The following is a 230,686-nucleotide window of genomic DNA, read 5'->3' on the forward strand; positions in this document are numbered from 1 at the left end:
TTACAACATATAGACTATAAGGCTCAATTGGATTTTAAAACTAATAGAATAGTACAGGTTATAAATAGGATAGGGAAATTAGAAGAGGTTATAGTGCATCCTACAATAGGAATGGAGCGTCCTTATAACTATAGAAATAAGGTTCAATTACCTATGAGCAATATAGATTCAGTAGTGAATATTGGTTTTTATGCGCAAAGAAGTCATGACATAATAAACATGGAAAATTGTCATATTCAAGACACAGTTGCGGATCTTGTGGTAAAGCTAACAAGGCAATGGATAAAAGAGTTTAATATTGAAAGTTATAATGAGGAAAATCACCAAGGTATTTTAAGGCACATTATGATTAGAAAAGGGATTAAAACAGGGGAAGTAATGGTGGTATTAGTTACTAATGGCAAAGAACTTCCTTATAAAGAAGAATTTATAGCATTAATAGGTAAAAAAATTCAAGGGCTTGTTAGTGTAATACAAAATATTAATAGTGAAAAAACAAATGTAATATTAGGACCACTTTGCGTAACACTATGGGGAAAAGATACTATAACAGATTACATAGGAGAATTTAAATTTGAAGTTTCTCCACTATCCTTTTTTCAAGTTAATTCAATCCAAACAGAAGTACTGTATAGTAAGGCACTAGAGTATGCAAATTTAAGTGGTGGAGAAGTGGTACTTGATGCGTATTGTGGTACAGGCACTATATCCTTATTTTTATCTCAGAAGGCTAAAAAAGTATACGGAGTAGAGATAGTACCTGAAGCCATTGAAAATGCTAAAATCAATGCAATAGAAAACAAGGTATGTAATACAGAATTTATAGTAGGGGAGGCAGAAAAAATTATTCCAAAGCTTCTTCATCAGGGAGTAAAAGCTGATGTTGTGGTAGTTGACCCGCCAAGAAAGGGTTGTGACAAAACTCTTTTAGAAGCTATTAGTAGCATGAAGCCTAAAACTATAGTTTATGTCTCTTGTGACCCAGGCACCTTAGCTCGAGATCTTGGGATTTTAGATGAACTTGGATATATTACTTTAGAAATCCAGCCAGTGGATATGTTCCCACAGACGGCGCATGTTGAGTGCGTTGCGAGGATAGAGAAGAAATAGGCTGGTAGCAAAGGGACTGTAGATAGATTTTACAAATCTATCTACAGTCCCTAAATTATTATATCTAATTTAAATATGCAATCAATTAAATAATATTGGTTTAAATCCTAAATAAGCTGCATCAAAACCAATAAAAGTAAACTTTTTTATATTAATTTAGTATTCGTTATTTACCAATAAATGTAGCCATTCCATTAGCTCCACTGTAAGGAGGTGCTCCTTTAACTGTTACATAACAAATTATTAGCATATACTCTGCTCCTTTAGGAATAAGTCGATTGAAAGTTAATGTAAATGTTCTTGCTGAGCCACTCTTTGGCTCTATTTTAACAATATTACCATTAAGTGAATTTCCAGCATTCACATTATCATTTCTCCCAAGAGTAGCTATACCTTTGGGTCTAGCATTCATTGTATCTTTGATCCAGTAATTGGTGGGCTTCATTCCTAGCATTACATCAACATCTCTATCGTAGCTAATTTGAATCTGATTAGGTGAGAGCTGTTCCAATTTTGCTAGCATTGGAATAGGAAATTGCATTTTATTATCAGCTTGCATATTCATCATAGGGGACATGCTTTGCATAACCATCATTTGATACATACTATGCATATACGTCATCATACAACTCATCATTGGATACATGTTTTGCATGCCTTTCATCATTGGATGCATGTTCTGCATGCCCGTCATCATTGGCATTCCGTACATATCACCCATTTGTGGCATACCTTGCACAGGATCTTTTAAATATGTTTTCAATAATTACACCTCATTAATAATTTTTATCTACATAAATATTATATGAAGGAAGCTAATACTTGTGATAACTTTAGATAATAAGCAAACTTTATTAACTTCTAAGGTTTCCATAAAAATCAATGGCGAATGTTATTTGTGATTTTATGGGTTGGATATGGTATAATATACAATAGAGACATACTTTACCATTATTTTTTTTATAAAAGGGAGTGATTAAATGCCGAACGTTAAAGAGATTAAAGTCGGAATAGGTTTTGCGACGGGAAGAAAGAGTTTTCAAAAGGTGCTGAGAACTAACATAAGCAATTGGAATGAATCTGGTTTGGTAGCAGATAAAAGGTTAAGTTTAAACCTTTTTGTTGCCTATGATCTTCATTATAATAAAACTGAAATAACTGATTACACAAATGTACATCCAGATTTGGTAAAGCAGATTGATAGTAGTAAATTTATTGGAAGCGTTGCTATAAAAGAAGAAATTGATTATTTAATTAGAGAAAACGTCATTAGTTTTGAGGAGACTCAAATGATTTTTGGCAAAGGATATGCAGCCAAGCGTAATGCTGTGTTATATAATGCTATAAAAAATAAAATGGATTATCTTGTTTTTTTGGATGATGACGAATACCCGATGGCAGTGACGAATACGCTTGATACTGCAATTTGGGGAGGTCAGTTTGTTTTGGCAGAACATCTTAATAATATCACTGAAGCAGACATCACCCACGGACATCACTGTGGCTATATATCGCCAATTCCATATATGGAATTTAATGACACTATGACCGAAGGTGATTTTAGGTCTTTTATTGAGGCTATTAGTAATGATATTATTAAGTGGGATAAATTAAAATCTGTTATGAAAAACGGTGGAATAACATATGCAGATACAAAGACATTGACTAGCCATGAGGCCAGAGAGGTAGAAGAAATAAACCATTCTAAATTCATCTCAGGTGCTAATCTGTGTATTAACCTAACTGAGCCTAAGCGTATTTTCCCTTTTTACAATCCACCAGGGGCTAGAGGAGAGGATACTTTTTTAAGTACATGCCTAAGTGAGAGAAAAGTTTTGCGTGTGCCATGTTACACATTCCATGACGGATTTTCTACATATAATCACCTTTTAGAAGGCGTTCTCCCAATTCGATTGAAGTTTATAAAAGCTGATACGGACAAGGTTAAAACTCGCTTTTATAATGCATGTATAGGTTGGATTCGTTATAAACCATTACTGCTCTATATAACGCAGCCAGATCATTACGAGGAAAAGATTAGAGAGATGAGGGAGAAGCTGAGAGTAACATTGCCTAAAATCAGTGCTTATTTTGGAAAGCCTGAGTTTATTAATGTCTTGGCAGAACTCGAGAAATACAATAAAAATGTAGAAAAACATTATGCTGAATTCATTGAAACACAACGTATTTGGGCAAAAATCATGGGACATTTTGCGCATCGCATGGAATAGTAAATGAAGTAGTTAAAATTACAGCTTCGCAGAAGATTATTTAACATATATTGACGTCAAATTTGGAGGAGTGACTTTTAATAAGTCAGCTTCTCTTTTCCCCTTTATATATCAAATCAATATGGTATAAATTGTATATTTAAAACACTGAAAATTTACCGGTTGCAGCTCCGCAGGAGAGGAGTTAACAAGGAAATAAATTTTAACTACTGATATATTGCAAATATTGTGATAAGATATGAATGTGTTAGATTTCGGAGGGGATAATTATGGACTTTATAAAAAAAATATTTCAAGATTGGATAGTACCTATAGTAGTGGCTGTTATAATAGCATTTGTAATACACAAGGTTATTTTCTTTAATGTAACTGTTCCGACTGGATCTATGCTACCAACAATACATCTGGATGATAAGATTTTAGTAACAATAGTTCATAACAAAAATAATCTTAAACATGGAGATATCGTAGTATTTCATTCTGATGAACTGGGTGAAGATTTAATAAAGAGGCTTATTGGACTTCCAAATGATATAGTAGAAGTTAAAGAAGATGGATCTGTATATATAAATAATAAAAAAACAAATGAAAGTTATGTTGCATATCCAGGCGGTAAAACAGGGAAATATAAAGTGCCAGCAGATAGTTATTTCTTTATGGGTGACAATAGGATAGATTCTCTAGATGCAAGATATTGGGATAACCCTTTTATACCTAAAAAAGATATAATGGGTAAGGCAAGAATTATAATTAGTCCGTTTAGCAGATTTGGTAAATTAAAATAATAAAATAGCAGTATATAAATGCAAGTTTGTATATCTGCTATTTTCATTTTTTGGAAATTAATTAGATAGGAATTTATATTATAATCTAATAATTGAATTTAGTATACCTTTATCTAAAGGGGTTTGCAATAAAAAAATCATGGTAAAGCTTTACATTGCCTAGCAATATATTTGGTAAAAAAATATCAATATTCTTTTGTACTTTAAGAAGTAATATATATTTACATTAACGAAATGTTTGAAAATGAATAAAAAAGTTTGTACAGTTTCAAAAGCCATATTAAAGTATCAAATTGTAGTGATATGTTAAGCTAAAGCGAGTATTTTGTAGGGATTTAAGTGAAAAATTATTAAAATGTGAAAATTTCATTAAATACGATGAATTTTCATATTTAGTTATTATTAGAACATATGGTATTATGAATTATATTAATAGATTATTAACATATATAATCAAAAGGAGGATATATCATGGCCGAATCAAAAAAACTGTCTCATACAGCTTACGGTGGTATTAAAGGTAAGGATTATTTACCATTTGTACCAGCGAGCCAAGCAATGCCAGAACTTACGGCAATATCCATAATAATGGGTATGTTATTTGCAATGATATTTGCGGCTGCAAACACTTATTTAGGACTTAAAGTAGGTATGACAATTTCAGCAGGTATTCCAGGAGCGATTTTGGCTACGGGAATACTTAAAGGTGCATTTAAAAGAAATAACATATTAGAAGCTAATATGGTATCTTCAATTGCTGCTATGGGAGAATCGCTAGCAGGCGGAATTATATTTATACTTCCAGCAATTATACTTTGGGGTATGGAATTAAAACTCTCTACTATAATTGTTGTAACATTACTTGGAGGACTTTTAGGAGTGCTATTTGTTACACCTCTACGACGCTTCTTAATAGTCGAGGAACATGGTACCCTTATATATCCAGAAAGCATGGCAGCTGCCGAAGTTCTCGTAACTGGTAGTGAAGGTGGTTCAGGATTTAAGGCAGTAATGACAGGACTTGCAGGAGGAGCAATTTTCAAATTATTCTCTGGTGGATTTAAATTTTGGGTTGAAGAAGCTGAATGGACTATAAAGCCAATGCAATCAACATTATTTGGTGTTGATACATTAGCATCTCTTATAGGTGTTGGTTATATAGTTGGAGTTCAAGCATCACTTTATATGTTTGGTGGTTCTTTAATAGCCTGGTTTGGACTTATGCCACTAATAATGTATGTTGGACATGGTTTACAATCACCATTATTCCCATCAGTAAAACTTATTAGTGAAATGGGAGCATGGGATATTTGGAGTAATTATATAAGATATATAGGTGCTGGTGCCGTTGCAGCAGGTGGATTTATAAGTCTTGGAAAATCAGCTCCAACAATCATTAAATCTTTTAAATCAGCTATGTCTGGTATTGGAGCAGGTGGGATGAATACCCAAAAAAGATCAGATATTGAGGCACCAATAACTTGGGTTGTAGGTGCAGCGGTATTAGTATTCTTACTTTCATGGTTATTACCAATAATTAATGTTGGTATAGTTGGTGGAATACTTGCAGTTGTATTCTCATTCTTCTTTGCAGTTGTATCAGCTAGAATGGTTGGTTTAATTGGATGTTCAAATAACCCAGCTTCAGGAATGACTATAGCTACATTGTTATTTGTAACATCAATATTAAAGCTTACAGGTAACGTTGGTGATAAAGGAATGGTTGCGGCTGTTATTATAGGTGGTATAGTTTGTGTTGCTATCTGTGTTTCTGGTGGTACTGCACAAAGTTTAAAAACAACTTATGTTATCGGTGGTACACCAAAGAGTGTTCAAATTGGTATGTATTTAGGAATAGTTGCAGCAGCAGCAGTTGCTGGTGGAGTATTATTAATGCTTAATAGCACATACGGTATAGGTAGTAAAGACGTTGCTGCACCTCAAGCAACATTAATGTCAATGGTTATCAAAGGTGTAATGACTGGTGAACTTCCATGGGCTCTAGTATTTGTTGGAGTTACAATTGCAATATTCTGTGAAATGGCAGGTATTCCAATACTTCCAGTTGCACTTGGAATATATTTACCAATACATTTAAACTCAGCTATTCTTTGTGGTGGTATTATTAGAATATTAGTTGAAAAGAAATTCAAGAAAGACGAAGAAAAACAAAAGGTACAAGTGGAAAAAGGTATACTTCTTGCATCAGGACTCGTTGCAGGAGATGCCTTAATGGGTATAGTTGTTGCAGGAGCAGCAACAGCGAAGCTTGATATAGGATTTGGAGCGAAGTTATTCCCAGGACTAGCCGCAAGTAACGCATTCGCTGCAATAATGTTCTTGGGATTAGGATTATGGATTTACATGTTTGCTACAAAAGTGGACAAAAACACTCTTTAATGTTAAAATTAGACATGGTAAACAATATTTAACTTAACGAAAAAAAATAAAGAAAAAATATAGTTAAGAGCCACTGTGGCTCTTAACTTCTTTGTAGGAGAAATGTATGTTTAATAAAAAAAACAAAGAAAAATCACAAGAAAACTTTTTGATGTATAGACCGTTAAGAAAGATTGAAAAATGGTCTGTAAGTGATAAAAAAGTAAAACTGTTTTTTTACCATAATAAACCAGTAGAAAAATTTGTGAGATGGCTCATAAAAAAACCAAAAGTTAATGATATAGAGCTTGATGAAATGGGTTCTATGGTTTGGCAACTTTGTGATGGTACTAAAACTGTTTATGATATAGCTTTAGCTCTGGTCCAAAAATTTGAGGATACTGAGGAGAATGCTATTAATAGGTTAATTATGTTTCTAAGGTATTTATCTCAAAAAGGATGGATTACCTTCGAAAAATAAAAATAAATAAATGGAGGGAAACGGATATGGAATTAAATAAATTAATTGACGTTATGAAAGAGGATATTGTTAAGTCCACTCAAGAAATAATAAGAATTAAGAGTGTAGAAGGTGAAGCTAAACCAGGAATGCCTTTTGGAGATGGAGTAGCTAAATCACTAGAATGTGCTTTAAACACTGCAAAGAATTTAGGCTTTCATACAGTTAACTTAGATGGTTATGTTGGATATGCAGAATATGGACAAGGTGAAGATTATGTTGTAGCATTAGGTCACTTAGATGTAGTTCCTGAAGGCGAAGGATGGATTCACCCACCTTATGCTGCAGAAATTCATGATGGAAAAATGTATGGACGTGGAACTACAGATGATAAAGGACCAATAATGGCAACGCTTTATGGATTAAAAGCGATTAAAGATGCGAAATTGCCTATATCTAAAAGAATTAGAGTTTTATTTGGAACTAATGAAGAAACAGGAAGCAAGGAACTTGAATATTACTTAGAAAAAGAAAAAGCACCAGTTGCTGGATTTACTCCAGATGCAGAGTATCCAATAATCAATGGAGAAAAAGGTATAACTATTTTTAACATTGTAAAAGATTTTAAAATCAAGAATAAGGGTGAAAACTTTATAAAGTATATTAAGGGTGGTCAAGTATCTAATATAGTACCTGATTATTGTGAGGCAGGAATTGTAGCTACTGACGCACAAAGTATAGTTAAAGCATTAGGTGCTTTTATAAAAGATAATGGGTACAAGCTTTCAGCAGTAGTTAATAAAGACATGGTAATAATTAAATCTATAGGTGAAGCAGCTCATGGGAGTTTACCAGAACTTGGTAAAAATGCCATAATGCAATTATTCGCTTTCGTTGGAACATTAGAACTTGGTGCAAACGATGCGTCAGAATTTGTAGAATTTTTAAATAAAAATATAGGTATGGAAACACACGGAGAGTCTTTTGGAGTTTGTCTTGAAGATGAGAATTCAGGCAAGTTATCATTTAATGTGGGAGTTGTAGATATGGATGAAAATTCAGCTACGATGACTTTAAATTTAAGATATCCTGTAACAAACAAATTAGAAGATATGATGAATCCATTTAATAGTAAAATTGACGGAACTGGAATAAGAGTAGAAAAATTTGAACATCAAGAACCATTATATTTTTCACCAGATAGTCAAATTATTAAAGCACTTCAAAAGGTTTATACTGAGCAGACTGGAAAAGAAGCTAAATTAGTATCCATAGGTGGAGGCACTTATGCTAAAGAAATGCCTAATACTGTAGCCTTTGGACCAATGTTCCCAGGAGAACCAGATACTATTCATAAAAAAAATGAATTTATCACAATAGATAATTTAATTACAAATGCTAAGATATATGCTCATGCATTATATGAACTTGCAAAGTAAATAACTTTAGACATGCATCTTAAAAACAAGATGCATGTCTAAATAGAAGTAAATAAAAATAGAATAACTCTAAGGTCTATATCTTATAAAATAAGATATAGACCTTAGTTTTTTTACAAAGACAAATAGTAAAGAATTTATAAAAAAGTAATGGAATTAAAGTAGATATAGAGGTATAATGAAATATTGTACTGTTAAGAATTTACTTCTTATTGTATAAATAGGTTAAGTAGGTTAAATACTATAAAAATATTAAACTTTTAGTGAGGGATAATTATGAAAATACAAGATATAAGGATAGGTAAGATTAATACTCCTTTGAGACAACCATATAAAGTAGGGAAGAGACTCCTTAATTTTTCTGATGAAATAGTTATAAAAATGGTTACAGATACAGGGGAAGTAGGATATGGTAGTGCATCCCCAACACCTTTAATAACTGGGGAAACAGAGAGTTCAATTATTGGAGCAATAAAGTATATTAAACCTGAAATTATAGGTTTAGATATTGATAATATTGAAGGAATTATGAAAGTAATTCATAGTTCTATTCACGGAAATAATAGTGCTAAGGCAGCTATTGATGTTGCTATATATGATTTACTTTGCAAAAAATATGGAGTGCCACTTTATAAATTTTTGGGTGGATATAAAACTTCATTAACTACAGATATTACAATAACAAATGATACAGTGGAACAAATGGTAACAAAATCATTAGAAGCTGTAATGGCTGGTTATACTTATTTAAAAGTGAAAATTGGAAATGATATGGCCCGTGATATAGAGAGGGTAAAAGCAGTAAGAAAAGCAGTAAGGCGGGGAATAAAAATAAGAGTAGATGCTAACCAAGGTTGGAGACCAAAGGAAGCTGTAAGTACTATTAGAAAATTTGAAGATATGGGTTTAGACATTGAGTTTGTTGAGCAACCAGTTAATGCTTGGGATATAGATGGACTAAAATATGTAACAGACAATGTGGAAACGAAAATTCTTGCAGATGAAGCAGTTTTTGGTCCATCAGATGCCTTTAAGATAATTGAAAAAAGAGCAGCAGACCTCATAAGCATAAAGCTTATGAAGTGCGGTGGTATAAATAATGCAATAAAGATATATAATATGGCAGAAAATATGGGTATAAGATGTATGATGGGATGTATGCTAGAAAGTAGAATAGGCATAACAGCAGCAACGAGCTTTGCAGCATCAAAATCCAATATGATTAAAGCAGATCTAGATACTATGTTGCTATTTGAACATGATTCAATAATTGGTGGCGCATGTATCACAGGGAATACGATAACTATTAATGATTCTCCAGGTCTTGGTATTATAGATATTATTGGATGGAATGAAATTTTTTAAATGTATAGATGTGTAATGCACGAAAAAATATAATCGTTAAAATGGGGTGGTAGTTTTGAATAATAATGAATATGATATGGATGCTAGTTTAATAGAAGTTGAATTAAAGAAACAATTAGAATTTAATATAGAAAAAGAAAAATTAGATGGCATTATTAAAATCATTAGTGAAGAAATTCTAAAGTATATCCAAAAGAGAAAGGAAATTACAAAATATATTTTAGAATATAGGAAAAAAGTGATTGAAGACTATAGAGATGATGAAGATATGGTAATAGAATATTTTGATCATGAGGTATATGTAAAGGAAGAAGCATATAAAACTATTGATAGAAGAGTTAGGGAGTTAACTGAGCTTAAAAACTCTCCTTATTTTGGAAGAATTGATTTTTCAGAAGAAGACTATGGTATTAATAAAATGTATGTAGGAAGGTTTGGAATTACTCCAGAGAATATATATGAACCTTTAGTAGTAGACTGGAGAGCCCCCGTTGCATCTTTATTTTATACCGGGGCTTTAGGGGAAGCTTCTTATGATGCTCCTAAGGAAAAGATACTAGTAAATATTTTAGCTAAGAGGCAATTTATTATAAAAAAAGAAAAGCTTATGGGCATGTTTGACTCAGCACTAGATGTAAAAGATGAGATACTTCAAATGGTGCTTAGTACCAATGCATCAGAAAAACTGAAAGATATAATAATGACAATACAAAAGGAACAGGATGATTTAATAAGGCAACCAAGAACCAAAACTATTGTAGTTGATGGCGTTGCTGGTAGTGGAAAAACTACTATTGCTCTTCATAGGGTAGCATATTTGCTTTATAATTATAGAAAAATACTCCAAGACAAGGTTCTAATATTAGGGCCAAATAAGGTATTTATGGAATATATATCTTTAGTGCTGCCAAGCCTTGGAGAATCGGGAGTTAAGCAAACAACATTTAGAGATTTTGCCTTTGACATTTTAGGGTTTATGGAAGTAATGAGTCTAAAAGAGTACATGGAAAGAGTGCTTAGTGGAGAAAAAGAATTTGCTCAAGATATTATGTATAAAAATTCTATGGAGTATAAAAACTTTCTTGACGCCTCAGTAGAAAAATTAGATAAAGAATACTTTAAAATAGAAGATTTATTTTTTATGAATGAGATGGTATTATCTAAACAAGAAATAATGGAAATGTTTTATAATCACTATAAAACTATGCCTTTATTTAGAAGAAGCAAGAAAATCAAAAGAATTATTTATTCTAAAATTAGAGATGCTAGAGATGAGAAAGTTAGATTTATACAAAAAGAATATGAAAAAAATGTGGTAGAGTTACCTGAGGAAGAAAAGGATTTTAAAATAAATGATTTAGAATTTAATAGAAGACTCAAAATTAGAGAAGTAATTAAAGAGACATTATCAGTAAAAAGAAATCTTACCTGGATTGAAAATGGAGACTGTGTTGATTTATACAACGAAATAAATGGACATAAAACATTAACAGAAAATGATTTAGGTGGTATCTTATATTTTAAAATTAAGCTAGAAGGGATAAAGATTTCTGAGGAAATAAAACATGTAGTAATAGATGAAGCTCAGGATTATAATGAACTTCAATTCCTGGTAATAAAGGAATTAACAAAGTGTTCTTCCTTAACGATAGTTGGAGATAGCAATCAGAGACTGATTCCATATGATGGGTTGCTACCTATGCATGATATAAATAACATACTTCCAGAGTGTAATGCTCAGGAGTTTAGACTAAATACCAGCTATAGATCTACAGTAGAAATTATGGAGTACGCTAATAAATATTTGCATGCAGATCCTATTGTTCCCATAGTACGTAATGGTGAAGTGGTAAAAGAAAAATTAATTTCTGATAAGGATGAACTTAAAAGTTTTATGCTCCAAAAAATTACTGAGTTTAAAAGTAAGACTTATGAAAATATTGCAATTATCTGTAAAAATATAAGTGAAACAGAAAAAATCTTTGATTTAATTAACAAGGATGCTAATGTCAAGATTATAAATAAAGAAAACGCAGTGTATCATAGTGGAATCGTTGTTCTTCCATCATATTTTGCTAAGGGACTTGAGTTTGATGCAGTTATCATGATACTAGATGAGTCTAGTGGTGTGAGTGAACTTAAAACAGAAGGTTTGCAGGGAAAATATAAGCAAGAGGATAAACTTAGGTATGTGATGGCAACTAGAGCATTACACGAACTTCATGTGGTTTTAAAAAGTTCATTTTAAAAGTTCATTCGAAATTTTAACAAGAGAAAAAAGAATGAATATAAATGGGGACGGTTAATAATTATTTATATTTTACTTTTGGTACAAGTTTTCTATGAAAACTTGTATCTTTTCATTATTATTGCATTTAAGAAATAAATACTTTTCCTTATCTGCAGCATCTCTGAATAAAGTTACCTCACTGATGCTTTTGCATATAATATGAAATATCGATTCATTTGTTTTTACTCTTGCCTTTCTTGGCATAAAAAATCACTCCTCTTAATAAACTTTTATTTAAATTATTGCCTACGAGAACGGGATGATATTCAAATTCTTAAGCCAATAGTTCAAATAGTTGTTAACCGTCCCCAATTAAAAAAACAAATAGTTGTTAACCGTCCCTGTTAAAATAAAAAAAGATAATACCTAAGGGTTTAGGTATTATTTTGTTAGTTCATCCCAATTTTCAATAATTTCATTTAATTCGATCAAGGTACCAGCTTTATCCTCACTGGCTATGGAGCCTCTAAGGCTGGCGATGTTTAAACTTATATTATATAGTTCATCTCGTTCAACGCTAAATTGAATTCGAGGTATGATTTTTTTCCAGGCAGTATCAATACTAACGATATCTTGCTGTAGCATATCCCATTTTTCAGATTTTGCATGTTCTATAGATAGATTTACAAAAGAAACTACATCTTCTGAAGAATTGCGAGGCTTTTTCAAAAAATTACCGCCTAGCATTATTAATACAAAGACTGTTAAACTAACTATTGGTATAGCGTATGATATAAATTTTTTCATGAGTTTAAGCCCCTTTATCTGCTATTTATTATTTTCTTCTATATCATCTTTATAAAGATCTATATGTAAGCCGCTTGTTGCATTATAGATAGCTAAAAATACTTCGGAAACATCATTAATACCTTTCTTTTTTAGTTTAGTCATTAGCCACTTTTCATTCCTATTAATTTTATCTAAGTTATCTTGCAAAATAGATCCATCGTAAATTACTTCAAAATCTATACTAGCAGGGGTAGTTTTAATTTTCAAATCCTTTGGCGACACGGAATCACATTCAGTTTTTTTTAAGATGGAAAGTTGCCCACCTTTTTCGAGTATTGCATAAGCTACTTCGCTTAAGTCAAAAACATCTTTATCTCTTAACTGCGATAAAAGGTCACCTATAGTGTAACGAAATTTTTTCATGGATTTCTCAAGTACTTTTCCGTTTATAATAACAATGGTAGGTTCACCATCTAGGTATTTTTCAGCAACCTTTGAATTAACGGTTATTAATTGCAGAATAAAGCATAATACAGCCCAAGTAAGCAGACCTACCCAATGAGGCCATGCTCTACTAGTTAAATCTGTAGTTAGAGTGGAAGCTGTGGAGCCTATAGTTATACCAACAACATAATCAAAAAAAGTCAGTTGACTAATCTGCTGCTTTCCAAGAATACGAGTAAATATTAATAGGGTAAAAAATCCGATGATTCCTCTAACTAGTACTATTAGACCTTCATTCACGAATACCATCTCCTCTCAATGATAGTATATCCATATCTTATATTTATATTTATTTTATTGGAATTTATATTTATTCTAGAGTAGATTTAACGACATTTCAGCTTCGCAGAAGATAATTTAAACTTAATATGGGATATTCTACGCTTTTATGTAGAATATTGACATAATTTAGATCATGAAAATTGATGCTAAAATTGGTGGGAAAAGTTATAATAATAGTAGAAATAAAGTAAGTCTAGGATAAATATGTATTAAAATGTAAAACCCGAGGAGCTTAGAATTTAGAACTTAGAATTATACAAAAGCAAAAGGGGGATAATATCTTGTTAAGAATATCTTTAATAGAATTCATTTTAAGAACTATTCCTGAGTCATTTTTAATTGTATTGGCAATCTACATATTGAATTATAAAAGAATTGATCCAAGAAGGTATATAACGTCTAGTGTGCTTATATCTATAAGTACATATCTAGTAAGAATGTTACCTATTAATTATGGGGTTCATATTAATATAAATATAATAATTTGCATTTTAATAGTTGTATCGATAAATAAGATAAGTATTAGTAAAGCTATCTCTTCAGTGTTAAAAGTTGTTATTACAATATCTATATGTGAATGCTTAAACACTGCTTTATTGGATAAAATAATGAAGCTTGACATTCAAGTAATATTGAATGTACCAGTTAAGAAAATGTTATATTTGGCACCTTCTATGATGATGTTTGGCATTATTATTTTATTATTTTATAAATTTCAGTTTAAAACTAGAATAGAGGTATCCAACATTTATGATTGAAAATATTTCCAAAATGATTAGTTTTAAAATTGCTTCAAGTTTAAAAATGGACAAGGATCAGGAAGAAATTATTACTTATGGAGCCTTTAATTTGATTCAAATACTTTGGTGCATAATTTTAGTAATAGTGTTTAGTATTGTTTTTGAAGTTTTAGAAGAGGCATTAATAATAACATTTACTATTAGTTTACTAAGAAAGTATTCAGGCGGGACTCATGCTAGTTCTCCCAATCGCTGTGCTATAATTGGAACAATAGTATCTGTAGGGTTTGCATTGATTGTACAACGAGCATTTAGTAGATTTAATATCCTAGCGGTAATTATTTTAGGAATAATAAGTTTAATGTTTTCTTATTATACTGTTTATAGGTTTGCACCTGTGGATAGTCCAGCAAAACCTATTAAAAAACTTGAAACAAAACAACGTTTAAAGAAATGTTCTATTATTGTATTAAACATATTGTTAGGACTTATTATGATTTTAGTATTCTTCTATATTAAATATAGAAGAAGTAGTTTACTAAATATCATTGAGTGTATATATTTAGCTGTTTTATGGCAGTCATTTACATTGACAACTTTAGGCCATACTTTATTCAATAAAGTAAAGCTTGTTTTTGAATAGATTATAAGGAGGATATATAATGAAAAATAAATTTGAAAAAAGTATAGTAACATTAAGTGCTACGGTACTTACGACATTTGCAAAGAGAACATCAGCATCAGCATGTACTTTTAGTTTCTATCAACCAAAGGAGCCAAAATGTCTTAGAGAAAAATAAAAATTTAGCAAGGATATAAGGATCAGTGATGGTCCTTATATCCTTGTTAAATATAAATGATTTAATATGGATGTGAAAAAAATGTGTACTATTGATAAAGACAGAAAAAAAGAAATAAATGATATTATATCTATTGTTAAATTGATTTCATTATTATTTTGTGGAATTGTAATTTACAATAAATTTTTTATAAGAAACATAGAGAATTTTCAAAGTCCAAGTGGGTATATTAATATAATTCCAATGGCAGTGCTATCAGTAAGTAGTATATGTATTTATTGTTTATGGTCATTTTTGTCTATAAGAAAATTTAAATCTAAATATTTAAAGTCAATACAAATTATTGAGAACTTAGTTTTTATTATGATTTTTTCAATTTCCATTATTTTATCAAATGATTATACTAGTCAATATAAATTATTGTTTCTATTTATAATTATTACTTCCACATTAGAATTAGGTATGAAAAATGGTGTTACTATGGCAGTTATTTCATCAGGGATAATACTAGTTATAGATTTGATTTATGCACCACATGCTAGTGTTAATTTTTTTTTTGAAAATGATTTAATTATGGCAGGAGTATTTATTTTAACCGCCTGGCCATTAGGTCATTACGTAGAAATTGAAAAAGAAAATTCACATAAAAAAAATTTACAACTTCAAGCACTGAATGATGAATTAAAAGACACTGATAAGCAACGTGCATATATAGAAAAAATATTATTGAAAAACGAAGATTGCTATAGCTTACTTATTGAAAATTCAAGGGAAGCTATATTTGTTCATAGGAATGATAAAGTGATTTTTGTGAATGAAAGTGCTATAAGATTAGTAGGGTTAAATACCCAAGATGAATTAATTGGGAGACTTATCTTAGACTTTATGGACATAGAAGAGAGTGAAAATATTAAAGATAAATTTGATGAAATATACAATAAGCAAAGCACACTAGTAAATTTTGAAGGAAAAATATTTAAGCAGGATGGTAAAGTTGCTAATGTGCAAAATACCTCTACTTATTTTACATATGCAGGACAACCCGCGATATTAAGTATAATACGTGATATTACTCCTGAAAAGCAGGTTGAAAAATTGCAATTGGACGTAGAAAAAAACCTTCAATTATTAAATGAAACTATTAAATTGAATAAATTAATTACAGAGTTGTTTACAAATATATCGCATGAATTAAAGACTCCCTTAAATGTTATATATTCTGCTGTTCAGGTATTAAGTATATATAATAATACAGAGGAATTTTGGGATAAAAAAGATGAATATCTAATTGTTATGAAACAAAATTGTTACAGGCTTATGAGGTTAGTTAATAATTTTTTAGATATTACGAAAGTAGATTCAGGGTTACTTAAACCAAACATGGTAGAAATTAATATCGTAAGCGTGATTGAAAATATAGTTTTATCTGTTGCTTCCTACGTGGAAAGTAAGCAAATTCAACTCATTTTTGATACAAATGTAGAAGAAAAGATAATGCCTTTTGATCCAGATAAAATAGAGCGGATTATGCTTAATTTATTATCTAACTCCATTAAATATACTAATTGTGGTGGTGAAATTTTAGTTACCTTGGCTGATAAGGAAGATAGTATTCTTATTTCTGTAAAAGATACAGGTATAGGTATACCCGAGGATAAGTTAAAATTCATGTTTGAGAGATTTGCACAAATAGATAAAACATTAAAACGTCCTTGTGAAGGGACGGGTATAGGATTGTCTCTTGTTAGATCCTTTGTAGAAATGCATGAAGGAAGCATTGATATAAAAAGTAAGATTAACATAGGAAGTGAGGTTATAATTAAACTTCCAACAAAAACATTAACAAAGCATTATGTGGATGATGAATTTCAGTATAAAACTAATATAGAAAGAATTAACATAGAGTTTTCTGATATATATTCAGATATTTAACGACATTTCAGAAGGAAAGTTTCCTACTTCTATAAGTGGGAGTTACATACCTTAACAAATAGAAAACTTCAATGGGTGTATAAATATCCTTCTGAAGTTGTTAATGCATCTTCGTAGAAGATGAGCAGCACCGCAGGTGATGTTTAAATATGGTATAATAAATACACATTTATGTAAAAAATCAAAAGGATGATAAGTATGGATTTGATAAAAATAGTTTCAAATGTTCAGAAGATTTCTGAGGCGATATCAAGCGTTATAGGAGTAGCTGTGACGGTTGTAGATAATAATTATAATAGAATAGCAGGGACAGGAAGGTATAGAAATTGTATCGGAGAAAAAGTAAATGAAAAATCTGTTTTTGGATTTGCGCTGACGCAAGGAGAAAGCTTCGTTATTGAAAATCCTAGAAAACATTTTGCATGCTTAAGGTGTGAGAATGCTTATAGTTGCAAGGAGTTTGCAGAGGTTTGTTGCCCAATTCATGTTGGTAATGATACTATTGGAGTTATTGGGCTTATTGCTTTTGAGGAAGAACAAAGGGATGCTATTATAAATAATCAAGTAAACCTAATGAATTTTTTAAATAGAATGGCGGATTTAATATCCTCAAAGCTATTAGAACAGGAAAATACAGAGAAAATAGAGCTTTTGGCAGGGGAACTTGAGATAGTTCTTGACGCTGTAGATAAAGGAATTATAGCAGCGGACCACGCAGGAAATATTCTTCATTATAACACTAAAGCATTAGAGCTATTTAGACTTCATGGAAACCAAATTTTAAATACAAATATAAAAAATCTTATTGGTGACTTAGATTTCAATAAACTTATCGAAAAACATAAGAATTTAAAGAATAAAGACTTTAGTTATAATGGTAGTAGTCATCATTTCAGAGGAGTACTTGATGCGAAGCCTATTAGTATTGGTGATAAAAACTTTGGTATAGTATGCTCCTTTAGTAATATTTCCGATTTATTAAAAACAGTAAATAATATTACCACAGGGACTATGGTTACGTCCTTTGACAGCATTATAGGTAGTAGTTACTGCTTAGAACAAGTTAAATTAGAAGCAGAAAAAGCAGCAAAATCTACTTCTACAGTACTTATTCAGGGAGAAAGTGGAACTGGAAAAGAGCTATTTGCACGGGCTGTTCATTTTTATAGTAATAGAGCGAAAGGGCCTTTTATTACAATAAATTGCGCGGCTATTCCAGAACAACTGCTAGAAAGTGAGTTTTTTGGGTATGAAGATGGGGCTTTTACAGGAGCGCGAAGGGGCGGCAAGGCAGGGAAATTTGAATTAGCAAATAAGGGAACAATATTTTTGGACGAAATTGGAGACATGGCTATTCATCTTCAAACTAAACTTTTAAGGGTAGTACAGGAATACGTTATCGAAAAAATTGGTGGAAAAGAATCCATTCCTATAGATGTAAGAATAATTGCGGCTACCAATAAAGATTTAGAAAAAAAAGTATTAGAAGGAGAGTTCAGGCAAGATTTATTTTATAGATTAAATGTAATTCCACTTAATATACCTCCTCTAAGAGATAGAAAAGATGATATAATAATCCTTGTGGATTATCTTTTAGACAAATGTAATTCTAAGCTAGAAAAGCATATAAATAAAATAGATGATGATTCTTTAGAAATTTTTATGAATTATAAGTGGCCTGGCAATGTACGTGAACTTGAAAATACCATAGAATATGCTGTAAATATGTGCAGTGGTAGTGTTATAAAATGTACGGATTTGCCGAAGAGGTTGAAAGACCCAGAAAACACTTTAAAGTTGAATAAGGATGTAGAGATTATACCTATTAAGGAATTAGAAAAAAAAGAAATTGAAAAGGCTCTAGAGTATTTTGGACACAGTAAACAGTCAATTACAAAGGCGGCTGAGGCTTTAGAATTAAGTAGAGCAACTTTATATAGAAAAATAAAAGAATATGGGATCAAATCATCTTTTTCAAAGGTGTAAATCATCTTTTTCAAAGCTGTAAACCATTAAACAGTATCAAAATGAGAATTAATTCTCACTTTGATACTGTTTTTTTATCATTTTGAGATAAAACATCACTGAAAGGGTTATTCACAGTATAATTTTGTTGGCATGAGTATTGCTATAATATGTATGAGGTATATTAAAAAAATATTCATAAAAGCTACATAAGTTTTTGATATATTTAATTTTATAGCCATGCTTATTACTGAAATACATAATTCGTTGAGGGAGTGATTTTATGAAATTAAAAAATCTTATAGTTCAAACACTTAAGGAAGAAGTTGTTCCTGCCATGGGATGTACTGAGCCAGTAGCTGTTGCTCTTGCATGTGCAAAGGTTAAAGAACTAATAACTTTTAATAATATAGTGAGTGCAGAAGTTTTTGTTAGTCCTAACATATATAAAAATGGATTGTCAGTTGGGATACCAAATACGCAGGAGGTTGGGCTTTCTATTGCAGCTGCGTTGGGATTTATTGGTGGAGAAAGCAAAAAGGATTTAAGGGTACTCGAAGGAATTAACAAAATGCAAGTGCAACTTGCAAAAGAGTTTTTATATAGTGGAAAATTAAAACTAGATATTAAAGATACTGGGGATAAAGTATATGTAGAAGTGAATCTTGTAACAGATAAAGGTAATTGTAGTGTAATTATTAGCGGAAAACATAATAGATTTGTTTATATTAAAAGATTAGGCGAAGTTCTAATAGACCTAACAAATGAGGATAAGATCAACAATAAGGGAAAAAATGTTTTACATAATTTGAGAATAAGAGACATTATAAAAGAAATTGAGGAAATTCCTCATGAGGATATCGCTTTTATGTTAGAGGGAATAGTGATGAATGAAAATATAGCTAAGGTAGGACTTAAAAAGAAAATGGGCATGGGAGTTGGATTCAGTCTTAAGAAAGGGATAGAGAAAGGGATTCTGTCAGAAGACTTAATGACCTCTTCAATGATGCTCACAGCAGCAGCTAGTGATGCGAGAATGTCAGGGATGAATTTATCTGTTATGAGTAGTAGTGGAAGCGGAAACAATGGGCTTACAGCAATTTTACCATTGGTGGCATATAAAAATAAATTTAATGTAAGTGATGATAAATTGGCTAAGGCAGTGGCAATAAGTCATATTACGAATAGCTATATAAAACATTATATAGGAAGATTATCAGCACTGTGTGCTTGTGGTGTTGCAGCTGGAACTGGGGCTGGCATTGCTATAGCATGGTTAATGGGTGCTAGTTATGATCAAATAGATGGGGTTATAAAGAATACCATTGCAAACACCAGTGGGATGATATGTGATGGGGCAAAGGAAGGTTGTGCATTAAAGCTTTCAACTTCTGCATCAGTGGCTGTGCAATCAGCAATTTTGGCTATAAATAATTCTATTATACCTGCAAGAAATGGAATTGTTGCAGAAACTGCAGAAGATACAATTAAAAATTTAGGGATTTTATCTTCCGACGGTATGGGTACAGCAGATGCTGTTATATTAAAGACTATGAAAAAAATGCAAAGAGAATATGATGCTGTAGTAGTAGATAAAAATTCAGAATTGAGTTTAAATAAACATGGTATTATTGCATAAAAAAAATTTAAAGAAACCATAAATTACTATTGAATTTTATTTATAATCTGATATAATAAACTTAATAAGAAATACTTAAACGTATTCATTAATTTTATAAGTTTGTATTTCTGAGGTATTCGTGAAGCTCTTATTTTCAACCTACAGTATTAATACGGGAGTTCAAGATCTAGGTGTGGATTTGGCCTATAAGACCAATATTTAAAGTGGCAAGGACTATTAAACATCTCTGAGGACACCCACCTATCGAAAAGATAGGTGTAAAAATTGGGGCAACGGTATTTTGGATTATAAAATATAAAATTTTAGATTATTTATAAAAGAGATAGAAATATCTCTTTTTTTTATTTCCAAGAAATTATAAATTCTTTTTTCATGTTATAATTAGTTCAAATTAATAAGTATCGAGGTGCGATTTTATGATAGAAGATAAAGTCATTGCGATGATAGAAAGTAATCCAATTGTTATAAAAAATATTGAAAATCCTAGTGATCAAATGAAGATTATGGCTATAAAGAAAGATGGCGCAATGCTACGGTATATAAGAAACCCTACAGAAGAAATGAAGGGCCTAGCAATAAAAAGTAATCCGCGGTCAATTGAGTTTGTTGAAGATCCAACTTATGATATGAAAAAATATGTTGTATCAAAGCTATGGAACACTTTGGAATTTATTGAAAATCCCTGCGAAGAATTGATAAAAGTAGGTATTGATCAAAAAGGCTATGCAATAAAATATGCAAAAGAACCAAGCAATCTATTGCAAAAACTAGCTATAGAAAAAGATTATGACTCTATAAAATATATAGACAACCCAAATGAAGAAATACAAATTTTGGCTATAAAAATAAATTATAATGCGTTAAGATATATAAAAAATGCAACTTTAAATGCAGAAATTTTGGCTGTTTGCGAAAATGAAGCTGCAATAAAGTTCATTTCAAACATAGATGAAAATAAAAAAATATCATTTTTAAAGCACAATGCCTTGGTAATGAAATATTTCATTAATGACCTACCAATGGATGCTACGGAGCTAGCTTTCAAAGATGTATTATCTAAAGAAACTATTTCAGAAAAATACGTAAGAGATTTTATAAACTGCGATAGTATAAATGAAAAATATGGAAATATATCTATGGATAAAATAATTTTTATTTATAAATATGGTAGTAAAGTCTGCAAAAAAATAGCAGTTGATGAAAAACTGAATATGATGTAAGAAGGGTGAATTATGAATTTTAAAGATACAATGCAAAGCGTAGATCTTGTTATACAAACGGATGAAGTCCCTTTAGTTGTAGGTGAGAGTGGTATAGGAAAAACTGCCTTAGCGAAGACACTTTCAAAAAATAAAGGCTGGAGCCTAGTTATTATAGATGGAAACCTTTTGAAAGAAGGAGAAATAGGTGGTCTTCCAACAGTTGAGGATTATAGATTTAAAGATGATAGGGGCAAGACTGTTAGTAAGAAAAATACTGTTTACGCGGTTCACACAAAGCTACAAGAAATAGATAGTTTGATATCTAGTGGTAAAGAGGTATTTTTATTTATTGATGAAATAAATCGTTGTGAACATACGGTGCAACAGGAGCTTATGAATCTTATACTAAATAGAGAGATAAATGGGTATAAGCTAAATAAAAAAGTTAAAATCTTAGCTGCAATGAATCCTTCTAGTAAATACGGGGAAGATTTTGATTATCAAGTAGTTGATATGGATGCAGCGCAAGAAAATAGATTTGTTTTGCTGAAAATGGAATGTGATTCATTAGCTTGGATTTCATGGGCGATTGAGAATAAATTAGAGCAAAAGGTTATAGAATTTATATCTACTTTTCCAGAATATTTACTTAATAACCAAAATGATGAGCAAATAAGAGCAACCCCTAGAAGTTTCGAGCGGGTTTCTAAAAGTTATAGGATTTACAAGAAAAATAAAGATACAATCCATAAAAGAATATTTTTAAATATACTAAAAGGGAATTTAGGAAATAGGATAGCTCATGAGTTTATGGCATTTTCACAGGAAGATAATAAACCTCTAATTTCTTATGAAGAGGTATTTAATGGTGCGCAATTATCACAAGATGTAATAGCAAAGGTTAAAGAGGAAAGTCATACTAGGTTATATTTGATTGCAAATAATATTTTATATATCTTAGATAAGAAAGAAATTTTAAATAGTGATATACAAAGACTTGTAGAATTACTGGAGGTTTACCCTGTGGACTTAGGGGTAGGAATTATGCAGGATATTAAAGAAAGTCATAATAGTGTTTATAAATTATGCTTGGAAAATGAGGATTTCGTTGAAATGTATTTTAAGGCCTACAATGAAATAAAAGGCTAGGTGAAATTATGGTGAAAAATTTTGAAAGTCTTAAAAGCACGCTTTATGATGAAATTTCTAATGTGAGAAGCATTGAACACATGCCCAATAATTTTGAAAAAGATTTTTTGAAGATTGTTACAATGGTTAATTTTATGCTCATAGAAGATAATGAAAACTTTTATGGATATTTTCTGCTTCAAATGTCTAGGGAGATAAAATATGACATAAGTTCGCCCACGGCTGTGAACTTTAAATTATCTAGGTACGTTATTTATTTTAATCCCTATATCTTTTTAAATCTTACACCAAGGCAGATGATGGGCTCTATTAAACACGAGATTTATCACATATTATCCTCCCATTTGAATCGTGCAAGGAGTCTTAAAACAAAATATAGTACCCTTTCTATTAATATGGCAATGGATATAGTAGTGAACCAGTATATAGATTGTTTGCCGCCCTATGCCACGACAATAGACAGTATAAATTTTAAGTATAGTTTAAAGATGCAACATTATATGACTATGGAGTATTATGCGCATACAATTCAAGAAGCCTTAAACCTATTAGAGCAAGAAGATGAGAGCATCGAGGATGACTCTAAGGAGAAGCACATAGAAAAAGAATTTAATGCATCTAAAACTCATGATTTATGGGAAGAATCTATAGAGGTAGATGAGGAGACCCTTAAAGATTTTACGCGAAAATTTGTAGCACTTGCAGAGAAGGGCAAAGTTCCTCTTTATTTAGAGGGAATTCTCAAAGGATTAAAAGCTAATAAAGGTGAAATTCCTTGGAATTTATATCTGAAAAAAATAATGGGGACTTTAGAAAGTGATAAAAAAAAGACTGTGTCAAGAAGGAGCAGACGTCAACCTAATAGATTAGATTTAAGGGGAGAACTAAGAGGACATACAGCTAAAATTACCTTGGCTATAGATATAAGCGGTAGCATAAGTGATGAGGAGTTTCATGGAGCAATAAAGGAAGTTTTTAACATTGTAAAAACTTATAAGCATGAAATAACCTTGATTGAATGTGATTCGCAAATAAGGCAAGTATACAAGGCTAAGTCTATTAATAGTATAAGAAAGCGTTGTAGTTCGCGCGGTGGTACAAAATTTACACCGGTAGTTAAGTATGTAAATAATACGGATACCAACATACTAATATATTTTACAGATGGAAAGGGTGAAGAAAAACTTGATGTAATGCCAAAAGGCTATAAAATTTTGTGGGTTATATCAGGACGCACCGATAAACTTTCATTAAAGGAGCCTCTTGGAATTGTGAAAAAACTAAAACCTGTAGAGATAAAAGAGGATACTTCAGAGAGGTTAGATATAATGGTTGATGGTTTTTCTATGAATCATCATGAACCAATATATTAGGAGCTTTTTTCTTATATTATGCTATAACGAAAAGTATATATTAAAAAAGGGACACGCCTTTTATCAATGACTGCCCCTCTTTCTTATTTTCTATAATTTTAATATTTTGAATTCCATAGGGTTTAATATTAATCCATTGTTTAATTTTGTTTCCTGTGAAGTGAAAATATCTATAGCGGTGTTATCTAAAGATAGCTTAACATTATATTCTTCATCACTATTGTTAATAGCAATTAATAGAGATTCACCTTCATAACTTCTTTCAAAAACTAAAACATTGTCCTTGCAATAGAGTTTTTTGTAGCCACCATAAATTAAAGCACTATTATTTTTCCTAAGAGATATCATAGTCTTGTAGTGGTTAAATAATTCTGTATTTTGTTTTTCTACATCCCAAATCATACATTTTCTGCACTGAGGATCCTCACCACCATTAAGACCTATTTCATCTCCATAATAAATATATGGAACTCCTTGGTAGCAAAATTGGAAGGCGATTGCAAGCTTCATTCTGTCTACATTATCCTCACATTCAGTTAAAAATCTCTTAGTATCATGACTACCCATTAGATTCCAGAGTTGCCTTGTGATGCTACTCATATAAAGAGTTCTATTAGAAGATAATATATTGTCAAATTCTTCTACAGGTATGCTTCTATTAGCGAAAAAATCAACTAAAGCAGATTTAAAAGGATAGTTCATTATACTGTCCAGTTGATCTCCTTTTAAGAAGGAGTTTGCTTCATGCATTATTTCACCAACAATAACCGCATCTTTATTAGCTGCTTTAACTACTTTACTAAAAGCTCTCCAAAAATCATGGTCAACTTCATCGCAAACATCCAGTCTCCAACCATCAATTCCTATTTCTTTTACCCAATATTCTCCCACCTTTAATAAATACCCTCTTACTTCACTATTATGAGTATTTAATTTCGGCATTGTGCTTACGTTATCAGCAAAAGTATAGTAGTTTACAGTATCAGTACTAACTGGGTAACTGTCGATAAAATACCAATCCTTATACTTTGAAGCTTCTTGTTTGTCTAGTAAATCCTCAAAGGCAAAGAAGTCACTTCCTGAATGATTGAATACAGCATCAAAAATAATTTTCATTCCTTTTTCATGACATTTTTTTATTAACTCTTTTGCTGTGGCTAAGGTCCCAAACTGAGGGTCTATGCCATAATAATCTGCTGTATTATATTTGTGGTTTGAAGTGGATTTAAATATTGGAGTTAAGTAAACTAAATTAACGCCTAATTCCTCTAGATAGTCTAACTTATCAATAACTCCTTGAATATTTCCACCAAACATAGATTCAGTTTTTACTACGCTGCCCCATTTGGAAGTATTTTCTGGAGCGTTGCTTTTATCTCCATTATAAAAACGATCCGGAAAAATTTGATATACAACTGATTCTTGTAACCAAGGAGCTTCTTCATATAAATCGCCCTCTGCTAAATAGGCAAATTGAAAAGCTGTGAGTTCTTTTAGATCTGGTGTCTTATCTCTAAAGCCTCTTTCATCAAAATATATTATATTATTATTCCAATCAATTAGCTCAAAGTAATATCTATATCTGTTTCTCTCAACGGATACTTCTGTTTCAAAATAATCAAACAAGTCAGCTTGAGCTGTAATTTTCATTTCTTTAACATCATATGGGTCATCCCAGTTATATCTATCTTTATAATATAAATTACATTTTTTAACATCATCTTTTGCTGTTCTTAAACGCAGCACTAGAGTGTTTAAATCTCTGCCATAGGCATAGGGTGTTTCAGTAATATGATATATTGCATGCTTATTCATTTTAATCTACCTCACTTTTATGTTTATCCTAGACATATGAAGAAAGTAAATAGTGGAAGTTGTCATAGATATTTCTTGTATGCCCTAGTATATTTATGGTGAAATTATATCATAAGCATTTAGTGATGATTGTATATACTTAATAAAATATGTATATATACTATGTTAATTTATCTGTATTTATTGAATTGTAATATAAAATTGTACATTTGCGTATACGTTTGCACAAAATTTCCTTAGAATATTGTTGTAATAGAAGTAAAGCAGTATTGTTATTGAGAGAATCTAAACTAGAGATTATAAGGGCTCAAAGTAATTTTGAAATGGATTTCACAATAAGATTACATAGTATTTGACTATAGTTAATTAAACAAAATTCAGTAAAAAAATTATTTGACAGTTATGAATATCCGGTTTACAATAAAAATATGCAAACGCTTGCAGAGATGTTATAAAAATACTATTTTAGGGGGATTAAATATGAAAAGAAAAGTATTAAGTCTATTATTAGCTTTATCATGCACTGTATCGTTAGTAGCATGTGGTACTAAAAAAGTAGCAGTAGAAGCAACAGCAGCTAAAGAAGGAGTTGCAACTGAAGTGAAACCTGAATCAGGAGCTAAACTAGTAGTTTGGACGAGTAAAGGCGTTGAAACAGATTATATGAAACTTATTGGTACTGAGTTTGAAAAGAAATACGGAGTAAAAGTTACATACGAAGAAGTTGGATCTGTTGATGCTAAAGCCAAAATGGCTACAGATGGACCAGCTGGAGTAGGTGCGGATGTATTTGATGCACCACATGATCACACTGGAGAACTTGTATCATCAGGTTTAATTTTAGAAAATAACCTATTTGCAGAAAGAGTTAAGAAGGACTATTTAAAATCAGCCTTAGATGCAGTATCATATGAGGGTAAAGTTTACGGATATCCAACAGCAATAGATACTTACGGATTATTTTACAATAAAGATGTATTCAAAACAGCACCAAAAACTTATGAAGAGATAATCGCAAAAGCCAAAACATTTAATGATGCAAAAACAAACAAATATGCATTTATGTGGGATATTGGAAATGCTTACTTCTCTCATAGTTTTATAGCAGGAGGCGGCGGTTATATTTTTAAAAATGGAACTGATAAAACAGACGTAGGTATTGATTCAGCTGGAGCAATTGACGGAGCAAAATCTTTAATGGATTTGAAAAAAGTTTTACCAATTAATGCAGCAGATTCAACTAATATAATTGTGGACGGTTTATTTGATGAAGGAAAAATAGGAGCGATGATAGATGGACCATGGGCAATATCAGGTAGAGAAAAAGCTGGCGTTAATTTTGGTGTAGCACCATTACCTAAATTAACTAATGGAAAGCAACAATCAAGTTTATCAGGAATAAGAACATTATTTGTTAGTTCTTATTCAAAATATCCAATAGCAGCTCAAATGTTCGCTAGTTTAGCAACATCGGATGAAATGTTATTAAAAAGATATGAATTAACTAAACAAATACCACCAGTAACAAAACTAATGGGAAACGCTAAAATTAAAGATGATCCAATGGTTGCACCATTTTTAGAGCAAATAAAGTATTCTGTACCAATGCCATTAATTCCTCAAATGGGACTTGTTTGGACTCCATACGGAGCAGCATTTTCATCAATGTGGAACGATGGAGTTGCTCCTGAAAAAGCACTTAAAACTGCAGCTAAAACTATAAGAGACGCAATAGCAGCTCAAAAATAATTAGTTGTAAATAGAAGTTAGTCATTTGCTATATAGTAAATGACTAATTTTAAATAAAATTCTATCTGATTTAGGAGGTATGAAATGAAAAAATCAAAACAAGCAACTATTTTCTCTGTGCTCTTTATGGGTCTAGGACAAATATATAACAAAGAAATATTTAAAGGAATTATGTTTGCAATTATAGAAATAGTAGCTATATTTAATATAAGATATTTTTCAACATCAATAAAGGGTCTAATTTCACTAGGAGATTCTGGTCTGAAATTTGTGAATGGGAAAGCAACAGGAGATCATTCTATTTTCTTAATGATTGAAGGTCTTATAGCAGCTATAATTTTATTTCTTGTAATTTCAGTATACATATTTAATATCTATGATGCAAAACGAGGAGGAGAAAACATAGAAAGAGGTAATAAACCACTAAATACAAAAGAATTCTTAAGTTATGTGTGGGAAAAATATTTTCCTCATATCATGCTAACACCTGGATTCTTGTTTACTGTATTTTTTATTATGCTTCCTATTATGTTCACCGTAGTAGTTGCCTTTACTAACTATTCAAGTCCTAATCATTTGCCACCAAGGAACTTAGTTGACTGGGTTGGACTTGATAATTTTAAACAATTAGTAAATTTAAAAATGTGGAATAATACTCTTCTAAAAGTAGGGATTTGGACACTTATATTTGCTGTAGTAAGCACTACTTGTAACTTTTTTGTTGGATTATTCTTAGCACTAATAACTAATGCTAAGGGAATAAGATTCAAAAAGTTTTTTAGAACAATTTTTCTTTTGCCTTATGCTATACCAGCATTTATATCCTTACTTATAATGAGATTAGCATTTAGTGGACCAGGTCCAGTAAATAATATGCTAGCTTCCTTTGGAATGGGAAAAATACCTTTTTTTACAGATCCCACTATTGCGAAAATAATGATTTTAATAATAACGGTTTGGTTAGGAGCACCTTATTTTATGGCACTTATGTCAGGAATACTTACTAATATAGACAAGTCTTTATATGAAGCTTCAGAAATTGATGGCGCAACCAAGTGGCAACAGTTTTATAAAATAACATTGCCACTAGTGCTTTTTCAAACAATGCCACTATTAACAATGAGTTTTGCTTATAATTTTAATAACTTTGGAATGATTTATTTGTTAACAGACGGCAATCCAGTTAATGGGAGTTTACAATATGCAGGAGATACTGATATCTTAATTTCATGGATTTATAAGATGACAAAGGATCAGAATCAATACCATATGGCATCTGTAATTACCATTATATTATTTATTTTTGTTGCAAGTATTTCTGCATATAGCTTTAGTAAAACCAAAGCCTTCAAAGAGGAGGACATGATGTAATGAATAAAAAAATAGTAAAAAATAAAAAGGTAGATTTATCTAATGTAATTCAAAAAATAATAATATATGCTATATTGGTGCTACTATGTATAGTAATATTGACACCGGTAATTTGGATTGTTTTATCCTCATTTAATAGTGGTACAAGTTTATTTAGTTCATCTATAATTCCTAAAAATCCAACATTAATCCACTATAAAGAGTTGTTTACACAAACTGATTTTCCGAAATGGTATATGAATACATTTAAAATTGCTATAATTAATATGTTTTTGTCAGTTATACTAACAACACTTTCTGCCTATGCATTTTCTAGATTTAAATTTAAGGGTAGAAAACAAGGGCTTATGGTAATGATGATTTTACAAATGTTCCCCGGTTTCTTAGCTATGACTGCTATATTTATTCTAATAAGTAAGTTAGGATTATTAAATAGTCATTGGGGTTTAATTCTTGTGTATGCAGGTGGACAAATACCATATAATACATGGTTATGTAAGGGCTTTTTCGATGGTATTCCAAGAAGCTTAGATGAAGCTGCAAAAATAGATGGGGCTTCAAATATGACTATTTTCGTAAAGGTAATATTACCTTTAGCAAGGCCAATAATTACATTGGTTGCACTTACAAACTTTATGGGACCTTGGTTTGATTTTATATTTCCTCAAATAATATTAAAAAGCAGTGAGAAGAAAACACTTGCTATGGGATTATTTGAATGGGTTCAAAAACAACAAAACACCCAATTTACCATGTTCGCTGCAGGTGCAATTTTAGTTGCTATTCCAATTACATTGCTGTTTGTATATTTACAAAAGCATATTGTAGAAGGACTATCATCTGGTGCTACTAAAGGTTAGTTTTTATAAATAGACATCATCTAGAATAACATACTAATTAGTTATTTTAGATGATGTCTAAAACTTTAACAAGCTGGCCTTGCAGAAATCAAGTTTTATAATATAACTCGTATAAATATTTTTAGAAGGTAGGAAGTGAAGTTTTCATGTCGATAACTATAAGAGAAGTAGCAAAGCTAGCAAATGTATCACCCTCAACAGTTTCAAGAGTTATTGCGGATAATTCTACAATTAGTGATGCAACAAAGAAAAAAGTTTATAAAGTAATGAAGGAAATCAATTATCATCCTAATGCAATAGCTAGGAGCTTAGTTAGTAAAACAACTAAAACTATAGGACTTATTTTACCTAGCACTGATGAAGATTTATTTTCTAATCCATTTTTCATTCAAATTATGAGGGGAATAAGCCATTATGCTCAAAAAAAGCGATATTATATTATGTATGCTTACAGTAGTAATGAGGATCAAGAGGTAAAGTATATAGCAAGTTTAATAAATAGTGGAAGGGTTGACGGAATTATTTTGCCATTTGTAAAAAAGGATGACAAATGCATCACTTATTTAAAAAAAGTAGATTATCCTTTCGTAGTAATAGGCAAACCAGAAGATACAGAAGGACTTTTATGGGTTGATAATGATAATTTTCACGCCATGTATAGTGTTGTTAATTATCTTATACAAAAGGGTGAGAGAAAAATTGCATTTATAGGAGGACCAGCTACACTTAATGTAACTATAAATAGGTTAGAAGGTTACAGAAAGTCGATGGAAAACATTGGGATGAAAATAGATGGAAATATGGTACAAGAAGCAGAGTTTACAGAAATTAGTGGTTATGATGCTATGAAAAGAATTTTAGAAAAATCCAGTCCTACAGCTGTTGTCACCACTGACGATTTAATTGCCTTTGGTGCATCAAAAGCAATAAGCGAAATGTCCAAAACCCATATTTCAATTGTTGGGTTTAATAACACACCATTAACTGCATACAGAGAGCCTACACTATCTTCAGTGGATATTAATTCTGAAGAATTAGGTTATTTTGCAGTTAAGCTATTAATAAATAAATTGGAAGATGAGAAAGAATATATAACCAATTATATTATTGATACAAAATTAGTTGAGAGAGAGTCAACTAAATAATTCAAGGTGGTAAACCTCCTTCTGAAGTCTTTAATATTGTGCACCGCAGGTGATTATTAAAATAAAGAGGTGAAAATATGCTGGAGACCTTTGAATCAGATATTTATATTTTTAATAATGATATATCATTTTTCATCGAATCAAAAAATATACCAAAAGTATTAAGCACCATAAAAGAAAAACATCTACAGGAAAAAGAAAATGGACAGTCCGTTAGTAATAAAAAAAATGATTTAATTATTTGGAATGCTATATACACAAAGGAAATTATAAAAAATGGTGTATCAAAAAGTGCGCTGCATCCTCTATATAATAAATTCTATGATAAAGTCCAAGGTATTACTGATTTAATTGAGTTACAAGCTTTAGAAATTAGCATGGTCACAGCATATTTTAATATTTTAATAAATGATATTGAAGTCACTGATAATTTTATGATTAATAAAATGCTTCAATACATACATATTAATATTGAAAATCACTCTTCGCTTGATAAGTTAGCTAGAGATTTAAACATTTCAGTGGGTTATGCAAGCGATTGCTTTAAAAAGAAGATGGGTATTTCAGTAATGAAATATGTGCAAAAAATAAAAATAGACAGGGCAAAAAATCTACTGCTCAGTACAGATGAAAGCATTTTATATATTGGAATTTTATTGGGTTTTTATGACCAAAGCCATTTCAGTAGAACTTTCAAAGTTATAGTGGGGGTTTCTCCAACCGTGTATAGAAATAGCAATTACGCATAAGTCCTAAACCTAATAAAATTGAAGAGGGGGATAACCATGGATAAGAAATGGTGGAAGGAAGCAGTGGCATATCAGGCATATGTTAGAAGTTTTAAGGATTCAGATGGTGATGGAATAGGTGACTTAAAAGGGATAATAGAAAAACTAGATTATTTGAAAGACTTAGGAGTAGGTATATTGTATTTAAATCCTATAAATAAATCACCTAATGACGATAATGGATATGATATCAGCGACTTTAGAGACATAATGGATGAATTCGGGACGCTTGCAGATTTTCATGAGTTAGTTAAAGGACTTCATTCTAGAAAAATGAAGTTAGTGATGGATTTGGTAATAAATCACACTTCTGATGAGCATCCTTGGTTCCAAATGAGTAGAAAGAGCAAAGATAATGATTATAGAGATTATTACATTTGGAATAAAGGTACAAAGGGTAACCCTCCAAATAATTGGGGGTCTTTTTTTGGAGGCAGCGCTTGGGAATATGACGAGATAGCAGAAGAATATTATCTTCATATTTTCTCTAAGAAACAACCAGATTTAAATTGGAAAAATGAAAAATTAAGAGAAGAAATAAAGAATATGATAAAGTACTGGATGGAAAAAGGGGTAGATGGATTTAGAATGGATGCTATTAATCATCTCGGAAAAGATCATTCCTTTCCAGATGGAATAATAGAAGAAGGTCATGTATATGGTAATTTTGTAAAATATGTACAAAATCTACCTGAAGTTCATGATTATTTAAAAGAATTAAGAAAAGAGGTATTTAACACTGGGTATCATGTAGTAATTGGTGAAACGGGTGGAGTAAACTATAAAAATGCCCATGTTTATACGGGAAAAGATAAAGGTGAATTAGACTTCACCTTCCATTTTGATATGCATAGTGTGGGTAGAGGGGAAACTGATTGGGAAAGGAAACCTATAAACTTAATAAAAGATATAAAGGAAAATATGAGTGGATGGCAGGGAAGGCCTGAAGAAGAAGGTTGGTGCCCCTTATTTTACTCGAACCATGACACTACAAGAACTATATCAAGACTAGGAGAAGAGAAGAACTATTTAAAAGAATCTGCAAAAATGTTAGCTTGTCTTCAATTGACTCAAAAGGGAACTCCTTTTATTTATTATGGAGATGAAATAGGAATGACCAATGCTTGGGACTTTAAATTAGAAGATTATAGAGATGTGGCTGTGTTTAATAAACACAAAGATTTAGTTAAGGGTGGGTTAGTAAGTGAAGAAAACTATCTAAAGGGACTACGATATATGTCACGGGATAACTCAAGAACACCAATGCAGTGGAATAATAGTGAAAATGCAGGGTTTACTACTGGCACCCCCTGGATAAAAGTTAATTCAAATTATAGAAAAATTAATGTGGAGGAACAAATAGAAGACTCAAATTCAATACTAAATTATTATAAAAAAATGATAGCTTTAAGAAAAAATAAGGCTGTATTGGTATATGGAAGCTTTGAGGAGATTAATAGAGAACATGAGGAAATATATGCATATCTAAGACAATTAGAGGGGGAGATTCTCTTAATCATAGTTAATTTCTTTGGAAATGAACCAATATTTGAATTTCCACAGCATATCCATTATGAAAAGGCTAAACTATTGCTATCAAATTATGTGGTGGAAGGTTACGCCGCTAGTGTGAATATAAAATTAAGACCTTATGAAACTAGGGTATATGAAATTAAATCATTCCATGAAGGTTCGGCAAGTACTGTTAGAGAGAATTCGGTAAAAGACTCTAAGTTTATTCCATGAATACATTACCCTATCTAAAAATAATGATAAATATATTAGCTTTATTTTAATAGAAAAGTTATAATTAAAATGTTCATTGGGTAAAATTAAAACATGAATAATCAAAAAAGTTAAAGGCGGATATATATGAGAAATTTAAAAATGATATTAGAATATGATGGAAGTAGATATAAAGGATGGCAAAAACAATCAGATAACGATTTAACGGTTCAAGGTAAACTAGAAGGTGCATTATCTAAAATGGCAGGAGAACCTACAGAGGTTACAGGCTGCGCGCGAACTGATGTAGGAGTACATGCTGAAAATTATATGGCAAACTTTCATACTAATTGTGAGTTAAGCATGGATGAGATGAGAGAATGTTTATATGAATTTTTACCAGGGGACATAGTAGTGAAATCCATGGTGGATGCAAGTGAAAAGTTCCATGCAGGGTATAATATAAAATCAATTACTTATGTGTATAAAATAAATAATAATGAACTAAGAAATGTATTTAATAGAAAGTATGTTTATCACTCTGAGATGAATCTTAATTTAGAAGAAATGGGAATTACAGCAGAGTCTTTAGTTGGATCTCATGATTTTAAGTATTTAGCGACAGTATCTACAAATACTAAATCAACTACTAAGACTATCAATTATATAAATATAACAGAAAAAGAAGGCATTATTGAAATAGAAATCAATGCAGATGAATTCTTATGGAATATGGTAAGAATTATTATAGGAAGTCTTTTAGAAGTGGGTAAAGGGAAAATTAAGGCAATGGATATAGAAAAATTACTAAATGAAGAAACAGCATCAGAATATATACCGATGGCAAAGGCAAAAGGACTATCTCTAAGAAATGTTGAATATTAAGAAGGAAGTATACCATGAAGATTCGGCATGTAGGATGCTTTGATAGTAGAAAATTCGTTAACAGAATCTAAGTTTATTCCAAAAAAACTCCCTAACGCACTTATTCGACGTCCTGTCTCAGAAGTGCTAGCAGGCCGTCCTGGCCTGCTTATGGGAGTTTTTTATTATATAAACTAAGATTCTGTAAAACTCATTATATACTATCTCTCGCATCTCTACATGCTTTCATCTTTATGATTATAATTTTACATTCTAAATAATTAAACAAAGGAGTATTATTGATTATATGGAATATGGCAAGAAATATATTGTTTTCTATAAAAAGAGACGAACGGGAAATTTTATAAATATTTACTGCGCTAAAAACTACTCTAATACTTGTGGTATTTGTACTCGGATTAATAATAATTTTGAACCTATTAAATGGCGTTACTTTATTACCAATTATGTGTATATTTATTATTGCTATAATTAGTTGTTTTTGTTTTGTTCTGTTATACAAATTAAATATTAATACTGAGTTTAGTTCTTTGAATTTTATAAATAAAATGGGAAAAAAATAAAAAAGTAACTTAATATGGAATACATTTTGTATAACTATGGTGACAGATTTAATTGTACTATTTGCAATATAATATGTAGTTTTGCGAGTGTTATTGTATATTTTTGTAATTGACAATATATTTTACTAAATATATAATTAAATTGATTTATATATATATTTAGGGGGAGATGTTTAAAAATGAAAAAATCAGTAAAAATATTTAGTGTTTTAGTACTAGCTCTAGGGATGTTACTTGCCATTCCAAAAACAGAAGCATACGCTGCACCAACTGCACCACCTGTAACACATTATGAAATAACAGGAATGGCAGACCAAGATATGTTTAATGTAAAGAAATTCCAACCGTTTCCAGGTAATGCAGTTGAAACAGATGGAACAATATACATACAAACTAACCAAATGGGACAAGGTAATGTATCTATAACAATGGATGGGGTAAGGCATAATTTCCAAGAAGTTAAAAGTACACCTATAATAGAAAATACCTATTACGGCAGGGTAGTAGCGGGGTGGGATATTATATATAAAATTGATAATTTAACCAAAGGAATGCACACTATTAAATTTACATGTTCAGGAACAAATTTCCCCAATCCAATTAAAACAGACACTGCTAAAATAAATAAACTTTAGATATGGAAATTTGAATAAAAGCTTATATAATAAACCTCGGTTAAAAATACTGAGGTTTATTATATATATAAATGGAGGAGATATAATGAATTCAATAATTAATCAGGTTCAACCAAGAAATTACACACATAAATATTTAGAAAATAATAAAGATAAAAAAATCGGTTTGGAGATTGACGATAAAAAAAATAGTTTGGAGATCGACGATAAAAAAATTAGTGAGGAAGAAGATAAAAAAGTATATGAACTATACCAAAAAAGCCACATGGCTCACTCTGCCAAGAGTTTTGAAGAATTTAAAAGAGATGAAATAACATTTCCACCTAATACAGCTCCTGGAATAGTTCGTAAAGCCTGGAGAGAAAAATGGGAAAATGCTACAGAAAAAGAAAAAGATGCTATGAGGAGTTTTGATACCGTTTATGGAATGTTCTTGATGGAAAATAAAAAATATATGCCAAATGATTTAAATGGTTATTTAAATTTAATAGATAATATGAAAGGTTATATAGAACGATACAATCATTGTCCCGGTGTAGATCAGAGCCTTTATGAAGGCCTTGTGAATTTATCTAATAGCTTTGAAACAGAATTAAATAAATATAACTAAAATATCTTAGTTAGGTGGGTAGATATTTTATTCATTACGATTTCTATTAGGGGCGGAAACAAGGGAATTGACAAAACCCATATTAAGGAATGTAATTCCATAAAATTTCGTTTTCGGTACTTAAATATAAGCCTTAGCAATAGTCACTTTATACGTGATTTTCAGTTCCAATACTATCACCAAAACAAAGTATAATGGTTATGTCATAATATTATTATATTTCGTCACAAGTAATCTCATATAATTAGATAGGGGGTTACTTTATTAAGCGTGTATTGATATTTTGAATGTAACACAATACCAATTGAGTTACATTCACTTTGAGGATATTGGTCATTCTTTAACATTATAAATATACTCTGTTTTTAAAACTTATCTTTTAAATTTAAAATTATTATTTTCTAAAAGTAACCCCAATTCAAGATAATTTATTATTATGTTGAATTGGGGTTACTTTTTATTTATATCTAAGATTTAATATAAAAATTATATTTTCAGGTGATGTTGTGTAGTATACACTATACCTTAATAAGTTATAAATATATCACATTAGGAGGTTTGTTAATTTGAATGTATTATAAATGACTTAATTATAATACTAAGGGAAGTGTAGAGCATGAAATCACTTGAAGTGATTACAACTTGACCGTCAACACCAGCTGTTTTTTTACATTTATTAATTTGTGTAACTCTTTTTATTGAAATTAGCAAATTAGCATTACTTTTAATCATTAGCCTTTGAAGCTTTCTTACTTTTCTTTCCTGTCCCAACTGTTCGGCACGAAAAATCCGTTGGCGAAGTTTCTTCACATATTCATATATTTTCTTCCAGTCTATTAGTGACCAGCTCTCTATATGTGGAGAAACAGCCGACGTATTAAATTTATTAATAGTTTTCATAACATGTCTCTCCTTAAAAAGATTCTTCTTTACGTTTTCTTTCATGTTGATGACCACGTGGAAGTCTGCCCTCTTTCGAGTGAGTTAATAAACCCTATCCAGCGGGTTATTTTCCCCCCTGAACTTTCGTCCTACTGGCATTCGCTTTCTCCACAATCCCTTGCCCTCTGGTATTGTAGCTTTCTTTCGATTACCCTACCTCTATTGAGGAACACAAAGGGTTTACCAAGTTCCACTATTAGTAGATTCAAATGGGGAAGCATCCCTCTATACTCCGATGGATATATGGGTTACTGCACGATTGGAATGCGATACAATCTTTCCTATCCATATTAAGCTTGTTACTCCGCAGTACGCCTATCGTAAATGACGAAGATTACAAAGGTTCAACTTTCGTTTATACTTTCCATTTTTCCCCTAACCCAGTATTACTCCTACGTAAAGCAATCACCTTAGGTAATTAACTCTCATGCAACCTACAAACCAATTACTCGGAGTGCAGTTTCGAGCGAGGATACGTTTAGTAACTAACGCAGTTTCTCACAAAACACTACTAATTAGCGACTTCTTGTCGCACCATATTACTTTACAATTATAGAGTAATATGATATAGTCGAGATACTACATGTCACGTCGTGACATATAACAACTAGACTTAAGGTTAATACGGAGGGGTTATATGGATAAAATATTTAAAAAATTCCTGCCTATGACTGAGACAGCTTATTATATTTTGCTATCTTTAGCGGAGCCTAGACATGGTTACGGAATAATAATACATGTGGAAGAGATAACGAAGGGTAGAATTAAGTTGGGTTCAGGAACGGTTTATGGAACCCTTACAAAGTTACAAGAGAAGGGCATAATTTCTGTTTTTTCAGACGAGAAAAGACGTACTGTTTATGAAATAACGGAAATAGGTAAAAAACTTATTCTTATGGAAATAGAGAGAATAAAGGAAATTTATGAAAATGCAGTAAGATTTGAGGGGGACTTTTATGAGTAAAAGGGTATTTAGACCATTTTGGAGCCTTGATATTATAGAAACTGAAAATTGGTTGTATAAAATGTCTGCCAAAGGTTATCACTTGAAAAAAATTGAAGCTGTAACTAAAGTATTTGTTTTTGGAAAAGGTGAAAACAAAGAAATATACTATAGAATTTGTCATCATAAATCAGGGATTAATGCTACTTCGAAATCATTAATGAAAAACGGATGGTATAGTGCTTTTTCAAAGAAAAAATGGAACATATTAGCGAATGAAAATGATAAATCTCAAATAAAAATACAGCCTCCAAGAGAAAGTCTATTAAATAGAAGTCGTATTATAAAATACTCTATAGGAACACTACTTTCAATGTGGATAATTATATCAATAGTGCCAATGATTTTTCTTACGGAGTTACTTTTTAATCTTAATGATGATTCTTTAAATGCTACTTTTATGCCAGGGGCTAAATTATCAATGATGTTAATGGTATTAGTTTTGTTTTTTTTATTTTACATTATGATAATACTTAATAAATCAGATAAGAAGCTTCGCATGGAAAATAATACAGATTTAAATGTAAACTTTACAATACCGAAAGACACAATTTTAGATCATAAAGAAGAGAGAAAATTACGTAAAGATGGAAAAGTTATTAAGAAAATTAAACTATGTTGGTTTTACTCTCCAGATATAACAGAAGAATGGCTTGAAAACATGGAAATGAAGGGTTACAACTTGTATAGAATGAGCAGGTCAGGTAATACTTTTTACTTTATGAAGGGTGAACCAAGAAACGTTAAATATTCTTTGGATTTTCAAATTACTGTAAATGATAGCTATTTCGAATTTCATAAGTCTAGCGGGTGGAATATGATATTTACAAGTTATTCAAATTTTATAAAACATACGTTATGGGGAAAAGAATATTGGGATGAAAAGCCAGCGTTATATTCAGACATTAGTCATATACTTAAACATGCAAAAAAGCAATGTATGGTGTATTGTATTTTATTTATACCTTTAATTATAATGTATTTATTTATAATCGGGGTTAACATAAAAATGTATTTAGAAGGTATTCCAGTAATGCGGACAGGATTAATAGCGTTAATAGTAATGTTGGTGTGCATGGTTGAATTTGGATGTTTTATTATAAAATCTCTAAGCTACTATTTAAGAATTAGAAGGAAGGTTAGTTACTGACTTACCAGGGTTGCTAACAAATATTTTTATTATATAGGAAACAGCTTGCGGAAAACAATGTGGATAACTTTTTTTATAGTTGAGAGTTAAGGCTGAGTTTTATGTTGTCACAGAAAACTCTTAAAATGTCATGTAGAAATTCTTGTTTTATGAATACTAAATTCAAAGCATAGGTACCACATCTGCAGCCTACCGGCTAAAAGATTTTTTTTGTGGGGTTTATTGAGATTTATTATTTCCTTATATGCCATCCATACTAGATACATATTAGTGTAAATATGATATAGTATGAAGTTTCTCCGGAAGTAACTTCGCACCTAGGTGCGGTGAAATAAGAAGCGCAGAAACAATTGAAATCCCATTTAGGAATTTTCATTTGCTAACCAATGTTTTTATGCGCAAAAAAAAGTATGTATTACGTATAATGCATTGAAGCAAGCTTTAGAACTTCTTATTTTACTTTTAATTAAGATGCGTTACGAAAAACATATGTTTGAGCGCTAGTAAAATGTACCCTATAGAGTAGACGATTTAAAAAAAACTAACCTATGGGGTTTTTCTATGTATAATGGAATAAAGGATTAGGGGTGAATAAATGAGCATTAAGAATTTTACAGAAAAAGAAGTGAAAGTGTTATCCAAAAATAAATATGTAACAAATGTTAGTATTAAAGGTATAACTTACACTGATGAATATAAACGCATTTTTGTAACAGAGAATGAAAAGGGCAAATCTATAAAAGAAATATTTAAAGAATATGGTTTTGATATAGACGTTCTTGGAAATGATCGAATTAGATCAGCAGCTTACAGATGGCGGACTGCATATAGAAAAAAAGGTGTAATAGGACTGAATGATACAAGGAAATCAATGTGCGGAAGATCAAGAGGGAAAGATCTTCCCATAGAAGAAAGATATAAACGTCTTAAGGTCCAAGTTAATTTACTTAAAGCTGAGAATGAATTACTAAAAAAAATCGACATCCTAGAAAGAAGGCTGGTAAAGAAAAAATAATATTAGTAGCAGAAGAAAAATATATTCTTATCAATTCACAAATTAAAAAATATAAACTCAGAAATATGCTTAGCCATTTATGCAGTGTGTCGGGGGTATCCCGTTCAGGCTACTACAACTATTTCTCAGTTAGTTCACAAGGAGTTAGGAATCAACGTGACGATCATGATCAAATAGTGCGAGATACTATCTTAAAAGCATATAACTTTAAAGGCCGCAAAAAAGGAGCTAGACAAATTAAAATGACGTTAGAAGGCGAATTTGGTATCGTTTACAATTTGAAACGTATCCGTAGGATAATGAAGAAATACCAAATTGTATGTCCTATTAGAAAAGCAAATCCTTATAAAAGGATGATGAAAGCCACCCTCGAACATGCTGTTTTACCAAATCTATTAAATAGAAACTTCAAGCAAAATATACCTGGCAAGGTATTGCTTACAGATATAACTTATTTGTTTTATGGAAAGGGTCATAGGGCGTATTTATCAACGATTAAGGATTCCTCTACAAATGAAATACTGGCATATAATGTGTCAGCTAATATTAAGATGGATATAGTCACTGATACTATACTAAAGCTAAAAAAGAATAGAAATATTAAAATATCTAAAGATGCATTTATTCACTCAGATCAAGGTTGTCATTATACAAGTCCAATCCTTCAAAATCTCGTTAAAAGTTGTGGACTAGGACAATCTATGTCAAGACGTGGAAACTGTTGGGATAACGCTCCACAGGAATCATTCTTCGGTCATTTCAAAGATGAGGCAAACATAAAAGAGTGTCAAACATTAGTAGAGTTAAAGAAAGAAATTAAAAAATATATGATCTATTATAATAGATATAGATATCAATGGGATTTGAAAAAGATGACTCCTGTTCAATACAGAAATCATCTTTATAATTCAATATAGTTTTTTCTAATTGTCCTTGACAAAGGGTACAGATTATAGCGAGTTTATGTTTTTTAGCAAATTAACTAAAAATAAAATTAGTAGTTCTTAGCGAAGTGAATGCATTAATAGTAATATATACTTTTTTCTTTTTTATTTAACTGTTACTAGTTCATATTCGTCAGTGCCAATTCCGATAGCTTTTGCATGGTCGAGTCCTACTTTCCAATTTGTATCAGGGTGTATAGTAGAAAATTTATCGTCTCCCTCATGATAGTGGTTATCGGAAAGCTCGGTTGCATTTAATGCAGTTGCCTTGTTAACCATATCAACACAAGCTTGATCTAAGGCTACTGGATCAAAGGATGCAGCTATTCCTATATCTGGAACAATTGCAACGTCATTTTCCGGTGAACAGTCACAATTAGGGGAAACATTCATAATGAAACTAATATGAAAATGTGGCTTATCTTTAATAACTGCATAGGTGTATTCTGCAATTTTTTCATTAGCGCTATCAGCAGATTCATTCCACTTTACTGTTGCGCAGCCATAGCGACATACGGCAACACATTGACCACAGCCTACGCATTTATCATAATCTATAGTTGCCTTTTTATCTTCATTAAAGGTAATTGCTTCATGTAGGCAATTTTTAATGCACTGACCACAGCTTACACATTTACGATGTTTCATAAATGGCTTTGATGCAGAATGCATTTCAAGCTTGCCTCCAACAGAGCCTGAGCCCATACCTAAATTTTTTAGTGTTCCACCAAATCCAGTCATTTCATGGCCTTTAAAATGAGTCATAGAAATAACTATATCTGAATCAGCAATGGCTGAACCTATTTTAGCGGTTTTGCAATGTTTTTGGTTAATTGGAATTTCTCTATAATCCCCACCCTTTAATCCATCAGCTATAATTAAGTTACATCCAACTGAAATCGGATTAAAACCATTTTCCATAGCGGCTTCAATATGGTCTACAGCATTAGATCTTCTTCCCGTGTATAGTGTATTGCAATCAGTAAGGAAAGGTTTACCGCCTAGTTCTTTCACAAGTTTAACAATTTTTGCAGCATAGTTTGGCCTAATGTAGGAAAGATTTCCTGGTTCTCCGAAATGAATTTTTATAGCTACAAATTTATCTTTGAAATCAATACTTTTTATACCTGTTTCTACCACGAGTTTTTGAAGCTTATCTAATAGATTGCATCCTGGTTTTGTTCTTAAGTTTGTAAAATATACTTTTGATTTATCCATTTATTTACCTCCTATGAGTCTATAATGTTATTTGGGCTGTTTCATCTGATTATAATATTATAACATATTGCATTAAAGTATATATCACAACATACTTTATTTGATATAATTGCGATAAACTAGATATAATTAAATATTAATTTTCATATTATCAATAAAGAATACAATATTTGTGATATCATTATAGTATGAAAAGTTTTTATTTTAAGAGGAGGAATTTCTAATGGATTCAGACCCCGACCCTGCGCCCAATAATATAATGGCGCAATTTATAATAATTGGTATTTTAACACTGATAAATGCATTCTTTGCATCGGCGGAAATGGCAATAACATCACTTAGCAAAAATAAAATTAAGCATCTTGCGCAAGAGGATAACAAAAAAGCACAGCTATTAGTAAAACTTATTGAGGAGCCAACAAAATTTTTATCGGCTATTCAAATTGGAATTATGCTTGCTGGATTTTTTTCTATTGCAACTGCGGCTACTGGAATATCTAATCATTTTTCAGGATATTTAAACAATTTGTTTGTACCTTATAGTAAGCAAATTGCTTTAGCTAGCATAACAATTGGTCTATGTTATATAACACTTGTATTTGGTGAATTGTTTCCAAAGCGAGTAGCACTACAAAAATCAGAAGCTATTGCAATGTTTTGCGTAGTGCCTGTTTTCTATGTATCTAAGCTACTGGTTCCTTTTGCAATGTTACTTTCAGCATCCACTGATGTTTTAGTTAAGATTACTGGTCTTAATAGTGAAAAATTAGAGGAAAAGTTATCAAAAGAGGAAATGAAATCACTTATAGAAGTTGGACAACAACGCGGCGCTATAAACGAAACTGCCAAAAAGATGATAAATAACATTATCGAATTCGATGATAAATCAGCTAGAGAAGTTATGACTCCAAGAACTGAAGTGTTTTTGATTGATATAAATGATCATGTTACACAGTTCTTAGATGAGTTATTAGAGAAAAAGTATTCAAGAGTGCCAGTATATGATAGTGATGTTGATAATATTATAGGAATACTTCACATGAAAGATTTTATAATGGAGGCTCGCATTAAGGGCTTTGAAAATGTAAACATTAAGAATATATTACATTCTCCTTACCTTGTTTATCAAAGTAAAAATATAGATGAATTATTTAGAGAATTAAAAAGATCTAAAAATCATATGGCAGTACTTATAGACGAATATGGAGGATTTTCAGGGGTAGTTACTATTAAAGACCTTATAGAAGAAGTTATGGGAAATATTGAAGATGAATATGATGATAACGAACCTGATATAAGAAAAGTTGATAATAATACTTATATAGTGAATGGATTACTTTCTTTAGACGAATTGAATGATCATCTTGATTTAAATTTAATGTCGAAGAATTACAATACTATAGGAGGTTTTTTAATTAGCCTTATAGGATGTATTCCAAAGAAAAATGAAACCCAAACTATTGAATATGGGAATGTAATATTTAAAATAGAGCAAGTTAAACAAAGAAGAATAGAAAAAATTAAAATATATATATAACAGGTGATTTACTTCCAAAAAAGTAGAGCATATTAAACCTATAATTACAATTAGAGATCAAAAGATATTAAGCATAAAATACACTGTAGAAAAAATTCTACAGTGTATTTTTGTGCAATCTTTGCTGTTCATTTAGTGTTTACAATTTAAATAATCTTCTTCATACCCGTTTATCTTTTTAATGATCTCTGTGAATACTGCATCCACTTTAGAAAAATCCATATTTGGTATAAAGTAAGTTTCAAGTTCGTCATGTAGACATTTAGCTTCTTTTATTGTAGCTAACCCCTTGTTTAATAGCGTGTAAAACTCAGTTGCATCATATTCTATTTCATCTTTGTTATTTTCAAGTGTACTTAGATTTAAACAATCCTCCATATTAATTACAATACCTGGAATATCTAAATTATTTATTTCATTAGAGGTCAAAATTGCAACATTTAAGTCAGGAATCAATATATGCTCAATTTTTTCGGGGATAAGTGGAGTATGAAAAAATTCTACATAGTAGCCACGCCTTAAGGCTTCGGTGGATAGAAATTCTAATACGTCTGACTTGCCAGTGCCGGGGCCACCTTTTAATACATAAATATTCTTATAACCTGCACTTAAGTTTTCAATATAAGTGACAATACCGTTAGGTGTAAAAGCTGTAGCAAATAAATGTCTATCATAGCCTATAGTGGATGGTGGGGTGGTAAATAAAGATTCTTTTAGATTTTCTTTCAGTATGTTTAATTTATTAATATTCAAGGCTTCATCATTATAGTTATGCCAATCATCATAAACTAATTTAGCTGCTCCAAAGAATCGATAGGCCCTTTTAAAAGTTTTGCCAACTTTTTTATTTATGCCAATTATTTTATGTCTATATTTCTTAAAGCCTTCTTCATCCCAACAATCTCCCATGTTTAGAACTTCATCTACGGCTCCTGGATTTATAGGATCCACTATATGAGGTGCTGTTGCATCGAGTATTGCAACGTTAAGTTTTTTTATAACTATTCCGTCTAGGGAATTATTATCGGAAGAACAGTGATGTTGTTCTATATCATAGCCTTTTTCATTGAAGTATTTAGAAACTTTCTTCATTAAGGATGATTTACCTGTTCCAGGGCCTCCTTTTATACATATTATTCTTCTTGCTTCATCTTGCCCTAGTATATACCTATAGTAGGAATAGAATCCTCTTGAAGTATTGCCACCGGGGAAATAATTTTTAATAGTACCTTGCATAATATCACACTCCATTTCATCATATCAATACATACTATTCATAGATGTTGAAATTGATTATAATTATTTTATATTCCTGTTGAAAATGTTTTGTATATATTCTAAATAATAGTAAATTATTATTTTAAGATTGAGGTTGACAAAAATAAAATATGGCATATAATAAAAATATAACCATTCCAATATGAATACTAGGAAATGCAATGAAAAAGGAAAGTAGTATATTGCATGGGTACAGAGAGGAAGCGATGCTGAGAAGCTTTTACCTAAATATATATGAAGTGCCCTTTGGAGCATGGACCTGAAATTATAGTAGGGGACTACGGGTTCGCCCGTTAAAACGATAAAGCATTTTGTGCTTGGATTTAAGTGAGATTCTATATCTAATTAGAGTGGACCGCGAAGTGTAAAAACACCGCCTCTATAAAATGAGACGGTGTTTTTTTGACACCAAAAATATTTGAATTTAAAAAAAGCTTGGCCTTAACACTATTTTTTAAGTATAAGATGTAAAATTTAATCTTAAAAATAAATAAATGGAGGTAATATTATGAGTTCATTAGATTATTTTAACGAAATAGCTAAAAGTTGGAACGTAATAAGAAGTGAGTATTTTGATGAAAGGTTAAAGTACAAGGTATTATCCAAAGTAAGTATAAAAGATAAGGTAGTGGCTGATCTCGGATGCGGCACTGGATTTTTATCCTTAGCACTGGCCTTAGATGCAAGCATTGTGTTTTCTATAGATCAATCAGTAAATATGCTTAAAGAATCCAAAAAATTAATGGAAACTAAAAAATTCGATAATGTATATCCAATAAAATCATCCATAGACAACTTGGTTTTGTTTGATGAGTCTGTAGATGTGGTCTTCATTAATATGGCTCTCCATCATGTGAGCGATGCCAAAAAAGCTATTGAAGAGATGCACAGAATAATTAAAAAAGGTGGGACTTTAATAATATCGGATGTAGAAGAGCATAATGGGCAGTGGGCAAGGACTGAAATGTTTGACGAATGGCTTGGTTTTTCAAATAATCAGATGGAAGAGTGGTTAACTGGCGCAGGGTTTAATATAGTTAACATTGAGAATACAGATTTAAGGTGCAAAGGTTTTTCTAGCAAAGGCGAATATACTGAAACTGGCATTTTCATTGCAGTAGCAAATAAGGAGGTAAGAGTAAATGATTAAAGTTGAAAGTTTTTCCTTAGATCACACAAAGGTTGTGGCACCTTTTGTACGAAAATGTGAGGTAAAGATAGGGGAAAAGGGCGATAAAGTAACAAAGTTTGACTTAAGATTTATGCAACCAAACAAGGAGTTTATGAATATATCAGCTATCCATACTTTAGAGCATTTGCTTGCTGGATATATGAGAGAAGTAATGGACGGAATTATAGACATTTCACCTATGGGATGTAGAACAGGGTTTTACATGATCGTATGGAATGATGTCAGTGTAGATAGGGTTATAGAAGCACTAAATTATGGATTAAAAAAGGTAATAGAAACAGAGGAAATCCCAGCAGCCAATGAAGTTCAATGTGGAAATTATAGAGATCATTCCTTAGATGGTGCAAAAGAATATGCAAAATTAGTTCTTAGTAGAGGTGTTAGCAGTGAGATATATAAATAGTATATTAAATATTATAGGAAATACACCACTTATTAAGCTAAATAATTTGGGTGTAAAAGAAGGTGTAAATATCTTCGCAAAACTGCAGCTATCAATTAAGGATACAATGTAAAGAGGGGCTATTTGTAGGCAGTTCTTTAGGGACTGCCATAGTATCTGCAATAAAACTTGGAGAAACCATTGAAGGTGGGAACATTGTTGCAATACTGCCTGAGAGGGGAGATAGATATTTTAGTAAGAACATCTGTAATTAATGCTTGTACTTATAAACATACTGTGATAATATAATAACTAATTTAATAAGTAAACTACCTAGGGTAGAGGTGCTGTATCTAAGAGTACTTGTTCGGAGCTGACAGGCTAAGATGAATAAGAAAAGGAGCTATGGCCGAAGAAAATGTATTTGGTGAAATTATTTTCTGAGATTACATATAATATATGTAAAATTGTCACTGATTTTTCAGTGGTGAGCTACAAGGTACACGAAGTTTGTATAAAAACATGTATTTTATGCAGCAAAGGTGTTCCTTTGCTGTATTTATTTTTTTTGGAACAATATATAAGAGTTCTAAATCTCACAAAAGGTGATAAATAGCACCAAAGGTGATAAACAGCACCGAAGGTGATAATTAATAGGAGTGATTTGATTATGGCAGTAGTTGTTCAAAAATATGGAGGTTCATCTGTAGGAACTACAGAGAAAATTAAAGGGATTGCACAAAGTATAGTAAAGAGGAAAAATGAAGATACAGATTTAGTTATAGTAGTATCTGCTATGGGGGACACTACAGATGATTTATTATCTCTATCAAAAGGTATAGGAGAAAAACCAGATAAGAGAGAATTGGATGTTCTATTATCAACAGGTGAAATAATTTCAAGCGCACTTTTAGCTATGGCAATTAAGGGACTTGGATATGATGCCATAAGTTATACTGCATACCAAATTGGGATTAAGACTAGTGGACAATATGGTAAAGCGTTAATTGAAGATATACACGGTGGCAGGATTAAAAAAAGCTTAAAAGAAGGCAAAATCGTAATAGTTGCTGGCTTCCAAGGAATAAATGGAGAAGGGGATATTACAACACTCGGCAGAGGTGGATCTGATACTACTGCAGTTGCTTTGGCTGTGAAGCTTAAGGGCAGATGTGAAATATATACGGACGTTTCTGGAATATATAGTGTAGATCCTAGAGCATACAGTGTGGCTAAAAAATTAGATGAAATAGAATATGAAGAGATGCTCGAGCTAGCAAGTTTGGGAGCTCAAATAATGCATTCAAGGTCTATAGAACTTGCCCAAAAATATAGTATACCTATATATGTAGGGCTCAGTAATAGTGATATTAAAGGAACTGTAATTAAGGAGGTAAAAAATATGAATATGGAAAATAAACCAGTAACAGGAATAGCAACTAGTGATGAGGATGTTGCAGTAACACTTCAGCGTATACCTAAAGATGTGAATATATTGTCTACTATATTTGAAGCGATAGGAAGTAAAAGAGTCAATATAGATATGATAAGTCAAACATCACCTATAGATGGAAGGGTAAGTGTATCATTTACTATACCTAAAGAGAGCTTAAAGGATAGTTTAGAAATTATAGATAACTTAATAGCAGATAATAAAGTTATAGTTGATGAGGAGATAACTAAATTTTCAGTGGTGGGGCTAGGAATGAAGACAACCTCTGGAGTAGCAGCTAGAATGTTTAGGGTTTTTAACAAAAACAATATTGAAATTAAAATGATTACTACATCAGAAATAAGAATTACTTGTGCTATTAAAACTGGAGATAAATTAAAGGCTATAAAGGTAGTTGCAGAGGAATTTAATCTGTAAATATAATTTATGGGGATATGTATTTTCCTAGTATAGTTAAGGCGGAGCTGCTGCAAGTATTTGATATTTAGGAAAACATATATAATACATTAAACGTAACAAGTCAATACGATATGTTATATTAAAAATGAAATTTTCAAGGGATGGGTGATAGACACAAAGTGAAAGTAACACAATTACTATTGTGTTACTTTCGTTCTTTCTTAATGAAGTTTTATTTTAATAATATTAATTTAGACACTTCCCAAATTATATTTGACTATAACAAAGAAAAACTTCAAGTAACAGATTTTTATTTTTTAATCTGTCTACTTTAAGGGGAGCATATCAAATTTAAGCTTTAACTAACACGCCACCTTTAAGTCTAAGTATAACGTCTGACTGGGATGCTACTTCACTAGAGTGCGTAACTACTATAACACACTTATTTTCTTTATGAGCAAGTGATTTAAATATAGTTACTATATCACTTGCGATATCAGCATCAAGATTTCCAGTTGGTTCATCTGCAATTATCAAATCTCCTTCTGAGGAAAGAGCGCGTGCTATTGCTACTCTCTGCTGCTGTCCACCACTTAGCTTTAATACGTTTCTATGGGCTTCATCTTTTGTTAAGCCCATCTTTTCTAGTAAATCATAAGCTTTTTGTTTTTTATTTTCTATTTTGTTCTTTGTTATTTCCATTGCTGTTAAAACATTCTGTAGAGCTGACATATAAGGTATTAAATTGTAGGATTGAAATACTATGCCAATATATTTATTTCTATAATTAGTAAGCCCTATATTTGTTATATTCTTTTTTTCATATAATATCTCTCCAGCTTCGGATGTATCTAAACCACTAGCTAAAGCAAGAAATGTAGTTTTTCCTGAACCAGAGGAGCCAAGTATTGTGTAAAAAATTCCTTTTTCGAACTTAAAACCTATTTGCTTTAAAATCGTTGTTTTTTTTGAACCATCCTGATAATGATAACTCACATTTTTAAATTCTAATATTGTATTCATTTTTATAAAGCCTCCTTAATCATTTCTAGATAATATGGTTTTTGGATTAAATCGAAGCACTGAAACAGCTGAACCTGATGTTGCTAAAATCACTATAATGAATCCCATTAGATATAATTTTTGTAAATCCTTTGAACTCACGCTAACATCCATTTTGTCTATAGCATCAGTCTCTAGTCCACCAATCACACTCATCGTAAATGACTGGGATTGTGATTCTGTTTTTTCCTTTTCATTTGCCTTTATTTCATTTTGTAATAAAGTATTACCTACTTTCTGCGATACCTTATTGCCGGTGAATGTAGCTATACTAAAAGCTATGGTAGCAACAATTATTAGTTCTAATAATAATTGACCAATAATTCTAAATCTACTTTCTCCTAGAGACATCAATACACCAATTTCATATCTTCTGTCTTTAAGTGATAAATTTATTAAAAGTGATAAAATTACTGTACCAGTAATGGCGACTATAATAACTATGGTTTTTGAAAATGATCCAACACTTTCAATAGGTGCCATCATCTTTTTATACAGCTCATCTTGTGCATCTATTTTGAAATCATCTAGTGCTATACCGGAATTTTTTATATCTGTTTTAAAATTTTCAATGTTTATAGGATCATCCAAGAAATAAGTAGCTTTCTGAATAGTACCTTTAGATGAAGAATCACCTAAGGATACTACAGAAATAGGTGTATATATTTTATTAGAAGGATTCGAAAAAGTATATTTAGCCATCCCAGCTTCCAGCATAGGATCAGATTTAGTTTCTTCAGCTGTATATAATCCTACAATTTCTAAGTCTAAAGTTTCTTCTCCGTGTCCAGCTTTTATTTTTATTTTATCTCCAAGCTTTAAATTATTTGCATCTGCTAGTTTTTTATTTATCATTGTTACATTTTTTCCTTCATCGCTACTTGTTAAATTTCGTCCTTCAACCAGTTTACTTTTTCTTTCAGTAAAATCAGGATGAAGATTTGAATATAAAGTACCTTCCACTGATAAATCAGGAATAGACATACCTTCAGGCAATGCCTGATTCATTTCACTATCCTTATTGTCATTTTTTTTCGCTTTAATAGGTTCAAAGTTCTCTGCCATAGCATTTGTTGACCGTAAATAATTATATGATTTAACATGCTCTAAGGATTTTAGTTTATCTATATCCTCCATATGTAGCTTAGGTAGATCATCTGATGCTTTTCCACGATTTAGCTTTTGATAATCAGGGGCAAGAGATACAGACCCTCCAAGTTTTTGTCTAGCAAGATCACCAACTTTAGAAGTAGCTGATTGTACAGTTAATCCAGCTAGCACCATAGTAGCTATGACACAAAACATCACAATTAATAGTACAGTTTTACTTTTCTTTTTAGTAACACTTAGTATTGCTCTTTTAATAAAATTCATTTGTTACCCTCCTTCTTTTTCTTATCTTTCTTATGTTATTATAGTTTTCAATTATGTAGTTAAGGTGAAGTTAAAATGTTTTTAATATGAATCAAGTAGGTGAAACACATAAATTGGCGCTAACATGCCGGGCGCAAAAAAACAGAAGCTTAATTGCTTCTGTTAAAGATAATTTTAAAACAAACTCCTGACTGAGTATTAGTAATTTTATATTCTAAAGCATGGGCCTCTAGTATCTTTTTTACTATATATAACCCTAACCCGCTGCCACCAGTACTCCTGCTTCGAGATTTTTCTATACGATAAAAAGGGTTAAAGATCTTTTCAAATTCCGCTTCGTCTATATGTACACCTTCATTTTCAACAGTTAATACTATTAGATAATTATCCTCATACAAATTTATAAGAACCTTCTCATTTCTTTCTGTATGTGTGATGGAGTTATTAATAATATTAGCTATGGCCTTTTTAATTAGTTTTTCATCTCCCTGAATATATAGTTCTTCAGCTATTTTTGAATTTAAACTTATATCCTTTTGACTTATAAGATAGCTGAGTTTTTCAAGACAATTGTTAATTAGATAGGATAGATTTATTTCAGTGTATTGTGGTTTAAACCCATGAGTTTCTAATTTTGATATTTCAAGTATTTCTCTAACCATTGATTCCATATCATCCAAAACTACTAAGGATCTATTCATATATTTATCTCTATCATTATAAACTCCTATATTTCCAAGCATACCTTCAAGTTGACCTTTTATTATTGTAATAGGAGTTTTTAATTCATGTGAAATTGTAGCAGTAAATTCTCTTCTTTTCCTTTCGATTTCCCGTTCTTTTTCAATATCATCCAGAAGCTTTAAATTAGTATTTTTAAGTTCACCCATTGTATGCTGCAAATTGGATGCTAACTCATTTAAGCTTAATGCAATTTCTCCTATTTCATCCTCACTATTTACCTCACAGCTTTTTTGAAAATCTAAAGCTGCCAACTGTATAGCATTCTTATTTATTTCAACTAAGGGCTTAGTAATTTTCTTTGAATATATAAAGGAACCTACCACTGATAAAATAATGACTACAATTCCAATTAAGGGCACTAAATTTAATAAAACCTTTGAAGCTTCATCTATAGGCTGCAAGGGAACAGTAACATTAATAGTGAAGCTTTCATTACTATTTAAAAATTTTATCTGCTTTGAAACCACATTGATAAAATACTTTTCATTACTGTTATCCACTCTAAATTCATTAATTCCACTTTTAAGTGCTATGTTTAAACGTGTTGGGATATTTTCAGTAGTAATTTCTACTACCCTAAATGGTGTATATATTATATTTCCGTTCATATCTTGTACATTCAAGTTAACAGTATATCTTAAAGTAAACTCTTCAAAATGTTTTTTTGATTCTTCCATTGAAAGGCTTTGTACAGTGCTAGCTAATTTCGTTAGTCCAGTTTCTACATTGTTTTGTTTATATTTATAATAATAAATTGGTAACATAAAGTATATTATTAAATATATGCATATGGCTGATACTATTAGCAATATAGATGTGATTGTAAAAATTTTAAAAGTAATACTTTTTTTCATTTTATTTCTCAAGTTTATAGCCAACACCTCTAATCGTCTTAATATAATCAACATTTAGCTTGCACCTTAGGTTTTTAATATGAGTATCAATAACTCTAGCATCCCCATAAAAGTCATATCCCCAAAGCTGATTCAATATTATCTCCCTTGTTAAAATTCTACCTTTATTTTTAATAAATATCTTTAGAATTTCAAATTCTTTAGAGGTAAGTTCTATATCTTTTCTACCAACCCAAACCTTAAAGCAAGTAGTATCAATTAGAATATCTTCGAAGCTAAGTTTTAACTCTTCGTCTTGAGCATTTATTCTTCTAATTACCGCTTCCACTCTTTTAATTAAAAGATTAACTGAAAAAGGTTTGGTTATATAATCATCTATCTCTAATTCGAAACCTTTTATTTGATCTTCTTCCTCTTCTAAAGCAGTTAGCATTATAATTGGAATTTTAGATGTTTTTCTAATGATTTCACATACAACAAAGCCATCAATCTTAGGAAGCATTATATCTAGAAGCACTAAATCAAACTTACTTGAATTAAATATATCGATACCTTTTAATCCATCTTCAGCTACTTCAACAACATATCCACTTGCGCACAAAAATTCACGTATAATTTCTTGTATATCTAAATCGTCTTCAATTACAAGTATTTTTTCATTCATATATACACCTCTCCCATTAATTATAAAGTATGACTGTGAGTTTTGTGTGAAGTTAAAGCATTTAATTTAGAGTTATCTGATTATATTATACAATTTCTGTTGCTTTTCTTAGTATTTTATATTAGTTAGTTAAATATGTAATATTACTAAAAATTTAAAAATAAGTAGTCAATAGTTTAGTTTGTTTATCAAAATAAGGAATGTAAATAAATTTAAAAGAGAGTGCTTATTTGAATATAAAAGATAAGCATAAGGCTGTGTTTAAGCCTTATGCTTTCTCTATTAGTAAAATACACACTATTCGATTGTTAATTACTAGCAATTCTTCTAATAAGGTTCCTTTTAAAGTTGTTTAATTTACTTATATCATGATTTAAAGCAATTAAACCAATGGTAGAGAATGCTATGCAAGCACCAAAGCAGACACCCACAATAATACAGGGCAAATGAATGAAATGTCCTATGAAACATATGATGAAACCAAAAAAAACTAGCAATGGTTAAATACTTATTAGAATTTCCTCTCTTCAGACTATTCTCTCATCATGTTCCTTTCCTAAGTTGTTTGAGGAAATTTTTTTTATATAAACTAAGATTCTATAAAACTCAATGATTACTATCTAACATATATAGATTTGTGTTTATGTGCAAAAAAAGTATATATTACGTAAAATGCATTGAAGCAAGCTTTACAACTTCTTATTTTATCTTTAGACTATCATAGACATAAATTGTGATAATGTATATAAATTTCGTGTATGAGGTGATTATATGCCAAGAGGGCTGTCTGCCCACATTATAAATCAACTCATATGCGTTAAAACCTCATTTTATATGAGATATAAATTACTTGATTGGCGATGTAGAAATGATTTTTATCATATTAATCATGTAAATAATTTGCATAGTAAGTTTGAAAATTGGATGGTGAAGTTTAATGGAGTATCAACTAACTTTGTAGATTCTACAATTGCTACTTATAAAGGTGGAGGCCCAAATCTCAGGCAACTATATCCCTTATAATTTAAATTTATGTTATGATTGGTAGATAAATAATCTATAATTTAGTAAACAATGGAATGATATTACAAAAAAAGAGGTGAAAGTATGAAATGTTTATTGGAAAAAAAAGAAAAGCATAACGCTTATAGACGTATTAGGATTAATTGGAGCATTGTTATGGACATTAACAGTATTTTTAAGAGCTACCGTTACATATATATATAGTAAGATATATTTTTTTGAAAATATAGAAAATATGTTATAATTTTATTAATAGGTATGTATAGCAAGACCGTTGATTATTTGATTGCTGATAAGGAGGTATTATGGAATATATTCAGTATGTCTTAAAAGTCTTAATTGTTATATTTATGTTTATAGTATTTATGAAAATTTATATGGTTGTGGCAAACTATATAGGTGAAAAATTAGGGATTGGAAAATTTCTTATAGACTTATGGCGAAAAATAAGAAAAAAAACATATTCATTAGCAGATAACATATTTAGTATTGTTATTCTCATTATGGTAGGTCTACACTTTCTGAATATTGGGAATATAGGCATTGATATATTAATATTATTTATAGGATTAAAAGAAATTTTTAGCGGATTAAATAAAATTGAGTTGACACAGCAAAAATATTTAGAAGAACTTAATAAAGTAAGTAAGTATGGTATTTTTCATGTGATTTACGGGTTAATCATTGTAATCGCTGTAATTACTATAAAAATTTTATAATATCTGATACATAGTATTCATATAGGACGTATTAAGTATTGATAGATCTGTGTTTATGCGCAAAAAAAGTATATATTACGTATAATGCATTTGAGCAAGCTTTAGAACTTCTTATTTTATTTTTAATTAATCTGCGTTAAGAAAAACATATGTTTGAGCGATAGTAAAATGTACCCTATAGAGTAGACGATTTAAAAAAAACTACCCTATGGGGTTTTTCTATGTATAATGGAATAAAGGATTAGGGGTGAATAAATGAGCATTAAGAATTTTACAGAAAAAGAAGTGAAAGTGTTATCCAAAAATAAATATGTAACAAATGTTAGTATTAAAGGTATAACTTACACTGATGAATATAAACGCATTTTTGTAACAGAGAATGAAAAGGGCAAATCTATAAAAGAAATATTTAAAGAATATGGTTTTGATATAGACGTTCTTGGAAATGATCGAATTAGATCAGCAGCTTACAGATGGCGGACTGCATATAGAAAAAAAGGTGTAATAGGACTGAATGATACAAGGAAATCAATGTGCGGAAGATCAAGAGGGAAAGATCTTCCCATAGAAGAAAGATATAAACGTCTTAAGGTCCAAGTTAATTTACTTAAAGCTGAGAATGAATTACTAAAAAAAATCGACATCCTAGAAAGAAGGCTGGTAAAGAAAAAATAATATTAGTAGCAGAAGAAAAATATATTCTTATCAATTCACAAATTAAAAAATATAAACTCAGAAATATGCTTAGCCATTTATGCAGTGTGTCGGGGGTATCCCGTTCAGGCTACTACAACTATTTCTCAGTTAGTTCACAAGGAGTTAGGAATCAACGTGACGATCATGATCAAATAGTGCGAGATACTATCTTAAAAGCATATAACTTTAAAGGCCGCAAAAAAGGAGCTAGACAAATTAAAATGACGTTAGAAGGCGAATTTGGTATCGTTTACAATTTGAAACGTATCCGTAGGATAATGAAGAAATACCAAATTGTATGTCCTATTAGAAAAGCAAATCCTTATAAAAGGATGATGAAAGCCACCCTCGAACATGCTGTTTTACCAAATCTATTAAATAGAAACTTCAAGCAAAATATACCTGGCAAGGTATTGCTTACAGATATAACTTATTTGTTTTATGGAAAGGGTCATAGGGCGTATTTATCAACGATTAAGGATTCCTCTACAAATGAAATACTGGCATATAATGTGTCAGCTAATATTAAGATGGATATAGTCACTGATACTATACTAAAGCTAAAAAAGAATAGAAATATTAAAATATCTAAAGATGCATTTATTCACTCAGATCAAGGTTGTCATTATACAAGTCCAATCCTTCAAAATCTCGTTAAAAGTTGTGGACTAGGACAATCTATGTCAAGACGTGGAAACTGTTGGGATAACGCTCCACAGGAATCATTCTTCGGTCATTTCAAAGATGAGGCAAACATAAAAGAGTGTCAAACATTAGTAGAGTTAAAGAAAGAAATTAAAAAATATATGATCTATTATAATAGATATAGATATCAATGGGATTTGAAAAAGATGACTCCTGTTCAATACAGAAATCATCTTTATAATTCAATATAGTTTTTTCTAATTGTCATTGACAAAGGGTACAGATTATAGCGAGTTTATTTTTTTTAGAAGATTAATCAAAAATAAAGTTAGTAGTTCTTAGCGAAGAGAATGCATCTGTAGTAATATATACTTTTTTAAATTTATTGAACTCCTAAATAATCTCTATCTAGGGTCATTATGGCATTATAACTTGGGTAGCATTTTTTTAGTTCTTTATTTATTTCATCTTCTAGGGAAAGTCCATCACCATCTGTAAAGCTTGGGTTAAAATCAATTACAGCATCAAAAATAAGATTTTTATGTTCGCCCTCGCCTACAATTCTAAAGTCATGAATTGATTTTATTATAGAAAAAGACTTTAATACATCTAAAAGTTCCAAACGAGAGGCATTAACATCTTCATCATCTGTATTTATAGGGTCCATATGAATAACTAGATATAGGTTAAATTCTTCAGAAATTTCTTTTTCAGCTGTGTCGATAATTTCGTGAATTTTAACTATAGAAATATCACAGGGAACTTCAGCGTGAATAGAACCCATACATCTACCAGGTCCATAGTTATGGATAACAAGATCATGGGCACCGGTAATATGATCATAGGTTAGTAACTTTTCCTTAAGGGCATTTACTAAATCCTTATCAGGAGCTTCACCAAGAAGCGGGTTCATAGTCTCGCGAATAAGCTTGTATCCAGCATATATTATGATAAAGGATACAAGGATTCCTATGTATCCATCTATGGGAAAGTCAATCCAAATAGACAGAAGTAGTGATAGTGCAACGCAGCTTGAACTAACAACATCACTTAATGCATCAGTTGAAGAAGCTTCAAGGGCTGCAGATCTTATAGCCTTGCCCATGGTCTTATTAAATCCACTAATCCAAAGTTTAAATCCTATAGATACTAATATTAATACAAAGGGTATAAGTTTGAATATTACTTTTGAGGGATGAATTACTCTATCAAAAGAGGTTTTAATAAATTCAAAACCTACTAGTATTACTAAAAAGGAAACTATAAGTCCGGAAATATATTCAAGCCTTCCGTGACCAAATGGATGCTCCTTGTCTGGTGGCTTACTAGCTAGTTTAAAACCTAGAATTGTAATAACAGAAGAAGCAACGTCTGAAAGATTATTAAAGGCATCTGCAGTAATTGCTATACTATTTGATATTATTCCTATAATTAGTTTTGTAGTAAAAAGAACTAAATTCACTATAATTCCAACTAAGCCGCCCAGGTAACCATAAGCTTCTCTTACTTTTTTATTATTAACATCCTCCGAATTTTTTACGAATTTTGAAATTAAAAATTTTGATAACATATTTTTCACCTCTGATTATATAGTATAATTTAAAAAGTTAATTTTAAACATATATTCGATAATTAATTATAGCATTTATTTGGATTTTATAGAAATTTTATTATAAAATTTGTTATAATAGAGAAGGGGATAAGCAAAGTAACTATGTGCTTTAACACTCATTGGAGGAATATATATGAATAAGGAATTAGAATTTGCCCAAAATCTTATTGATTTTATTTATGATAGTCCAACATCTTATCATGCTGTAGCGAAGGTTAAAGAAGATTTATGTAAAGAAGGCTTTGTGGAAATTAAAGAAGAAGAAAAGTGGGACCTTAAAAAAAGTAGGAAATATTTTGTAACTAAAAATGACTCCGCACTAATTGCTTTTGTAGTTGGAAAGGGAGAAATTGAGAAAAATGGTTTTAAAATTATTGGAGCTCATACAGATTCACCTACATTTAGAATTAAACCAACGCCAGAAATGTTAGTAGATAATACGTATGTAAAATTAAACACAGAGGTTTATGGCGGACCTATATTAAATACTTGGATGGATAGGCCTCTTGCAATAGCAGGACGGGTAACTTTGCGAGATAAAAATATTCTATATCCAGAAACTAAGTTAGTAAATATTAAAAAGCCTATAATGATAATTCCTAATTTAGCTATTCATATGAATAGAGAAATAAACACTGGAATTGAACTAAATAAGCAAAAGGATACATTGCCACTACTTTCAATGGTAAGTACCGAATTAGAAAAAAATAATTATCTTATGAGCGCCATTGCAAAGGAATTATCTGTAGATTACAAACAAATTATAGATTTTGATTTATTCCTTTATGAATACGAAAAGGGATCAATTATCGGTTTAAACAATGAATTTATATCAAGCTCAAGATTAGATGATTTAGCTATGGTGCATGCAGGAATAAGAGCACTAGCTATAGCGCCAGCCGCAGAGGCAACAAATATAATGGTTTGTTTTGATAATGAAGAAGTAGGAAGCTCGACAAAGCAAGGTGCGGACTCAAATATGCTAGTTAATATATTAGAGCGTATTACAATATCTTTAGATAAAAATCGTGAGGATTTTTTAAGATCAATTTCTAAATCCTTTATGATATCAGCAGATAATGCACATGCTGTTCATCCTAATAGTCCAGAAAAGAATGACCCAACAAATAAGCCTTATATGAACAAAGGCCCAGTTATAAAAATTAATGCTAATCAAAACTACACAACTGATAGTAACTCTGATGCAGTTTATGAATTAGTTTGTGAAAAAGCAGGGGTGCCGGTGCAAAAATTTGTTAATCGTTCTGATGCACGTGGTGGTTCAACTATAGGACCAATATCTTCAACTCATTTAAATATACGCTCGGTAGATATAGGAAGCCCAACTCTAGCTATGCATTCTATAAGAGAACTAGGCGGAGTAATAGACCATACTTATGTTACAAAATCCTTTGAAGAATTTTATAAAATTTAATAAAAAGATAACTAAAGCACATTCAAAAAGAACTCACAATGTTTCATTGTGAGTTCTTTTTGTTGTTTTTACTAATAATTAAACAATTAGTTGGAGATAATAATTTCAACTAGTCCTAAAACTTTACAAATATTATTAACAAAAAGTGTTGAAAGGGTGTTTATAATGCCATATGTTACATTAGGGGTAATAGCCGTAATAAGTATTTTAATCTACATAGTGATAAGAAGAAATCTGAATTATTATGAAGAGGAAAATTTACTAAAAGATGTTCCAACCATAAATGTGAATAGAGAAGATTTAGAGAAACATGCTTTCGAAATAGCACGTCATTATTCTGATGTGAAAAATACTAATTGTAAGAAAAAGCTTATTAGTAATTTAGATAGAAGTTATGAAAAGATTTTAAATGGCTATGATGGCATGGATAAAGAAGAAAAAAATAAAAAAGATGTATTGCCTGCTTCTGAATGGCTTTTGGATAATCTTTACTTGGTAGAGAAGGAGTATAAGAGTATAAAATATAACATGCCACAAAATTATTATAAAGACTTACCGGTGATATACAAAGGGTTCATGAAGGGCTATCCAAGAGTTTATCATATTGCTATTGAGATAGTATCTCACACCGACGGTAGGATGGATGAAACAGTTATTGCAAACTTTATTAGGGCCTATCAAAGGAGTGCTGTACTGACGTCTGGTGAACTTTGGGCTATTCCTATAATGCTAAGAATAGCATTAATTCAAAATATTAGTAGGATAACTGAAAAAATTGTTAAAGCGAAGCAGGATAAAAAAGAAGCAGAAAAAGTTGCAGAGAGGTTAATCAATGCTTTTAATGAAGATAAAATTGTCAAAGAGATATCTTTATTAAGAAATGAAAAATTTACATTCAATTCTCATTTTACAGAAAGATTATTGAAATTGTTAAGGGATAATGGTATTGATTCTAAAGAGGTTTATGATTTTATAGATGAAAGGCTTGGGGCACAGGAAACAAGCCTAGAAAAAATTATAGTATTAGAGCATCAAATGGAAGCTAATTTTGAAATATCTATGGCAAATTCCATTAATAGTATAAGAGTCATTGAAGGTTTAAATTGGAAAAATTATTTTGAAAAGCTAAGTGCTGTAGAGGATATTTTGAGAGAGGATCCTTCGCACATTTATAGAAAAATGGATTTTCAATCTAGAGATAAATATAGACACAAAATAGAAAAGATATCTAAAAATATAAATCTTCCAGAATCATATATAGCAAAAAAAGCTATTGAATGTTGCAAAGAAAGTGAGTTTTCAGAAAATAATACCTATGAACAACATGTCGGATATTATTTGATAGATAAGGGACTAAATAAATTAAAGCGAAAAATAGGATATAAGAATACTGGTATAGAGAGGCTCAAAAACAGCATAAAGAAGAATATGGAAAATTTTTATATAGGCACTATTATTATATTTACAACACTAATAATATGTCTAATTATTGCGAGTAGCCTATTAAATGATAGTAACAAAGATTTATGGAGATATTGTCTTGCCATAATTGTTATATTAGTACCCTGTAGCGAAATAGTAATATCGATTTTTAACTGGAGTGTAAGCGTTCTGAGTACTCCTTCTTTTATTCCTAAAATGGATTTCAAAGAAGCAATACCAGAAAAATATAGTACGGTTGTAGTAATTCCAACACTATTAAATAATCCTAGCAGGGTAGTCGAATTAATAAATGATTTAGAAGTGTACTATTTAGCCAATGCTCAGGAAAATTTGTTTTTTGCATTACTTGGGGACTTTAAGGATAGTGATACGCAGGAGGAAGAAGAAGATAAATCAATAGTTAATGCTGGGCTTTTAGCTATAGAAAGTTTAAATAAAAAGTATTGTAGAACGGATAAAAAGAAATTTTTCTTTCTAAATAGAAATAGACAGTACAATGAAAAAGAAAACAAGTGGATTGGATTTGAACGAAAACGCGGAAAGCTTATGGAGTTTAATGAGTTTTTAAGAGGTAACGAAAATACTAGTTACGATGTAATAAGCAGCAATCCTCTAAACCTTAGAAAGGTTAAATATGTTATTACATTAGATGCAGATACGAAGCTTCCAAGGGACTCTGCAAAAAAACTTATAGGTGCTATGGCTCATCCACTAAACAATGCTGTTATAAATAATAGTAAAAAGAAAGTGGATAGAGGTTACGGTTTAATGCAGCCGAGAGTAGGAGTGTCTATTCTTAGCGCAAACAAAACTCTATTTTCAAAGATATTTTCTGGGGAAACTGGTATAGATATTTATACTACTGCTGTATCTGATGTATACCAGGATTTATTTGGGGAAGGAATTTTTACTGGAAAAGGGATTTATAATGTAGATGTATTTAATTATATGTTAAAAGATGAAATACCTGAAAATACTGTATTAAGCCATGACTTGTTAGAGGGCTGCTATGTTAGGACTGCATTAGTTACTGATGTGGAATTCATAGATGGATACCCAGCTTATTACAATTCTAGTTGTATGAGATTACACAGGTGGACTAGAGGTGATTGGCAACTATTACCTTGGCTTATAAAACCTTCACCAATAAATAAAATATCTAAATGGAAAATATTTGATAATTTAAGGAGAAGTTTACTCGCACCCTCCATTACAATTTTGCTCATACTTGCATTAGGTGGAATATTGCCTGATGGGACAGATAAATGGGTTATTGCAGCATTTGTTGCGGTTTTAGCACCTATACTTTTTGATGTATCTGAAGCTGTAGTTTCTCCTGCGGCAGGTATAAGTTTATCGGGTAAAATTCAAAATGGGTCTATGGCTATAGAACAAATATTTTTGATTATTTGTTTTATACCTTTTCAAGCGTATATGATGTTAGATGCCATAATTAGAACATTATATAGAATGATGGTAAGTAAGAAAAATTTATTAGAGTGGCAGACAGCAGCGGACGTAGAGGTGAAACTAGGGAAAAAACTTGAAAATTTCATAGCTTTTATGTGGATTGAAAGTGCAATTTCACTTTTGATTTTATTTTTATCATTTAATTCAAGTCTGAGTATTGGGTTTCTTAGTATACCTTCCTGTGTACTTTGGTTTTTAAGCCCTGTAATTGCATATGTTATAAGTCGCGATAGAAGTTTAGAAACTTTTGAAATGAAGGTTGAAGAAAAGATATTTTTAAGGAAATTAAGTAGGAAAACTTGGGCGTATTTTGAGGATTTTGTCAATGACGAAAATAATTGGCTTGGACCAGATAACTATCAAGAAGATCCGCCTAATGGGTTAGCCCAGAGAACTTCACCGACTAATATGGGTATGGAATTAACATCAAATATAGTTGCCTATGATTTGGGGTATATAGGAATTATGGAAGTAACACAAAGAATAGAGAAAATTATGACTTCAATGGAGGATATGGTTACATGTAATGGTCATTTTTACAATTGGTATGATACTAAAACTAAAACTCCACTTTATCCTAGATATGTGTCCACTGTGGATAGTGGGAACTTAGTTGGTTATCTTTGGCTGGTTTCTCAATCACTAGAAGAATATTTGTGTAATCCGATATTTAACCTTGTGCAAGTGGAGGGTTTGCAAGACACAATAAGGCTTGCTATTGAAGAAATAGAAGAATCCGAAGGATTGAAAGAATTATATCATGAAGTGATTGTCACCTTAGGCAATGACAAAACAGATTTTTACTCTTGGAGGACTGTGCTTGTAGATTTAGCAGCGAGGGTTACGCAAGTACAAAAAGGCGAGGAGCTATATTGGAATAAAAAACTCAAAGGTGATGTGGGTGGATTCTTAGAGGAAATAAATGAATTTTTCCCTTGGTTTGATTTTATCCATGAAAAAAACTTTGATTTAGACATTAGTAATTCTTTAAGGAGCTTAATCGAAAATACAGCAATAAATTGTATTCCAGAAAAAACCACCAACATATTAAATATGTTAAATAGCAAGATAAAAAGTGATGAATCTTTAGAGAAATTAAAAGGTTTGCTACAAAACACAAAAGAAAAAGCTCAAAGGGTTATTAGAAGCATTGAGAGCTTAAAAGAAAGACTAAACTCAATGGCAGAAGCTACTGATTTTAAAATGTTGTATGATGAAGAAAGAGAACTGTTTAGAATTGGATATGACGTTGAGAATGATAGTCTAGGTAAGAGCTATTACGATTTACTTGCTTCTGAGTCAAGGCAGGCTAGCTTTGTTGCCATAGCAAAAGGAGATGTTCCTAAAAAACATTGGTTTAAGCTTGGTAGGTCTATGACTCTTATGGGGAAAAGTAAGGGATTAGTTTCTTGGAGTGGAACCATGTTTGAATATATGATGCCTTTACTTATAATGAAAAATTATCCAGAAACAATGCTAGATGAAACTTACAAAGCTGTAATTGGGGCGCAAAAGAAATATTGTAATGAAAGAGGGGTGCCTTTTGGAATATCTGAATCTGCATTTTATAATTTTGATGTAAATTCAAATTACCAATATAAGGCATTTGGGGTAGCTGGAGTAGGACTAAAGTCAGGGCTGGAAGATGAATTGGTTATTGCACCATACTCTACTGTTATGGCACTGCAAACTGATTTTAGAGGATCTTATGATAATCTTAAGAGTCTTGCTTTGGAAGGATTAGAAGGAACTTATGGTTTTTATGAAGCTGTAGATTATACTAAAAACAGAATGTCAAAGGAGGAACCTAAGGCTATTATTAAGTGTTTCATGATTCATCATGAAGGGATGAGCTTAATGGCAATAGACAATGTATTATTAAACAATATTCTTCAAAAAAGATTTCATACTTTGCCAAAGGTCAAAGCTACAGAGCTATTACTTCAAGAGAAAATTTCTAAGAGAGTAGTATATGATAGAAAATATAAATTTGATATATCAGGTACTACTATAGGAAAACAAAAGATTATAGTTAGAAAATATACTACAGCTAAAACGGAAACTCCAGAAACACATTTAATTTCTAATGGAAGTTATTCGCTAATGATTTCTAATAGTGGGGCAGGGTATGCCGTGCGAAATAGAACTATGATTTACAGATGGAGGGAAGATGTCACTAAAGACAATACAGGCATGTTCGTGTATATCAAAGATATGGATGAATATGAATACTTCAGTGCAGCTTATGAACCTTGTAAAAAGGTAGGGAATAGTTATGAAGTAACATTCTCCTTAGACAAAGCTGAATTTACAAGGAGCGATGGTAATATTACTACTCGCACGGAAATCACTGTGTCTACAGAGGATGACTCAGAGGTAAGAAGATTATCCATTACAAATCATGGCACCGTAAGTAAAAGTTTAGAAATAACAAGCTATTTAGAAGTAACTCTAGCTCATTATGATGCAGATATAGTGCATCCAGCTTTTGGAAATCTATTTGTAAAAACAGAGTATATAGATAATCCTAGCTGCATCCTGGCAACGAGAAGACCTAGGGCTAAGGGTAAAAAGCAACCTTGGATTATGCAAACTGTTGCAACGGAGGGAACTACCGTAGGAACTATTCAATATGAGACTAGCAGAGAGGGTTTCATAGGGCGTGGTGAAAATACAATACATCCTATAGCAATGAAGCAGGACTCGATTTTATCCAATACTGTAGGGGCAGTGCTTGACCCTATAGTAAGTATGAGAAGAAGAGTAAAAATAAAACCTGGTGAAACTTGCATTATAGCTTTCACTACTTCGATAGCTGATAGTAAAGAGGAAGTAATAAGTTTAGCTAAGAAATATAGTGAACTTCACAATGTAAATGTGGTGTTTGAACTAGCGTGGAGCCAAACTCAGGTAGACATGAAATATCTAGGTATAAAATCTAGCCAAGCAAATTTATACCAAGTAATGGCTTCTAAAATTTTATTTTTAAATTCCACTTTTAAACAAAGGGAAGAAAATATAAAAAATGTAAAGAAGGGACAATTTACGCTTTGGGGATATGGTATTTCAGGAGATTTACCTATAATTCTGCTTATAGTTCGTGAGAGTAAAGATAAAGACCTCGTTCGTCAACTTTTAAATGCCCATGAATACTTAAGCCTTAAAGGGTTAAGAGTTGATTTGGTAATAATAAATCTTCAAAAAACCTCATATGATCAGCCTTTACAAACTGATATTAAGGATTTTGTATGCAGTAGTCATTTAAGAGATAAAGAAAATAAACCTGGAGGGCTCTTTATACTTAACAAGGCTACTATTATGGAGGAGGATATAGAGCTTTTAATAGCTATAGCTAGAATAGTTATAGATTCCCGCAAGGGAATGTTAGTATCTCAAATTCAGAATAATTTAAAGAAAATAGAAAAACAACCATTATTACAGATTGTAGAAAATCAATTCACATGGAAAGAGCATAAGTTTAATATGAAACCGTTAGAGTACTTTAATGACTTAGGAGGCTTTAATGTAGAAAGTGAAAACTATACTATTCTACTTAAAGATTTTAATAATACCCCAGCACCTTGGATAAATGTAATTTCAAATGGTGATTTTGGATTTCATGTGTCAGAATGTGGATCAGCTTATACATGGCATCTCAATAGCCGAGAAAATAAAATTACTACTTGGTCTAATGATTGGGTAAGCGATGAATGCTCAGAAGCTATATATTTGCGAGATGATGCTGCTGGCAATGTGTGGAGTATTACACCTAAACCAATAAGGGATGGGGGAGAATACTTAATTGAGCATGGCTTTGGATATTCAAATTTCAAGCATGAAGCTTTTGGAATTATGGGTGAAGTAACCATGTTTGTGCCTAGGTCGCATAACGTTAAGCTATGCAAAATAAAACTTAAAAATAATAGCGATATAGCAAGAGACATAAGTATAACCTACTACGCAGAACTTGTAATGGGAGTTGTACGAGAGCATACTGCTCAGCACATTGTTACTTATTTGAATGAAGAAAAGGAATATATATATGCTACAAATTGTTATAGTCAGCATTTTGGAAAAATAAATGCTTTCTTAAGATTATTTGGAGGCGAGCAGCAAAGCTTTACTGGCAATAGAAGTGAATTTTTAGGTAGAGGAGGAAGTGTAGAGGAACCCGAGGTACTAAAGAGAGTAAGACTTTCAAACAATGTAGGAGCGGGACTCGATCCATGTCTTGCAGTTACTTCAAAAATTCATATAGAACCTAATATGGAGATTGAATTAGTAGCAATGCTTGGTGAAAATGAGAATTTAGATAATATTTCTAAAACTATTGGCGAATTCGAAGATTTTAAAAGAGTTGATACTGAACTCGAAAATGTAAAGAACTATTGGAACAAATTACTTCATACGTTGCAAGTTAAGACTCCGGATAAGAGTATGGACTTAATGCTTAATGGATGGCTAATGTACCAAACTATAGTGTGCAGGTTATGGGCAAGAACTGCTTTTTATCAATCTGGTGGAGCTTATGGCTTTAGAGATCAGCTTCAGGATGTTATGTCACTAGGTATGATTGAGCCCAGTATGACTAAAAAGCAAATTCTATATAGTGCTTCAAGACAATTTATTGAAGGTGATGTGCAACATTGGTGGCATCCGGTTGTAGATAGTGGTATAAGAACAAGATTCTCTGATGACTTATTATGGCTACCTTATGTCACTATGGATTATATAAAAAACACAGGGGATTTTGCTATTCTTGATCAGCAAGCTCAGTATTTAATGGATACGCCACTATCAGATGGTGAAGATGAAAGATATAATATTTCTGGAAGGGCAGATTTTACAGGTAGTATATATGAACACTGCATAAAAGCTATAGATAAAAGCCTTAAATTTGGTCCTCATAACATTCCACTAATGGGTAGTGGAGATTGGAATGATGGAATGAGTACCGTTGGAAATAAGGGTAAAGGCGAAAGTGTATGGCTTGGTTGGTTCTTATATGATATACTAGGGGATTTCTTTGAAGCTTGCACGTATAAAAATGATGATGAAAGACTACAGAAATACAAGGAGATGCAAGAACACATAAGAATAAATCTAGAGGAAAACGCATGGGATGGTAATTGGTACAGGAGAGCATATTTTGATGATGGCACACCACTGGGGTCATCTCAAAATGAAGAGTGTAAGATAGATTCTCTATCTCAATCCTGGGCGGTTATATCAGGAGCTGCGGATAAAGAACGAGCAGAGGAGGCTATGAAGTCATTAGAACATTATTTAATAAAAGAAGATAATGGAATGATTTTACTTTTAACTCCTCCATTTAGTAAATCTACTTTGGAGCCAGGTTATATAAAAGGCTATGTGCCTGGAGTTAGAGAGAACGGTGGACAATATACACACGCTGCAACTTGGGTAATTCTTGCCTTTGCTAAACTTTACAAAGGTGACATGGCAGCAAAGCTTTATAATATGATAAACCCTATTAATCATACAAAAACACTGTCTCAGTGTGAAAGATATAAAACTGAACCTTACGTAATGACTGCTGATGTTTATGGAAAAGAACCTCATGTAGGGCGCGGAGGGTGGAGTTGGTATACTGGAACCTCAGGATGGATGTATAGAACGGGAATAGAGGCGATTTTAGGGTTTAAACTAAAGGAGGGAAAAGGGTTTACCATTGAACCTTGTGTGCCAGAGGAATGGTCACAGTATGAGATTATATATAAAAAAGATAAATTTGAATATGTGATTGAGGTTAAGCGCCAGGGAGATAAAGGAATTTGGCTTGATGGTAATTTATGCGCAGATGGATTGGTTCCATTTATTGATGGAGTGCATAAAGTAGAGGTTATAATTTAAAAAAACAGATGACTTCTAAAAAGAAGTCATCTGTTTTTATGCTTTTATAGTTTTGAAACAAGTTAGTCTTCTGTATCTGGGATTTCTTGGCCGCCGTTATAGGTATAGTCAAATTCAACATTGGATATATTCATAGAAACTATAGGATCAGTTACTGGGTCTGGTAGCATAGTAGAATCTTTTTCGGAGTAAGATCTTATATCTTTCTCTTCTAATTCATAAAAATTTCTTTCGTGAGGTGCATACGCTTTTGTTTGGTTCTTAAGGCTCTTAGTCATGTTCATACCTCCCTTTATATTATATTGTATTATATAGTATTCCACGGAAGAGAGAAAAAAATGAAGGTAATATTAGTTAAATAATCTTTTAGCTATAATGTGTAATCATACAATGAATGAATTAGCATAAAATACATATGTAAATAAAATTAAAAAAAGAGGGAATTTTCAAAAAATGTAGAATAATATAGATATAATTACTAGCAATAAATAACTGTTATAGATTGAAAAAATCATAATCAGTATTTTATAGAGTTCTAAATTTAAAGGAGGAATAAAAATGACTGAATTAAGGCAAATTTATAAATGTGAAGTATGTGGTAATATAGTTGAGGTTGTTCATAATGCTGGTGGGGTTTTAGTCTGTTGTGGAAAACCAATGACACTTAAAGTAGAAAATACTCAGGATGCAGCAGTTGAAAAACATGTTCCTGTAATTGAAAAAATAGAAGGTGGAATTAGGGTTAAGGTTGGAGCAGTTGAGCACCCAATGCTCGAAGAACATCATATTGAATTTATTGAAGTACACACAGAAAATAAGGTGTACAGAAAATACTTAAAACCAGGCGAAAAACCAGAAGCAGAATTTAAATTAGAAGAAAAAGTGTTATTCGTAAGAGAATACTGTAATTTACATGGACTTTGGAAAGCATAAAATCTAAAATTATTATTGACAATTTAAGTGAATAGGCATATTATAATTTAAAGAGATTTTAAATAGATTATAATGTTATAGTCTTTGATGAGAAGTAAGTAAATTTAAAAACAGATTTACAGAGAGTCGTTGATGGTGGAATTACGATAACTATGTTTAAATTGAATGGATCTCTAAGACTCGGGATGAAATGCAGTAGTCCTTGACGTAGGCCTTACGTTATAAAGGTAGGATATCGAAGTGTATCTGTTTAAGTAGAAGCTTTAATGTAGCTTGTAAGTATTAGGTGGTACCGTGTATATACGCCCTATGGATTTATCCATAGGGCTTTTTTTTAGATTCTAGGAAATTGTAAATTTCCTTACATTCAACGTAATGGGAAAATAATATATTGAGTAGAAAGCATATGAGCAAGTTTTAGTAATTCACAATTAATTAACAAAGTGAGTTGCAGTCTGATCAATATATTATTTTGTCTAATTTATTTTAGGAGATGATTATTTTGGAAGAAAATAAAAAGGTAATATTTAGTGGAATTCAACCTTCGGGTGACTTAACACTCGGAAATTATTTAGGAGCTATAAAAAACTGGGTTAAATTACAAGAAGAATATGAATGCTATTTTTGTGTGGTGGATTTACACGCAATTACAGTAAAGCAAGAACCAAAGGATTTGAGAAGAAGAACCTTAGAAATGTTAGCTATTTACTTAGCTTCAGGTATTGATCCTGAGAAAAATACAATGTTTATTCAATCACATGTGTCCGCACATAGTGAAGCTGCTTGGCTTTTAACTTGCTCCACTTACATGGGAGAATTAAGCAGAATGACTCAATATAAAGATAAATCTAAAAACAGTGAAAGTGTAGGGGCAGGATTATTGACATATCCGGTGCTGATGGCAGCAGATATTTTATTATATCAAACTAATTTAGTGCCTGTAGGAAAAGATCAAACTCAACATCTTGAAATTGCAAGGGATATAGCTGAAAGATTTAATAAAACGTATAGCGATACATTTATAATACCTGAACCATATATAGGTAAATCAGGGGCTAAGGTAATGGATTTACAAGAACCAACTAAGAAAATGTCTAAATCGGGAGAAAATGTTAATGGATTCATTTTAATAATGGACCCACCGGAAGTTATAAGAAAAAAAGTAAATAGGTCAGTTACGGATAGCTTAGGGGTAGTCAAGTATAATGACGAACAATTAGGAGTTAAGAACTTAATGACTATATTAATGGCTATAACTGCTATGTCTATAGAAGAAATAGAAGAAAAATATGAAGGATTAGGTTATGCTCAATTTAAAAAAGATGTAGCAGAAGCAATAGTTGCAGAACTTGAACCTATACAGATTAAGATTAAGGAATACACAGGGCAAAAAGCTTATTTAGAGGAAATTTATAAAAAAGGCTCGGAAAAGGCTAACTATGTGGCTAATAAGACGCTAAGAAAAATGCAAAAGAAAATAGGATTTATACCAAGATAATGTATGGAAGTTCTCCTGGGGGACTTGCAATAAGAGCTTGAAACGTGAAATCTCATTAAGAAATTCTAATTTTTTGCGCTTCTTATTGCAAAGCTCGCAGAGTAAGGTCACTTCGTAGAAATTCAATACTGTTATGAATGGTGCCCCTGTGGGAAGTGAAAGAGAGACGGTAAACAAAAAGACTCTTGAAATCTCAATAATCCATTTCAAGAGTCTTTTAGCCGGTAGGATTGGTTTTTGCTACATAATCTTAGCAGAAGATGATTTAACTATAAAGTACAGGCTTGGTTGACAGATATGTGGATAAAAGCTAAAATTGATAGGTAGAGAAATGAAAAGTGAAATTTAGAATCGCTAGGAGCCCAGAGAGTGGTTGTAAGAATATATATATGTACATATCAAAAAAATAAAAAAGGAGAGTGATGACCTTGGCAGATTACATAAAACAGATTAAAAAAAGAAGAACGTTTGCTATAATTTCCCACCCGGATGCTGGTAAAACGACGTTGACAGAAAAGTTATTATTATATGGGGGCGCAATAAGACTTGCAGGTTCAGTTAAAGCTAGAAAGGCGTCTAAACATGCGGTTTCTGACTGGATGGAAATAGAAAAACAAAGAGGTATTTCTGTTACTTCTTCAGTTATGCAATTTAATTATAATGATTTTTGTATAAATATACTTGATACACCAGGTCACCAAGACTTTAGTGAAGATACTTACAGAACCCTTATGGCAGCAGATAGTGCTGTAATGATTATTGATGGTGCAAAAGGTGTCGAGGAACAAACAAGAAAGCTATTTCATGTTTGTAGTATTAGAGAAATACCTATTTTTACATTTATTAACAAGATGGATAGAGAAACTAGAGATATATTTGAACTTATGGAAGAAATAGAAAATGAATTTGGAATTAGATCTTACCCAATGAATTGGCCTATAGGTTGTGGGGTAGATTTTAAAGGGGTTTATGACAGACGCACAAAGGAAATCATTGTTTTTGATGATGGAAAGCATGGCCAAATAGAAGCTAAAGAGACAAAAATCAGTATTGAGGATGAAAAGGCAATTGAACTTATTGGTGATGTACTATATGAAAAGCTTATGGAAGATATGGAGCTTTTAGATGTAGCAGGAGATGATTTTGATTTAGCAAAAGTAGCTACTGGAGAGCTTACTCCAGTATTTTTTGGAAGTGCTTCAACTAATTTTGGAGTTGAACCTTTTTTAGATAACTTTTTACAATTAACTTCAGCGCCATTACCAAGAAATTCGAGTATAGGGAAAATTGATATTTTTAGTAAGGATTTTTCTGCCTTTGTATTTAAAATTCAGGCTAATATGAATAAAGCTCACAGGGATAGAATGGCTTTTATGAGAATTTGTTCTGGAGAGTTTGAAAAGGGCATGGATGTTTATCATGTACAAGGCGGTAATAAAATAAAATTAGCACAACCTCAACAATTTTTAGCACAAGAGAGAGAAATAGTGGACACGGCTTATGCAGGAGATATTATTGGAGTTTTTGATCCAGGTATATTTAGCATAGGAGACACCATATGTTCTTCTTCAAATAAATTTGAGTTCGAAGGAATACCAACTTTTGCGCCAGAACATTTTGCAAGGGTGAGAACTGTTGATACCATGAAGAGAAAGCAATTTATAAAAGGAGTAACACAAATAGCTCAAGAAGGTGCAATCCAAGTATTTAAGGAACTTCATATAGGGATTGAACAAATCATAGTTGGGGTTGTAGGTGTGTTACAGTTTGAAGTATTAGAGTTCAGACTTAAAAATGAATATAATGTAGATATTAAGATGGAAAGGTTAGCATTTAAACATATAAGATGGATTGAAAAGTGTAATATAGATATAGATAAAGAAAAACTCAACTTGACTAGTGATGCTAGGATAGTTAAAGACCTTAAGGACAGAAATCTATTAGTATTCCAAAATGAGTGGGGTATTAGCTGGGCAACAGAGCATAATAAAGGCTTGATTTTATCAGACATTGGTAAAAATGACGACTAAATCAAAAATAAAAAAATCTCTTGAATTAATTTCAAGAGATTTTTTCACGTTTAGTAGGTTTTTATATGTTTTTTTTTCTGCTGGATAGAACATCAAATACAAATACAATCGCAGCAACTACTAGAAGGATATTAATTAAACTTCCACCTATGCTGAAAAGAACTCCCATTAACCAAAATAACACTATAAATCCACCTAACCAACGTAAAAAGGTCATGTTTACACCTCCATTTATTAAAATTACTATTTAATAGAAGATTAAAAATCCATAAAAGTATCGTTATCTACTAGAGTAGCGTTATCTACTAGAGTAGCTTATATATAGTATTTATTACTTTAGCGATGTATATGCAATATATTTGTGGAAAAGTGTATGCATACATTTGAAAAAATGATAAATGTTGTATATAATGACAGTAGAAAGACGCTTAAGGATATATTAAAGATTTAATTTTAGGGGGAGAAAGATGGAAAATAGAATATCATCAATTAAAACTATTGACATAGTACAAATTAGTCTAATGGCGGCGATTACGTTTATAGCTACTTCGGTTATACATATACCTACGTTTATGGGTGTACTTCATTTAGGAGATAGTATGATTTTTTTATCAGCTATATTATTTGGAAGAAAAAAAGCAGCCATATCTTCTGCTGTTGGTATGTGTTTATTTGATTTGTTAAATGGATATACCATGTGGGCACCATTTACACTTATTATTAAAGGTACAATGGGATATATTGCTGGAACAATTGCCTATAGAAAAAATTATAATGGAAATAAATTTTCAAATAATATCTTTGCCTTTGTTGTAGCAGGAATTTGGATGATTGCGGCGTATTATTTAGGTGGAGCTATTATACTAACATTTATTTCTAAAGAATTTGCACTTAAACAAGCATTAATTGTTTCTTTAAAGGATATACCTACTAATATTTTTCAAGTAGTAGGAGGTATTGCTTTAGCATTACCTCTAATAACAGCTTTAAAAAGCAAAATTAATAGATAATATAAAATTTAGGCTATGTTTAAGATAAATGTTGAAAATTGATATTTTCTGAATATTGGGATATAATAAGACTATACAAAGGATTACGGAGGTCTTATTATGCCAAGTGTAGCGTCAGTAAAGAAAGATTTAGAGGCTTTAGGAACAACAGGACAGGAAGAAATATTAGCCTACCTTGAAGAAGTTATTGTATTAGGTTCGTTTGCTATTGAAGTTACAAACGAAGTTAAAGAGAATAGGTTTTCCAAGGGAAAGGTCTGCCCTTGTTGTGGACATGATGAAGTATCCAGAAATGGCAAGTTCAATGGTAAGCAGAGATATATCTGTAAGTCCTGCCGAAAGACCTTCACTGACTTTACACGTTCACCACGATACAACAGCAAGAAAGATATTAAAAAATGGATATTATATTCTAAATGTATGATAAATGGTTATTCCATAAGAAAATGTGCCGAGATAGTTGAGATTAGTGTACCTACATCTTTTTACTGGAGGCATAAATTTTTAGACGCTATCAGAGTGTATATGGGTATTGGTAACGTTGGTGGAGTTATAGAAGTTGATGAAGCATTTTTTAGGGAGTCCTTCAAAGGAAATCATAAGAAAAGTACTGTTTTTACAATGCCACGAGAACCTCACAAACGAGGAGTTAAAGGCAGTAGGAGTAGTAAGGTTGAAAAGAGAAAAAGGGGAATCTCAAAGGAACAAGTTTGTGTTTTGTGTGATATTGATAGGGCAGGAAACATTATGACTGAATTAATATGTAAAGGTAGAATGAAACATACAGATTTAGAAAGGCTCTTTACAGGCAGAATTGAGGATGAATCTATCCTCTGTACTGATTCACATAAGAGTTATATTCGATTTGCACAAAATTCAGGTGTTGAACTACAACAAATTAAGCGTGGTAAGCATAAGGAAGGCATATACCATATACAACACATAAATGCTTTCCATAGCAAATTAAAAGAATGGATGTATGGATTTCATAGTGTTGCCACAAAATACCTTGCTAACTACATGTACTGGTTTAAATGGTTAGAGTTTTTTAATACTGAAAAGGATACCGTAAAGAGTAAACACTTATTAGTTCAGTCACATACATCTCATTCTGATTCAAAATTAAAGGATTTTAAAAGCAGGGAAGCAATTTATATATAATTATGTTAAATATTTATATTAATATGCTGTATAATGAATTAAGGATACAATAGTAAGATATTGTATATCAACAAAAGTTAATTAAGCTACGTCTTAACGGTAATTTGTAACTTACTTATACCTTTCCCTTACCAATTTAAGAGAGGACGTGTTTTTATGGAAAATATAGAATGTATCCATTGTAAAAATCAAATGAAAGAAGCATGGCTAAATACTGGGGCAGGAGTTCTTATACTTGAACAGCCAATAAAAGGGTTAAAACGAAAAGGCTGTGGTGTAAAAGTATATGTATGTTCAAATTGTGGACATATTGAATTTGTTGCTGAAAATACAGAACTTTTTAAATAAACCATATTCTTAAAACACTAACTAAGGGAACTCCTTTTGGAGTTCCATTAAAAATCTTATATTATCAACGCTATTCTTTAACATAGCCAAAATTTAAAAGTAAGAGAAGCAATATAGGACAAATATTGTTTCTCTTTTTATTTTCTATTTATACAGTCATTTCTAGTGTTTTTTTTAGTTTTAAAGTAAAATATACTGAAAATTATTGTTGGTATTAACATGAAGCTTATTACAGAAAAATAGACGTAAAGATTTAAAAATTTATATAATAATACTACCTTAGCGGAAGTGAAATAGGAGATTATGAATACAAATAAAGTAATAATGTATACACTGTATTTATTAAGGAAAGAAAGCTTTTTTAATAAAATTAGTATAGCGCTTAGTGTTAATACATATTTTATAAACCAACCACCTACCACTTGAAGCATTACATAAAACTCCCCTCCTTCTATAAAACCGAAATAATTAACTAACTGAGTTTGTATGAGCTTAGGATAGTTAATGTTCAAGGCTCTAACTACGCCGAAGGTAGTTAAAACACCTATGTTTGCGAAAATCTCCATCTGTATTACAATTAATATTGCAATAACGCAATGTTTTGTGATTTTTGACTTATTAGTTACTCTAGATAAAAATGGAATACAAATAGCTATACTACCGTAACATCCAAGTGCTTTTATTATAGATAAAATAAAAGAGGTAGTGACGCCGCCCGCCATTATAGGGCGTAGGTAACTATAATCTTTATATTTAGCTGTAAGAATTGCTAGGTTTATACCTGCTACCATAATAAGACATATACCAATAATAGTAACTATAGTTACTGCTCTAGAACCCTTCTTTGTAATATAAACGGCTGGTATTAATATAAACAAGAGAAAAAACCAAACAGGAGTATCTGAGAGCATATTTAGGTGCAAGGCATTTGCTTCTACCGAAGAACTTTCTATTAAGCTTACAATTAAAGTTAGGATAAATAAAATTAAAAAAATATCTCCCATGGTTTTACCTAAAGCTCTATGGTATATTTTATCCATATCATAGCAATTGCTTTTTTTACAAACGAAAAGTAAATAAACAAAAAATAATAATAAAATAATAGAGGCAATAATAACGGAAATCCAGGAATCTCTACCTCCATTTATAATGAATACATTGGGGTAAGTTTTCATTGCTACAATGGAGGTTCCCCAAATTATGAACATTAAATGTTTTGTATTTATCTTATCCATTTTGCCTCCTCCTTATTTTTATTCTACACCGTGCTTCAATAAAATTTGTAATATATTTGTATTATTTCCCTGATTTCAGAATATTAAACTTAAATATTACAAATAATAAACTGGGTGATTAAAATGGAAAAAATAAATATAGATTATGTTAAAGAAAAATTAAAAAATAGTTACGATGTCAAATATAGGGAGATAGAGTGTGATTTAGGAACAATATTTGGTGTATTTATTGATGATTTATGTGATTCTAACTTTATTAGTGAATATATATTTAACCCTCTAATGCAGCACAAAATTTGGACTGTAGATTTAGAGGATATAAAAAAAGAAGTATTACCGGCTAATAGCATTGGAGATATTAATAGTAATGACGAGGCTATATATCACATTTTATCTGGAGACTTGGTGCTTATATTTTCTTTTTCAAATAAAGCGATTTATTGTGAGGCTAAGGGGTATGTAAGGCGGAGTGTAGGTGTACCTCCTACAGAAGATGTAATTAAAGGACCAAGAGAAGGTTTTACGGAGGCTTTTGTAGATAATGTATCAATGATTAGGCGGAAAATAAAAAATTCAAATTTGAAATTTGAACCAGTAATTTTAGGAAGTAAATCTAATACAGTAGCCGTAATATGCTATATAGAAGGTGTGGCCCCGAAGAAACTTGTTGATTATATAAGAAAAAAGGTGACTAATATAAAATTAGAGTTTATATTAGACACAAGTTACATTGAAGAAGAATTAAAAAATACAAACACAGCTTTTGACACCATAGGCACTACCGAAAAACCAGATGTGGCGGCAGCAAAGCTTTTAGAGGGGAAAATAGCAATAATCGTAGATGGAACGCCTTTTGTAATTACTGCACCATATTTTTTTGTGGATAATTTTCAAACACCAGATGATTATTTTTCTAATAAATATTTTGGTAATTTATCAAGAATCATGAGAGTGGTCGCCTTTGGATTAGCTTCCTTATTGTCAGGCGTATATTTGGCTATTTCAACTTTTCACTTTTCGCTTATTCCAACGGTAATTGCCGTAAAGCTCGCAGTTTCTAGAGCCGGTGTACCTCTCCCTACGGTTATAGAGCTATTATTAATGACTTTTTTCTTTCAATTACTTCGAGAGGCAGGAGTAAGACTACCATTACCAATAGGCCAGTCAATGAGCATTGTTGGAGCATTAATTTTAGGCGATGCTGCGGTGGGGGCGAGTTTAGCATCACAAAGCACTATAGTAATCGTGGCACTTTCATCTATTTCTTCTTTTTTGGTTCCTAAGCTTTATGGTGCTCTATCCATATGGAATATAATTATTATTTTGTTTTCCTCGGTGCTTGGGCTACCAGGATTTTATATTAGTTTCTTTATTTTAATTTCACATATGGCGGGACTCGAGAGTTGTGGATATCCATATCTATTCCCTTTAGGGACACTAGAAAGCTTTAAACTTAAGGATGTATTATATAGAAAAGATCTTAGCAAGATATCTAATAGTATTTTTGATAAGGATGATTACAATGAATAAGTATAAAAAAATATTAGTTATAATATGCATAATAACGAATTGTTTTACTATGACATCATGTTTTAGTTATAAGGATATTAATAAGGTTTTATTTGTTTCTGCATTAGTAATAGATGTAGATGATACCGGTAATACTATATTATATGTTGAAGCTTTTAAGGGGATAAGGGGGACATCACCTGAAAGTATGGATCAAAGAATCTTATTTAAGGCAACGGGAAAAACAATGTTTGAAGCTGTTAGAAATATGAGTACTACTTCCAGCTATAAATTAAATTATACACAAAATAAGGCCATAATATTTACTCAAAAGGCCGCAGAATTCGGTCTTGATAATTTTATAGATTTTATGGATCGTGATCAAGAATTGATTTTAAGGCCTTATATTGCAATATATAGGGGGGATCCAGAGAAACTTATGAAGCTAAATATTGTTGAAGAGAAATACATTGGAGTATTTCTAGTGCAGCTTATGGAAAATATTGGGGCGTATTCAAGAGCTGTAAAACTAACTTTAAATGAGTATTACAATCAAAGAAATATGGGAGACAGAACCAATGTAGTAACCATAATAGATATCCCAAAAGATAATTTAGAGGAAAAATTAGAAGTAAATGGTGGAGCGGTGATCAAAGACGATAAAATGGTTAGCGTATTATCAAGAGAAGAGGGGCAAGGATTTAACTTTTTAACTAATTCTATTTCAGGTGGTACTTTAGAAGTAACTAATCCTTGTGATATTAATAAATTTGTAACTTTAGAAATTTTAAAAAGCAAAACTAAGACAGAAATCAGTTATTATGATAATATTGTTCATTTAAAAAAGAAAATTAAAATTGATGTGGATTTAGCAGAAGCTCAAAAAGATATTATATTTACAAAAGAAAATATCAGTAAAATCCAAGAGAAGTCACAAGAAAATATTATGAAATCCTGCAATAATCTGTTTGCAAAATACAAGAGTATGGGAATAGATATCTTTAATGTAAATGAAGAATTTTATGTAAAATATCCAAAAATAAAAATGGAAGATGTTATCAATAAAACTGAATTAAAAGTTGAAGTAGAAGTACAAATAAAGAACACAGGGATTATTAAAAACTTTCAATAAAAAGGCGGTGGTATTCCATCGTTTTTTTTGTTGTAAATTATAATTATAAAAATTACTTTAGGAATATGAAACATTGCACTACTATAAGCATAATATATTATGATAACAATATTACGTACGGTGTAGACCTGTTTAATAATTATCTGGTTATATTAGATAAAATAGGAGGCGGTTAACATGATTCATGTATTTTGTGGTAGAAAGGGTTCAGGTAAAACTAAAGCTCTGATTAAATTAGCGAACGAGACGGTTGATAAAGTTAAAGGAAACATAGTTTATATTGATGATGATGCTAAAGCTACTTTGCAATTAAATAGAAAAATGAGATTTGTAGCTACTAATGAGTTTGATTTAAAAAGTCAGGATGATTTTTATGGATTTTTGTGCGGTATGCTTTCTAGAGATTACGATATTGATACAATTTTTGTTGATGGTGTATTTAATGTTGTTGATGATAAACTCGAGCATACGGCACAATTGTTTTCTAAAATGGATACTTTAGCTAAAAAGTATAGCTTGGAATTTTATGTGAATGTAGGTTGCGAATGCTTAAATCCACCAGAATTTTTAAAGAATTATAGCACATAAAGAGATAAAATATTATTTATTTGAATGTAATGCAGGGTTTTTAGCCCTGCTTTTATTTTATATAGAGCAAATAGTCTCAAATCAGCGTAAATAGCACCTAAACAAATATAAATACAGTAAATGAGCAATTATATTACTTGATATATTATAAATACACAGATATAATTAATAATATGAATAATTATATCTAAAAGGCTATGAAAGAAAAAAGTAACTGTAGGAATTATTAAGAGAGCTAGTGGTAGGTGTGAACTAGTTAAGGATTATAGTGAAATACATTCGGGAGCTTTAAGCTGAAGCAGCATCGAAGATGATGAGTAAATAGCATCGAAGATGATGAGTAAGCTGAGACGGGTTGACCTTACGTTATAAGGAATGAGCGGATTGTTAAATCAATTTGGGTGGTACCACGGAAATTACTTCGTCCCTTTCTTAGGGGGGCGTTTTTTTTAGTTTAGACACATTTTAATAAGTAATAGAGAAGCAAAATAAGGAGGAATAAATTATGGAAAATGTATATGATACGCTTTACGAGAGAGGGTATATAAAACAACTTACTCACGAGGATGAAATGAAGAAAATATTAGGACAGGAAAAGGTAACATTTTATATAGGATATGACCCAACAGCGGATAGCCTACATATTGGCCATTTTATTACTATGATGTTTATGGCTCATATGCAAAGAGCAGGGCATAGACCCATAGCCTTAGTTGGTGGTGGAACTACAATGATTGGTGATCCATCTGGTAAAACAGATATGAGGAAAATGCTTTCAAAAGAAGAAATTGATCATAATATATCTTGCATAAAATCACAGCTTTCAAAACTTATAGATTTTAGTGATGGTAAAGCAATCCTTGAAAATAATGCAAACTGGCTTTTAAATTTAAATTACGTAGATTTTATAAGAGATATAGGAGTACATTTCTCAGTAAATAAGATGTTAGCTGCTGAGTGTTTTAAACAGAGACTAGAAAAAGGTTTATCTTTTTTTGAATTTAACTATATGCTTATGCAAGGATATGACTTTTTAATGTTAAATAAAAAATATGGATGTACTATGGAGTTAGGTGGAGATGATCAATGGTCTAACATAATTGCTGGTATAGAACTAATAAGAAAAAAAGAAAGTAAAGCTTCTTATGGAATGACTTGCACATTACTTACAAATAGCGAAGGAATTAAAATGGGTAAAACTGTAAATGGAGCTCTATGGCTTGATGCAGATAAAACATCTCCTTATGATTTTTACCAATACTGGAGAAATATTGCGGACTCAGATGTAGAAAAATGCTTATCCTTACTTACTTTTGTACCTATGGATGAAGTTAGGCGTTTAAGTGCTTTAAAAGACGAAAAAATCAATGAAGCTAAAAAAGTTTTAGCTTTTGAGGTTACAAAACTTATTCATGGGGAAGAAGAAGCTATAAAAGCTCAAACTGCAGCAGAAGCCTTATTTGGTGGTGGAACTAATATGAGTAACGTACCTACAGTATCTATACCTTACGACATGAAGAATGCAGGATTAATGGATATATTAGTGTACACTAAAGTGGTGCCATCAAAAGCAGAAGCTAGAAGATTAATTGAGCAGGGTGGATTAACTATTAACGATAAAAAGATTGAAGATAAAAATGCAACACTTTTAGAAGAAAATTTTAAAGATGGCTGTGTGCTTATTAAAAAAGGAAAGAAAAAATACTATTCTTTAAAAATAGAATAGCAAATTTTTAGAAAAACAAAGTTGAAATTTATATTTTAACTTTGTTTTGTTTTTTTAGGGTACGGTTAATAACTAATATATAATTATTAACCGTACCCTTTAAAAAAAAATATTTTATACGATAATAAAGTAGTGATAACTTTTGAAAAAGTTATAGGGCATATGAATTTGAATATGCCTTATGCCAAATAAATGGGAGGTGGCTTATGTCTTTAATTAGCAATACTTTAATTTTAAAGAATCCACAAGCTAAAAAAGCTTTTAGTAAAATATCTTTTGAAGCCCAGGAAAAGTTCAATGCAAGAATTGTAAGTACAGATCAGCAAAAGGGAGAAGTTAATTTAAAATTATTAGATGGATGGCAGTTTTCTGCAAAGATTAATAAGCCACTAGAACAAGTCCCTGATGGTAGTGTGCTTAAGTTTGTTGTAGAAGGTTTTGAAGATGGCATGCTGAAAATAAAATTATTATATGAAGATAAAGAGGGCAAAACCGTAGAAAATGATATTTTAGAAGAGTTTTCTAAGGGGAACCCCTTAAGTACTGACAAGACAGATACCTTGCTTTTTGAAAAAATGATAAAACATGATATGCCTTTAACTAAAGATAATATAATTGATATAAAAAATTTAGTTGATTTCAGAGAAAAAATATCTTTAAATCCTGATAAAGAGGAAAATTTTATTGGTAAATATCTTAATAGTAGAAATATTGACCCTAATAGTGAAAAGGCAAATGAAATAACAAAAATATTAAAAAGTTTTTTTCAAGCATTAAAGAATTTAGATGTTGATGAGATATTATTACTTAAAGAAAACAATATAGAACTTACTAAAGGAAATCTGGAGAGCTTTATAAAGCTATTTAAAGGAGAGTCAGCTATATATAACAATTTAAAAGATATGAATACCTATCTTTTAAATAGTGATACAACTAATGTTAATTTGATAAATAAAGAGTTAAACGAATTAGATATAATACAGTTTGAACCTGACAGTAATAATTTAGAAGATATAAAGCCAAATAAAGAACTGCCATTAAATAAACTACAAAAGGATATTGTTAACAATGTGGGAATAGATGGTAAAACTTCCGCCAATACTAAAGTTAATGGTTATGGTAAAAACAATCTACTTAGTGAAATTATAAATATGATAAAAAATGAACTAAATGTTTCAGAGATAGACAAGGGAATTATAAATAACATTGAAAACGAGATAGAAAATATAACTACAGATTTTCTCATTAAAGAGCAAATCAAATTAAAGACTGAAGAGATTAAAAATACAGTTAAAGCCGTTATTGAAAATAAGCTTAATCTAAAACCAGAGGCTTACTCGAAAATTATGAATGTATTTGATCAAAAACTTAATGATATAAAAATATTCAATTCTATTTCAGAACAGTATTATTATTTGGATTTGCCTATAAATGTTAAAGAAAATGAATATCAATTCAAATTGATTATTAAAGATGATAGAAAAAAAGGTAAAAAGATTGATAGCAAAAATGTAAAGATTGCGACGAGCGTAAAAACAGTAAATATGGGAATTGTAGATGCATATATTAAAATTAACAATAAGAATATGAATATTGATATTAATTGTGATAAATTTTATGTTAAAGTTTTGGATATTGGCAAAGAAAAATTAATTAATGAATTATCTAGTATAAATTATAGGGTTAGTATTAAAGTGAGTAACAGAGTTAACGAGTTTACACTGGCAAGTTGCAGAGAATTTTTTAATGATAGAAGTTTTAATACAATCAATATAAAGGTATAATAGTATGGAGACATTTAAAAAAATGATTAAGGGCATAACTTTGAGCACTAATGAGGTGTGTTAAAATGAAAAAGGTGAAAAAAGCTACTGCAATAAAATATGAACAAGGATATGATGTGCCTATAGTAACAGCAGCTGGAATGGGTTATATTGCAGATGAAATTCTTAAGACGGCGAAAGAGAGTAAGGTAGCTATAGTGAAAAATGAAGAATTAGCTAGTTTACTTTCAAATGTTGATATAGGATCAGAAATACCGTTAGAATTGTATGATGCAATAGCTAAGGTTATTGCTTATGTAATGGATATAGATGCATTAATGAAAAAAAACTAAACAATTAATAAGGAGGTATATTATGGCGTTGTGGGCAATATCTGATCTTCATTTATCTATAAATTCAGATAAACCCATGGATATATTTGGAGAAAAATGGAGTAATCATAATGAAAAAATTAAAGAAAATTGGATTAGCAAAGTTTCGGCGGAGGATACTGTACTAATTGCAGGGGATATTTCATGGTCCATGAATATTTCAGAGGGCGTGGAAGATTTAGAATGGATTCATAAGCTTCCAGGTAAAAAAATACTTATAAAAGGAAATCACGACTATTGGTGGAGTGGTATCACGAAGCTTAATTCTCTCTACGCGGATATGGATTTTATCCAAAACAACTTTTTTAACTATAAAGATTTTGCTATATGCGGAACACGGGGATGGAATTGCCCAGGAAATACGAGATTTACAACTCATGATGAAAAAATATATAATAGAGAGTTAATAAGGCTTCGAATTTCACTCGATGAGGCAGTGAAAAAGGGTTATAATAAATTTATTGTAATGCTTCATTATCCACCTACTAATGATAAGTTTGAGGAAACTGAACTTATAAGAATAGTAAAAGAATATAATGTATGCAAGGTCATATATGGTCATTTACATGGACCATCTTTAAATAGGCTATATGAAGGAAATATAGAAGGCATAGAATATATAGTTACTTCTTGTGATTATTTAAACTTCGATCCTTTAAAAATATTAGAATAGTATCAAAAGTTAATACAATGTGGATATGAAATTTTATGTAAAGGACTGAGTGTATGGCAATAAGAGAGTGGAAAAGATTTTTAATTCCTTATGAACAGGGTGTAGAAGAGTTAAAAGTAAAATTTAAAAGTATAAGAAGAGAATATAGACGAAAAAATGAGTATTCACCTATAGAGTTCGTTACCGGAAGAGTTAAAGAAATATCTAGTATTCTTGAGAAAGCTAATAAATTCGGTATCCCTCTGGATAGAATCGAATATGAAATGGAAGATATTGCAGGCATAAGGATAATGTGTCAGTTTGTAGATGATATTGATAAAGTGGTAAATCTAATTCGTGAAAGACGTGACATGCAGATGGTTTATGAAAAAGACTATGTTGCAAATGTAAAAGGTAGTGGATATAGAAGCTATCATATGATTATAAAGTATCCTGTAAACTTAGCTGATGGTCAAACCGAAATACTAGCAGAATTTCAAATTAGGACCTTGGCAATGAACTTTTGGGCTACAGTAGAGCATTCACTAAATTATAAATATAAGCATGATATACCAGAGAATATAAGGGCAAAACTTAAAAATGCTGCAGATGCTGCTTTTCAATTAGATGAACAGATGCTAGAAATTAAAGACGAAATTAAAGATGCACAAAAATTGTTTGAGGTAAAATCTAATTTGGTGTCGGATATAATGAATAATATACTTGTGCTTTCGTCGATTGGAAAGTCAACGGATGCAGCTAGGTATAGAGAACAATTAAATAAGCTAATAGAAGAAGGAGAAGTTTATGAGATTAGCAGCTTACTAAAAGCAACTCAAAAAACATTAGATATGTATGGAGTTTAAACTGAAAAAGGAGAGTAGAAATTAAAAATTTCTACTCTCCTTTTATAATAATTCAAATTTAAACTGTAAAAACTGTATGTAGCTATTACTAAGAAGCTACTATATTAACTAGTCGTCCTTTAATTACAATAACCTTACGCACAGTTTTACCTTCTAGGGTAGCGATTACTGTTTCATCTTTAAGAGAAATTTTCTTTATACTTTCTTCATCTAAATTTTGAGATATAGTTATTCTGGATTTAATTTTACCATTGATTTGAATAGCTAGCTCTACTTCATCTTTTATAAGAGCAAACTCATCAAATTTAGGCCAAATTTGATTAAATACAGAGTAACCCATACCTAAGGTTTCCCACTTCTCTTCTGCAAAGTGAGGAGTAAAGGGAGCTAAAATCTTAAGGTAATCCACAAGCACTTCTTTTAAAAATTTAGTGTTTATATTGTCTCCATTAACATATTTTAATATAGCATTTGTAAGCTCCATAAGTCTTGCAATAGCAGTATTAAATTGAAGTTTTTCTGTATCTCCAGTAACTCCTTTTATTGCGAAATGTCTCCAGTAGTTTAATTCTTTTTCTTCTATGCCTAGAGAGTCTTTGTTATTAACTTCTTTTGACATAACGCTGATTCCAGTGTCGATTGATCTTTCAATTCTATCAACAAATCTTCCAATAGCTTTTATACCATCATCACTCCAAGCTCCACCATCAATATAACCAAAACCAAACATTAGGTACATTCTAAATACATCTGCGCCAAACTCTTTTATGTACTTGTCTGGAGAAATAGTATTTCCTTTTGATTTACTCATTTTTACTCCATCTGGTCCTAAAATTAAACCTTGGTGAGTAAGAGATAAGAATGGTTCATCAAAATCTAAATATCCCATATCACGAAGAGCTTTGGTTATAAATCTTGAATATAGTAAGTGACCACATGCATGTTCAGGCCCTCCCACATATTTGTCTACAGGAAGCATTTTGTTTACTAAGTCTTTATCAAAAGCTTTTTCGCTGTTTTTGTTATCTACATACCTAAATTGGTAGAAAGAAGAACAAACGAATGTATCCAAAGTATCAGCTTCTCTATGAGCTGTGCCGCCACAAACTGGGCAAGTGACATTCATAAAATCCTCACATTTAGCGAGTGGTGATTCTCCGTCTGGTGAGAATTCTACGTTGTAAGGTAGTTCTACAGGAAGTTGATCCTCAGGTACAGGAACAGTCCCACATTTTTCGCAGTGGATTATTGGAATAGGAGCTCCCCAATATCTTTGTCTTGAAACTAACCAATCACGAAGTCTAAAGTTTACTTTTTCACATCCGAGACTCATGCTTTCTAATTTTTTTACGATTGATCTTTTTCCGTCGATGGTAGATAAACCATCATATTCTTGACTATTTACCATTTTTCCATGTTCAGTATAAGGAAGATTTTCGCCCTCGCCATTTACACTTTTTAAACCAATAATTACTCTTTCAATAGGTAATTTGTATTTAGTGGCAAATGCGAAGTCTCTATCATCATGAGCAGGAACAGCCATTACTGCACCAGTTCCATAAGTGTTTAGAACATAGTCAGCTACCCAAATTGGAACCTTGCGTCCATTAATAGGATTAATAGCATAAGAACCAGTAAATACACCTGTTTTATCTCTTGTAATAGATTGTCTTTCTATATCAGTTTGTTTTCTAGCATCATATTTATAAGCTTCAACAGCATCTTTATATTCACTTTTAGTGAGGATATCTACAAGTTCATTTTCAGGGGCTATGACTACATATGAAACACCGAATAAAGTATCTACTCTTGTAGTAAATACACTAAAGTCTACATCAGAATCAACTATTTTAAAAGTAACATCAGCACCAGTAGATTTCCCTATCCAATGTTTTTGCATGGATTTGGTTTTTTCAGGCCAATCCAAGGTATCAAGCTTTTCTAGTAGTTCATCAGCATAGTCAGTTATTTTTAAGAACCATTGTGTTAAATTCTTTTTAGTAACCTCAGTGTTACATCTTTCACAAAAACCATCTACTACTTGCTCATTTGCAAGTACTGTATTACAGCTAGGGCACCAATTTACAGGTGCTTTTTTCCTGTAAGCAAGGCCTTTTTCAAATAGTTTTAAGAATAACCATTGAGTCCATTTATAATAATCAGGGCGACATGTAACAACTTCATGATCCCAATTAAACATTGCTCCCATAGCTTTTAATTGCTTTTCCATATTAATAATGTTTTGCTTCGTAGAATCTTTTGGATGCACTCCTGTTTTTATTGCATAGTTTTCAGCAGGTAGACCAAAAGCATCAAAGCCCATTGGCTGAAATACATTGTATCCTTGCATTTTCTTCATTCTAGCCCAAGAATCTACAGGACCATAGTTAAACCAATGCCCCGCATGTAATTGGCTTCCAGACGGATAAGAGAACATTTCAAGTACATATAACTTCTTATCAATTTTATTTTCATCAAATTTATAAAGGTTAGTTTCTCCCCATTTTTGTTGCCATTTTTCATCGATGGTTGTATTATATTTTGCCATTAGTATTCCTCCTTCTTATGCTCTGTAGGTTAATCATCTCATGCTGAGCTGTTAATCATCTCATGCTGAGCTGCAATTATTAAGCTTTTCTACTTAGTTTTAAATTAGAAAATAAAAAAAACCCTCATCTCAACAAAGAGACGAAAGTAATATTCCGCGGTACCACTCTAATTAGGCATTACGCCTCACTTAAGAATATAACGGTTTTAACCGTACTTGTAAGTTATTACTTACAAGTAAGCTCATAGGCAAGTTCATATTATATCATTACTGCTTCACACCTAATAGCAGCTCTCTTTAAAATGCTATAAATACTACTACTCCTAATCAAAGCGATTTATTATAGTATCATTTGTTTAAGATTGTATTATTATTCATTATAATTTAAATAGAATTTTGTGTCAAGGCCATGCGTTAGGACACATTAAATAAAAAATCAGCATATTAGTCTATTTTAGCCTAGTCTATTTTCATATGCCTTACTTAAATTTCTTAACAAGAGTTTTATTTGCATAGGATATAAATGCAGTAAGCGCATAGTCATATACTATGAAGGCAAACTCCATAACAATTATTATTAAATATATATTTATATTAGGAATTTTTGATAATAATAATAATTTATATATAAATACAATTATAGCGGAGGTTATATTAAAATACAATAACTTAAGTACAATCTCTAGAATCATACTTCTTAATTTTTCTATAAAATATTTAACAAAGCCATAGAAACCAAAAATTAGTATGTAGGTAATGCTTATAAGCTTTGAAGGTATAATAAATAAACTAAGCAAGGAAACAGCACTATATACTACAATGGTATTCTTTATTCCAGTAATTAAAATTGAAAAGGGGATAATGCAAGAAGCAATGCCTAATATAAATAATTTATTGGTAGGGGAAATAGAAGAAAGATATAGTAATATTAAACTAAGTGCTGCGAATATTCCACCCTTAGCAATATTATTAGATTTCATAAAAATCATCTCCTAAATTAATAGACTTAGCAACAGGAAATAAGATCTCCACCTAAACATTCACAAATAGTATCTGCACACCACAAGTTAAGACACATATTACCCATGCCAAAATCATTGTTACGCCTACCATAATAGTTATCTCTATAATTTGAGGTACGCGAATTTAGTTCATTAAAACTGCGTCTATATTCAATATTATTAGGATCTTGCGTGCAGGCGCGACTTATAAAAGTATAAGCACTATCATGCCAACCTTTTTTGAGGTGAACAACTCCCGTTAAATAATTCCATTCAGCAGTTTTTGTGTTCATGGAACCCAATTTCTGCTCGGCGGAGGCTATATTTCCGCTATTTAAATCCATTCTTATAGATTGATATATGTTGTTATTAGTATAGTCATCATTTGATGTAGAACTATAACTGCTTGATGAGCCGTAGTTATTAGAAGAATTAGTGTTTTTCATAAGTGAATCATAGGCTTCATTTAGTTCTTGCATTTTTTCTTCAGCTAAATCTTTTAAAGGATTATCACCATACTGATCAGGATGATATTTTTTTGCTAGCTCTCTATAAGCTTTTTTAATATCTTCTTTAGATGAGCCTTCTCGTACACCGAGTACTTCATATGGATTTGCCATCTTTATATTCCACTCCTTTTAAATTATCAATGTTGCGTTTTTTATTAAAAACCTTATCCATTTTTTCCATGAGTCCTAGTTCTAGTATATTACATAATATATCTTCATTTTTTACTAAAGGTAATCTATTTAGATATTTTAAACATTGCTCAGCACAGGTAGCTAATATAAAATCAATTCTTGGTGCTATTAATGTAGAAAAACTTTTGAAATCTAATTTATCTGTATTAAACAATGAATTTATAGCATTAAAAGAATCACTTTTTATATCTTTTTCTAAATCATCATAAGCATCTATAATATATATCCATTTACCTAAATTATAGCCAAGCCAATATAAATCATCCTTAAAGGAAGCAGTCTTATAATAGAAGGATATTATAAATCCTGTAAGATCAGCAAAAACATCAGATAATTCATCTATAGATAGCTGCTCATCTATGCATAAATCCTTATGGTTCGCTTCTAGGGTGTTTAGTAATAAAAGCTTTTCTTTTGTATAATTCATTACATCAGTATATGCTACTTCTGATTTTGGTAAATAGTTTTTTAAAAATATTGAAAGAACTTTACTTTTCATTGTTTTATTATCGTAAGCGTCATCCATTACCTTATAATAGGCTAAAATAATATTACAAAAGGCTGCATAATCTATTGCCTCGTTATTATTAATCATAATTCTTTTTTTTAGTGGATGTATTGTACATTTAAATTTAATAAAATTGTACTTATTCTCTGAAAGCGCGTCCAGAAGTACTGCCAAGAAAGTCATATCGTAATTTAAAGTTAGTCTTGGTAGGTTGCCAAAATTATTTTTAATAGAGTTGCATAGACCACAATAATAAGCTTTGAATTTTTCGTAGTCTTTTATCTTCATTTCCATTTTACAGGGAGTTACATATCCAAACATTATAACCCCTTTGATGATTTTTTTGATTTTAATATTTCATAAATACTTTTAGCGGTAGTATCCTCTAAGCGGTAACCAAGCAAAGTAACAACTTCCTCAATCTCGGATTCATCCTCGCTTTCAATTTCTATGTAAGGAAAAGGACAGAATGTCTCCTCATTTATATCTATTTCAATAAGAGTATTTTTGTAGCTATAGCTTTCTCTATATTTTTTAATAGATTGTATAAGTTCTAGACCTAAGGATTCGAATATCCCCTTAGCAGCAGCAGCATCTTTAATTTCTGATTCGTGCTCATCCATGATTTTATACTTTTCTTGACTTATAAGCTTTTTCGTAGTTATGTAATGAACTGTGGAATTTGTCAGTTCATCTTGTACTGTTCGTATTCTTGCATAGCCTTTGCCATTTAGTAGCCTATTATCCGAGAAGTCATAAATATTATTTATTTGATTTTCTTGTTTTACTTTTATAGCATTTATGTTTAATAGTTTTCTGCGGATTTCTTGTACATCAATATCTATAATTCTAAGTTCTATTTCTTTCAAAGTACTTCCTCCTTGTCGCTGCTGAGGAACATAAGAGTTATTAATTGTTATGTTCCTATTTTTATATATCTAATCATTAATTCTTTATTATATCATTAATTGTGATTATATCATAACTTAAATAAAGTAACATTAATATTACATTAAAATTATAAATTTCAATACAGGAAAATAGTTAGGTACAATAATATTCTGTTGAGAACTAAGGTCAATAGCAATATATGACTTTGTTATAAGTACCAATACATAGTATAATAAATAGGCACGTTTAAATAAATGGACTAGCATTATTGACTTGTTATTTATTTAAACGCGCCTTAGATAAATATTAAGGTGGTGTTTTTTTGGAGTACATAAAAGAAATTAATATAAATGAGGCTATTATTCATGTTTTAGATAACAATGCAGATGAACCTATCTTGAATGAATATGCATTAGACTTAGATGAAGAAAAATATAACTATTTACTGAAACATATACAGAAGTGCTTAAAAGATGAAGAATTAAAGTATGGAGTCTTTAATTCCGATCGAAACATAGTAAAAGATATATCACAAGAATACTTAAATGGTGAGAATAATTTACTGGTGGTATCTAAGGAACTAGCAAGACAGATGTTTGTTTTAATGAGATCTATTGGGAGTGTTCCTTCTTGTGATTTGGTAATAGTATCTTTTACCACAGAGTTTGGACCAATGATTGGGATATTTAAAATGGATTATATTAAAAACTATGTGCACACTATTGAGTTTGTGGATAATAAGTTAGGTATTGATATAGTATCACAGGTCACAGGTCTACCTGGTAGTTCTCAAAGAATACAAAAATGTGCGTTTTTAAAACCAATTAGAGATGAAAATAATTTTGATTTAATGGTTATCGATAAAAAAAGCAAGAATAAGGAAGAGGAGGAATATGGCTCAAACTACTTTATCAGTAATTACTTAGGTTGCACAATTATTGATAATGAAAGAGATGTTACTAAAAACTTCGTGAAGGCAGCTGAAAAATTCACCCAAAATAACTTTGTAGAAAATGCAGATGAAGCAGAAGTTGTTAGAAGTACTATAAAAAGAAAACTTAGAGAAGAAGATAATATTGACGTTAAAGAATTGTCTGAGGAAATGTTTTCTGAAAATAATGATACTAAGGAAAAATTTGTTGAATTCATAACAGAACAAGGAATTTCAGAAAATATTAGTCTTGATAAAGAATGGATAGATAAAAAGCTAAAAAGAGTAAGACTAAAAATTGATAAAGATATAGATTTATATGTAAATGAAGAAACATATCATGATAATAGTCGTTTTGAAATACAAAGAAACGGTGACGGAACAATTAATATGGTTATTAAACATGTAAGTAATTATGTTGAAAAATAGATAAGAAAAAAAGTATAAAAGCATTATAGTCTCCTATTAAAAGATAAAACAAAAATACCCACAGTATAATATACTGTGGGTATCTTTGTTTTAATCACTTAGATTTTAATTAATTTAATCTAAATTATTTTGAAGAATTAGCAGAACCTAAAACATTAGTGATTTTACCTTCAACTAATTTAGTTATGTTATTTCTTGCCTCGCCTAAATATTTTCTTGGATCTATTTCGCCAAGATTTTTAGCAAGTACTTTTCTTATTGAACCTGTCATAGCAAGTCTTAAATCAGTATCCATGTTTATTTTACAAACAGCCATAGAAGCTGATTTTCTAAGCATATCTAGTGGTATTCCTTTTGCACCTTTAATTTCTCCGCCAAATTCATTGCACATAGCAACGTAATCTTGATCTACAGCAGATGCTCCGTGAAGAACTATTGGGAAATTATGCATTCCAGCTTCTTCTAATTTTTCTGTGATTGTTGCTAATCTTTCAAAATCAAGTTTAGCTTCGCCTTTGAATTTATATGCACCATGACTTGTTCCTATAGCTACAGCTAAAGAATCAATACCAGTTCTTGTTACATAATCTACGGCTTGTTCTGGATCAGTATAAGTTGCGTCTGCTGCAGAAACACTAACAGCATCTTCAATTCCAGCAAGCTTTCCAAGTTCAGCTTCAACTACAACACCTTTAGAATGAGCAAATTCAACTACTTCTTTAGTTGTTTTTACATTTTCCTCATAATCAAGATGAGAACCATCATACATTACTGAAGTAAATCCAGCAGCAATTGCAACTTTAACTTGAGCAAGATCAGAACCGTGATCTAAGTGAAGAGCAATATCAAGACCAGTGTCTTCTATAGCTGCCTCTACCATTTTTCTAAGGTAAGTAGGTCTAGCATATTTCATAGCGCCGCCTGATACTTGAAGTATAACAGCTGACTTATGAGTAGCACAAGCGTCGACAACTCCTTGAATTATTTCCATATTATTGATGTTGAAAGCTCCAATAGCGTAATTTCCTTCTAAAGCTTTTTTAAACATATTAGTAGTAGTAACTAAAGCCATGTTAATTCCACCTTTCAAATTTTGTGACAGGGACATATATTGTCCCTGCGGGACTCTTATGATATATTATAATTATAAGCTATAATTGGACTATTTTCTACCCCTTTACTATAAATTGTACCTATAAATTTAAAAATCAAAAAATATTGCTTATAGATACTTTTTCATGAGACATTATATGATCTACAAGATATTTCATACTATGTATAGTGGCTAAGCATTCAGACTGATCTTTCATTTTTATATATTGAGTTAATTTTAAAAGCTCACTGTCCATATGATCTGTATCTTCATGATGTATATATATAGCTAAAAGTTTAGAAGCTTTTTTCCACTCAGATACATAATCTAGTGATAAATTGTAAGCATCTTCATAGTTCTCTTTAAGTATATAGCTTTCTAGGGAAGAATTCAAATTTTGTAAATGAGCACAATTACGATTTATAAGATTTATAGATACAAATATACCTATAATCATTGTAAAAAATAATCCAAAGGCTATAATAACGTTTTTCATATTTTCTTATCTTTCCCTTCCTTAAGTTGATAATAAAACTTATTTTTAGAGTCAATCATTCCTATGAAAACATCTTTAGCACAGATAATATTATTTTTTTTCAATATACTGTTTAACCAAGTGTTGTCTTTTTTTAAAAGCTCTAAATTTTTAAAATTTATATTGCCGTCCATAATCAAAGGTATAGGCAAAGACTCTTGAGTTATGGATATATTTAAATCCTCCTTAGTTGCATTGGAACCACTAGTTTTAGGCAATATGGATAGCTCACCACTAGTCTCTAAAATAGCATATTGGATATCAGATAAATTAAAATACCCTTTTAATCTAAGTTCTTCGAATAAATCATTAATATTAAATCTTTGGCATCTGAGCTCTGCAATATCAATTTTGCCATTTTTTATTAATATGCTCGGAGTGCCTGTTAAAATTTTTCTAGCCTTTTCGCTTTTGAGTTCAATATAGGAAGTAGCTATTTGGAGAAATAGCAAAGTGAATATTGGTATAACCGCATGTATAATTGGTATTCTTATATCTTCCATGGGGAAAGTTGCAAGATTAGAGATCATCAATGCAATTACAAGTTCGAAAGGTTCAAGCTCACCTATTTGTTTTTTACCCATCATTCTCATAATGAATATTACTGTGAAGTATAGTAAAAAAGTTCTGATTACTAAAATAAGCATAATAACACCTCTTTAATATATGATGTATATGGTTCCTTTAAACACAAAAATTATAAGGGGGAAAGGATACATTTTTTAAAAACTAAAGTATAATAGTACTAAACACTAAAAATAGGGGATGATTGTATGATCAGTTTCAATATAGGACTTAAAGATGGTAGAAACATTTCAACCCCAGAGGGGACTATATTAAACGATATTATTAAAAAAAATAGTTTGTTAAATGATTTTCCAGTAGTTTTAGGTAAAATTGACAATAAATTTTATGAGCTAGGAAGTACTGTTTCGCATGGGGGTGATTTTGAACTTGTAGATATTACAAGTAGAATTGGAATGATGGCGTACGTTAGAACCCTTCAGTTTGTACTAATAAAAGCAATTTCTGAATTATTCCCTGAAGCTAGAATTTCTATCGAACATTCTTTAAGTAAAGGATTATTTGGTGAGATTCATAAGACTATTGCACTAGATATTGATGATATATATGATATAAAAAGTAGGATGAGCGAAATAATAAAAGCTGATATTCCTATAAGGAAAATAGCATTTTCAAAAGAGAGGGCAGTGGAAATTTTTACGCAGTATGATATGCAGGATAAAGTTAAGCTTTTAAAATACGTAACCGCAAAAGAGATTAAGCTTTATGAATTAGATGGGAGATATGATTATTTCTATGGGCCCATGGCTTATTCAACAGGAATATTAAAAACATTTGATTTAATATACTATGAACCAGGTTTTATATTAAGATACCCAACAAGTGATGATCCAGGTAGAATTCCTAAATTTTATAAACACGAAAAATTAGCTAAAGTATTTTATGAAGCAGCACAATGGGGAGAAATACTAGGTGTTGGAAGTGTTGGTGCATTAAACAATGAAGTAGTAAATGGTGATATTGTTAATCTAATTAGAGTAGCAGAGGCACTTCATGAAAAGAAAATTGCCTATATTGCGGATATGATTCATAAGAAGGAAAAGGTAAAATTAGTGCTTATTGCAGGACCATCCTCTTCAGGAAAAACGACTTTTTCAAGAAGATTAGGTATTCAATTGAGAGTGAACGGCCTAGTACCAATATTTATTTCATTAGATGATTATTTTGTTGATAGAGAAATTACTCCAAGAGATGAACAGGGGCAATATGATTTTGAATCTATATATGCTTTAGATTTAGAGCTTTTCAACAAGGATTTAAAATTATTGCTGCGAGGTGAAGAGACTGAAATACCAAGTTTTAATTTTAAAACAGGAAAAAGGGAATGGCATGGAAATAAAATTAAAATGCCTGAAAATGGAATTATGATTGTAGAAGGAATTCATGGATTAAATGAAATTTTAACTTCATCTATACCTAAGGAAAGTAAATTTAAAATATATATAAGTCCTTTAACACAGCTTAATTTAGATGATCATAACAGGATTTCTACAACAGACGTAAGAATGACAAGAAGAATAGTTAGAGATTATTTATCAAGGGGATACGACGTTGAAGATACACTGAAAATGTGGCCTTCTATAAAACGTGGAGAGGAAAAAAATATTTTTGTATTTCAAGAGCAAGCAGATGCAATATTTAACTCTAGTGTAGTCTATGAGCTTTGTGTGCTTAAAAAATTCGCATTAGCTGAGCTTAATAAAATTGGGGAAGAAAGTCCAGTATATTATGAGGCAAGCAGATTAAGGAGCTTTTTAAATTTTTTCAAAGATGTAGACAAAGATTTAGTGCCAGATAATTCAATAATAAGAGAATTTACTGGCGGAAGTTGCTTTTATCAATACTAAAGCACGTTAAAATAAAATAATTATGTTATACTGTGCAGATGCTGACAAGGAGGAAAACAAATGAAAAACTATAGTGTTTTTGACATATTGGGTCCAATTATGGTAGGACCATCAAGTTCCCATACAGCGGGGGCTGCAAGACTTGGTAAAATTGCCGCTATAATTGCAGGGAAAAATATAATATCAGTAAAATTTGTTTTACATGGTTCTTTTGCTAAAACTTATAAAGGCCACGGAACGGATAGAGCATTAGTCGCAGGAATTTTAGGGATGGATCCTTGGGATGATAGACTTAAAGACTCATTAGCTATAGCTAAAAAGCAAGGGCTCCAAATAGAGTTTACTGAGGGCGATTTGGGAGATGTTCATCCTAATACGGTAAAGTTTATTATAACAAAAAAAAATGAAAAAATAGTTGAGGTTGTTGGTTCATCTGTTGGAGGAGGAAATATTTCGATATTTGAAGTTGATGGGCAACCAGTTGAATTTACAGGTAACTATCCAACAATTATAATTAGCCATAAAGATATTCCAGGGATGATTTCAAAAGTAAGTACCATGTTATATGATGGAAATGTTAACATAGCATTTATGAATGTGTATAGAAATAGTAGAGGGCTAAAAGCAGCCATGGTGTTTGAAACAGATACCATAGTGCCTGAAAACGTATTAAGTAAGATTAAGTCTATGGAGGATATTTACAGTATAAGAGAAATATTACCAGTGAAACAGTCGTAATACAGAGAGGAGGAAATAATATGTTTGTAAACAAAGGGATAGACCTTTTAAGTGTATGTGAAGAGGAAAATATACCAATTTGGGAATATACAATAATGTGTGAACAAGAAGAGAGTGGACTTACTCGTAGCGAAATTGTTGAAAAAATGAGGAAAAATCTAAATATAATGAGAGAAGCTGCGGAATATGGGCTTACAAATGAAACTAGATCTATAAGTGGATTAATAGGTGGGGATGCAATTAGACTGAATAGGTATGCGCAGTCGGGAAATACACTGACAGGTGAATTTATGATAAAAGCAATGGCGAGAGCTCTTTCTTGCTCAGAAGTGAATGCAGCCATGGGCAAAATAGTTGCGGCGCCGACAGCGGGGTCTTGTGGAATACTGCCAGCAGTGATTATTACAGCAGGAGAGAAGTTAAATAAAACTGAAGATGAGCTAATTAATGCGTTATTCACAGCTTCTGGAGTAGGAATTATAATAGCTAAAAATGCTACAATGTCAGGAGCAGAAGGCGGATGTCAGGCTGAATGTGGTTCTGCCGCTGCCATGGGCGCAGCGGCTGTAGTGGAAATGATGGGTGGTACTCCCGCTATGGCACTAAATGCAGCTGCTATTGTTATAAAAAACATATTAGGACTAGTATGCGACCCTGTCGCAGGTTTGGTTGAGGTACCGTGTGCTAAGCGAAATATAGCTGGTGCAGTAAGTGCTTTGACTACTGCAGATCTGGCTATGAGTGGTGTTACAAGTCGAATACCTTTTGATGATACAGTAATTGCCATGTATAAGGTGGGAAAACAATTACCTTGTGAATTAAGAGAAACGGCTATGGGCGGTCTTGCAACTACTCCTACAGGACTTGAATTGGCAAAAAAAATCTTATTAAAACAGGGCACACTTAAATAAATATATTGTTGGAATTTAAGAGAGGGATATCCTAAAAAGGATGTACCTCTCTTTTTTAACGACATTTCAGAAGGAAAGTCCCCCACAGCACTTAGTAAAGTAACCTTTAAAATCATAATGAATAGAATAATAAGGAAGATAACTAATTAAATGGAGGAATAGAAATGCAGTTAAAGGGTAGTAAAACAGAAAGAAATCTTCTCAAAACTTTTGCTGGAGAGTCAAGAGCTAGAAACAAATATACACTCTACGCTGAAAAAGCGGAGCAGGAGGGGTATGAGTATGTAGCCTCTATTTTCGATGCTACTGCAAACAACGAAAAGGCTCATGCCAGAGTAGTTTTTGATAAGTTTCTTAAGATGAATAAAAATACAGCAGACAATTTGAGAGCTGCGGCGCAAGGAGAAGCTTTTGAAAGTAGCAAATTATATAAACAATTTGAAAAAGAAGCCAGAGCAGAAGGCTTTATGGAAATTGCAGATTTCTATAAAGAAATACAGGAAGTCGAAGAAAATCATGAATTGAGATTTATGAAAATAAATGAAAATCTTGAAGATGGCATGATGTTTAAAAGAAACGATGAAGTAAAATGGCAATGCATGAACTGTGGATATATCCATATAGGAAAAGAAGCACCAAATTTTTGCCCACTATGTAAGTTTCCAAGAGCTTATTTTAAAATTTATTGTGAAGACTACAAATAGGAGGAAACAATATGATAATATATTACCCAACCTACTATTTAGTACCGGTAGTACCTGTAATATCTTTAGATGAGGATGGATATTTTCGGTGCAATACAGAAGAAAATGAAGTGTATAACACATACAGAAATATTAATGAAGATATTTTTGAGGAGATTGATGAAGAATACGTAAATGAAAGTACAAAATAATGATAGATTGGTGTTTTAAATGAAAAAAACCTATATTTTTATAATCGGTGTAATTTCATTAATGTTTATAAGCACTTCTTCAAGTTTAGCAAATACAATAATATATTCTATAGCTATAGTTCCATTAGCTATTCTACTAGGAGATCAAACCACTAGCATTTCAGATTATATAGGACAAAAAAAAGGGGGGCTTTTAGCAGCTACGGTGGGCAATGTTCCAGAGCTGATGATGGGAATATGGTCAATAAAGTATGGAATGATACCTATGGTTCAAGCTTCTTTAATTGGAGCAATTATAAATAATATGCTTTTAGGTCTTGGAATTGCGGTAGTGTTTGGAGGATTTAAGTTCAGGCAGCAGAATTTCAATAGGATAATAGCACGAACAAATTTCAATATGTTACTATTGGCATTGTCCTCAATGGTAGTTATCGCAACATTAAATAGATACTCTGTAGTTAAGGGTTCGGTACTTATATCCATAAGTGTGAAAGTGGCCTTTTTACTTATAGGTATTTATATCTTAGGACTAATATTCTCATTATATACTCATAACAATTTATTTGTTGTAAGCGTGGATAAAGAAGAAAAAAAAGTTGCCGTGAACAAAAAAGTTATTGAAAGTGTAATGATTTTAATCTGTATATCTGTATTACTTTATTTTATAAGTGATAAGCTAATTTATAATATTAGAGATTTGACTAAACACTATAATATATCCCAAGAGTTCATAGGTATCATTTTAATTCCACTTTTGGGGAATATAGGAGAAAATGTTTCTACCATAATGTGTGCAATGCAAAATAAAGTAGATATGAGTTTAGAAACGGCTATAGGGTCAAGCATCCAAATTTCACTTTTTGTTACCCCTGTGCTTGTAATATTTTCTTGCTTTATGGGTTTAAATATGACACTTCTATTTCCAACCTTTCACATAATAATGTGTAGTATAGCTGTAGGTATGTCTTTTTTAGTCTTTCAGGATGGAAAAACTTATTGGCTAGAAGGAAGCATTTTAATTACTACCTATATCATAATTACTTTAGCATATTATTATATTGTCTAGGTACATTTAGATAAATAACAAGGCACATCTTTGACTTGTTATTTATTTTAATGCGCCTAAGCATAAATAAATATATATAATAATATAATTAAACTAAAAGGTGATTATTTGGCACATAGAAGAGTAATTCAGAATTATTGCGATGATGTAAATAATTTAGCAGATATTTTAACTAAATTAGTTAGTTCTTATAGGCTATTAATAGGTGGAGCAGATGAATTAAATAAAATTGCACTATCTAAAAAAGGTGAGGTTAAGGATGCACTAAAAAGAGCTGATAATTTGGGGGACATTATAGATGAAACAATAAAGGTACTAGACGATGCGAGTTATGGTTATATGTCTTACTGTAAAATGAAAACCGAAGTTATGAACTGCAAGATTCAAACAGAGTATATAGAAACAGAGATTGACGAGGAGTTGAAATTAAAAGATTAAAAAAAGTGTGAGAAATATTATATTTCTTACACCTTTTTAATTTGAAATTTACTTATCATAAGATAAGAGAGTATAAATATTATAATAATAGTAAGAGGGAAATTATGGCGAGAATTTAAAGTCACGAAAGCATAGAGTGCTAAAAGCATTCCAGACAGAGTAATAGGAATACCAGTATAAACATTATTAAATTTAGAATTATTATATCGTGCTAGTCTATATGCACCAGCTACAGGGAAAACTAAAAAACAAATATAACCCAAATAGCCTAAAGAAATGAAATTATATAAATTATATATAAGCAAAGAAGGTGCAACGCCAAAAGATACTAGATCGGCTAATGAATCCAATTCTTTTCCTAAAGCGCTAGATACTTGTAAAAAACGTGCTACTTGTCCATCGTATCTATCCATAAAACCAGCTAATAATATGAAAATTACAGAAAAATTATAATTAGTTTGAAAAGTCATTAATAAGGATAATAAACCAAAAATTAAATTTCCAAAAGTAAGTATATTGGGTATAGAGGATTTCTTCACTAAATATCACTCCTAAAATAATAAGATTTCACTATAAAATATAATGTCATATTAATATATATATTTATATATATTAATATATTATATAAATCATATTTTAAATTATACATCATATTATCGAAACATTTAAGTATGAAAACCATAAATTTTATTTTTCGGTTCTCAAGGAAAAATATAATAAAAAAATATTAATATTAACATTTATTTATGGTTAAAATAAAAATATTAATAATTGTTATTTAACATAAACAATTAAGAGGGAGGATTATATAATGAAAGTTTCTGAAATAATGACTAAAGACGTTATAAGTTTATCTGTAGATGATACTGTGCAGCATGCAGCTGATATTATGAAGGAATATAATATAGGATCAATTCCTGTAAATACAAAGGAGAAAGTGATTGGTATTGTAACGGATAGGGATATAATACTTAGATGCGTGGCAGAGGGTAAAGATGTAAAAACGCAAAAAGTTCGAGATATTATGACTTCTAACCCAATAGTAGGAGATCAAAATATGAATGTGGATGATGCTACTAGGATTATGAGTGAAAGGCAAATAAGGAGACTACCAATAACCGTAAAAGATCAATTAGTTGGGATGGTTTCACTAGGCGATGTGGCACTAGAACCAAATCTTCATGAAGAGGCTGGGGAGGCACTCAGTGATATTTCTATCCCATGTACACAAAATATTTAGTAAGAATTTAAATTAAATGTGGAACATACTAGGATACTTATATGTTAATTAACTATTTATTTTTCTGTTATTAACTAAAAATCCACAGGAAAGGTAAATCTTGTGGATTTATTTTTAAAGAGGTATAATGTTTATAAATAAGTTATCAAATTTAAGCGGGAAATAGGAGAGAATGTAATGAACAAGGTAAAATTTATTTATAATCCATATTCTGGAGAAAATGCTATAGCATCAGATTTAGATAAGATAATAATGATTCATCAAAAATATAAGCACACGATAGTGCCATATAGAATATGCAATGAAAATCCTATATCAGATGCTTTTTTTGATATAGATAAAAATTACAAATACGTTTTAATAGCAGGTGGAGATGGAACATTAGATACTGTAGTAAATGAGATGAAAAAAAGGAATATTGATTTACCTATAGCAATTCTTCCCGCAGGTACTGCAAATGATTTTGCAAATTATATGGGAATGCCTCAAGATGTTGAAGAGGCATGTAATCAAATATTAACAAGTGATGCAAAAAAAATAGATATAGGAAAAATAAATAATAAATATTTTCTTAATGTAGCGAGTACAGGTTTATTTACAGATATATCACAAAAAATGGATATGAATCTGAAAAACACTATTGGGAAACTGGCATACTATGTAAAAGGGATTGAACAATTACCTAATTTTAGAAAATTAAAAATAAAAGTTAGTTCAGATAAAGTTTCTTTTGATGGAAATATGTACTTAATGTTAGTGTTTAATGGACAAACTGCAGGAAATTTAAAATTTGCATATAAAGCTAAAGTGGACGATGGACTTTTAGATGTAATTATAATAAAGGCTGGAAATATGAAGAATATCTTAAACATTTTTATTAAAATGATTCGAAATGAGCACTTAGAAAATATAGAAGGAATTGTTTATTTTAAGACTGATAGATTAGAAATAGAATGCTTCGAAGATATTGGTACAGATATAGATGGAGAAAGAGGACCTGATTTTCCACTCCTTATAGAATGTGAAAAAGGTGGGATATCTATATTAGGTACTAAAATAAAGTGAATTAAGCATAATTTCAAACATTAATTAATAAATATTAATAGTAGCAATTTTAGGAGAGTATATGAATGAGTATATATTTTTTACTGCTGTTAATAGTGTCTTTTTTATTGTATGAAGGTATAATTTCTAGTTTGTTTTATGCACCTAAAAAAATTAAAATAATAAGTGTTATTGCTTTAATTTTAATGACGTTTAGATACATAGCTTTAATAATACTTTACATTATAAAGAATCAAAATTATTTATATTTATTAAAACCTTTGGTATACACAAACTTACTTAGCATACCAATATGTGGCGTCATTTCAGTGTTTATATTTGCCAGAAATAATAAAATCAAACTAAAAAAGATTTTATTTATGTGCTTAATTTTGTGTGTAGTCTACTGCATTATGATATATAAATCTGCTTCAAATATTAATGTATCAAACCTTTGTGGATATATTATAGAATTACAACTAGAAGATTATTGTTATATTGCACTACTTATAATAAATTCGGTTTTTATTATAAAAGGTATAGAACTTTTTAACAAAACATATTCTAATAAACTAGGAGCAGCAATAATAATAATATCTTCTATTGTTACAATTATTTCAGTAATTCTAACTTCAATAAATGCAAATCTCCCATGGTTATTGCTAGGTGATATTTCTTGGATTATAACCATAGATTATGGTTTAATAAAGTTTAAAAAGTAAAGGCAAAATCGTTAATGTTATAGTAACGCAGGTGAAAATTTTAAAAGCATATATGACTACAAATAATTTTGTAGTCATATATGCTTTTTTATTTTCTAGTTCTAGTTTTTTTGCTAGGACTAATTTTTGAGGCGATTTTTGGAACGGGTATTGAAGTAGTATTTGAAACGGGTTTTGATGAGGTATTTAAAGGATTTACTTTAGAATTTTTATTCCTTGAAAATTTGGCATTAGTATTTGCCTTCATTGGTCTTGGCGGTATTAATGATTTTTTATCAAAACCAATTAAATCTTCCCTATGAGCTTTTATTAGTGCTTCTTTTACAATGTTATAGTTATCTGGATTTTTAAATTGCATCAGAGCCCTTTGCATATTTTTTTCTTTTTGCTCAGTAGGAACATAAACATTCTCATTCGTGAAAGGATTAATTCCGGTATAAAATATTGTGGTAGATAAACTACCGGGTGTTGGGTAAAAGTCTTGGACTTGTTCTGGGGTGTAGCCCATTTCTTTTATATATTCTGATAATTTAATTGATTCCGCGAGGTCGCAACCAGGGTGGCTTGACATAAAGTATGGAACTAAAAATTGGTTTTTATCCAATTGTTTATTCGTCTGCGAATATTTTTTAACAAAACGGTCAAATACTTCTTGTTTTGATTTTCCCATTTGGTCTAGTACCTTGTCGCTTATGTGTTCAGGTGCTACTTTTAATTGCCCACTAATATGATGTTCACACAATTCTTCAAAAAACTTAGGATTTTTATCAAAAATTAAATAGTCATATCTTATTCCAGAACGAATAAAAACTTTTTTAATGTTTGGAATTACTCTAACTTTTCTTAATAAATCGAGATATTCAGTGTGGTCGATAATAAGATTTTTACATGGAGTTGGAAACATACATTGTTTATCTCGGCATACACCTACTTTTTCTTGGATTTTGCAAGCTCTATGTCTAAAATTTGCAGTAGGCCCACCAATATCGTGAATGTATCCTTTGAAATTTTTTAAGCTAGTTAAAAGCTTTGCTTCATCTATAATAGAGTGTTGGCTTCTATTTTGAATAACTCTACCTTGATGAAAGGTTAAAGCACAAAATGAGCAGCTACCAAAACAACCTCTATGGCTGGTTATAGAAAATTCAACTTCAATTATTGCAGGAATACCGCCCTTATCTTCATATATAGGATGATATGTTCTAGTGTACGGCAGACCATAAGTTATATCCATTTCGTTTTGCGTTAAAGAAATTTGAGGAGCATTTTGTACTACATATCGATCATTATGTTTTTGTACTACTACTTTTCCTCTTATGTCATCTTGTTCCAAAGACTGTAATTTATAGCTTTCTGCATAAGCGTTTTTATCAGTGGAAACAGTTTCGAAAGAAGGTACCTCTATAAAGTTTTTAAGTTCACTAATATCTTTTGAAGCGTAGACCGTTCCACGAAGGGTAGTCATTTTATCAATGCTCATGCCATACTTGAAAAGATTAGCCATTTCAACTATGGTTTTTTCACCCATACCATAGATTAGTAAATCTGCTTTAGCATCAATTAATAAGCTCCGTCTTACTTTATTGGCCCAATAATCGTAATGGGCAAACCGCCTAAGACTTGCTTCTATGCCTCCAATTATAATTGGAACATTTTTAAAAGCTTCGCGAGCGCGATTACAATACACAATTACTGCTCTATCAGGTCTATGACCTGACTCACCACCTGGTGAATAAAGATCAGTGTGTCTTTTTTTCTTTGCTGCAGTATAGTGATTAACCATAGAATCTATATTACCGGAATTTATAATAAATGCATATTTAGGTTTTCCAAGTTTTCTAAAATCATCAACGCTTTCCCAATTAGGCTGGGCTATAATACCTACGGTAAAGCCTTCTCTTTCTAAGGTTCTTCCGATTATAGCAGTTCCAAAGGATGGATGATCAATATATGCATCCCCTGTAATTATTATAAAATCTAATTGAGATATATTTCTTTCTTTCAAATCATTCATGCTAATAGGTAAAAATTGTTTATTTGCTATCATTTAATCCTCCAATAGACTAGTTGTCTTTTGCTAACTGTATCTAATAATATTAACATAACTATTAAAAAATATGAACTATAAAAGTTTATAAATGTTAAAGTTCAATTATAAAATGTCGAATTTTAAGAGAAAATAAGCATTTAAAAGTAATAATGAAAGATAACTTAAATAAATTATATAAAAATACACTGTGTTACTTAATTAGATTATAGTAGCACAGTGTATTTTTTTTGGAATTTAGAACAAACTATTAATGTTAATGAAATTTATATATTGTTTTCTAAGGAGGAATAAATTTGAAAATTAAAAAAAATTTCTTTAAAAGATGTAGTGCTGTAGTTATGATAGTTTTAATTACATATTTTGCAAGTGAAATTTACTTTAATATTTCTAGCATGAAAGCTATGGCACAGGTTTACAATCAGGGGTCACGTGGTGAAGAAGTTAAAGAAATCCAAACTAAATTAAAAAATTGGGGGTATTATAATGATGGTGTTGATGGGATATTTGGCTATAATACCTACCTTGCTGTTAAGGCGTTTCAAAGTAGTAATGGATTAAATGTAGATGGAGTGGCAGGAAAACAAACACTTGTGGCCATGGGTATTTCGGTTAGTAAATCAAATCCTGGTAATAACGTAACAAATAATAAGGATGTGGATTTAATAGCTATGCTCATAAATGGTGAGGCTAGAGGAGAACCTTATGAAGGCCAGGTGGCTGTTGGAGCAACAATTTTAAACAGAACAAGAGATGCAAGATTTCCGTCTACAATAGCAGGAGTAATTTATCAACCAGGGGCATTCACAGCTATAGTAGATGGACAAATAAATGCAAAACTTGAAGAAAGCTCCGTAAGGGCTGCAAGAGATGCACTAAATGGATGGGACCCCTCAGATGGAGCAGTATTCTATTTTAATCCTGCAACGAGTACTAATAAGTGGATATGGTCACGTACACTTATAAAAGTAATTGGTAAACATAGATTTTGTAGCTAGTGAAATCATAAAATAGTAGTAGAAAATTTCTACTACTATTTTATATGCATTATTCTTGCATGCAATATTTAATTATTAAATCTAGAGTACATAATACGGAATCCATATGAGTCCTTTCATATCCATGTGAAGCGAAAATTCCAGCACCAATTAAAGCTGTTTTAATATCCCATCCAGCTCTTAGAGCAGCAGAGGCATCAGAACCATAGTGTGGATAAATATCTATTTTATAATCTATGTTTTCTTTTTTGCATATTGCTGTTAACTTTTTCCTTAAATCTAAATCATAGGGGCCTGTTGAGTCTTTAGCGCAGATACAAACACTATACTCAGATGAATTTTGATCCAGACCAGGGCAACCCATATCTACAGATACAAACTCTTTAGTTTTTTCTGGAATCGATGCAGAAGCTCCATGTCCAACTTCTTCATAATTGCTAATAAATATATTAGTTGTATATGGAAGTTCAATATTATTTTCAATTATGTGGTTTATAGCATAAAGTAGAATTGCAACTGAAGCTTTATCATCTAGGTGCCTAGATTTTATAAAACCTTTTTCGGTAAAGAGTGTTCTCGCATCAAAGCAAATGAAATCACCAACGCTTAATCCTAATTCCTCCACTTCTTTTTTTGAAGAAATTTTTTCATCAAGAATTACTTCCATGTTTTCAGGGGTTCTTTTAAGTTCGCGAGCATCATTACCACTAATATGCACTGAAGGTTTTGTGCAATGAATAGTTCCTGTGAAGGTTTTACCATCAATAGTTTCTATGGTGCAGTTTTCACCTTCTATTGAATTCATCATGTATCCACCTATAGGATCTAATGCTAAAGACCCGCTAGAATTAATTTTTTTTACCATTGCACCAAGTGTATCCACATGAGCAGAAAGTGTTCTTTGGTAATCGTTATTTTTGCCTTTTAAGGTGATTACAACTGCACCTTTATTAGTAATGAAATGTGGTACGTTTAGAATGTTAAGCTCATCATTTATATAGTCCATAATTTTTTGTGTATAACCTGAAGGACTGGATATTGATAAAATGTTCTTTAAATAGTATTTAATTTTATCTTCATTATAATTCATATTATCACTCCTTAAAATGGAATTAGTATAAGTTTAATTTTACCATAAAAGGTACTTAATTAGAAGTGAAATGTTGAGCTGAAGTTAGTAAATAAGCAAGAGTGAATAGGTGAAAAGTATATAGGAATATTAGCCTCTTTGTAGTATAATATGCTTGAGTAGAAAAGGAGATTACATATGAAGAAAAAAGCAATTATAGTATTAGGAGTTTTAGCTTTGTTAGGCGCAATTATAGTTACTAGCTACTCTTATTTTAAAGTAAAACAATGGGATTCTTTGATTTTGCCTAAAGTCAAAATAGAAAATGAGGATTTAGTAGGTAAAACTGAGGAACAAGCCAAAATAATAATGAAGGAAAAGTACTCAAGTAAGGTGATTAAGAAAAAAATTACAATAGTAACTGAAGATAAAAAATATACCTTGGACTATTCAATGCTAGACGCAAAATATAATATTGATGAAGCTATAAAGCAGGCAATGAGCTATGGAAGTGACATGAATATGTTACAGAAATATAAAGCTATTAAAAATCCTGTTGATAAGCAAATAAAGCTAACCTTTGAATATAATGATAAGGCTGTTAATAAAATATTAGAGGAAATGACAAAAGATATAAATAAAGATCCGGTGAATGCAACTATAACTATGGTTAGTAGTGGGAACTTTAGTGTTACGAGTGACGCTTATGGAAAGCAGTTAGAAGCAGAGAAATTGAAAAAAGACATTAAAAGTAAAATAAATGGTGTTCTCTCAGGAAATGATATAAGTATCACGGCTCCAGTAAAGAAATTAAATCCTAAAGTTACAGCGACTTCCTTAAATTCAATAAATACAAAAATTTCAAGCTATAGTACGAACTTTGCAAGTTCACAAGAAGGTAGAGCTACAAATATAGATTTATCTACTAAAAGTATAAATGGGACACTACTTATGCCAGGAGATGTCTTTAGCTTTAATGGGGTTGTAGGGGAGAGAACTGCAGCAAGAGGATATAAAACCGCAGGGGTAATTATTGGAGATAAATTAGAACAAGGATTAGGTGGCGGAATATGCCAGGTTTCATCTACCTTGTATAATGCAATGCTTACAACTGAAATTCTTTCTGTAGAAAGAGTTCATCATACAATTTCTTCGGGTTATATCCCAAAAGGACAGGATGCTACAGTTGATTATGGCAATCTAGATTATAAGTTTAAAAACACATTTAAGTATCCAATATATATTGAAGGTGTTATATCAAACAGAAATCTTTCGTTTAATATTTATTCTAATTCTACATTAACTAAAAGAACTTATGAAATTGTAAGTGAAATATTGGAAGTTACGGAGCCAAAAACCGAAACAATACAAGATCCAACTAAGTACGAGGGTGAAAAGGAAATTGTTAAGATTGGTTATGCAGGGTTTAAAGTCAAAGTGACTAGAAAAACTTACGAAAATGGTAATCTAATTGGTACACGGATTATAAGTAATGATACATTCCACGTTATTAATGGAACTATAAAAGTTGGTACTAAGAAGAAAACTTAAGAAGGAGAATAAAAAATATGGATTATAAATTGATATGTATAGATATGGATGGTACCTTGTTAAATGATAAAAAAACTATTAGCGAAAGGAATCTTAGCGCTATAAGGCTCGCTAGTATAAAGGGAGTAAGGATTGCAGTATGTACGGGAAGAATTTTTGCTTCAGCTGATTTTTTCTCGGATCTCTTGGGAGTTAAATCACCGGTAATAGCTGCAAATGGTGCTTATATTAGAGAAAAAGATAGAGATGAAGTAGTTTATAATGCAACAATAGGTGTAGAAAAATGTAAGAAACTGCTATCTGTGTTTAAAAAATATGATATTTATCCGCATTTTTATACCAATGATATGATTTTTACGGAAAATTTAACATATTCCACATCTTTTTATGCGGGAGTTAATAAAACACTACCAAAGGATAAGCAGATTAAAGTAGTGCTGGTGAAGGATTGGAATGAGGTATTTCAAAAATATGAAACTGAAATTTTCAAAGGCATAGGAGTAGATTCGGATATAGAAAAAATTCGAAAAGCAAAAATATCATTAAGAGATATGGACGATTTTGAAGTGGTAAGCTCCCATTTCGATAATTTTGAAGTAACAAATAAGGAAGTATCAAAGGGAAATGCGGTTAAAATTTTAGCTGATTATTATGGGATAAATCGTGAACAGGTTATTTGCATAGGAGATAGTGAAAATGACTTATCTATGATTAAATTTGCAGGACTTGGAGTTGCAATGGGAAATGGAGATGATTTCGTGAAAGAAGCTGCAAAATATATTACTGATACTAATAATAATGATGGAGTAGCGAAGGTTATTGAGAAATTTGTGCTAAAAGTATAATAGTGGGAAATTCTAATTTTTTGCTACTATAGTATATAACCCTTCTTTTTATTGCAATAAATATTGTGGGTAAGATCATGAAGATTAATAGCCTTTCATTCCATCCTTGAAAGAGTGGAATGAAAGGCTAATTTTGAGTTGTAATAAGTTATTAAAGTCAAATTTAATGATTAGGCTTTAGTTTCTATCCATTTAATAAATTTTTTTGCTTGAATTCTAGCATAAGTGGGATATAAAAAGGGTAATATTCTATTAAGGCCAAGGGTGACTGCATAAGCCTTTGATGGATATATAGATTTTTTGTTTTTTTCAATACCTTTGATTATGCTTTCTGCAACTTTATCTGGTGTCTGCACTGGCCAAGGCACGGGTGCTTTATCTCCAGCTCTTTTAAAAAAATTAGTGCTTGTAGCAATAGGATAAATTAGTGAAAGTCTGCCTTTATCTCTAATTTCATAATTATGAACACGTCCAAAGCCATCTACTGCACTTTTGGTAGAACAGTATAAGGAATACCCTGGTAAAGGGACTTTACTAACAGCCGAACAGGTAATAGCTACATGATATTCTTTTCCTTTATTGAGTTTTTTCATTTTTTCAAAAGCATAAATAGGGGAAATTACGTTAGTTTTAAATATATCTTCAATGTGACCCCAATCTGGCTCTAGCATTTCTTCACAATAGGCAAAACCTGCATTAGCTATAAATATATCCACATGACCTAAAGTAGTTATTGCATATTCAAACAGCTTATCCACCTCTTCCTTATTAGATACATCACAGGAATATGGTATTACATAGTCTCCGAAGTTCTTTATTTTTTCTACATTTCTACCAACTGCTATTACATTTGCATCATACACACTTAACTTTTTTAATATCTCATTTCCTATACCCGAAGAGGCACCCGTGAGTATAATGTTCTTATCTTTAAAATTCATTTAGATTACCTCCATATAGAGTATTATAGTTGCCTGCTTACTACATAAGTCATTTCTTGTAAATTAAACATTCCATCATGAGATGTGCCTGGATAGTGTCTAGACATAAAACCTGGCTTAGTTACAATACTTACTCCAAGTTGAGTCATGTTTTCAATAATTTCAATATCAGATCCATTATAACCCATAGTTTGAAGATAGTCTTTAATGTTTTTTTCTACATAATTATAAAGTTCTTCCTTACTTTCATAAGGGCTAACAAAAATAAATCTATTAAAGCATCTATCTATATCTTCTTTATCTGGTAAGGTTTCATTTAAAACTACTGTATAGTCAGCATTTTTTGAAGAATATACTTTTGTTTCATTTTTCAGTCCATATTTCAATAAGCAATATTGCCTATCTTGTATTGTTTTTACTGAGTTCCATGGATTCAAGTATGCTTTAGGTAAAACACTTGATAAATTCTCTAGGGCCTTAGCAAGCTTAGAAGCAAAATATTTTCTGTCTATATTTTTATTTATAAAAATAATTCTTGGAGATAGACAAGCCTTTTGTTCCCAAAATACAATATCGCTTCCTACATTTTGTGCAACAACTTCCAAGTCTTTTTCTTCATCTATTACCTCAAAACTAATTTTAGGACCGTGCATAATAAGATGTGTTTGATGTTTAGCACATAATCCAGCCATTATTTCACCAGAATATGCTCCGCCCCAATGTACTACACAATCACTTTCTTTTACTAAAGTTTCATATATTTTTGAGCAGGAACTATCAAAATAAGTTACTGAAAGTCTATCCCTTATACTGCTATCAATTTCACATAAACTTTCATAAAAAGCATATGCAAAATATGGCTCATCTCCTGATACTTTAACTATATTACAATTCTTTGATAACAAGCCCATAGAGATACTTACAGGTATTACAATGAATGCATTACCAGATACATTGTGAAAAATTAATCCTCTGGGTTGTCTATGGACATATCCATAGCTTGTTTCTGCCCAATTATCAAGTACATCACTATTACCTAGTTCTTCCGTAATTTCTTTTTCGATGTTCTCTCTTAAAAGCATTGACATACTTCCTTCAAGTTCATAGGCTACAAGCTGCGGACTTTGATTGGTTATTGTAGCTAAAGCATCAATATGCTTTTGTGAATATTCTCTGTTTAACCATAGTTTAGCACATTTATCTAAAATTTCTATAGTTCTTTCTGTAGATATATCATGGACTGCTTTCTTATTTGAATTAAGCCTCTTTATCTCACTAATTATCTGTTCTTCATCTGTACAATTTAATTCTAGCTTTAATCCATTTATATCTTTTTTTAAAATTGTTTTTCCTACTGTATATTCAATTCTCATTTTTTACCTCCTGATACATTGAGTGTTGCACCGCAGCCTTTAGCTTCTGCTCCTTTAACTCTTCCAAGAATTTTTATGGTCATTTCATCTTTGCCACAATCTGGGCATTCCTTTGTAGAAACTATTTCTCCAATATCATCTACAAGCACAGAAGCACCTGCAAAAGTATCAGTACCATATGCATTTAACACTTGAATAAATCCTTTGTTTCCAACTTTGTTTAATGGATTAAGGGTCTTTACATCTCTTAAGATTATTCTTCCCCAGCTAGGTACATGGAAGAGATAATCCTTATGCTCCTTTGAATAATGACCTGTTATAACGAAACTATTTTCTGTAAAAGAATATGAATCAATAAAATTTTCTTCCGGTACACCGAGAAAACGTGATACAGTTTCTACAAATCTCCATCTCTCAATTTTATTCCCAATATTTACAGACCCCTTTCTACCATCCCAGCCACCTCCTCCAGTATGAATTAAAACATTCTTTCCAAGGTTAACAGGCTCCATTTTATCCATTAAATATTCAATAGTATTATAAAATATTAGGGTAGAGCCTCCAACTAAAAGATAATCTTCTTTATTATTATGATTAGTAATAAACTTCTCAAATTCATCTATATCTACTTGGAAATTACCTTCATAAGGCTTTAATAAGAAAAGTGTATCTTTACTAAAATCAAATAAATCAAGGAGGTTTCCAATATAGGACTCTGTTGGTGTATCACACAAATTCTCACTATTATGCATTCTCATTACTTCTGGTTCTGGATAAAAAACACATTCATAATCAAATCGAGGTCGAAGTGTCTTGTTATCGCAACGCATCAATTCCTGGATTTTTAAAAGATCTGGAAGATTTCTTCCAACTACACTAGGATCTCCGCTTGTACTACTAGAAACTGTCCACTTTTCAAGATTCTTTGTATTTATTCTAAGAAGATTTGAATATAGCCCTGCTGATTTTTTAAAAAGGGTGGTTGCAATAAAAGGAACATGGTTAATATCCTCTTTTGTATTTAGATCTCTACTTGGATTGTAGGATTCATTGTCACATAGCAACTTATATGCACTACACTGCTCATATTGATTTATAACATTACTTCTAAAATCTTTAAAATAATTATATTTACTCATTAAACATCCTCCTATTTCATTATTGAAATTTATAAATTGATGGAATAATTTTACAACTGAATTGAAGTATAGTACAAAATTAATTGTTTGTTAAGTTTGTATTTTGCGAATATTTATCTTACTATAGTTCAAAATAGGAACTTAACATCCTATATGCTCACTTTTATGTAGTTTTAATCCAAATTAATGTGTAGAGTGTCAGTTGACTAATTCACAAAAATAACCATAAAATAAATTTGAATCATTAAAAAGTTACTTACTTGGGAGGGATTGTCTATTAAGACTTTGAGAGGGAAAATTGCAGTGTTTTACATAATTCTAACTATAATTATCACTTTAGTTGGTGCTATATCAATTTATAATATATATGAAGTAAGAAGATCCATAGATAATCTTGAGATTGATAATTACAAAATTATAGATTCATCAAATAATATGGATGAATGCATTGATAATCAACTTAAAGCTATATTTCAAAATAATTATCAAAATAGCGTTAATTTATTTTATGACAACAATCAGAAATTTTATATGTATTTTAATAAGGGAAGTGTAGGAGTTACAAATCCAAATGAGAAGATATTAATAGATAAAATTAACACAAACTATCTTAAATTTGTAAAACTCTATTCTCAAATTGATACAAAAACCAATACCGTTGATTCTATTAAAACTTATAATTCATCAATAATTTTATCTGCTAATGATGTGAAAAAAGACCTAAGAGATATTGTTGAAATTAGAAAAAAAACTATAATTAAAGATAAAATTAAAGTTAAGCAGGTTAGTTTTTTTTGTATTTGCTTTAATCTATTATCTATTCCCATAATAATAATAGGCTTTATTATATCTATTTTCTATATAAATCGGGCACTGAAACCCATAAGAGCGCTTATCCGAACTATTCAATCCGTTAAAAATGGGGATTTAAGCACTCAAGCTCCTGTATTTTATAACGATGAAATAGGAACTCTTGCTACTGAATTTAATGAAATGACTAGAAAGCTTTTTGAATATGAAAAAAGTAGTAAAGGTTCTTTAATGGCAGAGAAAAATAGATCTCTTACTATAGTTAAAAGTATTCCTGATCCAATAATAGTGCTAGATGTGAATTTTAGAATCATGCTCCTTAATAACTCCTGTGAAAACTTTTTTAATATTAAAGAAAATGAAGTGATTAATACACATTTTTTAGATAGTATTCGGAATTTGGAGCTTTATGATCATGTTTTTTCAGTAATTAATAACTTAGAAAATACAGAGAAAACTATAAAAGTATCTACAAAGGGAAAAACATATTTTTTTAATGCTACAGTAAATCCAATTAAAGATAGTAGTTTAGGAATAGATGGTGTAGTTATTTTGATGAAAAATGTTACTGAGTTAAAACAATTAGAAAGAATAAAGATGGATTTTATTGATACTGTATCTCATGAATTTAAAACTCCGCTTACCTCAATTATGATTGGTATTGAACTTATTCATGATAAACATATTGGAGATCTCAATGAAAAACAATTAACAGTGATAGACACCATAAAAGAAGATGGTGAAAAACTTTCAGATTTAGTGACTAATCTTCTTCGGTTATCTCGTATTCAATCCGATAGAACTATTTTTAATATTAAACCTTGTAATATTAATAATATTATAGAAAATTGTTGTAAATCCTATGAGGCACAAGCAAAATCTCTGGGTATTAAATTGAACTATGTACATAAAAAACTTCCTCTTGTCCTTGGTGATAAGGAAAAATTAGAATGGCTGTTAAATAACTTAGTCTCAAACTCCTTTAAACATTCTAATTTAGGAGATGTGATATCCATAGGTTCTTATTTGAAAAATAATATGGTTCATTTATTTGTCAAAGACACTGGTGAAGGAATGCCAAGAGAATATAGAGATAAAGTTTTTGAGAAATTCGTGCAAATTAAAAGCAATGATTATTGGTCTGGAAGTATAGGTCTTGGACTTTCTATTGCCAAGGAAATAGTGGATGCTCATAAGGGCACTATATGGTGTGAAAGTGAACTTGATGTGGGTAGTACCTTTACATTTACCATTCCTATTTCTAGAAATAAAAAGGAGCGTGCTTTATGAAAAATAAAATTTTAGTTGCAGATGATACAAAAAATATAAGAGTGCTGTTAACAACATGTTTAGAATTACGAGGATGTGAGGTTATATCTACAGGTAATGGAAAAAATGCACTTGAAATAATAAATGAAGAAAAGGAAAGTTTAGATCTTATATTTTTAGATATTAGAATGCCAGAAATGACTGGTACAGAGGTTTTAAGACAAATAAGATCTATGAATATAGCTTGTCCAGTAATTATTATGACAGCCTTTGCCACAGTGAAAAATGCTATAGATTGTACAAAACTTGGTGCTGTAACTTATCTTCAAAAACCCTTTTCTGTTAAAAGGGTAGATTCACTGTTAAAGGATTTAGTTAAAATAAAGCCCGAACTTATAGAAGGGGTTAAGGATGAAAACTATTATATTGATAAAGCTGAAAATCAAATGGCTAAAGGTAATTGTAGTCAAGCATTAGGAAGTTTAAAAACTGCACTTTATATTAATCCATACAACGGCAAGATATATGGATTAATTGGGGAGTGTAACCAGTGTGAAAAAAATTATAAAGAGGCTGAAAGATTTGCTGCTATGGCAAAATTATTTTAAGCTATATAGGAGTAGGTGTATATGAAAGTTATGAAACTCTTGATTATCAAGGGTTCAGAACTTATTTATTTAAAATAAACATTGAAAATATGTATCGGATTTTGCTATAATGTAGTAAAGGGAATATTTATTTAAAAAAAACTAAAGGAGTATTTTACTATGAGTAATAGGTTTTTACATTCAATAAGAAGTGATTATAACGAAGATATGGATAAGAAAAGAGATTTTGAGAAGATTAAGAAATTTTTTAGTATACATAAAAAAAATGAATATACCTTAGATAATCAAACATGGGACGATTTAGATATGAATAAGGTATACGAAAAATTGGATAGAGCATATAGCAGCCCTGGAGAAGCAGCTTTATACACAATGCTTAGAAATCCTTTAATGAAGGAAGAAAAGTTAAAAAAAAGGGGGAAATTAATTCAGTCATTTAAAGAAAATGACAAATTGAGGGAAAGCCTTCAGTGCATTTTCCTTGAATTAGGTAGCGATATAAAAAATAGTTTTCTAGATATGATTGAAACTGATCTTATAATAAATAAAACTAAATATTATATTTATACTTTCATTGGAAAGATATTACCATTAATAGCGATTTTACTTGCGATATTTGTAAATATTAAATTTATGATAGTTTTGTTTGGTTTGGCATCTATTAATATGCTTATAAACTCTTCGGAAGTAAGAAAAATTAAATCTAATGGCATATTTTATTTGCAAAAAAATATTAAGGCAGCTAAAAAAATTGTAAGCATAAATAATAAAGATATTATTTATTATAAAGATAAGATAACAATAATGCTTAAATCTGTAAAGGATATAGATAGAAACATAAGATTAATAGGGTTTATAAATATGTGGGAAGGATTGTTTGAATTTATTTCTGTGATATTTCTCCTTGAAGAAAGTGCTTATTATTCTATATCCCGTAGGATAAGAGAAGAAAAAGAAGTTTTAATGGACCTTTACGGTGCAGTTGGTGAAGTAGAAGCCTTAATTTCTATCGCAGGTTATAAGCATAATTTAGGTGGGAAGTATGTAAAACCTAAGTTTATAAAGCAGGTTAACTTAAATATAAAAGAGGGAATACATCCTCTTATAGACAAGGCCGTTGCCAACTCAATTAACATAGAAAATGGAGGTATTGTGCTTACGGGCACAAATATGGCAGGGAAATCGACTTTTTTAAGAATGCTAGGGGTAAATATAATTTTGGCCCAATGCTTTGATTTTGTTTTGGCTAAGAATTACGAAGCTCCATTTTTTAACATAGTTACATCAATTAGCCCTAATGATGATTTAACAAAGGGAAAAAGTTTCTACATGGCAGAGGCGGAAGCGATTCTTAGAATAATCAAAGCTCTAGAAAAGGATGCACCTGTATTTTGCCCAATAGATGAGATATTTAGGGGTACAAATCCAATAGAGAGAATTTCCATGTCCGCGGAAATACTAACATACATAAACAATGGAAAATCTATTTCTATTGTAGCCACTCATGATAGAGAATTAGTAAACATTCTAAAAGAAAATTATGAGTTTTATTATTTTAGTGAGAAAGTTGATACGAGAAAGGGATTAAGTTTTGATTATAAGATAAAAAAAGGAGTTTCTCAAACAAGAAATGCTATAAAACTTTTAGAGTACATGGGTTATCCAAAGAAAATAATAGATAAATCGTTTATTAGAGCTGAAACCATAGAAAAGTTATTATAGTTATAATACAGGGAAGCTAGACTAGCTACATCTTTACTATTGGCTATACTTAGGGTAATATGGTTTTAGATATTTATATGTTTTATACTGAAAAAGAAGGGCAAGGAGGATTTATTGTGAATTTAAATATAGTTTTATTTCAACCGGAAATTCCACAAAATACTGGTAATATAGGAAGAACTTGCGTGCTAACTGATTGCAAACTTCATCTTATAAAACCTTTAGGATTTAGTTTAGAGGAGAAGCAACTTAAAAGGGCGGGACTCGATTACTGGCCTTATTTGAATTTAGAGATACATGATACATATGAAGCGCTTAGAGAAAAATATAAAGAGTCAACTTTCTACTATTCTACAACAAAAGCTTCAAAATTCTATTCAGATGTAAAATATAAAGAAGGGGATTTTATAATTTTTGGTCGAGAGTCATCAGGACTTCCAGATAATGTTCGTGGTAGCGATCCTGAAAGGTGCATAAAAGTGCCTATGATAAATAGCACAAGTAGGTCCCTTAATCTTTCCAATACAGTAGCTATTGTGACATATGAAGCACTTAGGCAAATAGGATTTAAGAATATGAAATAAGGTGCATAGCAATTAACAACTGTTATATCCCCAAGAGGTAAACAAGGAGATAGGAATGGAAAAGATTAAAATCATAACAGATAGCACATGCGATTTAAACAAAGACATTATTGATAAGTATAATATAGAAGTTTTACCACTACTCGTGAACATAGAAAATAAAATTTACAGGGATGGCGAAGATATTAATCTACAAGAATATTTATATAAAATGAATAATTCGGAGCAGTTTCCTATGACCACTCAGGTAAACCCGCATAGGTTCTATGAATGCTATAAAAAATATTTAGATGAGGGATATAAGATAGTTTCTATTCATTTATCCTCAAAAATGAGTGGGACTTATCAATCTTCATGTATGGCTAAAAGCATGTTACTTACAGAAGATATTATCACAATTGATAGTTATAATGTTACATCAGGTCTTGGAATTTTGGTTTTAAAAGCCTGCAAATTAAAAGAAGCGGGATGTAATATATTTGAAATAGAAGAAAAAATTAAAGAAACAATACCTCATGTAAAAAGTGCGCTTGCTTTTGATTCATTAAATAATTTAGTTAAAGGTGGCCGATTGTCTAAAACTGCTGGAGCTATAGGCGGGCTACTCGGGATAAAACTAATTTTAACTGTAAAAGATGGTGAAATGGCCGTAATAGATAAAGTTCGTGGAAGCAAAAAAGCAATAAAAACTATCTTGAAAAATTTAGAGGAAACTGGGATTCGAAGTGGAGAGACAAGTATTTTATTGCAAGCTAGTGATAGAGATATTCTAGCGAGTTTACGATCTCATATGAGTGAACGTGAAATGGACTTTATAGAATGCTCGGTTGGATGCGTTGTGGGGACACATTCTGGTGAAGGTGCCTGTGGTATTTTTTACGTTGAAGAATATTAAAATTTTCACTAAGTTAATAAAAAATCCATATACAGACTATAATATTATTCTATGCTGTATATGGAGATACAAATATAAATATAATTAAAAAAATGCTAAAATAAAGAGGATTTTTTTATTGTTTATAGAATACATACTTCGAAGCAATAATATTGCTTAATTAATTAATTAATTACTTAGGGGAGGAATTTATTATGAATAAAAGAAGGATAGTTGCAGTACTTACATCAATGGCAGTAATCACAACATTGTTTGCTGGCTGTGGAACTAAGAAGGAAGCAGTAAAAAGTACACAAAAAAGTACTGTCGTTATAGGACTTTCTACTGATGAAGGTGGATTAAACGACAAGGCATTTAACCAATCAGCAGATGAAGGGGTTAAAAAGGCACAAGCTGAAGACGGTTTCACGTACCATGCTCTTGAATCTCAAAAGAAAGAGGATTATGCAGCAAATTTAGAATCATTAGTGGAGGAGAATTCAAATCTAACTTTTGCTATTGGATATCAAATTGCAGATGCAATGGCAGAGGTTGCTAAAACTCATACTGATAAAAACTTTGCAATTGTAGACTCAGTTGTTAATCTTCCAAACGTAGCATCAATTACTTTTAAAGAGCAAGAAGGATCTTTTTTAATGGGAATCATTGCTGGGAAAATGACTAAAACTAATAAAATTGGATTTATTGGTGGAAAAGATAATGAATTAATAAACAGATTTGAAGTTGGGTTTGCAGCTGGTGTTAAAGCAGTTAATCCAGAAGCTGCAAAAGGATTATTGAGCATAGATGGTAAGAGTGCAGGAACAACTGTAAAATATGCAGATAGTTACAATGATTCAGCAAAAGGTTATGAATTATCTAAATCATTATATCAAGGCGGTTGCGACGTAATTTATCATGCAGCAGCCGGAGTTGGTCTTGGTTTATTTAAAGCGGCTAAAGAATTAAAAGATGGAGGAAAAACAGTTTGGGCTATAGGAGTTGATATGGATCAATCTTTAACAGTTCCACAGTATTCTGATATTATACTTTCAAGTATGATAAAAAGAGTTGATACAGCAACTTACAATCAAGCTAAAGCTCAAATTAAAAACGAATTTAAAGGTGGTACAGTTACTAATCTTGGGTTAAAAGAAAAAGGTGTAGGAATAGCTGATACATCTAATAAAAACGTACCAAAAGATGTTTTAGATGAAGTTAAAAAATATGAAGATAAAGTTATAGCTGGAAAAACAGTTGTTCCAGTAAATAGACAAGGAGCAATGGATTTTAAATAAAAATCAGTAAATAAAAATTTTCATTTACTGATTTATGGTTTTTAGTATACAATAGGAGCTAGATGTAATACATCTAGCTCTTTCTAAGAATAATGATAATTTTGGGCGCAGGTGATGTCAGCACTAAAGGTGATAAGTAGTCTTTTTAAGGAGGAAATCCAATGGAAAAGGTAATTGAAATGAAGGGAATAACAAAGATTTTTCCGGGAACCATTGCCAATGATAATGTAAATTTTGAGCTATTAAGAGGAGAAACACATGTTCTTCTTGGCGAAAATGGTGCAGGAAAAACGACTCTTATGAACATTCTCTATGGTCTATATAAACAAGAAAAAGGCGAGATTTATGTAAGCGGTAACCTAGTGAATATATCTACTCCCAATGATGCTATAAAATTAGGGATAGGAATGGTTCATCAACACTTTATGCTTGTACATAATTTTACTGTTGCAGAAAATATTGTGTTAGGGGTTGAACCTAAAAAAGGATTCAAGATTGATTTGAAAAAAGCAATCAATGATGTCAAAGAAATTTCAGAAAGATATGGGTTCGCAATAGATCCAAGCGCGGTTATAGAAGATATTTCTGTAGGACAACAACAAAGGGTAGAGATACTAAAGGCACTATATAGGGGTGCAGAGGTTTTAATACTAGATGAGCCTACGGCAGTTTTAACACCAAAGGAAATTGAGGAACTTGGAATCATAATTAAAAATCTTGAAAAAGAAGGGAAATCAGTAATACTAATAACTCATAAATTAAAAGAAGTTATGAGTATGAGTGATAGAGTCACTATAATTAGGAGAGGTGCAGTAACTGGCACAGTAAAGACTAAAGAAACAAGCATAGACGAATTAGCGCAGCTTATGGTAGGTAGAAAAGTTAATCTAACTGTAGAGAAAAATCCTGCTAAAATTCGCGGCGAAATATTAAAAATTGAAAATCTTTGTGCTAGTGATCACAGGGGATTACCTGCAGTGCGAAATTTAAACTTAACAGTATATGGCGGAGAAATTCTTGGTATAGCTGGTGTTGATGGAAATGGTCAATCTCAATTGTTAGAAGTTTTAACTGGACTTCAAAGGCCTAAGAGTGGAAGTATTACAATAAATGGTAAAAATACATATGGTAAGTCACCAAGAGATATTATGTCAGCAGGTGTTGGCCATATACCAGAAGATAGGCACAAAAGAGGGCTTATATTAGATTATTCTCTATTTGAAAACTCAGTGCTTGGAATTCATAAAAATGCACCCTTCAGTAAAGGCATAGTTATGAATTACAAAGAAATTAGAAAACACTGTGATGAACTTATTAGCGAATTTGATATTAGAACTCCAAATGCAGATGTAAATGCGGAATCATTATCAGGTGGTAATCAACAAAAACTTATAGCAGCTAGAGAAATTTCAAAAGATCCGGAATTATTAATAGCAGCACAACCTACGAGAGGTCTTGACGTTGGTGCAATTGAATATATTCACAAAAGATTAGTTGTAGAACGTGATAAGGGTAAGGCGGTTTTATTAGTATCATTAGAACTTGATGAAATAATGGCATTATCAGATAGAATTGCCGTAATGTATGATGGCAAAATAGTTGATATACTCGATAGATGTGATGCCACAGAGAAAAAACTTGGTATACTTATGGCTGGTGGTAATTTAAATAAAACACTGGAAGGAGCTAAAGATAATGAATAAAGTAGAAAATGAAAATAGTAATTTTGTCAGTATAGCAAAAAATATCCTTAAGACGCTTGCTTTCCCTTTCTTTTCTATAATCGTTTCTATATTTGTTGCTGTGTTCTTTGTAATGTGGGCAAAAGGATATTCTATATTACAATACTTTTCAGCTTTAGGTGATTTATTTGGACTTATATATAAAGGTGGGTTTGGTAATACGAGAGTAACTTTCGTTACGCTGTCAGAAGTTACTCCATTAATATTTACAGGAGTTGCAAATGCTGTAGCATTTAAATGTGGATTATTTAATATAGGTGTTGCTGGTCAATTTATACTTGGAATGATAGCAGCTGCTATTGTTGGAACATTGCCAGGACTAAATCCTGTAATTCATATAATTCTAATTATTTTAGCAGGCTTTGTAGCTGGAGGAATATGGGGAGCAATACCGGGATATTTAAAGGCTAAAGTAGGCACTCATGAAGTTATTAATACAATTATGATGAACTATATAGCTATGGCTTTAGCCAATTTTATTATTTTAAGAACTAGTTTTGGAGTGGAAGGTAAAGCAAGTACTCCTAATATACAAGAGAGTGCACAATTTCATAGGTTTGTTAGTGGTAGTGGAGCTAATATTAGTATATTTCTTGCCATAGCAGTAGCTATTTTTATATTCTGGCTATTATGGAAAACCACTGTTGGTTACGAAATAAGAGCAGTTGGTATAAATCCACATGCTGCAGAATATGGTGGAATTAATGTAGCGAAAAATACTGTTTTGGCTATGGTGATTTCTGGTGCGATAGCAGGAGTTGGTGGGGCCTCGCATGTTGCAGGTGTTCTTCATAATACAAAAGATTTCATGGCACTTCCCTCTTATGGCTTTGATGGAATTGCAGTTGCTTTACTTGCAAAGAGCAATCCCATTGGATGTATAGCATCAGCTTTATTATTTGGAACATTAAATAGTAGTTCTAGAACTCTTCAATTAAACGGAATACCAAAAGAAATAGTTTATTTAATCCAAGCTATAATTATTATATTTGTAGCAACAGATTACATTGTTAAATACTTCTCTGAAAAGAAAAAGAAGGAGGCGATTACAAATGAGTAGTGTTATTTTAATTAATTTGTTTGCGCAAACTTTAAGAATAGCCACGCCTCTAATTTTTGCAGCACTCGGTGGTATATTTTCAGAAAAATCAGGTGTGGTTAATATAGGTCTGGAAGGTATGATGGTAATAGGCGCTTTCTTTGCGGTATATGGAAGTTACACGACTGGAAGTCCAGCAATAGGAATACTTTTTGGAGTGATAGCTGGAGGTGTTTTGGGATTAATACATGCTGTGCTAAGTATACATTTGCGTGCAGATCAAGTAATCTCAGGTACTGCTATAAATCTTTTTTCTACGGCCCTTGCGAGTTTCTTAATATTTAAGTTATTTAATGGTAAAGGTGGTCAAACAGATATAGTAACAGGACTTTCATATAACATACCGGATGGGATTAAAAATATACCAATAATAGGAAATTTAATATCCCAGCTAAACTGGTTTGTAATAATCGCGATTATTTTAGTATTTCTTTCGCATTATATATTATATAAAACACCTTTAGGACTTCGAATTAGAGCTGTAGGAGAACATCCAAAGGCGGCTGATACTTTAGGAATAAATGTTTATAAAATAAGATATTTATGTGTTATTTTATCAGGAATGCTAGCAGGGCTCGGTGGAGCGGCGTTATCCCTCGGAATAACACCACTTTACAGAGAAGGAATGGTTGCAGGACGTGGATTTATTGCCTTAGCGGCTGTTATTTTCGGTAATTGGAAACCTTTTGGAGCGCTTGGGGCTAGTTTGTTATTTGCCTTTGGTAGTGCATTTAATATTTTTGCACAGGGACTTAGCTGGAATTTACCTACAGAAGTATATGATGTTATTCCATATGTACTTACCATGATTGCACTTGCTGGATTTGTTGGAAAAACAACAGGACCACTCGCTAGTGGTAAACCGTACATTAAAGGATCTAGATAATATTTTAAAAATAAAAAATCTTAGCTTACGTTTTCTGCTGTTGTAGAAATTTACGCTGAGATTTTTTATTTTTATTTCTAGCTTAATGCATAATCTAGGTTTATACCATTAGCTATGTTATAATATTTATAATATGAGAGGTACATGAAAATAAATAGTAACCAAAGATGAGGTGATAATAAAATGAACATTAATTTTGGCTTAAATTTGATTCAAGAACAAAAATTAATAATGACTCAAGAAATGCAAATGTCTGTTAAACTTCTTCAAATGTCAGCCTGCGAGCTAGGACAATATGTAAATAAAGAGATGCAGGAGAATCCAGTGCTGGAGGAAAAAGACTTGCAAAACCACAAAAGTAATAACAATAATGAATTTGATTATAAAGAAATAATTAAATATCTTGGTAAGGATGATTATAAAGTAAAGAGCTATGCTGCAAAGAATGAAAATGAGGAAATTTCTCCATTTTATTATATTGCAGAGGAAAAATCTCTTAAAGATTATCTTAAAGAACAAATAGGAGAACTAACAGAGCAGTATGAAATTCTAGATATATGCAAATATATGGTGGAGAATTTAGATACTAAAGGTTATTTATCGGAAGATCTATCTGATATATGTAAGGAGCTCGGAATAACAAATGGGAAGGCTGAAATTGCACTTGAAATTTTACAGGCTTTAGAGCCACAAGGAATTGGAGCTAGGAACCTAAGGGAATGCTTAAGGATTCAATTAAATAATATGGGGATAGATGATGAAAATATTTATAAAATCATTGATAATTATTTAGAATTATTGGCAGAAAATAAATATAATGATATAGCTAAAGAATTAAATGTTAAAATTTCTGAGGTTCAAAAATATGGAGATATAATAAAAACTTTAGAGCCTAAGCCATCAAGAGGGTTTTATACTGGTGAGACGGTTAAATATATTGTGCCTGATGCTTATGTTAATAAGATTTATGACCAATATTTTATTTCTATGAATGAAGATGTACTTCCTAAATTGAATATAAATAGTTTGTATAAGGAAATTATTAAAAACGAAAAGGATGTAGAAGCTGTAGAATATGTAAAAGATAAGCTTAATAGCGCAATGTTTCTTATTAAAAGTATTGAACAAAGAAAAAATACTGTGTATAGAGTTTTGGAAGATATTTTGGCAGTTCAAAAGGAATATTTCGATAAAGGCGACGAATATTTAAAACCAATGACGCTTAAAAAAATTGCTAATAATTTAGAAATGCATGAATCTACTATAAGCCGTGCAATTAGGGAAAAGTATGTTAGTATAAATAATGGTAAAGTCATTAAAATAAAAGACTTGTTTACTAATGGCATTACGTCAATTTTAGATGGTGAGGATGTATCTACGATTAATATTAAGAAAACTATTAAAGAAATGGTGTATAATGAGGACCGAAAGAAACCTTTATCAGACCAAATTATTTGTAATCGATTAAATGTAGAAGGGATGAATATTTCAAGAAGAACTGTAGCAAAATATAGAGAAGAACTTGAAATTAAAAGTTCTAGTAAGCGGAAAAGATTTTAATATTTCAGCGACCCAGGAGATGATTTAATCATGCCGTTAACAAAATGTTAACATATTTTTTGCAAATACTAATTTAAAAAAGTTAGTATTTCATCTATAATGTATGTGGGAGCAAAAAATATAAGCTGGGACTTAAAAAGTCCAGAAAGGTGTTCAAGTGGAGAGTATATTGAAATTACAACAAAAGATAGTGCCTGAATTAATAGAACTTCTTGAAAAACGACATGATATATTAAGGACGATATGTTATAATCAACCTATAGGACGAAGAATTTTAGCAGATCAGATGTGCATAAGCGAGAGAATAGTAAGAAATGAAATAAACTTTCTAAAGTCCCAAAACTTGATTGAGGTTAATGCACTGGGTATGTTTATAACAACTGATGGTGAAGAAATTTTAGATCAGTTAAAAGGATTTATTCATGAGATTAAAGGGTTGTCTAAAATCGAGAAATTTATTGAGAAACATTTGAAGCTACAGCAAGTTATAGTTGTTCCCGGGAACGTTGAAATTGATAAAAGTGTCCTTAAAGAAGTTGGGAAGGTAGCTGCAATTTATGTTATGGATATTATTAAAGATAACAGTATAATTGCAATAACGGGTGGATCAACAGTTAAGGAAGTTATAGACAATTTCTCTAGAAATAACAAATATAATAATGTTTTAGTGCTTCCGGCCAGGGGTGGTATGGCCAGGAATGTAGAAATTCAAGCTAATACTTTAGTGGCTAGGCTAGCAGATAAAATTGGTGGAAATTACGAATTACTACATGTACCTGATAATTTGAGCAATGATGCTTTAAAAACTATAGTAAATGAAAAAAGTATAAAAAGTATAATTGATAAGATTCGAAGTGCTGATATTCTTATTTACGGAATAGGTATCGCCAGTGATATGGCTATGAAAAGAGAAGTACCTGAAAAAGAGATAAAGGAACTTGAAGAATTAGGTGCAGTAGGAGAAGCATTTGGTCAATACTATAATGAATTAGGTGAAATAGTTCATTCTACACCTACTATTGGGGTGAAAAATGAAGATGTTACAGACAACAAAACACTAATCGCAGTAGCGGCTGGAAAAAATAAAGCTAGAGCCATCATCGCTACTGAAATCAACCGCTTAAGCACTGTTTTAATAATTGATCAAGCGGCTGCAGAAGAAATAGTAAATATTATAGAGAAAAGAGAGTAAACTATATAATGATTTGATTAATAAAAAAATTATATATTTACATATAATTATGTTAATAAAATTTAGGAGGTTTTGCCAAGATGGTAAAAGTAGGAATTAATGGATTTGGAAGAATAGGAAGAAATGTATTTAATGCTCTAGTGAAAAATTATTCAACAGAATTAGAAGTAGTAGGAATCAATGATTTAACAGATGCTGCAACACTCGCACATCTTTTAAAATATGATTCACTTTACGGAAAATTCGACGGAACTGTAGAAGCTAAAGAAAATGCAATAGTAGTTAACGGAAAAGAAATTAAAATATTTGCAGAAAGAGAACCAAAGAACATTGACTGGAGTTCACTTGGAGTAGAAATAGTATTAGAATCAACAGGATTCTTTACAGATGCTACTAAAGCAAGCGATCATTTATGTGTAAGTGTTAAAAAAGTTCTTATATCTGCACCAGCAAAAAATGAAGATATAACAATAGTTATGGGAGTTAACGAAGAAAAATATGATTCAGCTAAACATAACGTAATATCAAATGCATCATGTACAACAAACTGTTTAGCACCATTTGCTAAAGTTTTAGACAGAGAATTTGGAATAGTTAAAGGCTTAATGACTACAATTCATTCATATACTGGAGATCAAAGATTATTAGATGCTCCACACAATGATATGAGACGTGCAAGAGCGGCTAACCTATCAATGATTCCAACTACAACAGGAGCAGCAAAAGCAGTAGCATTAGTTTTACCACAATTAAAAGGAAAACTAAACGGATTCTCATTAAGAGTTCCAACTCCAACAGTTTCATGTACAGATTTAGTTTGCGAAGTTTCAAAGAATGTTACTGTAGAAGAAGTAAATGCAGCATTTAAGAAAGCAGCTGAAACTGAAATGAAAGGAATACTTGGTTGTTGTGAAGAACCATTAGTTTCAATTGATTTCAAAGGAGACGAAAGATCTTCTATAGTTGATGCTATGTCAACTATGGTTATCGAAGAAAATATGGTTAAAGTTGTTTCATGGTACGATAATGAAGCAGGTTATTCAAATAGATTAGCAGATTTAACTAAATATGTTGCAGATAGACTATAAAATTTAATTTTATTATAAAACTGTAATTATAGTATTAAGGTCTGGTTTTATAGTTAGTCTATGGAACCGGACCTTTTTATATTTTATTAATATAAGGCACATTCAAATAAATATCAAGATAATAGTAAATAATAATTAGTAGGGTAGTATATTTATATGAATGTGATTAAATTATAAGATTTTTGATTATAAAACATATGAGAGGAGAAGGTGTATGCAATTTAATAAGAAAACAATTGAAGATATTGAGGTTAAAGGTAAAAAAGTTTTAGTGAGATGTGATTTTAATGTACCATTAAAAGATGGAGTAATCACAGATGTAAATAGATTAGTAGGTGCAATGCCAACAATAAATTATTTGATAAAAAAAGGTGCGAAAGTTATTTTATGTTCACATCTTGGAAAACCAAGTGGAGAACCAAAACCTGAACTTTCTTTAGCGCCAGTTGCTAAGAAATTAAGTGAAATGTTAAATAAAGAAGTAGTCTTTGCAGCAGACCCAAATGTAGTTAGTGATAATGTAAAATCTGCCGTATCAGAAATGAAAGACGGAGATGTTTTATTATTAGAAAATACAAGATATAGAAAAGAAGAAACTAAAAATAAAGAAAACTTTTCAAAGGAATTAGCGTCTCTTGCAGATATATTTGTAAATGATGCCTTTGGAACAGCTCATAGAGCTCATTGTTCTACAGTTGGTGTAACACAGTTTATTGAAACTTCGGTATGTGGATATTTAATTCAAAAGGAATTAAAATTCTTAGGGGATACAATAGATCACCCTGTTAGACCTTTCGTAGCAATTTTAGGTGGAGCTAAGGTTTCAGATAAAATAAATGTTATTGAAAATTTACTTGAGAAGGTGGATACTTTAATAATTGGTGGAGGAATGGCTTATACATTCTTAAAAGCCGGAGGTTATTCTATCGGAAGTTCACTAGTTGAAGAAGAGAAAGTACAATATGCTAAAGTTATGATGCAAAAAGCTGAGTCAAAAGGAGTTAAATTTTTAATACCTGTAGACAATATTGTTGCAGATAGATTTTCAGCTGAGGCAGAGCCAGTAGTTACTGAAAGTCAAAATATTGCTGATGGGTTTATGGGACTTGATATTGGACCTAAGACTTGTGAAATGTATAAAGGTGCTATAAGCATTGCTAAAACTATCGTTTGGAACGGACCAATGGGTGTATTTGAATTTGCAAATTTTGCAAAAGGAACAATAGCTGTAGCGGAAGCTATGTCAAAAGTCGATGGGACTACTATAATAGGTGGTGGAGATAGTGCAGCAGCTGTTAATCAATTAGGATTTGGAGATGAAATGACTCATATATCTACAGGTGGTGGAGCATCTCTTGAATTTTTAGAAGGTAAATTATTACCAGGGATTGAAGCTCTTACAAATAAATAGTTAAATAAAATATTTCGAATTTTTAAACATACATTAATTGTTGTCCGGATAATGATTATTACTTACCACAAAAGAATACTTGGAGGTTTTTTGATGAGAAAAGGTATAATTGCAGGAAATTGGAAGATGAATAAAACTGTAGCTGAAGCAGTAACTTTAATTGAGGAAATGAAACCGTTAGTTAAAGATGCAAAATGTGATGTTGTAGTTTGTCCTACATTTTTATGTTTAGATGCAGTAATAAAGGCAAGTAAAGGTACCAATATAAAGGTAGGAGCTCAAAACATGCATTTTGAAGAAAATGGTGCTTTTACAGGTGAAGTTGCACCAGGAATGCTAAAAGATATGGGCGTTGAATATGTTATAATTGGCCATAGTGAAAGAAGACAGTATTTCAATGAGACTGATGAAACTGTAAATAAAAAGCTTAAAGCTGCTTATAGCCATAATATTATCCCTATACTTTGTGTAGGAGAAACTCTTAGTGATAGAGAAGGAAATATTACAGAAAAGGTCTTAGCAAATCAAGTGAAATTAGATTTAGAAGGACTTACAAAAGAGCAAGTAGAAAAATTGGTTATTGCTTATGAACCAATTTGGGCTATAGGTACAGGTAAAACTGCAACTGCTGATCAGGCTAATGAGACAATTGCATTTATAAGAGCAACTGTTGGAGCTATGTTCGGGAGTGATGTTGCAGAAAAGGTTAGAATTCAATATGGTGGATCTGTTAAACCAGCAACTATAAAAGAACAAATGGGTAAATCAGACATAGATGGTGGATTAATTGGAGGAGCTAGCCTTAAGGCAGAAGACTTCTCAGGAATAGTAAACTATTAAAATATTTTAAATAAATGGATCCACTAATGTGGCTAAGCTACTAAAGTAGATTAAGCTACATTAGTGGATTCATCTACTTTAGTATATTAATCTACATTAGGTAGTTAATGATAATTGTGAATTATCAATACATATACATGTGTTTTGATTTTAGAAATAACGGATGGGGGAACAAAAATGTCAAAAAAACCAGTAATGCTAATGATTTTAGATGGACTTGGATTATCAAGTAACGTAGACGGAAATGCAGTAGTTGCGGCAAATAAACCAAACTATGACAGATTAATAAAGGAATATCCAAGTACGAAATTAACTGCAAGTGGCCTAGAGGTAGGACTACCAGCGGGTCAAATGGGAAATTCAGAAGTTGGTCACTTAAACATAGGTGCTGGTAGAATTATATATCAAGCACTTACAAAAATAACAAAAGAAATTGAAGAAGGAAACTTTTTTGAAAACCTTGCTTTTAATAAAGCTATAGATAAAGCTATTAAGGCAAATTCTTCTGTGCATCTTTTAGGATTATTGTCTGATGGAGGAGTCCACTCTCATATTGATCATTTAAAAGCTTTAATAAAGCTTGCTAAAGATAAAGGTGCTAAAAAGGTTTATGTTCATGCTCTTTTAGATGGTAGAGATGTGCAACCAGGTTCAGCACTAAAATACATATCAGAAATAGAAGAATATATGAATGAAATAGGTCTTGGAAAAATTGCTACTGTATGTGGTAGATATTATGCTATGGATAGAGATAAAAGATGGGAAAGAGTTGAGCTTGCATATGATGCTATGGTTTTATCTAAGGGTGAGGAAAACACCTCAGCAATAGAGGCGGTTAAAAAAGCTATCCATGATAATAAGACAGATGAATTTGTTCTTCCCACTGTTATAATGGAAAATAATAAGCCTGTTTCAGCTATAAGCAATAACGATAGTGTAATATTCTTTAATTTTAGGCCGGACAGAGCTCGCGAACTTACTAGAGCAATAAATGATAAAGTATTTGATGGCTTTAAAAGAGAAACTTTAACTTTAAACTTTGTATGTACTACTCAATATGATATTTCTATAGAGAATGTTGATGTGGCATATACTCCAGAAAGTTACACTAATACGCTTGGAGAATATGTTAGTAAAATGGGTAAAAAGCAGTTAAGAATAGCGGAAACTGAAAAATATGCCCATGTTACATTCTTCTTTAATGGAGGGGTTGAGGCTCCAAACGCCAATGAAGATAGAGCATTAATTCCATCGCCTAAAGTAGCAACATATGATTTATTGCCAGAAATGAGTGCGTATGAGGTTACAAAAGAATTATTAAAGAGACTAGAAACGGATGAATACGACATGATTATACTTAACTTTGCTAACCCAGATATGGTAGGTCATACAGGCGTTTTTGAAGCAGCTAAAAAAGCTATAGAAACAGTGGATGAATGCCTTGGGAAAATTGTTGAGTGCGTTATTGGCAAGGACGGCAGCGTATTTATAACTGCAGACCATGGAAACTCTGAACAAATGATTGATTATTCGTCTGGGAAGCCTATGACAGCACATACTACAAATTTAGTTCCATTCACATACGTTTCAAATCACAGTAATGGTCTAAAAGATAGTGGAATATTGGCGGATATTGCTCCAACTATGCTCCAAGTTATGGGACTTAGTGTACCAAGTGAAATGACAGGAAAATCTTTAATTAAATAGATTAAATCATCTCCTGCGGAGCTGCAATATTAACGACTTCAGAAGGAGATTTATACTCCCGCTTATAGAAGTGGAAGACTTTCCTTCTGAAATGTCGTTAAACGAAAACTAAATTGAATTATATATTAACTAAGATTAACTTAAGTTTCCTTAAAATATAAGATTATCTTAAGTTAACTTAGGATATAATAATATAGAGAAAAAAATTGGAGATTCGGAGGTAAGATAACATGAAAAATTTTATTGAAATAATTGATATTTATGCAAGACAGATTTTGGACTCAAGAGCATTTCCAACTGTTGAAGTTGAAGTAACACTCGAGGATGGAACAATAGCAAGAGCATCAGTGCCATCAGGTGCTTCTACTGGCATATTTGAGGCAGTAGAGTTAAGAGATGGAGACAAGGATATATATGGCGGTAAAGGAGTTTTAAAAGCTATTGATAATGTAAACAATCTAATAGCTGAAGAGATAGTTGGAATGAATGTATATGATCAAATAGCAATTGACAAAGCAATGATAGCCCTTGATGGCACACCTAATAAGGCTAAACTAGGTGCTAATGCAATTCTTGGAGTATCTCTTGCATGTGCTAGAGCGGCTGCTGAGTCATTAGGGCTCGGACTATATCAATATATTGGTGGAGTAAACGCTAAAGTTTTACCAGTTCCAATGATGAACATTATAAATGGTGGAAGCCATGCTGATAATAATGTAGACTTACAAGAGTTTATGGTTATGCCAGTTGGAGCAACTTCTTTTAAGGAAGCTTTAAGAATGAGTGCAGAAGTTTACCATTCATTAAAAGCATTATTAAAAACTAAGGGACTCGCTACTGGTGTTGGTGATGAAGGCGGATTTGCTCCAGATTTATCATCAAACGAAGAAGCTATAAAAATCATAATAGAAGCTATAGAAAAAGCTGGATATGTTCCAGGAAAAGATATCTATATAGCTCTTGATCCAGCAGCTTCTGAATTCTTTGAAGATGGAAAATACAATTTAGCTTCAGAAGGAAGAATATTAACTCCAGAGCAAATGGCTGACTACTATGTAGAACTTGTTAATAAATACCCAATTATATCTATTGAAGATGGAATGGCTGAAGAAGATTGGGAAGGCTGGAAGTACTTAACTGATAAAATAGGAGATAGAGTTCAATTAGTTGGAGATGACTTATTTGTAACCAACACTGACAGATTAAAAATGGGAATTGAAAGAAAAACTGCAAATTCAATTCTTATAAAATTAAACCAAATAGGTACATTAACTGAAACACTAAATGCTATAGAAATGGCTGAAAGGGCAGGATATACTGCAGTAGTTTCTCATAGATCAGGAGAAACTGAAGATACTTCAATAGCTGATTTAGTTGTAGCGATGAATGCAGGACAAATTAAAACTGGTGCCCCAGCTAGAAGCGAAAGAGTTTCTAAATACAATCAGTTATTAAGAATAGAAGAGGAATTAGAAGAAATGGCTGAATACAGAGGATTAAAAGCATTCTATAACATAAACAGATAATTAATTAAGAGTATAGTCTTTATAGGCTATACTCTTAAATTTTACAATTCATTGTAAACTGTCTTAGAGTATGCTAAAATAATTATGTATTCGATGAATTGGAGGTGTACACATGCATAGTTTTCTAGTAGTTTTACAGGTTATAACTTCAATTGCTATAATTGTATCTGTTATGATGCAACCTAGTAAATCAGATGGATTAAGTGGCCTTATAGGAGGAACTTCTGAAACTTTTTTTGCTAAAAATAAAACAAAAACAGCGGAATCATTACTAGTAAGAATTACAGTAGTTTCAGCAATTTGCTTTGCTATAACTACAGTGATGTTAAATTTAGTTAAATAGTATAATTATCTAAGTAATAATTTAGGTACAATCAAATAAATATTTTATACTTCACAGCAGTTTATTTAAAAAAAATTTAATAAGCTGCATTTTTTATATGATTTTTAAGGGGTTAGGTGATGATTTAATAGTATACGAGGAATATAGATGATAAAATTGTATTAAAGTAATCTGTGATTATTAGAGGTGAAGGATGATGAGTGAATACAGTTCTAAATTAGAAAGTAAGGATATGAATTCTCTTTTTGAGGGTATTTTAAGCCTGCAAACAAAGGAAGAATGCTATAGATTTTTTGAAGATTTATGCACTATAAATGAGATTAAAGCATTTGAGCAAAGGCTTCAAGTAGCAAAAATGTTAGCAGATAAAAGGACCTATTTGGATATAGCAGGTGAAACAGGGGCAAGTACTGCTACAATAAGTAGAATCAGCAGAGCATTAAATTATGGTAGTGATGGGTATAAACTTATATTAGAGCGTTTGAAATTAGTGAAATAAGTGTATTCATTTTTAACGACATTTCAGAAGGAATGTATCCCACGTTTATAAGCGGGAGTATAAATCTCCTTCTGAAGTCGTCAATACAGCTCCGCGGGAGATGATTTAATTGTGGATAGAGAGGGACGGTTAATATATATTTGCTCAGTTTAATTAAGTTAAAGGAGTAAACATAAATTAACCGTCTATATTTTTAAAATTGTTTAAGTCTTCGTAGTCTGTGATATAATTATAGGTATCTTTATACCTTAAAGAGAAGTAGTAATGCTAGATCTAATATATAAGGAGTGGTTTCATGGATTTAAAAAGTTTGTTAAACAAAGAGCAGTGCGAGGCTGCAATAACAGTTGATGGCCCATTGCTAATATTAGCTGGAGCGGGATCTGGGAAAACTAGGGTTTTGACCTATAGAATTGCGCATATGATTCAGGATTTAGCTATATATCCGTCTCAAATTTTATCCATAACTTTTACTAATAAAGCGGCTGGTGAAATGAAGGATAGAGTGCGTTCCCTAGTAGGCAATATAGCGGATAATATGTGGATTTCTACCTTCCACTCTAGTTGTGTTAGGATTTTAAGGCGAGAGATAGATAGGCTGGGATATAATAAGAATTTCACTATTTATGATAGCTATGATCAAAAAAGTTTGATTAAACAGTGTATGAAGGAACTTCAAATAAATGAAAAAGATCTAACAGATTCAGAAATTTTAGGTAAAATATCAAATGCTAAAAACGAACTTATTAGTCCACAGAAATTTAAAAAAGAAAATGAAAGCGATTATAGAAAAAACAAAATCGCTGATGTGTATGTTCTTTATCAAAAAAGACTAAAAGGTAATAATGCACTAGATTTTGATGATTTAATATTTAAAGCTGTCGAACTGTTAAAAAATAATAAGGATGTTTTGGATTTCTATCATTCAAAATTCAAGTACATTATGGTTGATGAGTATCAAGACACAAATAAAGCACAGTATGAGCTTATAAAGCTTTTAGTAGATGAGCGTGAAAATATATGCGTAGTTGGAGATGATGACCAATGTATTTATGCTTGGAGAGGTGCGGATGTCACCAATATCTTAGATTTTGAAAAAGATTATCCAAAGGCAAAGGTTGTTAAGCTCGAGCAAAATTATAGATCTTGCGGAAATATACTTATGGCAGCTAATGAAGTTATAAGAAATAATTCTCAAAGAAAAGATAAGGCTCTAAGGACTGAAAAAGATTGTGGAGAGAAAATTAATTTATATAGAGCATTTACAGATAGAGACGAGTCAAATTTTGTAGCAAGCCAAATTAAGAGAATTATGACTGAGGAAAATAGAAGCTATAAGGACTTTGCAATTTTATATAGGATGAATTCTCAATCACGTATTTTTGAGGAGAGTTTCAGAAAAAATTTAATTCCATATAAAATAGTAGGGGGATTAAAATTCTATGATAGAAAAGAAATAAAGGATATAATGGCGTATTTAAAGCTTATTAATAATCCGCTTGACGATATCGCTTTAAAAAGAATTATAAATGTACCTAAAAGAAGTATAGGAGATGCAACTATTCAAAAGATTCAAGAATTTGCAACAGGTATAGATCAATGCTTGTATAGTGCTATTCTAGATGTAGATTTTATACCTACATTGACAACTAGAAATAAAGCATCTATAAGTAAGTTTGTAAGTCTTATGAATAGCTTTATGGCCAAAAATGAAACAGGGACAGTCTCTGAGTTAATCAAATCTATAATAAGTGATACAGGGTATTTAAAGCAATTAGAACTTTCTAAGGAACCAGAGGATGAGAGCAGGGTAGAAAATATAAAGGAATTAGTATCAGATGCTGTAGAATTTGAAAGAACTTCAGAAGATAAGTCGCTTTTAACATTCTTAGAAGGAGTAAGTTTAGGTTCGAGCACTGATGACCCTGATGAAACAGTAGAGACTGCGGCAATGATGACTGTTCATAGTGCAAAGGGGTTAGAATTTCCAGTAGTATTTATGGTTGGTATGGAAAATGGGATATTCCCCGGCATGTCTTCGCTTAACAACTTTACTGAAATGGAAGAATCAAGGCGCCTGTGCTATGTTGCTATAACAAGGGCGGAGGAGAAGCTCTACATAACATCTGCCGAGAGTAGAATGGTATTTGGAAGAAATGTTGGGTATCAGCCTTCTGATTTTATCAGTGAAATTTCTCCGGATTTAAAAGAAGTTATCGGGGGAGCTAAAAATAGGACTGTGCAGGTATTAAAGAGAAAAAACACTGGAAATTCACAAAATTATAACCCGCATGGACTACTAAGTAAAACTTCGCCTCAAGATTATGCATCAGCTACAGCGAAAGGAAATGATCCAGGGCAGCAAAGTGTCAATAGTGAGAATGCTATGAATAGAGAAGCTACGGTAGGTAGGAAAGTTAGACATACTAAATTTGGAATAGGTACCATAGTGTCAAAATCGAGTTCTGATAATGATACAATGATTTCAATAGCGTTTGATAACATGGGAATAAAAAAGTTGATATTAGATAAAGCGCCTTTAGAAATGTTATAAGGCACATGAAAATAGGGCTAGCATACTGATTTGCTATTTATTTGAATGCGCTAAGGCGTTTTGGATAAAATAGCTAGTAGTGTGCTAGTTATTTTATTTCATATACCTAGCAGATGAACGTTGATTTCGTGGGAAAGGGTGTAGTTTATGAAAATTAGTGTAAAAGATGAAATTGAAGAATTAAAAAAGACAATTAAATATCACAGTGATAGATATTACAACCAAGATAATCCGGAAATATCAGATTATGAATATGATCAATTGATGCTTGCGCTTAAAGCAATAGAGAAAGAATATCCAAAACTTATCACCTTAGAGTCCCCAACTCAAAACATAGGTGGAAATGCTAAAAGAAAAGCTGGGGTATTAGTAAAACATAATGTGCCAATGCTCAGTTTGCAAGACGTATTTACAAAAGAAGAAGTCTATGCTTATGTAAATAAAATGATTGAAGAACTCAGTGATCCAACATTTGTTGTTGAACTTAAAATTGATGGTTTGTCAATGTCACTACGTTATGTAGAAGGTAAATTAACAGTAGCTGTAACTCGCGGTGATGGAATCATTCAAGGTGAAGATGTCACTGAAAATGCTAAAGTAATTGGGGATGTTGCGCGGAAACTGAAAGAGCAAGTTCCATACCTCGAGATTCGTGGTGAGGTATATATGGCAAGTGCCGCGTTTGATAAGGTTAATGAACAACAAGAACTATTAGGGAAAAAGATATTTGCTAATCCAAGGAACTGTGCTGCTGGTACATTAAGGCAGTTAGATAGTAAAATAACAAAGGAAAGACAATTATCACTGTTTATTTTTAATATTCAAGATGTCAAAGGAATTGAATTTAAAACACATACCGAAGGTTATGAATGGTTAAAAAAACAGGGTGTAAAAGTTATTGAGAATTATGTGAAATGTAAAACAGCTGATGAAGTGTGGAATACTATCCAGGCTATAGGAGAAGATAGAGGTAATTTAGCATACGACATTGACGGAGTTGTTATAAAAATTGATAACTTGGAAGATAGAAAAAAACTTGGTAATACTTCAAAAGTTCCCAAATGGGCTATAGCATATAAGTTCCCTCCAGAAGAAAAAGAAACAAAATTGATTGATATTGAACTATCAGTAGGAAGAACCGGAAGAATTACTCCTACAGCAATTTTTGAACCAATTCGCTTATGCGGAACATCTGTATCTAGAGCAATTCTTCACAACCAAGATTTTATCAATGATTTAGATATAAGGATTGGAGATATAATTGTTGTATACAAATCAGGAGAGATTATCCCGAAAATTAAGGCTGTAGTCAAAGAAAAACGTTCTGAGAAGCTAAATAGATTCCAAATTCCAGACCGATGCCCGGTATGTGGAACCCCTACTGTCCGTGAAAATGATACGGCTGATATCAAATGTACAAACCCTAACTGTATGGCGCAATTAGAAAGACACATAATTAATTTTGTTGGTCGGAATGCTATGGATATAAAAGGATTTGGTACGGCTTATATTAAGGAACTCATCCGTTTAGAATATATTAAAGATGTAGCAGATGTATATTCACTGTTTAATTACCGCGCGGAGCTTATAGAGAAAGGTATAATTGGAAAAGAAAAGAATACAGATAAGTTACTAGATGCTATAGACAAATCAAGGGGAAATGAAGCACAAAGGTTGCTAACAGGCCTCGGAATTCCTAATATTGGAAAGATAGCAGCGAAATCCATAATGAAGCATTATAAATCTATTGAATGTTTGCAAAATACAACATTGGATGAACTAATAGAGGTTTCTGATATAGGTGAAATAAGTGCTTTGTGTGTACTAAGATTTTTTGAAGATAATAAAAACAGAGAAATAATTGATAGGTTAAAAGAGTATGGCGTAAATATGGCTGTAGAAGACTCAAATCAGGTCGATAATCTATTTAACGGGTTAACATTCGTTGTAACTGGAACCCTTACGTCAATGGGGCGTAGTGATGCCACATCGATAATAGAAAATCATGGAGGAAAAGTATCAGGTTCTGTTTCTAATAAAACAAGTTACGTTTTAGTAGGCGAGAATGCCGGAAGTAAGCTTACCAAAGCTCAAGAGCTTGGAATTACAGTTATATCTGAAGAAGAACTAGTAAATATGTTAAAATAGTGTGGAAAATGTAAGAAAGACGTCAAATGACGTCTTCTTTATGTTGAGCTACTAATATTTATTTTTCACCTGGACTAGAAATATCTTCGACTTTAAAATCATCTTTAGAATATTCTTTGTGTTCATGCTTTGAAGATGAGCTAGAGGCATTTTGTAGAAGTTTTTCCAATAAATAATTTTTATATCTTAACTGATTAAATATTTTAATTAATAAAATAAAGCCCCATATTGAGGTAAGCATAAAAATTAACATGGCAAGTATAGCAATAATTTGAACAGTGTTGATTAACATGGAGAAGACCTCCTATATTTTTACATATATATAAATTCTGTAAATATATTTACATTATAACATAATGAAATAATAAAATTTATCAATATTTTATTAAAAATTTGATTATTTCATATATGAAAAGTTAATACTCTTAATAATACACATATTGGGGGTAAGTATGAAAAAGTTATTATGTATAATGTTGATTTTTATGACGATGTTAAGCAGTGGATGTATTCAAAAGAAAGTAAAACCGTCAACATCTAGGAAATATTTAGTTTATAACTTGGGAGAATTGCCATCAGACTTGCTTATGACAAATAATGATAGTGTTCGTGAAAAAGACTTGTTATTAGTTTTATTTGAAGGATTAGTAAGAGAAGATAAAGATGGCAAAATAGTACCTGCCATGGCAGAAAAAATTGAGGTTAGTAAGGACAAAATAGGGTATACCTTTAAATTAAGAAAAGATCTGCATTATAACGATGGAACATCTATAAAAGCTGATGATTTTAAAAGGTTCTTCTACAACATTTTATTGGAAAAAGGGAATGTTTTTGCTAAGCAATTATATTGTATATTTGGAGCTCGCGATTTTAGTGCGGGAAAAGTAGATTTTGAAAATGTTGGTATTGTTGCAAAGGACGATTTAACCTTAGAGATAAGGCTAAATAATCCTAGTGACAACTTTATAAATATACTTAGCAATCCAGTTTTCACTTTAAGGGGAAATAATATGGATACAAGGAACTGGAAAGATAGCTGCAGTCAAATTCAATATAGTGGTCCATTTATTATAAAAGAGGTAAACAAAGATGGAGAAATAAAATTAGTAAAGAACGAAAAGTATTGGAGAGCCAATGAAATTGTTAGTAATGAAATGCTATTTACTTCTATAAAGGATGAAGAGAAAGCTTTAGCAAATTTTGAAACTTCGCAGTATAGTGATACCTCAAAAATTGATGTACTTGTAAGTCCACCAATAAGTGAAGTAAGTGCCCTTAGCACGGAAAATAAAACTGAAGTTAAACTATCTCAGAGCATGTATTATATCAATTTCAATCTAAAAACTAAAAATATACTAGAAAAAAGGGATTCAGTAGATATAAATTTTAGAAATGCAATTGGTTCAATTATAGATCGGGAATTAATTATAGAAACTATATCAGAAGATGTAGCGGTTCCAACAATAAATTATACACCTTTTACTAATTCTAAAGACAATGGTGGTAAAGTGATTTTTAATGCATCCAAGAATAAAATTAAAGGCTTAGAATATTTAAAGAAAAGTAGTAATTATAAGGAAAAACAAGAATTAGTTATGGTATATGAAAATAAAAATTTTGATACTAAAATAAGCAAGGAAATAGCTAAAAATATTAAAGAATATTTAGATATAAAGGTAGTGTGCACTGGATACACAAAAGATGAACTCGAAAAAGTACTTGAAGAGGGAAATTATGATATTGTATTTTCAAAAAATGATGAAGAATATGGAGATATCTATAAATTCTTTTCTAAATGGACATCATACTCAAAAGATAATATTTATGGATATAAAAGTTCGGATTATGATAAAACTATAGAAAAAGCATTGCTGGAGAAAAAAGATAAAAATAAAATAACAATTTATAATCAGGCACAATCTATATTAGCAAAAGACTTACCATGTATACCGATATATATAGGCAATACAGTTATATGTAAAAAAGAAAATATTAAAGATATTTATTTAACTAAAAGTGGGAATTTAGTATTTGATTATGCGTATAAAGAGGCTAAGACTGCTTCCAAATAAAATTAAGCTTTTTTTCTTATACTATGCTAATAAAAGTATATATTGCGTAGAATGCATTTTAGCCATATATACTTTTTGTTATAGCATAATATAAGAGAAAATTATTAACTCTTATTATTAGTGAGTGTGGAAAAATATTGTTAAGAAGAATATAAACATATTCTTGCTGCTATCAAAAGATAACTTACTTTGTTTAAAGCTCTCTTTTCGTTTATTGTATACCACATTTTTAATGAAGATAGGAGCTAATTCATTGGTTTCAGGTGTTGGTATTTCAGGCATTCTAAAATCAGCCTCTTGTATCAAATCTTCTGATTTTAGTGAGAAATCCCTGTAATGTTCTGGGTTATCTAAAGAGGGAGAATCAGGCCAACTTAAAACTATACCAGAATCCAAAATTTGATGTTTAAAAATATCCTGAAGCATGAAAGAATTATCTTCAATATTGTTAAAATCAGAATATATGATTTGGCTGTACATGTATAGTAAGAGCTCATCACAAGTATAATTTATCTCTTTATCAGCACTTTCCTTTAGTAAGATACCTTTATCGGCATCGTATAATTTTGTAAGCTTTTCATACAAATCGTCACTAGTATCTTTGAATTTAAGAATTAGTGTATTGTTATACATAAGCGTACAGTTTATAAAAAGCATACAAGAATAATCTAATTTAGCATTAACAATTAAAGATGGCTTAGCATTATATTGATCTATAAGTAAATCCAAAAAATCTAGCAATAAAGTTTCGCATAGTTCTAAGCCAGAATACTTGTAGAAAATATTTAATGCTAAACATATCTTATTGAGTTCCTCAAAAGAAACATTGTAAATTTCTTCTTTATATTGAACAAACATATCTAGGATATCTAGAGCAAATTGTTTATATTCATGCTCTTGTTTTACGTTATTATAAGTAGAATATTTGTAGTAAGCAGCCATCATAAAGGCTTGATCAGAAAATTTGAATTTATTGTTTTTATCTTGAAAATTAAATTCTTGGTTCAGAGGATTAGTTAAATCTTTTTTGTCAACAAAGAGACCATCTTTATTTCGAAAATAAATAGCATAAAATTCTAACTGTTCTTTGCAAAGTTTAAGGTAGATAGAACTTAGATCATATTTTTTATTATCAATATCCCTAAAGCTATTATAGTAGTCTACGAGTTCTAGTAGTGACAAAGTCATGAATGCATTACTATTAACAATTATTTCTTTCTTTACTTTGTTCTCATTCCAATTTAACGTGCCTTCTTTCGATTTTAATTTAGCGTCCACTTTTTTGTAAATACATAAAAGTGGAGAATTTAAATTAATTGTGTTAATATCAATCTTAGAAAAGGATTTAGATTTTAAATCGCGTGAGGGAATATATATACCACATTTAGAATCGAAAACTATATCCTTTAATGATTCTTTTGATAAGTAGAAGAATTGATTTTTTATGTTAGTTTTGTTTAATGTATTGGTTTTTAAAAAAGGTCCTAGAAAATTCAACATAACACCACCATATAATTAGTACTTATATAGATAATATGATTAGAATTGTTAAAATGTGCTAGTTTTATTAAATTAGAAAGGAAGAATTTAAATGAAAGTTGGAAAATTAAATTGGGATGACTTAAAACAAATAATTGACAACAATAAAAGTGTTGTCCGGGGCGATGTAAGAATTAGAAGTGGAATAGGCGAAGACTGCAGTGTAATAAATTTTGGCGAATATGAGTGCGTAGTATCTACAGATCCAATAACTGGAGCTGATAAAAATATGGGCAAATTAGCAGTTCATATAAACTGCAATGATATAGCTTCTTGTGGAGTTGAGCCTGTAGGCATTTTAGTTACAATTCTTGTACCGCCAACAGCGACGATAGAAGATATAAAAAACGTTATGAGAGAAATTGATGAAGAGACAAAAAAACTGAATGTGGAGATATTAGGTGGACATACTGAGGTTACAGAAGCTGTAAACAAAATAGTAGTTTCATGTACTGCTATAGGAAAAGGCAAAGCACAAGGTGCTGTGGCAACTTCAGGAGCAAAAATCGGAGATGAAATTGTCGTTACCAAACTACTTTGTATGGAAGGAACTTCAATTATAGTGAATGATCATTTAGATAGGATACAAGGCGTTTTAACTCCTAAAGAAATAAAAGTAGCTAAAGACTATATTAATGGTATTAGTGTGGTTAATGAAGGACGTATAGCAGGAGAGTTTGGGGTTAATTCTATGCATGATATAACTGAAGGTGGTGTGCTAGGAGCATTATGGGAAGTTGCGGAGGCTAGCAATTTAGGATTTAAGGTATATAGTGATAAAATGCCTATTAGTGGCATTACATATAAAATATGTGAAAGACTTAATATTGACCCTTTAAAATTTATATCTTCGGGAAGCATGCTAATAACGGTGTCTTCTGGAAAAGAATTGGTGGATAAATTAAATAGTAATGGAGTACAAGCTACGGTAATAGGAAAAATGACTGCGTCTAGAGGGATATTAGTAAAAGATGAAACTTGCAAAGATGTTTTGCCCCCTACAAGAGATGAGTTATTTAGTGTATAATTTTTAAAATAAATTACCTTTGGAGTGGATAATGATTATTAATTATTATCTACCTCAGAGAGTTGTGAGGAGTATGCCATGAGAAGATTAATAGTTGCTAGTAATAATGACCATAAAATCAAGGAAATAAAAGAAATATTATCACGATTTCCTTTTGAAGTATTATCTTTAAAAGAAGCCAATATTAACATTGATGTAGAGGAAACAGGAAGCACTTTCATGGAGAATGCAGATATAAAGGCAAGTGAAATTTTCAAAATAGCCCATGGAAATATGGTACTTGCCGATGATTCAGGCTTGGCAGTAGAATCGTTAAATGGAGCTCCAGGCATTTTTTCAGCGAGGTTTGCGGGGGTTCATGGAAATACTAAAGCGAATAACGAAAAATTATTGTATCTTTTAGATGGTAAGACTGAAGAACAGCGAAAAGCTAAATTCATTTGCGCAATGGTACTTATAATTAATAAAGATGAAATAGTAAAAGTACAAGGGGAGTCAGAAGGGATAATAACAGCGAAATTTAGAGGTGAAGAAGGTTTCGGATATGACCCACTATTTTTTGTGAAAGAATTCAAGAAAACTTTTGCACAGATGGAAAGTAATGAAAAAAATGCTATTAGTCATAGGGGAAGGGCACTAGATAAACTAAAAAGTGAGCTTGAAAAATTAATATAGGACATATAATTATTAGACATCTCAAAAAAAGTCGAAGATACCATACGTTAGATTAATGAAGAGGGTGATTTTAAATGCGAATAGGTGTTATAAGCGATACACATGGTATTATTAGCAGCATAGAACGGCTAATATGCGAAATAAAGGGATTAGATGTGTTGATTCACTTAGGTGACAATGTAGACGACATAGCCCTTATAAGAAAGCATTATAAGGGAGAAATAATTAATGTTAAAGGTAATTGTGATTTTTCTACAAATACAGCTAATGACAGGGTGGAAGAAATTTGCTTGAAAAAAATTTTTTTAACTCATGGACATAGATATAGTGTAAAAGAGAGCTTGGCTAAATTAAGATATAAGGCTTTAGAAACAGGGGCTGACATAGTTTTATATGGACATACACATATTGGGAAAATAGATTTTGAAGAAGGGATATGGTATATAAATCCTGGTAGTGCGTCACTACCAAGAGATGGAGCTAGGAGCTTTGCTATTATAAGTATCAATCAAGGATGCATAGAGCCAAATTTGATAAGATTTTAGTTGTTTATAGCCAGGTATTTTAAATGTGAACTTCTAAAATTCTAGTTTTTTTGATTAAACTAAAAATGTGTTAAAGTAAGAGATAACCTGTTGATAGAATTTATTTTAATATTAAAGAGAGAAAGTTTTAAAAAAAGTATTGACGTATTAAAACATATGGTGTAGAATAATCCATGTCGTCAGAAAAAATCATTTAATTTAAATGGTTATGAGGGCAGAGTTAATTTAGGACATTAGATGGATTTTGAAGTTTAATGGATATCGGGGTGTAGCGCAGCTGGGAGCGCGCGTGGTTTGGGACCATGAGGTCGCAGGTTCAATCCCTGTCACCCCGACCACTATATGCGGGTATAACTCAATGGTAGAGTGTTAGCCTTCCAAGCTAATTACGAGGGTTCGATTCCCTCTACCCGCTCCAAATATATTAATGTTTATTAAAACATTAATATACAAGCATCTTTAGCTCAGTTGGATAGAGCAACGCCCTTCTAAGGCGTGGGCCGGGGGTTCGAATCCCTTAAGATGCACCATACGGTGGACGTAGTTCAGTTGGTAGAGCGCCAGTTTGTGGTACTGGTTGTCGTGGGTTCGAGTCCCATCGTCCACCCCATTTAATGCTGGGGTATCGCCAAGCGGTAAGGCACCACACTTTGACTGTGGCATCCGTAGGTTCAAATCCTGCTATCCCAGCCAATAAGGTTTACTAGCTCAGTTGGTAGAGCACATGACTTTTAATCATGGTGTCCGGGGTTCGATTCCCCGGTAAGCCACCAAAATAGTAATAATATGCAGGTGTGGCGGAATTGGCAGACGCACTAGACTTAGGATCTAGCGCCTTCGGGTGTATGGGTTCAACTCCCTTCACCTGCACCATTACTATTTACAAGTAAATTACTATGTATAAAAACAATAATATGCGGGGGTGGCTCAGTGGTAGAGCGTCACCTTGCCAAGGTGAACGTCGCGAGTTCGAATCTCGTCTCCCGCTCCAAATATGTTTATACATATTAGTTTAAGTATACAAGCGTCTTTAGCTCAGTTGGATAGAGCAACGCCCTTCTAAGGCGTGGGCCGGGGGTTCGAATCCCTTAAGACGCACCAATATGCGTCATTAGCTCAGTTGGTAGAGCACCTGACTCTTAATCAGGGTGTCCGGGGTTCAAGCCCCCGATGTCGCACCATTTTTTAATATATGCCGGGGTGTAGCGCAGCTGGGAGCGCGCGTGGTTTGGGACCATGAGGTCGCAGGTTCAATCCCTGTCACCCCGACCATTAAAATAGAATATGCGGGTATAACTCAATGGTAGAGTGTTAGCCTTCCAAGCTAATTACGAGGGTTCGATTCCCTCTACCCGCTCCAAATATGTTAATGTTCATAAGAGCATTAACATACAAGCGTTTTTAGCTCAGTTGGATAGAGCAACGCCCTTCTAAGGCGTGGGCCGGGGGTTCGAATCCCTTAAGACGCACCATATGGTGGACGTAGTTCAGTTGGTAGAGCGCCAGTTTGTGGTACTGGTTGTCGTGGGTTCGAGTCCCATCGTCCACCCCATTTAAAAATCCTTTTATAAATAAAAGGGATTGTATTAGAAAATAATATAACCTTAATAAATTTTAATAATTTAAAATTCCCAATACGGTGGATGTAGTTCAGTTGGTAGAGCGCCAGTTTGTGGTACTGGTTGTCGTGGGTTCGAGTCCCATCGTCCACCCCATTTTAAATTGGGATGCCTTTCAAAGTCGTAAGGCATCGGACTCTTTACTTTAGATGTATAGGTTTGAATTTTGCTTATTTTAACTAATATGGTTTACTAGCTCAGTTGGTAGAGCACATGACTTTTAATCATGGTGTCCGGGGTTCGATTCCCCGGTAAGCCACCAAAATAGTAATAATATGCAGGTGTGGCGGAATTGGCAGACGCACTAGACTTAGGATCTAGCGCCTTCGGGTGTATGGGTTCAACTCCCTTCACCTGCACCATTACTATTTATAAGTAAATTACTATGTATAAAAACAACAATATGCGGGGGTGGCTCAGTGGTAGAGCGTCACCTTGCCAAGGTGAACGTCGCGAGTTCGAATCTCGTCTCCCGCTCCAAATACGCGGGTATAACTCAATGGTAGAGTGTTAGCCTTCCAAGCTAATTACGAGGGTTCGATTCCCTCTACCCGCTCCAATAAAAGTCTTTAGTATTTATACTAAAGACTTTTAAAAATTATTTTATTGTGCGCCCATAGCTCAGTTGGATAGAGTGGCAGACTTCGAATCTGAAGGCCGTGGGTTCGACTCCCTCTGGGCGCACCAATTAATTTAATAGAAAAAATCACCTTGAATTATATTTAAGGTGATTTTTATTTTCGTGGTAAGTTATGTTGACAGGGATTAAAATATATAGTATTATAAATAAAAGAATAAATAACCTTTAATTTTGCCCGAGAGGCTGAGAAGGAAGTAGATGTTTTACAGCGATATTACTACGCCTTCTCATAATAGAGATGGCGTTTTTGTTTTAAAAATAAATGTAATATTAAAAGTACTATAGTACCTTTAAATTTAGCCCTGAGAGGCTGAGAAGGAGTGGATGTAATATGCTAAAAGGAAGACACTTAATTGAACCAATGGATTTTACAATACTAGAGCTTGAGGAGATTTTTGATTATGCAGATGAAATAATTAAAAAACCTGAAAATTTTTCTCATATCTGTGATGGGAAAATTTTAGCAACATTATTTTATGAACCAAGCACACGAACAAGATTAAGCTTTGAGGCGGCAATGTTAAGACTTGGAGGTCAGGTGTTAGGGTTTTCCGAGGCAAAATCAAGTTCAGCAGCAAAAGGGGAAAGTGTAGCGGATACTATAAGGACAGTAGAATGTTATGCAGATATTGCAGCCATTAGACATCCCAAAGAAGGAGCTCCTAAGGTTGCATCTATGAATTCAAAGATGCCAGTAATAAATGCAGGTGATGGTGGGCATCAACATCCAACTCAAACATTAACAGATCTTTTAACCATAAGAAATATTAAAGGAACATTATCAAACTTAACCATAGGAATTTGTGGAGATTTAATGTTTGGTAGAACAGTTCACTCATTAATAAAAGCCATGTCAAGATATGAAAACATTAAATTTGTACTGATTTCACCAAAGGAATTATCGATTCCTAAATACATTAAATCGGAAGTATTGGAAAAAAATAATATGGAGTTCATTGAAGTTGAAAGATTAGAAGATGTTATTGAAGGCCTCGATATTTTATATATGACTAGAGTTCAAAGGGAAAGATTTTTTAACGAGGAAGATTATATAAGACTTAAAGATATTTATATACTAGATAAAGAGAAAATGCTAAAAGCTAAGAAAGATATGATAATTCTTCACCCACTTCCTAGAGTTAATGAAATAGCTGTGGAAATCGACGCTGATCCAAGGGCATGTTACTTTAGACAAGCAAAATATGGTATGTATGCAAGAATGGCACTTATTGCTAAACTTTTGGGGGTGGATAAGTAATGGTAACAATAAATAGTATAAAAAGAGGAATAGTAATAGATCATATTAAAGCGGGACTCGGTCTCAAAATATTCAACTATTTAGGTCTTGATAATGCTGAATTTACAGTGGCACTTATTATGAATGCAACTAGTGGGAAGCTAGGCAAAAAAGATATAATTAAAATAGAAAATGAGATAGATATAGATTTTACAGTGTTAGGTTTTATAGACCCTAACATAACAATAAATATAATAACCGGAGAAAAAATAGAAAATAAGGTTAAGCTAAATTTGCCAGATAAAATTGAGAATGTTATAAAATGTAATAATCCAAGATGTATCACATCTATAGAACAAGAAATTTTGAATAGCTTCTACTTATCAAATCGAGAAAAGGGCGAATATAGATGTATATACTGTGATGAAGTTAATAACAATACTACTAGATCATAATAAAACAAATAATTAGAATTATAAAGGATGCAGGATTTAAATCAAGATTTAAATTCTGCAAATAAATCTTAATATGTTTTTGAAAGGATGGAAGAACTATGGAATTGTTAATTAAGAATGCAAGGGTAGTTGATTCATCACAGGATTTTATTGGCGATGTTTATATAAATAAAGGAACAATATATGAAATAGGAAAAAAACTAGAAAAAGACTGTGAGGTAATAAACGGAGAGGGATATATTTTAACCCCTTCTTTTATAGATTTTCACAGTCATTTTAGAGAACCGGGGTATACGTATAAAGAGGATCTACTCTCGGGAAGCCAGGCCGCAGTGAGGGGTGGATATACTGCGGTAAACCTTATGGCAAATACAAAACCAGTATGTAACTCAATGGATACAATAGATAAGGTGCTTAAAAAATCTAAGGAAATAAATCTCTTGGACATTCATCAATGTGCATCTATTACAGAGGATCTGTTGGGGAAATCTATAGACCACCTAGGCCAGTTAACCAATGCAGTAAGATTTATATCGGATGATGGTAAAGGGGTTTATGATAGTCGTATAATGCTTGATGCAATGGTTAAAGCTAAAGAAAAGAATTTAACAATAATATCCCATGCTGAAAATGAAGAGTTAGTAGAAGTTGATACAAGGCTTGCTGAAAATATGATGACATGGAGAGATATAGCCCTTTCAAAATTCACAGGTTGTAAACTCCACTTAGCTCATGTTAGCACAAAAGAAGCTATGCAAGATATTATAAAGGGCAAAAAGCAGGGGGGACGAATAACCTGTGAAGTTACGCCACATCATATATCATTAACGGAAGAAACGAAGTATAGGGTAAATCCACCTATAAGGAAAGCTGATGATGTAAGCTTCCTAATACAAGCTATAAAAGATGGCTTTGTGGATGTTATAGCTACTGACCACGCGCCACATAGTGTTGAGGATAAAATAAAGGGCGCTCCTGGCATATCAGGCTTAGAAACTTCATTTTCTGTATGCTACACTAAATTGGTAGGAGAAGGTCATATTACTATAAATAAACTTTCAGAATTGATGTCAAAAAATCCAGCTAAAATTATGGGATTCAACAAGGGAGAAATAAAAATAGGTTATGATGGAGACTTGGTGCTTTTAGATACTAAATCTAAATATAACATTGATCCTTCGCAGTTTTTATCTAAAGGACACAATTCTCCATTTGAGGGAAAGCCTGTAGTAGGCAGGGTAATGTGCACGATTAAGGCAGGGAGAATAATTTATAAAGCTAAGGTAGAAACAAACAAAGAATGGATTTGTAAATAAAGTGGTAAAGGTGGAATAATCTTTGATTATAGATAAATTATTTAAAAGTGTAGAAAAAAATGGTCATGTATGCGTGGGGCTTGATACGGATTTAGAATACTTACCGGTAGAGTTTAGAAATAAGTTTATGCATGAGGAACACGCGTTATACAGATTTAATCAAATGATAATTGATGCTACTTTTGATGTATCAGCTTGTTACAAGGTACAAATAGCATATTATGAAGCTCTTGGATTAAAAGGTTTAAAAGTATACAAAGACACTTTGAGTTATATAAAAAGCAAAGGTGGCATAGTAATTGCAGATATTAAAAGAGGAGACATTGCAAAAACTGCACAAATGTATGCTAAAGCTCATTTTGAAGGAGATTTTGAAAGTGACTTTATAACTATAAATCCATATATGGGGATGGATAGTATTGAACCATATCTTCCTTATCTAAAAAATAAGGAAAAGGGATTATTCTCACTAGTAAGAACTTCAAATAAAGGAGCAGAAGATATAGAGTATATAGAGAATAAAGAAAATAAAAAGGTTTATGATATTGTGGGGGAAAAGTTATTAAAAATCGGAAGTGAATTTATTGGAGAATGCGGATATAGCTCCATAGGTGGAGTTGTTGGATGCACGCATATAGATGAAGGATTAAAGATGAGGAAAAATCTAGAAAAAATGTTCTTCTTAATACCAGGTTATGGAGCACAAGGTGGTGCCGCGAAAGATGTAGCCATATATTTAAAAAATGGAAATGGTGGAGTAGTAAATGCATCTAGAAGTATTTTGCTTGCATATAAGAAAGTAGATAATGGGCAAAGTCGTTTTGAACAGTGTGCTCGCGAAGAAGCTATAAAAATGAGAGACGAAATAAGAAAAGCTTCAAATAAAAAATAAAACACAATCTTTATTAAAATACTGGAGGGGTTTGTTTGATATGTTCAGTAGAAAAGACATATGAAAATGTTGAAATAAGTGATGGTGTATATAAGCTTTCTATAAAGGGAAAGTTTAACGTAAAGCCAGGACAATTTTTTATGTTAAAGGTAGAAGAATCGGAGCCATTATTACCGAGACCTATAAGTGTGTATGATGTGGATGATGAGAAAATAAGTTTTTTATACCAAATAGTAGGTCAAGGTACAAAATATCTTAGTAAGCTTCGCGTAAATGATGAACTTCAGATAATGGGACCACTCGGGAATGGTTTTGATGTGGAAAAAATAAAAGGGAAAATTGCTGTTGTATCTGGAGGAATTGGAATAGCACCACTTGTTTATTTAATCAAGAAGCTTACGGAATGTGAAATAGATTTGTATGCAGGGTTTAGGACTGTGGATTATTCTGTGGATTCTGTGGAAAAATATGTAAATAAAATTAACTTATCCACAGAAAGTGGTAAGATTGGTCATAAGGGATACGTAACAGACATAATAAATCCAAAGGAATATGAAACGGTTATTTGCTGTGGACCAGAAATTATGATGAAAAAGGTTGTAAATATGTGTTGTGATGCAAAAGTGCCAGTATATGTGTCTATGGAAAACCATATGGCTTGCGGAATAGGTGCATGTCTTGTCTGTACTTGTAAAACCGTGGGTGGAAATAAGAGAACCTGCAAGGATGGTCCAGTCTTTGAAGGAAAGGATTTGATTTTTAATGACTAAAGTAGAATTATGCGGTGTATATTTAAAAAATCCAGTTATAGCTGCATCTGGAACTTTTGGATTTGGCGAGGAGTATAGTAAATATTATGATATTGGAAGACTAGGCGGCATATCCAGTAAAGGTCTTACGATTAATGAAAAACAAGGTAATGATGGAGTGCGAATTTATGAATCCCGCGGGGGAATGCTAAATAGCGTAGGACTTCAAAATCCAGGTATTGAAAATTTTATAAATACACAACTTCCACGAATGCAACAATATAACACAGCTATAATTGCAAATGTTGGTGGAGGCAGCGTCGACGAATATATAATGGCAATAGAAAGATTAAATAATGAGGCTATAGATATAGTCGAATTAAACATATCCTGCCCTAATGTAAAATGTGGTGGTATGGCTTTTGGAATTAAATCAAAGGTAGCATATGATGCAGTGAGAGAAATTAAGAGTATTTGCAAGAAACCTCTTATGGTTAAGCTTTCACCTAATGCAGAAGACATAGTAGATATGGCATATAAATGCTGTGAAGCTGGAGCAGATGCATTATCTTTAATAAATACTTTTAAAGGTATGGCAGTGGATATACATAAGCGTAAAGCGATTTTTAATAATATATATGCAGGGGTATCGGGGCCGGCTATAAAACCCATGGCATTAAGAATGGTGCATGAAGTATGCAAGGTCGTAAATATACCAGTTGTAGGTATGGGTGGTATAACTAGTTTTGAAGATGCTATAGAATTTATAATGGTGGGAGCAGAGGCGGTTCAAGTTGGAACAGCTAATTTCATAAAACCGGATATTTGCAATGATATAATCGACGGAATTGAGAAGTATATGATAAAAGAAGGTATTAAAGATTTAAGTGAAATTAGAGGAATTATATAGGAGGAGATACTATGAATATTAATGTTTTAGATATATTAAAAGAATCAGGTGCTCTACTTGATGGACATTTTCTGTTATCTTCAGGAAGACACAGCAATAGGTATTGCCAATGTGCAAGATTGCTTCAGTATCCGGACAAGGCTGAAAAGGTGTTAAGTGTAGTAGTTGATAAAATTAAAGATATAGATTTTGATGTTGTAGTAGGCCCCGCTATGGGTGGAATAATAGTAGCTTATGAAGTAGGTAGACAAACAGGAAAGCCTGCTATATTTACTGAAAGAGTAAACGGAACCTTCGAACTTAGGCGTGGATTTGAAATTAAAAAGGGACAAAAGGTTTTAATTACAGAGGATGTAGTGACTACTGGGAAGTCTTCTTTAGAAACAATAAAGGTTTTAAAAGAACTTGGTGCAGAAGTAGTTGGGATATGTTGCATTGTAGATAGAGGAAGTAGCACTATCGATTATCCTATCTATAGCTCAATAAAGCTAGATATTGAAAGTTACGATCCATCAGAATGCCCACTTTGCAAAGCTGGAACAGCTTACATAAAACCTGGTAGTAGAAATATAAAATAAATAATAAGGTACCTTTTTTTCTTAGAGGATGCTTAAACTAAAAGTATACATTGCTAAGGATTGTTCAAACGCAGTCTACGCAATATATACTTTTGTTAGCATTCTCTAAGAAAAAAGAGATAATTAGTTCGCTAATAGTATCTTTCAAATATTATGCATTAAGGTAAGTGCTAAAGTTAGTAATTGCATTAAAAAGAATTAAAAAATAAGAAAGCAGAAGATTATATTTAAATCTTCTGCTTTTCTTGTTATATAGGAAACAGTTTGAGGAAGTGGATAACATTCTAGAGAAAATTTATGTAGAAAGGTGAGATTACGATAAAAAAATATTTGAGAATATCTTTTATATCCTCATTAATCCCAATATATCTTAAATTAACGCTAGGTGAGGAAAATTAAATATTTTTGAGATAGTGCAACATCTTTATTTTGTTTGTAATGTCAATATTATAAAAATCTTTAAAGAATTTCCAATGCAGTACGATATATGTAGTGATATAAAAAATGGAGGGGTTAATGTGATGAAAAACAATAGACAGTATTTTAAAAAAGTTTTAGGTTTTCTTTGTATAGTTTTACTTTTAGGAGGAGCCATTTCTGTTAAGGCAATAACAAATGAAAAAAATGTTGATTTTAATTTAAATAGTTTGAACACAAAAAATGAAGATGTACGCGAAGTTAATAATCTAGGACAAATTAATAATAAAACTATAAAGATTAAAGAAGAATTAATAAAAAATAAGAAATTAAAATCGCAATCGATGGTAGATGTTCCATTAATAAGTTTAGATGAGTCATTAACTGCAGAAGATAATATGGATTTTTATTTTTTTAATGTTGATAGCACTAAAACTATGCTAATGAATATGGTGTCAAGTAATTCAAATTATGTAGCACAATTAGGAATAGTTAATTGGCAAGATGGAACGTTTAATCCAACAGATATTTATGTATTTGCTGGTAATCAAATTAAATTAGCTAATTTACCAACAGGTAGTTATGGTATTAGGGTATTTTCAAATAATAACACTGTTGGTGATAAATATACTCTTAGAATGAATGCATTAAATCCAGGTGGTGATAATTCTACAATTTTACGAAAGTCCGATTCATTAAAATATTTAACATTACAATATGTTAATAAAGATATATATTCAAACGGAAAATATGTTTGTAATCTAGACAAGGACAATTCCCAATTAAATTGGGAACGTGAATTTTATTTTCCCAATAGCGGAGGATATACTAGTCGTAAGCATAGTATTTCTGATATGAAAATTAAATCTGTATCCGGACCTACAAGCTATAAATCATCGTATGCAAGTTCAGATAACGCAATGTTAATTTATCTAGATAAAGGAACTTCATTTACATATTTTGAATCAGCATTTCAATCTGGTGTCAATACATCGTATCAAAATTCTTTTGTTGATACTACTGGAAAGAAAACACCTAGAATGATTGATGCTGAGGATATGACAACTTACGGAGATCATATATTGGTAGTAGATTTAAATACAGGTAAGTCAATTGACTTTTTTAGCGTACTAAATTTTTATTATGCAAGTGGAATTGAACCTATACCAACAATAAACTTTTTGAATTAAGTAGTAAGTTCATTTAAATAAATAATAAGTCAGTATATTAATGCATTTGATTTGTTATTTATTTAAATGTAACTAAGTAAGTAATTAGGGAGAAGGGAATTTAACAATGAAAATTGATATTACACATATAGTAAAGAGTTCTGGGATTACACCTATTAGTGATGAATTAAAAAATATGGAAATTAAAACCTGTGACTATAACCCACTAAAACCAATTACCTATGATGAAGCGCAAAATAGGGCATATTTTAATACAGATGTAAGTAAAGTATCTAAAGATGAATTTATAAAACAAATACAAAACAATGGACTTGATAAAGAGATAAATTGGGATTCATTAAATTTGAATTTAGTTAACGTTAGTGGAAATATTTTGGATAATAATAATTTTAGTGACAGTTTAGACTATCTATCATCTCAGTATTCAGTTTTAAAGAATCAGATTCAAGAGGATTTTCAAGGGGAAGACTTAAAGAAGCAAATAAGTTTACTTGATAATATGTTTGATAGTACAATAGATAGGTTTTCACATGAATTTTCAAATATGGTTGGTGGTTTTTTAGAAAATAATGGATTAAGTGGAGAAAAGGATGAAGTTTATAATAGTGTAAAAAACATATATTCAGAACAAGTTAAGAATTACTCTAAATATATAGGTGAAAATGATAATTATGCAAATGTTAAAAGTCCTAAGAATAAATGGTTAGAGGAAGATAATTATTATATGTCCTCTAAGTTAAGGGAGGTCTGCAAATCAGGAGATTATAAGGGGTTAGATAAAACCTATAGTAAAGATGAACTTTCTGTAATGTCAACTTTTGTTGGCAATATTAAGACGCCTATATATTGTGAGTGGGAGTTTGACCAAAATGAAGAAGCTGTAGGACTTAATTTGGGTATAGTAGAACTAAAAACCAATATATTATTAGAGAATTCTAACTTGGGAGACGATATCGTAGATAAAATTAATATTGCAAAGAAAAATTATTTTGATAATACTATAGAGAAATATAATAAAAAATATGCAAATTCTCAAAAAATTGTACAAGATAAAAGAGGATATGCAATGATGGATAAACAAGCTATTAATGATGTATTTAAATTTGTAATAAATAAATACAGTAATAGTAATAATATTTCAGATACAATTAATGATAGCTTAGATTATGCAAAAAATAAATATGAGGAAAAACAGAAAGATATTAAATATAGCGACATTTATAGATATAGCAATAATTCAGAGTTTTTTGAAAATATGGATAACATAAAATATGAAAACTATTATGGCCAAAATAAAACAATTAAGAATGCTATAATAGACAATTGGAATAAGTTCATAAATGAAGCTATTACTAAAAATAAGGATAGTTTCATAATTAAAGATAATTCTTATTATAATTTTGCATAGCTAAAATTATAATAAGAAATTTTCTATGATCTACAATAGTATGACTTTCTCCGGAAGTTACTTCAATCTCTTCTTTTAAGTCGATTAGGAGAAAGTTCATATTTTTATTTGATATTAAGTAAATTATCTATTAATGTTTGGAGTTCTTTAGTTTTATCTTTATCCATTGGTTCTACACCTTTTAACTTATAAGGAATAGATAGAGCTTCATATTTACTTACTCCTAGAACGTGATAGGCAAGGAGCTCTACTTTATCAACATGCGGAACCTCTTCACTAATAATTTTCGCGAGTTTAGTTATATGCTCTACGGAATCTGTAATTCCGGGTACAACAACGTGTCTTACCCAAACTCTAGTTTCTGATTTTCTTAATGATTGTAAAAATATATTAACGTCGTTTGAATCTTTGCCCGTTAAAGCAACATAACCCTTTCCAGTTGTATGTTTTATATCCAAAAGAACTAAATCTGTATACTCTAATATCTCAGAATAGTCACCATCACCAAAACCAGCTGTGTCTATGGCAGTATGGATACCATTTTGTTTACATAATTTTAAACACTCAAGTAGAAATTGTGGTTGAAGTAGTGGGTCGCCGCCAGAGAAAGTAACTCCGCCGGAAGATCTATTAAAATATGGTTTGAATCTAACAATCTTTTGAACGATTTCTTCCGCGGTCATTTCCATGCCACCATTTAGATTCCAAGTATCGGGGTTGTGGCAATAGGCACATCTTAATTTGCATCCTTGAAAAAAAACTACTACTCTTATTCCAGGACCATCAACCAGCCCCATGCTCTCTATAGAATGGATTTTACCTTTTACCATATATACTCCTCCTTCGGATTTGTTACAAGAAATTTCAATGTCAAAACTAATTTATGTTCATTTCATATTAAAACAAAAACAATATTTTTGCTTTAATATAAAATGAAATTCTTTATTAGTTTTATATAATATGAGAAGCACTTAGAATAAGCACCTCTCATATTATATAAATTTTAAAATTAATTAGATTTTATTATGGAAAGTTCTGCTAATAACTTCAAGCTGCTGTTCTTTTGATAATCTATTGAAATGAACGGCATATCCTGATACTCTTATTGTTAATGTTGGATATTTGTCTGGATTCTCCATAGCATCAACTAAAACTTCTCTATTTAGTACATTTACATTTAAATGGTGTGCGCTTTGTGCAAAATAACCATCTAAAAGGAAAACTAGATTATTTATTCTTGTAGATTCATCTATTCCAAGTGCAGCTGGTACTATTGAAAAAGTATTTGAAACTCCGTCTTGGCAATAATTTCTATAAGGAATCTTAGCAACTGAATTTAATGATGCTAATGCTCCATTTTCATCGTTACATTGTGTTGGGTTTGCTCCAGGAGCAAGTGCTATACCTCGTTTTCTTCCATCAGGGGTTGAACCTGTCTTCTTACCATAAACTACATTAGATGTAATAGTAAGTGCTGATAAAGTATGTTCCGCTCCCTTATATGCTGGGTGTGTTTTAAGAGCGTCGCTGAATTCTTTGATAAGATTAACAGCTAAATCATCAACTCTATCATCATCATTTCCGTATTTAGGGAAGTCTCCAACTATTTTAAAATCAGTTGTTATACCATTTTCATCTCTAATTGGGGATACCTTAGCATATTTTATAGCACTTAATGAGTCGGCAGCTACTGAAAGGCCTGCTACTCCAAATGCCATGAAGTATTTAAGATCACTATCATGAAGAGAAAGTTGACCAGCTTCATAAGCGTATTTATCATGCATGTAATGTATGGTGTTCATTGTATCTACATACATTTGCGCAACATATTTTAAAACTTTTGAATACATTTTTCTAACTGTTTTGTAGTCAAGAATTTCATCAGTTGTCTTTTCAATTCCAGGTACTACAAGTTTGCCTTTTAATTCGTCTACACCACCATTAAGTGATAGTAATAGTGATTTTGCAAGGTTAGCTCTTGCTCCAAAGAACTGCATTCTCTTACCGATTTCCATAGCGGAAACGCAGCAAGCTATGCCATAATCCTCGCCATATATTGGTCTCATTATATCATCATTTTCATACTGCAAAGCGTCAGTTTCGATAGACATTTTAGCGCAATATTTTTTGAAAGTTTCTGGTAATTTTTCTGACCAAAGTACAGTCATGTTAGGCTCTGGTGCTGATCCTAGGTTTGTTAATGTATGAAGGAATCTAAAGGAATTCTTTGTTACCATTGGTTTACCGTTAAGAGCAACACCACCAATTGATTCTGTTACCCAATTTGGATCTCCGCCGAATAAATCATTATATTCAGGAGTTCTAAGATGTCTTGCCATTCTAAGTTTAATTACGAACTGATCTATAATCTCTTGAGCTTCATCTTCAGTTATTAAACCTTCCGATAAATCTCTTTCAAAATAAATGTCTAGGAACGTAGTAGTTCGTCCAAGAGACATTGCAGCACCATTGTTTTCTTTTATGCCTGCAAGGTATCCTAAATAAACTGCTTGTACCGCTTCTTGTGCAGTGGTAGCTGGTTTTGAAATATCAACTCCATATTTTGATGCCATGCTTTTTATTTGACCAAGTGCTCTTATCTGCATACTTATTTCTTCTCTATGTCTTATTAAATCATCTGTAGTGTGTCCTACAAATTCTTTTAAATCTTTTTTCTTCTGATCAACTAAAAAATCTATTCCATAAAGAGCTATTCTTCTGTAATCGCCGATTACTCGTCCACGACCATATGCATCAGGAAGACCGGTTAATAATCCTACAGTTCTTGCAACTTTTGTAGCATCTGTGTATGCATCAAAAACTCCTTCATTATGAGTTTTTCTATATTTAGGGAAAAATTCTTTTATATCTTTATTTAAAGTATAACCATAAGCTTCAAGTGATTGTTCTACCATTCTAAAGCCACCAAATGGATTTACTATTCTTTTTAATGGAGCATCTGTTTGTAATCCAACAATTACTTCATTTTCTTTATCTATATATCCAGGTGCAAAATTATCTATGCCTGAAACCTCATTAGTTTCTACATCTATAATACCTTTTTTTATTTCTTCTATAATAAGCGAATTAGCTTTATCCCAAACTTTATTAGTTTTATCAGTTGTTCCTACTAGGAAACTATCATCACCTTCATATAAGGTATAATTTTTTTGAATAAAGTCTTTTACATTAATTTCATCTTTCCACTGGTCGCCTTTAAAGCCTGTCCATTGTTTAAACATTTGTTTTCCTCCTTATAATACATTAATGTTATGATACTTTATAATACATTAATGTTATGATACTTTTTAAAGTGATTGGTATTACGTAAGATTAACAACAAATTCATAAAATAATCAATATATAGTAGTGGTAATTTAAATTGAATATGTCGATATATATATTGTAATATTAAAAATGAAACAGTTCAAGTGTTTTATAAAAGTTGGAAAATTAAGAATATTTAATTAGTTCTAAAAACGTTGAAATGAAACGGTTTATACGTGTTAAACATTTAACGAAAAAAAACAACAGGATGTTTTTAAAATGAAACAACACACGTTAGATTGGTTTATAATAGAAAGATATACTTAATTATTTGAAGTTTTAACAAATTATATCAATGCGGATTATTAATCAAATTAGATGTTGCACCTTCTCAGAAGAAGATTTAATACAGATTATTTTATATGTATGAAAATTCTTTTTGATAAAAGATAATATATATCGCTAAAGGGGGAGATGATATGGGATAAGCAAAGAGACATATAAGTCATCTTTAAAAAACCATTTTATTTTCAGTTACAATGATGTATAATTAATAATACTGCATAAATTATAATGGAGGTAAATTATATGAAGAAGCCTAGCATGTTTAGTAAGGATTATGAGAAAGAAGTAAAAAAACGAAGAAAAACAATATTACTATTGATTATTGTACCTATAATAGGGTTGAGCATATTTTTAACTACAGATTTTAATTTTTTAACAAGTAAATTAAAAAACAATACAAAGGATAAAGGAAATAAGGCAGTAGATACACAAAAAAAATCAGAAGAAGTTGTTAAACAGCAGGAAGATTCTGCAAAGGCGAAAGCTGTAGATGATTCAGCAAAAGCAAAGGCAAAAGCAGAGGCTACTTTAAAAGCGGAAGCGGCTGAAAAAAATGAGGTTTTTATTGCTTCATTTTCGGATGGGCAGAAAATTAGTATTGAATATAATGTACAGGCAGGCGGAAAAAATATAAAAGGTGTATCAAACACTAAAGATATATCATATGACATAAGTCCAAGTAAAAAAGCAATAGTAGTGCAGAGCACGAAAAACCAGGATATGCTATACATTGATGTGAATAAAATCACTAAAGATATCACAAAAAAAGAATATACATCTAGTAAAGGTGAAGTTTTTCCTAAAGTAAATAAGCTTAAAGAGAAACCAACATATATTTGGTCAATTACACCTAAGTTCATTGATGAAGATAATATTGCATACGTTAGCGAATTACCTTGGATGAAGGAAAAGGAAGTGCAATATATTTGGAAGGTGAATTTAAAAAACAATGAGCATACGCAGGTAATGTCATCATCTGGTAAACAAATTACTTTTAAAAACATAACGGAAAAGGGACTTGAAACAATTATAGATGGCCAGGTAGTGTATGTAAATTCATTAGGCGAAGTAACGCAGTAGAGAAAAGAGGTTAAGCATGGATATAGGATTATCTTCGGCATGTTTTTATCCTGATTTGAGTACAGAAAACAGTATAAAAAAGATAAAAGAGATAGGGTTTAATCATGGTGAAATATTGTTTAGTGGAAATGTTTATAGATTTTAATATTAGTGAAATTACCTTGTAAATGGGCTAATATTTGGTTATAATTATAATATTAGACTATCTGAGCAAATAGGCTTAATAAAATTTGTAAATACATTAAAAGTTATGTTATAATATTTAAAGTAATAAGCATTCGTGGCGATTAGGAGGAGTAATATAATGAACATTAAAATGGAAAAATTAGAAAAAAATATTATTAAATTAGAAATAACGGTGGAAGCAACAAGATTTAATGAATCTTTGAAAAAATCTTGTGCAAAAAACTCAAAAACTATTAACATACCTGGATTTAGAAAAGGTAAAGCTCCAATGAATATAATAAAGAAAATGTATGGTGAAGGTGTTTTCTTTGAAGATGCTATAAACTTCTGCTGTGATGATACATATCCAGAAGCTTTAAAAGAGCATGATATAAAGCCATTGGATTATCCTCAAATTGACATTATTGAAATAGGGGAAGGAAAAGATTTCGTATACACTGCATCAATCGCAGTAGCACCCGAAGTTCAAATTGGAGAATATAAAGGATTAGAAGTTAAGAAAACTGAATATAAGGTAACAGATGATGAAATTGAAAATGAGTTAAAAGGCATGCAAGAAAAAAATGCTAGAGTTGAAGAGAAGCTTGATGGCGCTGTTGCAATGGGCAATATAGCAATTATAGACTTCGAAGGATTTGTTGAAGATGTAGCTTTCGATGGTGGACAAGGAACAGACTTTGAACTTGAAATTGGTTCAGGATCATTTATTGATACATTTGAAGAACAATTAATTGGATTAAAAGCTGGAGAAACTAAAGAAGTTAAAGTTAATTTTCCAGAAGCATATGGAAGAGAAGACTTAAATGGAAAACTTGCAACTTTTAATGTAACTATTAAAAGCATGAAAGAAAAAGAATTACCAGCTATTGATGATGAATTTGCTAAAGAAGTGTCAGAATTCGATACTTTAGAAGAATTAAGAAATAACATTAAAAAATCACTTGAAGTATCAAGCGCAGATAGAGAAAAGAAAGAATTTGAAGAAGCTGTAATAGATGCAGTTTGTTCTAATGTTGCAATGGACATTCCAGAAATTATGATAAAAAGAGAAACTGATATAATGCTCAAAGATTTAGAAATGAAATTAAAACAACAAGGGTTAGATCTTGAATCGTATTATCAGTACACTAACAACACTGAAGAAAAAGTTAGAACATTCATGAAAGAAGCAGCTGAAAAGAGAGTTAAAACTGATTTAGTAATAACAGAAATAGCGAAAATAGAAAAATTTGAAGCTAGTGATGAAGAATTGTTAGAAAAAGCTAAACAAGTTGCGGCGCAATATGGAGACAAAGAAATAGATAAAACAGCAGACTTAATTATGAAAGCACAAAAAGAATATCTAAAAATTGATGTTGTAAATGAAAAAGTAATAGACATGTTAGTTGATAGTGCTAAAGTTACTGCATAATTTATACTAGAATTAATTGCCAGATATTTCTCTGGCAATTAATTTTAAATACAGGATAAAATTAAATGATTAAAAAATAATTACTTGGGATAGAATTAAGGAATAGATTACCTAGTTAAACAGTACTATTATTAGAGTAAAGGAGTGAATTACATGAGTTTAGTGCCAATGGTTGTTGAACAAACTAATAGGGGCGAAAGATCCTATGATATTTATTCGAGATTATTAAATGATAGAATAATTTTCCTAGGAGAAGAGGTAAATGATGTCACTGCTAGTTTAGTTGTTGCTCAGTTATTGTATTTGGAGTCGGAAGACCCTGATAAAGACATTTATTTATATATAAATAGTCCAGGTGGATCAATTACAGCGGGGATGGCTATTTATGACACAATGCAATATATAAAACCACAAGTTTCAACTATTTGTATTGGTATGGCAGCATCCATGGGATCTTTCTTATTAAATGCTGGAGAAAAGGGAAAAAGATTTGCATTACCAAATAGCGAAATACTTATACATCAGCCTTTAGGTGGGTTCCAAGGTCAGGCAACTGATATTGATATTCACGCAAAAAGAATTATGAAAACTAAAGATACACTAAATAAAATCTATAGTGAAAGAACTGGACAATCAATTGAAAAAATTCAACATGATGTTGAAAGAGACTACTTCATGAGTGCACAAGAAGCTATGGAGTATGGATTAATAGATGAAGTTATAACTAAAAAGAAATAACATTAAACGAAATAAGGTTAGTAGAGGTGAAAATATGACAAAGTTTGATGAAAAAAAACAACTTAAATGTTCTTTTTGTGGTAAAACCCAAGAACAAGTTAGAAGGTTAATTGCAGGACCAGGAGTGTATATTTGTGATGAGTGTATAGAATTATGTTCTGAAATAATTGTAGATGAATTCCAGGGAGATGTTGAACTAGACCTAGGGTCATTACCAAAACCTGCAGAAATAAAAAAATATATAGATGAGTACGTAGTTGGGCAAAATACAGCTAAAAAATCCTTGGCTGTAGCAGTATATAATCATTACAAAAGAATAAATTCAAATGTTAATGAAGGTGATGTTGAGCTTCAAAAAAGTAATATATTACTACTTGGACCTACAGGATGTGGTAAAACGCTACTCGCTCAAACCTTGGCAAAATATTTAAATGTACCTTTTGCTATAGCGGATGCAACTACACTTACTGAAGCAGGATATGTAGGAGAAGATGTAGAAAACATCTTACTTAAATTAATACAAAATGCTGATTATGATGTAGAAAAAGCAGAAAAGGGTATTATCTATATAGATGAAATAGATAAGGTAGCAAGGAAATCTGAAAATCCTTCTATAACTAGGGATGTATCTGGAGAAGGCGTTCAACAGGCGTTACTTAAGATATTAGAAGGCACTACAGCATCAGTTCCACCACAAGGTGGAAGAAAGCATCCTCATCAAGAGTTTATTCAGATAAATACATCTAATATTTTATTTATCTGTGGAGGAGCATTTGATGGACTTGATAAAATTATAGAAAAAAGAACAAGAACTACATCTGTTGGTTTTGGAGCTGAAATAAGATCAAAAAAAGAAGCGAATGTAGGAGAAATGTTGAAGTTTATAATGCCAGGAGATTTATTGAAATTTGGATTAATACCAGAGTTTGTAGGAAGGCTCCCTATAGTAGTTACTCTTGAAGCTTTAGATGAAGAAGCATTAGTTAAAATTCTTAGTGAACCTAAAAATGCGCTCATTAAACAATATAAGAAATTGTTTGAGATGGATAACGTAGAATTAGAGTTTGAAGAAGAGGCGTTAAAAGCTATAGCCAAAGAAGCTATTAAAAGAAAAACTGGAGCCCGTGGACTTAGATCTATTATAGAGGATACGATGAAGGAAATTATGTTTGATGTTCCATCTAATGAAGAAGTATCCAAAGTAATAGTTAATGAGGACACTATTAATACTAGAAATCCACAATTAGTCTTAGCTGAGGGTGGAAAAAGAGAAAAATTAAAGATTACAAAGAAAATTAAAACTAAAAAAGGCCCAGAAACAGCATAGTAAACTAAGACTAAATCACCACCTACGCAGGTGTAATATTAATGTAGGGAAAAGACGGATTATATATCTGTCTTTTTTCTATTTTGAAGAAATTATAAAATTTATAAATATGGATAATATATGGAATAAGAAGAATATATTATCCATTTCTTGAGCATAATATAAATGATGCAATATTTACTAAAATATGCAAATTTAATATGCGAAAGGAGGATTAGTTTAATAAATTCAATATTAAACTTTAAATAATATGACAATGAAACTTCTCATGGCAATACAACTTTTTTTTACAATAGTTATTGGATTATATTTTTTTAATGCATTAAAAAGCCAGCAAAGTAGTAAGGTGGTTGTTAACAAAGGAAATAAAAAAGAAATGGAAAATTTAAGAAAAATGAAAGGCATAAGCCTTACAGAACCACTTACAGAAAAAAGCAGACCGACAAGATTCGAGGAGGTTATAGGACAAGAAAAAGGAATTAAGGCACTGCAAGCAGCAATATGCGGACCTAATCCTCAACATGTCATAATTTATGGGCCACCTGGAATAGGAAAAACAGCAGCGGCTAGATTAGTACTTGAGGACGCTAAAAAAAGAGAACGATCTCCATTTAATGAATGTTCTAAGTTTGTAGAAATAGATGGAACAACTGTTAGATTTGATGAAAGGGGTATTGCAGATCCACTTATTGGATCAGTTCACGATCCCATTTACCAAGGAGCCGGACCACTCGGAGCATCAGGAGTGCCTCAACCAAAGCCTGGAGCGGTTACAAAAGCACATGGTGGGATCCTATTTATTGATGAAATTGGAGAGTTACATCCTATAGAAATGAATAAACTCCTTAAAGTATTAGAAGATAGAAAAGTATTTTTAGATAGTGCTTATTATAATGGAGAAGATCCTAACATGCCGCTTTATATAAAAGAAGTATTTGATGAAGGGCTTCCAGCTGATTTTAGACTTATAGGTGCAACTACACGTAATCCAGAAGAAATAATGCCTGCAATAAGGTCAAGGTGTATAGAAATATTTTTTAGGGCATTACTTCCAGAAGAATTACAAACAATTGCTGAAAACTCAATAAATAAAATGGGTCTTAAAATATGTGATAAAGCATTAAAGCTTGTTGGTAAATACTCTAGCAATGGACGTGATACTGTTAATTTAATTCAGTTAGCTAGTGGTATGGCTATTAACGATGAAAGAGATGAAGTAAGTGTTGAGGATATTGAATGGGTTATAGAAAATGGTCAGTACTCCCCAAGGTTCGAAAATATGATATCCGATAAACCACAAATTGGATATGTAAACGGGCTTGCGGTTTATGGGTCTAATATAGGAGCGGTAATGGAAATTGAAGCTAGTGCCAAAAAAGTAAAGCTTAGAAAAGGTGTTCTTAAAATCACAGGAATTATTGAAGAAGAAGAAATAAGTAGTAGCAATAAAAAACTGAGAAGAAAAAGTACTGCTAGATCATCAGTAGAAAATGTGGTTACAGTACTCGAAAAATATTTTAATATAGATTGTGACGATTATGATATTCATGTAAACTTTCCAGGCGGCGCCCCCGTAGATGGCCCGTCTGCAGGGGTAAGCATAACAACTGCAATATATAGTGCAATAAAAGGTGTACCAGTTGATAATATGGTTGCAATGACAGGAGAGATATCAATTCATGGTAATGTAAAGCCAATAGGCGGTGTCAATGCTAAAATTGCTGCTGCAAAAAAAGCAGGTGCCACAAGAGTTATTATTCCGAGGGATAATTGGCAGGATAGTTTTAAAAATATTGAAAATATTAAGATTATACCAGTGAGTAATATTAGTGAGGTAATTCGCGAAGCGTTACTTCAGGAGATACCTAAAAATGTTTCAATTGCATTTGAGAAAGATGTGGATGTTATAGCAGCTGAATCATTAAAAGGATAATCATATTTTTTTTTAAAAGGTGATCACTATTTAATTATAGCAGATTACCTTTTTTTATTTTAAATTTTGTAGTATTGAAAAATAATTGTATTATAGGTATACTATAGTAGTCGAAATATAAAAACATAAAAATATAATGAGCAAATATTTATAGTTTGTTATATCTATTCGTTGTAAAGTAGAAATTTGATTTTACATTAATAGAGGGAAATTAATATAATATAGAAAAGAGGGAGAAAAATGGATAAAATTACAAAACTTCTTCCGTTAATTCCGTTAAGAGGTATGAATATATTTCCATATATGGTATTGCACTTTGATGTTGGTAGAGAAAAATCTATACTTGCATTAGAGGATGCTATGCTAAATAATCAAGAGATTTTTCTGGTTTCGCAGAAAGTATCGAAAATTGAAGATCCAGAAGAAAAGGATATATATAGTATTGGTACTATTTGTAATGTAAAACAAATATTAAAGTTACCAGGAGATGTAATTAGGGTACTAGTTGAGGGAATAAAGAGAGGTAAGATTTTTGAGTACAAAGATAAGGAACCTTTTGTACGGGTGGAAGTAGAAATTATTGAAGATGAACTGTATGAAGATAATAAGAAATGTAAGGCATACATTAGAAGTATAGATAAAGCCTTTGAAGAATACATAAATCTATCAGTTAACAATTTCCCAGATGCTTTATTCAGTTTAGAAGAGACGGAAGAGCCAGGAAGATATTGTGATATGGTAAGCTCATATTTAATACTAAAGCCAGAGACAAAACAAGAATTGCTTGAAACAGTAGAAGTTATTAAAAGATTAGAAAAATTGTTATTTATATTAAAAAATGAGGTTGAAGTATTAAAAATAGAAAAGAAGATTGGAACCAAGGTTAAAGGTAGAATTGATAAAATCCAAAAGGAATATTACCTAAGAGAACAAATGAAAGCTATACAAGACGAATTAGGAGAAGACGACGAAAATAAGAGAGAAGTCGTAGAATATGAAAATAAAATAAAAAAGGCAAAACTTCCTAAAGAGGCAAAAGAAAAAGCAATTTATGAACTAAATAGATTGAAAAGTTCAGGGAATTATTCTTCTGAAAGTGGAGTAACAAAAGCCTATTTAGATTGGATATTAGCTCTACCTTTTAATAAAGTGACTAAAGATAACATTGATATTAACAAGGCTAGAGAAGTTTTTAAATCGGAACATTATGGGCTCGAGGATGTTAAGGAAAGAATAATAGAATATTTAGCAGTTAAAAAAATCAGCAAGACACTTAAGGGACCTATACTTTGTTTGGTAGGACCACCAGGAGTTGGAAAAACATCTATAGCAAAGTCTGTTGCTAATGCATTAAATAGAAATTTTGTTAGAATGTCACTAGGTGGAGTAAAAGATGAGGCTGAAATAAGAGGACATAGAAAAACTTACGTGGGAGCAATTCCAGGTAGAATTATATATGCAATGAAACAAGCCGGATATAAAAATCCATTATTCTTATTAGATGAAATTGATAAAATGAGTGGCGATTTTAAGGGTGACCCTGCAGATGCGCTTTTAGAAGTTTTGGATAGTGAACAAAATACAACTTTTAGGGATCATTACCTGGAATTAGACTTTGATTTATCAAAGGTTTTGTTTATAACTACTGCAAATAAATTAGATACTATTCCAAGACCATTATTAGATAGAATGGAAGTTATCGAGGTATCAGGGTATACTTCAGAAGAAAAATTCCATATTGCTAAGAATCACGTTATTCCAAAGATGTTAAAAGAACATAATATGGATGATGATAAAATAACTTTTTCTGATTCTTCAGTTAATTGTATTATCGAAAATTATACTAGGGAATCAGGGGTTAGAAATCTTGAAAGACAAATTGCTTCAGTTATAAGAAAGGCAATAACTGAAATGGTAGAAAAGAGTAAAGAAAATGTTAATGTTACAACTGCACATGTTAAACGATATTTAGGGCCTCTTTTATATACCTATGATAAAGCTTACGAGGAAGATGGAGTAGGGGTTGTAACAGGTCTTGCGTGGACAGAAGTTGGTGGGGTTACCTTGCCTGTAGAGGTAAGTGCTATGGATGGAACTGGCAAGCTTCAACTTACTGGTCAATTAGGAGATGTTATGAAAGAATCTGCTAAAGCTGGATACAGCTATGTTAGAGCTAATGCAGCCAAATATAATATTGATAAAGACTTTTATAAAAATAAAGATATTCATATTCATGTACCAGAGGGAGCGGTGCCTAAAGATGGACCATCGGCCGGGGTAACTATGATAACTGCAATGGTATCTGCCTTAACTAACAGAAAAGTAAGACATAATGTAGCGATGACAGGGGAGATTACACTTACGGGAAGAGTGCTACCTATTGGTGGGCTTAAGGAAAAATCACTAGCTGCCTATAGGGCGGGCATTGATACAATTATAATACCTAAAGACAATGAAAAAGACATACAAAAGATACCGAATAGTATTAAGCATAAACTAAAATTTATAATTGCAAGTAAAGTAGAACATGTGCTTGAAAATGCATTAATTGGAGAGATAAATAATGGAGATAAAACAATCTGAATTCATAATTTCAGCAGTAAAACCTACTCAGTATCCTACAGATAATATGGTAGAGTATGCTTTCGTTGGTAGGTCCAACGTAGGCAAGTCTTCTTTAATAAATACTTTAACAAATAGACGAAAGTTGGTTAAAGTTAGTGGAACACCTGGAAAAACTAGACTTATAAACTTTTTTTTAATAAACAATAGCTTTTATTTTGTTGATTTACCAGGTTACGGATATGCAAAAGTATCAAAGACTGAACAAGCTAAATGGGGTAAGATGATGGAGGACTACCTAATTCGTAGACCACAACTTCAAAAGGTAGCATTACTTGTGGATTGTAGACGTAAGCCAACTAAAGATGATCTTCTAATGTACGGATGGATTAAACATTTTGGTTATGAAGTTGTAATAGTGGCAACAAAAAAAGATAAGTTAAATAGAGCAGAACTTGTAAAAAATAATAAGTTGATAAGGGAAACATTTGCTCTTGAGGCGAATGAGGAGATTATTAATATTTCCTCACTAAAGAAAATAGGTGTAAAAGAGTTACTAGGAAACATGTTTAAAGATGATCACATAGAAGAATAAAAAATAAAAGAGACCTACATTACGGCGTGCAAACTAGTACTTTGTGCATAAAGTAATGAGGTCTATTTTTTTTTGCCTTTAGCATGTGTAAAAAATATACAGCACCGCAGGTAATGATTTAAGCACATGGAAAAAGATGATTTAATTTGAAAATCTGTGTCAATTTATTTCTATAAGAATAGTATATATTAGAACCAAAGAAAAAGATTTTAAAAGGTAAAACAATAAAAACAATTATAAGGAGGTAAGTAAATGGATATGAATAGCTTATTAAGTGGATTGAATTGTGGTAAGGGAAATTCAGGCGGTAACTGTGGCATCGGAGGTGGCAACTGTAACAACAGAGGCGACTGTGATTGTGGACGCGGCTGTGGTGGTTTTGGAGGCGGAAGAAGCTCAATAATTTGGATAATTATTCTATTATGCTTATGCGGAGGATGGGGTCAAGGACAAGAGTGTGGAACTGTCTGCGGATGCGATCCTAAACACTGCAAGGAACTTTGCAGATGTGGCTCAAGTAGTAGAGGTGGATTTGGCGGATTTGGTGGATTTGGTGGCGGATGTGGCGGATTCGGCGGCGGCGGTGCATGTTGCTGGATAATAATCTTAATTCTTATATTCGCATGTGGTGGCAATAATGGTAGACAAGGCAGAGGATGCACAAATAATTTTATAAATCTAGATAACTGTGATGAAGATTGTTAGATAAATAATTATAATTGCACAAATAGATAAATTAAATTATTAATTAACTTGAGTTAAAATAAATAGTGCATTAAAACATGGCCCAGGAAGGGGAGTTTTATATGTCAAAAAGAAGACGTCGTGTAAGAAGATGTTGTGATAGAACATCAGAATGTGGATGTAGAAATGGAAATCAGTTTTCAAGTATATGTACAAATCCATGTTGTGCGTTAATACTCTTAATTATACTTCAAAGAACATGTCTACTTGAAAACAAAAATGCTTTCTTGCTAATATTGATATTCATAGTTTGTTGTTGTTGTAAAGGTAGAAATGTTGAAACACCAGCGAGAGGATGTTGTTGTTAATTCTAAAAATCAGGGAGAGCTTATGCTCTCCCATTTATAAATGAGGTGATAAATATGTCAAAACATCATAAACACGATAGAAATAATATGAATAATGAAAATAATAACAATAATGCAAATAATAACAATGACAGTAATAATAACGGCAACAATAATAACAATAACGGCAACAATAATAATAATAACAATTCTGGCAATAACCCATTAGCACAAATGATTAATGGAAATTCTGCAAATCCTTTGATGGGATTATTAACTAGCTTTCTTGGAGGAAATAATGGTGGGGGCAATAATATGCTTGAAGGGTTAATTTCTGGGTTAGGTGGCCAAGACAATAATATGCTAGGAAATTTAATTGGCAGTTTAGGCGGACAAGACAATAATATATTAGGAAATTTGATGGACAGTTTAGGAGGGCAAGGTAATAACATGCGAGGCAACTCAGCGGATAGTTATTCAGGAAATGTAAATTCAACATCGAATTCAGCAAAAAATAATAATAACAATCAAAATAGTAATAATAGTAATAATAGTAATAATAATCAAAATAATCAAAATAAAAATAATAAAAATAATAATAGTAATAATAGTAATCGTAATAATGGTAATAGTAATAGTAATGAAAAAAATAATGATCTTAATGAGAATAATGATTTAGTAAATTCAAATGAAGATGGGCAAGATAACATGTTATCAAATATATTTTCAGGTATGGGTGGTATAGATTTAAGCGAAATTTCAAATATGCTATCTGGAATAGATTTAAATAATCTAGACTTAAACAATCCAAATCTTGATGATATTATGAATTCCATATCGAATAATGATTCTTTTGAAAGTAACGATGTTGAATTTAAACATACGAGTCCTAAAGAAAGTACACATAGCATTCTACAATTCTTAGAGGATGAGGATAAGGAACAGCTTATTTTTATATTAGCTCATCTAGTAGATGATAAAAAAATTGAAGTGCTCAATAAAATCGTAGAGGAAAATGATACCTCAAGACATTAGAATTTCTACAAATAAATGTGTGTTTTATATAAAAAATTTAAATATATTTTATAATGAATAAAACTCCGTAAAAAGGGTAATATTATAAATGTAATCGGAGTTGAAATCTCCATTAGCATAAAATAATTATTTTATGCGTAACCCCCCATCCCCCTTGGGACCGATAATACGGTCCCTTTTATAATTGTGTATATCTTAATAATATCGCTTTATTACTTAAGAGTTACAGAGCTGATTTTGAAGATAGAAACTTTATTCTCATTAGGCATAAGCTTTACAATTAGTTCTATAGTATAGTTTTTTGTTTCTTTTAAATCATTTGTATTAGTTCCTTTAAAATTTAATGTCCATAGAATTTCACTGGCATTACCGTCTTTGTCCCAATTATAATCTTTGAAAACGGCATCTTGAAAATTAAAATGTATTTTTTGGCTTGATAAATCGCCTAATAGTGAAATATCATTACCATTTAAATAAGGTGCGAAAAGTTCTTTTGACATATTTAATTCTGATAATGGAAAGCTTTCCATCAGATTTACAAAACCTAACATGGTGTTTTTACCCATGTAATTATCGGTATAATTATAGTTAAAAGACTTTAAATTATTTTTAATGAAAATATAACTGACTAAATTCATTTCACCATCTTTAATATTTCCAGATATAACTTTAGGTGTTTTATTATTTTTACTATCTATAAAACCCAAAATATTGTTTGTACTGCAAAATATATCATCAAATTTTTCTCCAGTCCAAAGAAATACATGCTGAATAGCGTTATCGTTTACTGATGCTTGAGTAAATATTTCAGGTATATTGTTCCTAGATATATCCATTAAAGTAAGCCGCATTGGCCACTGCAGATAATAATTTCCCAAAGTGTTACTTTTTTTAGCAGGCTCTAGATAATAACTTTTATCTTCTGAATTTATTTGAATATAATATTTATCCGCATCTGTTTTTATGTAGAGAATATCCTTATTTCCATCCGCTGTTAGATCAGCTTGCATCATTTTGTTTTCATTAACAATATTAAATGTACTTATTGAACTTTTACTGAAAAACAAAAAGAATGTAAGTATTATGGTAAATACAATAATCGCTAAAGTATAATAGATAATTCTCTTCTTAAATAATAGTACCTGTAATTTCATATATTACACCCCCTTTAAATTATATGTAACAATTGTATGTTTAATTAATTTATATTAAATAAATTTAAAAAGATTCATATTTATTAATAAAGTGAGGTTAACTTATGAAAAAATCATTAAAAACATTGAAAAATTTATGTTGTGCTCTTATAGTTTTAATTATGGTAATTAGCCTTTCATCATGCAAAATGGATGAAAAAGAAAAGAAACTAAATATATTTTTAGACACAACTGATGAGTATTCTTCAAAGGTAATTAAGTTTTTAATTGATGACTTTAAAAAGAACAACCCAGATGTTGAAGTAAAACTAAATGTTGCACTAGGTGATAAAAGTGATATCATGGAGACTATTAATTTAGGAACAGAAATTGATGTGATTTTTACTAATAGGAATAAACTTATTGAACTTAGTAAAAATGGAGTTTTGAGTGATATGAAAGGCTCTTATGATGATAATACTATAAATAATAGATACTATGATATTATGAGTTCTTATGGTAGAGTAGGAGATAAATACTATGGAATAGGAGTTGTGCCATATTCTATTGAACTACTATACAATAAAGCGAATCTTGAGAAACTAAAGATAGCTAACCCTAATAATTTAGAACAATGGTTAAATGTGCTAAAGCAAATTAATGAAAAGGGTATGAAAACTCCGGTAGTGTTAACTGGAGATGTAGATGCTAATGGATTTTTATTTTCATTAATAGCTAGCAAAATCATAAATATTCATGACGTTGAGGAAAATTATGATAGTGGCGAGGAATCTTATAAAAAATTGAAAGATGTACAGGGAATATTTAAAGAATTTAATTCTTTAACAAAAAATAATGGAATTACTAAGAATTCTTTTGAATTAGGTAATGAACAGAGTATTACGAGTTTTAATAATGGTGATTCTCCATTATTAGTATGTATTTCTTATTATAATTCTAAACTTAATGGAAGTAACATAGGAATAATAGGAGATTATGAGAATAATTCAAAGTATGGTTCTAATGGGCCTATTATAATTAATTCTTTATTAAGTGTTCCTGTAAATGCAAAAAATGGTGATAATGCCGATGCTTTTATTAAATATATTTATAGTGATGAGGTTCAAGCAAGAATTGCGCAGAAAGGAATTATAAGTGGAAATAAAATTGCAAATAATAAAGTCACAGGTATTGGTAAAATAATGGTTCAACATATATATAAAGCTAATGATAATAGTATACCTATATTATATAATTTACCTGATAAAATCAAAAACAATGTATTTTTGGCTTTGAAAAAGATTTTAGATGATGGTTATAGTTCTAAAGAATGGGAAGAGTTATTAAAAAAAAGTTATAAATAATTTATTAAAGAAAGAAATATGAAATTCAATTCATACTTCTTTCTTTCTTTAATAATTATTTTTTGCAATTTTCACATAAACCATAAAAATATACTTTACTCTCTAAAACTTCATAACTAGTATGATGTTTTACATCTTCGCGTATATTTGCAAAACGTATGCCTTCTATGTCATCAACCCTGCCACAACTTATGCAATGTATGTGAGGATGTGAAGATACATTGCCATCATATCTAAAGTTGCCCTCACCTACATTAAGTTCAATTATTAATTTAACTTCTATAAGAGTTTTTAATGCTTTATAAACCGTAGCCAAACTCATAGTAGGATATGTTGGTTGCAGAGCTTTGTAAATTACTTCTGCGGAAGGATGTTCTTTTGTTGATTGCAAATATTTATAAACAGCAATACGCTGAGGTGTAAGTTTTAATTTCTTCTCTTTAAAAATTGTTGTAATGTTATCCATATACACCATCCTATAATGTTATCAGATCTGTTATAGTTTTTATTATATAATAAAAACTATTGCTTGTCAAAAAAATGTATTAAAATTATAGAAATTATAAATTTTATTATATTTTTAATTCATTTATAGGATAAGTAACATATATTAGTAATAGAGAGAGGGGGCGCTGACATTTTGAAAAAAACCTATGTATTAGATACCAATGTTATTTTGTATTCACCCAGTGCTATATTATCTTTTGGAGATAATGATGTAATAATACCAGAAGTGGTACTCGAGGAATTAGATAGTTTTAAGAAAGATAAAAGTGATTTAGGAGCTAATGCTAGATATGCGGCTAGACTTATTGATAAACTTAGGAAGCAGGGAAAACTAAATGAGGGTATTGATTTAACAAGTGGAGGAAGACTTAGAGTAGAAATGAATCACTATGATACCAAAATTCCTGCTTCTTGGAATAAAGAAAAAGCTGACAATAGAATATTGCAGGTATGTAAAGGGCTTAAAGAGCAAGGTGAGGATGTATGGCTAATAACCAAAGATATTTTTCAACGAATAAAGGCAGATGCCGTAGATATTAATGTAGAAGATTTTTATGAAAAATTTGTACCTGAATATGATAATCAGTATACAGGAAGAATAGAGGTATTTGTATCTCCAGAAAATCTTCAGGAGTTTTTTAGTAAAAAAAATTTGGAAATTGGTGCCTTACTTAAATATGATGAGGAAACAGAAGAATATACCACTCCATTTTTATACACAAATCAATTTTTAATAATTCATTCAATGGAAAATCCTAAACAAACGGCACTCGCTAGATATGATGGTAAAAATGTAGTACCGCTTTATAATAAGGAAAGTAAACCCTCAGGAGTTTCGCCAAGAAATGTAGGTCAGAAATTTATGCTGGAAGCTTTAAGTGCTGATGCAGTAAAAGCACCACTCGTAATTATAAAAGGGCCTGCAGGAACAGCTAAAACATTATTTTCATTAGCGGTGGGACTTCAAAAAATATTACAGGATAGTAATGAACATTACAGAAGAATTTTAATTTGCAGACCCAATGTTACTATGGATGAGGAAATAGGTTTTTTACCTGGTACAGAACAAGAAAAAATATCACCATTCATGAGGCCAATATTTGATAATTTAGAGATACTTGTGGAATCTGATGAAAAAGAACGTTACAAAAATGAGAAGCAACTATTAGATAAAATAAATGACTTGTTTGATAGGAGAATTATAACTACTGAAGCTGTTGCTTATCTTAGAGGAAGGTCCATAGTTAAAAATTGGGTAATTATAGATGAGGCACAAAATTTGTCGCCAAAACAAGTTAAAGCAATAATAACTAGAGTTGGAGAGGGAACTAAGTTGATTCTTATAGGTGACCCAGAACAAATAGACCATCCTTTTCTTGATTCAAGGTCAAATGGTTTGTGTTATGCCTCTGAAAAAATGAAGGGTAGTGACTTGTGTTATCAAGTAACTTTGAAATATGATGAATGTGAGAGGTCGCCCCTAGCATACGAAGGCTCTAAAAAATTATAAAAATTTAATTCTATAGAAGAGAGTATAAAAATTTATACTCTCTTTTGTATTAATTTATCATATGATATTTATATTCACAAAAATTACATTTAAAAGATGTGTTAAAATATATAGTTTTATTGTATAATATGATAGTACATAATAAAGAAAAGGATGGGAAAGATGAAAAAAATAGAAAAATGTGGGAAGAGAAAAAAAAGAAGTCAAAGCACGCTTGTTTTATTTTTTATAATATTTGAATTAACTTTTACAGCTATTACAGGCCCATTTATGATTTATTATGGTCCGTTTAAAAATGTAAAGACTACAGTGGTAGGTTCAGCAATGACCACTCTTTCATTACAGTGGCTAGCAACATCATTTTTATCCGATGAAAAAATAAAAGAAATTATGAAGGACCAAGTAGTGGAAACTATAGCTCAAGATAACTTGGCTGGCGTAAATGTAGAAAATAAAGATGATAATAGTATTGAAAGATATGATATTAAAGGGACAAAATTTAAAGGGCATGTGTTAGTAATCAGTGACGCGACTAGATTAAAAGTAGGGTATAGTAGTAAGCTCAACCAGGAAGGGCAATTAAGGGAAGGGCAATTAACTAGTGATATTGCAAAAAATAATAATGCAATTGCAGCGGTTAATGGTGGCGCGTTTACAGATAAAGCTGGTGACACAAAATGGGCAGGAACGGGAGCAAATCCAACAGGAATTATAATGTCTAATGGTAAAGAAATTTTTAATGATATAAAAAATGAAAATGAAAAAACAGAGGTTGTAGCATTTACTAAATCGGGAAATTTATTAGTTGGAGCTCATTCAATTAAAGAAATGAAAGAGCTTGAAGTGATGGAAGCGGTATCTTTTGGTCCGGCACTTATAGTTAATGGACAGAAAACTATAAATACGGGTGTCGGAGGGCAGGGGATAGCACCTAGAACAGCTATTGGACAAAGAAAAGATGGAGCAATAATATTATTAGTTATCGATGGTAGACAGGTAGGCAGTTTAGGGGCTACTTTAAGAGAGGTACAAGACGAATTGTATAAGTTTGGTGCTTATAATGCTACTAATTTAGATGGAGGTTCTTCTTCAACCTTGTTTTATGATGATGAAGTTATAAACAATCCTAGCGACAGCTATGGAGAAAGATCTATACCTTCAATTATTTATGTGGAGAGTAGGCAATAAAGTGAAATTTGAGCATAGTACATTTTAAATTAAAGGAGAAGAAACTATGAGTTGGAAGAAAAGAATAAGTATATGGATAGTATTTTCGTTATCCATGCAATGTTTAGTTCTATTTTATATAGATCATTATTTTTTAGCTACTGATTCAAAAATGGTTACGGAAAAAATTGATGAAAATAAAAGCGATAAATTAAAAAATATTGATATTACATTGCCGGCAAACGCAGAAAATATATTAGTATCCTATGGTGCTAAATATTTATGCTATTATGAGAATAAAGAATTAAAAATTGCTGATGGTAAGAATGGAAGCGTTAAAAATATAGAGGCTGAAGACGGAAGTGAAATTTCTTTTTATAAATGGCTTCCAGATAGAAATAGAATGTTTTTAGTAGAGAAAAGTGATGATGAGTCTAGTAAATTAGTAGTATATTCTTATGACGTAGAAAAAGGTGAAAAAGTAAAGATAGGAAAATTAGCCTATACTGGTACAAATGATGAAGTAGAAGATATTCAAGTATCAATTTTAACAGGGGTTATTTATATAAAGGTTTTAAATGAAGGTGGTAGCAGTAGTATATATAGAATTGACAGAGACTATAGAAGTGACAGAGACGAAGAGATGACAAAAATTGATACAATACCAAAGAGTGTGAGTAATATGGCATTAGCGCGCCATGAAGATAATTTGGTGTACGAGGGATTAGTCTATAATAAAATGTATTCTACCACCCTTGAGGAACCTATAAATATTAAAGGTGTAGAAAAACTTACTTTAATAGGCACTGATGATGATGACAATGTGTATCTTGGAGAATTAAAAGATAATTTGGTAAGCAAAGTTTATTATGGGAAAACATCAGAAAATACTGAAAATTGGAAAGTAATTGATTTACAAAAACCTTCTAAAAAAAATGATTTATTCGTTACATCTCTTGGTAAGGTCTATCAAAATGATGCAATGAAAGCTGTAATAAAAGATATTAGTTCTGGAACTGAAACTAGCTATAAAGGAGAATTATTGCAATTGTATACTAAGGGAATAGTATCATTGGTTAATAATAAAGAAGTATCTTTTGTTCTTTTTAAGTAGTCGATACTATGATGTTTTATTTAAGACCTTATCTTTTTAAGATAAGGTTTTTTCTATAATCTGAAAATATAAGTTAATTCATAAGGATATGGTTGTGATAATATATTATTTTGCTTTGAGAATATTCAATTCAAAATAACAATAAACTTTGTTATAATAGGTACATTAGACATCTTAAAAAATAACAAGTCAAAGATGCATTAACAAGATGAGTAGCGATTAACATTGCCTACCATGTAGGAATATAAGGAGGAATAAACTTGGATACACAACAAATATTAAATAAGATTTTGATGATACCGGCAATTTTATTAGCATTTACTTTTCATGAGTATGCGCATGCTATCGTAGCAGATAGGTTAGGAGACAAAACTCCACGATTTCAAGGGAGACTTACTCTGAATCCGATCGCACATATAGATCCAATGGGATTTCTTATGATTATATTAGTAGGATTTGGTTGGGCAAAGCCTGTTCAGACAAATCCTAGTGCATTTAAAAATTATTATAAGGATGATTTGAAAGTTTCAGTTGCAGGCCCAATTGCTAATCTGATTCTAGGGTTTGTATTTGCAATTCTGACTGTGTTATTTTCGAAGATTCCACCAATTCATGGTGGATTATATACTATTATTAGCCAAATCTTAATAATTACAGGGTACCTAAATTGTATTTTGTTTTTTCTTAATTTAGTGCCAATACCGGGTTTTGATGGATCTCATATAGTTAGGGATTTATTCCCAAAGTTTTTTTACAATTTACCAGATACAATTTATAGGTATCAATTCTTAATATTTATGGCGTTAATATTGCCTATATTACCTGGTGGACAATCAGTTTTTACTTATATCGTGCAAGCACCAGGGTTATGGTTATTTAAACAGTTTTTAAATATTGCAGGGATGTTTTAAATAAAAAGTAAATTTCATAAAAATTATAAATGTAAGGAGAAAAACATATGCGCTTAAGAAAAAAATATTGGGCTAGGCCAGAGCTTGAAACTAGTCATATTGTAATAACTGACCAATATGATCACAAAGGAAAATGGAATGAAGAATTTAAAAATAACAATGAAATTCATCTAGAACTAGGTTGCGGTAAAGGTAGATTTATATCAGAAAAGTCCAGGAGAGATCTTGATATCAATTTTGTAGGCATTGATTTAAAAGATGAGGTTCTGGTATTTGCCCTTAGAAAAGTTATAGAAGTAAGAGAAATTGAAGGGGCACAAGACATAAATGTACGTCTTATGCCAATGAACATAATGCTTATTGATGATGTGTTTGCAAAAGATGAGATAAGCAGAATTTATATAAATTTTTGTAATCCTTGGCCAAAAGACAGACATAATAAAAGAAGATTAACTCATACTAAGTTCTTGACGAGTTATAAGAAATTCTTAAAACGGGGATCTGAAGTTTGGTTCAAAACAGATGATACAGAGTTATTCGAAGAATCGGTAGAATATTTCAAAGAATGTGGGTTTGAGATATTATTTTCAACTTATGATTTGCATAAAAGTGATTTTAAAGATAATGTGGTTACAGAATATGAGGCTAAATTCACAGAAATAGGAAAAAAAGCTATGTTTCTACAAGCAAAATTAATTTAGCGAATTAATGCATCTCCTTCGGAACTGTTGCAGCTCCGAAGGAGATGACTTATAACCATATGAGACTTAAGCATTTTAAATTCTTATTTATTGACAGGATTAACATAATGCTATAAACTTAATTACATAGAAATGTATTAAATTGAAAATTTTAAAAATGAAACTTATGAATTATATTAGTAAAAAAATGAATAGATTTGTTTAGGTGCCTTTTATTAATCAGCCAATAAAGTGGATGCAGTTACTTTAGTAGATGATTAGTAAGGTGAAAAGGGAATGTGGTGTAATTCCACAGCAGCCCCCGCTACTGTAATTGAGAGAAAATCTTTTATAACTACAAGAAAGGGAAAGTTATAAGAGAAAGTGTATCAAGAGCCAGGAGACCTGCCTAAATTAGTAATATTAAGCTTTCGGCGGGAAAGAACTGTAGAATTCAAGTTAGTGCAATGAAAAATTTGTACATAACAGCAGGTGCGCAAGCTTGCTGTTTTTTTGTTGTGTACCAAAGAAAGAATATAAGCAGGAAGAAAGGAGAAAGAGTAATGGCTAAAGTAATGGTTCAAGGAACCGCTTCATCAGTAGGAAAAAGCATATTAGTAACAGCACTTTGTAGAATTTTTGTGCAAGATGGGTTTTCAGTATGTCCTTTTAAGTCACAGAATATGTCATTGAATTCTTATATTACATTGGATGGAAAAGAAATGGGACGTGCGCAGGTGCTTCAAGCCTATGCGGCAGGATTGGAGCCAGAGGTATATATGAATCCGATTTTATTAAAACCTACCTCCGATAAAAAGTGCCAAATTATCGTTAATGGAAAGGTTTTTGGGAATAGTACAGCTATGGAATATCATAATATGAAATTGGAATTCAAAGACATGTTAAAAAAGCAGTTTGAAGAATTAGAGAAGAAGTTTGATATTATAGTAATGGAAGGAGCAGGTAGCCCTGCAGAAATTAATTTAAGAGATAGAGATATAGTGAACATGGGAATGGCGGAACTTATAGATGCCCCTGTGATACTCGCAGGAGATATAGATAAGGGTGGAGTATTTGCGTCACTAGCAGGGACTTTGCTTTTGCTTAATGAGGTCGAGAAAAAAAGAGTTAAAGCCACTATTATTAATAAGTTTAGAGGAGATTTAGAAATCTTAAAGCCAGGACTTACAATGCTTGAGGACATTATACATATTCCATGTGCAGGGGTAGTTCCTTATTTTAGATTGGAACTCGAAGATGAAGATGGCGCAGTAGAATTTAATAAAAAAATTACTGCACCTATTGATATTGCTGTAATAAAGCTTCCACATATATCAAATTTCACGGATTTAGATGCCTTAAAGGCTGAAGAAGATGTATCAGTTAGATTTGTTACAACTAAAGGAGAATTGGGCACTCCAGACTTGCTTATCATACCGGGAACTAAAAATACTATTGATGATTTAATTTCTTTAAGAAATTCGGGACTTGCAGAAGCGATTCAGCAATATAGTGTAGAAGGTAACGTATTAGGTATTTGTGGAGGATATCAAATGCTAGGAAATAGCTTAAGTGACCCTAATTGCTTAGAGGGAAATTCAAAAGAAACAGATGGTATGAAGCTTTTAGACATAGACACAATATTTGAAGATGAGAAAATAACTACAAGAGTAAAGGCTCGTAGCATTAACATTAGGGATACTAGTCTAGAAACTTATGGTTACGAAATACATATGGGAATTTGTAAATATGGTCATAATGCAAAACCACTTTTTGAAATCTATGATAAGAATGGTTCTGATACGTCATCCTTCGATGGAGCGATAAATGCAGGTGGAAATGTTATGGGTACATATATTCATGGAGTTTTAGATGGAGTAGAGTTTAGAGAACATATGATTAATACTTTAAGGGTAAAAAAAGCTATGGAACCTAAAAAATCTAAGGTTTATGAAAATCTAAGAGAAAAAGAATTAGACAAGCTAGCAGATATAGTTAGAGATAATGTAGACATGGATTCAATCTATAAAATCATAGGAATAAAAAGAGAAAGTTAGGGACAGTTAACAACTATTTAAAAAATTATAACAGTATAAGATAGTGAGGAATTAAAATGGCAATACTATTTCAGATGAACATAATAGATTTAATTTTAGCGGTAATGTTAGACTTATTAATTGGAGATCCATATTGGTTTAAACATCCGGTGATTTATATAGGAAAACTTATTTCTAAATTAGATAAGTTAGGCAGAACGATATGTAAAACTAATGGTCAAATTAAAGTTTTTGGCGGAATTATTGTAGTTATAGTAGCACTTTCTAGTTTTTTAGTGCCTTTTATAATTTTGAGAATTTCTAATAAGTTTTTTTGGTTGTACCATATTCTCAATATAATATTGCTTTGGACAACAATAGCTGCTAGATGCCTTCATAAAGAAGGTAAAAAGGTTTATGATTCTTTAGTTAATAATGATATTTATGACGCAAGAGTTAAATTGTCATACCTTGTAGGGAGAGATACAAAGACCCTTACTGAATATGAAATAGTAAGAGCGGATGTGGAGACAATTGCAGAGAATACAGCAGATGGTGTTATAGCCCCTATTCTTTATGCAATATTAGGGGGAGCACCTTTAGCTATGATGTATAAGGGCATAAATACAATGGATTCAATGCTTGGATATATGAATGAAAAATATAAATATATTGGGTTCTTTCCAGCTAAAACAGACGATGTATTTAATTTTATACCAGCAAGAATAACAGGATTTTTAATCTGTTTGGCAGCACCACTGGTTCGAGGAAATATTGCTTGCAGTATAAAAGTGATGATAAGAGATAGAAAAAATCATAAAAGTCCTAATTGTGCTTATCCAGAAGGAGCAGCAGCAGGAGCTATGGGAGTTAGACTAGGTGGTACGAATGAATATTTTGGAGAAAAAATGTATAAACCAACAATAGGAAACAAAATAAACGATTTGGGAAAAGAACATATAATAGATACAATAAAATTAATGTATGGGGCAATGTTTTATTTAATAATAATATGCATGTTATATGAAATATGCGTATATATGAAATATTAGTAATAGTGATGTATTTTTGGAGATGATATAATGATACAACTTATAGGGCTAAAGCATGATGTGAAAATAGAAATTAGAGAAAAACTTTCAATTATACCAAAACGCCAAGGAAAGTGCTTAGAGGAACTTTTAAATATTTGTGAAGAGGCAGTTATTTTAAGTACCTGTAACAGGACAGAGATATATTTTAAATCTAAGGATGAAGATATTGTTGATAAGATTTTTAAGGCGTTAAATTGGGATAAGAATTTAATAAAGTGTGTAGAAAGTTATAAGGAAGAAAAAGCAATACAACATTTAATGGATGTGGTCTGTGGTTTTGATTCGCTATTACTTGGAGAGGACCAAATTTTAGGGCAAGTTAGGGATGCTTATGAAGCTGCAAAAGGTTCAAAATCAACTAAAAAGGAACTTCAAAGACTTTTTGAAAATGCTATTGCTTGTGGCAAGAAGTTTAGAAATAAATCTAAAATAAGTGAGATACCGGTTTCTTCATCTTCTATGGTAGTTAAAGAAGCAATAGATAGGGGACACAAAAATTTTATGGTTTTAGGCTATGGAGCGGTAGGAGAATTAACTTCAAAATATATACTAGAGGGAAAAATAAATTTACTATATATTGCAGTTAGGGATATTAATAAGGTTAATATAGAAGATCCAAGAGTAAAAATGATACCGTTTAACGACATACATAAATATTATGAAAAGGTGGATTGTGTTATATCTTGTACCACGGCTCCTCATACTGTGGTTCACTTAAAGGAGTTACCGAGCAAACACTTATTATTATTCGATTTAGCTGTACCAAGGGACATTGAAGAAGTAGTAAGTGAAAATCCATTATATGAGGTATATGACATAGATATGTTAGGCGACATCCATGATGCCAATTATAAAAGACGTGAAGCCTCTATGAGGGATAATAGATACATTGTGGATAAAGCTATAAAAGAGTATATAGAGTGGAAAACCATGGAAGAGTTATCGCCTTTTATAAAAAAGTTAAAACACAATGGTGAAGGTGTTTACAAAGAAAGACTAGAGACTTTTAAGCACAAGAAAGAGACTAAGGATAATGAAAAATTAGCAGAGATACTTTTGAAGAGTACTTCAAATGCCTATGTAAACAAAGCTATAGAGGTGTTAAAGGAGGAACATTTGAAGGGGAGGTCTAAGGAATGCGTGGACATAATAAGCAGGATTTTCCAGGTTTAAATTATACCATGATTTCACTGCTATCAAATAAGATTAATATACTTATCGTTGGTGGGGGAGAGGCAGCTCTTATTAAATGTAAAACTTTCTCAAAGGAAGGTTGTAATATTACAGTGGTGTCAAAAGAATTTTGTCTAGGATTTTACGCATTGCAAAATATTTATAACGTAAAATTAATAAAGGGTGAATATGATGAAAGCTATGTGGATCAGAATCATATTGTAATTATTGCTACAGATAATAAAGCGACAAATGACGGTATAAAAGAATACTGCGATAGAAAAAGTAAACTATATGTACACTGCGGGGATTATAAACAAGGGTTATTTGTAACACCAGTTCAAAGAAATACACCTAATATGAAATTTGCATTACATACTAAAAACAGTAGCCCTAAAACAGCACTTTTCATGTCGAAAGTCATAGAAGATAAACTTTGTGAGTATGAAGGTTTTATAGATTATACATGTAGCATGAGAAATATGGTAAAGAAGAGTGAAGTAAAAAAGGAAATTATGAATTTTGTATGTAGTGAAGATTTCCACTTTTTTTATACTAAGGGAGTGCAAAATACTATTTTACAAATGTTTTATGAAGCTGAATTTGGGATAGTTGAGAATTGAAAGTTAAAGTTAAAGGAGGAATAAATTTTGAAAATTAATATAGGAACTAGGAGAAGTGAACTTGCACAAGTACAAGCAAATACAGTTATAGCTATGATTAAAGAAAAGTTTAATATTGACTCTGAAAAGGTACTTATTGAGACTAAGGGAGATAGAATTTTAAATGTAACTTTAGATAAAATAGGAGGTAAGGGTCTTTTTGTAAAGGAAATAGAGGTTGCAATGCTGGAGCAAAAAGTTGATATGGCAGTACATAGTATGAAGGATGTACCCTACGACATACCAGAGGAGTTTGAAATAGTGGCTATTCCAGTTAGAGAAGATGTTAGAGATGCATTTGTTGCATTTAACAACGTTAGCTTTTATGACTTACCTAAGGGTGCAAGAATAGGTACTAGTAGTATTAGACGTGGCACTCAAATTAAGACACTAAGACCGGATGTAGAAATTGTACCTATAAGAGGTAATGTACAGACTAGAATAGCAAAAATAGAAAAGGAAAACCTAGATGGCATAATACTTGCAGCTGCAGGACTAAAAAGGCTAGGTATGGAAAATATAATTACCAACTATTTTGAACCAACGGAAGTTGTACCAGCAATAGCCCAAGGTGCATTAGGTATTGAAATGGTTAAAAGCCATCCACAAGTATCTATGATTAGAAAATTAGATTGCTACGATGCTAGAATTTGCGTAGACGCAGAAAGAAGCTTTATGGCGACCCTTAATGGAGATTGTCATGGTTGTATAGGAGCATATGCTTATTTTGAAGGAGAAACTATGCACATGCTTGGTGTGTTTGACGTTGATGGGAAAATAGTAAAAAAACAACTTTCGGGAGATAAAAATGAATATATAAAGCTAGGTGCTGATCTAGCTAAAAAAATATTAGAAGATAATTAATCATATAAAAAAGTAGAAAGGGGATACTAATGGGAAAGGTTTATTTAATGGGAGTCGGTCCAGGAGATGAGGAACTAATAACCCTAAAAGCAATAAGAATGCTAGAAAAATGTACTGCAGTTATGTATGATAGGTTAGCAAGTACTAGTATACTTAAATATTTAAAAGCGGATTGTGAAATATACTATTGTGGAAAAGAGCCAGGCTGTCATTATAAAACTCAGGAAGAGATAAATGAAATGCTAGTAACACTGGCTAAAAAAGGACATGTAGTTGGAAGAATTAAGGGCGGAGATCCATTTGTATTTGGACGTGGCGGCGAGGAAGCTTTAGCACTTCTTGAAGAGAACATTGAATTTGAAGTTATACCAGGAATAACTTCACCAATAGCAGTGCTTAATTATGCTGGGATACCTATCACTCATAGAGGGATAGCTCAAAGTTTCCATATATTCACTGCAATGACCGCAGAAAAGCTTAATATTGATTGGAATGCGGTAGCAAGACTTGGCGGAACTTTGGTTTTTATGATGGGTTTTAAAAATCTAGAAAAGATTGCAGGAAATCTTATATCCAATGGAAAAAGTAAAGATACCCTCTGCGCGGTAATAATGAGAGGAACTACATCAAAACAGAAGAAGGTAGTGGGAACGCTAGAAGATATTTTATGTAAGGTGCAAAAATCAGAAATATCATCTCCTTGCATTATCGTAGTGGGGAAAGTAATTAAATTTAATGATGAATTCAATTGGTACGAGAAGAAACCTTTATTCGGGAAGAACATCTGTATAACTCGTTCAAAAGAGCAATCAAAGGAATTAAGAGAAAAATTAATAGATTTAGGTGCAGAAGTACTTGAGATAAATTCCATTGAATTTAAAAACACTTCATATAATTTAGATGATTATAAAACAAAGCTTGCGGGTTATGATTTTTTAACTTTAACCAGTGTAAATGGAGTGAATATTTTTTTTGATTACTTAAAGGATATTGAATTTGATATTAGGAAACTCAAAGCTAAAATTGCAGCCATAGGGCCAGCCACTGCAAGCGCTCTTAAAAATAGAGGGATTATTCCAGAAATAGTTGCAGATCATTTTGTTGCTGAAAGTTTGTTTGAGAAAATGAAGACATACGTAAAAGCGGAAGATAAAATATTAGTTCCTCGATCTAAAGATGCAAGACCTTATTTGGTAGAAGAATTAAGAAGTACTGGCTGTAGCGTGGATGAAGTTTTCACATATGAAACGGTTTGTGGTAAATTAAGATATGAAAATGAAATAAAAGATGTAGATTTGATAGTATTTACTTCACCGTCGACTGTTAAAAATATGATTACAATGGTAGGTATTGAAATTATGAAATCGAAAACGGCACTGGCTATAGGACCTATAACTGCAAAGGAACTTTCAGATAATGGTATAGAATCTATTATATGTGATGAATATAGTGCAGAAGGGGTTATAAGCAAGCTTGTAAAAATGTAATGTTAATTTAGGGATGTTTTACAGCTTCGAAGGTGATGATTTAATAACAATTTGTGGATAAAATGATAATTTATTTAATTAGGAGTGGATAACTGTGTTCAAAAGGAACAGAAGATTAAGAGAAACAAGTAACATAAGAGATTTAGTAAGAGAAACAATATTAACACCATCAGACTTTATATTTCCTATTTTTGTAGTAGAAGGTGAAAATATTAAAGAAGAGATAGCCTCGATGCCAGGAAATTATCATTTTTCATTAGATAGACTTCATGAAATTATTGAAGAAGTTGAAGAAGTGGGCGTATGTGGAGTAATTTTATTCGGATTACCAGACCATAAAGATGAAGTTGGTTGTGGGGCCTTCGATGAATTTGGTATTGTTCAAAGAGCAGTTAAAAAGGTACGGGAGATATCAAAAAAATTAGTTATAATAACAGATGTATGTATGTGTCAATATACTAGTCATGGACACTGTGGAATATTAGAAAATGAGAAAGTAGATAACGATAAGAGTTTAAAATATATGGCAGAAATAGCATTATCTCATGCTGCAGCTGGAGCGGACATGATAGCACCATCTGACATGATGGATGGTCACGTAGTTGCAATAAGAGAAATTTTAGACGGAAATGGATTTAAAGATGTATCAATAATGGCTTATAGTGCAAAATACTCGTCAGCGTTTTATGGCCCTTTTAGAGAAGCGGCTAACTCAACGCCACAGTTTGGGGATAGAAGAACTTATCAAATGGACCCAGCAAATATCAGAGAAGCTATGAGAGAAATAGAATGTGATATTGAAGAGGGCGCAGATATTGTAATGGTAAAACCAGCATTATCATATTTAGATGTAATAAGATGGGCTCGAGATAGACATGATGTGCCAATAGCAGCTTATAGTGTTAGTGGAGAATTTGCTATGGTAAAATCAGCTGCAAAAATGGGATTAATTGATGAAAAAGCTGTAGCTATGGAAATGCATATGTCTATGAAAAGAGCAGGAGCGGATATGATAATCACTTATTATGCACTTGATTTATGTAGATGGATTAAGGAATAGTTAGAAATTAAATATTTAGAAAAGAGGAAATTACTATGAGAAATTTAGATATATTTAATGAATCAAAGCAATATATGCCTGGTGGAGTTAATAGTCCAGTTAGAGCGTTTAAAGATGTAAGTGTAACTCCTCCAATTATAAAAAAAGGTAAGGGCGCATATATTTATGATGAAGATGGAAATAAATACATAGATTTCGTATGCGCTTGGGGACCTATGATACTTGGGCATAGTGATGATGATGTAGTAAAAGCTATACAAAATACTTGCAGTAGTGCTATTGCATTTGGTGCACCTACAGAATTAGAACTAAAACTCGCAAAGCATATTTGTAGCACTGTAGATAGTGTAGATATGGTTAGAATGGTTAACTCAGGTACAGAAGCCACAATGAGTGCAGTTAAGCTTGCAAGAGGGTACACAGGAAAGAATAAAATAATAAAGTTTGCAGGTTGCTACCATGGACATTTTGAAGGTTTTCTAGTTGAGGCCGGTTCAGGAGTAATGACCGCGGGAATACCAGGTTCAGCAGGTGTTCCTGAGGAAAGTATTATGCATACATTAATTGCAAATTACAATGATATTAGCAGCGTTAAAACATTATTCGAGAAATATAGTGATGATATTGCATGTATAATAATTGAGCCAGTAGCAGGAAATATGGGAGTTATACCAGCTGAAAAAGGATTTTTATTAGAGCTTAGAAATTTATGTGATGAATACAAGAGTCTACTTATTTTTGATGAAGTAATGAGTGGATTTAGAGTAGCATATAAAGGAGCACAAAGCATTTATGGAATAGTTCCTGATTTAGTAACCTATGCAAAAATCATGGGAGGGGGACTTCCTTGTGGTGCATATGGTGGGAAAAAAGAAATAATGGAGTTATTATCACCTATGGGACCAGTTTATCAAGCGGGCACTATGTCTGGGAATCCAGTGGTAATGGCAGCAGGATATGAAACATTAACTAAGCTTTATAATAACCCTAGTCAATACGAGCACATGGAGAAACTTTCAGAAAAACTTCAAAAGGGACTACTCGAAATTGCAAAAGAAAAAGGTATACCTATGGTAGTTAATAGATGTGGTTCAATGCTTACAGCCTTCTTTACAAAGAGGAGTGAAGTTAAAACTTTTGAAGATGCTAAAACTTGTGATCCATCGCTATTTGCAAAATACTTTGAACATATGATAAAAAGTGGAATAAATATTGCACCTTCTCAATTTGAGGCAATATTCTTATGTGTTAAGCATACTGATAAGGATATTGAAAGATTTTTAGAATCATTTAGGAGTTTTAAAATATGAGATTTATTAAAGATAATGAATTTATAAGGGGCAATTGCCCAATGACTAAGGAAGAAGTAAGAATATTAAGTGTAGTAAAGCTTGAGCTTGAAGAGGACTATAGGGTAATAGACATCGGTGCGGGAACAGGATCAGTAAGTATTCAGATTGCTGAGATATGCAGTAGTGGTGAAGTAATCGCTATAGAAAAAGATGTTGATGCATTAGAGATTATAAAACAAAACAAAGAAAAATTTAAAACGAGTAACCTGGAAATAATAAGTTCAGAAGCCATGGAGATCCAGCCTAATATAACAGGAGAATTTGATGCTATATTTGTAGGTGGAAGTGGTGGAAATATAGCTGATATTATCGACAAGTACGGAAGTAAGCTTAAGAAAAACAGGAATATTGTTTTAAACTTTATAACTATAAATAATGTGTACAAGGCTATGGAAGCTTTAAAAACATTAAATTATGAAGTAGAATGTGTACAAATTCAAGTAAGTAAGACAAAAGGAAAGAGTTATATGTTGATGGCTAATAATCCTATATTTGTTGTTAGTGGAAAAAAAGTATAAAAAGTATATATTACTATTAATGCATTCACTTCGCTAAGAACTACTAATTTTATTTTTGACGACATTTTAGAAGGAAAGTCTCCCACTAATGAAAATGCTGGGGTTAAGAATAAAAGATAAGCCATTTTTAAGTCTTATAATGAAATGGCTCAAAGCAGGTATATTAGATATTGATGGTAAGGTAATAAATCCACTAAATGGTTGTCCACAGGGTTCAATTGTAAGTCCAATACTTGCGAATATTTATTTACACTATGCGTTAGATTTATGGTTTGAGAAAATTGTGAAGCCAGCATGCAATGGAGAAGCATATTTATGTCGCCTAGCAGACGATTTTATATGTGCATTTAATAAGAATAAAGATGCTGAGAGGTTTTACAAAGTACTAGGAAAAAGGCTTGGTAAATTCAAGTTAGAACTAGCTGAGGAGAAAACAAACATTCTTCCTTTCTCACGCTTCAGGAAATATGAGAGGAAAAGCTTAGAATTTCTTGGCTTATAACGAACAGTTTTTAGAAATTCTAAGGGGATTTGATAAAAAAGGTAAAATTATAGCCTCGATATGTGTTGCTGCATTACCCCTAGGAAAAAGTGGAGTTTTAAAAGGAAGAAAAGGAACTACCTACAATAAAAGAGATGGAGTAAGGCAAAAACAGTTGAAAGATTTTGGTGTTGAAGTTATCAATCGACCAATAGTAATTGACCAGAATATAATTACATCTTGGAATCCATCGACTGCGATGGAAGTGGCTTTCATATTGTTAGAGAAATTGACAAATAAAGAAAATAAGGAGAAGGTTAAAGAATTGATGGGATATTAAGAAAATAATTCTTTGGCTAAAAATATATTGTGCTAAATAGCATATTATAAGAAAAGTTACTCTAAGCCTCTGACTTCTATTGGTACAGGAGACTGTTTCTAACTAAATATAACTTATTGTGTATATTATGAAGTTGCAAAAACACCTGGATATCCAGAAGTGTGTTATTATTCTACTTGTAATGGGGATGAAGTGGGTTCCACTAAATTATGTGATCAAGTAGGGTTCAAATTTGAAAGAGATGGAACGATAGCAACGGGTAAATCTGTATGCAATATGAGATTAATTAGGCAAAAGCTATAATTTAAATTAAGATGTTTAGTATTTTTTAGAAAAGAAAAAGTTGATTATTGTTAATTGAAAATTTTGTTAGCACTATCATATAACACAAGATTTGAGTTCATTGCGGTAGTGTAACAACTTTTATCATTTTAATTCCTTAGCGTGTATTTTTGTGACTTATCTATACTTAGTATCATAGAAGTGGCTTAAATAGCTAGTTTACAAATTGTAGGTATGTGAACTATGTGCAATTACTTAATTTTAAAAACGGAGGTTAATAATGTATAATTATGTTATATTTGATATTGATGGTACGATTTTAGATACTGAATTTGCAGTTCTTTCATCACTCCAAAAATTAATGTTTGAAGAATTTAATAAAAATTTTAGCTTTGAGGAATTAAGATTTGCGTTAGGTATTCCAGGAGAGGTAACATTAAATAAACTTGGAATAACTAATCTTCCCGAGTCTAATGAGAAATGGAATAGATATTTAAAAGAATATATTTCTCATGTAAAAGTTTTCGATGACATTAAGGATACATTAGTTAAATTAAATGAAAGGGGGATTTCAGTAGGTATAGTTACTTCAAAGACTAAAGAAGAGTACATAAGTGACTTTGTACCTTTTGGGCTAACCAATTACTTTAAATTGGTGGTTTGCGCAGATGATACAGAAAAACATAAGCCTAATCCAGAACCTATTTTAAAATTTATTGAATTATCAGGAGCAGATAAATCAAAGACAATTTACATTGGTGACACTAAATATGATATGGACTGTGCATTCAGTGCTGGTATAGATTTCGCATTAGCGTTATGGGGTGCTAAATCTTCAATTGGGATTAATGCAAATTATATTTTTCAAAAACCTAAACAAATATTGGAACTTATAGAGGGTTAATCCGAATTAAGGGAAACTCAAAATTGGGGATTTCTTAAAGGTTGTAAAATATAAAAGATAAGCAGAAGGAGATTTATACTCCCACTTAAGGTTTCTATTTGTTAGGGTATGTAACTCCCACTTATAGAAGTGTGAGACTTTGCTTCTGAAATGTTGTTAAACCTTCTGCTTATCTTTTATTGTGTTAAAATACATATCTAGAAGCTATTCTAGCGAACTCGAGACAGGACGTCGAGTGCGAGCACGTAACAATTAATAATTGTTACGCGCCCCAGAGAACGCCTCAGAGGCAGAGAATTTTATATTAGCAAAACACTGATTTTTAGGCGCAAAAAAAGTATATATTACGTATAATGCATTGAAGCGAGCTTTAGAACTTCTTATTTTATTTTTAATTAAGATGCGTTACGAAAAACATATGTTTGAGCGACAGCGAGTTTATGTTTTTCAGCAGACTAATTAAAAATAAAATTAGTAGTTCTTAGCGAAGTGAATGCATTAATAGTAATATATACTTTTTTCTACTTTATTTTGAAGTTAAATAACCCTCTTTCATTAAAAGTTCAGCAGAAAGCACTGCACCACCGGCTGCGCCGCGTAGAGTGTTATGAGATAGGCAAACAAATTTATAGTCAAATAATTTATCCTCTCTGAGTCTTCCAAGTGATATGCCCATTCCTTTTTCAATATCTCTATCTAGCCTAGATTGAGGTCTATCATTTTCCTCAAAATATGTTAAGAATTGCTCTGGGGCATTTGGAAGTTCTAAAAGTTGTGGTTTGCCTTTGTAACTCGCCCAATGCTTTAAAATAGTTTCTTTTGATGGTTTATTTTCAAAAGAAACAAAAACTGCAGCTAAGTGACCATCTGCCACAGGAACACGGATGCATTGAGTTGAAATTATAGGCTCCGCAGCATTAACTATCTTATTATTCTCAATATGACCCCAGATTTTTAGGGGTTCCTGCTCACTCTTTTCTTCTTCTCCACCTATATATGGTATAACATTATCAATGATTTCTGGCCAGTCTGAAAATATTTTTCCAGAACCTGATATAGCTTGATATGTGCAAACTAATATTTTTGTTGGTTTATATTCCATAAGTGCACTTATAGCAGGAACATAACTTTGAATTGAGCAGTTGGGTTTTGCAACAATAAAGCCTTTTTTAGTGCCTAAACGCTTACGTTGCGCGTTAATCAATTCAAAATGGTCAGCATTTATTTCTGGAATAACCATTGGAACATCAGGTGTACCTCGGTGTGCAGAGTTATTTGAAACCACAGGAGTTTCAGCTTTTGCATATTTCTCTTCAATTTCTCTTATTTCATTAGCGTTCATATTAACAGCGCAGAAGACAAAATCTACCTCACTGCTTATTACATCTACTTCATTTATATTTTTTATTACAATATTTTTAACGCTCTCAGGCATAGGTACGTCTAGTTTCCATCTATTATTTACTGCGTCATAATATGTTTTACCCACAGAGTTCTCACTAGCAGCAATAACAGCTATTTCAAAATAAGGGTGATTTTCAAGTAGTGTAACAAGACGTTGACCAACAAATCCAGTTCCACCTAATAATCCAACTTTTAATTTTTTATACATTGTATTAATACCTCCGATTCTAATGATATACATTTGTAGAAAAATATAAATATTACACTTAAATATATTTATATTCATGTTATAAAGGGAATAGTAATAATTAGAATAAAATTTTATATGTTACTATTATAAATGATTATAATGTTAAAAAGTATATACTTCAAGCAATTTATTATATAAAATGGTAGAGAAAATAAATTTATGTCTTGACAATGAAGTCATAAGTTATATAATTTTTTTAGAAGAAGTCTAATAGAAATGGGGAATAAAGTTGGCTAAAAATGATAAAAATAAAATAAAGCTATATGGATTTAACAACTTAACAAAATCACTAAGTTTTAATATTTATGATATTTGTTATACAAAAACAGAAGAGGATCGCAAGAAATACATAGAATATATTGATGAACAATATAACGCTGAGAGATTAACAAAAATTCTAACTAATGTTACTGAAATAATAGGCGCTAGTGTACTAAATATTGCAAAGCAGGACTATGATCCTCAAGGAGCAAGTGTAACATTACTTATTTCAGAGGAAGAAATTCCATTATATGTGGTGGATCCTTCCTGTAATAGAGGGATTCTAACTCCAATTCGGGAGAACATTGTGGGACATTTAGATAAAAGCCATGTAACGGTACATACTTATCCTGAAAGTCATCCTCAAAATGATATAAGCACCTTTAGAGTAGACATAGATGTAGCCACTTGTGGCACTATCTCGCCATTAAAAGCTCTAAATTATTTAATAGGCAGTTTTGATTCGGATATTATTACTATTGATTATAAGGTTCGCGGTTTTACAAGAGATATGGATGGTAAAAAACATTTTATAGATCATGAAATCAATTCTATACAAAATTATATTGCTAAAGAAACCAAAGATCAATACAGCTTAATCGACATGAATATATATCAATCTAGTATATTTCATACAAAAATGAAATTAAATGATCTTGACCTCGAAAATTATTTGTTTGAGATTAAAGAAGAAGACTTAAATGAAAATGAAAAATGTGATATTGTACAAAAATTAAAAAGAGAAATGGAAGAAATATTTTATGGTATGGACATTTCTAATGAGTAAATTTCTATGGAATTTTATCTAAGGCACATTAAAATGAATAATTATTCATTTTAATGTGCCTTAATAATTATGGGTTTTATCATAAAGCATGATCTAATAGAGCTATAGATTTTTTATCTAGCTGCAATAAAAACTGAGATAGAAAAATGGTTGTAGACATTTAACAGAATTTTGCCGGGTAATATAGTTATAAATGTAACATTTATTCCTAAAAAAATTTTATTCATATAAAAAAAATGTAATTATCTTAAAATATTTATATATTTTTATTATGAAACTTAAAACAGTGTAATAATATTCTAATCCTAAAAGAAACTTTAGTAAACTTGTAGATAAATAATTATTATAAGGGGCAAATTCCACCAATATTTTCCCTAATATTATGATATAATTATAAAAACATTATAAAGATATTATTATAAATATTCTAATAAATGCAGCAAAATAACGTTTTGATTTCATTTTTATAAATTTTAGAATTCAAAACTTATTATTTATATTTATTAAATTACAATTTTTATATGTTTAAATTGGAGGTTCTATTCCTAGGCTAGATATCAGAACAATAGATTTTAGCTTTAAAGGTGTATTTTGGACGAGCTTCTTGGGGATATCAAACCATCAGATATTCTTCTATAACGACATTTCAGAAGGGAAGTCTCCCACTTCTATAAGGGCGAGTTCCATACTATAACAAAGAGAAAACTTTAGTGGAAGTATAAACCTCCTTTTGAAGTCGTTAATGCATCTCCTATGGAGCTGTTGCATCTCCTATGGAGCTGTTGCAGCTCCGTAGGAGATGATTTGACTAGTCGTTTTGAAATACCAAAGATTTTATGAACCTTGTAGATAAATTTTATGAAACATATTTATTATCATTAATGTATGCATTTTCTAAAGATTTTTTTTTGTGTTTTTACATGATGAAGTAATTAGGTGTAAAAACCTTTATTAAGTAAGATGTTAGCTTTAGTAAAAGCTAGTTTAGCTTCTACGAAGATGTTGCAGCTCCGCAAGAGATGATTTAATTAGTAAAGGTTTAGAAAGGAGAGAACTAGCATGATAAAGAAAGAAATGATAGCTATGATATTGGCAGGAGGCCAAGGGTCAAGACTAAAACAATTAACAAAAATTACGGCAAAGCCTGCGGTTCCATTTGGAGGAAAGTATAGAATTATAGATTTTTCTTTAAGTAATTGTTCTAATTCTGATATAGACACTGTAGGAGTTCTGACTCAATACCAACCTTTGGCTTTAAACTCTCATATAGGTATAGGTGCACCTTGGGATTTAGATAGGAAAAATGGAGGGGTGAGTTTACTTCCACCTTACCAAAGTGAAGATGGCGGCAATTGGTACAATGGCACAGCAGATGCTATATATCAAAATACAAATTACATTGACAGCTTTGATCCAGAATATGTTCTTCTTTTATCAGGAGACCATATTTATAAAATGGATTATTCGAAAATGTTAGATTATCACAAAGAAAAAGGTGCAGATGTTACCATTGCAGTATTAGAAGTAACGAAGGCCGAGGCAAGTAGATTTGGAATAATGAACACCCGAGAGGATCACAGTATCTTTGAATTTGATGAAAAACCAGAAGAGCCTAAAAGCAATTTAGCATCTATGGGAGTTTATATTTTTAAATGGTCTGTTCTTAAACAGCTTTTAAAAGATGATAACCTTGATAAAAATTCCAGTAATGATTTTGGAAAGAATATAATACCGAAAATGTTAATAAATAATCAAAAGTTATATGCATATCCATTCAAAGGATATTGGAGAGATGTTGGTACTATTGAAAGCTTGTGGGAAGCTAATATGGACTTGTTGTCTGATGATAATGAACTCAATATACATGACAATAAATGGAAAATATATACAGTCAATCCTATGATGCCACCACAATATATTGGACCTAGCGCAAGTATTGACAATGCAATGCTCAATGAGGGATGTACTGTTTTTGGAGAAATAAGCAATTGTGTGCTTTTTCAGGGAGTACATGTAGGGAAAAACACTAAAATAACTAATTCAGTAATTCTACCTAATACTAAAATAGGAAATAATGTGGTAATAGATAAAGCTATTATAGGAAGTAATGTTACCGTAAGACGTAATGTGCGTATTGGCAATGGAGAAGATATTATTGTTATAGAACAAGGAAGAGAAATTAAGGTTAATTCAAAGATAGCAACTAAATTATAAAACTTGCGAGGTGAGAGCATGCTTAAAAATTATATAGGAATATTAATGTTAAATGAGCAAGAAGATAATATTAAAAGTCTTACAAAATCGAGACCTATAGCATCGATTCCTATAGGAGGAAGATATAGAATTATTGATTTTGTGCTTTCAAATATGATTAATTCGGGTATTCATAATATAGGTATATTTACTAACACAAAATCGAGGTCCTTAGTGGATCATTTAGGTTCAGGGAAACCGTGGGATTTAGATAGAAAAATAAATGGACTATTTTTGTTTAATCTTACTTCAGAAAGATCACAATTAAAGGATATAGATGCAATAAGTGAAAACATGGAATATATTTACAGAACTAAGCAAGAGTATGTAATAATATCTTCTTCTTATATGTTATGTAACATGGATTACAATGAGGCTGCTAAGTATCACGAGGAATCTGGTAGTGATATAACCGTAGTATACAAAAAAACAAATAATGGAAAGAAACATTATGTAAATTGTAGTACTTTATATATTGATGAAGAAAATAAAGTTTTGAGCATTGGAAAAAACATAGGAGCAGAGGATAAACTAAATATATCAATGGAAATGTATATAATGAAAAAAAGCACTCTTATAGCTATTGTAAACAAGTGCATTCAGACTGGATATCATAATTCAATGAAAGAAGTTATTTGTAGTGGAATTTCTGAACTTAATGTGAATGCATATGAGTTTAAAGGATATCTCCAATGTGTAAATTCTATAAAAAATTATTATAAAACTAGTATGGATATGCTAAATGGTAAAGTAACCAAGGAATTATTCTTTAACAAAGGATTAATCTATACAAAGAGTAAAGATGAAACTCCTACTAAATACTTTAATGGATCAAAAGTTAGTAATGCTTTGATTTCCAATGGATGTATTTTGAAAGGAAGTATAGAGAAAAGTATAATTTCAAGAAGGGTGACGGTACATGAAGGGGCGGAAATTAAAAATTGTATAATATTCCAGAATTGCGAAATTAAAAAAGGTTGTAAACTAACTAATGTTATAATTGATAAAAATACAATTATAAGTGAGAATACAGTACTAAATGGTGATGAAGATTTTCCGGTGGTTATCGAAAAAAAATTTAGACCATAACAATTTTAAAAAATAAGGTATATGAAAATAAATAACAAGTATACTTACTTGTTCAGGTTGTTTACAAAATAACAAGTATACTTACTTGTTATTTATTTTCATATATTTAATGGGGGGTTTAGTATGAAAGTATTATTTGTGGCTTCTGAAGCGTATCCTTTTATAAAAACTGGAGGCCTTGGAGATGTGGCATATGCACTGCCTAAAGCTTTAAGAAAGCTCGGTATTGACGCAAGAGTAATTATACCTAAATATAGTAAAATTCCTTTGTCATTTAAAAATTGCATGGAAACTATAGCTAGTTTTAAGGTTAAAGTTGGTTGGAGAGATAAGTATTGTGGACTACAACGCTTGACTTATGATGAAGTGCCTTATTATTTTGTAGATAATGAAGATTATTTCAAAAGACTTGAGATATATGGATATTATGATGATGGAGAGAGATTCTCTTACTTTTCAAAAGCAATCTTAGAATCTATAAAATACATGGGGGATTTTGTGCCAGATATAATTCATTGTAATGATTGGCACTCTGGAATAGTACCAGCTTTACTTAAAGAAAATTATAGTAATGACAGCCGTTATAGTAAAATAAAAAGTGTATTCACTATACACAATTTAAAATATCAAGGAGTATTCAACAAAGAAATACTAGGTGATTTAATAGATTTAGATTGGAAGTATTTTAATGACGAAGCATTAAAATTTTATGATAATGTATCCTTCATGAAGGGTGGGATTGTTTTCTCAGATGCAGTAACTACTGTAAGCAATACTTATGCACGAGAAATACAAACTCCTTTTTATGGGGAATCACTAGATGGATTATTATCCTCAAAAGCTGAAAATATATATGGCATAGTAAATGGTATAGATTATGATCTCTATGATCCTCGCGTGGATAAAAAAATATTTTGCAATTATGATGAAAAAAGTATAATAAAGAAAGTGCAAAACAAATTAAAGCTACAAGAAAAACTAGGGTTTACCGTAGATGAAGGAATGCCAATGATAGGAATTATCACTAGACTAGTGAAGCAAAAAGGATTAGATTTAATTGTGGATAAACTTCAAGAATTACTTATTCTTCCTATACAAATAGTATTGCTTGGTAATGGTGAGGGATATTATGAAGATATATTTCAATACTTTGCGTCTATTTACCCAAGTAGGATATCGACAAACATTATTTTCGATGAGGAGCTAGCACAGCAGATATATGCTGCTTCAGATATGTTTTTAATGCCATCTTTATTTGAACCTTGTGGCATAGGTCAGCTTATAGCCTTAAAATATGGAAGTATTCCAATTGTCAGGGAAACTGGAGGGCTCAAAGACACCGTTATCCCTTATAATAAATATACTAGTATTGGCAATGGTTTTTCTTTTGAAAATTATAGTAGTCAAGAATTGGTAGATGCTATAAAGAGAGCTCTGGATTTATACAAAGACAAAGATTCTTGGAATAAGTTAGTTCAAAATGCCATGCTTTCAAACAATAGTTGGGAAAATTCGGCGGAAAACTATATGGATTTATATACTAATCTGAAAAGTAAATTTTAAAATTGCTAGGTGGTGAATGTTATAGTAATAGATAAAGAAATATTTAAATTGGATTATATAGAGAAACTACAAACAATGTTTGCAGAAGATGAAATTGATGCGTCACCTCTGCATCAATATTATGCTTTAGGTGCACTAGTAAAAGACTATTGCTCTAAACCATGGATAGAAAGTAATAAAGAGTATGGAAAAAATAGAGGAAAACAAGTGTATTATTTTTCTATGGAATTTTTAATTGGTAGATTACTAGATAGTAATCTAGTTAATCTAGGTATAAAGGATATTTGTGAGAATGCTCTTAATGATTTAGGAATTAGTTTGAAAAAGATAGAGGATATAGAATCGGATGCAGGTCTCGGTAATGGTGGGCTTGGAAGATTGGCAGCATGTTTCTTAGATTCTATGGCATCGACGCAGATACCGGGTCATGGTTGCGGCATAAGGTATAAATATGGATTATTCAAACAGAAAATAGAAAATGGTTATCAAGTAGAAGTTCCTGATAATTGGTTAAAAAATGGTAATTCGTGGGAAATAAGAAAGGAAAGCAAGTCTGTAGAAGTAAGATTCGGTGGAGATGTACATTTAAATAAAGAGAATGGATTAACAAAAGTTAGCCATGAAAATTATGAATGTGTAAGAGCGGTACCCTACGATACTCCAATAAAAGGATATGAGAATAATACTGTAAATACATTAAGGCTTTGGAGTGCAGAAACTATGGAGGAAGATTTTGATTTTTCATCCTTTAGTCAAGGGAATTATGCAAAAGCAGGTGAAAATAAATATTCAGCGGAGGCTATTTCACAAATTTTATATCCAGATGATACCTATGAAAAGGGTAAATTACTAAGGCTTAAGCAAGAGTATTTTTTTGTGAGTGCTGGATTACAAAGTATTTTAAGAAATTACAAAAAGAAGAAACTTCCATTTAGTGAGTTTCATAAACACGTGGCAGTGCAGATAAACGATACCCACCCGGCTGTAGCTGTGGCTGAACTAATGAGGCTATTAATTGATGAGGAGAGTTTATCTTGGGACGCTGCAATGAATATTACAACGCGAACTATGGCCTATACTAACCATACAATTATGGCAGAGGCACTAGAAAAATGGCCTGTAGATATGTTTAAAAAATTACTTCCACGTAATTATATGATTGTAGAAGAAATAAATAGGCGTTTTTGTAATGAAGTGTATCATAGGTACAATGGAGATTGGAACAAAGTCAATAAAATGTCTATTATTTATGATGGATATATAAGGATGGCATATCTCGCTATTGTAGGAAGTCATTCTGTTAATGGAGTTGCAAAATTGCATACAGAATTATTAAAGCATCAAGAATTGGCTGATTTTTATGAGTTCTTCCCAGAAAAATTTAACAATCAAACTAATGGCATAACTCATAGAAGATGGCTATTAAATTCTAACCAAAAGCTCTCAGAACTTATAACGGAAACTATAGGTGACGGGTGGATAAAGTCTCCAAATGAGCTCCATAAATTAATGGATTATTCAAAGGATACCGCTTTTCAAGAAAAAACACATAGCATAAAAACGAATAATAAAATAAAATTTTCAAACTATATATTAACCAAATATGGAATAGAAATTGATCCGAATTCCATATTTGATGTTCAGGTAAAAAGAATGCATTCCTATAAAAGACAAACTTTAAATGCACTCCATATAATGCACTTATATAACCAGCTTCTTGAAAACCCTAATTTAGATATGGTTCCAAGAACTTTTATATTTGGTGCGAAAGCTTCTCCAAGTTACTATATAGCAAAACAAACTATTAAACTTGTTAATACAATAGCTTCTAAGATAAATAATGATCCTATAGCACGCGGTAAAATAAAGATAGTATTCCTTGAAAATTATGGAGTGTCACTAGCTGAGAAAATTATTCCTTGTGCTGATATTAGCGAACAGATTTCCACTGCATCTAAGGAGGCTTCTGGAACTGGTAACATGAAATTTATGATGAATGGTGCTATAACACTAGCCACTTTAGATGGGGCAAACGTAGAAATATTTGAAGCAGTCGGAAAAGAAAATATTATATTATTTGGGCTAACCTCAGAAGAGGTAATAGAATATTACAAGAATAAAAGTTATAACTCTTATGATATATATAATAGCGATCAAAGAGTTAATACTATAGTGAATCAATTGGTAAATGGATTTTTAGAAACTCCTAAAATGGAATTTATGAGTATATATGATAGTTTACTATTACACAATGATGAGTATTTTGTGCTTAAAGATTTTGATGCTTATGTAAAGGCCCATAGAAAAATTGACAGGTTGTATAGACAAAAATCCATTTGGCAACAAATGGCCATTACAAATATTGCTAAGTCTGGTATCTTTTCAAGTGATGATACTGTAAAGAAATATGCGAAAGAAATTTGGGGAACTCCTGCGGTTAATATTAAATTATAATTGTATAAGAATGCTGTACTAGATTATTATCTAGTACAGCATTTTTTTAAATACATATTGATTTAACTAAAAAAATGTTGTAATATTGATATACAACTACAAATACGAACAATTAATAAAAAACAAAACTTAATATTCGCAAACTCATATATGCTTAGAAATATGGACTAAGCGTTTCTACCAAGTAGCCGTAAAATACTTGACTATGGGTGTTTTAATAAAAATAGTTAAATGATTGTAAAATGAATTTTTTTATTATAAACTCCCTAGCTAACGCGTTAAGTCGTTAACGGGGGAGTTTTTTGTTTTGAAATGAATCGTACATTGAAAATATAGTTAACGAAGGAGAAGATTATGGAAATATTAAAGAATAAAATATTAACGCAGGGGTCAGTAATTGGTAGTGGAATTTTAAAGGTTGATAGTTTTTTGAATCATCAAATTGATATAGTGCTCTTAAATGAAATTGGACAAGAATTTAAAAAAAGATTTGCACAACATGAAATCACTAAAATATTAACAGTTGAAGCATCGGGTATAGGAATAGCATGTATTGTGGCACAATACTTTGGTAACATTCCTGTAGTTTTTGCAAAAAAACATGAAGCCACTAATTTGGATAGCGATACATATGAAGCAGACGTGTTTTCTTTTACAAAAAATAAGAATTATAAAATTAGAACTAGTAAAAAATATATAAAAAAAGAAGATAAGATTTTAATAATTGATGACTTTTTAGCTAATGGGAATGCTGCACTAGGACTTATAAAAATTGTACGTCAGGCTGAAGCCGAGGTGGTTGGAGTGGGAATTGTAATTGAAAAAGCATTTCAGAATGGAAGAATATGCATAGAAAAGGAGGGTGTTAAAGTAGAATCATTAGCCATAATAAAATCTTTACAAGATAACAAGGTAGTTTTTAAATAAGAGTTATTATTTATTATAGGGGAGGAATTAATAATGAAGAAAAAATTAGGAAGTTTATTAATAGCATTTACATTAGTTATGCCTTTAATGCTCGTAGGATGTGGTACTAATAAGAAAACTGAGACAAAAGATACGCAAAAAAAGGAAATAAACGTAGGTTTTATATATGTAGGGCCTGTAGGTGACGAAGGCTGGACTTACTCTCATGATGTTGCAAGAAAAGAGCTCGAAACACAGCTAGCTGTAAAAACTTTGTATAAGGAATCAGTAAAAGAGGATTTTGCAGAAGTAGAAAAAGCATGCGAAGAAATGATTAATCAAGGAGCGAGTGTTATTGTAGGAACAAGTTTTGGATTTATGGATGGAATGGAAGCATCAGCTGCAAAACATCCTGAAGTTAAATATCTACATGCGTCTGGGTACAAAACTTCAGAAAATATGTCAAACTATTTTGGACGTATCTATCAAGCAAGGTATCTTTCAGGGATAGTTGCGGGAATGAAGACTAAAACTAATAAAATAGGATATGCAGCAGCACACCCAATTCCAGAAGTAATAAGAGGAATAAACGCTTTTGCTCTAGGGGTACAATCTGTGAATCCGAAAGCTGTAGTAAAGGTAAAATGGACTAATACTTGGTATGACCCAGCTAGAGAAAAAGAAGCAGGAAAAGCACTTATTGCAGAAGGTGTAGACGTAATTACTCAGCATCAAGATACTGCAGGACCATTACAAGCTGCAGAAGAAGCAGGAATATCTGCTATTGGATATAATACAGATATGAAAGCTAAAGCACCTAAAGCATATATGACATCGCCAGTTTGGAATTGGACACCATATTATGTTGAGCAAATAAAAGCTATTAAAGCGGATACATGGAAATCAGGAAGTTATTGGAAAGGTTTAGAATCTGGAGTAGTGAGTCTTGCACCGCTCACAGAAAATGCACCAACTGGAGCAAAAGAGGCTGTAGAAAAGGCTAAAACAGAGATTCTTTCAGGTGAAAACAAAATATTTGTAGGACCTTTAAAGGACCAAACTGGAACTTCTAAAATTGAAAAAGGTAAAGTTATGACAGATGAGGAATTACTACAATTTAATTGGTTTGTTAAAGGCGTAGAAGGAAAAATAGAGAAATAATATATGATTTTAAAATATGCAGGAGATGATTTAATATGGATGAAATCCCTTATGTATCTATAGAGAATATTAGTAAGACCTTCGGAAAGGTAATAGCTAATAAGAATATGAATTTAACGGTGCATGGTGGAGAAATTCATGCGCTACTAGGTGAAAATGGGGCAGGTAAAAGCACTCTCATGAATATGCTATCAGGGGTATATATTCCTGATAGTGGTTCTATATTTATTCATGGGAAAAATATGAATTTCACTTGTCCAAAGGATGCTATTAAAGCTGGGATAGGAATGATTTATCAACATTTTAAATTAGTTGAGGAAATGACTGCCAAGCAAAATATATTACTAGGTCAAAATAAAGGCTTATTTTTTAATGACAAGTTAGAAATTAAAAAGATTAATGAGATATGTGAAAAATTCCATTTAGATATGGATATAAACAAATATGTTTGTGATATGGCAGTAGGAGAGAGACAAAATCTTGAAATACTTAAGGTGCTTTATAGAGGTGCTGATATATTGGTATTAGATGAACCTACTACGGTGTTTACTCAAGGTGAAACTGAAAAATTATTTAAAATAATGAGAAAGATGAAAGAACAAGGCTGTGCAATTATATTTATAAGTCATAAAATGGATGAAGTAATGGAGATCTGTGACAAAATTACTGTTTTAAGAAAAGGTGAAGCTATAAAAACAGTGGAAAAAGAAAATACCACTCCAAAGAAATTAACAGAACTCATGATGGGTCGTAAAGCGGATTTATCTATAAATAAGGTAGATAATGAGCCGGGTGATATAATGCTCCAGGTAAAAGACTTGAAAGTGTTAAATGCTGAAAAAGCAGAGATAATTAAAAATATCAGTTTTAGCCTAAGACGTTCTGAAATACTTGGTGTGGCTGGAATTGCTGGTAGTGGTCAAAGGGAATTATGTGAGTCTATTGCAGGAATTGAGAAGGTAGCGAGTGGTGAAATAGTTCTTGAGGGGGAGAATCTAGTAGGGAAATCTCCTAGAGATATTATTAATAAAGGCATAAGTATGAGCTTTATACCGGAGGATAGATTAGGAATGGGACTTGTTGCATCTATGGGAATGGTGGATAACCTTTTGCTAAAGGATTACCACACGCAAAAGGGGATATTTATAGATAGAAAACCAGTCGTAATTAAAGCAAAAAAAATGGTTGAGAAGTTTGAAATTAAAACACCGGACATACATCATCCCATAAAATATTTATCAGGTGGGAATATTCAAAAAATATTAGTTGGAAGAGAATTAAGTATGTATCCGAAGATTCTTGTTATGGCATATGCCGTAAGGGGTCTGGATATTAATACATGTCATACAATTTACGACTTAATAAGTGAAGAAAAGAAAAAAGGAACGGCAGTATTATTCATTGGAGAAGATTTGGATGTATTAATTAAATTGTGTGATAGAATTATGGTGCTTTGTGATGGCGAGGTTACGGGCATTATTGATGCAAAAGAAGCTTCAAGAGAAAAAATTGGTATGATGATGGTGGGGAATACTGCCCAGATGGAGGAGATTTAGATGATGAAGATTGTTAAAAGAGCTGAAACTCGCAAAACTGATAATTTTAAAATTAGAAGCATTGCAATCCTCCTATCCTTATTGGTACTAGGTATGTTTTTGTTAGTAATTAAACTTAATCCAATAGACGTATATGCGTCTCTTATAAAGGGGAGCTTTGGTACAACTTATAGTATAAAGCAAACACTTATTAGGGCGATACCACTGATTATAACTTCACTTGGGATATCTATAGCATTCAAAATGCAATTTTGGAATATTGGTGGAGAAGGACAAATAGTAATGGGAGCCTTTGCTGCTACTTTTTTTGCCTTGAAATATCCCCATATGGATAAATTGCCATTGTTATTAATAATGTTTTGTGCAGGTATTTTAGGTGGAGGATTATGGGCATTAATTGCAGCCTTACTTAAGGGCAAATGGAATACTAATGAAACAATTGTAACCTTAATGCTAAACTACATAGCCTTAAAGTTTGTTACATACCTGCAATATGGACCTTGGAAGGATAAGAGAGCAATGGGTTTCCCTAAAATACCTAATTTATCGCCAAATGCAACGCTTCCAGAGGTTTTTGGTATACATATGGGATGGATAATCGCAATTATACTTGTGATTATAGTGTATATTTTCATGAAATATACTAAGAAGGGTTATGAAATTTCGGTGCTTGGAGAAAGTGAAAAAACAGCATTGTATGCAGGCATTAAAATCAGAAAAACCATGTACATAGCTATATTTTTAAGTGGAGCACTATGTGGAATTGCGGGTGTAATACAAGTATCAGCTGTAAGTAGGACACTGTCTGCACAAGTTGCAGGTGGGGCAGGATTTACAGCTATAATTATAGCTTGGCTTTCAGGATTAAGTGCACCCATTATAGTAATAGTATCTATACTATTTGCGGCTCTATTACAAGGGGCATCATTTATTCAAACAGCATTTGGAATACCTGAAGCGGCTGCACAATTAATACAAGCAATTATACTGTTTTTCGTATTAGGCAGTGAATTCTTCACTAAATATAAAATAAATTTTAACTATCAAGGCATACTAAAGGAGGAGAATAAAAATGAATAGTATAACAACATTTTTAGCCGCTGCGGTCGTAGCAGGTACACCTCTACTTTTTGCCACATTAGGTGAATTATTAACTGAAAAGGTAGGTAACCTTAATTTAGGTGTAGAAGGTATGATGCTTATGGGATCTGTCATTGGATTTATGGCAGGCTTAAGTACGGGAAATCCAATTCTCGCCATGATAGCTGCAGCAATTTCAGGAGCCTTTGGAGCGTTAATTTATGCGTTTTTAACTATAACACTTCGGGCAAATCAAGTTGTATGTGGTCTAACGCTAACTATATTTGGAACTGGGTTCTCAAGTATGATAGGTAAAAAATTGATTGGGCAAGTTACCCCAGATAAGGTTAAATCATTTTTCGTACCTAAAAGAATTCCATTAATTGGAGATATACCTTTTATAGGAGATATATTTTTTAATCAAGATGTGTTTGTATATTTGGGATATATTATAACTTTACTTTTGTTTATATATTTATATAAAACTACTAAGGGCTTAAACACCATGGCAGTTGGTGAAAATCCTGCAGCTGCTGATTCAGCTAGTATAAACGTTAATTTGTATAAATATGTGAATACATTAGTAGGCGGAGCTCTTTGTGGTCTTGGAGGAGCATATCTATCTCTTGTTTATGTTCCAGCATGGCAGGAGAATGTAACATCTGGCAGAGGGTGGATAGCGGTGGCCTTAGTAATTTTTGCAACTTGGAGACCTCATAGAGCGCTTATAGGAGCATACCTTTTTGGAGGGCTTGACATAGTAGGTTTTAGACTTCAAGGATTACCTAATTTTTCAGTATCTCAATATCTTATTGATTTGCTACCATATTTAGTTACAATAATTATTTTAGTAATAGTATCAATGAAAAAATCTAGTAAAAACTCACCACCGGCTGGACTCGGAAACCCCTATTTTAGAGAAGAAAGATAATTAATTTCTCAAATTTTTTTACATGATACATAATAGGGGATGATTTAACAATTATTCAAATGCAAATAGTTGTTAACCGTCCCCAATTATTTTATGTTTTGTGTATAATAATAGTATGATATATAATAGGAATGGTGAAAAAATGAAATATGCAGTTATTACATTTACAGAAAAGGGAGATCAAATAGCTAAAATTTTAGCTTCAAGCCTTAACATTGATTTATATTCAAAGAAAAAGCAAAGTGATTTTAATTTTAAGGAAGTTAGTAAAAATGTAATGGAAAACTATAGAGGTGTAATATTTATAAGTTCTACAGGTATTGCAGTTAGAGCTATAGCACCATATATAAAAAGTAAGGATGTGGACCCTGCAGTATTAGTTATAGATAATTCTTGTAATTATGTTATAAGTCTTTTAAGTGGTCATTTAGGAGGGGCAAATGAGCTTACATTAAAGGTTAGTAAGCTTCTCGAATCACAAGCTATAATAACTACTGCTACAGATAATTTAGGGATTTATGCTCCAGATATGATAGCAAAAGATAATGGGCTTATAATTGAAGATTTGAAAAAAGCAAAAGATATAGCGGCTCTTTTAGTAGAAGGAAAAAAAATTGGATTTTTTGATGAAAGTGGAATAGTAAAAACGCCCGCTGGATATAGTAGTAATTTAGAGGATATTAGTGGATTACTATACATTTGTAGCTCAGAGACTATCGATAATCATTTAAAGGGACATATAGTGCCGACGCTTAAATTAATAAGAAGAAATATCGTACTAGGTATAGGATGTAGAAAAGATTTTTCAACCCAGAAAATGCAACAAACTGTATTAAGAATTCTTAAAGAATATAATATAGATATTAGGTCTATAAAGTCTATAACGACGATTTTGATAAAAAAAGATGAGGTAGCAATAAATGCGCTAGTAAATTATTTTAAATGCCAACTTAAAATATTTACTGCAGAAGATATAAAGCAAGTACAACATAAATTTTACGGCAGTGATTTCGTTGAAAAAACTATTGGAGTTAGAGCTGTTTGTGAGCCTTGTGTAGAGCTTAGTGGTGCAAGGATTATAAAAAATAAGATGAAATTAGATGGTATGACGTTATGTATAGGTGAAGTATGATATAATAAAGAAGTTATTTTTAAAAAATAACTGTATAAAAAGGCGTATTTTGAAAATACGCAGGATTTCAATGATTATTTATAGAATACACTATAGTAGACTATAAATAATTTAAAAATATTTTTAGCAACAATTATGCAATAAGAGGAGTGTATTTATATGACAACAGATAATAAAGAAGAAGTTATAATGAAAGATATGACAGTAGATAGTAGTGAAGAAATTACAATGAAAGATGCGATGGATAATACTGATGACGTGCTTTTAGCTAAAAAAAGAGAAGATAGCGTTAAAGTATGGGAAAAATTCCAGGAAATCGTAGATGAAAATAAAACCTTAGAAGTAACAGTTAGCGATATAGTAAAAGGCGGAGTTACGGCTTATATTGATGGAGTTAGAGCATTTATACCTGCGTCACAAATCTCAGATTCATATATAGAAAACCTAGAAGACTTTAAAGGCAAAACTTTAGAAGTTAAAATAATAGAACTTGATAAAGAAAATAAAAACATAGTTCTATCAAGAAGAGTAATAGAAAAAGAAGAAAATGAAGGTAAGAAAGATATAATTTGGAATGAGCTCAAAAAGGGCGACAAGAGAAACGGTGTTATAACTAGACTTGCTAAATTTGGTGCTTTTGTAGATTTAGGTGGCATTGATGGTCTTATTCACGTTTCACAATTATCATGGAAAAGAATTCAAGATCCATCAGAGGTAGTGTCAGTTGGAGATGAAGTCGAAGTTACTATTTTAGATTTTGATAAAGAAAAAGGAAGAATATCTTTAGGACTTAAATCAGAAGTAGGAAACCCATGGAAGAATATAGTAAGCAACTACAAGCCTGGTGCTATAGTAGAAGGAACTGTTGTAAAATTGATGGATTTCGGTGCTTTTGTACAACTTGAATCAGGAGTAGAAGGACTAGTTCATTTATCAGAAATATCAGAGGAACGTATAGCAAAAGTTTCTGACGTATTAAAAGTTGGAGAAGTTGTAAAAGTTAAAATCGGTGAAATAAACGAAAAAGATAGAAGAATAAGTCTAAGTATTAGAGAAGCAGCAAGAGGAAACGAAGATTTTTCACAATATAAGCAAGAAGAAGAAGCTGGATTAACTTTAGGAGATATATTAGGAGATAAATTCAAAAACTTTAAATTTGAATAAAATTATAAGTAAAAATAATTAATAATAGTTTTATTTAATAGAGCTACAAGAAGCATAGATTTTTAAAAAAGTCTATGCTGAATTAAGAAGATGATTTCTGTATTGTAAACAGGAGTCATCTTTTTTAGGTTCTATTGATAGCAAAATTTAATATCTACTTTTAATAGATTTTCTTAGTAACATATGGTAAAATATTTATAAAATGTAATTTAATGATATGAAAGAAGGGGATTTTAGTGAGTGAAGTTAAAAAACTTAAAACAAGAGATGAAATTGACAACATGTACAAGTGGAACGTCCAAAAGATGTATAAGAGTTCTGCGGCGTGGGAAGAAGATTTTGAAATACTAAAATCTAAAGCACCAGAAATGCAAAGATTTTCAGGGAAACTGGGCACTGCTGAGGAGTTATTATCATTTTTAGAAAGCAATGTAGAGATTCAAAGACTTCTAGATAAATTGCTTGTATATGCACATTTAAGAGGGGATGAGGATACAGCTAAGGCAGAGTTTCAGGTACTTAAAAATAAGATTGATTCATATGCCGCAGAAGTTTCGAGTGTCACTGCATTTTTTGTTCCTGAACTATTACTATTAAAAGAGGGCTTTATAGATGAGGCAATTTGTAAGCTTCCAGAACTTAAAATTTACGAATTCTACTTAGTAGATATTTTAAGTCAAAAGCCTCATACATTAAGTGCAGAGGGAGAAAAGCTATTAGGCTCTGTTAGTGATTGTTTAAATGCCCCGGGAAATATATTTGAAATGCTTACAAATGCAGATATGACGTTTCCAAGTATAAAAGATGAAAAAGGTAATGAAATTGAATTAACAGAAGGAAACTACGGTATTTTTATAAAATCGAAGGATAGAAGAGTAAGAAAAGATGCCTTTGAAACATTATTTGGAACATATAAGGGGTTTAGAAATACGTTAACAACATCTTTAACATCATCAATAAAAAACTTTGTATTTAATGCAAAAACAAGAAATTATGCATCAGCATTAGAAAGTTCTTTAAAGCCTAATAATATTCCAGTAGAGGTTTATCATAATGTGGTGGATACTATAAACAACAATTTAGACTCCCTCCATAAATATGTAAGCCTTAAAAAGAAACTGTTAGGGCTTGATGAAATTCATATGTATGATTTATATGTGCCGATAGTTGATGCAGTGCAAGACAGTATTAAGTATGAAGATGCTGTTAAAATAGCATTAGATGGTATTAAACCTTTGGGTCAAGAATATTTAAATATATTTAAAGAAGGAATTAATGAAGGCTGGGTAGATGTATTTGAAAATAAGGGTAAACGTTCTGGGGCATATTCCTCGGGATGCTATGACAGTATGCCATACGTACTTTTGAATTATAATAACCAATTAAATGACGTATCTACGCTCGCTCATGAAATGGGTCACTCTATTCATTCGTATTATTCAAGGAAGAATCAACCATATATATATTCAGAGTATGAGTTATTCTGTGCGGAAGTAGCATCTACAACTAATGAATGTTTACTAATAGATTATTTAATTAAAAATGAGACGGATAAGAATAAAAGATTATTCTTAATAAATCAGCAATTGGAAGGAATAAGAACTACAGTATTTAGACAATGTATGTTTGCAGAGTTTGAAAAAATAACCCATGAAAATATTGAACAGGGCAACCCATTATCTCCAGAGGATTTATGTAAAATTTATCATGATTTAAACCAAAAATATTTTGGAAAAGATATGGTGGTAGATGAGGGTATTGATATGGAATGGGCAAGAATTCCTCACTTCTACAGCGACTTCTATGTATATCAATATACTACAGGTTTTGCAGCAGCTAATTCTTTCAGTAAAATGATAGTTGAAGAGGGCGAAAGCGCTGTAGAAAGATATAAAGGATTCTTAAAGAGCGGTGGAAGTGACTATCCAATAAATATACTTAAAAAAGCAGGGGTAGATATGTCATCACCAAAACCTTTAGAGGATACTATAAGAAGATTTGATGAATTATTAGAAATGTTAGAAAAAGAGATATAAAAAAGTATGAAGTTTCTCCTGCGTGCCTTCAAATAAGAACTTAAAACTGGAAATTGATTAAGTAATTCTAATCTTTTGCGAATATAAAATTCTCTAATGTTCACACTCGACGTCCTGTCTCGGGTTCACTAGCCTGACCTCTTGGTATGCGTTTGGGGCACATAACAATTATTAATTGTTATGCTTCCTGTGAGGCTTACGAGAATTTTATATTGTCAAAAGAAGAATTTCTAAATGAAATTTCAATGTTTCTGCGTTTCTTATTGCAACGCACCTAGGTGCGAAGTTACTTCCAGAGAAATCTAATACTTATTATTTAGAGCTTATTTTGAACATCTTTATGGAATAGTAGAGATAATGACTACAGAATTAAATATATTAATATTGAATACACAGTTGTATTCAACTGTGTAATGAGGATTATTTGTATTTTGTGTACAAGGAGGATTATTATGAAAGATAATACGAAAAGTTCAAAAGTAGGACTAACTATTTCTGTATTTACAATTATTATTGCTTTAATAACCTTTGTATATGCAAGAAGTAAAGGAATGCCAAGTTGGACTGAGGCTACTATATTAGTTTCTGTTATTATCATTTTTTGGAGTAGTATTTCAAACTATAAATCACAGAAAAATAAAGACAACAATTCTAAAAAAAATATTTGATTGGTACAAAATATCCATAAATAGTGCATCAATTGTATATCTACGATTGATGCGCTAATTTTGATAAGCGATATTATCGAATATCGATAATATATATTGTTATTCAATAAAAACTTTGATATAATGTAAATAATGTATTTTATAAGGAGATGTTTAATTATGAAAAAGTCTCTATCAATAAATTTTATCGAAGTACTTTTAGATGTTTTACTAACTGTATCAGGGTTTTTATTAGTAATGGGTGTATTACATGTACTATTTGGTGGAAAGGCTGTATTTACTATAAATATTGGTATTAGTTTTATAGTTTATTTAATTTACGTTTTAATACTTTACAATCTACGCAAAATTGTTTGTAGTGCTAAATTAGCACCATTTTGTTTTGACAACGTCAGGAGATTTAAAATAATTGGATATTATATGTTTTCTATAGCTATTTTTGATGCAATCATGAACTACAAAAGACAAGCTGGTATAGAAATATTTGCTACAAAATATGGGTCACTTAAAGGAAGTTTTTTTATGTATATTGTGTTAGCTTGTATGGCTTTAGCTTTAGCAGAAATATTTAAAAAAGCAGTTGAAATAAAAGAAGAAAACGACTCGACTGTCTAAAGGAATATAATATTACAATTATTGTGAAATTGGATTTTCTACACTTGAAGCTATTTCTCGTGAATTGCAATGCCAACCTGGTGATTTATTAGAATATAAAGAATAATAATATAAAATAGAAATATAATGATGAGAAGCTATGAAATAATATGAGAAATGAGGCGATTTTATATGTCAAAAAAATGTGCTATTTGTGGTGTAGAAATTGGGTTTTCCTTAGGTGAGTTTATTTCAGATAAATATGTGTGTAATACTTGTTATGAGTTGAATGAAAAAAAGAAATTAAGCGAACCAAAAGAAGAGAATAAAGAGACTGGGTCCAATATGGGGAGAGGGTTAAGTTATATGGCTGACGCTTTTAAAGATGATGAGGTCTTCACTTCGTCGGTAAACAAAAAATAACAAATAATTAAGTATTGTATTATTAAAATAGTGCAGTACTTTTTTTAAAAAAGACTCTAAAGTACAATAAAAATCGACTCTTCTTAAATAGATAAGTCGATTTTTATATTCATATAAGATGTGATGTTAAAATGCCGCACGAGATATAGTAAGGAGAGTGATTTAAATAATAATTTTCACCACTATTTTAATAGGTATAATATTTTTGACGGGGATTATTATACTACAAATATTTTTATCAAAACGAGAAAATAAGTGGCTTGGTTTAATATTGCCAATAATTAATGTTATTTTTTCCATTAGGGCAGTTTTAGGTATAAATTTCGATGGGGGGGAATCAATTAGTACAATTGTAATGGAAACGATTATGACGTTTTTAGTGTGGAATATTTTAACAGGTGTTTTAAGTGATATATATTTTACTTGCCGTGAAAAATTTAAAAAAAGTAAAATATAATTTTTTATTATATATGAAACAGCTTGCGGAAAACAATGTGGATAACTTTTTTAAAAGTTGAGAATTAATGTTGAGTTTCCGGTTGATAGAGAAAAATTTAAAATCTCATTTGGAAATTCTTGTTTTGTAAATATTAAATTTAAAGGATATGTACCAAATAAGAAGAGCAGAAACATTGAAATTCCATTTAAAATTCTTCTTTTGCCAATATAAAATTCTCGTGAGACTTACTGGAAGTAAGGCTAGCGAACCGGCTGTAAGCTGAATGTGAGCGATAGAGAATTTTATATTGGCAAAAGATTAGAATTTCTTAATGGAATTTCACGTTTCAAACTCTTAGTTGGTGACATGCAGGAGAAACTTCATACGAATCGTATTCTAATTTTTTATTATTTCTTTTTAGTAATATACCAATATACAGGCAATCCAATTAAGGTTATTGCAAGTCCTATAAGTGCTTTTGAAGTATCAGTTAAAAGTGTACTTACTAGGATGTATATACCTCCAGTAATTCCGATGAGTGGAACTATTGGGTAGAAGGGTACTTTATAAGGTCTCTCTAAATCTTTATGTTTTGTTCTTAATATAAAGATACCAGCTACTGCCATTGTGAAGAAAATCCATAAAACAAATATAACAAGATCAGTTAAGGTATCAAAAGAACCGCTAAATACATATAAAGAGGCTAGTACTGCCTCGAAAATAAAAGCGTTTAATGGAGTTTGATATTTTTGATTAACTTTTCCGAGGAATTTATCAAAAGGTAAAAGTTTATCTTGAGCCATGGCAAAAGGTATTCTAACTCCTGTCATTAGATAACCATTTAATGTTCCAAAGATTGAGATTAATATACCAGCAGTTATAAACAATGAACCAGATTTTCCAAATAAAACTGTTGCAACATCAGAAGCCACTTTATTAGAACCTATAACAGCTGTTATAGGAATTATGTTTATAATTGCTAAATTAAATAAAACATATACTGTTATAATAACGATTAGCCCTAAAATTATGGATTTTGGTATGTCTTTTTTAGGATTTTTAAGTTCTCCTGCTATATTACCTACACCTACCCAGCCATCATAAGCCCAAAGTGTTCCAAGCATAGCTGCTCCAAAACCAGCTCCGGCTGCCGCAGTCCCTACTGGCACGGAAAAACTGTGAGCTGTTCCTTTTATAAGGCCTAAAGCAATAATAATAAAAATTGGAATTAGTTTTGCAACAGTTGCAACAAACTGAATTTTACTAGCAAGCTTTGTTGATAACACGTTTGCAGTGGTTATAACAAATATCATTAATATTGCAAATAGCTTTTGCTGGATTGGACCCATAGGTACAAAATTAGTAGCTTGAGTTGCTAAAACTATTGCGAGTGCTGCAGCGGCCCCAGGTACATAAATAACCGTCTGTACCCAACCAAATAAAAATGCCCATTTTTCTCCATAAAGTTCTTTAAGATATATAAATATACCTCCGGTTTTTGGAATAGCTGCCGCTATTTCAGCTATAGTAAGACCAGAAGCCATAGTTACAATGCCACCGGCTACCCAAGCAAGTATTCCCATGGTTGGAGATCCTGCGTTTTTAAAGACAATAGAAGGTTTAAAGAAAATTCCTGAACCTATAACCATACCTATAACTAGGGTAATGGCTTCTAGTAAGCCGATTTCTTTCTTTAGTGTTTTTGGTGAATTATTGATAGAATTTAATTCTTTTGACGCTTCCAGAATAAATCATCCTCTCTTTTGTTAGTCTTAAAATAATAGAAAACTCATTTAAGTGGGTCAAATCATCTCCTGCAGAGCTGAAATGTCGCTAAAATATATAAAGACATGAAGTAAAAAAGCGGCAAAAGCACTGCATTTTTACTACATGTCCTCTTATCTGAAAGTTTCATTAGATAATAATCTAAGTGGCTCCAATAAAAATATTTTAAATAATTATAATCCCAAATGTAAATTTTATTATTTCTTTATATTTTATTAGCAAATTCAAATATAGTCAAGAAGATTTTTTTAAAACATACAACTTAAAATATCTTCTATATTTGCATTTGAGAAATAATCAGATATATTAAAGGCTGAAAGTGCTTTTTTTACATCAGAATCCACATGATTTACTCCTATAAGGGCAGCTTCTATGTCTGAGATATCAAGTTTGCTAAAGAAATCGCCATATATCGTAATATCTTTTATTATTCCATGTTGTACTTCAATATTACATTCAACGGCTCCAAATGAAAATTTCTTTTCATTTGTGAAATTATATTTTGGTGAATGACCAAAATTCCATTCCCAAGTGGAATATTTTTCGGTTGCAAGCTTATTTATATTATTTAGATCATAGGGAGTAAATTCATACAAATAATCTGAATTATTTTCTGTAATAATATAGTTCATAATTAATTCTTTAAAATCCATGATAGATAGAGGCTGTTTTAAGTGGGAGCTTATATTAGTTACCCTACTTAATACGGATTTAATACCCTTGTCTTGAAATTTTAAAGGTTTAGCTTGTAATGCTTTTGATAAATCCGTAATATTTGATGAAAAAAGCAAGGTGCCATGATGAAGAACTCTATTTTTGTAATTATATTGTGCATTGCCTGAGAACTTTTTACCTTCAATGGTTAGATCATTTCTTCCACTAAATTCTGCATTTATCTTAAGCGAGTTTAAAACATTTAAAATTGGCAAGGTAAATTTTCTGAAATTATTAAAATTTTCTTCACTACTATTTTTGATGAAAGTGAAATTCAAATTGCCTAAATCGTGAAAAACAGTGCCCCCGCCAGATAATCTCCTTACCACAGGAATATTATTTGTTTTTATATAATCTAGGTTAATTTCTGATAGAGTATTTTGGTTTTTTCCGACGATGATACAAGGCTCATCCCTCCAGAGCATAAAACAGTCCTCTTTAAATTCTTTTAGAATATATTCTTCAGCTGCCAAGTTAAAGTAAGGGCTTGTATTTGTGTTATTTATATAAATCATAATATTTCCTCCTTGTATTAAATTTGATCTAAAATTATAAACCAATATATATATTTAATTGAATTATATACCAATAGGCAGTATAATGAAACATGAAAGAGAATAAAAAACAATCATTTTTTTTATATTTCAATGCATATATTTTACAAAAATGGGGGGATTATGTTGAAAAATTTAAAGAAAACGCCGTTATACAGTGTTTATAAAGAATATGGTGGAAAAATAGTTGATTTTGCTGGGTGGCAAATGCCAATACAGTTTGAAGGGATAATTTCTGAACATGAAGCTGTAAGGTCCGCTGCTGGACTTTTTGATGTGTCACACATGGGAGAAGTGGAAGCAAAAGGAGCCGAGGCCTTTGAATTTGTACAAAATTTAGTTACAAATGATATAGCGGTACTTGAAGATAATCAAATACTATATACTTTTATGTGCTATGAAAACGGAGGAGTAGTTGATGACCTTTTAGTATATAAATTTGGTAAGGAACATTTCTATCTTGTTATAAATGCAGGAAACATAGAGAAAGATTTTCAATGGATGATTGACAATAAGGGATCCTATGATATGGACCTCACTAATATTTCAAATGAAGTAGCAGAGGTTGCGATTCAAGGACCAAAGGCACAAAAGATACTTCAAAAAATAACTGATATAGATTTAGATGAAATTAAATTTTTCTATTGTAAACGAGATGTTCTTGTAGATGGTGTAAAATGTCTTATTTCAAGAACAGGATATACAGGTGAGGATGGGTTTGAAATATACACTTCCCCAAAGGAAATAGAAAAATTATGGCATAAACTACTTAATATAGGTGAGGAAGAAGGACTTAAACCCACAGGGCTCGGCTGCAGAGACACTTTAAGATTCGAAGCTTGTCTCCCTTTATATGGAAATGAATTATCTCAAGATATTACACCGCTTGAAGCAGGACTTGGATTTTTTGTAAAGCTTAAGAAAACTGGATTTATAGGAAAAGAAGCTCTTCTAAAGCAAAAAGAACAAGGTCTTAAGAGGAAATCGGTAGGCTTTGAAATGAAGGATAGAGGAATTCCAAGACATGGTTATGAAGTTACTGCATGCGGAGAAAAAATCGGAGTGGTAACAACGGGATATTTCTCGCCTACATTAAAGAAAAATATAGGTCTTGCTTTAATAGATCCTAAATACTCAGAATTAGGTACAGAAATTGAAATTGGGATTAGAGGTAAAGCATTAAAAGCTGAGGTAATAAGTAAAAAATTCTATAAAAAAAATTATAACAAATAAAATTTAGGGGGATTTTAAATGAAAACATTAAAGGAATTATTTTATAGTAAAGATCATGAATGGATAAAAATTAAAGGTAATAAGGCATACGTTGGAATTTCTGATTATGCACAACATGCTTTAGGAGATATTGTTTTTGTTGAGCTACCAGAGGTAGATGCAGAAATTACTAGTGGGGATGTTTTTGGGGTCATTGAGTCTGTTAAAGCAGCTTCTGATATGTATATTCCATTTAGTGGAAAGATTTTAGAGGTAAATGATGCTGTAGTTGATAACCCAGTATTAGTAAATGAAGACTGCTATGAAAATTGGATGTTTCTTATAGAAATTACAAATAAGGAAGAATTAAAAGAACTTATGAACGAAGAGCAATATAATGAATATTGCAGTAAGGAGAAATAAGATGTTTCCTTATATACCTAATACTTTAGAAGATGAAAAGGTAATGTTAAAAAGTGTGGGTGCGGAGTCTGTACAGGAATTGTTTAAAGATATACCAGAGGACCTTAAATTAAATAGAAATCTAAATATAAATTCACCCATGTCAGAACTGGAAGTACAAAAACACGTAAAATCACTTTGTGATAAAAATAAAAGCGCTGAAGAGTTAGTTTGTTTTTTAGGAGCTGGAGTTTACGATCATTATATACCTTCTATAATAAAGCATATAGTTTCAAGATCAGAATTTTATACATCATATACGCCTTATCAACCAGAAATAAGCCAAGGTACTCTTCAGGCTATTTTTGAATATCAAACCTTAATATGCAATTTGACCGGACTAGACGTTGCGAATGCATCTATGTATGATGGTGCTACGAGTTGTGCTGAAGCAGCTTTTATGGCCGCTGAGCATACAAAAAGAAAATCCATAATTGTATCTAAAACAGTACATCCGGAAATTAGAAAAGTTATTCATACCTATACAAAATTTAAGGGATTAGAACTAATAGAAGTAGATGATAAGGATGGCGTTACTGATGCTATAAAATTAAAAGAACTTGTAGATAGCAGTGTTGCAGGAGTTATAGTTCAAAACCCTAATTTCTTTGGAATAATTGAAGATATGAGGTCGGTTGAAAAAATTACTCATGATAATAAGGCTATTCTAATAATGAGTGTAGATCCTATATCTCTTGCAATATTAAAAACTCCAGGAGAAATAGGAGCAGATATTGTGGTAGGAGAAGGTCAATCACTTGGAAATGCAATGAACTTTGGAGGACCATATTTAGGATTCATGGCAACGACGAAAAAACTTATGAGAAAAATGCCAGGAAGGATTGTAGGTCAGACCACTGATGTAGATGGTAAAAGAGCCTTTGTATTAACGCTTCAAGCTAGGGAACAGCATATAAGACGCGAAAAAGCAACTTCTAATATATGTTCAAATCAAGCTTTAAATGCATTAACTGCTGCAATTTATCTTACAACTATGGGAAAACAGGGATTAAAAGAAGTGGCATATCAAAGTACTCAAAAGGCGCACTATACTTTTAATGAAATTGTTAAATTAGAAAAATACAAGCCAGTATTTAATAAACCTTTCTTTAAGGAATTTGTGATTCAGGGACGTGAAAGTGCTAGTGTTATTAATGAAAAATTATTAGAAAGTAACATAATTGGTGGATATGATATAGAGAAAAATTACCCTGACCATAAAAATGCTCTACTATTCTGTGTAACAGAAAAAAGAACAAAATCAGAAATTTGTGAGCTAATAACTGCAATGGAGGGGATAAAATGAAACAATATAATAAATTAATATTTGAAATATCAAAAGAAGGAAGACTAGGATATACGTTACCTTGTTGTGATGTAGAGAGTATCGATATTAGCGAAATGATACCTGAGCATTTACTAAGCAAAAAAGATATATCCCTTCCGGAAGTAAGTGAAGTAGATGTTGTAAGGCATTTCACTCTATTGTCTAATAAAAATTATGGGGTAGATACTGGCTTTTATCCTTTAGGTTCGTGTACTATGAAGTACAATCCGAAAATTAACGAGGATATGGCGTCTATGACCTCATTTACTCAGATCCATCCTTATCAAAGTGAGAAAACGGTACAAGGTTCCTTACAATTAATGTATGAACTTAGTGAAAAATTAGCTGAGATATCCGGAATGGATCAGGTCTCACTTCAACCTGCAGCAGGGGCTCATGGAGAGCTTACTGGACTTATGATTATAAAAGCTTTTCATGAAAATAAAGGAGATTTTAAAAGGAAAAAAATTATAGTTCCAGATTCAGCTCACGGAACTAACCCAGCTAGTGCAAGCGTAGCAGGCTTTGAAATTGTAGAAGTTAAATCTAATGAAAAAGGTAGCGTAGACTTAGATAGTTTGAAATCTGTATTAAACGATGAAATAGCAGGATTAATGCTAACAAATCCAAACACCTTAGGTCTATTTGATGAGAATATTAAAGAAATAACAAATCTAGTACATGAAGCTGGTGGACTTGTATATTATGATGGAGCAAATTTAAATGCAATTATGGGTATAGCAAGACCAGGAGATATGGGATTTGATGTTGTTCATATGAATCTTCATAAAACATTTTCTACCCCACATGGTGGTGGTGGACCGGGAAGTGGACCAGTAGGAGTTAAAAAAGAATTTATGCAATATTTGCCTGTTCCGATAATAGAAAAAGTAGAAGGGAAATTTATTCTTAATTACGATAAACCATTATCTATTGGAAAGGTAAAGAGTTTCTATGGGAACTTCGGAGTGCTTGTTAAAGCATATTGTTATATACTTTCAATGGGAGCTGATGGACTAAAGAAGGCAAGTGAGATGGCAGTGCTTAATGCAAATTATATGAAAAGCAAACTAAAGGACTATTATTATTTACCAATTGATAGAGTTTGCAAGCATGAATTTGTTTTAGGTGGTTTAAAGCAGGGGCTAAGTGAAGTAACTACATTAGATATTGCCAAGAGACTTCTAGATTATGGATATCATCCGCCTACAATATATTTTCCAACAATTGTAGATAATGCAATTATGATAGAACCTACGGAAACAGAAAGTCTTGAAACTATGGATGATTTTATTGAAGCTATGATAAATATTTCAAAAGAAGCAATAGAAAATCCACAGCTACTAAAGGATGCTCCATATGATACTCTTGTTAGAAGGCTTGATGAAGTTCACGCTGCTAGATATCCAGTTTTAAAATATACTAAATAATATAACTTCGGGGTAGATAAGATATCCCGAAGTTTAATTACATTTATAGGAGGAGAAGCAGTGATGGAGAAGGATATAGTTATAATTGGGGGAGGGCCTGGGGGATATGTTGCCGCTATTCGCGCAGCTCAGCTAGGTGCGAAGGTTTGCATTATAGAAAAAGGTGAACTTGGTGGAACATGTTTAAATAGAGGATGCATTCCTACAAAGGCGCTATATAGAAATGCTGAAATTTTAAATACTTTAAAGAATATTAATGAATTTGGAATAGTGGTTGATAGTTATAGTTTTAGCGTAGAAGAAATTCAAAATAGAAAAGACAAAATAGTTAACCAGCTAGTAAACGGTGTAGAACAATTATTAAAGTCAAATAATATAGATGTAATTTTAGGTACAGCTTTTATAAAAGATAAAAATACAATTTCTATCTCTCTTAAAAATGGAGAATTAAGAGAAGTAACAACGAAAAATATAATTATAGCAACTGGGTCTATTCCATTAATACCTAATATACCGGGTATAGATCTACCGGGAGTATTTACTAGTGAAAATATATTAGAATTTAAAGAAGTGCCTAATAAATTAGCCATTATAGGTGGCGGAGTTATAGGTGTTGAGTTTGCAGGTATATTTAATGCATTGGGATCAAAGGTAACCGTTATAGAGTTTTTGCCAAGTATTCTTGCTCAAGTTGATACTGATTTAACAAAGAGATTGAGTGTTTCACTTAAAAGAAAAGGTATAGACATTAATAGCAATACAAAGGTAATTAGTATTGAAAAATCTAATGAACAGCTAAATGTAACTACCGACGGCAAAAAAGGAGAAATTGTGTTTACGGCAGATAATGTACTGCTATCTGTTGGTAGAACGCCTATGACTGAAGGGCTTAATATTGAGAATTTGGGTATATCGCTTAATAGAAGAGCTATTGTGGTAGATGAAAATTATGAAACTAATATTCCAGGTATTTATGCTATTGGTGATGTGAATGGAATAAGTATGCTTGCTCATGCAGCAACGCATCAAGGTAAAAAAGTGGTTGAAAGGATTATGGGTTATATTGCTCCTTATTCTAGTGAAATAATACCAAGTTGCATTTTTGCATTCCCAGAGATAGCTTGCGTAGGAATAACAGAAAACGAAGCCAAAGAAAAGGGAATAGAGTATAAAACAAGTAAGTTTTTATTTGGAGCTAATGGCAAGGCGTTAGCACTAGGTGAAGGAGAAGGATTAGTAAAGGTTATAGCAACGCTTGAGGATACAATCATTGGAGTGCATATAATGGGACCTCATGCATCGGATTTAATTCATGAAGGGGCTATGGCTATAAATAATAATATGAATGTTTCAAATATCGCTAGCATGATACATGCTCATCCAACACTATCTGAAGCTTTTGAGGAAGCAGTATTAGGGTTAAAAGGTGAAGCTATTCATATGGTACCTACTAAAAAAAGATAAAAGTAATAAAAAGATTCAAGGGAGTAATTTTAATTAGTCCCTTGAATCTTTTTATTTATAAATTACAGCATACTATTTCAAAATTTTGGGAAATTACCATTATATTTGGACGTGTTGTATCCTGTTGCGCTATATTTTGCTATAATATAGATAATTAAAAATTATTATCTAATTTAGTTAATTATAGGAGGAGAAATGAAAATGAGATTATTGCTTACAAACGATGATGGTATAAATGCAAAGGGGTTATATGCTTTAGCTAAAGAACTCGAAAAAAATCATGAAGTAATTATTGTAGCACCATATAATGAAAAAAGCGCTTGCGGACATTCCATAACCCTTACAAGGCCACTTATTGTTAGAGAAACAAAAATTGAAGGGTTAAAATCAAAAGCTTTTAGCGTAGATGGGACGCCAGCAGATTGTGTAAAAATAGCAATTAATAAGCTCATTGATAGTAAAATTGATATGGTAGTATCGGGAATTAATAAAGGATTAAATTTAGGTACAGATGTATTATATTCTGGTACAGTTTCTGCAGCTATAGAAGCGACTATTTATAAAATACCAGCTATGGCGGTTTCCATGGAAATTAAGCGAAATATTGAAACTTATGAAATGGCAGCTAAATATGCTGGAGAGATATTGCTTAAGGCTAAAGAGAATAATATTAAGAATGATATTGTGTTAAATGTGAATATTCCTATGCTAAAGGAGAATGAAATAAAAGGAATTAAAGTATGTAAAATTGGAAGTAGATTGTATAACAATCGTTATATAGAAACTATTGGAGAAAATAATGAAACTCAATATGAAATTAAGGGTGAAGTAATAGATATTCATGAGGATGATTCCGACACAATATATTTTAAAGAGGGGTATGTTACTGTAACTCCACTTCATTATGATTTAACTAATTTTAAAATGTTAAATGAAACACGTAAATGGTTTTAACGACATTTCAGAAGGAAAGTATCCAACTTATATAAGTGAGAGTTCTATACTATAATAAATAGAAAACTTCAGTGGGAGTATAAATATCCTTCTGAAGTCGTTAATACTGCAGCTCCGCAGGAGATGATTTAACGACATTTCAGAAGGAAAGTATCCAACTTATATAAGTGAGAGTTCTATACTATAATAAATAGAAAACTTCAGTGGGGGAATATATGAATATTAATGAAAAACCGTTAATTTTTGATGGCGCAATGGGGACATATTATGCAAGTGTTTGTGAAAATCCATTATCCAAATGTGAACTTGCAAATATTTATGATAAAAATACCATACTAAATATACATAAGGAATATATAAATGCTGGTTGCAAGGCAATTAAAACCAATACATTTGGAGCAAATAAAATTAGCCTTGAAAGTGATTTTGATACAGTTAAAGAGGTTATTGTAAAAGGTTATGAGATAGCAAGAGAAGCCACAAAGGGTACTGAGGTTTTAGTTTTTGCTGATATTGGGCCAATACCATTTTTAGAAATGATGGATTTATGGGAGGCATACAAAGAAATAGTAGATTTGTTTTTAGATCTCGGTGCAACATATTTTATATTTGAAACTTTTAGCAGTGATGAATATCTTGCTGAGATTTCCAAGTATATTAAGGAAAAAAATCCAAATACATATATTTTGATGGAACTTGCGGTTTCGCCAGAAGGGTTTACGAGACTTGGCATATCGGGTGAAAAATTCATAGAGAGAGTTTCGAAAATACCAACTATTGATGCCTGTGGATTCAACTGCTTTTCAGGGCCATATCATTTACTTCAATATATTAAAACTCTTAATATAGAAAATAAAACTATTTCTGTTATGCCAAACTCGGGGTATCCAACAATAATAAATAATCGTACATTTTTTAATAATACCAAAGAATATTTTGCTGTGCAAATGCTAGAAATAGCAAAACAAGGTGTGGCTATTGTAGGTGGTTGTTGCGGTACAACTCCAGAATTTATAAGGGAAACTGTTGCAAAAATAAAAGGTTTATCAACACGCGAAATTGTTCCGAGTAAAACTGGAAAAGTTAAAATTGAGAAATTAATCGTTAAAAACCTTCTCCTGGAAAAAATCAGAATTGGGAAAAAAATTATTGCGGTAGAATTAGACCCACCACTTGATACAGGAATTGAATTTTTTATGAATAGTGCTAAGAGTCTTAAAGAGAATGGCGTTGATGCAATAACCATTGCAGATTGTCCTATTGCAAGAGTAAGGGTAGATAGTAGTCTACTCGCTTGTAAGTTGAAAAGAGAACTGGACATAACAACTATTCCACATATGACATGTCGCGATAGAAATATTAATGCTACAAAGGCATTACTTCTAGGTTTAAGTATTGAGGGGGTAAATAACGTTTTAGTGGTAACAGGAGACCCTATACCCTCAGCAGAGCGTGACGAGGTTAAGGGGATGTTTAGTTTTAATTCTGCAATACTTGCTAACTATATAACTAATTTAAATGATATAACATTTTCATCACCTTTTAACATTTGCGGTGCTTTAAATGTAAATGCTATTAATTTTAGTAGCCAACTATTACACGCAAAAAAGAAAATTGAAAGTGGAGTAACTATGTTTTTAACACAGCCAATTTTAACAAAGCAGGCTGTAGAAAATTTAAAACAGGCACGTAGTGAATTACCTGCTAAGATATTAGGTGGAATTATTCCGATTGTAAGCTATAAGAATGCTTGCTTTATGAATAATGAAATTTCTGGAATAAGTGTTTCTGAGGAAATTATGGAACTATACAAGGATATTTCAAAAGAAGAAGCTAGGATTCTTGCAATTAAAATATCTACTGAAATTGCAGAAGAAATCTACCCTTATGTAGATGGATACTATCTTATGACACCGTTTAAAAGAATCGATATTATTTCTGAGATTATCAAGAACATAAGCACTATTAATAATTAATAATTAAAAACTCCAATCATTAATAAATACATGATTGGAGTTTTAATTTTTTTGATTACAAGTTTTATTAAACTAATGAACTATCCACAATTATTTCCCAGGAATGTTGACAAGTGTAAATGTGTGACATATAATGAACATATGAACAACAATTCATGTGTTCATATGAAGGGAGTGAAATAAATGGGAAAAAATATAGAGGTTTGTACCTGTTCTAATATACATGAAGATGTAGTAGAAAAAGTAAGAAAATCAATACCACGTGAGGAAACGTTATATGACTTAGCAGAGCTTTTTAAAGTCTTTGGAGATGGTACGAGAATTAAAATTCTTTGTGTGTTATTTGAAACTGAAATGTGTGTTTGTGATATAGCTGCTCTTCTTAATATGACTCAATCAGCTATTTCTCATCAACTTCGTGTGCTTAAAAATGCTAGACTTGTTAAGTATAGACGTGAGGGGAAGGTTGTCTACTATTCTTTAGATGATCAGCATGTTAAACAAATTTTTGATCAAGGACTTATACACATAAAGGAACTTAGATAATACTCTATTACATAAAGAAAAATTCATGATATAAAAGTAGATAAAAAACTTTGAAAGCGGGGGAGAAAATGGAGACTATAATAAAAAGAGAATTCATTTTAGAAGGTCTAGGTTGTGCTAATTGTGCAAACAAAATTGAAGCTCAATGTAAAAAAATAGATGGAGTATTAGATGCAAATATAAATTTTGTCACTAAAAGCTTAGTAATTCAATTTCAAAGTGAAGAAAAAATAACAAGTGTTATAGATGATGCAAAAAAAATAGTTAAAAGAATAGAACCTGGTGTTAAATTTATAGTAAAACAAGTAAAAACATTTAAACATGAGGAAAAGGGTCATAACCATGGTCATGATCACGGTCATGATCACAGCCATGCACACGAGGAAGAAGGAAATAATAAAAGCAAAGTTATACGTTTCTCTGTAGGTGTAGTAATTTTCATCATAGCAGTTATATTTAAATTAGACTATTGGATCGAATTTGCATTATTCCTCATAAGTTATTTATTAATTGGTGGAGACGTCCTAATAGTTGCAGTGAAAAATATATTAAGGGGAGAAGTCTTTGATGAAAATTTCTTAATGGCACTCGCTACAGTAGGAGCCTTTTCTATTGGACAATTTTCAGAAGGCGTTGGGGTTATGCTTTTTTATCAAGTAGGAGAATTTTTCCAAGACATCGCTGTGAATAAATCAAGAAAATCTATATCTGCGCTTATGGATATAAGGCCAGATTATGCAAATAAAAAAATTAAAGATGAAATTGTAAAAGTAGATCCGCAGGAAGTACACATTGGGGATATTATAATAGTAAAGCCAGGAGAAAAAGTACCATTAGATGGTATTGTTATAGAAGGAAAATCATTAGTAGATACAGCTGCATTAACTGGTGAATCAGTTCCAAGAGAAGTTAAAAGCGGAGACGAAATTTTGGCAGGGTGCATAAATAAAAATGGGTTATTAACTATAGAGGTTGCGAAAGAATTTGAAGAATCAACCCTTGCAAAAATTTTAGATTTAGTGCAAAATGCTAGCAGCAAAAAAGCACCAACTGAAAATTTTATAACTAAATTTGCAAGGTATTACACACCGATTGTAGTTATAAGTGCAATAGTACTCGCAATAATTCCACCACTTTTAATACCTGGGGCTACTTTCACGCAGTGGATATATAAAGCGTTGGTATTTTTAGTAGTATCTTGCCCTTGTGCACTCGTAATATCTATTCCACTTGGATTTTTTGGAGGAATAGGTGGTGCATCTAAAAATGGTATTTTGGTTAAAGGTGGCAACTACTTGGAGGCATTAAATAGCGTTGAAGTAGTGATTTTTGATAAGACAGGAACACTAACTAAAGGAGTATTTGTGGTTACGCAGATGCATACAGAAGGTGAAATAAGTAGTGATGAATTATTAGAGTATGCAGCATGTGCGGAAAGCAATTCTAATCATCCCATTGCTACATCTATAATAAAAGCTTATGGTAAAGATATACGTAGCGAAGATATTGAAGGCGTCGAAGAAATAGCTGGGAAAGGTATTAGAGCTAAAGTTAAAGGGAAATATGTGTTAGCTGGTAATTCAAAGTTAATGGATAGTGAGAAAATTTCCTATAATAAAGCTGAAAATGTAGGCACAATAATATATGTAGCTATAGACAAGAAATATGCAGGTAGTATTATAATTTCAGATGAGATAAAAGAAGACTCTATTCAAGCAATAGTCGATTTGAAATCTATGGGCGTTAAAAAAATAGTAATGCTTACTGGCGACAATAAAGATATAGCGGCGAGTATTGGAAAAATCCTTGGTGCAGATGAAGTTTATTCAGAACTTCTTCCACACGATAAGGTAGAAAAGTTAGAATTGCTTCAAAAAGAAAAATCACCTAAAGGAAAAATAGTATTTGTAGGAGATGGAATTAATGATGCACCGGTGCTCGCAAGAGCAGATATTGGGATTGCAATGGGCGGGGTAGGTTCTGATGCTGCTATAGAAGCTGCAGATATAGTAATAATGACAGATGAACCATCAAAAATTGCTGAAGCTATAAAAATTGCTAGAAGAACAAAAAGAATTGTTATGCAAAATATTATTTTTGCACTAAGTGTAAAAATAGTTATCTTAACATTGGCTGTTTTTGGAATTTCAACCATGTGGGAAGCTGTTTTTGGTGATGTAGGAGTTGCTTTAATTGCAGTGTTAAATTCAATGAGAGCTATGAAAGTTAGTAGCTAAAAATAGTAAAAGGTTAACAAGAACGAAAAGTTCTTGTTAACCTTTTTTAAAAAAATAGGTTGTAAAAAAAATGGATTTGAAATATAATTGGTATATACAACATAACAACATGATAACGCATAAACTATGTTTGTGTACATAAAAATTTGCATTAAAATTTATTGCTAATTGAGGAGGGGAAAATTTGAAAAAGATTTCTAAGGATAATCCTATACCACTTCATTATCAGATAAAAGAAATACTACAAGAAATGATAGAAAATGAAGATTTAAAGCCCGGGGAATCAATTCCAACAGAAAGAGAACTTTGCGAAATTCAAGGTGTCAGCAGAATGACCGTAAATAAGGCTATTATGTCCTTAGTGAATGAGGGGTTAATTTATAGAGAACAGGGAAAAGGTACTTTTGTGTCTACTGCAAAAGTTAATAGCGAAATATCACGCCTCAAAGGTTTTACTGAGCAAATGCAAGAAAATGGAGTGGTATCAAAAACTAAAATATTATCTTTTAAGGTAATGGACGCAACAAAGAAATGCAGGCTTGAGCTGGAAATGCCTGAAGATGAAAATAAAATTATTGAAATTAAAAGACTGAGATTTAGTGATGAACAACCAGTAGCAATTGAAACAGCATGGCTTCCATATTATCTATTTAATGGAATGACTAGAGAAATTATTGAAGATAAATCACTATATGAAATATTTCGTGAAAAATATGGATATAATTTGGATAAAGCAAAACAAATCATTGAACCTACAATGCTTAACTTATATGAGGGTAAGCTTCTAAATCAAGAAAATGATGCTTTGGCATTAATATTCAGGCGAACCACCTATTTAGAAAATGAAACTCCAATTGAATATACCAAAGCCATATATAGAAGTGATAAATATAAATATCAAATAAACTTAAAATAAGAGAAAAACAATCCAGAATTGTTATATATCCCAGCAACAAATAAGGAGGTTTTTTATGAAGGGAAATAATGAAAACAAATTTAATTTAGATACAATGAGCACCTTTGAAATTCTTAAGAAAGTGAATGATGAGGATAAAAAAGTAGCTACAGCTATTGAAAATGAGTTAAGTAATATAGAAAAAGCTGTGGAACTAATAG

197 protein-coding genes, 20 tRNA genes, 1 other RNA gene, 2 pseudogenes, 3 riboswitches and 3 other annotated features (2 of these 226 only partly in view) are annotated in these 230,686 nt (G+C 31.3%); of the genes and pseudogenes, 181 read left to right on the top strand and 39 right to left on the bottom strand.

Annotated elements, in window-relative coordinates:
* Nucleotides 1-1,110: the 3' portion of a 23S rRNA (uracil(1939)-C(5))-methyltransferase RlmD gene (gene rlmD, locus ACWJJ7_RS14675; RefSeq protein WP_462962743.1), read on the top strand. Its footprint begins 282 nt before the window's first position; only the last 1,110 of its 1,392 coding nucleotides appear in the window; the start codon falls outside the window, past its left edge; it ends in the stop codon at nt 1,108-1,110.
* Nucleotides 1,111-1,276: 166 nt separating this feature from the next.
* Here the strand turns inward: rlmD and ACWJJ7_RS14680 are convergent, their stop codons facing one another.
* On the bottom strand, nt 1,277-1,873 hold the full coding sequence (locus ACWJJ7_RS14680) for a hypothetical protein (RefSeq protein WP_462962744.1): 597 nt from the start codon (nt 1,871-1,873) through the stop codon (nt 1,277-1,279).
* A 217-nt stretch (nt 1,874-2,090) separates the two neighbouring features.
* Between ACWJJ7_RS14680 and ACWJJ7_RS14685 the strand changes: the two genes are divergently transcribed.
* The 7 genes from ACWJJ7_RS14685 to ACWJJ7_RS14715 all read left to right on the top strand — a co-directional run bounded on the left by ACWJJ7_RS14685 (nt 2,091) and on the right by ACWJJ7_RS14715 (nt 12,017).
* Nucleotides 2,091-3,341, top strand: coding sequence for a hypothetical protein (locus tag ACWJJ7_RS14685; protein WP_462962745.1), 1,251 nt, complete (start codon nt 2,091-2,093; stop codon nt 3,339-3,341).
* A 269-nt stretch (nt 3,342-3,610) separates the two neighbouring features.
* On the top strand, nt 3,611-4,126 hold the full coding sequence (gene lepB, locus ACWJJ7_RS14690) for a signal peptidase I (protein WP_462962746.1): 516 nt from the start codon (nt 3,611-3,613) through the stop codon (nt 4,124-4,126).
* Between the two features lie 471 nt (nt 4,127-4,597).
* The gene (locus ACWJJ7_RS14695; RefSeq protein WP_462962747.1) at nt 4,598-6,526 is read left to right on the top strand and encodes an OPT family oligopeptide transporter; all 1,929 of its coding nucleotides are present in this window, start codon (nt 4,598-4,600) and stop codon (nt 6,524-6,526) included.
* Nucleotides 6,527-6,632: 106 nt separating this feature from the next.
* Nucleotides 6,633-6,986, top strand: a complete 354-nt coding sequence (locus ACWJJ7_RS14700; RefSeq protein ID WP_462962748.1) for a PqqD family protein — start codon at nt 6,633-6,635, stop codon at nt 6,984-6,986.
* 26 nt (nt 6,987-7,012) lie between these two features.
* A complete protein-coding gene (pepV, locus tag ACWJJ7_RS14705; RefSeq protein ID WP_462962749.1) occupies nt 7,013-8,404 on the top strand; it encodes a dipeptidase PepV in 1,392 nt (463 codons plus the stop codon).
* A 276-nt stretch (nt 8,405-8,680) separates the two neighbouring features.
* Nucleotides 8,681-9,769 carry a mandelate racemase/muconate lactonizing enzyme family protein gene (locus tag ACWJJ7_RS14710; RefSeq protein ID WP_462962750.1) on the top strand — a complete coding sequence of 363 codons (1,089 nt, stop codon included), beginning with the start codon at nt 8,681-8,683 and terminating at the stop codon, nt 9,767-9,769.
* Between the two features lie 76 nt (nt 9,770-9,845).
* A complete protein-coding gene (locus ACWJJ7_RS14715; RefSeq protein ID WP_462965005.1) occupies nt 9,846-12,017 on the top strand; it encodes a HelD family protein in 2,172 nt (723 codons plus the stop codon).
* A gap of 72 nt (nt 12,018-12,089) precedes the next feature.
* Here ACWJJ7_RS14715 and ACWJJ7_RS14720 read toward each other — a convergent pair whose 3' ends face one another.
* The 3 genes from ACWJJ7_RS14720 to ACWJJ7_RS14730 form a co-directional block, all read right to left on the bottom strand.
* Nucleotides 12,090-12,263 carry a hypothetical protein gene (locus ACWJJ7_RS14720; protein ID WP_462962751.1) on the bottom strand — a complete coding sequence of 58 codons (174 nt, stop codon included), beginning with the start codon at nt 12,261-12,263 and terminating at the stop codon, nt 12,090-12,092.
* Between the two features lie 177 nt (nt 12,264-12,440).
* Nucleotides 12,441-12,728, bottom strand: a complete 288-nt coding sequence (locus ACWJJ7_RS14725; RefSeq protein ID WP_462962752.1) for a DUF4363 family protein — start codon at nt 12,726-12,728, stop codon at nt 12,441-12,443.
* A 99-nt stretch (nt 12,729-12,827) separates the two neighbouring features.
* Nucleotides 12,828-13,532, bottom strand: a complete 705-nt coding sequence (locus ACWJJ7_RS14730) for a DUF421 domain-containing protein (protein ID WP_462962753.1) — start codon at nt 13,530-13,532, stop codon at nt 12,828-12,830.
* Nucleotides 13,533-13,855: 323 nt separating this feature from the next.
* On the opposite strand from ACWJJ7_RS14730, the gene ACWJJ7_RS14735 reads away from it, so the two are divergent.
* The 10 genes from ACWJJ7_RS14735 (at nt 13,856) to ACWJJ7_RS14780 (ending at nt 24,377) form a co-directional block, all read left to right on the top strand.
* Nucleotides 13,856-14,332: a hypothetical protein gene (locus tag ACWJJ7_RS14735; protein ID WP_462962754.1), complete on the top strand. Its 477-nt coding sequence runs from the start codon at nt 13,856-13,858 to the stop codon at nt 14,330-14,332.
* Nucleotides 14,325-14,957, top strand: coding sequence for an accessory gene regulator ArgB-like protein (locus ACWJJ7_RS14740; RefSeq protein WP_462962755.1), 633 nt, complete (start codon nt 14,325-14,327; stop codon nt 14,955-14,957). Before ACWJJ7_RS14735 ends, ACWJJ7_RS14740 begins: the two co-directional genes overlap by 8 nt.
* 19 nt (nt 14,958-14,976) lie before the next feature.
* Nucleotides 14,977-15,114, top strand: a complete 138-nt coding sequence (locus ACWJJ7_RS14745; RefSeq protein WP_462962756.1) for a cyclic lactone autoinducer peptide — start codon at nt 14,977-14,979, stop codon at nt 15,112-15,114.
* An 81-nt stretch (nt 15,115-15,195) separates the two neighbouring features.
* Nucleotides 15,196-17,046 carry a sensor histidine kinase gene (locus tag ACWJJ7_RS14750; RefSeq protein ID WP_462965006.1) on the top strand — a complete coding sequence of 617 codons (1,851 nt, stop codon included), beginning with the start codon at nt 15,196-15,198 and terminating at the stop codon, nt 17,044-17,046.
* 198 nt (nt 17,047-17,244) lie between these two features.
* Complete coding sequence (locus ACWJJ7_RS14755; protein WP_462962757.1) at nt 17,245-19,032, top strand: sigma-54-dependent Fis family transcriptional regulator; 1,788 nt, start codon at nt 17,245-17,247, stop codon at nt 19,030-19,032.
* Nucleotides 19,033-19,294: 262 nt separating this feature from the next.
* On the top strand, nt 19,295-20,650 hold the full coding sequence (locus ACWJJ7_RS14760; RefSeq protein ID WP_462962758.1) for an L-cysteine desulfidase family protein: 1,356 nt from the start codon (nt 19,295-19,297) through the stop codon (nt 20,648-20,650).
* A gap of 104 nt (nt 20,651-20,754) precedes the next feature.
* Nucleotides 20,755-20,944, top strand: a non-coding RNA gene (gene ssrS / locus ACWJJ7_RS14765) — 6S RNA.
* Nucleotides 20,945-21,069: 125 nt separating this feature from the next.
* Nucleotides 21,070-21,873 (top strand): hypothetical protein, encoded by an 804-nt coding sequence (locus tag ACWJJ7_RS14770; protein WP_462962759.1) that lies wholly within the window; start codon nt 21,070-21,072, stop codon nt 21,871-21,873.
* 12 nt (nt 21,874-21,885) lie between these two features.
* Complete coding sequence (locus ACWJJ7_RS14775) at nt 21,886-23,004, top strand: ATP-binding protein (RefSeq protein WP_462962760.1); 1,119 nt, start codon at nt 21,886-21,888, stop codon at nt 23,002-23,004.
* Nucleotides 23,005-23,012: 8 nt separating this feature from the next.
* The gene (locus tag ACWJJ7_RS14780; protein WP_462962761.1) at nt 23,013-24,377 is read left to right on the top strand and encodes a vWA domain-containing protein; all 1,365 of its coding nucleotides are present in this window, start codon (nt 23,013-23,015) and stop codon (nt 24,375-24,377) included.
* Nucleotides 24,378-24,467: 90 nt separating this feature from the next.
* On the opposite strand, the gene ACWJJ7_RS14785 is transcribed toward ACWJJ7_RS14780, so the two are convergent.
* Nucleotides 24,468-26,192 (bottom strand): alpha-glycosidase, encoded by a 1,725-nt coding sequence (locus tag ACWJJ7_RS14785; protein ID WP_462962762.1) that lies wholly within the window; start codon nt 26,190-26,192, stop codon nt 24,468-24,470.
* Between the two features lie 480 nt (nt 26,193-26,672).
* On the opposite strand from ACWJJ7_RS14785, the gene ACWJJ7_RS14790 reads away from it, so the two are divergent.
* The 9 genes from ACWJJ7_RS14790 (at nt 26,673) to ACWJJ7_RS14830 (ending at nt 36,523) form a co-directional block, all read left to right on the top strand.
* Nucleotides 26,673-27,941, top strand: coding sequence for a sugar ABC transporter substrate-binding protein (locus ACWJJ7_RS14790; RefSeq protein WP_462962763.1), 1,269 nt, complete (start codon nt 26,673-26,675; stop codon nt 27,939-27,941).
* Between the two features lie 84 nt (nt 27,942-28,025).
* A complete protein-coding gene (locus ACWJJ7_RS14795; RefSeq protein ID WP_462962764.1) occupies nt 28,026-29,312 on the top strand; it encodes a carbohydrate ABC transporter permease in 1,287 nt (428 codons plus the stop codon).
* Nucleotides 29,312-30,172, top strand: coding sequence for a sugar ABC transporter permease (locus ACWJJ7_RS14800; protein ID WP_462962765.1), 861 nt, complete (start codon nt 29,312-29,314; stop codon nt 30,170-30,172). The genes ACWJJ7_RS14795 and ACWJJ7_RS14800 overlap by 1 nt, the downstream gene beginning before the upstream one ends.
* A 146-nt stretch (nt 30,173-30,318) precedes the next feature.
* A complete protein-coding gene (locus ACWJJ7_RS14805) occupies nt 30,319-31,317 on the top strand; it encodes a LacI family DNA-binding transcriptional regulator (RefSeq protein WP_462962766.1) in 999 nt (332 codons plus the stop codon).
* 77 nt (nt 31,318-31,394) lie between these two features.
* Entirely contained in the window at nt 31,395-32,066 is a 672-nt protein-coding gene (locus tag ACWJJ7_RS14810; protein WP_462962767.1) for a helix-turn-helix domain-containing protein, read from the top strand.
* Between the two features lie 36 nt (nt 32,067-32,102).
* A complete protein-coding gene (locus ACWJJ7_RS14815; protein WP_462962768.1) occupies nt 32,103-33,851 on the top strand; it encodes a glycoside hydrolase family 13 protein in 1,749 nt (582 codons plus the stop codon).
* Between the two features lie 126 nt (nt 33,852-33,977).
* Nucleotides 33,978-34,715: a tRNA pseudouridine(38-40) synthase TruA gene (gene truA / locus ACWJJ7_RS14820; protein ID WP_462962769.1), complete on the top strand. Its 738-nt coding sequence runs from the start codon at nt 33,978-33,980 to the stop codon at nt 34,713-34,715.
* A gap of 742 nt (nt 34,716-35,457) precedes the next feature.
* Nucleotides 35,458-35,913 (top strand): hypothetical protein, encoded by a 456-nt coding sequence (locus ACWJJ7_RS14825; RefSeq protein WP_462962770.1) that lies wholly within the window; start codon nt 35,458-35,460, stop codon nt 35,911-35,913.
* A gap of 85 nt (nt 35,914-35,998) precedes the next feature.
* On the top strand, nt 35,999-36,523 hold the full coding sequence (locus tag ACWJJ7_RS14830; protein WP_462962771.1) for a hypothetical protein: 525 nt from the start codon (nt 35,999-36,001) through the stop codon (nt 36,521-36,523).
* Nucleotides 36,524-37,084: 561 nt separating this feature from the next.
* Here ACWJJ7_RS14830 and ACWJJ7_RS14835 read toward each other — a convergent pair.
* The gene (locus ACWJJ7_RS14835; protein WP_462962772.1) at nt 37,085-37,423 is read right to left on the bottom strand and encodes a reverse transcriptase N-terminal domain-containing protein; all 339 of its coding nucleotides are present in this window, start codon (nt 37,421-37,423) and stop codon (nt 37,085-37,087) included.
* A gap of 679 nt (nt 37,424-38,102) precedes the next feature.
* Here ACWJJ7_RS14835 and ACWJJ7_RS14840 point away from each other — a divergent pair.
* From ACWJJ7_RS14840 to ACWJJ7_RS14850, 3 genes are all read left to right on the top strand, one after another.
* Complete coding sequence (locus ACWJJ7_RS14840) at nt 38,103-38,429, top strand: PadR family transcriptional regulator (RefSeq protein WP_462962773.1); 327 nt, start codon at nt 38,103-38,105, stop codon at nt 38,427-38,429.
* On the top strand, nt 38,422-39,618 hold the full coding sequence (locus tag ACWJJ7_RS14845) for a DUF2812 domain-containing protein (protein WP_462962774.1): 1,197 nt from the start codon (nt 38,422-38,424) through the stop codon (nt 39,616-39,618). The genes ACWJJ7_RS14840 and ACWJJ7_RS14845 overlap by 8 nt, the downstream gene beginning before the upstream one ends.
* 595 nt (nt 39,619-40,213) lie before the next feature.
* Nucleotides 40,214-41,550, top strand: a protein-coding gene (locus tag ACWJJ7_RS14850; protein ID WP_462962368.1) for an IS3 family transposase whose coding sequence is annotated in 2 segments (ribosomal slippage) — nt 40,214-40,595 and nt 40,595-41,550 — 1,338 coding nt in all. Because the reading frame shifts where the segments join, the coding sequence is not laid out codon by codon here.
* A 132-nt stretch (nt 41,551-41,682) separates the two neighbouring features.
* Here the strand turns inward: ACWJJ7_RS14850 and ACWJJ7_RS14855 are convergent.
* Nucleotides 41,683-42,795 carry a DUF362 domain-containing protein gene (locus ACWJJ7_RS14855; protein WP_462962775.1) on the bottom strand — a complete coding sequence of 371 codons (1,113 nt, stop codon included), beginning with the start codon at nt 42,793-42,795 and terminating at the stop codon, nt 41,683-41,685.
* A 223-nt stretch (nt 42,796-43,018) separates the two neighbouring features.
* Between ACWJJ7_RS14855 and ACWJJ7_RS14860 the strand changes: the two genes are divergently transcribed.
* Complete coding sequence (locus ACWJJ7_RS14860; protein ID WP_462962776.1) at nt 43,019-44,332, top strand: hemolysin family protein; 1,314 nt, start codon at nt 43,019-43,021, stop codon at nt 44,330-44,332.
* Between the two features lie 132 nt (nt 44,333-44,464).
* Here ACWJJ7_RS14860 and ACWJJ7_RS14865 read toward each other — a convergent pair whose 3' ends face one another.
* A complete protein-coding gene (locus tag ACWJJ7_RS14865; protein WP_462962777.1) occupies nt 44,465-45,568 on the bottom strand; it encodes a PRK06851 family protein in 1,104 nt (367 codons plus the stop codon).
* Nucleotides 45,569-45,762: 194 nt separating this feature from the next.
* Nucleotides 45,763-45,994 (top strand) — a binding site (T-box leader).
* A 124-nt stretch (nt 45,995-46,118) separates the two neighbouring features.
* Here ACWJJ7_RS14865 and ACWJJ7_RS14870 point away from each other — a divergent pair.
* The 5 genes and pseudogenes from ACWJJ7_RS14870 (at nt 46,119) to ACWJJ7_RS14890 (ending at nt 49,054) form a co-directional block, all read left to right on the top strand.
* A complete protein-coding gene (locus ACWJJ7_RS14870; RefSeq protein WP_462962778.1) occupies nt 46,119-46,760 on the top strand; it encodes a class I SAM-dependent methyltransferase in 642 nt (213 codons plus the stop codon).
* A complete protein-coding gene (locus ACWJJ7_RS14875; protein ID WP_462962779.1) occupies nt 46,753-47,205 on the top strand; it encodes an S-ribosylhomocysteine lyase in 453 nt (150 codons plus the stop codon). Before ACWJJ7_RS14870 ends, ACWJJ7_RS14875 begins: the two co-directional genes overlap by 8 nt.
* On the top strand, nt 47,189-47,317 hold the full coding sequence (locus ACWJJ7_RS14880) for a hypothetical protein (RefSeq protein WP_263492407.1): 129 nt from the start codon (nt 47,189-47,191) through the stop codon (nt 47,315-47,317). Before ACWJJ7_RS14875 ends, ACWJJ7_RS14880 begins: the two co-directional genes overlap by 17 nt.
* Nucleotides 47,316-47,459, top strand: a pseudogene (locus ACWJJ7_RS14885) (cysteine synthase); the annotation flags it as partial. The gene ACWJJ7_RS14880 and the pseudogene ACWJJ7_RS14885, both read left to right, overlap by 2 nt.
* A gap of 56 nt (nt 47,460-47,515) precedes the next feature.
* A riboswitch (Lysine riboswitch) is annotated at nt 47,516-47,687 on the top strand.
* Between the two features lie 167 nt (nt 47,688-47,854).
* Nucleotides 47,855-49,054 (top strand): aspartate kinase, encoded by a 1,200-nt coding sequence (locus tag ACWJJ7_RS14890; protein ID WP_462962780.1) that lies wholly within the window; start codon nt 47,855-47,857, stop codon nt 49,052-49,054.
* Nucleotides 49,055-49,387: 333 nt separating this feature from the next.
* Here ACWJJ7_RS14890 and ACWJJ7_RS14895 read toward each other — a convergent pair whose 3' ends face one another.
* From ACWJJ7_RS14895 to ACWJJ7_RS14910, 4 genes are all read right to left on the bottom strand, one after another.
* Nucleotides 49,388-50,059, bottom strand: a complete 672-nt coding sequence (locus ACWJJ7_RS14895) for an ABC transporter ATP-binding protein (protein WP_462962781.1) — start codon at nt 50,057-50,059, stop codon at nt 49,388-49,390.
* A gap of 15 nt (nt 50,060-50,074) precedes the next feature.
* Nucleotides 50,075-51,472 (bottom strand): ABC transporter permease, encoded by a 1,398-nt coding sequence (locus ACWJJ7_RS14900; protein WP_462962782.1) that lies wholly within the window; start codon nt 51,470-51,472, stop codon nt 50,075-50,077.
* 149 nt (nt 51,473-51,621) lie between these two features.
* Entirely contained in the window at nt 51,622-53,070 is a 1,449-nt protein-coding gene (locus tag ACWJJ7_RS14905; RefSeq protein ID WP_462962783.1) for an ATP-binding protein, read from the bottom strand.
* A gap of 1 nt (nt 53,071) precedes the next feature.
* Nucleotides 53,072-53,734, bottom strand: coding sequence for a response regulator transcription factor (locus ACWJJ7_RS14910; RefSeq protein WP_462962784.1), 663 nt, complete (start codon nt 53,732-53,734; stop codon nt 53,072-53,074).
* Nucleotides 53,735-54,568: 834 nt separating this feature from the next.
* Here ACWJJ7_RS14910 and ACWJJ7_RS14915 point away from each other — a divergent pair.
* The 3 genes from ACWJJ7_RS14915 to ACWJJ7_RS14925 all read left to right on the top strand — a co-directional run bounded on the left by ACWJJ7_RS14915 (nt 54,569) and on the right by ACWJJ7_RS14925 (nt 57,068).
* Nucleotides 54,569-54,757, top strand: coding sequence for a hypothetical protein (locus ACWJJ7_RS14915; RefSeq protein ID WP_462962785.1), 189 nt, complete (start codon nt 54,569-54,571; stop codon nt 54,755-54,757).
* A gap of 305 nt (nt 54,758-55,062) precedes the next feature.
* Nucleotides 55,063-55,476: a hypothetical protein gene (locus ACWJJ7_RS14920; RefSeq protein WP_462962786.1), complete on the top strand. Its 414-nt coding sequence runs from the start codon at nt 55,063-55,065 to the stop codon at nt 55,474-55,476.
* Nucleotides 55,477-55,731: 255 nt separating this feature from the next.
* Nucleotides 55,732-57,068 (top strand): IS3 family transposase gene (locus ACWJJ7_RS14925; protein ID WP_462962368.1). Its coding sequence is split into 2 segments (ribosomal slippage): nt 55,732-56,113 and nt 56,113-57,068, totalling 1,338 coding nucleotides; the frame shifts between segments, so codons are not numbered across the junction.
* 131 nt (nt 57,069-57,199) lie between these two features.
* Here the strand turns inward: ACWJJ7_RS14925 and ACWJJ7_RS14930 are convergent.
* Nucleotides 57,200-58,387, bottom strand: a complete 1,188-nt coding sequence (locus tag ACWJJ7_RS14930) for a cation diffusion facilitator family transporter (RefSeq protein WP_462962787.1) — start codon at nt 58,385-58,387, stop codon at nt 57,200-57,202.
* A 175-nt stretch (nt 58,388-58,562) separates the two neighbouring features.
* On the opposite strand from ACWJJ7_RS14930, the gene ACWJJ7_RS14935 reads away from it, so the two are divergent.
* Together ACWJJ7_RS14935 and ACWJJ7_RS14940 are read left to right on the top strand one after the other, a co-directional pair.
* Nucleotides 58,563-59,864 carry a M18 family aminopeptidase gene (locus tag ACWJJ7_RS14935; protein ID WP_462962788.1) on the top strand — a complete coding sequence of 434 codons (1,302 nt, stop codon included), beginning with the start codon at nt 58,563-58,565 and terminating at the stop codon, nt 59,862-59,864.
* A 165-nt stretch (nt 59,865-60,029) separates the two neighbouring features.
* A complete protein-coding gene (locus tag ACWJJ7_RS14940) occupies nt 60,030-68,651 on the top strand; it encodes a GH36-type glycosyl hydrolase domain-containing protein (protein WP_462962789.1) in 8,622 nt (2,873 codons plus the stop codon).
* A gap of 62 nt (nt 68,652-68,713) precedes the next feature.
* On the opposite strand, the gene ACWJJ7_RS14945 is transcribed toward ACWJJ7_RS14940, so the two are convergent.
* Nucleotides 68,714-68,929 (bottom strand): hypothetical protein, encoded by a 216-nt coding sequence (locus tag ACWJJ7_RS14945; RefSeq protein ID WP_462962790.1) that lies wholly within the window; start codon nt 68,927-68,929, stop codon nt 68,714-68,716.
* Nucleotides 68,930-69,209: 280 nt separating this feature from the next.
* On the opposite strand from ACWJJ7_RS14945, the gene ACWJJ7_RS14950 reads away from it, so the two are divergent.
* The 3 genes from ACWJJ7_RS14950 (at nt 69,210) to ACWJJ7_RS14960 (ending at nt 73,112) form a co-directional block, all read left to right on the top strand.
* Nucleotides 69,210-69,584 carry a desulfoferrodoxin gene (locus ACWJJ7_RS14950; RefSeq protein ID WP_462962791.1) on the top strand — a complete coding sequence of 125 codons (375 nt, stop codon included), beginning with the start codon at nt 69,210-69,212 and terminating at the stop codon, nt 69,582-69,584.
* 502 nt (nt 69,585-70,086) lie between these two features.
* Nucleotides 70,087-71,082, top strand: a complete 996-nt coding sequence (gene trpS, locus ACWJJ7_RS14955) for a tryptophan--tRNA ligase (RefSeq protein WP_462962792.1) — start codon at nt 70,087-70,089, stop codon at nt 71,080-71,082.
* Nucleotides 71,083-71,510: 428 nt separating this feature from the next.
* Nucleotides 71,511-73,112, top strand: a complete 1,602-nt coding sequence (locus ACWJJ7_RS14960) for a peptide chain release factor 3 (RefSeq protein WP_462962793.1) — start codon at nt 71,511-71,513, stop codon at nt 73,110-73,112.
* 61 nt (nt 73,113-73,173) lie between these two features.
* On the opposite strand, the gene ACWJJ7_RS14965 is transcribed toward ACWJJ7_RS14960, so the two are convergent.
* Complete coding sequence (locus ACWJJ7_RS14965) at nt 73,174-73,329, bottom strand: DUF5670 family protein (protein ID WP_462962794.1); 156 nt, start codon at nt 73,327-73,329, stop codon at nt 73,174-73,176.
* A gap of 250 nt (nt 73,330-73,579) precedes the next feature.
* Between ACWJJ7_RS14965 and ACWJJ7_RS14970 the strand changes: the two genes are divergently transcribed.
* The 3 genes from ACWJJ7_RS14970 to ACWJJ7_RS14980 all read left to right on the top strand — a co-directional run bounded on the left by ACWJJ7_RS14970 (nt 73,580) and on the right by ACWJJ7_RS14980 (nt 75,631).
* Nucleotides 73,580-74,122 carry an ECF transporter S component gene (locus tag ACWJJ7_RS14970; RefSeq protein ID WP_462962795.1) on the top strand — a complete coding sequence of 181 codons (543 nt, stop codon included), beginning with the start codon at nt 73,580-73,582 and terminating at the stop codon, nt 74,120-74,122.
* Nucleotides 74,123-74,221: 99 nt separating this feature from the next.
* Entirely contained in the window at nt 74,222-75,283 is a 1,062-nt protein-coding gene (locus ACWJJ7_RS14975) for an IS1595 family transposase (RefSeq protein WP_462962796.1), read from the top strand.
* 156 nt (nt 75,284-75,439) lie between these two features.
* Nucleotides 75,440-75,631, top strand: coding sequence for a hypothetical protein (locus ACWJJ7_RS14980; RefSeq protein ID WP_462962797.1), 192 nt, complete (start codon nt 75,440-75,442; stop codon nt 75,629-75,631).
* 137 nt (nt 75,632-75,768) lie between these two features.
* On the opposite strand, the gene ACWJJ7_RS14985 is transcribed toward ACWJJ7_RS14980, so the two are convergent.
* Nucleotides 75,769-76,866: a GerAB/ArcD/ProY family transporter gene (locus tag ACWJJ7_RS14985; RefSeq protein ID WP_462962798.1), complete on the bottom strand. Its 1,098-nt coding sequence runs from the start codon at nt 76,864-76,866 to the stop codon at nt 75,769-75,771.
* Between the two features lie 123 nt (nt 76,867-76,989).
* On the opposite strand from ACWJJ7_RS14985, the gene ACWJJ7_RS14990 reads away from it, so the two are divergent.
* The 8 genes from ACWJJ7_RS14990 (at nt 76,990) to ACWJJ7_RS15025 (ending at nt 85,494) form a co-directional block, all read left to right on the top strand.
* On the top strand, nt 76,990-78,396 hold the full coding sequence (locus tag ACWJJ7_RS14990) for a spore germination protein (RefSeq protein ID WP_462962799.1): 1,407 nt from the start codon (nt 76,990-76,992) through the stop codon (nt 78,394-78,396).
* Entirely contained in the window at nt 78,389-79,507 is a 1,119-nt protein-coding gene (locus ACWJJ7_RS14995; protein WP_462962800.1) for a Ger(x)C family spore germination protein, read from the top strand. The genes ACWJJ7_RS14990 and ACWJJ7_RS14995 overlap by 8 nt, the downstream gene beginning before the upstream one ends.
* A gap of 177 nt (nt 79,508-79,684) precedes the next feature.
* Nucleotides 79,685-80,095 carry a hypothetical protein gene (locus ACWJJ7_RS15000; protein ID WP_462962801.1) on the top strand — a complete coding sequence of 137 codons (411 nt, stop codon included), beginning with the start codon at nt 79,685-79,687 and terminating at the stop codon, nt 80,093-80,095.
* Between the two features lie 188 nt (nt 80,096-80,283).
* Nucleotides 80,284-80,527, top strand: a binding site (T-box leader).
* Nucleotides 80,528-80,600: 73 nt separating this feature from the next.
* Nucleotides 80,601-81,821 (top strand): tyrosine--tRNA ligase, encoded by a 1,221-nt coding sequence (tyrS, locus tag ACWJJ7_RS15005; protein ID WP_462962802.1) that lies wholly within the window; start codon nt 80,601-80,603, stop codon nt 81,819-81,821.
* A gap of 206 nt (nt 81,822-82,027) precedes the next feature.
* Nucleotides 82,028-83,605, top strand: coding sequence for a hypothetical protein (locus tag ACWJJ7_RS15010; protein WP_462962803.1), 1,578 nt, complete (start codon nt 82,028-82,030; stop codon nt 83,603-83,605).
* A gap of 65 nt (nt 83,606-83,670) precedes the next feature.
* Complete coding sequence (locus tag ACWJJ7_RS15015; protein ID WP_462962804.1) at nt 83,671-83,937, top strand: EscU/YscU/HrcU family type III secretion system export apparatus switch protein; 267 nt, start codon at nt 83,671-83,673, stop codon at nt 83,935-83,937.
* Between the two features lie 22 nt (nt 83,938-83,959).
* Nucleotides 83,960-84,649 (top strand): metallophosphoesterase, encoded by a 690-nt coding sequence (locus tag ACWJJ7_RS15020; protein WP_462962805.1) that lies wholly within the window; start codon nt 83,960-83,962, stop codon nt 84,647-84,649.
* A 53-nt stretch (nt 84,650-84,702) separates the two neighbouring features.
* Complete coding sequence (locus ACWJJ7_RS15025) at nt 84,703-85,494, top strand: GTP pyrophosphokinase (protein WP_462962806.1); 792 nt, start codon at nt 84,703-84,705, stop codon at nt 85,492-85,494.
* Nucleotides 85,495-85,582: 88 nt separating this feature from the next.
* On the opposite strand, the gene leuS is transcribed toward ACWJJ7_RS15025, so the two are convergent.
* From leuS to ACWJJ7_RS15050, 5 genes are all read right to left on the bottom strand, one after another.
* Nucleotides 85,583-88,042, bottom strand: coding sequence for a leucine--tRNA ligase (leuS, locus tag ACWJJ7_RS15030; protein WP_462962807.1), 2,460 nt, complete (start codon nt 88,040-88,042; stop codon nt 85,583-85,585).
* Between the two features lie 133 nt (nt 88,043-88,175).
* Nucleotides 88,176-88,382, bottom strand: a binding site (T-box leader).
* A 139-nt stretch (nt 88,383-88,521) separates the two neighbouring features.
* Complete coding sequence (locus tag ACWJJ7_RS15035) at nt 88,522-89,022, bottom strand: hypothetical protein (protein WP_462962808.1); 501 nt, start codon at nt 89,020-89,022, stop codon at nt 88,522-88,524.
* A 26-nt stretch (nt 89,023-89,048) separates the two neighbouring features.
* On the bottom strand, nt 89,049-89,663 hold the full coding sequence (locus ACWJJ7_RS15040; protein ID WP_462962809.1) for a J domain-containing protein: 615 nt from the start codon (nt 89,661-89,663) through the stop codon (nt 89,049-89,051).
* The gene (locus ACWJJ7_RS15045; protein WP_462962810.1) at nt 89,647-90,573 is read right to left on the bottom strand and encodes a DUF5685 family protein; all 927 of its coding nucleotides are present in this window, start codon (nt 90,571-90,573) and stop codon (nt 89,647-89,649) included. The genes ACWJJ7_RS15040 and ACWJJ7_RS15045 overlap by 17 nt, the downstream gene beginning before the upstream one ends.
* Nucleotides 90,573-91,121, bottom strand: a complete 549-nt coding sequence (locus tag ACWJJ7_RS15050) for a class IV adenylate cyclase (RefSeq protein WP_462962811.1) — start codon at nt 91,119-91,121, stop codon at nt 90,573-90,575. Before ACWJJ7_RS15050 ends, ACWJJ7_RS15045 begins: the two co-directional genes overlap by 1 nt.
* Nucleotides 91,122-91,465: 344 nt before the next feature.
* Here ACWJJ7_RS15050 and ACWJJ7_RS15055 point away from each other — a divergent pair, with 344 nt between their 5' ends.
* Nucleotides 91,466-92,503, top strand: coding sequence for a nucleoid-associated protein (locus tag ACWJJ7_RS15055; protein WP_462962812.1), 1,038 nt, complete (start codon nt 91,466-91,468; stop codon nt 92,501-92,503).
* Between the two features lie 124 nt (nt 92,504-92,627).
* Here ACWJJ7_RS15055 and ACWJJ7_RS15060 read toward each other — a convergent pair whose 3' ends face one another.
* From ACWJJ7_RS15060 to ACWJJ7_RS15070, 3 genes are all read right to left on the bottom strand, one after another.
* Nucleotides 92,628-93,575 (bottom strand): class II fructose-bisphosphate aldolase, encoded by a 948-nt coding sequence (locus tag ACWJJ7_RS15060; protein ID WP_462962813.1) that lies wholly within the window; start codon nt 93,573-93,575, stop codon nt 92,628-92,630.
* A gap of 136 nt (nt 93,576-93,711) precedes the next feature.
* Nucleotides 93,712-94,092: a DUF4363 family protein gene (locus ACWJJ7_RS15065; RefSeq protein ID WP_462962814.1), complete on the bottom strand. Its 381-nt coding sequence runs from the start codon at nt 94,090-94,092 to the stop codon at nt 93,712-93,714.
* Nucleotides 94,089-94,778 (bottom strand): DUF421 domain-containing protein, encoded by a 690-nt coding sequence (locus ACWJJ7_RS15070; RefSeq protein WP_462962815.1) that lies wholly within the window; start codon nt 94,776-94,778, stop codon nt 94,089-94,091. Before ACWJJ7_RS15070 ends, ACWJJ7_RS15065 begins: the two co-directional genes overlap by 4 nt.
* A 126-nt stretch (nt 94,779-94,904) precedes the next feature.
* Between ACWJJ7_RS15070 and ACWJJ7_RS15075 the strand changes: the two genes are divergently transcribed.
* The 7 genes from ACWJJ7_RS15075 to ACWJJ7_RS15105 all read left to right on the top strand — a co-directional run bounded on the left by ACWJJ7_RS15075 (nt 94,905) and on the right by ACWJJ7_RS15105 (nt 100,611).
* Complete coding sequence (locus ACWJJ7_RS15075; RefSeq protein ID WP_462962816.1) at nt 94,905-96,563, top strand: nucleoside kinase; 1,659 nt, start codon at nt 94,905-94,907, stop codon at nt 96,561-96,563.
* 60 nt (nt 96,564-96,623) lie between these two features.
* Nucleotides 96,624-97,301, top strand: a complete 678-nt coding sequence (sdaAB, locus tag ACWJJ7_RS15080; RefSeq protein WP_462962817.1) for an L-serine ammonia-lyase, iron-sulfur-dependent subunit beta — start codon at nt 96,624-96,626, stop codon at nt 97,299-97,301.
* Between the two features lie 20 nt (nt 97,302-97,321).
* Entirely contained in the window at nt 97,322-98,212 is an 891-nt protein-coding gene (gene sdaAA, locus ACWJJ7_RS15085) for an L-serine ammonia-lyase, iron-sulfur-dependent, subunit alpha (protein ID WP_462962818.1), read from the top strand.
* 164 nt (nt 98,213-98,376) lie between these two features.
* A complete protein-coding gene (gene rbr, locus ACWJJ7_RS15090) occupies nt 98,377-98,916 on the top strand; it encodes a rubrerythrin (RefSeq protein WP_462962819.1) in 540 nt (179 codons plus the stop codon).
* A gap of 11 nt (nt 98,917-98,927) precedes the next feature.
* A complete protein-coding gene (locus tag ACWJJ7_RS15095; protein WP_462962820.1) occupies nt 98,928-99,107 on the top strand; it encodes a hypothetical protein in 180 nt (59 codons plus the stop codon).
* Between the two features lie 19 nt (nt 99,108-99,126).
* On the top strand, nt 99,127-100,173 hold the full coding sequence (gene cax, locus ACWJJ7_RS15100) for a calcium/proton exchanger (RefSeq protein ID WP_462962821.1): 1,047 nt from the start codon (nt 99,127-99,129) through the stop codon (nt 100,171-100,173).
* 108 nt (nt 100,174-100,281) lie between these two features.
* The gene (locus tag ACWJJ7_RS15105; RefSeq protein ID WP_462962822.1) at nt 100,282-100,611 is read left to right on the top strand and encodes a hypothetical protein; all 330 of its coding nucleotides are present in this window, start codon (nt 100,282-100,284) and stop codon (nt 100,609-100,611) included.
* Between the two features lie 26 nt (nt 100,612-100,637).
* Here the strand turns inward: ACWJJ7_RS15105 and pssA are convergent, their stop codons facing one another.
* Nucleotides 100,638-101,150 (bottom strand): CDP-diacylglycerol--serine O-phosphatidyltransferase, encoded by a 513-nt coding sequence (gene pssA / locus ACWJJ7_RS15110; RefSeq protein ID WP_462962823.1) that lies wholly within the window; start codon nt 101,148-101,150, stop codon nt 100,638-100,640.
* 272 nt (nt 101,151-101,422) lie between these two features.
* Between pssA and ACWJJ7_RS15115 the strand changes: the two genes are divergently transcribed.
* From ACWJJ7_RS15115 to ACWJJ7_RS15125, 3 genes are all read left to right on the top strand, one after another.
* Nucleotides 101,423-101,851, top strand: a complete 429-nt coding sequence (locus tag ACWJJ7_RS15115; protein WP_462962824.1) for a CBS domain-containing protein — start codon at nt 101,423-101,425, stop codon at nt 101,849-101,851.
* Between the two features lie 177 nt (nt 101,852-102,028).
* Nucleotides 102,029-102,916: a YegS/Rv2252/BmrU family lipid kinase gene (locus tag ACWJJ7_RS15120; protein WP_462962825.1), complete on the top strand. Its 888-nt coding sequence runs from the start codon at nt 102,029-102,031 to the stop codon at nt 102,914-102,916.
* A gap of 65 nt (nt 102,917-102,981) precedes the next feature.
* Complete coding sequence (locus ACWJJ7_RS15125) at nt 102,982-103,617, top strand: hypothetical protein (RefSeq protein WP_462962826.1); 636 nt, start codon at nt 102,982-102,984, stop codon at nt 103,615-103,617.
* An 88-nt stretch (nt 103,618-103,705) separates the two neighbouring features.
* Here ACWJJ7_RS15125 and ACWJJ7_RS15130 read toward each other — a convergent pair whose 3' ends face one another.
* Nucleotides 103,706-105,661 (bottom strand): YgiQ family radical SAM protein, encoded by a 1,956-nt coding sequence (locus tag ACWJJ7_RS15130; protein ID WP_462965007.1) that lies wholly within the window; start codon nt 105,659-105,661, stop codon nt 103,706-103,708.
* Nucleotides 105,662-105,966: 305 nt separating this feature from the next.
* Between ACWJJ7_RS15130 and sleB the strand changes: the two genes are divergently transcribed.
* Nucleotides 105,967-106,662: a spore cortex-lytic enzyme gene (gene sleB / locus ACWJJ7_RS15135; protein ID WP_462965008.1), complete on the top strand. Its 696-nt coding sequence runs from the start codon at nt 105,967-105,969 to the stop codon at nt 106,660-106,662.
* 49 nt (nt 106,663-106,711) lie between these two features.
* Here sleB and ACWJJ7_RS15140 read toward each other — a convergent pair whose 3' ends face one another.
* A complete protein-coding gene (locus ACWJJ7_RS15140) occupies nt 106,712-107,752 on the bottom strand; it encodes a M42 family metallopeptidase (RefSeq protein WP_462962827.1) in 1,041 nt (346 codons plus the stop codon).
* A 177-nt stretch (nt 107,753-107,929) separates the two neighbouring features.
* On the opposite strand from ACWJJ7_RS15140, the gene ACWJJ7_RS15145 reads away from it, so the two are divergent.
* Together ACWJJ7_RS15145 and ACWJJ7_RS15150 are read left to right on the top strand one after the other, a co-directional pair.
* Nucleotides 107,930-109,282, top strand: coding sequence for a VanW family protein (locus tag ACWJJ7_RS15145; RefSeq protein ID WP_462962828.1), 1,353 nt, complete (start codon nt 107,930-107,932; stop codon nt 109,280-109,282).
* A gap of 17 nt (nt 109,283-109,299) precedes the next feature.
* On the top strand, nt 109,300-110,127 hold the full coding sequence (locus ACWJJ7_RS15150; protein WP_462962829.1) for a Cof-type HAD-IIB family hydrolase: 828 nt from the start codon (nt 109,300-109,302) through the stop codon (nt 110,125-110,127).
* Between the two features lie 170 nt (nt 110,128-110,297).
* Here ACWJJ7_RS15150 and ACWJJ7_RS15155 read toward each other — a convergent pair whose 3' ends face one another.
* From ACWJJ7_RS15155 to ACWJJ7_RS15165, 3 genes are read right to left on the bottom strand one after another with little or no spacing between them, the layout of a single operon-like run.
* Nucleotides 110,298-111,068, bottom strand: coding sequence for an SDR family NAD(P)-dependent oxidoreductase (locus ACWJJ7_RS15155; RefSeq protein ID WP_462962830.1), 771 nt, complete (start codon nt 111,066-111,068; stop codon nt 110,298-110,300).
* Between the two features lie 23 nt (nt 111,069-111,091).
* Nucleotides 111,092-112,441: an aldehyde dehydrogenase family protein gene (locus ACWJJ7_RS15160; RefSeq protein ID WP_462962831.1), complete on the bottom strand. Its 1,350-nt coding sequence runs from the start codon at nt 112,439-112,441 to the stop codon at nt 111,092-111,094.
* Nucleotides 112,438-113,580, bottom strand: coding sequence for a LuxE/PaaK family acyltransferase (locus ACWJJ7_RS15165; RefSeq protein ID WP_462962832.1), 1,143 nt, complete (start codon nt 113,578-113,580; stop codon nt 112,438-112,440). Before ACWJJ7_RS15165 ends, ACWJJ7_RS15160 begins: the two co-directional genes overlap by 4 nt.
* A 270-nt stretch (nt 113,581-113,850) precedes the next feature.
* Between ACWJJ7_RS15165 and ACWJJ7_RS15170 the strand changes: the two genes are divergently transcribed.
* The 20 genes from ACWJJ7_RS15170 (at nt 113,851) to ligA (ending at nt 139,340) form a co-directional block, all read left to right on the top strand.
* Nucleotides 113,851-115,680 carry an ATP-binding protein gene (locus tag ACWJJ7_RS15170; RefSeq protein WP_462962833.1) on the top strand — a complete coding sequence of 610 codons (1,830 nt, stop codon included), beginning with the start codon at nt 113,851-113,853 and terminating at the stop codon, nt 115,678-115,680.
* Nucleotides 115,677-116,267 carry a response regulator gene (locus ACWJJ7_RS15175; RefSeq protein ID WP_462962834.1) on the top strand — a complete coding sequence of 197 codons (591 nt, stop codon included), beginning with the start codon at nt 115,677-115,679 and terminating at the stop codon, nt 116,265-116,267. The genes ACWJJ7_RS15170 and ACWJJ7_RS15175 overlap by 4 nt, the downstream gene beginning before the upstream one ends.
* 159 nt (nt 116,268-116,426) lie before the next feature.
* A complete protein-coding gene (locus ACWJJ7_RS15180; protein ID WP_462962835.1) occupies nt 116,427-117,989 on the top strand; it encodes a MutS-related protein in 1,563 nt (520 codons plus the stop codon).
* 116 nt (nt 117,990-118,105) lie between these two features.
* Nucleotides 118,106-118,573 (top strand): tRNA (cytidine(34)-2'-O)-methyltransferase, encoded by a 468-nt coding sequence (locus ACWJJ7_RS15185; protein WP_462962836.1) that lies wholly within the window; start codon nt 118,106-118,108, stop codon nt 118,571-118,573.
* A gap of 55 nt (nt 118,574-118,628) precedes the next feature.
* Entirely contained in the window at nt 118,629-119,468 is an 840-nt protein-coding gene (locus tag ACWJJ7_RS15190) for a DegV family protein (RefSeq protein WP_462962837.1), read from the top strand.
* A 194-nt stretch (nt 119,469-119,662) separates the two neighbouring features.
* Nucleotides 119,663-120,745 (top strand): BMP family lipoprotein, encoded by a 1,083-nt coding sequence (locus ACWJJ7_RS15195; RefSeq protein WP_462962838.1) that lies wholly within the window; start codon nt 119,663-119,665, stop codon nt 120,743-120,745.
* Between the two features lie 161 nt (nt 120,746-120,906).
* Nucleotides 120,907-122,448, top strand: a complete 1,542-nt coding sequence (locus tag ACWJJ7_RS15200) for an ABC transporter ATP-binding protein (protein WP_462962839.1) — start codon at nt 120,907-120,909, stop codon at nt 122,446-122,448.
* The gene (locus ACWJJ7_RS15205; RefSeq protein WP_462962840.1) at nt 122,441-123,547 is read left to right on the top strand and encodes an ABC transporter permease; all 1,107 of its coding nucleotides are present in this window, start codon (nt 122,441-122,443) and stop codon (nt 123,545-123,547) included. The genes ACWJJ7_RS15200 and ACWJJ7_RS15205 overlap by 8 nt, the downstream gene beginning before the upstream one ends.
* Complete coding sequence (locus ACWJJ7_RS15210; protein ID WP_462962841.1) at nt 123,540-124,472, top strand: ABC transporter permease; 933 nt, start codon at nt 123,540-123,542, stop codon at nt 124,470-124,472. The genes ACWJJ7_RS15205 and ACWJJ7_RS15210 overlap by 8 nt, the downstream gene beginning before the upstream one ends.
* A 189-nt stretch (nt 124,473-124,661) precedes the next feature.
* Complete coding sequence (gene rpoN / locus ACWJJ7_RS15215; protein ID WP_462965009.1) at nt 124,662-126,032, top strand: RNA polymerase factor sigma-54; 1,371 nt, start codon at nt 124,662-124,664, stop codon at nt 126,030-126,032.
* A 157-nt stretch (nt 126,033-126,189) separates the two neighbouring features.
* Nucleotides 126,190-127,224, top strand: coding sequence for a sugar-binding transcriptional regulator (locus ACWJJ7_RS15220; RefSeq protein ID WP_462962842.1), 1,035 nt, complete (start codon nt 126,190-126,192; stop codon nt 127,222-127,224).
* Nucleotides 127,225-127,304: 80 nt separating this feature from the next.
* The gene (gene gap / locus ACWJJ7_RS15225) at nt 127,305-128,312 is read left to right on the top strand and encodes a type I glyceraldehyde-3-phosphate dehydrogenase (RefSeq protein ID WP_462962843.1); all 1,008 of its coding nucleotides are present in this window, start codon (nt 127,305-127,307) and stop codon (nt 128,310-128,312) included.
* A 214-nt stretch (nt 128,313-128,526) separates the two neighbouring features.
* Complete coding sequence (locus ACWJJ7_RS15230) at nt 128,527-129,723, top strand: phosphoglycerate kinase (protein WP_462962844.1); 1,197 nt, start codon at nt 128,527-128,529, stop codon at nt 129,721-129,723.
* A 93-nt stretch (nt 129,724-129,816) separates the two neighbouring features.
* The gene (gene tpiA / locus ACWJJ7_RS15235) at nt 129,817-130,563 is read left to right on the top strand and encodes a triose-phosphate isomerase (RefSeq protein ID WP_462962845.1); all 747 of its coding nucleotides are present in this window, start codon (nt 129,817-129,819) and stop codon (nt 130,561-130,563) included.
* A 177-nt stretch (nt 130,564-130,740) separates the two neighbouring features.
* On the top strand, nt 130,741-132,270 hold the full coding sequence (gene gpmI / locus ACWJJ7_RS15240; RefSeq protein ID WP_462962846.1) for a 2,3-bisphosphoglycerate-independent phosphoglycerate mutase: 1,530 nt from the start codon (nt 130,741-130,743) through the stop codon (nt 132,268-132,270).
* 230 nt (nt 132,271-132,500) lie between these two features.
* Nucleotides 132,501-133,796 carry a phosphopyruvate hydratase gene (gene eno, locus ACWJJ7_RS15245; protein WP_462962847.1) on the top strand — a complete coding sequence of 432 codons (1,296 nt, stop codon included), beginning with the start codon at nt 132,501-132,503 and terminating at the stop codon, nt 133,794-133,796.
* A gap of 112 nt (nt 133,797-133,908) precedes the next feature.
* Nucleotides 133,909-134,139, top strand: coding sequence for a preprotein translocase subunit SecG (secG, locus tag ACWJJ7_RS15250; RefSeq protein ID WP_462962848.1), 231 nt, complete (start codon nt 133,909-133,911; stop codon nt 134,137-134,139).
* A gap of 196 nt (nt 134,140-134,335) precedes the next feature.
* Complete coding sequence (locus ACWJJ7_RS15255) at nt 134,336-134,638, top strand: YerC/YecD family TrpR-related protein (RefSeq protein WP_462962849.1); 303 nt, start codon at nt 134,336-134,338, stop codon at nt 134,636-134,638.
* A gap of 295 nt (nt 134,639-134,933) precedes the next feature.
* Nucleotides 134,934-137,192, top strand: a complete 2,259-nt coding sequence (gene pcrA, locus ACWJJ7_RS15260; RefSeq protein WP_462962850.1) for a DNA helicase PcrA — start codon at nt 134,934-134,936, stop codon at nt 137,190-137,192.
* Nucleotides 137,193-137,345: 153 nt separating this feature from the next.
* The gene (gene ligA / locus ACWJJ7_RS15265) at nt 137,346-139,340 is read left to right on the top strand and encodes an NAD-dependent DNA ligase LigA (RefSeq protein ID WP_462965010.1); all 1,995 of its coding nucleotides are present in this window, start codon (nt 137,346-137,348) and stop codon (nt 139,338-139,340) included.
* A 58-nt stretch (nt 139,341-139,398) separates the two neighbouring features.
* On the opposite strand, the gene ACWJJ7_RS15270 is transcribed toward ligA, so the two are convergent.
* Nucleotides 139,399-139,632, bottom strand: coding sequence for a hypothetical protein (locus tag ACWJJ7_RS15270; RefSeq protein WP_462962851.1), 234 nt, complete (start codon nt 139,630-139,632; stop codon nt 139,399-139,401).
* 160 nt (nt 139,633-139,792) lie between these two features.
* Here ACWJJ7_RS15270 and ACWJJ7_RS15275 point away from each other — a divergent pair, with 160 nt between their 5' ends.
* Entirely contained in the window at nt 139,793-141,412 is a 1,620-nt protein-coding gene (locus ACWJJ7_RS15275; RefSeq protein WP_462962852.1) for a peptide ABC transporter substrate-binding protein, read from the top strand.
* Between the two features lie 117 nt (nt 141,413-141,529).
* Here ACWJJ7_RS15275 and ACWJJ7_RS15280 read toward each other — a convergent pair whose 3' ends face one another.
* The gene (locus ACWJJ7_RS15280; protein ID WP_462962853.1) at nt 141,530-142,912 is read right to left on the bottom strand and encodes a hypothetical protein; all 1,383 of its coding nucleotides are present in this window, start codon (nt 142,910-142,912) and stop codon (nt 141,530-141,532) included.
* Between the two features lie 91 nt (nt 142,913-143,003).
* On the opposite strand from ACWJJ7_RS15280, the gene ACWJJ7_RS15285 reads away from it, so the two are divergent.
* The 32 genes from ACWJJ7_RS15285 (at nt 143,004) to ACWJJ7_RS15440 (ending at nt 156,609) form a co-directional block, all read left to right on the top strand.
* A complete protein-coding gene (locus ACWJJ7_RS15285) occupies nt 143,004-143,978 on the top strand; it encodes an AIR synthase family protein (RefSeq protein ID WP_462962854.1) in 975 nt (324 codons plus the stop codon).
* A 78-nt stretch (nt 143,979-144,056) separates the two neighbouring features.
* Entirely contained in the window at nt 144,057-144,653 is a 597-nt protein-coding gene (locus tag ACWJJ7_RS15290) for an XTP/dITP diphosphatase (RefSeq protein WP_462962855.1), read from the top strand.
* A gap of 74 nt (nt 144,654-144,727) precedes the next feature.
* A complete protein-coding gene (locus tag ACWJJ7_RS15295; protein WP_462962856.1) occupies nt 144,728-145,198 on the top strand; it encodes a metallophosphoesterase in 471 nt (156 codons plus the stop codon).
* Between the two features lie 262 nt (nt 145,199-145,460).
* Nucleotides 145,461-145,536 (top strand) — tRNA-Pro (locus tag ACWJJ7_RS15300).
* Between the two features lie 6 nt (nt 145,537-145,542).
* A tRNA-Gly gene (locus ACWJJ7_RS15305) sits at nt 145,543-145,616 on the top strand.
* A 35-nt stretch (nt 145,617-145,651) separates the two neighbouring features.
* A tRNA-Arg gene (locus tag ACWJJ7_RS15310) sits at nt 145,652-145,728 on the top strand.
* 4 nt (nt 145,729-145,732) lie between these two features.
* A tRNA-His gene (locus ACWJJ7_RS15315) sits at nt 145,733-145,808 on the top strand.
* A gap of 8 nt (nt 145,809-145,816) precedes the next feature.
* A tRNA-Gln gene (locus ACWJJ7_RS15320) sits at nt 145,817-145,891 on the top strand.
* A gap of 4 nt (nt 145,892-145,895) precedes the next feature.
* Nucleotides 145,896-145,971: transfer RNA gene (locus ACWJJ7_RS15325), tRNA-Lys, on the top strand.
* A 15-nt stretch (nt 145,972-145,986) separates the two neighbouring features.
* Nucleotides 145,987-146,071: transfer RNA gene (locus tag ACWJJ7_RS15330), tRNA-Leu, on the top strand.
* A gap of 43 nt (nt 146,072-146,114) precedes the next feature.
* Nucleotides 146,115-146,189 (top strand) — tRNA-Gly (locus ACWJJ7_RS15335).
* A gap of 33 nt (nt 146,190-146,222) precedes the next feature.
* Nucleotides 146,223-146,299: transfer RNA gene (locus tag ACWJJ7_RS15340), tRNA-Arg, on the top strand.
* 4 nt (nt 146,300-146,303) lie between these two features.
* A tRNA-Lys gene (locus ACWJJ7_RS15345) sits at nt 146,304-146,379 on the top strand.
* A gap of 15 nt (nt 146,380-146,394) precedes the next feature.
* A tRNA-Pro gene (locus tag ACWJJ7_RS15350) sits at nt 146,395-146,470 on the top strand.
* A gap of 14 nt (nt 146,471-146,484) precedes the next feature.
* A tRNA-Gly gene (locus ACWJJ7_RS15355) sits at nt 146,485-146,558 on the top strand.
* Between the two features lie 35 nt (nt 146,559-146,593).
* Nucleotides 146,594-146,670 (top strand) — tRNA-Arg (locus tag ACWJJ7_RS15360).
* A 4-nt stretch (nt 146,671-146,674) separates the two neighbouring features.
* A tRNA-His gene (locus tag ACWJJ7_RS15365) sits at nt 146,675-146,750 on the top strand.
* Between the two features lie 87 nt (nt 146,751-146,837).
* Nucleotides 146,838-146,913: transfer RNA gene (locus tag ACWJJ7_RS15370), tRNA-His, on the top strand.
* Nucleotides 146,914-147,003: 90 nt separating this feature from the next.
* Nucleotides 147,004-147,079, top strand: a tRNA-Lys gene (locus tag ACWJJ7_RS15375).
* A gap of 15 nt (nt 147,080-147,094) precedes the next feature.
* Nucleotides 147,095-147,179, top strand: a tRNA-Leu gene (locus tag ACWJJ7_RS15380).
* A 43-nt stretch (nt 147,180-147,222) separates the two neighbouring features.
* A tRNA-Gly gene (locus ACWJJ7_RS15385) sits at nt 147,223-147,297 on the top strand.
* 5 nt (nt 147,298-147,302) lie between these two features.
* Nucleotides 147,303-147,376 (top strand) — tRNA-Gly (locus ACWJJ7_RS15390).
* A 51-nt stretch (nt 147,377-147,427) separates the two neighbouring features.
* Nucleotides 147,428-147,504: transfer RNA gene (locus tag ACWJJ7_RS15395), tRNA-Arg, on the top strand.
* Between the two features lie 284 nt (nt 147,505-147,788).
* Nucleotides 147,789-148,715 (top strand): aspartate carbamoyltransferase, encoded by a 927-nt coding sequence (pyrB, locus tag ACWJJ7_RS15400; protein WP_462962857.1) that lies wholly within the window; start codon nt 147,789-147,791, stop codon nt 148,713-148,715.
* Complete coding sequence (locus ACWJJ7_RS15405; protein ID WP_462962858.1) at nt 148,715-149,149, top strand: aspartate carbamoyltransferase regulatory subunit; 435 nt, start codon at nt 148,715-148,717, stop codon at nt 149,147-149,149. The genes pyrB and ACWJJ7_RS15405 overlap by 1 nt, the downstream gene beginning before the upstream one ends.
* A gap of 98 nt (nt 149,150-149,247) precedes the next feature.
* On the top strand, nt 149,248-150,465 hold the full coding sequence (locus ACWJJ7_RS15410) for a dihydroorotase (protein ID WP_462962859.1): 1,218 nt from the start codon (nt 149,248-149,250) through the stop codon (nt 150,463-150,465).
* A 22-nt stretch (nt 150,466-150,487) separates the two neighbouring features.
* Nucleotides 150,488-151,357, top strand: a complete 870-nt coding sequence (gene pyrF, locus ACWJJ7_RS15415; protein ID WP_462962860.1) for an orotidine-5'-phosphate decarboxylase — start codon at nt 150,488-150,490, stop codon at nt 151,355-151,357.
* 38 nt (nt 151,358-151,395) lie between these two features.
* Nucleotides 151,396-152,127: a dihydroorotate dehydrogenase electron transfer subunit gene (locus ACWJJ7_RS15420; RefSeq protein ID WP_462965011.1), complete on the top strand. Its 732-nt coding sequence runs from the start codon at nt 151,396-151,398 to the stop codon at nt 152,125-152,127.
* Nucleotides 152,120-153,016: a dihydroorotate dehydrogenase gene (locus tag ACWJJ7_RS15425; RefSeq protein ID WP_462962861.1), complete on the top strand. Its 897-nt coding sequence runs from the start codon at nt 152,120-152,122 to the stop codon at nt 153,014-153,016. The genes ACWJJ7_RS15420 and ACWJJ7_RS15425 overlap by 8 nt, the downstream gene beginning before the upstream one ends.
* 11 nt (nt 153,017-153,027) lie before the next feature.
* The gene (gene pyrE / locus ACWJJ7_RS15430; protein WP_462962862.1) at nt 153,028-153,594 is read left to right on the top strand and encodes an orotate phosphoribosyltransferase; all 567 of its coding nucleotides are present in this window, start codon (nt 153,028-153,030) and stop codon (nt 153,592-153,594) included.
* Nucleotides 153,595-154,112: 518 nt separating this feature from the next.
* On the top strand, nt 154,113-155,201 hold the full coding sequence (locus ACWJJ7_RS15435) for a hypothetical protein (RefSeq protein WP_462962863.1): 1,089 nt from the start codon (nt 154,113-154,115) through the stop codon (nt 155,199-155,201).
* Between the two features lie 106 nt (nt 155,202-155,307).
* Complete coding sequence (locus ACWJJ7_RS15440) at nt 155,308-156,609, top strand: hypothetical protein (protein WP_462962864.1); 1,302 nt, start codon at nt 155,308-155,310, stop codon at nt 156,607-156,609.
* Between the two features lie 104 nt (nt 156,610-156,713).
* Here ACWJJ7_RS15440 and pflA read toward each other — a convergent pair whose 3' ends face one another.
* A complete protein-coding gene (gene pflA / locus ACWJJ7_RS15445) occupies nt 156,714-157,439 on the bottom strand; it encodes a pyruvate formate-lyase-activating protein (protein WP_462962865.1) in 726 nt (241 codons plus the stop codon).
* Between the two features lie 183 nt (nt 157,440-157,622).
* A complete protein-coding gene (gene pflB, locus ACWJJ7_RS15450) occupies nt 157,623-159,851 on the bottom strand; it encodes a formate C-acetyltransferase (protein ID WP_462962866.1) in 2,229 nt (742 codons plus the stop codon).
* A 613-nt stretch (nt 159,852-160,464) separates the two neighbouring features.
* On the opposite strand from pflB, the gene ACWJJ7_RS15455 reads away from it, so the two are divergent.
* The 11 genes from ACWJJ7_RS15455 to ACWJJ7_RS15505 all read left to right on the top strand — a co-directional run bounded on the left by ACWJJ7_RS15455 (nt 160,465) and on the right by ACWJJ7_RS15505 (nt 172,119).
* Nucleotides 160,465-161,301, top strand: coding sequence for a hypothetical protein (locus tag ACWJJ7_RS15455; protein ID WP_462962867.1), 837 nt, complete (start codon nt 160,465-160,467; stop codon nt 161,299-161,301).
* A gap of 16 nt (nt 161,302-161,317) precedes the next feature.
* Nucleotides 161,318-161,446: a hypothetical protein gene (locus tag ACWJJ7_RS15460; protein ID WP_462962868.1), complete on the top strand. Its 129-nt coding sequence runs from the start codon at nt 161,318-161,320 to the stop codon at nt 161,444-161,446.
* A gap of 159 nt (nt 161,447-161,605) precedes the next feature.
* On the top strand, nt 161,606-162,898 hold the full coding sequence (gene tig / locus ACWJJ7_RS15465) for a trigger factor (protein WP_462962869.1): 1,293 nt from the start codon (nt 161,606-161,608) through the stop codon (nt 162,896-162,898).
* 153 nt (nt 162,899-163,051) lie between these two features.
* Nucleotides 163,052-163,636, top strand: coding sequence for an ATP-dependent Clp endopeptidase proteolytic subunit ClpP (gene clpP, locus ACWJJ7_RS15470; protein WP_462962870.1), 585 nt, complete (start codon nt 163,052-163,054; stop codon nt 163,634-163,636).
* 34 nt (nt 163,637-163,670) lie between these two features.
* A complete protein-coding gene (clpX, locus tag ACWJJ7_RS15475) occupies nt 163,671-164,963 on the top strand; it encodes an ATP-dependent Clp protease ATP-binding subunit ClpX (RefSeq protein WP_462962871.1) in 1,293 nt (430 codons plus the stop codon).
* A gap of 250 nt (nt 164,964-165,213) precedes the next feature.
* Nucleotides 165,214-166,896, top strand: a complete 1,683-nt coding sequence (lonB, locus tag ACWJJ7_RS15480; RefSeq protein ID WP_462962872.1) for an ATP-dependent protease LonB — start codon at nt 165,214-165,216, stop codon at nt 166,894-166,896.
* A gap of 240 nt (nt 166,897-167,136) precedes the next feature.
* Nucleotides 167,137-169,479 (top strand): endopeptidase La, encoded by a 2,343-nt coding sequence (gene lon / locus ACWJJ7_RS15485; RefSeq protein WP_462962873.1) that lies wholly within the window; start codon nt 167,137-167,139, stop codon nt 169,477-169,479.
* The gene (gene yihA, locus ACWJJ7_RS15490; RefSeq protein ID WP_462962874.1) at nt 169,460-170,053 is read left to right on the top strand and encodes a ribosome biogenesis GTP-binding protein YihA/YsxC; all 594 of its coding nucleotides are present in this window, start codon (nt 169,460-169,462) and stop codon (nt 170,051-170,053) included. The genes lon and yihA overlap by 20 nt, the downstream gene beginning before the upstream one ends.
* Nucleotides 170,054-170,305: 252 nt before the next feature.
* Entirely contained in the window at nt 170,306-170,758 is a 453-nt protein-coding gene (locus tag ACWJJ7_RS15495; RefSeq protein ID WP_462962875.1) for a hypothetical protein, read from the top strand.
* Between the two features lie 101 nt (nt 170,759-170,859).
* Nucleotides 170,860-171,105: a hypothetical protein gene (locus ACWJJ7_RS15500; RefSeq protein WP_165412004.1), complete on the top strand. Its 246-nt coding sequence runs from the start codon at nt 170,860-170,862 to the stop codon at nt 171,103-171,105.
* 54 nt (nt 171,106-171,159) lie between these two features.
* On the top strand, nt 171,160-172,119 hold the full coding sequence (locus ACWJJ7_RS15505; RefSeq protein ID WP_462962876.1) for a hypothetical protein: 960 nt from the start codon (nt 171,160-171,162) through the stop codon (nt 172,117-172,119).
* A gap of 212 nt (nt 172,120-172,331) precedes the next feature.
* Here ACWJJ7_RS15505 and ACWJJ7_RS15510 read toward each other — a convergent pair whose 3' ends face one another.
* Nucleotides 172,332-173,273 (bottom strand): VCBS repeat-containing protein, encoded by a 942-nt coding sequence (locus ACWJJ7_RS15510; protein ID WP_462962877.1) that lies wholly within the window; start codon nt 173,271-173,273, stop codon nt 172,332-172,334.
* A gap of 104 nt (nt 173,274-173,377) precedes the next feature.
* Between ACWJJ7_RS15510 and ACWJJ7_RS15515 the strand changes: the two genes are divergently transcribed.
* A complete protein-coding gene (locus ACWJJ7_RS15515; protein WP_462962878.1) occupies nt 173,378-174,616 on the top strand; it encodes an ABC transporter substrate-binding protein in 1,239 nt (412 codons plus the stop codon).
* A 55-nt stretch (nt 174,617-174,671) separates the two neighbouring features.
* Here ACWJJ7_RS15515 and perR read toward each other — a convergent pair whose 3' ends face one another.
* The gene (gene perR, locus ACWJJ7_RS15520) at nt 174,672-175,082 is read right to left on the bottom strand and encodes a transcriptional regulator PerR (protein ID WP_462962879.1); all 411 of its coding nucleotides are present in this window, start codon (nt 175,080-175,082) and stop codon (nt 174,672-174,674) included.
* A gap of 174 nt (nt 175,083-175,256) precedes the next feature.
* Between perR and ACWJJ7_RS15525 the strand changes: the two genes are divergently transcribed.
* The 18 genes and pseudogenes from ACWJJ7_RS15525 (at nt 175,257) to ACWJJ7_RS15610 (ending at nt 192,758) form a co-directional block, all read left to right on the top strand.
* Nucleotides 175,257-176,633, top strand: a complete 1,377-nt coding sequence (locus ACWJJ7_RS15525; RefSeq protein ID WP_462962880.1) for a PhoH family protein — start codon at nt 175,257-175,259, stop codon at nt 176,631-176,633.
* A gap of 162 nt (nt 176,634-176,795) precedes the next feature.
* Nucleotides 176,796-177,821 (top strand): phosphodiester glycosidase family protein, encoded by a 1,026-nt coding sequence (locus tag ACWJJ7_RS15530; RefSeq protein WP_462962881.1) that lies wholly within the window; start codon nt 176,796-176,798, stop codon nt 177,819-177,821.
* A 46-nt stretch (nt 177,822-177,867) separates the two neighbouring features.
* The gene (locus ACWJJ7_RS15535) at nt 177,868-178,914 is read left to right on the top strand and encodes a hypothetical protein (protein WP_462962882.1); all 1,047 of its coding nucleotides are present in this window, start codon (nt 177,868-177,870) and stop codon (nt 178,912-178,914) included.
* 293 nt (nt 178,915-179,207) lie between these two features.
* Nucleotides 179,208-179,825 carry a site-2 protease family protein gene (locus tag ACWJJ7_RS15540; RefSeq protein ID WP_462965012.1) on the top strand — a complete coding sequence of 206 codons (618 nt, stop codon included), beginning with the start codon at nt 179,208-179,210 and terminating at the stop codon, nt 179,823-179,825.
* A gap of 47 nt (nt 179,826-179,872) precedes the next feature.
* Nucleotides 179,873-180,526, top strand: coding sequence for a tRNA (guanosine(46)-N7)-methyltransferase TrmB (gene trmB / locus ACWJJ7_RS15545; protein WP_462962883.1), 654 nt, complete (start codon nt 179,873-179,875; stop codon nt 180,524-180,526).
* Between the two features lie 222 nt (nt 180,527-180,748).
* Nucleotides 180,749-180,932: riboswitch (cobalamin riboswitch) on the top strand.
* Between the two features lie 136 nt (nt 180,933-181,068).
* Nucleotides 181,069-182,562: a cobyric acid synthase gene (locus tag ACWJJ7_RS15550; protein ID WP_462965013.1), complete on the top strand. Its 1,494-nt coding sequence runs from the start codon at nt 181,069-181,071 to the stop codon at nt 182,560-182,562.
* Nucleotides 182,563-182,642: 80 nt separating this feature from the next.
* Nucleotides 182,643-183,593, top strand: a complete 951-nt coding sequence (cbiB, locus tag ACWJJ7_RS15555) for an adenosylcobinamide-phosphate synthase CbiB (RefSeq protein WP_462965014.1) — start codon at nt 182,643-182,645, stop codon at nt 183,591-183,593.
* 30 nt (nt 183,594-183,623) lie between these two features.
* Nucleotides 183,624-184,808 (top strand): glutamyl-tRNA reductase, encoded by a 1,185-nt coding sequence (gene hemA / locus ACWJJ7_RS15560; protein WP_462962884.1) that lies wholly within the window; start codon nt 183,624-183,626, stop codon nt 184,806-184,808.
* On the top strand, nt 184,772-185,431 hold the full coding sequence (locus ACWJJ7_RS15565) for an NAD(P)-dependent oxidoreductase (RefSeq protein ID WP_462962885.1): 660 nt from the start codon (nt 184,772-184,774) through the stop codon (nt 185,429-185,431). Before hemA ends, ACWJJ7_RS15565 begins: the two co-directional genes overlap by 37 nt.
* A gap of 27 nt (nt 185,432-185,458) precedes the next feature.
* Nucleotides 185,459-186,334 carry a hydroxymethylbilane synthase gene (hemC, locus tag ACWJJ7_RS15570; RefSeq protein WP_462962886.1) on the top strand — a complete coding sequence of 292 codons (876 nt, stop codon included), beginning with the start codon at nt 185,459-185,461 and terminating at the stop codon, nt 186,332-186,334.
* Between the two features lie 29 nt (nt 186,335-186,363).
* Complete coding sequence (cobA, locus tag ACWJJ7_RS15575; protein ID WP_462962887.1) at nt 186,364-187,821, top strand: uroporphyrinogen-III C-methyltransferase; 1,458 nt, start codon at nt 186,364-186,366, stop codon at nt 187,819-187,821.
* A 94-nt stretch (nt 187,822-187,915) separates the two neighbouring features.
* Nucleotides 187,916-188,881, top strand: a complete 966-nt coding sequence (gene hemB / locus ACWJJ7_RS15580; protein WP_462962888.1) for a porphobilinogen synthase — start codon at nt 187,916-187,918, stop codon at nt 188,879-188,881.
* Between the two features lie 35 nt (nt 188,882-188,916).
* The gene (hemL, locus tag ACWJJ7_RS15585) at nt 188,917-190,191 is read left to right on the top strand and encodes a glutamate-1-semialdehyde 2,1-aminomutase (protein ID WP_462962889.1); all 1,275 of its coding nucleotides are present in this window, start codon (nt 188,917-188,919) and stop codon (nt 190,189-190,191) included.
* Nucleotides 190,188-190,751, top strand: a complete 564-nt coding sequence (cbiT, locus tag ACWJJ7_RS15590) for a precorrin-6Y C5,15-methyltransferase (decarboxylating) subunit CbiT (RefSeq protein WP_462962890.1) — start codon at nt 190,188-190,190, stop codon at nt 190,749-190,751. Before hemL ends, cbiT begins: the two co-directional genes overlap by 4 nt.
* Before the next feature lie 139 nt (nt 190,752-190,890).
* Nucleotides 190,891-191,253, top strand: a complete 363-nt coding sequence (locus ACWJJ7_RS15595; RefSeq protein WP_462962891.1) for a reverse transcriptase domain-containing protein — start codon at nt 190,891-190,893, stop codon at nt 191,251-191,253.
* Nucleotides 191,246-191,572: pseudogene (locus ACWJJ7_RS15600) on the top strand (DJ-1/PfpI family protein); the annotation flags it as partial. The gene ACWJJ7_RS15595 and the pseudogene ACWJJ7_RS15600, both read left to right, overlap by 8 nt.
* Nucleotides 191,573-191,680: 108 nt before the next feature.
* Nucleotides 191,681-191,875: an L-2-amino-thiazoline-4-carboxylic acid hydrolase gene (locus ACWJJ7_RS15605; protein WP_462965015.1), complete on the top strand. Its 195-nt coding sequence runs from the start codon at nt 191,681-191,683 to the stop codon at nt 191,873-191,875.
* A gap of 259 nt (nt 191,876-192,134) precedes the next feature.
* On the top strand, nt 192,135-192,758 hold the full coding sequence (locus ACWJJ7_RS15610) for an HAD family hydrolase (protein WP_462962892.1): 624 nt from the start codon (nt 192,135-192,137) through the stop codon (nt 192,756-192,758).
* A 526-nt stretch (nt 192,759-193,284) separates the two neighbouring features.
* Here ACWJJ7_RS15610 and asd read toward each other — a convergent pair.
* On the bottom strand, nt 193,285-194,370 hold the full coding sequence (gene asd, locus ACWJJ7_RS15615; protein WP_462962893.1) for an aspartate-semialdehyde dehydrogenase: 1,086 nt from the start codon (nt 194,368-194,370) through the stop codon (nt 193,285-193,287).
* A 271-nt stretch (nt 194,371-194,641) separates the two neighbouring features.
* Between asd and speD the strand changes: the two genes are divergently transcribed.
* From speD to ACWJJ7_RS15705, 18 genes are all read left to right on the top strand, one after another.
* Complete coding sequence (gene speD / locus ACWJJ7_RS15620; RefSeq protein ID WP_462962894.1) at nt 194,642-195,460, top strand: adenosylmethionine decarboxylase; 819 nt, start codon at nt 194,642-194,644, stop codon at nt 195,458-195,460.
* A 1,059-nt stretch (nt 195,461-196,519) separates the two neighbouring features.
* Nucleotides 196,520-197,674, top strand: a complete 1,155-nt coding sequence (locus ACWJJ7_RS15625) for a glucose-1-phosphate adenylyltransferase (RefSeq protein WP_462962895.1) — start codon at nt 196,520-196,522, stop codon at nt 197,672-197,674.
* Nucleotides 197,675-197,692: 18 nt separating this feature from the next.
* On the top strand, nt 197,693-198,802 hold the full coding sequence (gene glgD / locus ACWJJ7_RS15630) for a glucose-1-phosphate adenylyltransferase subunit GlgD (protein WP_462962896.1): 1,110 nt from the start codon (nt 197,693-197,695) through the stop codon (nt 198,800-198,802).
* 123 nt (nt 198,803-198,925) lie between these two features.
* A complete protein-coding gene (gene glgA / locus ACWJJ7_RS15635; RefSeq protein ID WP_462962897.1) occupies nt 198,926-200,365 on the top strand; it encodes a glycogen synthase GlgA in 1,440 nt (479 codons plus the stop codon).
* Between the two features lie 21 nt (nt 200,366-200,386).
* A complete protein-coding gene (locus tag ACWJJ7_RS15640; RefSeq protein WP_462965016.1) occupies nt 200,387-202,819 on the top strand; it encodes a glycogen/starch/alpha-glucan phosphorylase in 2,433 nt (810 codons plus the stop codon).
* Nucleotides 202,820-202,943: 124 nt separating this feature from the next.
* Nucleotides 202,944-203,045: riboswitch (purine riboswitch) on the top strand.
* A 128-nt stretch (nt 203,046-203,173) separates the two neighbouring features.
* Nucleotides 203,174-203,746 (top strand): xanthine phosphoribosyltransferase, encoded by a 573-nt coding sequence (locus ACWJJ7_RS15645; protein WP_462962898.1) that lies wholly within the window; start codon nt 203,174-203,176, stop codon nt 203,744-203,746.
* A gap of 33 nt (nt 203,747-203,779) precedes the next feature.
* Nucleotides 203,780-204,886: a BMP family ABC transporter substrate-binding protein gene (locus ACWJJ7_RS15650; protein ID WP_462962899.1), complete on the top strand. Its 1,107-nt coding sequence runs from the start codon at nt 203,780-203,782 to the stop codon at nt 204,884-204,886.
* 35 nt (nt 204,887-204,921) lie between these two features.
* A complete protein-coding gene (locus ACWJJ7_RS15655) occupies nt 204,922-206,442 on the top strand; it encodes an ABC transporter ATP-binding protein (RefSeq protein ID WP_462962900.1) in 1,521 nt (506 codons plus the stop codon).
* A complete protein-coding gene (locus tag ACWJJ7_RS15660; protein ID WP_462962901.1) occupies nt 206,443-207,522 on the top strand; it encodes an ABC transporter permease in 1,080 nt (359 codons plus the stop codon).
* The gene (locus ACWJJ7_RS15665; protein ID WP_462962902.1) at nt 207,515-208,453 is read left to right on the top strand and encodes an ABC transporter permease; all 939 of its coding nucleotides are present in this window, start codon (nt 207,515-207,517) and stop codon (nt 208,451-208,453) included. The genes ACWJJ7_RS15660 and ACWJJ7_RS15665 overlap by 8 nt, the downstream gene beginning before the upstream one ends.
* A gap of 142 nt (nt 208,454-208,595) precedes the next feature.
* Nucleotides 208,596-209,585 (top strand): cobalt-precorrin 5A hydrolase, encoded by a 990-nt coding sequence (cbiG, locus tag ACWJJ7_RS15670; RefSeq protein ID WP_462962903.1) that lies wholly within the window; start codon nt 208,596-208,598, stop codon nt 209,583-209,585.
* A gap of 159 nt (nt 209,586-209,744) precedes the next feature.
* A complete protein-coding gene (rpsA, locus tag ACWJJ7_RS15675; RefSeq protein ID WP_462962904.1) occupies nt 209,745-210,749 on the top strand; it encodes a 30S ribosomal protein S1 in 1,005 nt (334 codons plus the stop codon).
* 236 nt (nt 210,750-210,985) lie between these two features.
* The gene (pepF, locus tag ACWJJ7_RS15680) at nt 210,986-212,785 is read left to right on the top strand and encodes an oligoendopeptidase F (RefSeq protein ID WP_462962905.1); all 1,800 of its coding nucleotides are present in this window, start codon (nt 210,986-210,988) and stop codon (nt 212,783-212,785) included.
* Nucleotides 212,786-213,237: 452 nt separating this feature from the next.
* Nucleotides 213,238-213,453 carry a hypothetical protein gene (locus ACWJJ7_RS15685; RefSeq protein ID WP_462962906.1) on the top strand — a complete coding sequence of 72 codons (216 nt, stop codon included), beginning with the start codon at nt 213,238-213,240 and terminating at the stop codon, nt 213,451-213,453.
* Nucleotides 213,454-213,612: 159 nt separating this feature from the next.
* A complete protein-coding gene (locus ACWJJ7_RS15690) occupies nt 213,613-214,068 on the top strand; it encodes a DUF2975 domain-containing protein (RefSeq protein ID WP_462962907.1) in 456 nt (151 codons plus the stop codon).
* 28 nt (nt 214,069-214,096) lie between these two features.
* Nucleotides 214,097-214,174 (top strand): helix-turn-helix domain-containing protein, encoded by a 78-nt coding sequence (locus tag ACWJJ7_RS15695; RefSeq protein ID WP_462965017.1) that lies wholly within the window; start codon nt 214,097-214,099, stop codon nt 214,172-214,174.
* Nucleotides 214,175-214,239: 65 nt separating this feature from the next.
* Complete coding sequence (locus ACWJJ7_RS15700) at nt 214,240-214,470, top strand: hypothetical protein (protein WP_462962908.1); 231 nt, start codon at nt 214,240-214,242, stop codon at nt 214,468-214,470.
* A 514-nt stretch (nt 214,471-214,984) separates the two neighbouring features.
* Nucleotides 214,985-215,140, top strand: coding sequence for a hypothetical protein (locus tag ACWJJ7_RS15705; protein WP_462962909.1), 156 nt, complete (start codon nt 214,985-214,987; stop codon nt 215,138-215,140).
* Between the two features lie 176 nt (nt 215,141-215,316).
* Here the strand turns inward: ACWJJ7_RS15705 and ACWJJ7_RS15710 are convergent, their stop codons facing one another.
* Nucleotides 215,317-216,654 (bottom strand): APC family permease, encoded by a 1,338-nt coding sequence (locus tag ACWJJ7_RS15710; protein WP_462965018.1) that lies wholly within the window; start codon nt 216,652-216,654, stop codon nt 215,317-215,319.
* 288 nt (nt 216,655-216,942) lie between these two features.
* Nucleotides 216,943-217,923 carry a lipoate--protein ligase gene (locus tag ACWJJ7_RS15715; RefSeq protein ID WP_462962910.1) on the bottom strand — a complete coding sequence of 327 codons (981 nt, stop codon included), beginning with the start codon at nt 217,921-217,923 and terminating at the stop codon, nt 216,943-216,945.
* Between the two features lie 165 nt (nt 217,924-218,088).
* Here ACWJJ7_RS15715 and gcvT point away from each other — a divergent pair, with 165 nt between their 5' ends.
* The 11 genes from gcvT to murQ form a co-directional block, all read left to right on the top strand.
* On the top strand, nt 218,089-219,195 hold the full coding sequence (gene gcvT, locus ACWJJ7_RS15720) for a glycine cleavage system aminomethyltransferase GcvT (protein ID WP_462962911.1): 1,107 nt from the start codon (nt 218,089-218,091) through the stop codon (nt 219,193-219,195).
* An 18-nt stretch (nt 219,196-219,213) separates the two neighbouring features.
* Complete coding sequence (gene gcvH / locus ACWJJ7_RS15725; protein ID WP_165411662.1) at nt 219,214-219,597, top strand: glycine cleavage system protein GcvH; 384 nt, start codon at nt 219,214-219,216, stop codon at nt 219,595-219,597.
* Between the two features lies 1 nt (nt 219,598).
* A complete protein-coding gene (gene gcvPA / locus ACWJJ7_RS15730) occupies nt 219,599-220,942 on the top strand; it encodes an aminomethyl-transferring glycine dehydrogenase subunit GcvPA (RefSeq protein WP_462962912.1) in 1,344 nt (447 codons plus the stop codon).
* On the top strand, nt 220,939-222,393 hold the full coding sequence (gene gcvPB / locus ACWJJ7_RS15735) for an aminomethyl-transferring glycine dehydrogenase subunit GcvPB (RefSeq protein ID WP_462962913.1): 1,455 nt from the start codon (nt 220,939-220,941) through the stop codon (nt 222,391-222,393). Before gcvPA ends, gcvPB begins: the two co-directional genes overlap by 4 nt.
* Before the next feature lie 63 nt (nt 222,394-222,456).
* Nucleotides 222,457-223,857 (top strand): dihydrolipoyl dehydrogenase, encoded by a 1,401-nt coding sequence (lpdA, locus tag ACWJJ7_RS15740; RefSeq protein ID WP_462965019.1) that lies wholly within the window; start codon nt 222,457-222,459, stop codon nt 223,855-223,857.
* 201 nt (nt 223,858-224,058) lie between these two features.
* A complete protein-coding gene (gene surE / locus ACWJJ7_RS15745) occupies nt 224,059-224,811 on the top strand; it encodes a 5'/3'-nucleotidase SurE (RefSeq protein ID WP_462965020.1) in 753 nt (250 codons plus the stop codon).
* Nucleotides 224,812-225,026: 215 nt separating this feature from the next.
* The gene (locus tag ACWJJ7_RS15750) at nt 225,027-226,787 is read left to right on the top strand and encodes a bifunctional homocysteine S-methyltransferase/methylenetetrahydrofolate reductase (protein WP_462962914.1); all 1,761 of its coding nucleotides are present in this window, start codon (nt 225,027-225,029) and stop codon (nt 226,785-226,787) included.
* A gap of 183 nt (nt 226,788-226,970) precedes the next feature.
* Nucleotides 226,971-227,333 carry an ArsR/SmtB family transcription factor gene (locus ACWJJ7_RS15755; RefSeq protein ID WP_165411667.1) on the top strand — a complete coding sequence of 121 codons (363 nt, stop codon included), beginning with the start codon at nt 226,971-226,973 and terminating at the stop codon, nt 227,331-227,333.
* 68 nt (nt 227,334-227,401) lie between these two features.
* Nucleotides 227,402-229,570 carry a heavy metal translocating P-type ATPase gene (locus ACWJJ7_RS15760; protein ID WP_462962915.1) on the top strand — a complete coding sequence of 723 codons (2,169 nt, stop codon included), beginning with the start codon at nt 227,402-227,404 and terminating at the stop codon, nt 229,568-229,570.
* A gap of 184 nt (nt 229,571-229,754) precedes the next feature.
* Nucleotides 229,755-230,486, top strand: coding sequence for a GntR family transcriptional regulator (locus tag ACWJJ7_RS15765; protein WP_462962916.1), 732 nt, complete (start codon nt 229,755-229,757; stop codon nt 230,484-230,486).
* Nucleotides 230,487-230,511: 25 nt separating this feature from the next.
* On the top strand, nt 230,512-230,686 hold the 5' end (the start) of the coding sequence (gene murQ / locus ACWJJ7_RS15770) for an N-acetylmuramic acid 6-phosphate etherase (RefSeq protein ID WP_462965021.1). 731 nt of this gene lie beyond the right edge of the window; only the first 175 of its 906 coding nucleotides appear in the window; its start codon is at nt 230,512-230,514; the stop codon falls past the right edge of the window.

Source organism: Clostridium sp. CM042 (assembly GCF_055080995.1).

What these genes read in the sequence shown, in the direction of transcription:
- surE (WP_462965020.1), top strand. Translation starts at nt 224,059, where the DNA reads ATGAGATTATTGCTTACAAACGATGATGGTATAAATGCAAAGGGGTTA.
- ACWJJ7_RS15425 (WP_462962861.1), top strand. Translation starts at nt 152,120, where the DNA reads ATGACTAAAGTAGAATTATGCGGTGTATATTTAAAAAATCCAGTTATA.
- ACWJJ7_RS14890 (WP_462962780.1), top strand. Translation starts at nt 47,855, where the DNA reads ATGGCAGTAGTTGTTCAAAAATATGGAGGTTCATCTGTAGGAACTACA.
- ACWJJ7_RS14915 (WP_462962785.1), top strand. Translation starts at nt 54,569, where the DNA reads ATGAGATATAAATTACTTGATTGGCGATGTAGAAATGATTTTTATCAT.
- ACWJJ7_RS15645 (WP_462962898.1), top strand. Translation starts at nt 203,174, where the DNA reads ATGGAAATATTAAAGAATAAAATATTAACGCAGGGGTCAGTAATTGGT.
- ACWJJ7_RS15665 (WP_462962902.1), top strand. Translation starts at nt 207,515, where the DNA reads ATGAATAGTATAACAACATTTTTAGCCGCTGCGGTCGTAGCAGGTACA.
- ACWJJ7_RS14840 (WP_462962773.1), top strand. Translation starts at nt 38,103, where the DNA reads ATGGATAAAATATTTAAAAAATTCCTGCCTATGACTGAGACAGCTTAT.
- ACWJJ7_RS15000 (WP_462962801.1), top strand. Translation starts at nt 79,685, where the DNA reads ATGATTCATGTATTTTGTGGTAGAAAGGGTTCAGGTAAAACTAAAGCT.
- ACWJJ7_RS15690 (WP_462962907.1), top strand. Translation starts at nt 213,613, where the DNA reads ATGAAAAAGTCTCTATCAATAAATTTTATCGAAGTACTTTTAGATGTT.
- ACWJJ7_RS14755 (WP_462962757.1), top strand. Translation starts at nt 17,245, where the DNA reads ATGGATTTGATAAAAATAGTTTCAAATGTTCAGAAGATTTCTGAGGCG.
- ACWJJ7_RS15120 (WP_462962825.1), top strand. Translation starts at nt 102,029, where the DNA reads ATGAACAAGGTAAAATTTATTTATAATCCATATTCTGGAGAAAATGCT.
- ACWJJ7_RS15095 (WP_462962820.1), top strand. Translation starts at nt 98,928, where the DNA reads ATGATAATATATTACCCAACCTACTATTTAGTACCGGTAGTACCTGTA.
- ACWJJ7_RS14710 (WP_462962750.1), top strand. Translation starts at nt 8,681, where the DNA reads ATGAAAATACAAGATATAAGGATAGGTAAGATTAATACTCCTTTGAGA.
- cbiT (WP_462962890.1), top strand. Translation starts at nt 190,188, where the DNA reads ATGAGATTTATTAAAGATAATGAATTTATAAGGGGCAATTGCCCAATG.
- ACWJJ7_RS15275 (WP_462962852.1), top strand. Translation starts at nt 139,793, where the DNA reads ATGAAAAAGTTATTATGTATAATGTTGATTTTTATGACGATGTTAAGC.
- ACWJJ7_RS15535 (WP_462962882.1), top strand. Translation starts at nt 177,868, where the DNA reads ATGAGTTGGAAGAAAAGAATAAGTATATGGATAGTATTTTCGTTATCC.
- ACWJJ7_RS15070 (WP_462962815.1), bottom strand. Translation starts at nt 94,778, where the DNA reads ATGCTTATTTTAGTAATCAGAACTTTTTTACTATACTTCACAGTAATA.
- ACWJJ7_RS14950 (WP_462962791.1), top strand. Translation starts at nt 69,210, where the DNA reads ATGACTGAATTAAGGCAAATTTATAAATGTGAAGTATGTGGTAATATA.
- ACWJJ7_RS15500 (WP_165412004.1), top strand. Translation starts at nt 170,860, where the DNA reads ATGTCAAAAAGAAGACGTCGTGTAAGAAGATGTTGTGATAGAACATCA.
- ACWJJ7_RS14940 (WP_462962789.1), top strand. Translation starts at nt 60,030, where the DNA reads ATGCCATATGTTACATTAGGGGTAATAGCCGTAATAAGTATTTTAATC.
- clpX (WP_462962871.1), top strand. Translation starts at nt 163,671, where the DNA reads ATGACAAAGTTTGATGAAAAAAAACAACTTAAATGTTCTTTTTGTGGT.
- ACWJJ7_RS14790 (WP_462962763.1), top strand. Translation starts at nt 26,673, where the DNA reads ATGAAAAGAAAAGTATTAAGTCTATTATTAGCTTTATCATGCACTGTA.
- gcvH (WP_165411662.1), top strand. Translation starts at nt 219,214, where the DNA reads ATGAAAACATTAAAGGAATTATTTTATAGTAAAGATCATGAATGGATA.
- tpiA (WP_462962845.1), top strand. Translation starts at nt 129,817, where the DNA reads ATGAGAAAAGGTATAATTGCAGGAAATTGGAAGATGAATAAAACTGTA.
- ACWJJ7_RS15285 (WP_462962854.1), top strand. Translation starts at nt 143,004, where the DNA reads ATGAAAGTTGGAAAATTAAATTGGGATGACTTAAAACAAATAATTGAC.
- ACWJJ7_RS15505 (WP_462962876.1), top strand. Translation starts at nt 171,160, where the DNA reads ATGTCAAAACATCATAAACACGATAGAAATAATATGAATAATGAAAAT.
- hemA (WP_462962884.1), top strand. Translation starts at nt 183,624, where the DNA reads ATGATACAACTTATAGGGCTAAAGCATGATGTGAAAATAGAAATTAGA.
- lonB (WP_462962872.1), top strand. Translation starts at nt 165,214, where the DNA reads ATGACAATGAAACTTCTCATGGCAATACAACTTTTTTTTACAATAGTT.
- ACWJJ7_RS15290 (WP_462962855.1), top strand. Translation starts at nt 144,057, where the DNA reads ATGAGAAGATTAATAGTTGCTAGTAATAATGACCATAAAATCAAGGAA.
- ACWJJ7_RS15035 (WP_462962808.1), bottom strand. Translation starts at nt 89,022, where the DNA reads ATGAAATCTAATAATATTGCTAAGGGTGGAATATTCGCAGCACTTAGT.
- ACWJJ7_RS14900 (WP_462962782.1), bottom strand. Translation starts at nt 51,472, where the DNA reads ATGAATTTTATTAAAAGAGCAATACTAAGTGTTACTAAAAAGAAAAGT.
- secG (WP_462962848.1), top strand. Translation starts at nt 133,909, where the DNA reads ATGCATAGTTTTCTAGTAGTTTTACAGGTTATAACTTCAATTGCTATA.
- trmB (WP_462962883.1), top strand. Translation starts at nt 179,873, where the DNA reads ATGCGCTTAAGAAAAAAATATTGGGCTAGGCCAGAGCTTGAAACTAGT.
- rbr (WP_462962819.1), top strand. Translation starts at nt 98,377, where the DNA reads ATGCAGTTAAAGGGTAGTAAAACAGAAAGAAATCTTCTCAAAACTTTT.
- ACWJJ7_RS14910 (WP_462962784.1), bottom strand. Translation starts at nt 53,734, where the DNA reads ATGAATGAAAAAATACTTGTAATTGAAGACGATTTAGATATACAAGAA.
- ACWJJ7_RS15405 (WP_462962858.1), top strand. Translation starts at nt 148,715, where the DNA reads ATGGTAACAATAAATAGTATAAAAAGAGGAATAGTAATAGATCATATT.
- ACWJJ7_RS14930 (WP_462962787.1), bottom strand. Translation starts at nt 58,387, where the DNA reads ATGTTATCAAAATTTTTAATTTCAAAATTCGTAAAAAATTCGGAGGAT.
- pflA (WP_462962865.1), bottom strand. Translation starts at nt 157,439, where the DNA reads ATGGTAAAAGGTAAAATCCATTCTATAGAGAGCATGGGGCTGGTTGAT.
- yihA (WP_462962874.1), top strand. Translation starts at nt 169,460, where the DNA reads ATGGAGATAAAACAATCTGAATTCATAATTTCAGCAGTAAAACCTACT.
- gpmI (WP_462962846.1), top strand. Translation starts at nt 130,741, where the DNA reads ATGTCAAAAAAACCAGTAATGCTAATGATTTTAGATGGACTTGGATTA.
- ACWJJ7_RS15295 (WP_462962856.1), top strand. Translation starts at nt 144,728, where the DNA reads ATGCGAATAGGTGTTATAAGCGATACACATGGTATTATTAGCAGCATA.
- ACWJJ7_RS15045 (WP_462962810.1), bottom strand. Translation starts at nt 90,573, where the DNA reads ATGTTTGGATATGTAACTCCCTGTAAAATGGAAATGAAGATAAAAGAC.
- perR (WP_462962879.1), bottom strand. Translation starts at nt 175,082, where the DNA reads ATGGATAACATTACAACAATTTTTAAAGAGAAGAAATTAAAACTTACA.
- ACWJJ7_RS15180 (WP_462962835.1), top strand. Translation starts at nt 116,427, where the DNA reads ATGAGTAATAGGTTTTTACATTCAATAAGAAGTGATTATAACGAAGAT.
- ACWJJ7_RS14905 (WP_462962783.1), bottom strand. Translation starts at nt 53,070, where the DNA reads ATGAAAAAAAGTATTACTTTTAAAATTTTTACAATCACATCTATATTG.
- ACWJJ7_RS14695 (WP_462962747.1), top strand. Translation starts at nt 4,598, where the DNA reads ATGGCCGAATCAAAAAAACTGTCTCATACAGCTTACGGTGGTATTAAA.
- ACWJJ7_RS15655 (WP_462962900.1), top strand. Translation starts at nt 204,922, where the DNA reads ATGGATGAAATCCCTTATGTATCTATAGAGAATATTAGTAAGACCTTC.
- ACWJJ7_RS15155 (WP_462962830.1), bottom strand. Translation starts at nt 111,068, where the DNA reads ATGAATTTTAAAGATAAGAACATTATACTCACGGGTGCCTCTTCGGGT.
- sdaAB (WP_462962817.1), top strand. Translation starts at nt 96,624, where the DNA reads ATGAAAAACTATAGTGTTTTTGACATATTGGGTCCAATTATGGTAGGA.
- truA (WP_462962769.1), top strand. Translation starts at nt 33,978, where the DNA reads ATGAGAAATTTAAAAATGATATTAGAATATGATGGAAGTAGATATAAA.
- ACWJJ7_RS15140 (WP_462962827.1), bottom strand. Translation starts at nt 107,752, where the DNA reads ATGAATTATAATGAAGATAAAATTAAATACTATTTAAAGAACATTTTA.
- gcvPA (WP_462962912.1), top strand. Translation starts at nt 219,599, where the DNA reads ATGTTTCCTTATATACCTAATACTTTAGAAGATGAAAAGGTAATGTTA.
- ACWJJ7_RS15550 (WP_462965013.1), top strand. Translation starts at nt 181,069, where the DNA reads ATGGCTAAAGTAATGGTTCAAGGAACCGCTTCATCAGTAGGAAAAAGC.
- rpsA (WP_462962904.1), top strand. Translation starts at nt 209,745, where the DNA reads ATGACAACAGATAATAAAGAAGAAGTTATAATGAAAGATATGACAGTA.
- cbiG (WP_462962903.1), top strand. Translation starts at nt 208,596, where the DNA reads ATGAAATATGCAGTTATTACATTTACAGAAAAGGGAGATCAAATAGCT.
- ACWJJ7_RS15750 (WP_462962914.1), top strand. Translation starts at nt 225,027, where the DNA reads ATGAATATTAATGAAAAACCGTTAATTTTTGATGGCGCAATGGGGACA.
- ACWJJ7_RS14835 (WP_462962772.1), bottom strand. Translation starts at nt 37,423, where the DNA reads ATGAAAACTATTAATAAATTTAATACGTCGGCTGTTTCTCCACATATA.
- ACWJJ7_RS15025 (WP_462962806.1), top strand. Translation starts at nt 84,703, where the DNA reads ATGGCAATAAGAGAGTGGAAAAGATTTTTAATTCCTTATGAACAGGGT.
- ACWJJ7_RS14775 (WP_462962760.1), top strand. Translation starts at nt 21,886, where the DNA reads ATGAATTTTAAAGATACAATGCAAAGCGTAGATCTTGTTATACAAACG.
- asd (WP_462962893.1), bottom strand. Translation starts at nt 194,370, where the DNA reads ATGTATAAAAAATTAAAAGTTGGATTATTAGGTGGAACTGGATTTGTT.
- pcrA (WP_462962850.1), top strand. Translation starts at nt 134,934, where the DNA reads ATGGATTTAAAAAGTTTGTTAAACAAAGAGCAGTGCGAGGCTGCAATA.
- leuS (WP_462962807.1), bottom strand. Translation starts at nt 88,042, where the DNA reads ATGGCAAAATATAATACAACCATCGATGAAAAATGGCAACAAAAATGG.
- ACWJJ7_RS14875 (WP_462962779.1), top strand. Translation starts at nt 46,753, where the DNA reads ATGATTAAAGTTGAAAGTTTTTCCTTAGATCACACAAAGGTTGTGGCA.
- tyrS (WP_462962802.1), top strand. Translation starts at nt 80,601, where the DNA reads ATGGAAAATGTATATGATACGCTTTACGAGAGAGGGTATATAAAACAA.
- pyrE (WP_462962862.1), top strand. Translation starts at nt 153,028, where the DNA reads ATGAATATTAATGTTTTAGATATATTAAAAGAATCAGGTGCTCTACTT.
- pepV (WP_462962749.1), top strand. Translation starts at nt 7,013, where the DNA reads ATGGAATTAAATAAATTAATTGACGTTATGAAAGAGGATATTGTTAAG.
- ACWJJ7_RS15280 (WP_462962853.1), bottom strand. Translation starts at nt 142,912, where the DNA reads ATGTTGAATTTTCTAGGACCTTTTTTAAAAACCAATACATTAAACAAA.
- ACWJJ7_RS14855 (WP_462962775.1), bottom strand. Translation starts at nt 42,795, where the DNA reads ATGGATAAATCAAAAGTATATTTTACAAACTTAAGAACAAAACCAGGA.
- ACWJJ7_RS14995 (WP_462962800.1), top strand. Translation starts at nt 78,389, where the DNA reads ATGAATAAGTATAAAAAAATATTAGTTATAATATGCATAATAACGAAT.
- ACWJJ7_RS15700 (WP_462962908.1), top strand. Translation starts at nt 214,240, where the DNA reads ATGTCAAAAAAATGTGCTATTTGTGGTGTAGAAATTGGGTTTTCCTTA.
- ACWJJ7_RS15200 (WP_462962839.1), top strand. Translation starts at nt 120,907, where the DNA reads ATGGAAAAGGTAATTGAAATGAAGGGAATAACAAAGATTTTTCCGGGA.
- ACWJJ7_RS15160 (WP_462962831.1), bottom strand. Translation starts at nt 112,441, where the DNA reads ATGAGAATTGAATATACAGTAGGAAAAACAATTTTAAAAAAAGATATA.
- ACWJJ7_RS14800 (WP_462962765.1), top strand. Translation starts at nt 29,312, where the DNA reads ATGAATAAAAAAATAGTAAAAAATAAAAAGGTAGATTTATCTAATGTA.
- tig (WP_462962869.1), top strand. Translation starts at nt 161,606, where the DNA reads ATGAACATTAAAATGGAAAAATTAGAAAAAAATATTATTAAATTAGAA.
- glgD (WP_462962896.1), top strand. Translation starts at nt 197,693, where the DNA reads ATGCTTAAAAATTATATAGGAATATTAATGTTAAATGAGCAAGAAGAT.
- eno (WP_462962847.1), top strand. Translation starts at nt 132,501, where the DNA reads ATGAAAAATTTTATTGAAATAATTGATATTTATGCAAGACAGATTTTG.
- ACWJJ7_RS14870 (WP_462962778.1), top strand. Translation starts at nt 46,119, where the DNA reads ATGAGTTCATTAGATTATTTTAACGAAATAGCTAAAAGTTGGAACGTA.
- lepB (WP_462962746.1), top strand. Translation starts at nt 3,611, where the DNA reads ATGGACTTTATAAAAAAAATATTTCAAGATTGGATAGTACCTATAGTA.
- lon (WP_462962873.1), top strand. Translation starts at nt 167,137, where the DNA reads ATGGATAAAATTACAAAACTTCTTCCGTTAATTCCGTTAAGAGGTATG.
- ACWJJ7_RS15150 (WP_462962829.1), top strand. Translation starts at nt 109,300, where the DNA reads ATGGATTATAAATTGATATGTATAGATATGGATGGTACCTTGTTAAAT.
- clpP (WP_462962870.1), top strand. Translation starts at nt 163,052, where the DNA reads ATGAGTTTAGTGCCAATGGTTGTTGAACAAACTAATAGGGGCGAAAGA.
- ACWJJ7_RS14810 (WP_462962767.1), top strand. Translation starts at nt 31,395, where the DNA reads ATGCTGGAGACCTTTGAATCAGATATTTATATTTTTAATAATGATATA.
- ACWJJ7_RS14760 (WP_462962758.1), top strand. Translation starts at nt 19,295, where the DNA reads ATGAAATTAAAAAATCTTATAGTTCAAACACTTAAGGAAGAAGTTGTT.
- ACWJJ7_RS15175 (WP_462962834.1), top strand. Translation starts at nt 115,677, where the DNA reads ATGAAAAATAAAATTTTAGTTGCAGATGATACAAAAAATATAAGAGTG.
- ACWJJ7_RS14920 (WP_462962786.1), top strand. Translation starts at nt 55,063, where the DNA reads ATGGAATATATTCAGTATGTCTTAAAAGTCTTAATTGTTATATTTATG.
- ACWJJ7_RS15595 (WP_462962891.1), top strand. Translation starts at nt 190,891, where the DNA reads ATGAAATGGCTCAAAGCAGGTATATTAGATATTGATGGTAAGGTAATA.
- ACWJJ7_RS14745 (WP_462962756.1), top strand. Translation starts at nt 14,977, where the DNA reads ATGAAAAATAAATTTGAAAAAAGTATAGTAACATTAAGTGCTACGGTA.
- lpdA (WP_462965019.1), top strand. Translation starts at nt 222,457, where the DNA reads ATGGAGAAGGATATAGTTATAATTGGGGGAGGGCCTGGGGGATATGTT.
- ACWJJ7_RS15145 (WP_462962828.1), top strand. Translation starts at nt 107,930, where the DNA reads ATGAAGAAAAAAGCAATTATAGTATTAGGAGTTTTAGCTTTGTTAGGC.
- ACWJJ7_RS14750 (WP_462965006.1), top strand. Translation starts at nt 15,196, where the DNA reads ATGTGTACTATTGATAAAGACAGAAAAAAAGAAATAAATGATATTATA.
- cobA (WP_462962887.1), top strand. Translation starts at nt 186,364, where the DNA reads ATGGGAAAGGTTTATTTAATGGGAGTCGGTCCAGGAGATGAGGAACTA.
- ACWJJ7_RS15115 (WP_462962824.1), top strand. Translation starts at nt 101,423, where the DNA reads ATGAAAGTTTCTGAAATAATGACTAAAGACGTTATAAGTTTATCTGTA.
- ACWJJ7_RS15065 (WP_462962814.1), bottom strand. Translation starts at nt 94,092, where the DNA reads ATGAAAAACGTTATTATAGCCTTTGGATTATTTTTTACAATGATTATA.
- ACWJJ7_RS15625 (WP_462962895.1), top strand. Translation starts at nt 196,520, where the DNA reads ATGATAAAGAAAGAAATGATAGCTATGATATTGGCAGGAGGCCAAGGG.
- ACWJJ7_RS14720 (WP_462962751.1), bottom strand. Translation starts at nt 12,263, where the DNA reads ATGCCAAGAAAGGCAAGAGTAAAAACAAATGAATCGATATTTCATATT.
- gcvPB (WP_462962913.1), top strand. Translation starts at nt 220,939, where the DNA reads ATGAAACAATATAATAAATTAATATTTGAAATATCAAAAGAAGGAAGA.
- ACWJJ7_RS15020 (WP_462962805.1), top strand. Translation starts at nt 83,960, where the DNA reads ATGGCGTTGTGGGCAATATCTGATCTTCATTTATCTATAAATTCAGAT.
- hemL (WP_462962889.1), top strand. Translation starts at nt 188,917, where the DNA reads ATGAGAAATTTAGATATATTTAATGAATCAAAGCAATATATGCCTGGT.
- ACWJJ7_RS15125 (WP_462962826.1), top strand. Translation starts at nt 102,982, where the DNA reads ATGAGTATATATTTTTTACTGCTGTTAATAGTGTCTTTTTTATTGTAT.
- ACWJJ7_RS15190 (WP_462962837.1), top strand. Translation starts at nt 118,629, where the DNA reads ATGGAAAAGATTAAAATCATAACAGATAGCACATGCGATTTAAACAAA.
- ACWJJ7_RS15440 (WP_462962864.1), top strand. Translation starts at nt 155,308, where the DNA reads ATGAAAATTGATATTACACATATAGTAAAGAGTTCTGGGATTACACCT.
- ACWJJ7_RS14715 (WP_462965005.1), top strand. Translation starts at nt 9,846, where the DNA reads ATGGATGCTAGTTTAATAGAAGTTGAATTAAAGAAACAATTAGAATTT.
- ACWJJ7_RS14970 (WP_462962795.1), top strand. Translation starts at nt 73,580, where the DNA reads ATGGAAAATAGAATATCATCAATTAAAACTATTGACATAGTACAAATT.
- ACWJJ7_RS15565 (WP_462962885.1), top strand. Translation starts at nt 184,772, where the DNA reads ATGCGTGGACATAATAAGCAGGATTTTCCAGGTTTAAATTATACCATG.
- ACWJJ7_RS14845 (WP_462962774.1), top strand. Translation starts at nt 38,422, where the DNA reads ATGAGTAAAAGGGTATTTAGACCATTTTGGAGCCTTGATATTATAGAA.
- sdaAA (WP_462962818.1), top strand. Translation starts at nt 97,322, where the DNA reads ATGTTTGTAAACAAAGGGATAGACCTTTTAAGTGTATGTGAAGAGGAA.
- ACWJJ7_RS15515 (WP_462962878.1), top strand. Translation starts at nt 173,378, where the DNA reads ATGAAAAAATCATTAAAAACATTGAAAAATTTATGTTGTGCTCTTATA.
- ACWJJ7_RS15660 (WP_462962901.1), top strand. Translation starts at nt 206,443, where the DNA reads ATGATGAAGATTGTTAAAAGAGCTGAAACTCGCAAAACTGATAATTTT.
- ACWJJ7_RS15060 (WP_462962813.1), bottom strand. Translation starts at nt 93,575, where the DNA reads ATGGCTTTAGTTACTACTACTAATATGTTTAAAAAAGCTTTAGAAGGA.
- ACWJJ7_RS14780 (WP_462962761.1), top strand. Translation starts at nt 23,013, where the DNA reads ATGGTGAAAAATTTTGAAAGTCTTAAAAGCACGCTTTATGATGAAATT.
- ACWJJ7_RS14805 (WP_462962766.1), top strand. Translation starts at nt 30,319, where the DNA reads ATGTCGATAACTATAAGAGAAGTAGCAAAGCTAGCAAATGTATCACCC.
- ACWJJ7_RS15270 (WP_462962851.1), bottom strand. Translation starts at nt 139,632, where the DNA reads ATGTTAATCAACACTGTTCAAATTATTGCTATACTTGCCATGTTAATT.
- ACWJJ7_RS14895 (WP_462962781.1), bottom strand. Translation starts at nt 50,059, where the DNA reads ATGAATACAATATTAGAATTTAAAAATGTGAGTTATCATTATCAGGAT.
- ACWJJ7_RS14740 (WP_462962755.1), top strand. Translation starts at nt 14,325, where the DNA reads ATGATTGAAAATATTTCCAAAATGATTAGTTTTAAAATTGCTTCAAGT.
- ACWJJ7_RS14770 (WP_462962759.1), top strand. Translation starts at nt 21,070, where the DNA reads ATGATAGAAGATAAAGTCATTGCGATGATAGAAAGTAATCCAATTGTT.
- ACWJJ7_RS15075 (WP_462962816.1), top strand. Translation starts at nt 94,905, where the DNA reads ATGATCAGTTTCAATATAGGACTTAAAGATGGTAGAAACATTTCAACC.
- ACWJJ7_RS14795 (WP_462962764.1), top strand. Translation starts at nt 28,026, where the DNA reads ATGAAAAAATCAAAACAAGCAACTATTTTCTCTGTGCTCTTTATGGGT.
- ACWJJ7_RS15510 (WP_462962877.1), bottom strand. Translation starts at nt 173,273, where the DNA reads ATGAAATTACAGGTACTATTATTTAAGAAGAGAATTATCTATTATACT.
- ACWJJ7_RS15230 (WP_462962844.1), top strand. Translation starts at nt 128,527, where the DNA reads ATGCAATTTAATAAGAAAACAATTGAAGATATTGAGGTTAAAGGTAAA.
- ACWJJ7_RS14965 (WP_462962794.1), bottom strand. Translation starts at nt 73,329, where the DNA reads ATGACCTTTTTACGTTGGTTAGGTGGATTTATAGTGTTATTTTGGTTA.
- glgA (WP_462962897.1), top strand. Translation starts at nt 198,926, where the DNA reads ATGAAAGTATTATTTGTGGCTTCTGAAGCGTATCCTTTTATAAAAACT.
- ACWJJ7_RS15205 (WP_462962840.1), top strand. Translation starts at nt 122,441, where the DNA reads ATGAATAAAGTAGAAAATGAAAATAGTAATTTTGTCAGTATAGCAAAA.
- ACWJJ7_RS15540 (WP_462965012.1), top strand. Translation starts at nt 179,208, where the DNA reads ATGATACCGGCAATTTTATTAGCATTTACTTTTCATGAGTATGCGCAT.
- ACWJJ7_RS15685 (WP_462962906.1), top strand. Translation starts at nt 213,238, where the DNA reads ATGAAAGATAATACGAAAAGTTCAAAAGTAGGACTAACTATTTCTGTA.
- pyrB (WP_462962857.1), top strand. Translation starts at nt 147,789, where the DNA reads ATGCTAAAAGGAAGACACTTAATTGAACCAATGGATTTTACAATACTA.
- ACWJJ7_RS15010 (WP_462962803.1), top strand. Translation starts at nt 82,028, where the DNA reads ATGTCTTTAATTAGCAATACTTTAATTTTAAAGAATCCACAAGCTAAA.
- ACWJJ7_RS14990 (WP_462962799.1), top strand. Translation starts at nt 76,990, where the DNA reads ATGGAAAAAATAAATATAGATTATGTTAAAGAAAAATTAAAAAATAGT.
- ACWJJ7_RS15210 (WP_462962841.1), top strand. Translation starts at nt 123,540, where the DNA reads ATGAGTAGTGTTATTTTAATTAATTTGTTTGCGCAAACTTTAAGAATA.
- ACWJJ7_RS14980 (WP_462962797.1), top strand. Translation starts at nt 75,440, where the DNA reads ATGGAAAATATAGAATGTATCCATTGTAAAAATCAAATGAAAGAAGCA.
- ACWJJ7_RS15755 (WP_165411667.1), top strand. Translation starts at nt 226,971, where the DNA reads ATGGGAAAAAATATAGAGGTTTGTACCTGTTCTAATATACATGAAGAT.
- ACWJJ7_RS15195 (WP_462962838.1), top strand. Translation starts at nt 119,663, where the DNA reads ATGAATAAAAGAAGGATAGTTGCAGTACTTACATCAATGGCAGTAATC.
- ACWJJ7_RS14975 (WP_462962796.1), top strand. Translation starts at nt 74,222, where the DNA reads ATGCCAAGTGTAGCGTCAGTAAAGAAAGATTTAGAGGCTTTAGGAACA.
- ACWJJ7_RS14830 (WP_462962771.1), top strand. Translation starts at nt 35,999, where the DNA reads ATGAATTCAATAATTAATCAGGTTCAACCAAGAAATTACACACATAAA.
- ACWJJ7_RS14685 (WP_462962745.1), top strand. Translation starts at nt 2,091, where the DNA reads ATGCCGAACGTTAAAGAGATTAAAGTCGGAATAGGTTTTGCGACGGGA.
- ACWJJ7_RS15495 (WP_462962875.1), top strand. Translation starts at nt 170,306, where the DNA reads ATGGATATGAATAGCTTATTAAGTGGATTGAATTGTGGTAAGGGAAAT.
- ACWJJ7_RS15715 (WP_462962910.1), bottom strand. Translation starts at nt 217,923, where the DNA reads ATGATTTATATAAATAACACAAATACAAGCCCTTACTTTAACTTGGCA.
- gap (WP_462962843.1), top strand. Translation starts at nt 127,305, where the DNA reads ATGGTAAAAGTAGGAATTAATGGATTTGGAAGAATAGGAAGAAATGTA.
- ACWJJ7_RS14935 (WP_462962788.1), top strand. Translation starts at nt 58,563, where the DNA reads ATGAATAAGGAATTAGAATTTGCCCAAAATCTTATTGATTTTATTTAT.
- ACWJJ7_RS15040 (WP_462962809.1), bottom strand. Translation starts at nt 89,663, where the DNA reads ATGGCAAATCCATATGAAGTACTCGGTGTACGAGAAGGCTCATCTAAA.
- ACWJJ7_RS15610 (WP_462962892.1), top strand. Translation starts at nt 192,135, where the DNA reads ATGTATAATTATGTTATATTTGATATTGATGGTACGATTTTAGATACT.
- ACWJJ7_RS15165 (WP_462962832.1), bottom strand. Translation starts at nt 113,580, where the DNA reads ATGAGTAAATATAATTATTTTAAAGATTTTAGAAGTAATGTTATAAAT.
- ACWJJ7_RS14945 (WP_462962790.1), bottom strand. Translation starts at nt 68,929, where the DNA reads ATGACTAAGAGCCTTAAGAACCAAACAAAAGCGTATGCACCTCACGAA.
- ACWJJ7_RS14865 (WP_462962777.1), bottom strand. Translation starts at nt 45,568, where the DNA reads ATGCAAGGTACTATTAAAAATTATTTCCCCGGTGGCAATACTTCAAGA.
- ACWJJ7_RS15455 (WP_462962867.1), top strand. Translation starts at nt 160,465, where the DNA reads ATGAAGAAGCCTAGCATGTTTAGTAAGGATTATGAGAAAGAAGTAAAA.
- ACWJJ7_RS15760 (WP_462962915.1), top strand. Translation starts at nt 227,402, where the DNA reads ATGGAGACTATAATAAAAAGAGAATTCATTTTAGAAGGTCTAGGTTGT.
- ACWJJ7_RS14785 (WP_462962762.1), bottom strand. Translation starts at nt 26,192, where the DNA reads ATGAATAAGCATGCAATATATCATATTACTGAAACACCCTATGCCTAT.
- ACWJJ7_RS15650 (WP_462962899.1), top strand. Translation starts at nt 203,780, where the DNA reads ATGAAGAAAAAATTAGGAAGTTTATTAATAGCATTTACATTAGTTATG.
- ACWJJ7_RS14985 (WP_462962798.1), bottom strand. Translation starts at nt 76,866, where the DNA reads ATGGATAAGATAAATACAAAACATTTAATGTTCATAATTTGGGGAACC.
- pflB (WP_462962866.1), bottom strand. Translation starts at nt 159,851, where the DNA reads ATGTTTAAACAATGGACAGGCTTTAAAGGCGACCAGTGGAAAGATGAA.
- ACWJJ7_RS15460 (WP_462962868.1), top strand. Translation starts at nt 161,318, where the DNA reads ATGGATATAGGATTATCTTCGGCATGTTTTTATCCTGATTTGAGTACA.
- ACWJJ7_RS14700 (WP_462962748.1), top strand. Translation starts at nt 6,633, where the DNA reads ATGTTTAATAAAAAAAACAAAGAAAAATCACAAGAAAACTTTTTGATG.
- ACWJJ7_RS15255 (WP_462962849.1), top strand. Translation starts at nt 134,336, where the DNA reads ATGAGTGAATACAGTTCTAAATTAGAAAGTAAGGATATGAATTCTCTT.
- ACWJJ7_RS15410 (WP_462962859.1), top strand. Translation starts at nt 149,248, where the DNA reads ATGGAATTGTTAATTAAGAATGCAAGGGTAGTTGATTCATCACAGGAT.
- ACWJJ7_RS14860 (WP_462962776.1), top strand. Translation starts at nt 43,019, where the DNA reads ATGGATTCAGACCCCGACCCTGCGCCCAATAATATAATGGCGCAATTT.
- ACWJJ7_RS14815 (WP_462962768.1), top strand. Translation starts at nt 32,103, where the DNA reads ATGGATAAGAAATGGTGGAAGGAAGCAGTGGCATATCAGGCATATGTT.
- ACWJJ7_RS15530 (WP_462962881.1), top strand. Translation starts at nt 176,796, where the DNA reads ATGAAAAAAATAGAAAAATGTGGGAAGAGAAAAAAAAGAAGTCAAAGC.
- ACWJJ7_RS14825 (WP_462962770.1), top strand. Translation starts at nt 35,458, where the DNA reads ATGAAAAAATCAGTAAAAATATTTAGTGTTTTAGTACTAGCTCTAGGG.
- ACWJJ7_RS15015 (WP_462962804.1), top strand. Translation starts at nt 83,671, where the DNA reads ATGAAAAAGGTGAAAAAAGCTACTGCAATAAAATATGAACAAGGATAT.
- cax (WP_462962821.1), top strand. Translation starts at nt 99,127, where the DNA reads ATGAAAAAAACCTATATTTTTATAATCGGTGTAATTTCATTAATGTTT.